191 protein-coding genes are annotated in these 182,978 nt (G+C 66.4%); 77 read left to right on the top strand and 114 right to left on the bottom strand.

Annotated elements, in window-relative coordinates; all coding sequences use genetic code 11:
* Positions 1 to 163 precede the first annotated feature (163 nt).
* From fusA to ACTIEY_RS19435, 9 genes are all read right to left on the bottom strand, one after another.
* A complete protein-coding gene (gene fusA / locus ACTIEY_RS19475; protein ID WP_439520797.1) occupies positions 164 to 2,266 on the bottom strand; it encodes an elongation factor G in 2,103 nt (700 codons plus the stop codon).
* Between the two features lie 95 nt (positions 2,267 to 2,361).
* Positions 2,362 to 2,832 (bottom strand): 30S ribosomal protein S7, encoded by a 471-nt coding sequence (gene rpsG / locus ACTIEY_RS19470; protein ID WP_086126948.1) that lies wholly within the window; start codon positions 2,830 to 2,832, stop codon positions 2,362 to 2,364.
* Positions 2,833 to 2,987: 155 nt separating this feature from the next.
* Entirely contained in the window at positions 2,988 to 3,365 is a 378-nt protein-coding gene (gene rpsL / locus ACTIEY_RS19465; protein ID WP_068169701.1) for a 30S ribosomal protein S12, read from the bottom strand.
* Positions 3,366 to 3,492: 127 nt separating this feature from the next.
* On the bottom strand, positions 3,493 to 4,632 hold the full coding sequence (locus tag ACTIEY_RS19460) for a D-alanyl-D-alanine carboxypeptidase family protein (protein WP_439520796.1): 1,140 nt from the start codon (positions 4,630 to 4,632) through the stop codon (positions 3,493 to 3,495).
* Between the two features lie 83 nt (positions 4,633 to 4,715).
* Positions 4,716 to 5,339: an alpha/beta hydrolase gene (locus ACTIEY_RS19455; protein WP_439520795.1), complete on the bottom strand. Its 624-nt coding sequence runs from the start codon at positions 5,337 to 5,339 to the stop codon at positions 4,716 to 4,718.
* 21 nt (positions 5,340 to 5,360) lie between these two features.
* Entirely contained in the window at positions 5,361 to 5,699 is a 339-nt protein-coding gene (locus ACTIEY_RS19450) for a (2Fe-2S) ferredoxin domain-containing protein (protein ID WP_439520794.1), read from the bottom strand.
* A 10-nt stretch (positions 5,700 to 5,709) separates the two neighbouring features.
* On the bottom strand, positions 5,710 to 6,831 hold the full coding sequence (locus ACTIEY_RS19445) for a VanZ family protein (protein WP_439520793.1): 1,122 nt from the start codon (positions 6,829 to 6,831) through the stop codon (positions 5,710 to 5,712).
* Entirely contained in the window at positions 6,831 to 7,259 is a 429-nt protein-coding gene (locus tag ACTIEY_RS19440; protein ID WP_439520792.1) for a CopD family protein, read from the bottom strand. Before ACTIEY_RS19440 ends, ACTIEY_RS19445 begins: the two co-directional genes overlap by 1 nt.
* A 256-nt stretch (positions 7,260 to 7,515) precedes the next feature.
* Positions 7,516 to 8,643, bottom strand: coding sequence for a hypothetical protein (locus ACTIEY_RS19435; protein ID WP_439520791.1), 1,128 nt, complete (start codon positions 8,641 to 8,643; stop codon positions 7,516 to 7,518).
* Between the two features lie 166 nt (positions 8,644 to 8,809).
* On the opposite strand from ACTIEY_RS19435, the gene hemB reads away from it, so the two are divergent.
* Together hemB and ACTIEY_RS19425 are read left to right on the top strand one after the other, a co-directional pair.
* The gene (hemB, locus tag ACTIEY_RS19430) at positions 8,810 to 9,811 is read left to right on the top strand and encodes a porphobilinogen synthase (RefSeq protein WP_439520790.1); all 1,002 of its coding nucleotides are present in this window, start codon (positions 8,810 to 8,812) and stop codon (positions 9,809 to 9,811) included.
* Between the two features lie 8 nt (positions 9,812 to 9,819).
* Positions 9,820 to 10,932 carry a magnesium transporter CorA family protein gene (locus ACTIEY_RS19425; protein WP_439520789.1) on the top strand — a complete coding sequence of 371 codons (1,113 nt, stop codon included), beginning with the start codon at positions 9,820 to 9,822 and terminating at the stop codon, positions 10,930 to 10,932.
* A gap of 7 nt (positions 10,933 to 10,939) precedes the next feature.
* On the opposite strand, the gene ACTIEY_RS19420 is transcribed toward ACTIEY_RS19425, so the two are convergent.
* Genes ACTIEY_RS19420 through ACTIEY_RS19410 form a run of 3 tightly spaced genes read right to left on the bottom strand, consistent with a single transcriptional unit; the run spans position 10,940 to position 13,162 of the window.
* Positions 10,940 to 11,842 carry an amidohydrolase family protein gene (locus tag ACTIEY_RS19420; protein WP_439520788.1) on the bottom strand — a complete coding sequence of 301 codons (903 nt, stop codon included), beginning with the start codon at positions 11,840 to 11,842 and terminating at the stop codon, positions 10,940 to 10,942.
* Between the two features lie 6 nt (positions 11,843 to 11,848).
* On the bottom strand, positions 11,849 to 12,532 hold the full coding sequence (locus tag ACTIEY_RS19415) for a dienelactone hydrolase family protein (RefSeq protein WP_439520787.1): 684 nt from the start codon (positions 12,530 to 12,532) through the stop codon (positions 11,849 to 11,851).
* Between the two features lie 30 nt (positions 12,533 to 12,562).
* Positions 12,563 to 13,162, bottom strand: coding sequence for a 2-hydroxychromene-2-carboxylate isomerase (locus ACTIEY_RS19410; protein WP_439520786.1), 600 nt, complete (start codon positions 13,160 to 13,162; stop codon positions 12,563 to 12,565).
* Between the two features lie 88 nt (positions 13,163 to 13,250).
* Between ACTIEY_RS19410 and ACTIEY_RS19405 the strand changes: the two genes are divergently transcribed.
* From ACTIEY_RS19405 to ACTIEY_RS19395, 3 genes are all read left to right on the top strand, one after another.
* On the top strand, positions 13,251 to 14,009 hold the full coding sequence (locus tag ACTIEY_RS19405) for an SDR family oxidoreductase (RefSeq protein WP_439520785.1): 759 nt from the start codon (positions 13,251 to 13,253) through the stop codon (positions 14,007 to 14,009).
* Complete coding sequence (locus tag ACTIEY_RS19400; RefSeq protein ID WP_439520784.1) at positions 14,009 to 14,599, top strand: MaoC family dehydratase; 591 nt, start codon at positions 14,009 to 14,011, stop codon at positions 14,597 to 14,599. The genes ACTIEY_RS19405 and ACTIEY_RS19400 overlap by 1 nt, the downstream gene beginning before the upstream one ends.
* Positions 14,600 to 14,664: 65 nt before the next feature.
* Positions 14,665 to 15,285 (top strand): MarC family protein, encoded by a 621-nt coding sequence (locus tag ACTIEY_RS19395; protein WP_439520783.1) that lies wholly within the window; start codon positions 14,665 to 14,667, stop codon positions 15,283 to 15,285.
* Here ACTIEY_RS19395 and ACTIEY_RS19390 read toward each other — a convergent pair whose 3' ends face one another.
* From ACTIEY_RS19390 to hpaR, 13 genes are all read right to left on the bottom strand, one after another.
* A complete protein-coding gene (locus ACTIEY_RS19390) occupies positions 15,286 to 16,302 on the bottom strand; it encodes a TRAP transporter substrate-binding protein (RefSeq protein ID WP_439520782.1) in 1,017 nt (338 codons plus the stop codon).
* Positions 16,303 to 16,319: 17 nt separating this feature from the next.
* Positions 16,320 to 17,405 (bottom strand): Rieske 2Fe-2S domain-containing protein, encoded by a 1,086-nt coding sequence (locus ACTIEY_RS19385; RefSeq protein ID WP_439520781.1) that lies wholly within the window; start codon positions 17,403 to 17,405, stop codon positions 16,320 to 16,322.
* An 84-nt stretch (positions 17,406 to 17,489) separates the two neighbouring features.
* Positions 17,490 to 18,305 (bottom strand): helix-turn-helix transcriptional regulator, encoded by an 816-nt coding sequence (locus ACTIEY_RS19380; RefSeq protein ID WP_439520780.1) that lies wholly within the window; start codon positions 18,303 to 18,305, stop codon positions 17,490 to 17,492.
* A gap of 40 nt (positions 18,306 to 18,345) precedes the next feature.
* The gene (locus ACTIEY_RS19375) at positions 18,346 to 19,362 is read right to left on the bottom strand and encodes a 2-dehydropantoate 2-reductase (protein ID WP_439520779.1); all 1,017 of its coding nucleotides are present in this window, start codon (positions 19,360 to 19,362) and stop codon (positions 18,346 to 18,348) included.
* Positions 19,363 to 19,365: 3 nt separating this feature from the next.
* Entirely contained in the window at positions 19,366 to 20,160 is a 795-nt protein-coding gene (locus ACTIEY_RS19370; protein WP_439520778.1) for a class II aldolase/adducin family protein, read from the bottom strand.
* Between the two features lie 13 nt (positions 20,161 to 20,173).
* Complete coding sequence (locus ACTIEY_RS19365) at positions 20,174 to 21,001, bottom strand: aldolase/citrate lyase family protein (RefSeq protein WP_439520777.1); 828 nt, start codon at positions 20,999 to 21,001, stop codon at positions 20,174 to 20,176.
* A gap of 11 nt (positions 21,002 to 21,012) precedes the next feature.
* Complete coding sequence (gene hpaH / locus ACTIEY_RS19360; RefSeq protein ID WP_439520776.1) at positions 21,013 to 21,840, bottom strand: 2-oxo-hept-4-ene-1,7-dioate hydratase; 828 nt, start codon at positions 21,838 to 21,840, stop codon at positions 21,013 to 21,015.
* 4 nt (positions 21,841 to 21,844) lie between these two features.
* Positions 21,845 to 22,291 (bottom strand): 5-carboxymethyl-2-hydroxymuconate isomerase, encoded by a 447-nt coding sequence (locus ACTIEY_RS19355; RefSeq protein ID WP_439520775.1) that lies wholly within the window; start codon positions 22,289 to 22,291, stop codon positions 21,845 to 21,847.
* Positions 22,292 to 22,299: 8 nt separating this feature from the next.
* Complete coding sequence (gene hpaD / locus ACTIEY_RS19350; protein WP_439520774.1) at positions 22,300 to 23,223, bottom strand: 3,4-dihydroxyphenylacetate 2,3-dioxygenase; 924 nt, start codon at positions 23,221 to 23,223, stop codon at positions 22,300 to 22,302.
* A 315-nt stretch (positions 23,224 to 23,538) separates the two neighbouring features.
* Complete coding sequence (hpaE, locus tag ACTIEY_RS19345; protein WP_439520773.1) at positions 23,539 to 25,008, bottom strand: 5-carboxymethyl-2-hydroxymuconate semialdehyde dehydrogenase; 1,470 nt, start codon at positions 25,006 to 25,008, stop codon at positions 23,539 to 23,541.
* Positions 25,005 to 25,790 carry a fumarylacetoacetate hydrolase family protein gene (locus tag ACTIEY_RS19340; RefSeq protein WP_439520772.1) on the bottom strand — a complete coding sequence of 262 codons (786 nt, stop codon included), beginning with the start codon at positions 25,788 to 25,790 and terminating at the stop codon, positions 25,005 to 25,007. Before ACTIEY_RS19340 ends, hpaE begins: the two co-directional genes overlap by 4 nt.
* Positions 25,787 to 26,449, bottom strand: coding sequence for a fumarylacetoacetate hydrolase family protein (locus tag ACTIEY_RS19335; protein ID WP_439520771.1), 663 nt, complete (start codon positions 26,447 to 26,449; stop codon positions 25,787 to 25,789). Before ACTIEY_RS19335 ends, ACTIEY_RS19340 begins: the two co-directional genes overlap by 4 nt.
* Complete coding sequence (hpaR, locus tag ACTIEY_RS19330; RefSeq protein WP_439520770.1) at positions 26,446 to 26,922, bottom strand: homoprotocatechuate degradation operon regulator HpaR; 477 nt, start codon at positions 26,920 to 26,922, stop codon at positions 26,446 to 26,448. Before hpaR ends, ACTIEY_RS19335 begins: the two co-directional genes overlap by 4 nt.
* 79 nt (positions 26,923 to 27,001) lie before the next feature.
* On the opposite strand from hpaR, the gene ACTIEY_RS19325 reads away from it, so the two are divergent.
* On the top strand, positions 27,002 to 28,054 hold the full coding sequence (locus ACTIEY_RS19325; protein ID WP_439520769.1) for an NAD(P)H-dependent flavin oxidoreductase: 1,053 nt from the start codon (positions 27,002 to 27,004) through the stop codon (positions 28,052 to 28,054).
* Here the strand turns inward: ACTIEY_RS19325 and ACTIEY_RS19320 are convergent.
* Positions 28,038 to 29,111, bottom strand: a complete 1,074-nt coding sequence (locus ACTIEY_RS19320; protein ID WP_439520768.1) for a hypothetical protein — start codon at positions 29,109 to 29,111, stop codon at positions 28,038 to 28,040. The two genes, ACTIEY_RS19325 and ACTIEY_RS19320, sit on opposite strands and share 17 nt — an antisense overlap.
* 227 nt (positions 29,112 to 29,338) lie before the next feature.
* On the opposite strand from ACTIEY_RS19320, the gene ACTIEY_RS19315 reads away from it, so the two are divergent.
* The 4 genes from ACTIEY_RS19315 to ACTIEY_RS19300 all read left to right on the top strand — a co-directional run bounded on the left by ACTIEY_RS19315 (position 29,339) and on the right by ACTIEY_RS19300 (position 33,197).
* On the top strand, positions 29,339 to 30,928 hold the full coding sequence (locus ACTIEY_RS19315; RefSeq protein WP_439520767.1) for a sigma-54 interaction domain-containing protein: 1,590 nt from the start codon (positions 29,339 to 29,341) through the stop codon (positions 30,926 to 30,928).
* An 88-nt stretch (positions 30,929 to 31,016) separates the two neighbouring features.
* Complete coding sequence (locus tag ACTIEY_RS19310; protein WP_439520766.1) at positions 31,017 to 31,235, top strand: hypothetical protein; 219 nt, start codon at positions 31,017 to 31,019, stop codon at positions 31,233 to 31,235.
* A 428-nt stretch (positions 31,236 to 31,663) separates the two neighbouring features.
* Entirely contained in the window at positions 31,664 to 32,587 is a 924-nt protein-coding gene (locus tag ACTIEY_RS19305) for a sigma-70 family RNA polymerase sigma factor (RefSeq protein ID WP_439520813.1), read from the top strand.
* A 160-nt stretch (positions 32,588 to 32,747) separates the two neighbouring features.
* Entirely contained in the window at positions 32,748 to 33,197 is a 450-nt protein-coding gene (locus ACTIEY_RS19300) for a carboxymuconolactone decarboxylase family protein (RefSeq protein WP_439520765.1), read from the top strand.
* 320 nt (positions 33,198 to 33,517) lie between these two features.
* Here the strand turns inward: ACTIEY_RS19300 and ACTIEY_RS19295 are convergent, their stop codons facing one another.
* The gene (locus tag ACTIEY_RS19295) at positions 33,518 to 34,414 is read right to left on the bottom strand and encodes a VaFE repeat-containing surface-anchored protein (protein WP_439520764.1); all 897 of its coding nucleotides are present in this window, start codon (positions 34,412 to 34,414) and stop codon (positions 33,518 to 33,520) included.
* A gap of 344 nt (positions 34,415 to 34,758) precedes the next feature.
* Positions 34,759 to 35,442 (bottom strand): type 1 glutamine amidotransferase domain-containing protein, encoded by a 684-nt coding sequence (locus ACTIEY_RS19290; RefSeq protein ID WP_439520812.1) that lies wholly within the window; start codon positions 35,440 to 35,442, stop codon positions 34,759 to 34,761.
* 483 nt (positions 35,443 to 35,925) lie between these two features.
* Between ACTIEY_RS19290 and ACTIEY_RS19285 the strand changes: the two genes are divergently transcribed.
* The 4 genes from ACTIEY_RS19285 (at position 35,926) to ACTIEY_RS19270 (ending at position 39,928) form a co-directional block, all read left to right on the top strand.
* The gene (locus ACTIEY_RS19285) at positions 35,926 to 36,816 is read left to right on the top strand and encodes a sulfurtransferase (RefSeq protein ID WP_439520763.1); all 891 of its coding nucleotides are present in this window, start codon (positions 35,926 to 35,928) and stop codon (positions 36,814 to 36,816) included.
* A 35-nt stretch (positions 36,817 to 36,851) separates the two neighbouring features.
* Entirely contained in the window at positions 36,852 to 37,421 is a 570-nt protein-coding gene (locus ACTIEY_RS19280) for an OsmC family protein (RefSeq protein ID WP_439520762.1), read from the top strand.
* Between the two features lie 84 nt (positions 37,422 to 37,505).
* Positions 37,506 to 38,645, top strand: coding sequence for an acyl-CoA dehydrogenase family protein (locus ACTIEY_RS19275; protein WP_439520761.1), 1,140 nt, complete (start codon positions 37,506 to 37,508; stop codon positions 38,643 to 38,645).
* Positions 38,642 to 39,928 carry an FAD-dependent oxidoreductase gene (locus ACTIEY_RS19270; RefSeq protein ID WP_439520760.1) on the top strand — a complete coding sequence of 429 codons (1,287 nt, stop codon included), beginning with the start codon at positions 38,642 to 38,644 and terminating at the stop codon, positions 39,926 to 39,928. Before ACTIEY_RS19275 ends, ACTIEY_RS19270 begins: the two co-directional genes overlap by 4 nt.
* On the opposite strand, the gene ACTIEY_RS19265 is transcribed toward ACTIEY_RS19270, so the two are convergent.
* Both ACTIEY_RS19265 and ACTIEY_RS19260 read right to left on the bottom strand, forming a co-directional pair.
* Positions 39,894 to 40,961 carry an RNA methyltransferase gene (locus ACTIEY_RS19265; RefSeq protein WP_439520759.1) on the bottom strand — a complete coding sequence of 356 codons (1,068 nt, stop codon included), beginning with the start codon at positions 40,959 to 40,961 and terminating at the stop codon, positions 39,894 to 39,896. The genes ACTIEY_RS19270 and ACTIEY_RS19265 overlap by 35 nt on opposite strands.
* 12 nt (positions 40,962 to 40,973) lie before the next feature.
* A complete protein-coding gene (locus ACTIEY_RS19260; RefSeq protein ID WP_439520758.1) occupies positions 40,974 to 41,858 on the bottom strand; it encodes a LysR substrate-binding domain-containing protein in 885 nt (294 codons plus the stop codon).
* 102 nt (positions 41,859 to 41,960) lie between these two features.
* On the opposite strand from ACTIEY_RS19260, the gene ACTIEY_RS19255 reads away from it, so the two are divergent.
* Together ACTIEY_RS19255 and ACTIEY_RS19250 are read left to right on the top strand one after the other, a co-directional pair.
* The gene (locus ACTIEY_RS19255; protein WP_439520757.1) at positions 41,961 to 42,833 is read left to right on the top strand and encodes a pirin family protein; all 873 of its coding nucleotides are present in this window, start codon (positions 41,961 to 41,963) and stop codon (positions 42,831 to 42,833) included.
* A 14-nt stretch (positions 42,834 to 42,847) separates the two neighbouring features.
* A complete protein-coding gene (locus ACTIEY_RS19250) occupies positions 42,848 to 43,717 on the top strand; it encodes a pirin family protein (RefSeq protein WP_439520756.1) in 870 nt (289 codons plus the stop codon).
* Positions 43,718 to 43,728: 11 nt separating this feature from the next.
* On the opposite strand, the gene bla is transcribed toward ACTIEY_RS19250, so the two are convergent.
* Positions 43,729 to 44,598 (bottom strand): class A beta-lactamase, encoded by an 870-nt coding sequence (bla, locus tag ACTIEY_RS19245; RefSeq protein WP_439520755.1) that lies wholly within the window; start codon positions 44,596 to 44,598, stop codon positions 43,729 to 43,731.
* Positions 44,599 to 44,697: 99 nt separating this feature from the next.
* Here bla and ACTIEY_RS19240 point away from each other — a divergent pair, with 99 nt between their 5' ends.
* Positions 44,698 to 45,555, top strand: a complete 858-nt coding sequence (locus ACTIEY_RS19240) for a LysR family transcriptional regulator (protein WP_439520754.1) — start codon at positions 44,698 to 44,700, stop codon at positions 45,553 to 45,555.
* 9 nt (positions 45,556 to 45,564) lie between these two features.
* Here ACTIEY_RS19240 and ACTIEY_RS19235 read toward each other — a convergent pair whose 3' ends face one another.
* The 7 genes from ACTIEY_RS19235 to ACTIEY_RS19205 all read right to left on the bottom strand — a co-directional run bounded on the left by ACTIEY_RS19235 (position 45,565) and on the right by ACTIEY_RS19205 (position 51,775).
* On the bottom strand, positions 45,565 to 46,032 hold the full coding sequence (locus ACTIEY_RS19235) for a DUF1348 family protein (protein ID WP_439520753.1): 468 nt from the start codon (positions 46,030 to 46,032) through the stop codon (positions 45,565 to 45,567).
* On the bottom strand, positions 46,032 to 46,475 hold the full coding sequence (gene cynS / locus ACTIEY_RS19230) for a cyanase (protein ID WP_086126549.1): 444 nt from the start codon (positions 46,473 to 46,475) through the stop codon (positions 46,032 to 46,034). The genes ACTIEY_RS19235 and cynS overlap by 1 nt, the downstream gene beginning before the upstream one ends.
* 41 nt (positions 46,476 to 46,516) lie before the next feature.
* Positions 46,517 to 47,389 carry an ABC transporter ATP-binding protein gene (locus tag ACTIEY_RS19225; RefSeq protein WP_439520752.1) on the bottom strand — a complete coding sequence of 291 codons (873 nt, stop codon included), beginning with the start codon at positions 47,387 to 47,389 and terminating at the stop codon, positions 46,517 to 46,519.
* Positions 47,379 to 48,242 carry a nitrate ABC transporter permease gene (ntrB, locus tag ACTIEY_RS19220; protein WP_439520751.1) on the bottom strand — a complete coding sequence of 288 codons (864 nt, stop codon included), beginning with the start codon at positions 48,240 to 48,242 and terminating at the stop codon, positions 47,379 to 47,381. Before ntrB ends, ACTIEY_RS19225 begins: the two co-directional genes overlap by 11 nt.
* A gap of 88 nt (positions 48,243 to 48,330) precedes the next feature.
* Complete coding sequence (locus ACTIEY_RS19215) at positions 48,331 to 49,740, bottom strand: CmpA/NrtA family ABC transporter substrate-binding protein (RefSeq protein WP_439520750.1); 1,410 nt, start codon at positions 49,738 to 49,740, stop codon at positions 48,331 to 48,333.
* A gap of 146 nt (positions 49,741 to 49,886) precedes the next feature.
* A complete protein-coding gene (locus ACTIEY_RS19210; protein WP_439520749.1) occupies positions 49,887 to 50,570 on the bottom strand; it encodes a response regulator in 684 nt (227 codons plus the stop codon).
* Complete coding sequence (locus ACTIEY_RS19205; RefSeq protein WP_439520748.1) at positions 50,567 to 51,775, bottom strand: PAS domain S-box protein; 1,209 nt, start codon at positions 51,773 to 51,775, stop codon at positions 50,567 to 50,569. Before ACTIEY_RS19205 ends, ACTIEY_RS19210 begins: the two co-directional genes overlap by 4 nt.
* 93 nt (positions 51,776 to 51,868) lie before the next feature.
* Here ACTIEY_RS19205 and ACTIEY_RS19200 point away from each other — a divergent pair, with 93 nt between their 5' ends.
* A complete protein-coding gene (locus tag ACTIEY_RS19200; protein ID WP_439520747.1) occupies positions 51,869 to 52,465 on the top strand; it encodes a cyclic nucleotide-binding domain-containing protein in 597 nt (198 codons plus the stop codon).
* Between the two features lie 3 nt (positions 52,466 to 52,468).
* Here ACTIEY_RS19200 and ACTIEY_RS19195 read toward each other — a convergent pair whose 3' ends face one another.
* Positions 52,469 to 53,419 (bottom strand): TerC family protein, encoded by a 951-nt coding sequence (locus tag ACTIEY_RS19195; RefSeq protein WP_439520746.1) that lies wholly within the window; start codon positions 53,417 to 53,419, stop codon positions 52,469 to 52,471.
* Positions 53,420 to 53,636: 217 nt separating this feature from the next.
* A complete protein-coding gene (locus tag ACTIEY_RS19190) occupies positions 53,637 to 54,683 on the bottom strand; it encodes a homocysteine S-methyltransferase family protein (protein ID WP_439520745.1) in 1,047 nt (348 codons plus the stop codon).
* An 81-nt stretch (positions 54,684 to 54,764) separates the two neighbouring features.
* On the opposite strand from ACTIEY_RS19190, the gene ACTIEY_RS19185 reads away from it, so the two are divergent.
* The 3 genes from ACTIEY_RS19185 (at position 54,765) to ACTIEY_RS19175 (ending at position 57,629) form a co-directional block, all read left to right on the top strand.
* Positions 54,765 to 55,184 (top strand): rhodanese-like domain-containing protein, encoded by a 420-nt coding sequence (locus tag ACTIEY_RS19185; RefSeq protein ID WP_439520744.1) that lies wholly within the window; start codon positions 54,765 to 54,767, stop codon positions 55,182 to 55,184.
* A gap of 4 nt (positions 55,185 to 55,188) precedes the next feature.
* A complete protein-coding gene (gene recQ / locus ACTIEY_RS19180; protein WP_439520743.1) occupies positions 55,189 to 57,105 on the top strand; it encodes a DNA helicase RecQ in 1,917 nt (638 codons plus the stop codon).
* Between the two features lie 176 nt (positions 57,106 to 57,281).
* A complete protein-coding gene (locus tag ACTIEY_RS19175; protein WP_439520742.1) occupies positions 57,282 to 57,629 on the top strand; it encodes a hypothetical protein in 348 nt (115 codons plus the stop codon).
* Between the two features lie 12 nt (positions 57,630 to 57,641).
* Here the strand turns inward: ACTIEY_RS19175 and ACTIEY_RS19170 are convergent, their stop codons facing one another.
* Positions 57,642 to 60,038: an ATP-binding protein gene (locus tag ACTIEY_RS19170; RefSeq protein ID WP_439520741.1), complete on the bottom strand. Its 2,397-nt coding sequence runs from the start codon at positions 60,036 to 60,038 to the stop codon at positions 57,642 to 57,644.
* A 172-nt stretch (positions 60,039 to 60,210) separates the two neighbouring features.
* Between ACTIEY_RS19170 and ACTIEY_RS19165 the strand changes: the two genes are divergently transcribed.
* From ACTIEY_RS19165 to ACTIEY_RS19145, 5 genes are all read left to right on the top strand, one after another.
* Positions 60,211 to 61,431 (top strand): threonine ammonia-lyase, encoded by a 1,221-nt coding sequence (locus ACTIEY_RS19165; RefSeq protein WP_439520740.1) that lies wholly within the window; start codon positions 60,211 to 60,213, stop codon positions 61,429 to 61,431.
* A gap of 185 nt (positions 61,432 to 61,616) precedes the next feature.
* Positions 61,617 to 63,077: a mechanosensitive ion channel gene (locus tag ACTIEY_RS19160; protein ID WP_439520739.1), complete on the top strand. Its 1,461-nt coding sequence runs from the start codon at positions 61,617 to 61,619 to the stop codon at positions 63,075 to 63,077.
* Position 63,078: 1 nt separating this feature from the next.
* On the top strand, positions 63,079 to 63,486 hold the full coding sequence (locus ACTIEY_RS19155; protein WP_439520738.1) for a PaaI family thioesterase: 408 nt from the start codon (positions 63,079 to 63,081) through the stop codon (positions 63,484 to 63,486).
* A gap of 52 nt (positions 63,487 to 63,538) precedes the next feature.
* Complete coding sequence (locus tag ACTIEY_RS19150) at positions 63,539 to 63,682, top strand: hypothetical protein (RefSeq protein ID WP_439520737.1); 144 nt, start codon at positions 63,539 to 63,541, stop codon at positions 63,680 to 63,682.
* A gap of 378 nt (positions 63,683 to 64,060) precedes the next feature.
* Complete coding sequence (locus tag ACTIEY_RS19145; protein ID WP_439520736.1) at positions 64,061 to 65,920, top strand: phosphoenolpyruvate carboxykinase (GTP); 1,860 nt, start codon at positions 64,061 to 64,063, stop codon at positions 65,918 to 65,920.
* Positions 65,921 to 65,979: 59 nt separating this feature from the next.
* Here ACTIEY_RS19145 and ACTIEY_RS19140 read toward each other — a convergent pair whose 3' ends face one another.
* Positions 65,980 to 66,546 (bottom strand): hypothetical protein, encoded by a 567-nt coding sequence (locus tag ACTIEY_RS19140; protein WP_439520735.1) that lies wholly within the window; start codon positions 66,544 to 66,546, stop codon positions 65,980 to 65,982.
* Between the two features lie 106 nt (positions 66,547 to 66,652).
* On the opposite strand from ACTIEY_RS19140, the gene ACTIEY_RS19135 reads away from it, so the two are divergent.
* The 3 genes from ACTIEY_RS19135 to ACTIEY_RS19125 are packed head-to-tail and all read left to right on the top strand — an operon-like array spanning position 66,653 to position 68,966.
* A complete protein-coding gene (locus ACTIEY_RS19135; RefSeq protein ID WP_439520811.1) occupies positions 66,653 to 67,669 on the top strand; it encodes a LysR family transcriptional regulator in 1,017 nt (338 codons plus the stop codon).
* 14 nt (positions 67,670 to 67,683) lie between these two features.
* Positions 67,684 to 68,520, top strand: a complete 837-nt coding sequence (locus tag ACTIEY_RS19130; protein ID WP_439520810.1) for a metallophosphoesterase — start codon at positions 67,684 to 67,686, stop codon at positions 68,518 to 68,520.
* A 23-nt stretch (positions 68,521 to 68,543) separates the two neighbouring features.
* Positions 68,544 to 68,966, top strand: a complete 423-nt coding sequence (locus ACTIEY_RS19125; RefSeq protein WP_439520734.1) for a universal stress protein — start codon at positions 68,544 to 68,546, stop codon at positions 68,964 to 68,966.
* Positions 68,967 to 68,976: 10 nt separating this feature from the next.
* Here ACTIEY_RS19125 and ACTIEY_RS19120 read toward each other — a convergent pair whose 3' ends face one another.
* Together ACTIEY_RS19120 and ACTIEY_RS19115 are read right to left on the bottom strand one after the other, a co-directional pair.
* Entirely contained in the window at positions 68,977 to 69,624 is a 648-nt protein-coding gene (locus tag ACTIEY_RS19120) for a TetR/AcrR family transcriptional regulator (protein ID WP_439520733.1), read from the bottom strand.
* A gap of 94 nt (positions 69,625 to 69,718) precedes the next feature.
* The gene (locus ACTIEY_RS19115; RefSeq protein ID WP_439520732.1) at positions 69,719 to 70,648 is read right to left on the bottom strand and encodes a LysR family transcriptional regulator ArgP; all 930 of its coding nucleotides are present in this window, start codon (positions 70,646 to 70,648) and stop codon (positions 69,719 to 69,721) included.
* A gap of 112 nt (positions 70,649 to 70,760) precedes the next feature.
* On the opposite strand from ACTIEY_RS19115, the gene ACTIEY_RS19110 reads away from it, so the two are divergent.
* Complete coding sequence (locus tag ACTIEY_RS19110) at positions 70,761 to 72,110, top strand: D-amino acid dehydrogenase (RefSeq protein WP_439520731.1); 1,350 nt, start codon at positions 70,761 to 70,763, stop codon at positions 72,108 to 72,110.
* 4 nt (positions 72,111 to 72,114) lie between these two features.
* On the opposite strand, the gene ACTIEY_RS19105 is transcribed toward ACTIEY_RS19110, so the two are convergent.
* From ACTIEY_RS19105 to ACTIEY_RS19090, 4 genes are all read right to left on the bottom strand, one after another.
* Complete coding sequence (locus tag ACTIEY_RS19105; RefSeq protein WP_439520730.1) at positions 72,115 to 73,008, bottom strand: M14 family murein peptide amidase A; 894 nt, start codon at positions 73,006 to 73,008, stop codon at positions 72,115 to 72,117.
* On the bottom strand, positions 73,001 to 74,266 hold the full coding sequence (locus tag ACTIEY_RS19100; RefSeq protein ID WP_439520809.1) for an acyl-CoA dehydrogenase family protein: 1,266 nt from the start codon (positions 74,264 to 74,266) through the stop codon (positions 73,001 to 73,003). Before ACTIEY_RS19100 ends, ACTIEY_RS19105 begins: the two co-directional genes overlap by 8 nt.
* A gap of 24 nt (positions 74,267 to 74,290) precedes the next feature.
* Complete coding sequence (locus ACTIEY_RS19095) at positions 74,291 to 75,100, bottom strand: alpha/beta fold hydrolase (protein WP_439520729.1); 810 nt, start codon at positions 75,098 to 75,100, stop codon at positions 74,291 to 74,293.
* 85 nt (positions 75,101 to 75,185) lie between these two features.
* On the bottom strand, positions 75,186 to 76,235 hold the full coding sequence (locus ACTIEY_RS19090; RefSeq protein WP_439520728.1) for a peptidase M29: 1,050 nt from the start codon (positions 76,233 to 76,235) through the stop codon (positions 75,186 to 75,188).
* A 61-nt stretch (positions 76,236 to 76,296) separates the two neighbouring features.
* Here ACTIEY_RS19090 and ACTIEY_RS19085 point away from each other — a divergent pair, with 61 nt between their 5' ends.
* Genes ACTIEY_RS19085 through ACTIEY_RS19075 form a run of 3 tightly spaced genes read left to right on the top strand, consistent with a single transcriptional unit; the run spans position 76,297 to position 78,345 of the window.
* Positions 76,297 to 76,818 (top strand): flavin reductase family protein, encoded by a 522-nt coding sequence (locus tag ACTIEY_RS19085; RefSeq protein WP_439520727.1) that lies wholly within the window; start codon positions 76,297 to 76,299, stop codon positions 76,816 to 76,818.
* Complete coding sequence (locus ACTIEY_RS19080; protein WP_439520726.1) at positions 76,815 to 77,420, top strand: MarR family winged helix-turn-helix transcriptional regulator; 606 nt, start codon at positions 76,815 to 76,817, stop codon at positions 77,418 to 77,420. Before ACTIEY_RS19085 ends, ACTIEY_RS19080 begins: the two co-directional genes overlap by 4 nt.
* Before the next feature lie 19 nt (positions 77,421 to 77,439).
* Positions 77,440 to 78,345 (top strand): DMT family transporter, encoded by a 906-nt coding sequence (locus ACTIEY_RS19075; protein ID WP_439520725.1) that lies wholly within the window; start codon positions 77,440 to 77,442, stop codon positions 78,343 to 78,345.
* A gap of 98 nt (positions 78,346 to 78,443) precedes the next feature.
* Here ACTIEY_RS19075 and ACTIEY_RS19070 read toward each other — a convergent pair whose 3' ends face one another.
* Positions 78,444 to 80,681, bottom strand: a complete 2,238-nt coding sequence (locus ACTIEY_RS19070) for an acetoacetate--CoA ligase (protein ID WP_439520724.1) — start codon at positions 80,679 to 80,681, stop codon at positions 78,444 to 78,446.
* Positions 80,682 to 80,767: 86 nt separating this feature from the next.
* Between ACTIEY_RS19070 and ACTIEY_RS19065 the strand changes: the two genes are divergently transcribed.
* The 7 genes from ACTIEY_RS19065 to fahA are packed head-to-tail and all read left to right on the top strand — an operon-like array spanning position 80,768 to position 86,912.
* Positions 80,768 to 81,484, top strand: coding sequence for a TetR/AcrR family transcriptional regulator (locus ACTIEY_RS19065; protein ID WP_439520723.1), 717 nt, complete (start codon positions 80,768 to 80,770; stop codon positions 81,482 to 81,484).
* Positions 81,481 to 82,422 carry an ABC transporter substrate-binding protein gene (locus ACTIEY_RS19060; protein ID WP_439520722.1) on the top strand — a complete coding sequence of 314 codons (942 nt, stop codon included), beginning with the start codon at positions 81,481 to 81,483 and terminating at the stop codon, positions 82,420 to 82,422. The genes ACTIEY_RS19065 and ACTIEY_RS19060 overlap by 4 nt, the downstream gene beginning before the upstream one ends.
* 35 nt (positions 82,423 to 82,457) lie before the next feature.
* Positions 82,458 to 83,225, top strand: coding sequence for an ABC transporter ATP-binding protein (locus tag ACTIEY_RS19055; RefSeq protein ID WP_439520721.1), 768 nt, complete (start codon positions 82,458 to 82,460; stop codon positions 83,223 to 83,225).
* Between the two features lies 1 nt (position 83,226).
* The gene (locus ACTIEY_RS19050) at positions 83,227 to 83,976 is read left to right on the top strand and encodes an ABC transporter permease (protein ID WP_439520720.1); all 750 of its coding nucleotides are present in this window, start codon (positions 83,227 to 83,229) and stop codon (positions 83,974 to 83,976) included.
* On the top strand, positions 83,973 to 84,749 hold the full coding sequence (locus ACTIEY_RS19045; RefSeq protein WP_439520719.1) for an ABC transporter permease: 777 nt from the start codon (positions 83,973 to 83,975) through the stop codon (positions 84,747 to 84,749). The genes ACTIEY_RS19050 and ACTIEY_RS19045 overlap by 4 nt, the downstream gene beginning before the upstream one ends.
* Before the next feature lie 25 nt (positions 84,750 to 84,774).
* On the top strand, positions 84,775 to 85,584 hold the full coding sequence (locus ACTIEY_RS19040) for a cyclase family protein (protein WP_439520718.1): 810 nt from the start codon (positions 84,775 to 84,777) through the stop codon (positions 85,582 to 85,584).
* Positions 85,585 to 85,589: 5 nt separating this feature from the next.
* Positions 85,590 to 86,912 carry a fumarylacetoacetase gene (fahA, locus tag ACTIEY_RS19035; protein ID WP_439520808.1) on the top strand — a complete coding sequence of 441 codons (1,323 nt, stop codon included), beginning with the start codon at positions 85,590 to 85,592 and terminating at the stop codon, positions 86,910 to 86,912.
* A 9-nt stretch (positions 86,913 to 86,921) separates the two neighbouring features.
* On the opposite strand, the gene ACTIEY_RS19030 is transcribed toward fahA, so the two are convergent.
* Complete coding sequence (locus tag ACTIEY_RS19030; protein ID WP_439520717.1) at positions 86,922 to 87,329, bottom strand: MAPEG family protein; 408 nt, start codon at positions 87,327 to 87,329, stop codon at positions 86,922 to 86,924.
* Positions 87,330 to 87,464: 135 nt separating this feature from the next.
* On the opposite strand from ACTIEY_RS19030, the gene ACTIEY_RS19025 reads away from it, so the two are divergent.
* Positions 87,465 to 88,820 carry a solute carrier family 23 protein gene (locus tag ACTIEY_RS19025; protein WP_439520716.1) on the top strand — a complete coding sequence of 452 codons (1,356 nt, stop codon included), beginning with the start codon at positions 87,465 to 87,467 and terminating at the stop codon, positions 88,818 to 88,820.
* A gap of 8 nt (positions 88,821 to 88,828) precedes the next feature.
* Here ACTIEY_RS19025 and ACTIEY_RS19020 read toward each other — a convergent pair whose 3' ends face one another.
* A complete protein-coding gene (locus ACTIEY_RS19020) occupies positions 88,829 to 90,094 on the bottom strand; it encodes a hypothetical protein (RefSeq protein WP_439520715.1) in 1,266 nt (421 codons plus the stop codon).
* A 96-nt stretch (positions 90,095 to 90,190) separates the two neighbouring features.
* On the opposite strand from ACTIEY_RS19020, the gene ACTIEY_RS19015 reads away from it, so the two are divergent.
* Positions 90,191 to 90,613, top strand: coding sequence for a hotdog fold thioesterase (locus ACTIEY_RS19015; RefSeq protein ID WP_439520714.1), 423 nt, complete (start codon positions 90,191 to 90,193; stop codon positions 90,611 to 90,613).
* On the opposite strand, the gene ACTIEY_RS19010 is transcribed toward ACTIEY_RS19015, so the two are convergent.
* Together ACTIEY_RS19010 and ACTIEY_RS19005 are read right to left on the bottom strand one after the other, a co-directional pair.
* Entirely contained in the window at positions 90,614 to 90,976 is a 363-nt protein-coding gene (locus tag ACTIEY_RS19010) for a hypothetical protein (RefSeq protein WP_439520713.1), read from the bottom strand.
* Positions 90,973 to 91,539 (bottom strand): cob(I)yrinic acid a,c-diamide adenosyltransferase, encoded by a 567-nt coding sequence (locus tag ACTIEY_RS19005; protein WP_439520712.1) that lies wholly within the window; start codon positions 91,537 to 91,539, stop codon positions 90,973 to 90,975. The genes ACTIEY_RS19010 and ACTIEY_RS19005 overlap by 4 nt, the downstream gene beginning before the upstream one ends.
* Before the next feature lie 189 nt (positions 91,540 to 91,728).
* On the opposite strand from ACTIEY_RS19005, the gene ACTIEY_RS19000 reads away from it, so the two are divergent.
* Positions 91,729 to 91,968 (top strand): hypothetical protein, encoded by a 240-nt coding sequence (locus ACTIEY_RS19000; RefSeq protein ID WP_439520711.1) that lies wholly within the window; start codon positions 91,729 to 91,731, stop codon positions 91,966 to 91,968.
* An 85-nt stretch (positions 91,969 to 92,053) separates the two neighbouring features.
* The gene (locus tag ACTIEY_RS18995) at positions 92,054 to 93,478 is read left to right on the top strand and encodes an FAD-binding oxidoreductase (protein WP_439520710.1); all 1,425 of its coding nucleotides are present in this window, start codon (positions 92,054 to 92,056) and stop codon (positions 93,476 to 93,478) included.
* 6 nt (positions 93,479 to 93,484) lie between these two features.
* Here the strand turns inward: ACTIEY_RS18995 and ACTIEY_RS18990 are convergent, their stop codons facing one another.
* Positions 93,485 to 94,285, bottom strand: a complete 801-nt coding sequence (locus ACTIEY_RS18990) for a YbaY family lipoprotein (RefSeq protein WP_439520709.1) — start codon at positions 94,283 to 94,285, stop codon at positions 93,485 to 93,487.
* Positions 94,286 to 94,486: 201 nt separating this feature from the next.
* Here ACTIEY_RS18990 and proC point away from each other — a divergent pair, with 201 nt between their 5' ends.
* Positions 94,487 to 95,380, top strand: coding sequence for a pyrroline-5-carboxylate reductase (gene proC, locus ACTIEY_RS18985; protein ID WP_439520708.1), 894 nt, complete (start codon positions 94,487 to 94,489; stop codon positions 95,378 to 95,380).
* A 3-nt stretch (positions 95,381 to 95,383) separates the two neighbouring features.
* Here the strand turns inward: proC and ACTIEY_RS18980 are convergent, their stop codons facing one another.
* The 10 genes from ACTIEY_RS18980 to ACTIEY_RS18935 all read right to left on the bottom strand — a co-directional run bounded on the left by ACTIEY_RS18980 (position 95,384) and on the right by ACTIEY_RS18935 (position 105,955).
* Complete coding sequence (locus tag ACTIEY_RS18980) at positions 95,384 to 96,307, bottom strand: ParB/RepB/Spo0J family partition protein (protein WP_439520707.1); 924 nt, start codon at positions 96,305 to 96,307, stop codon at positions 95,384 to 95,386.
* 15 nt (positions 96,308 to 96,322) lie between these two features.
* The gene (locus tag ACTIEY_RS18975) at positions 96,323 to 96,862 is read right to left on the bottom strand and encodes an RBBP9/YdeN family alpha/beta hydrolase (RefSeq protein WP_439520706.1); all 540 of its coding nucleotides are present in this window, start codon (positions 96,860 to 96,862) and stop codon (positions 96,323 to 96,325) included.
* Positions 96,863 to 96,878: 16 nt separating this feature from the next.
* Positions 96,879 to 97,649 (bottom strand): ParA family protein, encoded by a 771-nt coding sequence (locus tag ACTIEY_RS18970; RefSeq protein WP_439520705.1) that lies wholly within the window; start codon positions 97,647 to 97,649, stop codon positions 96,879 to 96,881.
* Positions 97,650 to 97,652: 3 nt separating this feature from the next.
* Complete coding sequence (locus ACTIEY_RS18965; protein ID WP_439520704.1) at positions 97,653 to 98,267, bottom strand: LysE family transporter; 615 nt, start codon at positions 98,265 to 98,267, stop codon at positions 97,653 to 97,655.
* 79 nt (positions 98,268 to 98,346) lie between these two features.
* The gene (gene rsmG, locus ACTIEY_RS18960) at positions 98,347 to 99,021 is read right to left on the bottom strand and encodes a 16S rRNA (guanine(527)-N(7))-methyltransferase RsmG (protein ID WP_439520703.1); all 675 of its coding nucleotides are present in this window, start codon (positions 99,019 to 99,021) and stop codon (positions 98,347 to 98,349) included.
* Complete coding sequence (mnmG, locus tag ACTIEY_RS18955) at positions 99,018 to 100,991, bottom strand: tRNA uridine-5-carboxymethylaminomethyl(34) synthesis enzyme MnmG (RefSeq protein ID WP_439520702.1); 1,974 nt, start codon at positions 100,989 to 100,991, stop codon at positions 99,018 to 99,020. Before mnmG ends, rsmG begins: the two co-directional genes overlap by 4 nt.
* Positions 100,992 to 101,054: 63 nt before the next feature.
* Complete coding sequence (locus tag ACTIEY_RS18950; RefSeq protein WP_439520701.1) at positions 101,055 to 102,434, bottom strand: virulence factor family protein; 1,380 nt, start codon at positions 102,432 to 102,434, stop codon at positions 101,055 to 101,057.
* Complete coding sequence (locus ACTIEY_RS18945; protein WP_439520807.1) at positions 102,431 to 103,303, bottom strand: phosphatidylglycerol lysyltransferase domain-containing protein; 873 nt, start codon at positions 103,301 to 103,303, stop codon at positions 102,431 to 102,433. Before ACTIEY_RS18945 ends, ACTIEY_RS18950 begins: the two co-directional genes overlap by 4 nt.
* The gene (locus tag ACTIEY_RS18940) at positions 103,197 to 104,996 is read right to left on the bottom strand and encodes a lysylphosphatidylglycerol synthase domain-containing protein (RefSeq protein ID WP_439520700.1); all 1,800 of its coding nucleotides are present in this window, start codon (positions 104,994 to 104,996) and stop codon (positions 103,197 to 103,199) included. The genes ACTIEY_RS18945 and ACTIEY_RS18940 overlap by 107 nt, the downstream gene beginning before the upstream one ends.
* Positions 104,997 to 105,064: 68 nt before the next feature.
* Entirely contained in the window at positions 105,065 to 105,955 is an 891-nt protein-coding gene (locus tag ACTIEY_RS18935; RefSeq protein WP_439520699.1) for a hypothetical protein, read from the bottom strand.
* 113 nt (positions 105,956 to 106,068) lie between these two features.
* On the opposite strand from ACTIEY_RS18935, the gene ACTIEY_RS18930 reads away from it, so the two are divergent.
* Positions 106,069 to 108,357: an Ig-like domain-containing protein gene (locus ACTIEY_RS18930; RefSeq protein WP_439520698.1), complete on the top strand. Its 2,289-nt coding sequence runs from the start codon at positions 106,069 to 106,071 to the stop codon at positions 108,355 to 108,357.
* 23 nt (positions 108,358 to 108,380) lie between these two features.
* Here the strand turns inward: ACTIEY_RS18930 and ACTIEY_RS18925 are convergent, their stop codons facing one another.
* Complete coding sequence (locus ACTIEY_RS18925; RefSeq protein ID WP_439520697.1) at positions 108,381 to 109,595, bottom strand: hypothetical protein; 1,215 nt, start codon at positions 109,593 to 109,595, stop codon at positions 108,381 to 108,383.
* Positions 109,596 to 109,707: 112 nt separating this feature from the next.
* Here ACTIEY_RS18925 and ACTIEY_RS18920 point away from each other — a divergent pair, with 112 nt between their 5' ends.
* The gene (locus tag ACTIEY_RS18920; RefSeq protein WP_439520696.1) at positions 109,708 to 110,475 is read left to right on the top strand and encodes a class II aldolase/adducin family protein; all 768 of its coding nucleotides are present in this window, start codon (positions 109,708 to 109,710) and stop codon (positions 110,473 to 110,475) included.
* A gap of 4 nt (positions 110,476 to 110,479) precedes the next feature.
* On the opposite strand, the gene ACTIEY_RS18915 is transcribed toward ACTIEY_RS18920, so the two are convergent.
* From ACTIEY_RS18915 to ACTIEY_RS18895, 5 genes are all read right to left on the bottom strand, one after another.
* A complete protein-coding gene (locus tag ACTIEY_RS18915) occupies positions 110,480 to 112,285 on the bottom strand; it encodes a hypothetical protein (RefSeq protein ID WP_439520695.1) in 1,806 nt (601 codons plus the stop codon).
* A 33-nt stretch (positions 112,286 to 112,318) separates the two neighbouring features.
* Positions 112,319 to 113,185 (bottom strand): hypothetical protein, encoded by an 867-nt coding sequence (locus ACTIEY_RS18910; RefSeq protein ID WP_439520694.1) that lies wholly within the window; start codon positions 113,183 to 113,185, stop codon positions 112,319 to 112,321.
* 113 nt (positions 113,186 to 113,298) lie between these two features.
* Positions 113,299 to 114,036 (bottom strand): hypothetical protein, encoded by a 738-nt coding sequence (locus ACTIEY_RS18905; protein WP_439520693.1) that lies wholly within the window; start codon positions 114,034 to 114,036, stop codon positions 113,299 to 113,301.
* Positions 114,037 to 114,045: 9 nt separating this feature from the next.
* Positions 114,046 to 115,404: a type III glutamate--ammonia ligase gene (locus ACTIEY_RS18900; protein WP_439520692.1), complete on the bottom strand. Its 1,359-nt coding sequence runs from the start codon at positions 115,402 to 115,404 to the stop codon at positions 114,046 to 114,048.
* Positions 115,405 to 115,415: 11 nt separating this feature from the next.
* Positions 115,416 to 116,885 carry an aldehyde dehydrogenase gene (locus tag ACTIEY_RS18895; RefSeq protein ID WP_439520691.1) on the bottom strand — a complete coding sequence of 490 codons (1,470 nt, stop codon included), beginning with the start codon at positions 116,883 to 116,885 and terminating at the stop codon, positions 115,416 to 115,418.
* Positions 116,886 to 117,053: 168 nt separating this feature from the next.
* Here ACTIEY_RS18895 and ACTIEY_RS18890 point away from each other — a divergent pair, with 168 nt between their 5' ends.
* Positions 117,054 to 117,698, top strand: a complete 645-nt coding sequence (locus tag ACTIEY_RS18890) for a Fic/DOC family protein (protein WP_439520690.1) — start codon at positions 117,054 to 117,056, stop codon at positions 117,696 to 117,698.
* A 216-nt stretch (positions 117,699 to 117,914) separates the two neighbouring features.
* Here the strand turns inward: ACTIEY_RS18890 and ACTIEY_RS18885 are convergent, their stop codons facing one another.
* The 7 genes from ACTIEY_RS18885 to ACTIEY_RS18855 all read right to left on the bottom strand — a co-directional run bounded on the left by ACTIEY_RS18885 (position 117,915) and on the right by ACTIEY_RS18855 (position 125,869).
* Positions 117,915 to 118,751 carry an ABC transporter permease gene (locus ACTIEY_RS18885; protein WP_439520689.1) on the bottom strand — a complete coding sequence of 279 codons (837 nt, stop codon included), beginning with the start codon at positions 118,749 to 118,751 and terminating at the stop codon, positions 117,915 to 117,917.
* A complete protein-coding gene (locus ACTIEY_RS18880) occupies positions 118,748 to 119,656 on the bottom strand; it encodes an ABC transporter permease (protein WP_439520688.1) in 909 nt (302 codons plus the stop codon). The genes ACTIEY_RS18885 and ACTIEY_RS18880 overlap by 4 nt, the downstream gene beginning before the upstream one ends.
* A 2-nt stretch (positions 119,657 to 119,658) precedes the next feature.
* On the bottom strand, positions 119,659 to 120,756 hold the full coding sequence (locus ACTIEY_RS18875) for an ABC transporter ATP-binding protein (protein WP_439520687.1): 1,098 nt from the start codon (positions 120,754 to 120,756) through the stop codon (positions 119,659 to 119,661).
* Between the two features lie 104 nt (positions 120,757 to 120,860).
* A complete protein-coding gene (locus ACTIEY_RS18870; RefSeq protein WP_439520686.1) occupies positions 120,861 to 122,039 on the bottom strand; it encodes an extracellular solute-binding protein in 1,179 nt (392 codons plus the stop codon).
* A 149-nt stretch (positions 122,040 to 122,188) separates the two neighbouring features.
* Positions 122,189 to 123,628 (bottom strand): aspartate aminotransferase family protein, encoded by a 1,440-nt coding sequence (locus tag ACTIEY_RS18865; RefSeq protein ID WP_439520685.1) that lies wholly within the window; start codon positions 123,626 to 123,628, stop codon positions 122,189 to 122,191.
* A 24-nt stretch (positions 123,629 to 123,652) separates the two neighbouring features.
* On the bottom strand, positions 123,653 to 125,026 hold the full coding sequence (locus ACTIEY_RS18860; protein WP_439520684.1) for a glutamine synthetase family protein: 1,374 nt from the start codon (positions 125,024 to 125,026) through the stop codon (positions 123,653 to 123,655).
* A 33-nt stretch (positions 125,027 to 125,059) separates the two neighbouring features.
* Positions 125,060 to 125,869 carry a gamma-glutamyl-gamma-aminobutyrate hydrolase family protein gene (locus ACTIEY_RS18855; RefSeq protein WP_439520683.1) on the bottom strand — a complete coding sequence of 270 codons (810 nt, stop codon included), beginning with the start codon at positions 125,867 to 125,869 and terminating at the stop codon, positions 125,060 to 125,062.
* 89 nt (positions 125,870 to 125,958) lie between these two features.
* Between ACTIEY_RS18855 and ACTIEY_RS18850 the strand changes: the two genes are divergently transcribed.
* Positions 125,959 to 127,443, top strand: coding sequence for a PLP-dependent aminotransferase family protein (locus ACTIEY_RS18850; protein WP_439520806.1), 1,485 nt, complete (start codon positions 125,959 to 125,961; stop codon positions 127,441 to 127,443).
* 22 nt (positions 127,444 to 127,465) lie between these two features.
* Here ACTIEY_RS18850 and ACTIEY_RS18845 read toward each other — a convergent pair whose 3' ends face one another.
* Complete coding sequence (locus ACTIEY_RS18845; protein WP_439520682.1) at positions 127,466 to 128,773, bottom strand: NAD(P)/FAD-dependent oxidoreductase; 1,308 nt, start codon at positions 128,771 to 128,773, stop codon at positions 127,466 to 127,468.
* 5 nt (positions 128,774 to 128,778) lie between these two features.
* A complete protein-coding gene (speB, locus tag ACTIEY_RS18840) occupies positions 128,779 to 129,711 on the bottom strand; it encodes an agmatinase (protein ID WP_439520681.1) in 933 nt (310 codons plus the stop codon).
* Between the two features lie 180 nt (positions 129,712 to 129,891).
* On the opposite strand from speB, the gene gstA reads away from it, so the two are divergent.
* Positions 129,892 to 130,497: a glutathione transferase GstA gene (gene gstA / locus ACTIEY_RS18835; RefSeq protein ID WP_439520680.1), complete on the top strand. Its 606-nt coding sequence runs from the start codon at positions 129,892 to 129,894 to the stop codon at positions 130,495 to 130,497.
* 4 nt (positions 130,498 to 130,501) lie between these two features.
* On the opposite strand, the gene ACTIEY_RS18830 is transcribed toward gstA, so the two are convergent.
* The 3 genes from ACTIEY_RS18830 to ACTIEY_RS18820 form a co-directional block, all read right to left on the bottom strand.
* Complete coding sequence (locus tag ACTIEY_RS18830; RefSeq protein WP_439520679.1) at positions 130,502 to 131,701, bottom strand: YbfB/YjiJ family MFS transporter; 1,200 nt, start codon at positions 131,699 to 131,701, stop codon at positions 130,502 to 130,504.
* A gap of 27 nt (positions 131,702 to 131,728) precedes the next feature.
* Positions 131,729 to 132,325 carry a hemerythrin domain-containing protein gene (locus ACTIEY_RS18825; protein WP_439520678.1) on the bottom strand — a complete coding sequence of 199 codons (597 nt, stop codon included), beginning with the start codon at positions 132,323 to 132,325 and terminating at the stop codon, positions 131,729 to 131,731.
* Between the two features lie 69 nt (positions 132,326 to 132,394).
* A complete protein-coding gene (locus ACTIEY_RS18820) occupies positions 132,395 to 134,722 on the bottom strand; it encodes a heavy metal translocating P-type ATPase (RefSeq protein WP_439520677.1) in 2,328 nt (775 codons plus the stop codon).
* 153 nt (positions 134,723 to 134,875) lie between these two features.
* Between ACTIEY_RS18820 and ACTIEY_RS18815 the strand changes: the two genes are divergently transcribed.
* The 8 genes from ACTIEY_RS18815 (at position 134,876) to infA (ending at position 139,448) form a co-directional block, all read left to right on the top strand.
* On the top strand, positions 134,876 to 135,073 hold the full coding sequence (locus ACTIEY_RS18815; RefSeq protein WP_439520676.1) for a heavy-metal-associated domain-containing protein: 198 nt from the start codon (positions 134,876 to 134,878) through the stop codon (positions 135,071 to 135,073).
* Between the two features lie 5 nt (positions 135,074 to 135,078).
* Positions 135,079 to 135,606, top strand: a complete 528-nt coding sequence (gene cueR, locus ACTIEY_RS18810) for a Cu(I)-responsive transcriptional regulator (RefSeq protein WP_439520675.1) — start codon at positions 135,079 to 135,081, stop codon at positions 135,604 to 135,606.
* Between the two features lie 65 nt (positions 135,607 to 135,671).
* Positions 135,672 to 136,241, top strand: coding sequence for a Spy/CpxP family protein refolding chaperone (locus ACTIEY_RS18805; RefSeq protein WP_439520674.1), 570 nt, complete (start codon positions 135,672 to 135,674; stop codon positions 136,239 to 136,241).
* A 388-nt stretch (positions 136,242 to 136,629) separates the two neighbouring features.
* Positions 136,630 to 137,394, top strand: a complete 765-nt coding sequence (gene minC, locus ACTIEY_RS18800; RefSeq protein ID WP_439520673.1) for a septum site-determining protein MinC — start codon at positions 136,630 to 136,632, stop codon at positions 137,392 to 137,394.
* 33 nt (positions 137,395 to 137,427) lie between these two features.
* Positions 137,428 to 138,243 (top strand): septum site-determining protein MinD, encoded by an 816-nt coding sequence (minD, locus tag ACTIEY_RS18795; protein WP_439520672.1) that lies wholly within the window; start codon positions 137,428 to 137,430, stop codon positions 138,241 to 138,243.
* Between the two features lie 3 nt (positions 138,244 to 138,246).
* Positions 138,247 to 138,507, top strand: a complete 261-nt coding sequence (minE, locus tag ACTIEY_RS18790) for a cell division topological specificity factor MinE (RefSeq protein ID WP_439520671.1) — start codon at positions 138,247 to 138,249, stop codon at positions 138,505 to 138,507.
* Positions 138,508 to 138,891: 384 nt separating this feature from the next.
* Positions 138,892 to 139,164 carry a hypothetical protein gene (locus tag ACTIEY_RS18785; RefSeq protein WP_439520670.1) on the top strand — a complete coding sequence of 91 codons (273 nt, stop codon included), beginning with the start codon at positions 138,892 to 138,894 and terminating at the stop codon, positions 139,162 to 139,164.
* Positions 139,165 to 139,193: 29 nt separating this feature from the next.
* Positions 139,194 to 139,448, top strand: a complete 255-nt coding sequence (gene infA / locus ACTIEY_RS18780; protein ID WP_056265133.1) for a translation initiation factor IF-1 — start codon at positions 139,194 to 139,196, stop codon at positions 139,446 to 139,448.
* Positions 139,449 to 139,452: 4 nt separating this feature from the next.
* Here infA and ACTIEY_RS18775 read toward each other — a convergent pair whose 3' ends face one another.
* A complete protein-coding gene (locus ACTIEY_RS18775; RefSeq protein ID WP_439520669.1) occupies positions 139,453 to 140,553 on the bottom strand; it encodes a 3-deoxy-7-phosphoheptulonate synthase in 1,101 nt (366 codons plus the stop codon).
* Positions 140,554 to 140,720: 167 nt separating this feature from the next.
* On the opposite strand from ACTIEY_RS18775, the gene ACTIEY_RS18770 reads away from it, so the two are divergent.
* On the top strand, positions 140,721 to 141,230 hold the full coding sequence (locus ACTIEY_RS18770) for a hypothetical protein (protein ID WP_439520668.1): 510 nt from the start codon (positions 140,721 to 140,723) through the stop codon (positions 141,228 to 141,230).
* On the opposite strand, the gene ACTIEY_RS18765 is transcribed toward ACTIEY_RS18770, so the two are convergent.
* Positions 141,211 to 141,843, bottom strand: coding sequence for a 3'-5' exonuclease (locus ACTIEY_RS18765; protein ID WP_439520667.1), 633 nt, complete (start codon positions 141,841 to 141,843; stop codon positions 141,211 to 141,213). The two genes, ACTIEY_RS18770 and ACTIEY_RS18765, sit on opposite strands and share 20 nt — an antisense overlap.
* Positions 141,844 to 141,948: 105 nt before the next feature.
* On the opposite strand from ACTIEY_RS18765, the gene ACTIEY_RS18760 reads away from it, so the two are divergent.
* From ACTIEY_RS18760 to ACTIEY_RS18750, 3 genes are read left to right on the top strand one after another with little or no spacing between them, the layout of a single operon-like run.
* A complete protein-coding gene (locus ACTIEY_RS18760; protein ID WP_439520666.1) occupies positions 141,949 to 142,710 on the top strand; it encodes an endonuclease/exonuclease/phosphatase family protein in 762 nt (253 codons plus the stop codon).
* A complete protein-coding gene (clsB, locus tag ACTIEY_RS18755; RefSeq protein ID WP_439520665.1) occupies positions 142,707 to 143,915 on the top strand; it encodes a cardiolipin synthase ClsB in 1,209 nt (402 codons plus the stop codon). Before ACTIEY_RS18760 ends, clsB begins: the two co-directional genes overlap by 4 nt.
* Positions 143,912 to 144,883 carry a lysylphosphatidylglycerol synthase domain-containing protein gene (locus ACTIEY_RS18750; protein WP_439520664.1) on the top strand — a complete coding sequence of 324 codons (972 nt, stop codon included), beginning with the start codon at positions 143,912 to 143,914 and terminating at the stop codon, positions 144,881 to 144,883. The genes clsB and ACTIEY_RS18750 overlap by 4 nt, the downstream gene beginning before the upstream one ends.
* Here the strand turns inward: ACTIEY_RS18750 and ACTIEY_RS18745 are convergent.
* The 5 genes from ACTIEY_RS18745 to ACTIEY_RS18725 all read right to left on the bottom strand — a co-directional run bounded on the left by ACTIEY_RS18745 (position 144,856) and on the right by ACTIEY_RS18725 (position 147,956).
* Positions 144,856 to 146,253 carry a sensor histidine kinase gene (locus ACTIEY_RS18745; RefSeq protein WP_439520663.1) on the bottom strand — a complete coding sequence of 466 codons (1,398 nt, stop codon included), beginning with the start codon at positions 146,251 to 146,253 and terminating at the stop codon, positions 144,856 to 144,858. The two genes, ACTIEY_RS18750 and ACTIEY_RS18745, sit on opposite strands and share 28 nt — an antisense overlap.
* A gap of 6 nt (positions 146,254 to 146,259) precedes the next feature.
* Complete coding sequence (locus tag ACTIEY_RS18740) at positions 146,260 to 146,664, bottom strand: response regulator (RefSeq protein WP_439520662.1); 405 nt, start codon at positions 146,662 to 146,664, stop codon at positions 146,260 to 146,262.
* Positions 146,665 to 146,818: 154 nt separating this feature from the next.
* The gene (locus ACTIEY_RS18735; protein WP_439520661.1) at positions 146,819 to 147,133 is read right to left on the bottom strand and encodes a BON domain-containing protein; all 315 of its coding nucleotides are present in this window, start codon (positions 147,131 to 147,133) and stop codon (positions 146,819 to 146,821) included.
* Positions 147,134 to 147,196: 63 nt separating this feature from the next.
* Entirely contained in the window at positions 147,197 to 147,637 is a 441-nt protein-coding gene (locus ACTIEY_RS18730) for a BON domain-containing protein (protein WP_439520660.1), read from the bottom strand.
* Between the two features lie 70 nt (positions 147,638 to 147,707).
* The gene (locus ACTIEY_RS18725; RefSeq protein ID WP_439520659.1) at positions 147,708 to 147,956 is read right to left on the bottom strand and encodes a CsbD family protein; all 249 of its coding nucleotides are present in this window, start codon (positions 147,954 to 147,956) and stop codon (positions 147,708 to 147,710) included.
* Between the two features lie 263 nt (positions 147,957 to 148,219).
* Between ACTIEY_RS18725 and ACTIEY_RS18720 the strand changes: the two genes are divergently transcribed.
* The 3 genes from ACTIEY_RS18720 (at position 148,220) to ACTIEY_RS18710 (ending at position 149,468) form a co-directional block, all read left to right on the top strand.
* Entirely contained in the window at positions 148,220 to 148,852 is a 633-nt protein-coding gene (locus tag ACTIEY_RS18720; protein WP_439520658.1) for a response regulator, read from the top strand.
* Positions 148,853 to 148,982: 130 nt separating this feature from the next.
* Positions 148,983 to 149,147 (top strand): DUF1328 domain-containing protein, encoded by a 165-nt coding sequence (locus ACTIEY_RS18715; protein WP_086126286.1) that lies wholly within the window; start codon positions 148,983 to 148,985, stop codon positions 149,145 to 149,147.
* A 72-nt stretch (positions 149,148 to 149,219) separates the two neighbouring features.
* Positions 149,220 to 149,468: a hypothetical protein gene (locus ACTIEY_RS18710; RefSeq protein ID WP_439520657.1), complete on the top strand. Its 249-nt coding sequence runs from the start codon at positions 149,220 to 149,222 to the stop codon at positions 149,466 to 149,468.
* Positions 149,469 to 149,481: 13 nt separating this feature from the next.
* Here ACTIEY_RS18710 and ACTIEY_RS18705 read toward each other — a convergent pair whose 3' ends face one another.
* A complete protein-coding gene (locus tag ACTIEY_RS18705; RefSeq protein ID WP_439520805.1) occupies positions 149,482 to 150,366 on the bottom strand; it encodes a LysR family transcriptional regulator in 885 nt (294 codons plus the stop codon).
* Positions 150,367 to 150,439: 73 nt separating this feature from the next.
* Here ACTIEY_RS18705 and ACTIEY_RS18700 point away from each other — a divergent pair, with 73 nt between their 5' ends.
* The gene (locus ACTIEY_RS18700; protein WP_439520656.1) at positions 150,440 to 150,877 is read left to right on the top strand and encodes a PACE efflux transporter; all 438 of its coding nucleotides are present in this window, start codon (positions 150,440 to 150,442) and stop codon (positions 150,875 to 150,877) included.
* Positions 150,878 to 150,935: 58 nt separating this feature from the next.
* Here the strand turns inward: ACTIEY_RS18700 and ACTIEY_RS18695 are convergent, their stop codons facing one another.
* From ACTIEY_RS18695 to ACTIEY_RS18630, 14 genes are all read right to left on the bottom strand, one after another.
* Complete coding sequence (locus tag ACTIEY_RS18695) at positions 150,936 to 151,316, bottom strand: DUF4148 domain-containing protein (protein ID WP_439520655.1); 381 nt, start codon at positions 151,314 to 151,316, stop codon at positions 150,936 to 150,938.
* A 124-nt stretch (positions 151,317 to 151,440) separates the two neighbouring features.
* Positions 151,441 to 151,866 carry a PaaI family thioesterase gene (locus ACTIEY_RS18690; RefSeq protein WP_439520654.1) on the bottom strand — a complete coding sequence of 142 codons (426 nt, stop codon included), beginning with the start codon at positions 151,864 to 151,866 and terminating at the stop codon, positions 151,441 to 151,443.
* 34 nt (positions 151,867 to 151,900) lie between these two features.
* Positions 151,901 to 153,259 (bottom strand): MATE family efflux transporter, encoded by a 1,359-nt coding sequence (locus ACTIEY_RS18685; protein WP_439520653.1) that lies wholly within the window; start codon positions 153,257 to 153,259, stop codon positions 151,901 to 151,903.
* The gene (locus ACTIEY_RS18680; RefSeq protein ID WP_439520652.1) at positions 153,256 to 153,963 is read right to left on the bottom strand and encodes an SDR family oxidoreductase; all 708 of its coding nucleotides are present in this window, start codon (positions 153,961 to 153,963) and stop codon (positions 153,256 to 153,258) included. The genes ACTIEY_RS18685 and ACTIEY_RS18680 overlap by 4 nt, the downstream gene beginning before the upstream one ends.
* Before the next feature lie 71 nt (positions 153,964 to 154,034).
* Positions 154,035 to 154,625, bottom strand: a complete 591-nt coding sequence (locus ACTIEY_RS18675) for a TetR/AcrR family transcriptional regulator (RefSeq protein WP_439520651.1) — start codon at positions 154,623 to 154,625, stop codon at positions 154,035 to 154,037.
* Between the two features lie 73 nt (positions 154,626 to 154,698).
* Positions 154,699 to 155,670: a Csu type fimbrial protein gene (locus ACTIEY_RS18670; RefSeq protein WP_439520650.1), complete on the bottom strand. Its 972-nt coding sequence runs from the start codon at positions 155,668 to 155,670 to the stop codon at positions 154,699 to 154,701.
* Positions 155,661 to 158,075, bottom strand: coding sequence for a fimbria/pilus outer membrane usher protein (locus ACTIEY_RS18665; RefSeq protein ID WP_439520649.1), 2,415 nt, complete (start codon positions 158,073 to 158,075; stop codon positions 155,661 to 155,663). Before ACTIEY_RS18665 ends, ACTIEY_RS18670 begins: the two co-directional genes overlap by 10 nt.
* Entirely contained in the window at positions 158,038 to 158,877 is an 840-nt protein-coding gene (locus tag ACTIEY_RS18660) for a fimbrial biogenesis chaperone (protein WP_439520648.1), read from the bottom strand. The genes ACTIEY_RS18665 and ACTIEY_RS18660 overlap by 38 nt, the downstream gene beginning before the upstream one ends.
* 5 nt (positions 158,878 to 158,882) lie before the next feature.
* Positions 158,883 to 159,365: a Csu type fimbrial protein gene (locus ACTIEY_RS18655; RefSeq protein ID WP_439520647.1), complete on the bottom strand. Its 483-nt coding sequence runs from the start codon at positions 159,363 to 159,365 to the stop codon at positions 158,883 to 158,885.
* A gap of 200 nt (positions 159,366 to 159,565) precedes the next feature.
* Complete coding sequence (locus ACTIEY_RS18650; RefSeq protein ID WP_439520646.1) at positions 159,566 to 160,360, bottom strand: SDR family NAD(P)-dependent oxidoreductase; 795 nt, start codon at positions 160,358 to 160,360, stop codon at positions 159,566 to 159,568.
* A gap of 97 nt (positions 160,361 to 160,457) precedes the next feature.
* Positions 160,458 to 160,826, bottom strand: coding sequence for a YciI family protein (locus ACTIEY_RS18645; protein ID WP_439520645.1), 369 nt, complete (start codon positions 160,824 to 160,826; stop codon positions 160,458 to 160,460).
* Positions 160,827 to 160,839: 13 nt separating this feature from the next.
* Positions 160,840 to 162,096 carry an RNA polymerase sigma factor gene (locus ACTIEY_RS18640; RefSeq protein WP_439520644.1) on the bottom strand — a complete coding sequence of 419 codons (1,257 nt, stop codon included), beginning with the start codon at positions 162,094 to 162,096 and terminating at the stop codon, positions 160,840 to 160,842.
* Between the two features lie 141 nt (positions 162,097 to 162,237).
* Positions 162,238 to 162,486 carry a hypothetical protein gene (locus ACTIEY_RS18635; protein ID WP_439520643.1) on the bottom strand — a complete coding sequence of 83 codons (249 nt, stop codon included), beginning with the start codon at positions 162,484 to 162,486 and terminating at the stop codon, positions 162,238 to 162,240.
* A gap of 199 nt (positions 162,487 to 162,685) precedes the next feature.
* Complete coding sequence (locus tag ACTIEY_RS18630) at positions 162,686 to 163,636, bottom strand: LysR substrate-binding domain-containing protein (protein WP_439520642.1); 951 nt, start codon at positions 163,634 to 163,636, stop codon at positions 162,686 to 162,688.
* A gap of 105 nt (positions 163,637 to 163,741) precedes the next feature.
* Between ACTIEY_RS18630 and ACTIEY_RS18625 the strand changes: the two genes are divergently transcribed.
* From ACTIEY_RS18625 to gph, 7 genes are read left to right on the top strand one after another with little or no spacing between them, the layout of a single operon-like run.
* A complete protein-coding gene (locus ACTIEY_RS18625; protein ID WP_439520641.1) occupies positions 163,742 to 165,211 on the top strand; it encodes a form I ribulose bisphosphate carboxylase large subunit in 1,470 nt (489 codons plus the stop codon).
* A 20-nt stretch (positions 165,212 to 165,231) separates the two neighbouring features.
* Positions 165,232 to 165,678 (top strand): ribulose bisphosphate carboxylase small subunit, encoded by a 447-nt coding sequence (locus tag ACTIEY_RS18620; RefSeq protein WP_439520640.1) that lies wholly within the window; start codon positions 165,232 to 165,234, stop codon positions 165,676 to 165,678.
* A 14-nt stretch (positions 165,679 to 165,692) separates the two neighbouring features.
* Complete coding sequence (cbbX, locus tag ACTIEY_RS18615; protein ID WP_439520639.1) at positions 165,693 to 166,655, top strand: CbbX protein; 963 nt, start codon at positions 165,693 to 165,695, stop codon at positions 166,653 to 166,655.
* Positions 166,648 to 167,415 (top strand): HAD-IA family hydrolase, encoded by a 768-nt coding sequence (locus ACTIEY_RS18610; protein ID WP_439520638.1) that lies wholly within the window; start codon positions 166,648 to 166,650, stop codon positions 167,413 to 167,415. The genes cbbX and ACTIEY_RS18610 overlap by 8 nt, the downstream gene beginning before the upstream one ends.
* A gap of 34 nt (positions 167,416 to 167,449) precedes the next feature.
* Complete coding sequence (locus ACTIEY_RS18605) at positions 167,450 to 168,535, top strand: class 1 fructose-bisphosphatase (protein ID WP_439520637.1); 1,086 nt, start codon at positions 167,450 to 167,452, stop codon at positions 168,533 to 168,535.
* Between the two features lie 42 nt (positions 168,536 to 168,577).
* Positions 168,578 to 169,456, top strand: coding sequence for a phosphoribulokinase (locus ACTIEY_RS18600; RefSeq protein WP_439520636.1), 879 nt, complete (start codon positions 168,578 to 168,580; stop codon positions 169,454 to 169,456).
* A 1-nt stretch (position 169,457) separates the two neighbouring features.
* Positions 169,458 to 170,165, top strand: coding sequence for a phosphoglycolate phosphatase (gene gph, locus ACTIEY_RS18595; RefSeq protein WP_439520635.1), 708 nt, complete (start codon positions 169,458 to 169,460; stop codon positions 170,163 to 170,165).
* Positions 170,166 to 170,180: 15 nt separating this feature from the next.
* On the opposite strand, the gene ACTIEY_RS18590 is transcribed toward gph, so the two are convergent.
* Positions 170,181 to 170,801: a glutathione S-transferase family protein gene (locus ACTIEY_RS18590; RefSeq protein ID WP_439520634.1), complete on the bottom strand. Its 621-nt coding sequence runs from the start codon at positions 170,799 to 170,801 to the stop codon at positions 170,181 to 170,183.
* Positions 170,802 to 170,809: 8 nt separating this feature from the next.
* Positions 170,810 to 171,232, bottom strand: a complete 423-nt coding sequence (gene gloA / locus ACTIEY_RS18585) for a lactoylglutathione lyase (protein ID WP_439520633.1) — start codon at positions 171,230 to 171,232, stop codon at positions 170,810 to 170,812.
* 157 nt (positions 171,233 to 171,389) lie between these two features.
* Between gloA and ACTIEY_RS18580 the strand changes: the two genes are divergently transcribed.
* Positions 171,390 to 172,517 carry an epoxide hydrolase family protein gene (locus ACTIEY_RS18580; RefSeq protein WP_439520632.1) on the top strand — a complete coding sequence of 376 codons (1,128 nt, stop codon included), beginning with the start codon at positions 171,390 to 171,392 and terminating at the stop codon, positions 172,515 to 172,517.
* A gap of 78 nt (positions 172,518 to 172,595) precedes the next feature.
* Complete coding sequence (locus ACTIEY_RS18575) at positions 172,596 to 173,129, top strand: MarR family winged helix-turn-helix transcriptional regulator (RefSeq protein WP_439520631.1); 534 nt, start codon at positions 172,596 to 172,598, stop codon at positions 173,127 to 173,129.
* 19 nt (positions 173,130 to 173,148) lie between these two features.
* Here ACTIEY_RS18575 and ACTIEY_RS18570 read toward each other — a convergent pair whose 3' ends face one another.
* The 5 genes from ACTIEY_RS18570 to ACTIEY_RS18550 form a co-directional block, all read right to left on the bottom strand.
* The gene (locus tag ACTIEY_RS18570) at positions 173,149 to 173,883 is read right to left on the bottom strand and encodes a dienelactone hydrolase family protein (protein ID WP_439520630.1); all 735 of its coding nucleotides are present in this window, start codon (positions 173,881 to 173,883) and stop codon (positions 173,149 to 173,151) included.
* Between the two features lie 9 nt (positions 173,884 to 173,892).
* Positions 173,893 to 174,840, bottom strand: a complete 948-nt coding sequence (locus ACTIEY_RS18565) for a PDR/VanB family oxidoreductase (protein WP_439520629.1) — start codon at positions 174,838 to 174,840, stop codon at positions 173,893 to 173,895.
* Positions 174,841 to 174,872: 32 nt separating this feature from the next.
* Positions 174,873 to 175,967 carry a Rieske 2Fe-2S domain-containing protein gene (locus ACTIEY_RS18560; RefSeq protein ID WP_439520628.1) on the bottom strand — a complete coding sequence of 365 codons (1,095 nt, stop codon included), beginning with the start codon at positions 175,965 to 175,967 and terminating at the stop codon, positions 174,873 to 174,875.
* Between the two features lie 35 nt (positions 175,968 to 176,002).
* Positions 176,003 to 177,052, bottom strand: a complete 1,050-nt coding sequence (locus tag ACTIEY_RS18555; protein WP_439520627.1) for a TRAP transporter substrate-binding protein — start codon at positions 177,050 to 177,052, stop codon at positions 176,003 to 176,005.
* Positions 177,053 to 177,242: 190 nt separating this feature from the next.
* On the bottom strand, positions 177,243 to 178,487 hold the full coding sequence (locus tag ACTIEY_RS18550; RefSeq protein WP_439520626.1) for an FAD-dependent monooxygenase: 1,245 nt from the start codon (positions 178,485 to 178,487) through the stop codon (positions 177,243 to 177,245).
* 84 nt (positions 178,488 to 178,571) lie between these two features.
* Here ACTIEY_RS18550 and ACTIEY_RS18545 point away from each other — a divergent pair, with 84 nt between their 5' ends.
* Both ACTIEY_RS18545 and ACTIEY_RS18540 read left to right on the top strand, forming a co-directional pair.
* Complete coding sequence (locus ACTIEY_RS18545; RefSeq protein WP_439520625.1) at positions 178,572 to 179,501, top strand: LysR family transcriptional regulator; 930 nt, start codon at positions 178,572 to 178,574, stop codon at positions 179,499 to 179,501.
* Between the two features lie 13 nt (positions 179,502 to 179,514).
* Entirely contained in the window at positions 179,515 to 180,312 is a 798-nt protein-coding gene (locus tag ACTIEY_RS18540; protein ID WP_439520624.1) for an alpha/beta fold hydrolase, read from the top strand.
* Between the two features lie 422 nt (positions 180,313 to 180,734).
* Here the strand turns inward: ACTIEY_RS18540 and ACTIEY_RS18535 are convergent, their stop codons facing one another.
* From ACTIEY_RS18535 to ACTIEY_RS18525, 3 genes are read right to left on the bottom strand one after another with little or no spacing between them, the layout of a single operon-like run.
* Positions 180,735 to 181,412, bottom strand: coding sequence for a hypothetical protein (locus ACTIEY_RS18535; RefSeq protein ID WP_439520623.1), 678 nt, complete (start codon positions 181,410 to 181,412; stop codon positions 180,735 to 180,737).
* 3 nt (positions 181,413 to 181,415) lie between these two features.
* The gene (locus ACTIEY_RS18530) at positions 181,416 to 181,793 is read right to left on the bottom strand and encodes a hypothetical protein (RefSeq protein WP_439520622.1); all 378 of its coding nucleotides are present in this window, start codon (positions 181,791 to 181,793) and stop codon (positions 181,416 to 181,418) included.
* Between the two features lie 25 nt (positions 181,794 to 181,818).
* The gene (locus tag ACTIEY_RS18525; protein WP_439520621.1) at positions 181,819 to 182,928 is read right to left on the bottom strand and encodes a hypothetical protein; all 1,110 of its coding nucleotides are present in this window, start codon (positions 182,926 to 182,928) and stop codon (positions 181,819 to 181,821) included.
* Between the last annotated feature and the right edge of the window lie 50 nt (positions 182,929 to 182,978).

Below are 182,978 nucleotides of genomic sequence, written 5' to 3'. Positions count from 1 at the left end.
ATCGTGCCCACGTTCACGTGCGGCTTGGTCCGCTCAAATTTCTCTTTTGCCATTTCTAATTCCTAAAGAACAAACCCGTGTCACGGTTTAAGGTCTGCACCACACTGCTGGATCGCCCCGCACGGGGACAGGGCGGCGCGTGGTCGCAGACCGGCTGAATCAATTACTTGGCACGCGCGGCCACGATGGCCTCGGACACGTTGCGCGGCGCCTCGGAGTAGTGCTTGAACTCCATGGTGTACGTGGCACGACCTTGCGACATCGAGCGCAGCGTGGTCGAGTAGCCGAACATTTCCGACAGGGGCACTTCGGCCTTGATGGCCTTGCCGCCGCCCACCATGTCTTCCATGCCCTGCACCATGCCGCGACGGCTGGACAGATCGCCCATCACGTTACCGGCATAGTCCTCAGGCGTTTCCACTTCCACGGCCATCATGGGTTCCAGGATGACCGGACTGGCCTTCTTGCAACCTTCCTTGAAACCGAAGATGGCGGCCATTTTGAACGCCATTTCGGACGAGTCCACATCGTGGTACGAACCGAAGTGCAGCGTCACCTTGACGTCAACCACCGGGAAGCCTGCGAGCACGCCGGCATTCAGGGCTTCAATCACGCCCTTCTCCACCGCAGGGATGTACTCGCGCGGAACCACGCCGCCCTTGATCGCATCCACGAACTCGAAACCCTTGCCGGCTTCGTTGGGTTCGATCTTGAACACCACGTGGCCGTACTGGCCCTTGCCGCCCGACTGGCGCACGAACTTGCCTTCGGCTTCGGCCACTTCCTTGCGGATGGTTTCGCGGTAAGCCACTTGCGGCTTGCCCACGTTGGCTTCCACACCGAATTCCCGCTTCATGCGGTCAACGATGATTTCCAGGTGCAGTTCGCCCATGCCGGAGATGATGGTCTGGCCGGATTCCTCGTCGGTCTTGACGCGGAATGACGGATCTTCAGAGGCCAGGCGTTGCAGTGCAATGCCCATCTTCTCCTGGTCGGCCTTGGTCTTGGGCTCCACGGCCTGTGCAATCACGGGTTCAGGGAAGACCATGCGTTCGAGCATGATGATCGCATCTGGATCGCACAGGGTCTCACCCGTGGTCACGTCCTTCAGGCCCACGCAGGCAGCGATGTCGCCGGCGCGAATTTCTTCGACTTCCAGGCGATTGTTGGCGTGCATCTGAACGATACGGCCGATGCGTTCCTTCTTGCCCTTGACAGGGTTGAAGACCGAGTCGCCCTTCTTGAGCACACCCGAGTACACACGCACGAACGTGAGCTGGCCGACATACGGGTCGGTCATCAGCTTGAACGCCAGTGCGGACAGCTTTTCGTCGTCTGCGGCCTTGCGCGACGTCGGCTCTTCATTGTCGTCCGTGCCACCCACGGGCGGAATGTCCACGGGAGAGGGCAAAAAGTCGATCACGGCGTCGAGCATGCGCTGCACACCCTTGTTCTTGAAGGCGGTGCCGCACAGCATGGGCTGGATTTCGGTGGCAAGCGTGCGCGTGCGGATGCCCTGCTTGATTTCAGCTTCCGTCAGGTCGCCTTCCTCAAGGTACTTGTTCATCAGCTCTTCGCTGGACTCGGCCGCGGCCTCGAGCATCTTCTCGCGCCATTCTTCGGCTTGCGCCTGCAGTTCGGCGGGGATTTCCTTGAACTCGAACTTCATGCCCTGCGAGGCCTCGTCCCAGATGATCGCCTTCATCTTGATGAGGTCGACCACGCCGGTGAAGTTTTCTTCAGCGCCGATCGGGATCACGATCGCCACCGGGTTGGCCTTCAGGCGCAGCTTCATCTGGTCGTAGACCTTGAAGAAGTTGGCGCCCGTGCGGTCCATCTTGTTGACGAAAGCGAGGCGCGGCACCTTGTACTTGTTGGCCTGGCGCCAGACGGTTTCCGACTGGGGCTGCACGCCACCCACGGCGCAGTACACCATGCAGGCGCCGTCCAGCACGCGCATGGAACGCTCCACCTCGATGGTGAAATCCACGTGGCCGGGGGTGTCGATGATGTTGAAGCGGTGCTCGGGGTAGGACAGGTCCATGCCCTTCCAGAAGCAGGTGGTGGCAGCGGACGTGATCGTGATGCCGCGCTCCTGCTCCTGCTCCATCCAGTCCATGGTGGCCGCGCCATCATGGACTTCGCCGATCTTGTGGTTCACACCGGTATAGAACAGGATGCGTTCCGTGGTGGTGGTCTTGCCGGCATCGATGTGCGCGGAAATACCGATGTTGCGATAACGCTCAAGGGGCGTGGTGCGGGACATGGAAATACTCCGAAAAGGGATCGAGCCCGCCACCCTGTATCAGGGAACGCGGGCTCTCGGTTCTGGATGCTCTCAGATGGGGGCGATGCCCCGGATCAGAAGCGGAAGTGGCTGAACGCCTTGTTGGCTTCGGCCATGCGGTGCACTTCGTCACGGCGCTTCATGGCGCCGCCACGACCTTCGGTGGCCTCGATCAGCTCGTTGGCCAGGCGCAGGGCCATGGACTTCTCGCTGCGCTTGCGGGCGGCTTCCTTGATCCAGCGCATGGACAGCGCCAGACGGCGCACCGGCCGGACTTCCACCGGGACCTGGTAGTTGGCGCCACCCACTCGGCGGGATTTCACTTCCACCATGGGCTTGACGTTGTTGATGGCCACCGAGAAGGTTTCCACCGGATCCTTGCCGGTCTTCTTCTCGATCTGCTCGAGCGCACCATAGATGATGCGTTCGGCAACGGCCTTCTTGCCGCCTTCCATGATCACGTTCATGAACTTGGAGAGCTCGACATTGCCGAACTTGGGGTCCGGCAGGATTTCACGTTTAGGGACTTCGCGACGACGTGGCATTTCTTCACCTCAATATTGCTTCAGTTGGCGTCTTTTGAGACACCGCGAGAGCCATGCGACCCTCACTTACTTGACCCGCACGGACGATTCCGTGTTGTGGGCCTTGGCGTCTGGACCACCTGCCTGGTGGCACAAACCCCGGGAAACCAGGCCGATCAGGCCTTCTTGGGACGCTTCGCGCCGTACTTGGAGCGCGACTGCTTGCGGTCTTTCACGCCCTGCAGGTCGAGCGAACCGCGCACGATGTGGTAACGCACACCGGGCAGATCCTTGACACGACCACCGCGCACCAGCACGACGCTGTGTTCCTGGAGGTTGTGGCCTTCGCCGCCGATGTAGGAGATGACTTCGAAGCCGTTCGTCAGGCGCACCTTGGCGACCTTGCGCAGAGCGGAGTTGGGCTTCTTGGGAGTCGTGGTGTACACACGGGTGCACACACCGCGACGCTGCGGAGAGTTCTCCATGGCCGGGCTCTTGGATTTGGTCTTTTCGACCTCCCGGCCGTGGCGCACGAGTTGGTTGATGGTTGGCATTGAAAAACGTCCCTAAACGTTTGAAAAAAGCGAAAACGGAAATCTCTTCGGAGGAACCCGAAAAGCCCGCTAATGTAGCACGCGCTCCGTTTTCTGACAATGGCGCCCGACGCAGCCAGGCGTGCCCTTACTGGATCCAGAGGCGAATGGCGTCCCAGGCGCGGCCAAAAACGCCGCTTTCCTCCACCGTGTCCATGACGGTGAGGGGGATCTCGGCAACGGTGGCACCGCTGGCCATGGTGACCTTCAGCGAGCCGACCGCCTGACCCTTGGTGAGCGGCGCCACCAGAGGCTCGGGCCGGATGACTTCGGATTTCAGCTTGGCGCCCTCGCCTGTCGGCACTGAAACCACCACGCCTTCAGGCCGCCCGAGTTTGACCTGCTCGGCCTGGCCCTTCCAGATGCGCGGCGTGGCCACCGGCGTGCCGGCGGGGAACAGGCGCACCGCTTCGAACGCGGTGTAGCCCCAGTTCAGCAATTTCTGGCTTTCGGCGGCCCGGGCGTTCTCGCTGGTGGCTCCGAGAACCACACTGAGCAGGCGCCGCTGGCCCTGCGCGCCCTCGCCGAGGCCAGGCACCTGTCGACGCGCCGTAGCGACGAGGCAATAGCCGGCGGCGTTCGTGTGCCCGGTCTTCAGGCCATCCACGCTCGGGTCGCGAAACAGCAGCAGGTTGCGGTTCGTGTCGTTGGTGGCGGGCGTGCCGGGGTAGCGGTAGCGCTGGATGGCGTAGTAGGGGACGTACTGGGGAAAGTCGGACATCAGCCGCGTGGCCAGGGTCGCCAGATCGCGCGCAGTGGTGGTGTGGCCGGCTTCGGTCAGCCCCTCTGGGTTCCGGTAGCTGGTGCCCTTGAGCCCCAGCACCTTGCCCTGCTCATTCATGAGTTGCACGAACCGTTCGACCGATCCGGCGACCCCTTCGGCCAGCGCGACGGTGGCGTCGTTGCCGGATTGCACGATCATCCCCTTGATGAGGTCTTCGACCGGCACCTGCATCTTCGGGTCGATGAACATGCGCGATCCCGGCATCTTCCAGGCGCGTTCGCTCACGCCAAACGTCTGCGTGAGACTGATCTTGCCGGACTTGAGCGCGTCAAAGACGATGTAGGCGGTCATGAGTTTGGTCAGCGAGGCAGGCTCGACCGGCTGGTCGGCCTCCTTGGCGGCCAGCACCTGCCCGGAGGTCACGTCCAGCAACAGGTAGGCACGCGCAGCCACCTCGGGCGCCACGGGCATCTGGGCCACCGCAGGCAGCACGGCGCCCGTCATGAAGCCACACATCAACAATCGTGAGAAGAAACGGCGCAACAAAATCTGGTCCTCAAAAATCGGAAGTAAGTCCTGCAGCGCTGTCAGGCACGCAGGTGACGCAAGACCAGTTCGCGCAGCAGCGGCAACTGGCCATGAAAGAAATGCCCGCCACCGGGCACCACCAGCACCGGCAGCACCTGGGGCCTTGCCCAGTCCATCACGGCCGCCAGCGGCACGGTGTCGTCCTGCTCGCCATGAACGACCAACGTTCGGCCCTGGAGTTCCGCGGGAATCGGTGCCGCATCGAAACGGCTGGCGGCCGTGCCGACCAGCACCACGCGCTGGAGGTCCCTGACGGCATGCAGGCGTGCCACTGCGTGAGTGGCCACAAAAGCACCAAAAGAGAATCCGGCCAGACACAGCGGCCCATCGGACGCCTGTGCATCGACCACAGCCAGCAGGTCGTCGAGTTCGCCCCGACCCTCGTCGAAGCGGCCTTCGCTGCGTCCCACGCCGCGGAAGTTGAACCGCACTGCGGTCCACCCGTCGAGCACGCTGGCGCGCGCCAGCGTCTGAACCACCTTGTTGGTGAGCGTCCCGCCATGCAGCGGATGCGGATGGGCGATCACCGCTGTGCCCCGCGACGAGCCCGCAGGCCGGTCGATGGCCACTTCCACCTGGCCTGCCGGGCCGGCCATCAGCAGGCTTTCGGTCTGTGCATTCATGATGAGGAAAGGCCAGGCCCGTCAACGTCCCACGTCGGGCGGGGTCACCAGTCGCTCGACCACGATCCCATCACGCAGATGCGACTGCACGATCTCGTCGATGTCATCCTGGTCGACATAGCTGTACCACACCGCTTCAGGGTAGACCACGGCAATGGGCCCGCCGGCACAGCGGTCGAGGCAGCCAGCCTTGTTGACTCGAACCTTGCCCACGCCCAGCAAGCCGTGCGCCTTCGCCTGGGATTTGCATCGGTCGAAGGCCGCCTGCGCCTTGTGGTCCGCGCAGCAGGCTTCGCCATTGGCGCGCTGGTTCAGGCAGAAGAAGATGTGCCGTTCGTAGTAGGAGGTGTTGTCGCTCATCCAGGGGATTCTAGGCCGCACGCTCGCGCGGAGGTCTTGCGACGGCGCGCAACCCGAACCACAGCGCGGCAAACGGCCACAACCAGCCGAGCCATTGGGAGAGCCCATGGAAGCGGATGAACCGCCCTTGCTCCCACACTTCAAGAGACTGCGCGAAATACGGGCTGTCGGACGCACTGTTGAGCAGCGTGAGCGAAACCGCCAGACACAACAGCATCAACACGTGGCACAACCGCCGTGACATCCACATTGCCATCACGCCCAGCGCCAGCGCCAGCCCCATGCCCAGCTCGGCCTGGGCGTTCATCCAGGCCCAGGCGTGCCTCGGGCCATAGGTGAGCGCGGCCGAGAGGCCCGCTGCGCCCGCTGCACACAGGAACAGCATCAGCAGGAACACCGCCCTGCGCGCCACCGACCGCATTTCCGCCATGCCCATGAGCAGCGGCGCGAGCAGACACAAGGCGATGCAGAACGCTTCGGACAACGGGCTCAGCGGCTGCGGCAGTTCGAGCCGGACAGGAACCCACGCCAGGAAGGGCGTCTCGTCAAGCACCTCCACCAGCCCCGCTTCGAGCCGGTCCCAGACCTGCCCCAGCCCGAAGGGCACGGACAGCGGGTACAACAGCGCAACAGGCCACAAGGCGAGCAGCACGATGCTGCCATGCGCCGTGGGTTCGAACCAGTTCTCGCGGAACCGGCTCCACCGGTGCAACACACCCAGCCGCTCCAGCACGACGGCGGCCACGGCACCGATCAGGGCACCCGCCGAATTCAGCGCCAGGTCGACGTTGGACGGCACCCGCATGGGCAGGTAGGTCTGAGCGGTCTCCACCGCCAGCGAGAGGAGCACGGGCACGCCCAGCGCCACGGTCCATGTCCAGGGTCCCCAGCCCTTGCGCCACATGGCCAGCGCGAGCAGAAAGCCCAGTGGCGCGTAGCCCACCAGGTTGGAAGCGACATCAAATCCGGTCCAGTACTGTGGCAGGGGTGCCAGCAGGTAGGCGAATGGCGACACGCCCTGCACGCGCCAGCCGGAGAAGGGGTAAAGGCTCGCATACACCACCAACGCGGCGAACAGCAACGCCAGGGGCCAGGCGGAGGAGCGGGTCTTCAAGGCGCCGGAGCCCGACATCAGAAGGGCTTGACGACCACAAGCACCACCACCACCACCAGCAGGATCACGGGCGCTTCGTTGAACCAGCGGTACCAGACGTGGCTGCGGCGCTGGCTGCCCAGTTCGAAGCCACGCAGCAGCCGGCTGCAGGCATGGTGGTATCCCAGAACCAGCAACACCGCGAGCAGCTTGGCGTGCATCCAGCCGTTGCCCGGCCCTCTGCCAATGCCATAGCCCAGCCACAACCACAGGCCCAGCACCAGCGCCGGCACAGCCAGGATGTGGGTGAAGCGCATGAGCTTTCGCGCCATGAGCAGCAAGCGCTCACGCTCGGCAACGCTTTCCGGGGGCACCATGGCCAGGTTCACGAAGATGCGGGGCAGGTAGAAGAGCCCGGCAAACCAGCTGGCCACGAAGACGATGTGAAAGGATTTGACCCAGAGCATCGCGGCAGTGTAGCCCCCGCATCCGGGGTACGCGGCACTGCGCAGAAAACCGATCGGCCAAAAAAAAACCCGGCCTTGAAGGGCCGGGTCAGGAAGCCTTTTTGCTGTCACACACTAAGGCACCCGCTCAGGGAGGAAAAGCGGGGAGTCGTCTTGCGACAACCCGCAGAAATGGTACACGAAAACTTTTGAGAACCCAAGGAACCTGTCAGATCTGACATTGATCGAGTTGCGTTTTTGCAGTAGCAGAAAAGGCCTACATCATTTTCGCGAGCTCAAACATCACCGCGGTGCCCAAGGCTTCGCGAATGTTGCCGCGGCCCACCTTGGCCATGGAGAATTCGCCGAAGCCGGACATGTCGAACGAGCTGTCGTCGGGCGAAATTTCAACAAACGGGAACTCGTACACCTCACGCAGCAGTTCGCGGCGGAAAACATCGAATTCGTGGTCCTTGATCTCGGAGTCCACGATGATCAGATTGGGCATGCGGCGGCGAATGGCTTCGCTGGCCTGCCTGAAGTCGACCACGCTGTCGGACACGATGCCGATCTCGCGCAGCGCGTCGCGCACGTCTGCGCGAATCTGCAATGTGGGCGAAATGGTCAGCACATACACGCCAGAAAGCGACTTGAACATGGACGAGTGATCGTCCGACAGGTCCACCGCCGAGATGCCGTCGACGGCCTGCACCGTGCGGTTGAACATCGCCGTGAAGTTCACCCCCTCTTCGCTCACCGTGCGTTCGATGTCGATGCCGCCTGACGCGAGAGCGATCTGTCGCACCAGCATCCAGCTCACGCTGTCGGCGGCCGGATGGCTGGAAGGCGGGGAACCGTCGTTGGACACGCGCACCTGAAACCGCGCATGTTCCGGCCAGTGATTGAGGTCCATGCGCACGTCGATGCGATTGCCGAACGGCAGGCTCCAGTTCAGCACCGCGTTGACGAAAGCGTAGGCCACCGTGGGATCCACCAGCACCTCGACCGGCTTGAGCTTGCGGCGCAATTCCACGCCCAGGATCGCCAGTTCCTGCTTGCGTTCCTGGAGCACATCCTCCAGCAACGTGGCCATGTTCACTTTCTCGTGCGACTGCCGGATGCGCCCACCGTGGAAACGGTGGATCTGCTGGGCGCTGAGTCCTGCGCTCTTGATGCGCTCGCTGGGGATGCTCAACGCGCGGTGCTCGAGTTTGCTGATGTGGCCCTTCTGCAAGAGCAGGTCGATGCTGTTCTGCAGCGCGCTCACGCCTTCGGTGACCTCGTCCGCAAGCCCCGACAGCAGCGTGGGCCAATGGGCTTCCAGTGTCCAGCCTTCGGCCTCGCGTTCTCCAGCGGGCTGTGGGGCCTTGGTGGCAGATGCGCTGGATTTCTTGGTGGTCAACATGGCTGAAGGGCTCGTGTGCGGCACGACGCGGGGGTGGAAAGCGTTGGCGATGACTGGAAAATATCACCCTGCGGGCGCGTCAGCACACGAACCGGTAGCAGTATTTTCTTCTTACTGTGGAGTTCGCCACACAGCCCCCTTTTTTCCAGCGGTTCAAAATAGCGCCATGCACCCACCAGCCCCCTACCCCCAGAACCGTCCGCGGCGCCTGCGCCGCGATGCCTTCACCCGTGAACTGGTGCGTGAGCACCGCCTGCACCCGGCAGACCTGATCTATCCGGTGTTCGTGCTGGATGGCCAGGGACGGCGGGAAGCCGTGGGCTCGATGCCGGGTGTGGAACGGCTCAGCCTTGACTTGTTGCTGCCGGTGGCCGAGGACTGCGTGGCGCTCGGCATTCCCGTGATGGCGCTGTTCCCGGTGATCGACCAGGGCCTGAAAACGCCGGATGGTCAGGAGGCCCTGAATCCCGACGGCCTGGTGCCCCGGGTGGTGGGTGAACTCAAGCGGCGTTTTCCGCAGCTCGGCGTGATGACCGACGTGGCCCTGGATCCCTACACCAGCCACGGGCAGGACGGCCTGCTCGACGAGCACAACTACATCCTCAATGACCCCACGGTGAAGATCCTCACGCAGCAGGCGATCACGCAGGCGCAGGCGGGCGTCGACATCGTGGCGCCCAGCGACATGATGGACGGGCGCATCGGCGCCATCCGCGACGCGCTCGAGGCGGGTGGCTTCGTGCACACGCGCATCATGGCCTACAGCGCCAAGTACGCCAGCGCCTTCTATGGCCCCTTCCGCGACGCGGTGGGATCGGCCGCCAACCTGGGCAAGGCCGACAAGAAGGTCTACCAGATGGACCCCGGCAACACGAACGAGGCCTTGAGGGAAGTGGCGCTGGATCTCGCCGAAGGCGCCGACATGGTGATGGTCAAGCCCGGCATGCCCTACCTGGACATCGTGCGCCGCGTGAAGGACGAATTTGCGGTTCCCACCTTCGCCTATCAGGTGAGCGGCGAGTACGCCATGCTCAAGGCCGCCGCGCAGAACGGCTGGCTGGATCACGACGCCGTGATGATGGAGAGTCTGCTGGCGTTCAAGCGCGCGGGCGCCGACGGCATCCTGACCTACTTCGCCCGCGACGCCGCCCGGCTGCTGCGCCGCTGAGGCTGCCCATGCGCATCTTCCACATCCTGCCGGGTTCGGTCAGCGAGTCCGCCACCCTGCCGATGGTGCTGCCCGACAAGGGCTACGTGTGGATCGCCTGCGGCCGGCGCGAGTTCGAACTGGAGCAGGGAGCGGTGCAGTCCACGCTGCAGGTGCTGTGTGGCATGACGCTGGTGGACCTGCACATCTCAGACCTGCTCAACAACCAGTTGCCCTCGCACTACGACTACACCTCGCAGTACGACATCCTGGTGTTCCGGCGGCTGGCTGCGGGGCACAGCGAGACCGACCTGGCCCACCCGGGTGAAATGCTCACGCAGGCCACGAAGCGCGGCGGGCCGCCGGTGCTGCGCCGCATCGACACCAGCCCGGTGGGGTTTGCCGTGTTCGATCGCGTGCTGCTCACCGTGCACCCGGCCGGCTGCCAGGCGCTGGAACATTACGCCACCCGCCTGATGTCGGCCGCCACGGCCGCCTCTCGCGCAGCGGGCGTGCACCTGCCGCCCAGCCCGGCCGACCTGATGCTGCGCATCGTGAACCAGATGGTGGACGGCTACCTGGCGTTGCGCCGCGAACTCACGCGCCAGCTCGACCACTGGCAGACCGAGCTGCTGCAGCCCAAGGCACGCTTCAGCAACTGGGGTTCGTTGCTGGACGCACGCATCTCGCTGCACCAGCTCGACGAGATCTGCGAAGACCAGCGATCGGCCATCCAGGACTGGATCGAGGCGCTCGCCACCTGGGAGCCCAACGAATCCATCGGGGGTCAGCGAGGGCTGGAGTTGCTCAAGGTGCGTTCACGCGACGTGCTGGAGCACATCGAACGCGTGGTGCACCACGTACGTCGGCTGGAGCAGAACGCCGAGACCGCCGTGCAGATGCATTTTTCGGCGCAGAGCAACCGCACGAACGACATCATGCGCACGCTCACCGCCCTCACCGCCATCTTCCTGCCGCTGAATCTGATCGCCGGCATCTTCGGCATGAATTTCCAGTTCATCCCCCTGCTGCACCAGCAGACCGGGTTCTGGTGGGCCATCGGATCCATGGTGCTGACCGCCGTGGTGCTCGGCGTGCTGTTCTGGCGCAAGCGCTACCTGGTGCGCACCACAGGCCGCTGAAACACCCTCAGGGTCGGGGTGGTGGCACGCCGAACAGCGCGGCGCCATTGTCCCAGGCGATCTTGCGCGCCACGTCCGCCGGCAGCCCACCTAGCCAAGTGCGGTAGCCCTTCATGAGGTCGTCGTAGTACAGCCAGCGCTGGTTGACCCAGGTGTCCGAGCCGATCATGAAACGATCGGGATACTTGAGCAGCAGTGCGCGCCACTCGGGGCAGAGCTGGCCGTCGCCGCAAGTGAGGCCTGGACGGTAGGACAGCTCACCCATGAGCGTCGGGTAGCGCGCGAACAACGCATCCACGCGCGCCACCGGGCTGCCGCCTATCCCCGTGTGCGCCCAGATCAGGCGCATCTTCTGGCCCTTCGACGGCGTGTTCGCCATCAGCAAGTCAATGGCTGCGTCGTCCACGTGCGCGAGGATGGCCAGGTCTTTTTCTTCCGCCAGCGCCATGAGCTGCTTCGCGACCGAACCGTTGGCGTTGTCGCTGTCGTAGAGGTGGAACTCCCCCAGGCCCCGATACGGTCCGGCCGGCGTGCCGCGCGCGAGTTCGGCCTGCACCATCACCACGATGCTCGGGTCGAGGAACCAGTTGTTGTAGTCCGCCCGGTTTCTGTAGAGGCGCACGAAGGGCACCACCGTCACGCCAGCGGCGCGAGTCTGGTCACGCGCCGTCGCCAGGGCCTTGGTGCCGTCGTTGGGGCGCGAGTTGGCCACGATGGCGCGCACGCCGTTGCGCTTCATGCGCTCCAGCACATCGGCCATGGGGTGGGGACAGCCCGGTGCGGGAGTGTCGTGCACGCAGGCTTCGTCGTTGTAATGCAGGTGGGCGTCGAACAACGGGCCGCTGTAGTCGGCTGCAGAGGCAGCCGCGCACACGGCTGAAACCGCGAGCGTGATCAGAGCGCGCCACATGCGAGGTCAGCCCAGGTGCTGGGCGAGGAAGGCCAGGGTCCGCTCGCGCGCCAGCTTGGCCGCCGCTTCGTTGTACGAACCGCGCTGGTCGCAATTGAAGCCATGGTTGGCTTCGTACACGTGCACGACCACGCCCGGGTGGGCTTTCTTGAACGCCTCCACCGTGTCCAGCGGAATCCAGTGGTCCTTGTTGCCGAAGTGCGCCATCACCGGCACGCCGGGCTGGCGGGCCGCTTCTTCCGGCGTGGTCATGCCGCCGCCGTAGTAAGGCACCGCCGCCGACAGGCCCTTGAGCGCGCAGGCCGAGCGCCAGGTGAGCAGACCGCCCCAGCAGTAGCCCACGATACCGACCTTGCCGCCTTGCGCAGCGTGGTCGATCGCGGCCTGGATGTCGGGCATCACACCGGGGGCGGGCAATTCTTCCACGGCCGTCTTGAGCGCGAAGCCGGCGTTCATGTCGGCCTCGGTGTAGCCGGCCTCGACGCCTGGCTTGACGCGGTGGAAGGTCGCTGGCGCGACCACGAAATAGCCGTCGGCCGCATAGCCATCGGCCACCGAGCGGATGTGCGAGTTCACGCCGAAGATTTCCTGCAGCACCACGAGGCCGCCGCGCGGCTTGCCGCTGGGCTGGGCAATGTAGGCCGGAAAGGTGAAACCGTCGGCGGATTTGAGTTCGGTGGTCTGTCCCATGGGGATTTGCTCCTGTGTGGATGGTGAAAGTCAGGCCTGCAGGCGGCGGGCCACGAAGTCGAGCCGGTCCTGGCCCCAGAAAAGTTCGCCGTCGATCACATAGCTGGGCGCACCGAACACACCGGCATCGATGGCCGCCTGCGTCTGCTGTTCGTACGTCGTCTGCACATCGGGCTGGAGGGATTCGTCCAGTCGGGAAGCGTTCAGGCCGGTCTGGGCCAGCAGGGCCGCGAGCACGGACAGGTCTGCAATGTCGCGCTCCTGCGCCCACACCGCAGCGGTGACCGCGCCGGTGATGCGCATGGCGGCGTCGGCCCCGTCGCGCAGGGACACGGCCGTGATGAGGCGCGCCGCGGGGTCGCCCGACACCGGGAAGAAGCGGGGCTCGGGGTTCAGCGGCACACCCAGCGCGTCACTGAAGCGGCGCAACTCCAGCAGACGGTAGGCCTGGCGCTGCGGCGCCCGTTTGTGCAGCGGCAGGCCGCCGGAGATGGGGAACACCTTGCCGAGGTCGGCAGGCAGCACGCGCACGGTGGCGCCGGTTTCGCGCACCAACGCGGCGAAGCGTTCGTGGCCCAGGTACGTCCACGGGCTCTGGGGAGCGAAGTAATAGTCGACTGTGCGACCCATGGCGGTCTCCTGGGGCTGTTGTAATGTGGCGCTGGCTGGCGCGCCCTGTGTTGTACGCGATGCCGCCACATTCTGCAGGAGACAGGTTATGGACAAGTCCAACGGCCAGGTGCTGCTGGTCACAGGCGGCGGACGCGGCATCGGCGCGGCCACCGCGCGGCTGGCGGCGCAGCAAGGCTGGGCGGTGGCGGTGAACTACACCGCGAACTCCCTGGCGGCCGATGAAGTGGTGCGCGACATTCGCGCCAGCGGCGGCAACGCCATGAGCGTGCAGGCCGACGTGGCCGACGAAGATCAGGTGCTGGCCATGTTTGCGCGCATCGACGCCAAGCTCGGTCACATCACCGGCCTGGTCAACAACGCGGGTGTGGTGGACGTCACCCTGCGGCTGGACCAGCAGAGCGTGGCACGGTGGCGCCGCATGTTCGACATCAACGTGATCGGCTCGCTGGTCTGTGCGCGCGAAGCCGTGCGGCGCATGAGCACCCAGCACGGCGGCACGGGTGGCTCCATCGTGAACGTCTCCAGCGCCGCTGCGCGCCTGGGTGCGCCCGGGCAGTACGTGGACTACGCCGCCGCCAAGGGCGCCATCGACACGTTCACCATCGGCCTCGCCAAGGAGGTGGCCACCGAAGGCATCCGGGTGAACTGCGTGCGCCCGGGTTTGATCGACACGGACATTCACGCCTCCGGCGGCCTGCCCAACCGGGTGCGCGACCTGAGCCCGGAGATTCCCATGAAGCGCGGTGGTGACGCCGACGAGGTGGCCCACGCCATCGTGTGGCTGCTGTCGGATGTGTCGAAGTACACCACCATGTCGTTCATCGACGTGTCAGGGGGACGCTGATGAACAACGACCCCCACGCTCCACCGTTGCACGGGTCGCTGCCCCCCGAGGGGGCCGGTTCCGCCTTGGGGCGGCCCGGCGGCGGAACATCACCCGCGGACATCACGATCTGGTGGGAAGACCTTCAGGTCGGGGAAACACGCGATCTGGGCACCATCACGCCCACCGAGGAAGAAACCGTGGCCTTTGCCCGCCAGTTCGACCCGCAACCTTTCCACCTCGACCATGAGGCGGCTAAAGCTTCGGTGTTCGGCGCGCTCAGCGCCAGCGGCTGGCACACCTGCGCCATGGCCATGCGGCTGATGGTGACCAACTTTCTGGTGCACACCTCCAGCCTGGGGTCGCCCGGCCTGGAAAGCCTGAAGTGGCTCAAGCCGGTGTTCCCCGGCGACACGCTGCGCCTGCAGCACACCATCACCGAGAAACGGCCCATGAGCAAACGGCCGGACGTGGGACTGGTGCGCACGATCTGGGAGATGCACAACCAACATGGCGACAAGGTTCTCCACATGGAGGGGTACGGCATGTTCAGGCTGAGAGAGCCCCCACGCTCCGCCGCTGCGCGGGTCGCTGCCCCCCAGGGGGGCTGATCCGGCTTGGGGCGGCCCGGCGCCGGATCGCCCGCGCGCTTGCGCCATCCCTCACAATCGCCGGCATGGATTTCAAGCCGCTGATCACCCTGCTCGCCATCGTCAACCCGCTGGCGATCGTGCCCTTCTTCATCCACTACACGCAGGGGTTCTCGAAGAAGCAGCGGCGCCGCACGGTGCTCATTTCGGCATTCAGCGCATTCGCGGTCATCGCCACCTGTGCCATCGTCGGCCTGCAGATCCTGGAGTTCTTCAGCATCTCGCTGGCCAGCTTCCAGGTGGGCGGTGGCATGCTGCTGCTGACTTCGGCCCTGTCGATGCTCAACGCGCAGCCGGCCGAGGCGAAGACCACGCCAGGCGAGGTGGAAGACGCGTCGGCCCGCGCCTCCATCGCCGTGGTGCCGCTCACCATTCCATTGCTCACCGGTCCTGCCACCATGTCCACCGTGGTGATCTACGCGGACCAGGCCAAGACCCTCTTCCAGCACGCCGCGCTGGTTGGCTACGGTGTGGTCATCGCCGTGGCCACGGCCATCTGCTTCACGCTCGCCGAGCCGATCGCGCGCTTCCTGGGCCAGACCGGCATCAACGTGATGACGCGGTTGATGGGTCTGATCCTGGCCGCGCTGTCGGTCGAGGTGATGGCCACCGGCCTGGTGAAACTCTTCCCGGCGCTGCTGGGCTGATCACTTCACCTTGGCAATTTCAGCGCGGAACTCTGCCAGCACAGCGCGAGCGTTCTTCAGGCCCCGGCCTTCGGCTGCCGCCACCCACTTGTCTTCCAGCGCGGCCTGCTTGGCCTTGACTTCGTTCACGAAGGCGTCGTTGGCCATCTGGCGCTGCACGCCGGTCTGCTTCTGGATGTCGCGCGAGGCTGCGTCGGTGCGGTCCCAGCCGGCGCCGAAAAGGCGCGCTGCCGCTTCGCCCGACACCTTGTCGATGGCGGCTCGCTCCTCGGGCTTGAGTCCCTTGTACTTCGCCTCGTTCATCATGAAGACGAAGCTGGTGTTGTAGAGACCGCCGGGAAAAGTGGTGGCGTATTTCACCATCGACAGTCGCATGGACTGCAGCGATTCGTCGGGGAAGAAGGTGCCATCCATCACCCCGGTGGAGAGCAGTTCAAACGATTCCGTAGCGGGCTTCAAGGTGGTGTTCCAGCCCATGGCCTTGGAGAGTTCGTTGATGTTCCCGCCGCCGATGCGGAACTTGAGCTTGGCCGCATCGGCCGCCGAAGTGACCGGCTGCTTGACAGTGAAGATGATGCCCGGGCCGTGCGTGAACACCGCCAGTGCCTTCACGCCCCGGTGCTCGCCGATGGGCGCAAAGTACTTGTCGTAGATGCGCTGGTAAGCCACAGAGGTGGTGGTGGAACTGTCGCCCAGGAACGGGAATTCCGCCACCTGGGTGAAGATGAAGCGGCCGGGGGTGTAGCCGTCGACCGTGAAGGACACGTCGGCCAGGCCGTCACGCACCGCGTCGAATGTGCCGGGCGGTGCGGACACGGCCTTGGGAAGCAAATTGCACTTCACGCTGCCCTTGGTTTCCTTCTCCACGGCTTCGCACCACTGGTTCTGCGCCATGGTGGCGCCGTGCGAAGGCGGCAGCCAGGTGGAGACGCTGAGCACGGTCTGGGCATGGGCCAGCCCTGTGGCAGTCAGCAGCGTGGCAGCCAGCGGGGCGAGCAGATAGGTAGGGCGGTTCATCGTGGTCTCCGTGGTGGTCAGGCCGTCTCGGCCGTGGGGTGGGAAGCGGTGGTGGCGCGTTGCTCTGCATGCACACGGGTTTCGAGCAGGCGGCGGAATTGAACGAGTGCAGCGTCCATGGCCAGCGGCAGCATGGGCAGCGTGGGATTGAGCTGGATGTTCCGGTGTTGCGCCGTGATCATGTCGCGGTCTTCGTTGAAGGCACCCACCAGGCTGTTGAAGATGCTCTCGGTCACCGTGTCGTCGCCCTCGTCCACCGGGTGCGACTGCTGGAAGAAGTAATGCGTGGTGGTGGCGGTCTCGGGCGTGAGCGTCTGGCAACTGTGCAACCGGACCGAGGGCCCCGGCGAGTCAGGCGCCGCGCCGGTGGGCCGTCCGCCGGAATGCATGAGCAGGGTGCCCGGCAGCAGGAATTCATAGACAAACCAGCGGTCCAGGTTGGTCTCGAAGCGCCGAAAGCGCTGGTAGAACGGCGGCGGCGGCACGTCGTTCACATGGCGCGACACCTTGATCCCCATCTGCGGCCAGTCGTCTGTGGCGCCGGGCACCGGTTCGATCAGCGGACGCGATTGTGCAATGCGCGTGGAGCCTCCCAGCGATTTTTCATGCACGAAGCTCAGGTGCGAGAAATCGAGCAGGTTGTCGCAGATCAGCAGGTAGGGCGTGTCGTAATGCAGGTAGCCCGGCTTGTGCTTCCACTGCGGACTGTCGCAACTGAAGTTGTCGGGCAGCAGCGCGGTGTCGGCCTTGGCCACGTCGCCCATCCACACGAACACCCAGTTGTTTTTCACCGCCACCGGGTAGCGGCGCACGCGGGCCTTGACCGGCACGATCTCGATGCCCGGCGCTTCCACGCACTGGCCCTGGGGATTGAATTTCAGCCCGTGGTAGCCGCAGCGCACGCAGTCGCCCTCGCGCCGGCCGGCGGACAGCGGCGCATGGCGATGGCAACAGCGATCCTCGAGCGCCACGATCTCGCCCACCTGCGTGCGGTAGACGAGCACCGGTTCGCCCAGCACCGTGCGTGTGAACAGTTGCGGGGCGTCGGCCGGCGGGACCTCGTGGTCCCAGGCAATCACGTACCAGCAGTTTCGCAACCACATGGTGGTTCTCCTTCGTTCATCGGGCCATGCTAGGTGCGCGCCCACCCGGGCTTGTCCCCTTCGAGGGGGATGGTCAGGGTCTCTTCAGACCAGCCAGCGCGCCAGGCCCAGGCGATGTGCCGGCAATCCGGCCTCGGCCAGTTTGAGGTAGGCGCGCTTGCGCAGCGTGACCACCGTGGACGGCGCCACGTCCAGATCGCCTGCGATGCCGTCGGCACTGAGGCCGCAGGCGATGCGGGCGCAGACGGCGCGCTCGCGCGGCGAGAGCACGGGTGCCAGGCGTGATAGACGCCGTTCGGCCTGTGCCACCTGCGCCTGGCGGTCAGTCACCACGGCGCCCACCTGCAGCGACGCGTGGTGCGCCTGGCGCAGCAAGGGCGCCAGCGCCAGCAGCTGCGCGATTTCAGACGGCTGGAAGAAGCCCTGGCGATCGTCGCGGTAGAGGTGGATGGCCTGCACGGCGCCGGGTGCCGGGGCGTGCAGCAGTGTGAAACGCTCGGTGAGGCGTTCGCGCACGTAGATGTCGTCGCGCCAGCCGGCCACCGGCAATTCATCGGCGCGGCAATGCAGCACCGCCACTTCGCGCGCGGGACGTTCGGCCACGCGGTCGGCGATGCGCATCACCGAGTCGCTGCGGAAGTAGCTGCGGCGGTAGATCGCGAAGCACTCGGCCACGACGTCGCGGCCATGCGTGTCGCGCGAACTGCCTTCGATGAGTTCGGGTGTGTGGCGCTGGAAGGCGACGAGCGAGAGGTATTGCACTGGCACCACCTGCTGGATGGCACGCAGCAGGCGGGCGGCGCTGAGGGGCGCGCTCGCCACCTCGAGCAGGCCCTGGACCACGGCCGCGGGCACCGCATGGCCGGCGGTGGGGGCGTCCAGGGTCCAGGTGGAAGGCATGGGCCGATTCTTCTGCGCCCCGCCGCTGATCACCAGCGGGCTAACCCTGCCGGGCAGGAGCGTCGGGGTAAAGCCCGAGCGTCCGTGCCTGCAGGCGAGAGAGGCCGAGCAGCGCATCGGTGAACGGCGTGGGCACGCCGGTGAGCTGGCCGAGCTCTCGCACCACGCTCACCAGGGCGTCGAGCTCCACAGGCTTCTTCGCCTGCACGTCCTGCAGCATCGAGGTCTTGAAGGCGCCGAGCTTGAGCGTGACGGCGTGTCGGTCTTCGGGCTGTTGCTCGATCGGAATGCCGATCTGCGCGCCGATGGCCTTGGCCTCGAGCATGACGCTGCTGATGAAGCCACGGACCAGTTCGTCGCCCAGGATGCGGTCGGTGGTGGCGCCGGTGAGTGCGCTCACGGGGTTCACCGTCATGTTGCCCCAGAGCTTGTACCAGACGTCTTTCTGGATCTGGGGGGAGATGCTGGCGTTGAGGCCGGCGCGCTGCAGCAGCTCGGCCAGTGCCACCACGCGTTCGCTGCGTTCGCCCGAGGGCTCGCCGACGATGAGGCCGTTGCCGAAGTGGTGGCGCACGATACCGGGAGCGTCGACCGAGCAGCTGGCGTGCACGACGCCACCGACGACATTGCGCGCGGGAACCGCGCGGTCGATTGCACCGCCCGGGTCCACGGCCTGAAGGCGCGTTCCGGATCGGGGCCCACCAAATTCATTGAAGAACCACCAGGGCACGCCATTCATGGCGGTGAGCACCACCGTGTGGCGACCGATCAGCGGAGCGATGCTGCGCGCGACTTCGGTCATGGAAGGCGCCTTCACGGCCACGATCACCAGGTCCTGCACGCCAAGCGCCACCGCGCTCGACGACGCCTCCACCGGAGCACCGATGAGCTTGCCGTCCTGGTGCAGCTGCAGGCCATCGCGCTGCAGGGCAGCCAGCGTGTCGCCGCGGGCGAGCGCGCTCACCAGGCAGCCGGTGTGCGAGAGCAGCACGCCGAGCCAGCCACCGATGGCTCCTGCTCCGACGATGGCGATGCGTTGAAAGTCGGGTGCGGACAAGGTTTACTCCAGGTAACTGCGGTCGAGTCGGTTGACCTGCCGGACCAGCGCATCGAACACATCACGGCCCGCGCCGTGGTGGGGATTGAACTGCAGCGCGTCGCGTGTGCAACGCGCGGCGATGGCTTCGGGCACGGGAATGGCCGCGTCTGCGCCACCCATGGAGAAAGTGGCCATCTGGATCTCGCAGGCGCGCTGCAGCGTCCAGAGAATGGCAAACGTCTGCGGCAATGTGGCACCCCAGGCCAGCAGGCCGTGGTTGCGCAGGATGACGGCGGGTTTGTCGCCGATGCTGCGCAGCAGGCGCGGCGCTTCGTCGGCGTGGATGGTGATGCCTTCGAAGTCGTGGTAGGCCACCATGTCGTGCAGCTGGGCGGTGTAGAAGTTCGTCTGTTGCAGGCCACCCTTCAGGCAGGCCACGGCCACGCCGGCGGTGGTGTGGGTGTGCATGACGCAGTGCGCGCCTGCCAGCGCATCGTGGATGGCGGCGTGCACGGTGAAGCCCGCCGGGTTCACGGGATGCGGCGATCCATCGAGCACCTCGCCCCTGATGTTGATCTTCACGAGGTTGCGCGCCGTCACCTCGCTGTAGTGCAGGCCGAACGGGTTGATCAGGAACTGTTTGTCTTCACCGCACACGCTGGCGGGAAGCCTCAGCGTGATGTGGTTGTAGATCATCTCGGTCCAGCCCAGCATGGCGAACACGCGGTAGCAGGCGGCAAGCTCCATGCGCGCGGCCCACTCATCCGGGTGCATGCCAGCGGGCGTGGTGCTGGCGGGATTCAGTGCGGTGTTCATGGAGACATCTCCTTCAGTAGGTGTTGCGCACGGCGTCGCCCGCGCCCTTGTACTGCGCGAGCAAGCTGGTGGCGCCTGCGGCCAGCAGCATGGTGTCGGCGCCCACGGCCACGAACTGTGCGCCGGCCTCAAGCCACTGTCGTGCCAGCTGCTCCGTGGTGGCCAGGATCCCCGGCGCCTTGCCCGCGGCGCGGATGCGGGCGATGCCGTCGAAGATGGCGGCCTGCACGTCAGGGTGACCGGCGTTGCCAGGATGACCCATGGACGCGCTCAGGTCCGCCGGGCCGATGAAGACGCCGTCCACACCCGGCGTGGCGGCGATCGCATCGAGGTTCCTCATGGCTTCGACGGTCTCGGCCTGCACGAGCACGCACACCTGCGCGTTGGCCTCGTGCACATAGCGCCCGTGTGCTTGCCAGCGCGACGCCCTCGCCAGTGCGCTGCCCATGCCGCGGATGCCGGCTGGCGCGTAGCGCGTGGCCTTCACCACCAGGTCGGCCTGTTCGGGCGTGTCGATCATGGGCACCAGCAGCGTCTGCACGCCGATGTCCAGGTACTGCTTGATCAGCGCCACGCCGACGTCCCCCGTGCCCACCGGCACACGAACCACGGGGTGCGAGCGCCGGTCGCCAAAGGCGAGTTGCGCGCTGGCCACGGCCTGGAGCTGCGCGAGCGTGCTGCGCACGTCGTTGGGCGCGTGTTCGCCATCGATGAGCAGCCAGTCGAAGCCGATGCCGGCGATGAGCTCGGTGCTGTAGGCGCTGGCGAGCGCCGCCCACAGGCCGATGGGCGACAGGCCGGCGGCGAGCGCCTGCTTGAAGGAGTTGACGGGTGTCTGCATGAAAGTAGCGATCAGACGAACTTGAAACGAAGGGTGCCGAGCGGGCCGTAGTCGGCCTCGAACAGGTCACCCGCCCTGGCCGCGACCGGCCGCGTGAACGACCCGGCCAGCACGATCTGGCCCGCGTGGAGCGACTCGCCCCAGGGCGCCAGCTTGTGCGCGAGCCACGCAATACCGATGGCCGGATGACCTTGCACCCCGGCTGCCAGGCCGGTTTCCTCCACCGCGCCGTTCTGGCGCAGGATGGCGCCGCACCAGGGCAGGTCGGTGGTGCGCGGGTCGGCGCGGTAGCGCGCGTCTCCCTCTCCGATGACGATGCCGGCATTGGCCGCGTTGTCGCTGATGGTGTCGAACACCTTGCGCATGGCCTTGGTGTGCCGGTCAAACTGCTCGATGCGTGCATCGATGATCTCGATGGCGGGCGTCACATAGTCTGTGGCGGCCAGCACGTCTTCCACTGTCACGCGCTTGCCCTGGAGCGGCGCCTTGAGCACGAAGGCCAGCTCCACTTCCACGCGCGGCGCGATGAAGCGGCTTGCGGGAATCTCCAGCACTTCGCCCGCTCGCGCGATGAACTTCATGCTGTCGAGCAAGGTGCCGAAGTCGGGTTCGTCGATCTGGCTGGAGAGTTGCATGGCGCGGCTGGTGAGGCCGATCTTGTGCCCGATGACCTGTTTGCCACTGGCCACCTGCAGGGCCACCCAGGCTCTGCCGACGCGGTAACCATCTTCGATGGTCATGCCGGGGAAACGTCGGGAGAAATGCTCCAGCGGCACGCGCGTCTGTGCCGACTGCTCGAGTTCGGCGGCCAGTTGCTGGATGAGGGCGTCGTCAAGCATGGGTTCAGTTCCGGTTGAAGAGCGGGTGCAGGGAGCTGGTCTTGGCGTCGAACACTTCGTGGCCTTCGTCCACCTGCACGGTGATGCCGATGGGGCGAGCGGCGAGCCGGGCGGCGAAGCGGGCCTTCACCACGGCCTGCAGCGCATCGCCCACGCGCTGGTGCACTGCGGCGCTGCGCCCCTTGGCCATGCGAACGTTCATGTAGACGAAGGCATAGTCGTCACCCAGGCCGGCTGCGATGCCGGCCGCGCCACCGTCGGCCACGGCGCTGTGAGCGGCCGGGTAGGCGAGCACACGTGTGCCGCCAGTGGGGAACACCTGCCGGTCGGTTTCGTCGCGCACCCCCAGCATCGCGTCGCAGAGCTCGCGGCACAGCGCGCCCATGTCGACACCGCCCTGCGCAGCGGGCTGGTCCAGGTTGGGGGTGTAGAGGATGACGAGGTGGGGCATGGTCGGGTTCAGAGGCGGCTCACGGCCTGGTAGCCAGCCGCAGACGAGGCTTGCGGCGCGGGAATGGCCGCACCGGTCTGCGGGGTGACCGGGAACACCGCGTTGATCTGGCCAGTGCCGGAAGCGCCGAAGTAGGGTGTGATCACTTCGGCGCGGCCGTCGTAGTCGCTCCACCCGAGTGCGCCGAGCATCATGGCGGTGTCGTGCATGAAGCCTTCGCCGTGGCCTTTCGCGGCGTATTCGGGCAGCATCTCGCAGAAGGCTTTCCAGTCGCCGTTCTCCCACATCTGCACGACGCGGCGATCGAGCGTTTCAAGGAAAGGGCTCCAGATCCTGAAGGCGAATTCGGGCGCGAGGCCGTTCTGCGCGAAGCGGTGGCTGAGGGAACCGCTGGCGAAGAAGGCCACCGTCCCGTCGTAGTGGTCTTCGACGGCCTTGCGCATGGCCCAGCCGAGGCGCACGCTGTCGTTGAGGTAGTGCGACTGGCAGAGAGCGGATACGGAGATGGCCTTGAAGTGCCGGTCGGCGTTCATGTAGCGCATGGGCACGAGGGTGCCGTATTCGGGGCCGAGGGTGGTGGCACCGTGAGCGAGAGTTTCCACGCCATGCTCGTTGCACACTTTGGCGAGCAGCTGGCCGAGCTCGGGGTTGCCGGGAATCTCGTAGGCCATGTTGCTGATGAAGTGGGGCAGTTCGTTGCTGGTGTACGTTCCCTGGAAGTGAGGTGCGCAGTTGAGGTGGTAGCTGGCGTTGACGAGCCAGTGGGTGTCGAAGACGACGATCGTGTCGACGCCGAGTTCGCGGCAGCGGCGGCTGATTTCCGTGTGGCCGTCGATGGCGTCCTGTCTGGTGCCTTTGCGTGGTCCGTCGAGTTCGCTGAGGTACATCGAGGGGACGTGGGTGATCTTGGCGACCAGGGCTAGTTTTCCCATGGTTTGTTCCTTGGTGTCGGTGGGTTGCTCCGTGGCTTTCCGCACTGGGGTGGCCACCTCCGCGAATGTCCCCCGGGGCCTTCGGCCCCTCCTCCTTTATTTCGCTGCGGTGGACACCCCAGTGCGGAAAGCCACTCCGAACCACGCATCCGGAAAGACGAATGCACACACGCCCCTTTAGATCGAGCGTGCAGGGCGCTCTGCGCAGCGAAATAAAGGGGGAGGCGGCTCCAGCCGCCGGAGGACATTCGCGGAGCAGAGCGCCCTGCCCGTTCGATCCCGCCAACACCTATGAGCGAAGCAGCTGAAAACAAATCACACCCCCCAATGAGGAATGTGATGCGCCCCAAGAGAAACAGCCACGTTCTTGGGCTCGAGAAACACCTCATAACTCCAGGTCCCGCCTTCGCGCCCAGTGCCACTTGCCTTGGTGCCACCAAAGGGTTGACGCAGGTCGCGCACGTTCTGCGAGTTCACGAAACACATGCCCGCTTCGATCGATGCCGCCACCCGGTGCGCACGCCCCAGATTCTCCGACCACACGTAGCTGGAAAGACCGTACTGGATGTCGTTGGCCAGCTCGATCGCATGGGCCTCGTCCTGGAACGGAATCAGGCACGCCACCGGGCCGAAGATTTCCTCTTGCGCGATGCGCATGCGGTTGTCCACATCGGCGAACACCGTGGGCCAGACGTAGTTGCCTTTGGCCACGCGACCGGGCAGTTCCGGCGCGTAGGAAGGCCGATCCAGCCCACCGCACAACAACGTGGCGCCTTCCTTCGGTCCCAGCTCGATGTAGCTGCGCACCTTGGACAGGTGCGCTTGGCTGATCATCGGGCCCACGATGGTCTTCTCATCGAGCGGATCACCCACGGTGATGCGCCGGGCGCGCTCGGTGAACTTCTGCACGAAGTCCGCGTAGATGCTCCGCTGCACCAGGATCCGGCTGCCCGCTGTGCAGCGTTCGCCGTTGTTGCTGAAGATCATGAACACCGCCGCGTCGAGCGCGCGGTCCAGGTCGGCATCGTCGAAGATCACGAACGGACTCTTGCCGCCCAGCTCCATGCTGAACTTCTTCAGGCCTGCGCTCTGCACGATGCGGTTGCCGGTGGCGGTGGAGCCTGTGAACGAAATGGCTCGCACGTCCGGGTGCGCGCACAGCGGCTCGCCCGCTTCCTTGCCGTAGCCGTGCACCACGTTCAGCACGCCCGCCGGGATGCCGGCCTCGAGCGCCAGCTCTCCCAGGCGCGCAGCGGTGAGCGGGCTGAGTTCGCTCATCTTCAGCACCGCGGTGTTGCCGAACGCCAGGCACGGCGCCACCTTCCAGGTCGCCGTCATGAAGGGCACGTTCCACGGGCTGATGAGCGCACACACGCCCACCGGGTGGAACAGCGTGTAGTTCAGGTGCGTGGGCGTGGGGTAGGTGTGGCCGTCCACCCGCGTGCACATCTCGGCGAAGTACTGGAAGTTGTCGGCCGCGCGCGGAACGAGCTGCTTGCCGGTTTGTGAGATGACCTGGCCGCTGTCGTTGGTCTCGGTGCGCGCGATCTCCGGCACGTGGGCAGCAATCAGTTCGCCCAGCTTGCGCATGAGCCGGGCACGCTCTGTGGCTGGCAGGCCGGCCCACTTCGGAAAGGCGGCCTTGGCCGCCGCAACCGCCGCGTTCACCTGCTCTTCGCCACCAGTGGACACTTCGGCCAGCACCTCCTGCGTGGCGGGGTTGATGGTGTCGAACGTGGTGGGGCCCGGGACGGCCTGGCCGTTGATGAGGTGCTGGATCGTCATGAAGATGCGGGGAGGTGTTGCTTGATGGTGTTGACCAGTTCGCCAATGCCTTCGATGGACGTGACGATCACGTCGCCGGGCTGGCAGTCGACCACCCCGTCGGGCGTGCCGGTGAGGATGAGGTCGCCGGGCTGCAGCGTCATGAAGCCGCTGAAGTATTCGATCAGCGTGGGCACGTCGAAGATCATGTCGCTGGTGTGGCCTTCCTGCGTGACCTGGCTGTTCACCGTGGTGCGCAGCGCGAGGTTCATGGGGTCGGGCACATCGGCCGCGTCCACCAGCCAGGGGCCGATGGGCGTGCAGGTGTCGCGGTTCTTCACGCGCAGGTTCGGGCGGTACCAGTTCTCCAGGTAGTCGCGGATGGCGTAGTCGTTGGCCACGGTGTAACCTGCCACGAAATCCAGTGCGTCGGCTCGGGTCACACGCCGGGCGGTGCGGCCGATGACGACCGCCAGTTCGCACTCGTAGTGCATGTAGCTCACGCCGGCAGGGCGCACCGTGAACTGGCGATGGCCGATGAGCGTGGCCTCGCCCTTCACGAACGCCAGCGGTTCCTCGGGTGCCTTGAAGGCGAGTTCCTTCGCGTGGTCGGCGTAGTTCAGGCCCAGCGCGAGCACGGTGCGTGGGCGGTTCGGTGGCGTGGGTGGCAGCGGCGGCAGCCACACCACTTCGTCGAAAGAGAGCAGCCGGCCCTGGTGGTCGCCCGCCGTGAGTTCCAGCTGGCCTTGTGATTCGATGGCGTCGTGCACCTGGCCACCCCATTCGATGCGTGCGTGCTTCATGCCGACTCCTCCGCCACGAAGCTGTGCACCACCGGCTTGAAACCCGGCGCGGTGATTTCCACCGTGTCACCCGCGTGAACCAGTTCGCGCCCGCCTTCGGGCAGGCAGTCGGTTCCGGTCATGAGCACGTCGCCGGGTCGAAGCGACATGAATTCGCGCACGTCGGTGAGCAGGGTGACGGCATCGCGCACCCACTCGCTCATCCGCGTGGTCTGCTTGTGCACACCATTGCGGTGGAGTTCGATCTCCAGTTCGCGAAGGGCATCGAGCCCGCCCAGCGCATCCAGTGGCACGCATTCGGGGCCGAGGCCGAGGAAGCCGTCCACGCAGCGCGTCCTGACCGGCGGGCGGTAGTAACTGTCGTGCGCCACCGCCACGTCGTTGAGCAGCACGATGCCCGCCACGCCGCCGGCGCCCATCACCAGCCCCAGCGAGGCTGCCACCTCCACCGAGGCGCCCGAAGGCAATGCAATGGGCTGGCCAGTCGGCGTGAAGGTGTTGGCGGTTTTCACATAGAGCACCGGGGCCTTGGGCGGTGCCTGGTACGGCGCTTCGTTCATGTGCGGCGCCCAGAGCGCCAGTTCGTGCCGGAAGTTGAGCAAGGTTCCGTACACGGTGCCTTCGGGCAACCAGCCGGGACTCAAGGGGGTTGTGTTCATGCTTCGAGCACCTCGGCTTCCATGGGTTGCTCCAGTGCGATCACTTCGTCGAGCAGGGTGTAGAGCTGCGCGAGCCTGGCTTTGCCCAGCCTCTGCTCCAGCCAGGCGTAGTGCGCTTCGATGGTGCCGGACAAGGCCTTCACCAGTTTCAGGCCGGCGGCGGTGGCGCGCACCACGGTGCGGCGCGCGTCCTGCGGGCAGCGGCTGCGCTCGATCAGGCCGTCTCGCTCCATGCGGGTGAGCACGCCGGTGAGACTGGGGCCCAGCAGAAAGGCTTCGCGCGCCACGCGGCCGGTTTCCACGCCGCCGGGCGACTGCGCGTGTTCGCCCAGCACGCGCAACACGCGCCACTGCTGGTCGGACAGGCCGTGCTCGCGCAGGCTCGGGCGGGTGTGCAGCATCACGGCCTCGCGCGCTTCGAGCAGCAGGCGCGGCAGGTTGCGGTGGGCAAATGGTGTGTCGGTGTTGCTCATTTATTTAATATGTTAAATGAATTCTTTGGAAACACATTCAGGGTTTACCCACCCAGGTACCGCGGCGAGAATGCCGTGCATGAACGCACTCACCGCACTGCTCGGCACCGAACACCCTCTGATTCAGGCGCCGATGGCGGGCGTGCAGGGCGCCGCCCTGGCAGTGGCGGTGAGCAACGCGGGCGGCCTGGGTTCGCTGCCCTGCGCGATGCTCACGCCCGAGACGATGGCGCAACAACTGAGCGCGATTCAGGAGGGCACGACGCGGCCCTACAACGTCAACTTCTTCTGCCACACGCAGCCCGAGCCCGACGAGGCTCGCGAAGCGGCGTGGCGCTTCTGGCTCGCGCCCCACTACGAAGAAGCGGGCATCGACATCCACCAGGTGCCCACCGGCGCGGGCCGCGTGCCTTTCAACCGCGCGGCGGCCGACATCCTGGAGCGCTTCCGGCCCAAGGTGGTGAGCTTTCATTTCGGCTTGCCGGACATCGACCTGCTCGAACGCGTGAAGGGCTGGGGCAGTGTGGTGATCTCTTCGGCCACCACCATCGAGGAGGCGCGCTGGCTGGAAGCCTTTGGCGTCGACGCGGTCATTGCGCAAGGCGTGGAAGCCGGCGGGCACCGGGGCATGTTCCTCACCGACGACCTCACCACGCAGATGGGAACGATGGCGTTGCTGCCGCAGATCGTCGCCGCCGTGAGCGTACCGGTGATCGCCGCCGGCGGCATTGCCGATGCGGCCGGCGTGGCCGCCGCCATGGCGCTCGGCGCCTCAGGCGTGCAGGTGGGCACGGCCTACCTGTGCAGCTTTGAAGCCACCACCAGCGCTGTGCACCGCGCCGCCTTGCAGACCGAGGCCGCGCACCACACCGCGCTGACACACGTGTTCACCGGTCGCCCGGCGCGTGGCATCGTCAACCGCGTGATGCGCGAGCTCGGCCCGATGAACCCGGCCGCACCGGCCTTTCCGCTGGCCACCGCCGCCATGGCGCCCTTGCGTGCGCACTGGGAGGCGCACGGCAGCGGCGATTTTTCGCCGCTGTGGTCGGGTCAGAACGCCAGCCAGTGCCGCGAGCTGCCGGCGGCGGACATCACCCGCGACCTGATCCAGGGCTTCAGCGCCGGGCGTTGAGCCAGCGCTTGAGGCCGCGTTCGTCGCCCACCGTTTCGAGGTCCTGCGACAGGCCGGACAGCGCGGACTCCAGCGAGCGCGCTTCGTCGATGCGTTGCTGCAGCAAGCTGTTGGCATTGGGTGAGGTGCCTTCGGGAAGATCGAACTCGGCGGCCAATGAGGCCTGCAGCGCCGCGCGCTCGCGCTCCAGCGAAGCCACCTGCGCCTTGAGCAGGAGCGTGAGCGCAGCCAGGCGTTCATCGGGCAGGCGGTGCACCGCATCGGGATCGGCCAGTTCGGCGCGCGACTGGATCTGCAGCAGCGTGACCAGGTCGCGCTTCTCATAGGCAGCGTTGGCCTCGCTCATGAGGGCGGTCTTGCGCAGGCGGGCCGCGGGGTCGCTCTCCCGGTCCGGATGCAATGCGCTGGCCAGCTGGCGGAACAGGCGACGCAGCAGCGTGTCGGCGCCCTGCTGTTCGGCTTCGCGCAACGCACGACCCGGACGCTTGCGCGCTCGTCGCGCCTCTGCGGCATCGCGCCGGCGTTCCTGCGCTTCCTGTTGCGACCGGCGCAAGCGTTCCATGCCGGCCCGCACCAGTTGTTCAGCGCTCAAGTCCTGTCCGTCATCTGCAAGCGGTTCTCCCAGCACGGTCTCCAGCCGCTGACGCAGGGCGTCGGCGTGATCCTGGCGCAACTGCGCCAGCGACCGTGGACTGTGGCGATCGTGCAGTTCGCGCACCGCGACATCCCCCTCCTCGGCCAGCGTGCGCGCCAGGTGACACAAGGCGTCGCGCGCCACGGTCGCCTGGCCCTGGCTCAGCAGCTTGCCCTGCAGATGAGCGTCGAGCGCCAGCGCCAGTTCACGCTGGCGCTGCCCCACCTGCAAGCGCAAGGGTGCCACCGCATCGTGCAATGCCTGACGGTGCTGCCGGCCCAGCGCGTCGAGTTCGGCAAGCTGGCTGCGCAGCTTGTCGATGCGCGTGAGCTGCAGGTTGTAGGCGCGCGCGGCGGCCGAGAGCGGTTGCGCGCTCGGGGGCAGCACGCGCAGGGCGTTGGCAGCGGGCGGGGTTTGGGGCATGTCCACTCGACTATATTGCCCGGCACAAGAGATTGGCCCGAGCCATCGAATGCGCTCTGGCTGGCCTGAGCGCCGCAAAAACCCCTGCCTCGCACGGTTTACATGCGCAGCCGGTTCAGGGCGTCGTCCGGGATGCCATCGCCCACCCGACGCGCCTTGGGAGGTAGTCATTTGGCTTAAACAGACAAAGACGTTCACCGGGCGCGATGCTTGCTTGCTTCGCGCCCATGCCTCCCCACCGCACCGACCCCGACGCTCCGCCCGGCACCGACTGGCACGCCCAGGAGTTGCTGCTGATGCGCGAGGTGATGAAGCTGGTGGGGCGCAGCCTGGCGCCGGCTTTCGTGTTGCGGGAAATGATGCACCTGATGAGTGAGCTGCTGGGCCTGAACCGGGGGCGCATGGTGCTGGCGAGCGAGGCGCCTATGGGTGGCAAGCTGAGCGAGCGCACGGCGTCCATCCGCCACGCCTACGGCCTGACCGCCGAGGAGGTGCAGCGCGGCACGTTTCGCTGGGGGGAGGGCATCACCGGTCGGGTGCTGGCTTCGGGCCTGCCGGCCATCGTGCAGGACGTGGACGCCGAGCCGCTGTTCCTGTTTCGCACCGTCCCGCGAGACCGTCTGCCGCCGCAGACCGTGGCCTTCATTGCGCTGCCGATCGACGTGAATGGCGCGACCATAGGCGTGCTGGCGTGTCACCGCATCCGCAGCCGGCAGCGCCACCTGAACGACGACCTGGCGGTGCTGCGCATCCTGGCCACGCTGGCGGGGCAGTTGCTGCAACTGGAGCAACTGGTGGCCGAGCAGACGCGCCAGCTGATGGCGCGCAACGCGGCGCTGGCGCGCGCGCTTGACAGCGCGAGTGCGCGCTACGGCCTCATTGGCCAGTCTCCGGCCTTGCTGCAGGCCCTGAGCGAACTCGAGCGCGTATCCCAATCGCAGGCCACGGTGTTGCTGCTGGGCGAGTCGGGCACGGGCAAGGAGTTGTTTGCGCGCGCGGTGCACCTGGCCAGCGGCCGGCACGACCAGCCGTTCATCAAGGTGAACTGCTCGGCGATTCCGGAGACGCTGTTCGAGTCCGAACTGTTCGGCTACGAGAAGGGGGCCTTCACGGGCGCGAACGCGGCGCGCGCGGGGTGGTTCGAACAGGCCCACGGCGGCACGATCTTCCTGGACGAGATCGGCGAACTGCCGCTGGCCATGCAATCGAAGCTGTTGCGCACGCTGCAGGAGGGCACGCTGGTGCGGCTGGGCGGCACGCGCGAAGTGACGGTGAACGTGCGGCTGGTGGCCGCGACCAACCGCGAACTGGCCGCCGAGGTACAGGCCGGCCGGTTCCGGCAAGACCTTTATTACCGCCTCAACGTGATCCCGATCCGCCTGCCCAGCCTGCGCGAGCGCGGCGATGACATCCGCGCGCTGGCGCTGCACTTCGTCAACCGGGCGAACCAGACGCACCAGCGCAATGTCAACCTGGCGCCGGATGCGCTGGCGCGACTGCAGGCCCATCCCTGGCCCGGCAACATCCGCGAACTGGGCAACCTGATCGAGCGGCTGGTGCTGCTGGCCGACCACACGCTGGTCACTGCCGAGACGCTGGAACGTTTCATGCCGCCGATGCCTGGCAACGCCCTGACGCCCGCCCAGCCTGGAGAGGCCGGCCAGGTGCGCGACTACCAGAGCGTGCGATCGCACAGCGCACAGAGCCTGCGGGATGCGCTGGCGCAGCACCAGGGGAACCAGTCGCGCGCGGCTCAGAGCCTGGGGCTCACGTTGCGGCAGTTCAGCTACCGGTTGCGCAAGGCGGGGCTGCGGTGAAGGGTGGGGACGAAAGTTTGGTTGAAAGCCAACGCGCGGGATGAGTGACAGCATCTGCGCAGTTCCTCAAGACTTGACCGAAGCCGCCATGAAAACCATTGACGAGATGCTGAACCTGGCCTTGCTGACCCCGGATGAGCACCAACAGATCAGCCGCTGGATTGCGCAGGCCGACTCGCCCGAAGAAATCTTGAAGATGCCGCCGCCGCTGTGGCGGGCGGTGGAGCGGGCCAGTGCGGTGATGGGGATCGATGAGGATTTGCTGCGGCAGCCTGCGCTGGACGCGGATGACTTGGTTTGGAGGTAGGGGACGCGCCGGTCAGCCCAAACGCCTATCTAGCGGCCAAGATCGGTAGGGCAAACGGGTCGGAAATCGATCGGAGGCTGCACATCAGCCTGCCATCGCGAACTACAGCTTTAGACTGGCTGCGGACATTCATGGCCATGCGCTGAACGTGCGATCTGCACCATATTGCAGTCAATCAGTCGTTGGGCATGAAGTTCTCCGGGTTGCAGGCAGCGGTGCCACGGCTAGACTGCCGCAATCGGCCAGAAGCGGACTTTTGGCCCACTAGGTCGAGAGTCTGCTCTGCCGTTGCTCCTAAGTGTTGTGGAACGCCACAAGCGACCAATGTGCACGCAAACCTGCCGCTGGCGGTCGAACCTGTCCGAACACTGGACGCGACGACTTACGCGTACCGGAGCGAAGGCAGCAGAAATGTCTCAGGAGATACCTTGTCACCATCTTCAGAAGAAGCCTTTTTGCGATTGCGCCCAAGGCTGATGGCCATCGGCTATCGAATGCTCAGCTCCGTCGACGAGGCCGAAGACCTGGTGCAGGATGTTTGGCTACGTTGGCATGATGAAGTCGAGAATCAACGTAAAGCCGTGCTGGTTCCAGAGGCCTGGCTTATCACGGTCGCCACGCGAATCGCAATTGATCGCTTGCGTTCTGCCAAACTGCGCAGAGAAGCCTATCCAGGCCTCTGGCTTCCCGAACCACTGCTCAGCGACGGCCCAGCCACACCGGAGCAAATCCACGAAGCTGCCGATGATGTCTCCGTAGCCTTCTTGGTGTTGCTCGATTGCCTGACGCCAGAAGCGCGCGCTGCGTTCCTGCTCCGGGAGGTCTTTGAAGTCGACTATGAGCACATTGCGGCGACGATCTGCAAAAGCGAGGCGACGGCTCGTCAAATCGTGCACCGTGCAAAGCAACGCCTGGCGGCGGCGCGCGGCGTGGACAGGCCGAGCTCGCGAACCCCGTCGCCGGAGCAGTACGCACTTCTGCATCGCCTGATACAGGCCATCATGAAAGGTGATTTCAGCGGGATACGCGCTTTGTTGGCCGAAGAAGCTGCCTTGGTTGGTGACTTTGGCAAACACGGTCCAAGCTTGCGCAACCCCTTGAGCGGAGCTCAGCGCATTGCCCAGCTCTATTACGCGCACCACCTGCGGCATGGCCACAGCATGTGTCTTGAACTGGCATTTTTGAACGGTGAATGGGCTCTACTGCGTTACCTGCAAGGGGAACTGGAGTCCGTTCAGTCCTTTGAGTACAACCGTGGCCGCATCTCGCAGGTGCGGATACAGCGTAATCCGGACAAATTGGCGCGCCTCAAACGCCACAGCGATTTGCTGCCAGAGCGAAATCCACACTGATTTACCGTTCCTGTGGACAGGCCGCCACAACACTTGCTGCACGCCGATGTTCGTCGCCATTTTTTCCATCACGTGTCACAGCGCCTTCGTGTCAAACGTCTTGTGAGCAGGAGGTCGACTTCGGTCTCCGCCCATCATTGATACTGAAGGAATCTGATCTATGAATCGAGCTGTATGGTTTCAAGCCTCTCCTCAGGGCGCCAAGGCTGTCGGAACACTGCATCACTTTGTCACCAAAGACACTGGCCTACCGAGCCTACTGACTCATTTGGTCTTCTTACGCGTTTCTCAAATCAACGGTTGTGCGCACTGCATCGACATTCACACGCGTGATCTGCTTGCTGAGGGGATGTCGGTCGAAAAGTTGGTACTCGTTCCTGTTTGGCACGAGGCGCAGTACTTGTTCTCTGAGCAGGAGCGCGCTGCGTTAGCGTGGTGCGAGGAGGTGACGCTGGTGCGCGAAACTCACGCCTCCGATGAGGCCTACTCGGCCGCATTGACCGCGTTTGGTGAGAAGGATTTGGTGGATCTGACTCTCACGATCGCCACCATGAATGCTATCAATCGCATGGGCATAAGCTTCCGCATGAAGCCCCGCGCCAAATCGTGAAACTACTGGCGGATCCGCGACTACGTGGCTGAACGGTTGCACCAGGCCTGCGGTCTGCCTGTCACCTAGACCGCCGCAATACGGTCGTCGACATGACTGTAGCCACAGGCGGCAACGGGCCCTGAGCGGTCATATGGCCAAGTGCCGCAAAGCCGCCACTGCAGTTGCAGCGGTCTGCAGGCACTGTCACAGCACGTGGGTGCTCGCAAGTAAAGTGCCCAACGCTTAGGGTGCCCGACCCGTCAATCCTCTGTCCAGCCGCATCCACACGGCTTCAAGCCCGTGGTGTTAATTGGGCTCGATGGCGGGAGTTCCGTGAATCACTTCGCTGGCTGAATCGCGAACGGTACGCCGATTGCGATGGTCTGCTCGGGCGCATCGACACTCATGTCTGAGGCGATCATCACAGGCATTGGCGAGCCGGGGATCCAAGTCAGGTTGCCGTCTTTGCCGATCTGGACCCGCTTCATGTGATACAGGCCGATCGCGGGAACCAGGCTGATTCCTTCATAGCCTTTGGGCACATCGAATTCGAGCGGGACGCTGCCCGCTTTGGTCTCAGGGACATACTCCGGAATGTTTGCAAAGACGCCGATCGCCTGACCGCTCGGTGTCAACAACTGGCCCCAGATCGTGTAGGCGTAACCCTCGACCATGTTGGCGTAGTTGACCTTCGCGATGATCTTGCCACCATTGCCAGGAAGCGACCGGCCGCCATCCGCAGTCGTGGCGGTCACCTGGATGCTCTGGATGGCGTGCAGTTGAATGGTCTGAGAGGGGTTTGCCAGATCATCGAGTTTCGCGACCACAACACCCTTGGCGGTTTCTCCTTTGTAGAGGTTCACCACCACGACGTAGTCGATGTTGAATTCGGTCCGGTTCTGCGGAACCGGCAACTCAAGTTTGGCGGTTCCTGAAGAAGACTTGGCTGTGAATGTCGTGGTCACGGCTTCACCGACCAAACTTTTTGTGGTCAGGTTGTAGAGCTGGCCAGAGGCCGTATAGGTCTCACCGGCGGCCAGACCGGTGTACGTCAGCGCGTTGCCAACCGTGCCGCCGAGGCGGGTGAAGAAACGGTTGTTGTCTGCGGTGTCGAGCGCGAGGCCTTTGAGATTCACCGCACCCTGGCCGAGGGCCGCGCCGGTCACGAGAGTGGCTGACAGGGCCAGACCCATGGCACCGACAGCGGAAATGCGGGAAGGGACACTCCATTTCATGGACGTTTCTCCTGGCAAATTGATATGCACCGGAAAGCTAAAGTGTCTTTTCGATGGTTTCAATTGGTCCAGAACAGCGTAGCGGGCAAAGGCTGCGAGGTCTGTGCCCTACCGAACGCAGGCGAAGGCCGCTTGCGCACAGGCATTGCCCGCGCGTGGTGTTCCACTCCGGCCAGTACCCCTGCTCGCAGCCTCGATACCTGAATCTCGCGCAGCCGGTTTGCTGCAAGTGGAGACTTGTTCATTCACGGTCATCGTTGAGCTCGCGGAGTTCAGCCAGGAAGTACCCGATGCGGCCGTCCGTCAGCCATGGCTTCTCCGTTCTTGGGTTTGGGTAGGGCGTTTCAGGCGGCCTGGAGTCGCGCCAGCACGGCGCGCGCGGCAGCGGCCGAGGAGGCGGGGTTTTGCCCGGTGATCAATTGGCCATCGGTGACGACGAAAGACTGCCAGTCTTCTCCCTTGTGGTACAGACCCCCGTTGGCTTCGAGCATGTCCTGCACGAGGAAGGGCACTACTTGGGTCAGCTGCACGGCTTCTTCCTCGGTGTTGGTGAACCCGGTGACCTTCTTGCCTTTGACCAGTGGCGAGCCATCAGCGGACTTCGTGTGGCGAAAAACGGCGGGTGCGTGGCACACCGCCGACACGGTCTTTCCGGCGGCAACCATCGTCTCAATCAACTGGATGGAGTTTTTGTCCTCGGCCAGGTCCCACAAGGGGCCATGGCCACCCGGGTAGAACACCGCGTCGAAGCCTTCGCCAGTCACATCAACCAGAGGAGTGGTGTGAGCCAGTGCTTCGATGGCCACCGGGTCTTTCTTGAACCGCCGTGTGTCATCGGTCTGCGCGTCTTCATCGTCGCTCTTTGGGTCGAGTGGCGGCTGCCCACCCTTGGGAGAAGCAAGCACGATCTCGGCACCGGCGTCTTTGAAAACGTAGTAGGGCGCAGCAAACTCTTCCAGCCAGAATCCCGTCTTTTTGCCCGTGCTGCCGAGTTGGTCGTGTGAGGTCAGGATCATCAGAATTTTCATTGGGGGGTTCCTTGGGTTGAACACCAGTGCCTGAACGGCGGTGCATTGGGGGTGGGAGGCACACGGCGCGCCAATCGAGAAACGGGAGGCCCGCAGCAACGCTCATGACCATGAAAGTCAGTCAGTAGGTTGCCGCCAGCAGGCCAACTTCGTCTGTTCGTCAGCGAACTCAGCAAGTTGCCTTGCGCCGACGTGAAGGAACGTCCGGTCGGCCCGGTGCTCCTCATGCACGTCTGGGTCCATGTGATGTCGCCTCGATGTCACAACGGCAGCCCAACACTGTGTCGACACTATGTCGACACAGTGTTGGGCCTACGGCCCCACCAGCTTGTTGCCGCCACCAACGCCCGCCTACCCCAATTCCGATAAACCCAACAAATTCAACGCCCTTCAAGCGTTGACTCGCTTGCCCACCACCCTGGCACGTTGGTTGCGCTAGAGACCTCAGGCAATCCCGCCTTCCGCCACTTCCGCGAGGTCTCCATGAGCATTGAAGCCACCCTGATCGCCCCCGCCCAGCTTGCTGCCCTGCAGTCGTCCGAGCCCGTCGTGGTCATCGACACGCGCGACGCGGACACCTTTGCCGCCGGTCACATTCCCGGCGCGGTGAACCTGCGCGAGGTGTTCACGTACCTCGCCACCTCCACGCCAGAAGGCCTGCAGGCGCTCAAGGCCACCTTTGCCGAAGCGCTGGGCGCCGCCGGCCTCTCGGGCAAGGAAACCGCCGTGTTCTACGAAGACGCGATGAACAGCGGCTACGGCCAGTCGTGCCGGGGCTACTACCTGCTGACCTGGCTGGGCTACCCGAAGATCAAGGTGCTCAACGGCGGCTTCAGCGCCTGGAAGGCGGCGGGCCTGCCGGTTTCCACGGAAGCGGCCACGCCGGTGCCCGCCACGTTCCCCGAGTTGGCGATGACCGACGTGATGCTCACGCAGGCCGACGTGCAGGCCGCGCTGGGCACCGACACCGTGCTGCTGGACGTGCGCGATGTGGACGAGTGGATCGGTGACAGCTCGTCGCCCTACGGCAAGGATTTCGCACCGCGCAAGGGCCGGCTGCCCGGCGCCAAGTGGGTCGAGTGGTACCGCTTCATGAAGCCTTCGGCGCAAGGTCCGGTGTTCAAGACGCCCGACGAGGTGAAGGCCGAGTGCGCCACCGCCGGCATCGCGCCCGATGACACCGTGTACCTCTACTGCTTCAAGGGCGCGCGTGCGTCCAACACCTTCCTGGCGCTCAAGCAGGCTGGCTTCAGCGACGTGCGCATGTACTTCGGCTCGTGGAACGAGTGGTCGCGCGACGACAGCCTGCCCATCGAGACCGGCCTGCCCGTGGCGAAGTCGAGCAAGAAACCCAGTCTCGCCCTCGCTGCCTGATCCCTCACCGCTTCTTTCAACACCCTGGAGACACCATGTCCGCCACCGACACCCTTGAACCCACCAGCCCCGTCACCACCGTGAAGGCCTACCTGCGTCCCATCGACGGCACCGGCCTGGCTGCCTTCGCCGCCAAAGGCAAGGCCAACCCGGCCAGCCGGGGCACCAACAAGGTCCACACCGTGATGGAGGGGCAGTACCGCTCGCTGTCCTATGTGGGTCAGCACGCGCCGGTGGTGGTGGACGAGCCGCTGCACCTGTTCGGCGAAGACACGGCGCCAGCGCCGGGCGAGATCGTGCTCTCGGGCCTGGGCGGTTGCCTGGCGGTGGGCATCACGGCGGTGGCCACCTGGAAGGGAGTGAAGCTGAGCAAGCTGGAGGTTTTCCTGGAGGGCGACATTGGCAACCCCGCCGCCTGGGGCGCTGGTGGCGCGCTGGAGAAGACGCCGCCCGAGATGGGCTTCCAGGCCATCCGTGTGAAGGTGCTGGTGGAGGGTGATGCGTCGCGCGAGGTGCTGGACGAGATCGTGCAGCACGCGAACTTCTATTCGCCCGTGGCCAACAGCATGCGCAATCCGATTCCCTTCGAGATTGCGTTGGCATGAAGGCTTCGACAGGCTCAGCCCGAACGGTCTTGCTGCCGTTCGCCCTGAGCCTGTCGGAGGGTATCCCCATCCGTTGGAGCTTGAATGAACGCTAACGACCTGCCTCGCGAGCTGACCCAGGAAGACGAGCTGATCGCCGCGGTGCGCGCCGTGGCGCAGGGACCGCTGGCCGATGTGGTGGAGGCCTGCGACCGCGAAGGCTTCTACCCCCGTGAGGTGCTGCAGCAACTCGGCGCGCTCGGTGCCTTCAGCGCGCACCTCGACGCGCCGGTGGGCCGCGCGGACTACGGCCTGGCGATTCGCGCCATGGCCGAGGTCTCGCGGGTGTGCGGCGCCACCGGCTTCATGGTGTGGTGCCAGGCGGTGTGCGGTCTGTACATGCAGGCCTCGGGCAACCCGGCACTCATGGGCGAGTCGCTTGCGGCGCACGCCGGCGGACTCACGCTCGGCGGCACCGGCATGTCCAACCCCATGAAGAGCTACGCGCAGATCGAAAGCCTGTTGCTCAAGGCCACGCCGGTGGATGGCGGCTACCTCGTCAACGGCAGCCTGCCCTGGGTGAGCAACCTCGGGCCCGACCACGCCTGCGGCGTGCTGGCCGCGGTGATGGACGGCGAAACGCCCGCGGGCCGCGAGGTGATGTTCTTGCTGCGCTGCGATGCGCCGGGCGTGGAACTGCGCGAGTGCCCGAGCTTCTCGGCCATGGAGGGCACGGGCACCTTCGCGCTGCGCCTCAAGGACGTCTTCATCGGCGCCGACGAGATCATGGCCGACCCGGCCAAGCCCTACATCGCCCGCATCCGCGCCGCCTTCGTCATGCTCCAGTGCGGCATGGCGGTGGGCGTGACGCAGGGTGCCATCGATTCCATGTGGGCAGTGGAAGCGCAGCTCGGCCACGTGAACCAGTTCCTCGAAGACCGCCCGGACGCGCTGCAGGCCGAACTGGACACGCTCACGTCACGCGTGATGAAGCTGGCCGAGACGCCGTTCAACCCTGCCGTGGATTTCTTCATCGATGTGCTGGACGCGCGCGCGCACGGCGCCGAACTCAGCCTGCGCGCGGCGCAGTCGGCCTTGCTGCACCAGGGCGCGCGCGGCTACCTCATGAGCTCGGAGGTGCAACGCCGCGTGCGCGAGTCGCACTTCGTGGCCATCGTCACGCCGGCCATCAAGCACCTGCGCAAGGAGATGGCGCGGCTGTCTACGGAAGTGATGCCGTCATGAGCGCCTTTTCCGCCGAGCCGGGGCCCACCCCCCCGTTCGGGCTGAGCTTGTCGAAGCCCTCACAAGACGTCAGCCCCTACCTTTCCTACATCTGCGAAGCCTGCGGCTACATCTACAACGAGGTCGACGGCGACCCGGACGGTGGCTTGCCGCCCGGCACGCGATACGCGGACATCCCCGACGACTGGGCCTGCCCGCTCTGCGGTGTGACCAAGTCCGACTTCACCCCCTACACCGCACCCACGCTCGACGCCCTGCGCGCCGGCATGGTCAGCAGCGCACCCGTGTCCACGCGCGGCGAAGCGGGCGTGGTCATCGTCGGCGCTGGCCGCGCCGGCTGGCAGATGGCCGAAGCCCTGCGCGCGCTCAACGCCGATCTGCCCATCACGGTCGTGAGCCAGTGCGCCGGCGACGTCTACGACAAGCCCATGCTGTCCATCGCCATGGCCCGCGGGCTGGCGCCGCAATCGCTCTCGCGCGAAAGCGGTTCGTCGGCTGCCGCGAGGTTGCGCGTGCGCCTGCTCGCCCACACGCAGGCCGTGCGCATCTGCACCGACACGCGAACCCTGCGCACCACGCGCGGTGTCCTGAAATACGACCAGCTCGTGCTGGCCCACGGCGCGCAGGCCGCCTTGCCCGCCGCCCTGCCGGCCGCACTCTGCTGGCGCATCAACCACCTGAGCGCATACCAGAGACTGCGCGCCGCGCTGGGTGACACACCGAAGGACGTGGCCATCATCGGTGCCGGTCTCATCGGCAGTGAACTCGCCAACGACCTCGCCCTCGGCGGCCACCGCATCACGCTGCTCGACGTGCAGGCAGCGCCCCTGGCGCGCTGGCCCACCGAAACCGCCGGTGCACCGCTGCTCGACGCCTGGAAGGATCTCTCGATCCGCTTCGTCGGCGGCGTGCAGGTGGCGGCACTTGAACAGATCGCCGGCCGCTACCGCCTCACCACCACCGATGGCCAGCGCTTCGCCGCCGACCAGGTGATCGCCGCCGCCGGCCTGCAGACGCCGCCGCGCCTGGCACAGAGCGCGGGCCTGGCCTGGAACAACGGCATTGCGGTGGATGCGGCCACGCTGCGCACGAGCGACGAACACATCCACGCCATGGGCGACTGCATCGCCATCGACGGCCAGCCCAGCCGCTACATCGAACCCATCGCCCGCCAGGCCCGCGCCATCGCGGCGGAAATCTGCGGCGCGACCCCCGCGCCCTACCAACCACGCGCGGCGGTGGTGCGGGTCAAGACGACGTCGAGGCCGCTGACGCTGCACTGATTGACGGCTGGATGGGAATCACGCGACGCCGCTCTGGCCGCTCCGCCCGCGCCCGCAACTGCCCGCACCCGCCTTCCACATCCTGCCCGGCCGACTGCCGCAGCTTGGTGAGGATGCCGCGCCGGTGCAGGCGGCGCGCCATGTCGGCGGCGTGTTCCCAGCTCGGGCGCTTAAAGGGCAGTTCTTCAACCGTGTTGTAGGGAATCAGGTTGAGGATGGCGTATTTGCCGTGCAGCAGGCGCACGATGCCCTCGATCTCGTCGTCGCCGTCGTTGATGCCCTGGAGCAGCGTCCACTGGTACTGGATGGGATAGCCGGTGCTTCGCGCGTAGGCTTCACCCGCGTCGACGAGTGCTTCGGGTGCGATGCGCGGAGCGCGGGGCAACAACTGTTCACGCAGGTCGGCCCTGGTGGTGTGCAGCGAAAGCGCCAGGGCAGGCTTGACGCGGCCTTGCGGCAGCGCCTCGAACACGCGCGGGTCGCCCACCGTGGAGAACACCAGGTTCTTGTGGCCGATGTTGCCCACAGTGCCGAGCAGGTCGATGGCCTCCATCACGTTGTCCAGGTTGTGGGCGGGCTCGCCCATGCCCATGAACACCACCTTCTTCACGTCACGTCGCGCGCGCGCCAGTGCCACCTGCGCGACGATCTCCGCACTCCCGACCTGGCGGATCAGGCCGGTGGTGCCCGTCATGCAGAACACGCAGCCGACCGCACACCCCACCTGCGTGGACACGCACAGGCCATCGCGCGGCAGCAGCACGCTCTCCACCGTCTGGCCATCGGGCAGGGCCACCAGCAGCCGGGCGGATCCGTCTTCACCGGGATGCTCGGACACCAGCCGCGCCAGACCAGCCAGTTCCTCGCCCAGCGCCGGCAGCGCGTCCACCAGGGCCGGCGGCAGGAAGTGCGCGATGTCGCGCCGGCCGGCGTCCTGCGGCAACGCCTGCGACCACAGGCGCAGCACGCGCTGTTCGTGGCGGGGGTTGGCGCCGAGGGCGCGCAGGCGCTGGCGGAGGGTTTCGATGCGCATGGGAAATAAAGCTTACCGCTCGAAGAGCGACGAGAGGGCCGGCGCGACTTCGTCGATGAAGTGCCGCAGCTTGGCCGGCACGTAGCGCTGGCTGGGATAGACGAGGTGGATGGGATCGGTGCGCGCGTACCAGCCCGGCAGCAGCGGCACCAGGTGGCCGTGGTCGACCTCGCGGTGGCACACGTAGTCCGGCAGCAGGGCCACGCCCTGCGCGTCCAGCGCAAGGCGGCGGATCATGCGCATGTCGTTGGCGGCGAAGGCGCTCTGCAACGGCACGTTCACGCGTGTCTTGCCGCGCATCAGCGTCCAGCTCTCGCGGCCGAGCGGGCTGAAGCACAGCGCCGCGTGCTGCGAAAGATCCCTGGGGTGGCGCACGGCGGGTGCGCGCTGCAGGTAGTCCGGGTGCGCAAAGGGCGCCCAGCGCGCCTGGCCGATCTGCCGCGCCACCAGGCTGGAATCGGCCAGCTCGCCGGCGCGCAGCGCCACGTCCAGGCCCTGCTCCACGAGATCGAGACGGGCATCGGAGAACACGAGCTCGACCGACACGCCCGGATGCCGCGCGCGATAGGTGCCGAGGATCTCCAGCAGCTGTTCGTCGCCCATGTCGATGGGCAGGGTGATGCGCAACAGGCCCTGTGCCTCATGCCGGCCCGCGTCGATCTGCGCCTCGGCCTGGGCTATCTCTTCCAGCCCGCGCGCCGCCTGCTGCAGGTAAGCCTGCCCGGCTTCGGTCAGACGCAGGCGGCGCGTGGTGCGCTGCAGCAGGGTGACACCCAGCCGCTGCTCCAGCCTGGAGACGCGCACGCTGATGGTGGACACCGGCATGCCCATGAGCCGCGCGGCGGCACTGAAGCTGCCCGCCTGCGCCACGCGCACGAAGACCAGGGTGTCGTTCAAGTCCAAGATTGTTCAGCTCAGTGAAAAATGATTTGTGATCTTACCGACTTATCACGGGAACGTGCACCCGGTAAAGTGTTCCCTCATACAGGAGACCCCAGCATGAAAACCGTGTCCTTCATTCAACGCAACGCCGGCGGCCACTGGGTCGGTGATGGCTTTCCGGTGCGCAACATGTTCTCGTACAACGACCGGCCCGAGCGCTTCTCGCCCTTCCTCATGCTCGACTACGGCGGCCCCACGCGCTTCGAGCCCACCACCCAGCAACGCGGCGTGGGCCAGCACCCGCACCGCGGCTTCGAGACCGTGACCATCGTCTACGACGGCGAGGTCTCGCACCGCGATTCAAGTGGCGGAGGCGGCACCATCGGCCCCGGCGAGGTGCAGTGGATGACGGCCGCCGCCGGCATCGTGCACGAGGAGTACCACGGCGAAAAGCTGGCGAAGGAAGGCGGGCCGTTCGAGATGGTGCAACTCTGGGTGAACCTGCCGGCGCGCGACAAGATGGCCGCACCGGGTTACCAGGGCATCACGCGAGAGCAGATTCCCGAAGTGGCCTTGCCAGATGGCGCCGGTGTGGCGCGCATCATCGCAGGCGAACTGAACGGCTCCAGGGGCCCAGCGCGAACCTTCACGCCCATGCAGGTGTGGGACCTTCGCCTGAAGGCCGGCCACACGGTCACCTTGCCGGCCGCCGCGGGCCACACCACGGCACCACTGGTGCTGCGGGGCCGCCTGCGCCTGGCGGACGGCCAGGAGGTGGGCGCGGCGCAGATGCCGGTGTTCTCGCGCGAGGGTGAAGACGTGCGCTTCGAGGTACTGGAAGACGCCACTGTGCTGTGGCTGACCGGCGAGCCGATCGACGAGCCGGTGGTGGGGTATGGTCCGTTCGTGATGAACACGGAGGCCGAGATCCATCAGGCCTTCGCAGACTTTCAAAGCGGCAAGATGGGCCGCATCACGGCAACCGCCTGAAAAAGGAATCCACGATGCTTGAAATGGTGATCACCGCACGCGAAGCCGATCTGGGCCACGGCCTGAAGGTCCAGCGCGTGCTGCCGTACGCAAAGCGCCGCATGGTCGGCCCGTGGATCTTTGTCGACCACGCCGGGCCGGTGACGCTCGCACCCGAAGACATCCAGGGTGCCGACGTGCGGCCGCACCCACACATCGGCCTGTCCACCGTGAGCTATTTGCTCAGCGGCCAGGTGATGCACCGTGACAGCCTGGGCGTGAAGCAATCCATCGTGCCGGGCGACGTGAACTGGATGACCGCTGGACGCGGCATCTCGCATTCCGAACGCTTCAGCCATCCCGAGTCGTTCGAAGGCGGCGGTCTGGAGCTGATGCAGCTCTGGGTGGCGCTGCCCGAGGCCGATGAGGAAACCGACCCGGCCTTCACCCACTACCCGGCGCGCGATCTGCCCGTGCGCGAAGCCGATGGCGTGTGGATGCGCCTGATTGCAGGAGAGGCCTACGGCATGACGAGCCCGGTGCGCACGCACTCGCCGCTCTTCTACCTGCACACCGAATGGCAGGCCGGCGCGAGCAAGTCGCTGCCGGGCGGACACCAGGAGCAGGCGGTGTATGTGGCGCACGGCCAGATCGAGCACGCCGGCCAGACCTACGTGCCCGGCCAGCTGCTGGTGTTCGGCAACGACGCCGATGCCATGATCACCGCGCGCGAGAAGAGCACGCTCATGATCTTCGGTGGTGAGCCCCTGGGCGAACGCCACATCTTCTGGAACTTCGTGTCCTCCCGCAAGGAACGCATCGAACAGGCCAAGGCCGACTGGAAGGCCGGACGCATCCCGCTGCCGCCGGGCGACGACGACGAGTGGATCCCCTTGCCGGGCTGACCCACCAGCGCTCAGACCTGCGCCAGCAAACGTCCCACGCTGGCCAGGGCCGTTTCCCGCGTGGCCGCATCGGTGCGGCTTTCCGCCAGGTAGGCGGTGACGATGATGGGAGGGCGCTGTGGCGGCAGGGCGATGCCGATGTCGTTGGCGTCGTCGTTGGCGGTGCCCGTCTTTTCACCCATGCGCCATCCGGCCGGCACGCCGGCGCGCAGGCGCTTGCCCCCGGTGGTGTTGGCCAGCAGCCAGTTCCGCAGCCGTACGCGCGATGGCGGCTCGAGCGCCTCGCCCAGCAGCAGCGTGCGCAGCGTGTGCGCCATCGCGCGCGGCGAAGTGGTGTCCCTCGGCTCGCCGCTGGAGGCGGGGTTGTTCAGCATGGGCTCCATGCGGTCATGCCGCGTCACCGTGTCGCCCAGCCCGCGCACATACGTGGTGAGGGCGGCCGGGCCGCCGTAGCTGGCGAGGATCAGGTTGGCGGCCGTGTTGTCGCTCGTGATGATGGTGGCTTCGCACAACTGCGCCAGGCTCAGTCCCTCGCCTCCGACGTGTCGCTCGGTCACCGGCGACCAGGACACGAGGTCCTGCTGGCGGTAGCGGATGCGCCGCTCCAGCTGCTCCACCCCGCGGTCCACCCGATCGAGCACGAACGCGCTGGCCAGCAGCTTGAACGAACTGAGCATGAGGAAGCGCTCGTCGGAACGCCAGCCGTGCTCGCGGCCGTCGGCGGTGTCGATGATGTGAACCCCGAGTCGGCCCCGGGCCGTGGCTTCGATCTCCCGCAGCGCCTCGCGCAGCGGGCTGGGTTCTGCCCATGAATTTCCAGGGGCGAGGCCGGCCAGCAGGCTGGCGCCCGGCGTGATCAGGAAGGTGCGTCGTGCAAGCATGTTTTCTCCTTGAAACAGGCTTTGCATCCTAGGTGGGGCAGTGGCGGGATTCAAACGGAAATAATGAAGGCTTCACCCCAGAAAAACTGAGGCCACCGCATGGACCTGCCCCTCAACGCCCTGCGCGCCTTCGAAGTCTCGGCGCGCCACCTGAGCTTCACGCGCGCCGCGCAGGAACTGCATCTCACGCAGACCGCCGTCAGCCAGCATGTGAAGAACCTGGAACAGCGGCTGGGCAAGCCCTTGTTCCGGCGCGTGCCGCGCGGCCTCATGCTCACCGACGAAGGCATGGCCTTGCTGCCCACCCTGGTGGACGCATTCGCTCGCGTGTCGGCCACGCTCGAAAGCTTCAAGGGTGCGAGCAGGCGCGAAGTGCTGTCGGTCGGCGCGGTGGGCACCTTTGCGGTGGGCTGGTTGCTGCCCCGGCTGCGCGATTTCCAGGCGCGCCACCCCTTCGTGGAACTGCGCGTGTTCACGCACAACAACCGCATCGACCTGGCGGCCGAAGGGCTGGACTGCGCCATTCGTTTCGGCGATGGGCAATGGCCGGGCCTGCAGACCCGCCACCTGTTGGCTGCACCGCTCGCGCCGATGTGCTCGCCTGCTCTGGCGCCCCGCATCCGCACCGTGAACGATCTCGGGCGCGAGACCCTCCTGCGTTCCTACCGTTCGGACGAATGGGCGCAATGGTTCGAGGCGGCGGGCGCGCGCGTGCCGCTGCTCACGGGCCCCGTCTTCGACACCTCGCAGGTGCTGGCCGAGGCTGCGGCGCAGGGCGCGGGCGTGGCGCTGCTGCCGGTGCCGATGTTCTCTCGCGACCTGCAATCCGGACGCCTGGTGCGCTTGTTCGACGTGGAGGTGGACGTGGGTGGCTACTGGCTCACGCGCCTGAAGACGCGCCGCAGGAGCGCGGCCATGAAGGCGTTTCAGGACTGGCTGGAAATGGCCGCCGGCTGATCTCCGGTCTCAGAGCCCCAGCGCACTCAAGCCAGCGTGCTCGTCGGGCCGTCGGCCCAACGGCCAGTGGAACAGCCGCTCGCTATCCTGGATGGGCCGGTCGTTGATGCTGGCGTGGCGCTGTTCCATGTAGCCCAGCTCGTTGAACTGCCAGTTCTCGTTGCCGTGCGAACGGAACCACTGTCCCGAGTCGTCGTGCCATTCGTAGACGAAGCGCACCGCGATGCGGTTCGCGTCGAAAGCCCACAGCTCCTTGATGAGCCGGTAGTCCAGTTCCTTTGCCCACTTGCGCACCAGGAACGCATGCACCTGGTCTCGGCCCACCGGGAACTCCGCGCGGTTGCGCCAGCGCGTGTCCTCGGTGTAGACCTTGACCACGCGGTCCGGGTCGCGCGAGTTCCAGGCGTCCTCGGCCATGCGCACCTTCTGCGCGGCGGTCTCGGCGGTGAACGGCGGCAACGGCGGGCGCGGCTCCATCAGTACTGCTTGTAGGGAAGGAATTTTCCAGACATCACGATGTTGACGCGGTCACCATTGGGGTCGGCCTGGCGCTGCATGTCCATCTTGAAATCGATGGCGCTCATGATGCCGTCGCCAAACTCTTCATGAATGAGTTCCTTGAAAGTGGTGCCGTACACGCTCACCAGTTCGTAGAAGCGGTAGATCAGCGGATCCGTGGGCACCGACGTGGGCAGGGAGCCCTTGTAGGGCACGACCTGCAGCCACTTCTGTTCGTCGGTGGACAGGCCGAAGATCTTGCCCAGCACCTTGGCCTGGGCGGGCGTGGCGGTCATCTGGCCCAGGCACAGCGCCGTGGTCCATTCCTTGGACTGGCCCACCTTCTTGGCCACATCGGCCCAGCTCAGGCCCTTGGTGACTTTGGTGGTGATGATTTTTTCGGTGACGTCGAGTCGGCTCATGGTTGCCTCGTTGCGTGTTGAAGAAAGGATGAAAAAGACGGTCAGTGGGCCTTGGCCCGGCTGACGAGGAAATCGACGATGTGGTTGCGCAGCTCGTAGTAGCCGTCCAGGTGGTGCAGTTGCGCGCGGGTTCGCTGGCGTGGCAGCGGATTCACCACCACCTCGGCCATGCCACCGGGCACGTAGCCGCTCGGGCCTTCGTTGCCGTTGCTCATGAGCAGGATGCGGTCTGCCAGCAGGATGGCTTCGTCCACGTCGTGCGTGATCATGAAGACCGTCTGCTGCGTCTCGCGCACGATGCCCATCAGCTCGTCCTGGATCGTGCCGCGCGTGAGCGCATCGAGTGCGCCGAAGGGTTCATCGAGCAGCAGCATCTTGGGCTGGATGGCGAACGCCCGCGCAATGCCCACGCGCTGCTTCATGCCGCCGGAGAGCTGGCTTGGCTTCTTGTCGATGGCAGGACTCAGCCCGACCAGCGCGACGAACTTCTCGACGTGCCTGTTCACCTCGGCACGGCCCCAGTCGGGCCAGCGCGACTTGACGGCAAACGCGATGTTCTGCCGCACCGTGAGCCAGGGCATGAGCGCGTGGCTCTGGAACACCACGCCACGCTCGAGGCTGGGGCCACTGATCTCGCGTCCGTCCATGAAGCAGTGGCCGGATGTGGCCGTGTCCAGACCCGCGAGCACGTTGAGGATGGTGGTCTTGCCGCAGCCGCTGTGGCCGATGATGCAGACGAATTCGCCCTTGTCGATCGCGAACGACACGTCGGCGAACACCGGCTTGTCGGCCTGATAGGCCTTGGCGAGGTTTTCCACCTGGAGGAAGCCGGTCATCTTGTGTGCTTTCGTAGGGGCCGGTGCGAGGACCTGGGGCAGTGCGGCACCTTCGCGCACGCTGGATTCACTCCACATAGGTCACCGCCTTCTGGAGCTGGGCGAACATGAGGTCCAGCAACATGCCGACCACGCCGATGAGCAGCACGGCAAAGATCACGTTGGTGAGCGAGAGGTTGTTCCATTCGTTCCACACGAAGTAGCCCACGCCCGTGCCCCCCACCAGCATCTCGGCCGCCACGATCACCAGCCAGGCAATGCCCATGCTGATGCGCATGCCCGTGAGGATGGTCGGCGCGGCTGCGGGCAGGATCACCTGGAAGGCCTTGCGGATCGGGTTCACCTCCAGCGTGCTCGCCACGTTGAGCCATTCGCGCTTGACCGAGGCCACGCCGAACGCCGTGTTGATCAGCATGGGCCACACGGAGCAGATGAAGATGACGAAGATGCCGCTCACGTCCGAGTCCTTGAGCGTGTAGAGCGCCAGCGGCATCCAGGCCAGGGGGCTGATGGGCTTCAAGACCTGCACGAAGGGATCGAACGCCTTGCGCATCAGCGGCGACATGCCGATGAGAAACCCCAGCGGAATCGCTACCGCCATGGCCAGCAGGAAGCCCAGGCCCACCCGCGCCAGCGAATGCGCGAGCTGGATGCCGATGCCCTTGTCGTTCGGACCCTTGTCGTAGAACGGGTCGGACAACTGCGCCCAGCTCGCACGCGCCACTTCAATCGGTGGCGGGAAACCGGTGCTCTTTTCTGCGCCAGGGTCCTTGCCCATCAACTTCGCGTACTCGATCTCCTCGGCCGTCATGCCCGCCGATGAGCCGCCGATGCTCGGGCCGGTGGTGGAGAGCTGCCACGCGCCGATGAACACGAAGAAGATGAGCAACGACACCAGCGCGGCGCGCAGGTTGAGGGTGGCGGTTTTCATGAGGCCTCCCGCCGGGCCGCCCCAAGGGAGGCCTGCGCCCCCTCGGGGGGCAGCGAGTTCACGAAGTGATGAGCGTGGGGGCACATATCTAGGCCGCCTTGCTGATGGCGAAGCTCTTCAAATACTCAGCGGGTTTCGCGGCGTCGAACGGCTTGCCCATGATGGTGTGCTTCGTGTAGCCCGAACCCGGCGTGAACGGCTGGCCCAGGTCCTTCATGTACTTGCGCGCGTCGGTGATGAGGAACACCTTCTCCGCCACCTGCTTGTAGTCGACATCGCCCTTGATGTAGCCCCAGCGCTGCATCTGCGTGAGCATCCACACGGCCATGCTCTGCCACGGCATCGGGTCGAAATCGGCGCGGTCGGGCACGGTCTGGATCTTGCCCAGGCCATCAGCGAAGCGGCCGGTGAGCACCTGCGTGAGCACGGCTTCGGGCTGGTTCAGGTACTGGCTGGGTGCGATCACCTTGGCGATGAGCTCGCGGTTCTTCGGATCTCGTGCCATCGCTGCGGAAGTGAGCACCGCGCGGTACAGCGCCGCGAACGTGTTGGGGTTCTTCTGGATGAACTCGGTGCTGGTGCCGAAGGCGCAGCAGGGGTGGCCGTTCCAGAGGTCCTTGGTGAGCACGTGGATGAAGCCCACTTCGTCGAACACGGCGCGCTGGTTGAACGGATCGGGGCCAAGGAAGCCGTCGATGTTGCCGGCGCGCAAGTTGGCCACCATCTCCGCTGGCGGGATGACGCGCAACTGCACGTCGGTGTCGGGATTCAGTCCGTTCTCTGCCAGGTAGTAGCGCAGCAGGAAGTTGTGCATCGAGTAATCGAACGGAATGCCGAACTTGAAGCCCTTCCAGTTCTTCGGGTCGCGGTTGTCCTTGTGCTTGAGCGCCAGCGTGATGGCCTGGCCGTTGATGTTCTGCACCGTGGCCACGTTCATGGGCACCGCGTTGCTGCCCAGGCCCAGCGAGATCGCCAGCGGCATGGGCGAGAGGAAGTGCGACGCGTCGTACTCCCTGTTGATCATCTTGTCGCGCACCAGGGCCCAGCCGGCCGTCTTGGTCACTTCCACGTTCAGGCCCTGCTTGCTGTAGAAGCCCAGCGGGTGCGCCATGATCAGCGGCGTGGCGCAGGTGATCGGGATGAAGCCGATCTTGAGGTTGGTCTTCTCCAGCGCGCCCTGCTTCTCCTGGGCCATGGCCTGCAGGCTGGTCACCGGCAACACGCTGGCAATGGCCGCCATCGCGGTGCCCTTGCCCACTGCCCGCAGAAAGCGACGGCGCACCTCGTCGTGCGGGAACAGGGCCTTGACCAGCGTGGCTTCAATGAACTCGTTGCTGTAGGCCTCGAACTCGGCGGTCTCGCTGCGCCGGCGCAACTCGATCGCAGCACCGTCGGCGGCCACTTCGGCGTGGTGGTCGGCAATGGTGTGGTCGCGCCCGCAACTGCACTTCATCATGAGCGGACGGTCGGCGTTGTAGGGATCGAAGAATTCGGACATGGCACACCTCGTGAGTTGAAGACGAGATGTCAATTGCAAGCACCGGGCCAGAACCCGTGCCAGCGTGACCGTCGGGCGGAACCCTGCCGGATTTCGTGGAGCGCCTGACGACGCGGTGTAGGGCCAGCCCTACAAATGCGGGCCGTTCAAGCGCTTCTGGGCGCGCGCGCGTGACGCTCGGCGTAGAGCGCGAGCTCCACGTCGTTCTTGGCGCCGGTCTTTTCCAGGATGCGCGCTCTGTAGGTGCTCACCGTGTTGGGCGCGAGGCCGAGTTGTGCACCAATCTCGCTCACGGTGCGGCCCTGCGTGAGCAACCGGTAGACCTGGTACTCGCGGTGCGAGAGCGCTTCGGGCCCGGCCTGCGCGCCGGTGCTGCCCACCGCGGCGGCCAGCGCTTCGGCCGTGGCCTGGCTCACGAACACCGCGCCACCGGCGGCCTTGCGCACGGCCGCCAGCATGTCGTCGGGGTCGGCGCTCTTGTTGAGATAGCCACACGCGCCCAGCCGGATGCAGCGCACGGCGTACTGCTTTTCCGGGTAGGTGCTGAGCATGAGGACCGGCAGGCGCGGGTGCTCGCGCTTGATGGCCTGTAGCACGTCCAGCCCATCGAGACCGGGCATCGCGATGTCGAGCAGCACGAGGTCCAGGCCCAGGCTGCCGCCGAGTTCGCGCACCTGCGCCAGCACCTCTTCGCCGGTCTGCGCTTCCGCCACCACCTGCACGTCGGGCGCATCGGCCAGGATCTGTTTGAGGCCTTCCCGCACGATGCGGTGGTCGTCGCCGATGAGCACGCGGATGGTCTCGGCCAGCAAATCAAAGGACGTGTTCACGCCATGTCTCCAGGGGGCAGCGCGACCGTGAGGACCATGCGGGTGCCCCGTCCTGGTGCGCTGTCTATTTGAATGTCACCGCCGAAATGCCGCGCCCGCTCGCGCATGCCCATCACGCCGTAGGCGTTGGCGGCCTCGAAAGCCTGTGCCGGTGCGCCCACGCCATTGTCCTGCACCGTCAGGCAGAGCACGGTCTCCTGCACGACGATGTCCACGGCCAGCCGGTCGGCGCGGGCGTGCCGGCCCACGTTGCTGAGCATCTCCTGGAAGATGCGGAACACCGCCATGGCCAGGGGCTCCGGGGGATCGGGCGCGTCGTTCACCGCCATGCACCAATCCAGGGCCATCTCCGCCGACTGCACGAATTCCTGCGCCTGCCATTCCAGCGCAGCCCACAAGCCCTGATGGTCCAGGATGCTGGGGCGCAGGTCGGTGATGATGCGCCCGACGTTGTCCACCGCGTTCTCGATCAGGCGGCTCATGTTCTGGCACTTGCAGCGCATGCGGTCGCGCATGTCGTGCGCGGCCTCGGCCGTGCGCTGCTCCTGCTCGGCCAGGCGCTTGTCCATCCAGTTCACATCCATCTTGAGCGCCACCAGCAGGCTGCCGAGTTCATCGTGCACCTCGCGGGCGATGCGCGTGCGTTCGTCCTCGCGCACGGTTTCTGAACGTGCGGCCAGTTCTCGGACCTGCTTCAAGGCCGTCTCCAGCGCGAGTGTGCGCTCGCGCACTCGCTCCTCCAGCTCGTCCTTGGCCCGCTGCAGCGCATCGGCTGCGCGCTTGCGCTCCGTGATGTCGACAAAGGTCACGACTGCGCCGCGCACCTGGCCCTGGTCGAGGATGGGGTGGCTGGAGTACTCCACCGGAAAGGACGTGCCGTCACGGCGCCAGAAGACCTCGCTGTCGATGCGGCAGGGCAGGCCCTGGCGGAAGGCGTTGAAGATCGGGCAGTCTTCCACCGGGTAATGCTGCCCGTCGGCGTGGGAGTGGTGGGTGAGCTCGTGCATGTTGCAGCCCAGCAGCTCGTCGGGCACGAAACCGATCATCCGGGCACCCGCGTGGTTGATGAACACGCACAGGCCATCCAGGTCCACCCCGAACACGCCTTCGCCGGTGGACGCCAGCAACAGGCCCAGCGGATCGCGCCACGCGTCGGTGGGGGGCGCCTCCGGGCGGCTGACGATGGCAGAAGGTTCGAATGGCATGGACGATCTTCCAAGCAACGGATGTGCCAAAGCGGTGCATGCCGGTGAACCGACGACAATCGCGGCTGTTTCCTGCAATTCGCTTCCCCTGCCATGGCCCTGCTCCAGCGACTGTTCTCCTCGCGCCCGAATGCCTCGGGTGCCCGGCGTTCGCGCGTCAAGCGATCCGCCACTGCCTTGCGGGCGGCGCAACTGCTCTGCTCGGCCCATGCGCTGGTGCAGCTCAGCGAAGCCGATGCCATCACCGCCATGGGCTTCATGGAGCTGCGGCGCTACGCCGAGGGCGACGCCATCATCCGCCAGGGGGCCAGCGGCGGCACGGGCGACGACGGCTTCATGGCGCTGGTGGTCGACGGCGAAGTGACCGTGGAAGCCGATCTGGTGAGCCGGCTGGACAAGCTCACCGTGAACGTGCTCGGGCCGGGCAGCCTGATGGGCGAGATCTCGCTCATGGACGGTGCCGCCCGCTCGGCCACCTGCACCGCCAGCACCGCCGTGCAATGCGCGGTGCTCACGCGCGAGGCGCTGCAGGCGCTGATCCAGGAAGAACCGACCACCGCCGCTCGGCTGCTGAGCGCCGTCGCGCAGCGCCTCACGGCGCGCCTGCGGCAGACCGACATCAAGCTGCACCTCTACAGCCAGCTGGTCTTTTCCATGCAGAAAGAGATCGACCGGCTGATTCCCGACTGAACGTCAGGCGTTGCGAGCCGTTCGGGAGCTCCAGAGCATGGTGATCGCCAGGATCGAGAAGACCACGCCCAGCGACACCGCCACCGGAATCTTGTAGATGTCGATCAACAGCATCTTGCCGCCGATGAAGACCAGGATCACGGCGAGGCCGTAGTTGAGCAGGTGGAAGCGCCCGGCCGCGGCCTGCAGCAGGAAGAACATGGCGCGCAGGCCCAGGATGGCGAACACGTTGCTGGTCAGCACGATGAACGGATCCTGCGTGATGGCGAAGATGGCGGGGATGGAGTCCACCGCAAAGATCACGTCGGTCAGGCCGACCAGGCAGATCACCATGAAGAGCGGCGTGGCAATGCGCTTGCCGTTCTCGATGGTGAAGAATTTCTCGCCGTCGAAGCCCTTGCTCACCGGCAGCACGCGGCGCAGCAGCTTGAGCGCGGGGTTGTCGTCCAGGCTCGACTCCTTGCCGGCGGCCCACCACATCTTGATACCGGTGAGCACCAGGAAGGCACCGAACACATACAGCACCCAGTGGAACTCCGAAATCAGCCAGCCACCCACCAGGATCATCACCGTGCGCAACACGATGGCGCCCACGATGCCGATCATCAGCACGCGCTTCTGGAACTCCGCGGGCACGGCGAAGTAGGTGAAGATGAGCAGGAAGACGAAGATGTTGTCCACCGCCAGGCTCTTCTCGATGAGGTAGCCGGTGAGGAATTCCAGCGATTTCTCGTTGGCCAGCGCAGTCGACCCGGTGGTGTCCTTCACGGCCCACCAGAACAACGCGTTGAACACGAAGCTCAAGGCCACCCAGATGAGCGACCAGTTCAGCGCCTCCTTCACGCCCACAGCGTGGGAGCCCTGCTTCTTGAGCACGACAAAATCGACAAACAGGGCCGCGACGACGAACACGACGAAGACGACCCACAGCCACAGCGGGGCAATGCTTTCCATAAGAAACCTCGGGTTGGTGTTGAACAAACACCCCAAGGTCTTGCCACCGCCGCGCAGACATGCGTGGCTGGGGGTTTCCGGCCGCCGTCAGGCTGCGTATTGACGAAAACCCCGCTCGCCGAAGCCCGGCATGGCGCCGGGTGGCAAGCTGACTACTCCCCTTGAAGGGAACGCCGATTGTGCGCGAGCCCTATTTCCCCCGCACATCCGGGGGAAATCAGGCCGCTTCCTTGTAGAAGAAATCCTTGCGAAGGCTGCGCGGCGCCAGCGGGTTTACGCTGGCGTGGATGGCCGCAATGTGGTCCGGCGTGGTGCCGCAGCAGCCACCCACGATGTTGACCAGGCCTTCGGCAGCGAACTCGCGCAGCAGACGGCTGGTGTCTTCGGGCGTCTCGTCGAAGCCGGTGTCGCTCATGGGGTTGGGCAGACCCGCATTGGGGTAACAACTGATGAACGTGTCGCCCGCCACCTTGGCCAGCTCCTGGATGTAGGGTCGCATCAGCGCAGCACCCAGCGCGCAGTTCAAGCCCACGGCCAGAGGCTCCAGGTGGCGCACGCTGGCCCAGAAGGCACTCACCGTCTGGCCGCTGAGGATGCGCCCGGAGGCGTCGGTCACGGTGCCGCTGATGATGAGCGGCAGGCGCTCGCCGGACTGCTCGAAGAATTCGTCGATGGCGAACAGCGCGGCCTTGGCGTTGAGCGTGTCGAAGATGGTCTCGACCAGCAGCACGTCGGCCCCGCCTTCCACCAGCGCCTGCACCTGCTCCAGGTAGGCCGCGCGCAGTTGCTCGAAGGTCACGTTGCGCGCGCCCGCATCGTTCACGTCGGGGCTGATGCTCGCGGTCTTGGGCGTGGGACCGAGTGCGCCGGCCACGAAGCGCGGCCTGTCGGGTGTGCTGAACTTGTCGGCGGCGGCGCGTGCGATGCGCGCCGACTCCAGGTTCATCTCACGCGCCAGGTGAGCCATCTCGTAGTCGTCCTGCGCGATGGTGGTGGCGCCAAAGGTGTTGGTCTCGATCAGGTCGGCACCCGCGGCCAGATAACCCTCGTGGATGTCGCGGATCACATCGGGCCGCGTCAGGCTCAGCAGTTCGTTGTTGCCTTTGACGTCCTTGTGGAAGTCCTTGAAGCGCTCGCCCCGGTAATCGGCTTCGCCGAGCTTGAAGCGCTGGATCATGGTGCCCATGGCGCCATCGAGGATGGCGATGCGTTGCTGGAGGATCGCGGGCAGCGACTGGGCACGGGTGTAGGCGGGAGCGTTCATGGGCTGGATTGTAAGAAGCACCTTGATGCTCAGCACCCGGGCCGGACAGGCGGCCCTCTGAATTCCCCGACAATACCGGGCATGAAACACCTCACGCCCCAGCAGGCCTGGGCATGGCTGCAGGCCGAGCGCGAGCAGCGTGCCGCTCGCGGCGAAGAGCCGCCGCTGTTCGTGGACGTGCGCATGGAGATCGAGTCGCTCTACGTCGGTCGCCCGCCGGGCGTGGAGAACATTCCCTGGTACGAGTACCCCGACCTCACGCCCGACCCGGCGCGCTTCGCACAGACGGTGGCTGAAGAAGCGGGCAGCAAGGAACGCCCGGTGCTGCTGATCTGCCGCAGCGGCAAGCGCACGCTGGACGCCGGCAAGGCGCTGGAGGCCGCCGGCTTCACCGAGGTGGCGCACGTGGTGCACGGTTTCGAGGGCGAGCTCAATGAGGCTTTCAAGCGTTCCAGCCTCAACGGCTGGCGCTTCGATGGCCTGCCCTGGGAACAGATGTAGCCCGATGCACGAAGACGCCATCGACATCGCCCCGGCGGGCGAAGTGCTGGAGCTGAGCCTCGGCGTGTTGCACGAGGTGTTCGGCTACGACGCCTTCCGCGGCCCGCAGGCGGAGATCGTGGCGCACGTGGGCGCTGGTGGCGACGCGCTGGTGCTCATGCCCACGGGCGGAGGCAAGTCGCTGTGCTACCAGGTGCCGGCCATCGTGCGGGAGCGGGCGGGCCAGGGCCTCACGGTGGTGGTGTCGCCACTGATCGCGCTCATGCACGACCAGGTGGGCGCGCTGATCGAAGCCGGCGTCGCGGCTGCCTTCCTGAATTCGAGCCTGTCGGGCGAGGAAGCGCAGAAGATCGAGAAACAGATGCTGCGCGGCGAGCTCACGCTGCTCTACGCCGCACCCGAGCGCCTGACCACGCCCCGTTTCCTGGCCCTGCTGGATTCGCTGCAGGAGCGCGGCAAACTGGGCCTGTTCGCCATTGACGAGGCGCATTGCGTGAGCCAGTGGGGCCACGATTTCCGGCCGGAGTACCGCTCGCTGGTGGTCCTGCATGAGCGCTATGCCGGCGTGCCGCGGGTGGCGCTGACCGCGACCGCCGACGACCTGACCCGCGCCGACATCGTCGAACGCCTGCAGCTGCAACAGGCGCGCACCTTCATCAGCAGCTTCGATCGGCCCAACATCCGCTACCAGCTGGTGGAGAAGAAGGACGCCACCACCCAGCTGCTGCGCTTCATCCGCGACGAGCACACCGGACCCGACGGGCACGACGCGGGCATCGTCTACTGCCAGTCGCGCCGACGCGTGGAGGAAGTGGCCGCCCTGCTGTGCGAAGCCGGGCTGAATGCCTTGCCGTACCACGCCGGGCTGGATGGCGCGGTGCGGCAGCGCCATCAGGATCGTTTCCTGCGCGAGGAAGGCCTGATCATGGTGGCCACCATCGCCTTCGGCATGGGCATCGACAAGCCCGACGTGCGCTTCGTCGCCCACCTGGACATGCCCAAGAACATTGAGGGCTACTACCAGGAGACCGGCCGCGCCGGGCGTGACGGTGAACCGGCCAACGCCTGGATGGCCTACGGCCTGCAGGACGTGGTGAACCAGCGCCGCATGATCGACGAGAGCCCGGCGGCGGACGAGTTCAAGCAGGTGCTGCGCGGCAAGCTGGATGCGCTGCTGGGCCTGGCCGAAGCCTCCGATTGCCGGCGCGTGCGGTTGCTTCGGTACTTTGGCGAAGCCAGCCAACCCTGCGGCAATTGCGACAACTGCCTGAACCCGCCCGAGCTGCACGACGCCACCGAGTCCGCGCGCAAGCTGCTCTCCTGCATCTACCGCGTGCAGCAGGCCAGCGGCACCGCCTTTGGGGCCGGCCACATCATGGACATCCTGCGCGGCAAGTCGACCGAGAAGATGACCCAGTACGGGCACGACAAGCTCTCCACCTTCGGCATTGGCGCCGACTGGTCAGAGACGCAATGGCGCGCCCTGCTGCGCCAGCTGATCGCGCGCGAAGCCGTGCAGGTGCACGACGCGCCCTACAACACGCTGCACCTGGCCGACGGCGCACGCGAGATCCTCAAGGGCCACTGCCAGGTGTGGCTGCGCACGCTGGCCGACAAGGCGCCGGGGGCGGCGCGCGGCAGCCGCCAGCGAGCCTCTCGCGCCACCGCGAAGAACGACGACGGCCAGCCGCTCAGCCTGGCCGAGCGCGACTGCCTGGAGGCCCTCAAGGCCTGGCGCGCAGGTGTCGCGCGCGAGCACAACCTGCCCGCCTTCGTGATCTTTCACGACGCCACGCTGCGCGGCATCGCCACGCGCCTGCCGCGCACACTGGCCGATCTGGAGGGGGTTTCCGGCATCGGCCAGAAAAAGCGGGAGGCTTATGGCGCCGAGGTGCTGAAGGTGGTGAGTGCTTTTGGTTGACGCGACAACCGCCGTGCGTGCGCTCTTGTTCACCATCGCCTGACAGGCCGGACCGCCCATCGGAACAGGGCGATTGAGGACGTATTTCACACTCAAGCGCGCCGTTCGTCTGTCGATGAATGGAAGGTAGCCGGGGAGTTCCTTCATCTCCCGGACATCAGACAACGGAGCGCGTCATGTTTTTCAGGTTGCCATGGTTTGGCAAAACCCAGCGTCATATCCAGGACCAGGACACCCAGGTGCTGGAGCTTGACTTCCTGGTGGACGAGTTCCACGAGGCCATGGCCGACATCAAGGACCCGCTGCGCACCCGCATCCACGCGGCGCTGATGTCGTGCGAAACGCCCAAGGACCTGTGGTTCCTGCGCGGCAAGCTGTTCAACCTGATTTCGAAGCACCACTGCGAGAGCGTGGCCACCACGCGCGTGTCGCGGCTCGACCAGAAGCTGCGCTTCTTCGTCTCCAACCACCCCGACTATTCGCCTGAAGAACTGCCGAGCGGCCCCATGGCCCTCCTGCACTGAAGCAGGCAGCCCTCAGGTGAAGCCCATGTTCCGGGCTTCGCGCACCTCGGGCTTGATGCGGTGTTCGGCTTCCAGCTGGGCCAGGAATTCCTCCGGCTCCAGCGTCTCGGCCAGGATCTCCACCTGGCGTTTCACTGCCGCGAAATCGCCCGGGCAGAGCTGATCGAGCTTCGCCAGCCGGGCGGCCAGTGACGCGTCCAGCCGCGATGCGTCACCCCCCAGCGCTTCCACCGCAAACATCGTCTCGCGCTGCGCCGCCGACAGCGCCTTGAAGCGGATCTTGAACGTGAAACGACGCAGCGCAGCCTGGTCGATGCTGTCCATCAGGTTGGTGGTGCAGATGAAGATGCCGGCAAAACGCTCCATGCCCTGCAGCATCTCGTTGACCTCGGTCACCTCGTAGGTGCGTTGCGCGCCGCGGCGATCCTGCAGGAAGCTGTCGGCCTCGTCGAGCAGCAGCACCGCCTTCTCGGCCTCGGCCTCACGGAACATGGCCGCCATCTGCTGCTCGGTCTCGCCCACGAACTTGCTGACCAGGTCGCTCGCGCGACGGATCATGAGCGGGCGCTCGAGTTGCAGCGCCAGGTGTTCCGCCAGCGCGGTCTTGCCCGTGCCAGGCGCGCCATGAAAACACAGGCAGCCATGCCCACGCGCCTTGAGCGCCGCGATGATGCGCGGCAGTTCATGGCGCGACTCGACGTTGAGCATGTCCAGGCTGTACTGCGTGGGGCTGGGGCGTTGCACCAGATCGGGCTTGCGGCCCAGCGCGAGGTCCGCGTTCTTGAGCTGGCGCTCGATCAGCGCATCCAGCACTGGCGCGTGGGCCTTGCTGCGCCGGCGCGTGGCGGGACGGGCAGGGCTCGCGGCGAGCTGGGCAAAGCGCAGCGCGGTGCGAATCTGCGCCGGCGTGAGTCCCTTGCGCTCGGTCAGGCGCGCCACCAGCGCATCGGACACGGGCGCGTTTTCCAGGGTTTTGCGCACCAGTTGCTCGCGCGCACCGGGCGGCGGGCTCTTGAGCTCCAGGTGGTAAGCAAAGCGCCGGCGGAACGCCGGGTCGATCTGCTCGATGCGGTTGGTGACCCACAGCGTGGGCACGGCGTTCGTTTCCAGGATCTGGTTCACCCAGGCCTTGCCGCTGACGCTGCTGGTGTGGGCAGCCGCCACGTGCTCGGCACGCGCCATGATCTGCGCGGCTTCGCTGGAGATGGGCGGGAAGACGTCTTCCACCTCGTCGAACAGCAACGCCGAATGCGCGGTGCCTTTCAGGAACACCTGAGCGATCTGAAGAGAGCGGTACCGGTCGCGGCCCGACAGTGCGTTGCCATCGCGGTCGGCGTACTCCACCTCGAACAACTCGAGCCCGGCGGCCTGCGCCACCACGCGCGCCAGCTCGGTCTTGCCGGTGCCGGGCGGGCCGTACAGCAGCACATTGACGCCAGGCTCCTTGCGCGCCACCGCCTCCCGAAGCAATCCGCAGAGCAGCCGCACGTCCTCGCCGACGTAGTCGAAGTCCTTCTCGCTGAGTGCAGAGCGCGCCGCCGGCCGCGTGAACACGGCCATCAGCTCGCTCTGCGTACGGTACTCGCGCATCAATACCGGCGGCAGCTTCTCGCTGACCTTCATGAGATCGGCGAGGTCGGTGATGTTGTGCTCGGAAATCAGGTTCTCCACCATGCCGATGCGCTCCAGCCGCGAGCCGGCGCGCAGGGCCTCGCCCACTTCGCTGGCCTTGACGCCGGCCACATCGGCAATCGCGGCATAGGCCTCGGGCGCGTTGTTGACCTTGAATTCCACCAGGATGGAGCGCAGGTCGCGCTGGTACCGCGCCAGCGTGCCGTAGAGCAGCAAGGCTCGCTCGGCGCGGTTGAGCTGCAGCAGGCCTGCCAGCGCGTCGATGTTCTTTTCCACCAGCGTGGACTGCTTCTTGAGCGCCTGGCTCAGCCATTCGCCGGTAACGGCCAGCACCGACAGCAAGTCCTTCGGTGATTCCTTGGCGTACTCGTCCAGGTAGAAGAAGAGCGTGCCTTCTTCGTACGGGCCACGCCAGACGCCGTAGCGTTCCATGAATGCGCTGGTGGCCAGGCGGTCGTGGCCCAGCCAGAGTTCGTTGTCCTTGCAACGGCGTTGCAGGAATTCGCGCAGCCGCGTCAGCACGGTGTGCGGCCAGACCAGGTGCCGACCGGCGAGCGAGAGCAGGGTGTTGAGGTCGCGCCGCACGTTGAAGCGCGGGCCCTGGCGTGCGGCGAGCGTGAGCACGAAGTGCGAGCACATGAGGTCGAGCACCGGCGCTTGGCGCAGGCCGTGCGGCACGAACACGCGTCCTTCACCCGCGAAGGGCTGGCGCCCCTCCCGTGCGTCGAGCACAGAGCGGGTCGCAGCAGCCGGCGGCGGCAACGATCGCTTGTTCATACAGGCACCTCCAGACATCCTTTCCAGCGACTCCACGCCGCGTGCAGGCTGGCAGTCGATCGGACCATAACCCAGCTTGATCAATCATGGAAGTGACTGATGCAGCGTGATTGAGGAATCTGTAGGGCTTTAGTTGCGCATCGGGCGTCGGATGCGCGTTCACAATCGCGACATGCAGCAACCAACCGACATTCACGTGCAACCAGGCGATATCGAGGCCGCCGCCGACCGTCTGGCGGGTCAGATTCTGGACACGCCTTGTGTGGAATCCCGCACACTCTCGCAGCTCACCGGCTGCCAGGTTTTCCTGAAATTCGAGAACCTTCAGTACACCGCTTCATTCAAGGAACGCGGCGCCTGCAACAAGCTCGCGCAGCTCGACGCCGACGAACGGGCGCGCGGGGTGATCGCGATGAGCGCGGGCAACCATGCACAGGGCGTGGCGTACCACGCCCAGCGCCTGGGTCTGCGCGCGGTGATCGTCATGCCGCGCTTCACGCCGGGCGTGAAGGTGGAACGCACCCGCGGCTTCGGGGCCGAGGTGGTACTGCACGGCGACACGCTCGAAGCCGCTCGCGCCCATGCGCGCGAGCTGGCCGACCAGCAGGGGCTGGTGTTCGTGCATCCGTACGACGACGCGGACATCGTGGCCGGGCAGGGCACGGTGGCGCTGGAGATGCTGCGCGAACAGCCCGACCTGGACACCCTGGTGATCGCTGTGGGCGGTGGCGGCCTGATCTCCGGCATGGCCACCGCCGCCAAGGCGATCCGACCGGACATCGAGGTGGTGGGCGTGCAGACCGAACGTTTTCCCGCCATGTACAACGCCATCAAGGGCACGCAGCTCGCCCAGGGCAGCAGCACCATCGCCGAAGGCATCGCAGTCGGTACCCCCGGCGAACTGACGCAGGCCATCATCCGCCACCTGGTCGACGACATGGTGCTGGTGGACGAAGGCGACATCGAGCAGGCCATCGTGATGCTGCTGGAGATCGAGAAAACGCTGGTCGAAGGCGCGGGAGCGGCGGGTCTGGCGGCACTGCTCAAACATCCCAGGCGGTTCGCGGGCAAGCGCGTGGGCCTGGTGCTGTGCGGCGGCAACATCGATCCCATGCTGCTCGCCTCCATCATCGAACGCGGCATGGTGCGCGCCGGGCGGCTGGCGCGCATCCAGGTGAACGCGCGCGACGTGCCGGGCAACCTCGCGCGCATCACCGCGACCGTGGCCGACGCGGGCGCGAACATCGACGAGGTGCACCACCAGCGCGCCTTCACGCTGCTCGCGGCGCAAAACGTCGCCATTGAACTGGTGCTGCAGACGCGCGGGCGCGAGCACGTGGGGCAGGTCATCGCGCGCCTTCAAGAGGCCGGCTTCGAAGCCTCGCTGTTGTGAGCACCCCCGCGTCGCCTTCGGCGCCACCCCCTCAAGGGGGCGCCACCAGAGGCCCGGCAAAGCCGGTTCCTTGGTGTCTCTGGATCAGCACTGCTTCGGTCGATAGGGTTGGCGACTCGGGTTGACTCGCTTCGCCGCACTCTGCATCATGATCTCGGCCTGAAACCCGACGCAGGAGGAAAAGAATGAACACCAACGCCCTGTGGGACTCGCTGCAAAGCGCGCTCGGCACCCACATACCGCAGTTGCTCGGCGCATTGGCCATCTTCATCCTGGGCTGGTTGATCGCGGTGCTGGTGCGCGCAGCCGCGCGCAAGACGCTGGGCTTCATCGGTGTGAACCACCGTTTCGGGAAACTCACGGGCACGGGCGTGGACATCGAGGGTGCGGTGGCGCTCGCGCTGTTCTGGCTGGTGATCCTGCTCACGCTGGTGGCGGTGTTCAACTCGCTGAACCTGGCGCTGGTCTCGGGTCCGTTCTCGGCCTTCACCACGCAGCTGTTCGAGTACGCGCCGCGTCTGCTGGGCGGCCTGGTGCTGGCGCTGGTGGGCTGGCTGGTGGCCAGCGTGGTGCGGGCCATTTCGCAGAAACTCCTGGACAGGACCACACTGGACGAAAAGCTCTCCGAGCACGCCGACATGGCGCCGATCGGCCAGAGCCTTTCTGGCGCGCTGTTCTGGCTGGTGATCCTGCTGTTCGTGCCTGCGATCCTGGGCGCGCTGCAGCTCCAGGGCCTGCTGGACCCGCTGCGCGCCATGGTCACGAAAACGCTGGACATCCTGCCCAATGCCGTGGGCGCACTCATCATCGGCGGCGTCGGCTGGATCCTCGCCACGGTGCTGCGCAACCTCACCACCCACCTGAGCCACACCGCGGGTGTGGACCGCCTGGGCACGCGGGCCGGCCTGGGTGCCACCGTCCGTCTATCGCGCGTGATCGGCCTGCTGGTCTTCGTGGCGGTTTTCCTGCCGTCGCTGATCGCCGCGCTGGACGCGCTCAAGATCGAGGCCATCTCGGCTCCTGCCACCGCCATGCTCTACACCTTCATGCAGGCGGTACCCAGGCTGATCGCCGCAGCGCTCATCCTGGTGGTCACCTGGCTGGTGGCGTCCTTCGCCAGCCAGTTGCTCGCCGCGCTGCTGGCCGCGCTGGGATTTGACGCCCTGCCCGCGCGCATCCAGATGGCGCACGCCTTCGAACGCACCAGCGCCTCCGCCGTCGTCGGACGGATGGCGCTGTTCTTCGCCATGCTGTTCGCCACGGTGGAGGCCGCCGCGCAGCTCGGCTTCACGCAGGTCAGCGGCATGGTCACCAGCTTCATCCGCTTCGGGGGCGACATCCTGCTCGGTTCGGCCATCCTGGTGATCGGCTTCTGGCTGGCCAACGTTGCCCACGAGGCCATCGACCGCGCCAGCGGTGCAGGCACGAAGGGCTTGGCCCGCATCGGCCGCTACGCCATCCTGGCGCTGGTGATCGCCATGGGCCTGCGTGCCATGGGCATTGCCGACGACATCGTCAACCTGGCCTTCGGGCTCACGCTGGGCGCCGTGGCGGTGGCGGTGGCCTTGTCCTTCGGCCTGGGTGGGCGCGAAGCGGCCGGCAAACTGATGGACCACTGGCTGGCCCGTTTTCGTCGCGAGGAGTGAGATGACCACCGTTGAATCCCTTCAGGGCCTGCTGGCCGACTGGTTCGCTCCCTGGATCCAGGCCATGGGCCTGCAGGTCGAATCGTTCGCCGATGGCGAAGTCACGCTGCGGCTGCCGCAGAGCGACCAGCTCTCGCGGGTGGGCGGCATGCTGTGCGGCCAGGCCATGATGTCGGCGGCCGACACCGCCATGGTGCTGGCCATCGTCACCCAGCTCGGCACGCAACGCCCCATGACCACGGTGCAGCTCAACACCAGCTTCCTCAAGCCGCTGTCGGGCCAGGACGCGCGCATCACCGCGCGGGTGATCCGGGCCGGCAAGAGCCTGGTGTTTGGTGAGATCGACATCAGCGGCGCCCAGGATGGCAAGAGCGTGTGTCGGGCGAGCACGACGTACGCCCTCTTGTGACGCCGCTTCCCTTAAAATCGCCGGAGTTCTGAACCCACTGACGGAGTACACGATGTCCAGCCACCCCACCCATACCCCCAGCGAAGCGTCCCAGGACCTGGTGGAATCCATCGTTCCCTACATGCCCATCGTGCTGCCCGTGGCCGGCGCCGTGCTCATGTTCCTCCTGGCGTTCATTGCCATCTACATGGCCTGAAGCGTTCTTCAGCGTCTATCTGAGGCCGGGTTCCTGCGGGGATGCCGGCTTTTTTTATGGCGCTACCGCAAAACGGGTGTCCAGCCCCGCCAAACTGTTTAATGCATCACGTTATGCGGGTTTTGCATGTAACTACTTCGTAACCGTCCGGGCACTTTCATAAAATTGCCCCATTGGCCGACACGCCGATCAAGACCCGGGTCCACAGGCCCGGTTTTTTGTCTCTCTTGCTGCATGCGCCACCCGCACCGCAGCCAGGCGCCGACCGCAGATTTTCGCCCCGGGATTCCCGAGACAGCCGCCCCGTCACCGCCCGTGACGTCCGCGGCTGTCGGTGTCTTGGAGGCTCGCCGCTTTACAAACTTCTGGAGCCCATCCATGAACTCTCCCGTGATGCAGGGCCTGTCCCTCAACACCCCCGCCCATGTGAAGAACGCCCGACTGGTTGCCTGGGTCGCCGACATGGCAGCGCTGTGCAAACCGGACCACATCGTCTGGTGCGATGGCAGCGACGAGGAGTACGCGCGCCTGTGCCAGCAGCTCGTGGACGCCGGCACGATGAAGCGGCTCAACCCGGTCAAGCGCCCCAACAGCTTCCTGGCCTGCTCGGATCCGTCGGACGTGGCCCGGGTGGAAGACCGCACCTTCATCTGCTCGGAGAAGCAGGAAGACGCTGGCCCGACGAACAACTGGAAGGCGCCGGCCGAGATGCGCGCCACGCTGCAACCGCTGTTCGACGGTTGCATGCGCGGGCGCACGATGTACGTGATTCCGTTCAGCATGGGCCCGCTGGGCAGCCCGATCGCCCACATCGGTGTGGAGCTTTCCGACAGCGCCTACGTGGCGGTGAACATGAAGCTCATGACCCGCATGGGCAAGGCGGTTTTCGACGTGCTGGGCACCGACGGCGAATTCGTGCCTTGCGTCCACACCGTGGGCGCGCCGCTGGCCAAGGGTGAGGAGGACCAGAACGGCTGGCCCTGCAATCCCACCACCAAGTACATCGTCCACTACCCGGAAACGCGCGAGATCTGGAGCTACGGCTCGGGCTACGGCGGCAACGCACTGCTGGGCAAGAAGTGCTTTGCGCTGCGCATCGCGTCCACCATGGGCAAGCAGCAGGGCTGGCTGGCCGAACACATGCTGATCCTGGGCGTGACGAACCCCGAGGGCCGCAAGTACCACGTGGCCGCCGCCTTCCCGAGCGCCTGCGGCAAGACCAATTTCGCCATGCTGATTCCGCCCAAGGGCTTCGAAGGCTGGAAGGTCACCACCATCGGCGACGACATCGCCTGGATCAAGCCGCAGGCTGACGGCCGCCTCTACGCCATCAATCCGGAAGCGGGCTACTTCGGCGTGGCGCCCGGCACCAACTCGCTGACCAATCCCAATTGCATGGCCAGCCTGGACCGCGACGTGATCTTCACCAACGTGGCGCTGACCGACGACGGCGACGTGTGGTGGGAAGGCATGAGCGAAGCACCGGCGCACGCCATCGACTGGCAGGGCAAGGACTGGACGCCGCAGATCGCCAAGGACACTGGTGCCAAGGCCGCGCACCCCAATGCACGCTTCACGGTGGCCGCCACCAACAACCCCGCGCTGGACCCGGCCTGGGACGATCCGGCCGGCGTGCCCATCGACGCATTCATCTTCGGTGGTCGCCGCTCCACCACCGTGCCGCTGGTGACCGAAGCCCGCAACTGGACCGAAGGCGTCTACATGGCAGCCACCATGGGCTCGGAAACCACCGCCGCCGCATTCGGTGCGCAAGGCGTGGTGCGCCGCGACCCCTTCGCCATGCTGCCATTCACCGGCTACAACATGAGCGACTACTTCCAGCACTGGCTGGACCTGGGCCAGAAGCTGGCCAGCCAGGGTGCGAAGCTGCCCGGCATCTTCTGCGTCAACTGGTTCCGCAAGGACGAGGCCGGCAAGTTCGTCTGGCCCGGCTTCGGCGAGAACATGCGCGTCCTCAAGTGGATGATCGACCGCCTGGAAGGTCGCGCACAGCAAGGCACCGAGCATGCCTTTGGCGTGAGCCCGCGATACGAGGACATCCAGTGGAACGGCCTGGACTTCTCTGCCGAGCAGTACCGCACCGTGACCCACATCGACCGCGCGGCCTGGGCCAAGGAGCTGGAGCTGCACGGCGAACTGTTCACCCAACTGGCGCACCATTTGCCGCAAGAGCTTCAGGACACCAAGGCAGACATCGAGAAACGCCTGGCCGCCTGAGCCGGGCCCCCATGAAAAAAGCCACCGCATGCGGTGGCTTTTTTTTGGGGAAACCCCAATCAGATGAAGCGGTGCAGCACGGCCTGCCGGCTGCGGAACGCTACCCAGCGGTCCCAGGCCGAGTCTTCCTCGGCGTCGACCTTCGCTGTCACTACCATGCCCAGGGGAGCCAGGGCTTCGCTGAAGTCGGTGCGGCCGGTGCCCACGATTTCGTCGGCTTCGACATCGGCACGCGAACGCGCCAGGGTGAGTTCGCTCATGAGGCGCGGGTCGTGGCGAGCCATTTCCCACATGCGCATTTCGGCGCGGGCTTCGGCCATCGACTGCGACCAGCTGTCCAGGTACACACCAGCGCGACGGGCCACCGAACGGGCAGCGCCTGCAAACAGCGCCAGACCGGCGAAGACCACCACCCACAGCAGAACCCAGGCGAGGAACAGGTGCTCGTCGGCCCAGGTGCTGATCAGCTGATCGGCCAGCACGACCATGCCCGCGACCACCGCCGCCAGGAACAGCCCGGAGAGGCCGCGCGTCCCCGCGAAGCGGCTACCGGCTTCGTTGCGCGCCGAACCGGCTGCGGCGCTCAGCCCCAGAGGGGAGGAATGGGTGGATGCGAAACTGCTCATGGCGGACTCCTGAAAAGGATGAAATGTCTTTTGGACAACGCGATACTAGGGTAAACCCCAAGTGCGCGCCAATTTATTCTTGTGATGACTTACATTCACAAGGGTGATAAATAACCTCAATTTCCGCACGCTCGACCTGAACCTTCTGCGCGTGTTCGACGAGGTGATGGCCGAGCGCAACCTCACGCGAGCCGCACACAACCTCGCCATGACGCAGCCTGCCGTGAGCAACGCCTTGCGCCGCCTGCGTGAGGTCGTGGGCGACGAACTCGTTCACCGCGCCGGCTATGGCGTGGAGCCCACCCCGACCGCGCTGGCGTTGTGGCCCACGGTGCGCGACGCGCTTCGGCTGCTGCGCGAATCGCTGGCGCCCGGCACCTTCGATCCGGCCAGCGCGCGCAACGCCTTCGTGCTGGCCATGGCCGACGCCACGGCCGCCAAGCTGGTGCCTGGCCTGATGGACATCTTTGAAAGCGAAGCACCGGGCGCCAACCTGCGTGTTCTGCCGCTCACCACCCGCGATCCGCGAGAGATGCTCGAGTCGGGCCTGGCGGACCTGGCCATCGGCCACTTCCCTGGCGTTCTGGCCGAACTCGGTGCCTTGCACCTGCAGGAGCGCAACCCGCATTTCCTGCACCAGCGGCTCTACGACGGCGAATACGTGGTGGTGATGCGCCGCGGCCATCCCCTGGCGGGCAAGGGAATGAGCCTGGACACCTATTGCGAGGCGCGCCACCTGCTGGTGAGTTTCTCTGGTCGCCCGTTCGGCTTCGTGGACGAAGCGCTGGCGGCGCTCTCGCGCCAGCGCCGCGTGGTGCTCACGGTGAACCAGTTCTTCACCGCCGGGCGCGTGGTCGCCACCACCGACCTGCTGACCGTGCTCCCGAGGCACTTCGTGGGCGCCACCGGCATCGAGCACGAGCTCGCGCTGTGCGACCTGCCGCTGGCCGTGCCGGCCGTGCACGTGGATTCGCTTTGGCACCGCCATGCCACGCACAACAGCGCCCATCGGTGGCTGCGCCAGGCGGTGGAGCGCGCGTCGGCCGTCGGGTTCCGGGCCAGCCGACCGGCGCAGGCCACGCCACCGCGGCGTCCTCGCGCGCGTCCCGCTCCGAAACCGTGAGCAACAATCTCCGCATGAACATCCAGTTGCTCAGCGACCTGCACCTCGAAGCCAACCCCGAATTCCAGCCCGAGCCCACACCCGGTGCCGACCTGCTGGTGCTGGCGGGCGACGTCGGTTCCTACCAGACGCGCCGCGACGGCAGCACCATGGGAGAGCCGGACTGGGGACTGCGGCGTTTCGCCGGCTGGCCCGTGCCGGTGCTGTTCGTGCCCGGCAACCACGAGTACGACGCCCTCGACGTGGATGAAGCCCATGCCGGCTTGCGCGAAGCGTGCGAACGCCTGGGGCTGATCTGGCTGGAGCGCGAGACCCGTGTGATGGCGGGCGTGCGCTTCGTGGGCAGCACGCTGTGGAGCGACTACGACGCGCTCGGCGACCGCCAGAAGGCCTTTCGCGCGGCCAACCACTACCTCGTGAAGATGGCGAGCCAGCGCAAAGGGCGCCTCTTCGATGCCGAGGCCATGCGCGAACTCGCGCTGGAGAGCCAGAGGTGGCTCAACGAGGCACTGGCTGAGGACTTTGACGGCACGACGGTGGTGGTCACGCACTTCGCGCCGACGCTGCACAGCATGGATCCGCGCTACGGCAAGAGCCCGGGTACGGCGGGTTTCTGCAACGCGCTCGACGCCTGGCTGCCGCGCGCGGACCTCTGGCTGCACGGCCACCTGCACTGCCCGACCGATGTCCAGGTCGGTCGCTGCCGCATCGTGGCCAACCCGCTGGGCTACAGCGACAAGAACGAGCAGGCCGGCTTCATGCCGCGCCAGTTGATTGCCGTGCCCGGTGCGTCGCGTTCCCTTGAGCCAGCGCAAAGTCCGCGGCAACGCAGGTCTTACACTGCACCTTGAACAACCTTGAACAGGAGACCTCCATGAAGATTCTGCTGGCTGTCGATGGCAGCGCCTACACCAAGAAGATGCTGGGCTATCTCACCACGCACGACGAACTCTTCGGCGCGTCCAACAGCTTCACGCTGCTCACCGTGCAGCCGCCCCTGCCCCCGCGCGCGCGCGCAGCGGTCGGTGCCGATGCCGCCAACGAGTACTACGCCGAAGAAGCCGGCAAGGTCACAGCGCCCGTGGTGAAGTTCCTCAAGCGCCATGGCATCGAGGCCAAGGTCGTCTTCAAGGTCGGATCGCCCGGCGAGCAGATCGCCAAGGTCGCCGACGCCGGCAAATTCGACATGCTGATGATGGGCTCGCACGGCCACGGCTCGCTGGGCAACCTGGTGATGGGCTCGGTGGCCACGCAGGTGCTTGCGCACTGCGGCGTGCCGGTGCTGCTGGTGCGTTGAAGGGGTCTGGTCAGCGGGCGCCCAGGCCGTCGAAACAGGTGCTGAGCACCATGTCGATGATCTGTTCGCTGCTGTACTGGCCGTGGCTCTTGAGAAAACCCAGCACCGGGTCGCACGCTCGCGCGTACAGCGTGTAGAGCACCGCAATGGGGGGGAGCGCGCGGTTCAGGCTGCCGTCCGCCTGCGCGGCGGTGATCCAGGCGCCCAGTCGATCGCTCACGTCCATGAGACCGTCCACGTAGGCCTTGTTGGTGGTGAGGGACGCCCGCAGGCTGGAGTTCTCGCTCGGCAGCGACGGCATTTCGCCGGCGAGTTGCACTTCCAGCGTCCAGCGCGCTACCGCGCGCAACTGGTCAATGGGACGCGCATCGGCGTTGCCGCCCTGAAGGCTGTCCAGAAACGCGCGCGCACGGTTCATCACACGCACCATGGCCGCTGCGGCGAGGTCTTCCTTGCTGGGGAAATGCTTGTAGAGGCTCGCCTTGGCGATGCCGACTTCGGCTGCCACTTCGTCCACCGTCATGGCTTCGAAGCCCTTCTCGGCGAGCAGGCGGTTGACGGCGGAGACGATGGCGTCTTCGCGGGCGAGATGCATCTGGGCGCGAAAGCTGCGCTTGGGTGGCGCCTCCGGCGAAGACTTGAGGACAGCGCTGGTCATGGACATCCTTGTGATGGCAGGGAATTCTGCCTCAGATTGACGAAGGCGTCGAGATTCCTACCGATCGGTCACTTTGTGGACTTGCTGCCCAAAGTCAAGTCGCCTCGACCGCGCCCGTGCGAAGGCTTTGCGCAGCAGCCTCCCGCAACGCCGCACTCAGGCCGTCGAGCACGTCCGAACTCAGGTTCCAGCAATGCCAGAACAGGGCGACCTCGAGCTGGTGACGAGGCGCCAGGTTGACCAGTTCCCCGCGGGCGAGCTGTTCGCGCACCCGCAGCTCGGGCAACACGCTCACACCCCAGCCGCCCAGGACCGCGCGAACCTGACCCTCGCTGGAAGGCACGAAAAGCTGCTTGAGCATGACCCGGGGCAAGCCGAACGCCTTGGTGACGAAGCTGTGCTGCAGGTTGTCCTTGCGGTTGAAGGCCACGAACGGCAGCTGGTGGAAGTTGTGCGCGTTCAGGCCCTTGGGGCAATGCTGGGCGGCGTAGTCGGCTTGCGCCACCGCCACGTAGTTCATGGTGCCCAGCGCTTCCATGCGACAACCGCGCAGGGCCTGGCCCAGCGACGTCACGCAGCCGAGCACCTGGCCTTCGCGCAGCCACTCGTGGGTGAATTCCTGGTCGTCCGTGATGATCTCGATCGGCAGGCCGTTGCGGGCCAGTCCGTTCAGGGCGGGCAATGCCCAGGTGGCGATGCTGTCGGCGTTGATGGCCACCGAGATGCGCTCTTCTTCCCGTCCGCCACCGGTTGAACTGGGCGCGAGCTCTTTCAGATCCTTTTCCAGATCGGCGCGCAACAGCCGCATCATCTTGGCGTGCTTGAGCATGAGCTGGCCGGCGGCCGTGGGCTTGAGCGGCCGGCTGCGCACGATCAGCACGGTGCCGATCTGGGCTTCGAGCGCGCGCAACCGCTGCGATACGGCCGACTGGGTGATCGACAAGCGCTGCGCAGCGCGTTCGAAGCCCCCCTCTTCGATGATGGCGGCCAGGCATTCCAGGGCGTCGGGATCAAAGGTGCTCATGGCAACATATAAGCCGTTCTGATATCAGTAATTTTAGTTTAATTCCGCTTCACTTACAGCCGGGTTTTTCCCATACTGCGCACCCAATTCCATTCATTTTCTGGAGCAGGCCATGCAAGTCACGGTATTGGGCGCGGGCATCATCGGGGTCAGCACCGCCTGGCACCTGCTGCAGCGCGGTCACGAGGTCACGCTGGTGGACCGACAGCCAGACGCCGCCCTGGAAACCAGCTTTGCCAACGCGGCGCAGATCTCGGTGAGCTACTGCGAACCCTGGGCAAACCGCGAGGCGCCGCTCAAGACGCTGAAGTGGATGTTCTCCGACGAGTCGCCGCTGCTGTTCCGTCCGCAACTCGACTGGGCGCAATGGCGGTGGGGCCTGCAATTCCTGGCCGAATGCAACGACGCCGCCTTCGTGCGCAACGTGGCCCAACTGGTGGCGCTCGGTGCTTACAGCCACGCCGCCCTGAAGGACGTGGTGAACGAGACCGGCATCGAGTACGACCGGCTCGAGCGCGGCATCGCCCACTACTACACCGACCAGAAATCCTTTGATGGCGCGGCCAGCGCCGCGGCGGTGATGCAGCGCTTCGGCGTGCAACGCAGCGTGGTCTCACGCGACGAGCTGCTGGTGATCGAGCCGGCGCTCAAGTCGTTCGCAGACCGCATCGTCGGTGGCACCTACACCCAGTCGGACGAATCGGGCGATGCCCGGGTGTTCACCCAGAAGCTGGCCGCGCTGTGCGCGGCGCGCGGCGCGCGGCTCATGTTCGGTCACGACATCGAGAAGATGGAGAGCGACGGCAGCGAAGTGCGCCGGGTGCGCGTGCGCGACCGCGCCACCGGCATGGCCACCGTGCTCAAGGCCGACGCCTTCGTCGTGGCTTGCGGCTCCTACACCACGCCACTGCTCAAGTCGGTGGGTGTGAACGTGCCCATCTACCCGGGCAAGGGCTACAGCGCCACGCTGCCGCTGATGCGCCCGCGGCACGCGCCGAGCGTGAGCATGATCGACGACCAGATGAAATGCGCCATCTCGCGTCTGGGCGATCACCTCCGCGTGGCGGGCACCATCGAACTCGGCGGATTCGACCTGTCGCTGGACACCCCGCTGGCGCGCAAGCGCTGCGAAATGCTGGTGCGCCGCATCGAGCAGGTGTTTCCCGGCGTGGCCGACACGCGCACGCCCGAAGAAGGCGGCGATCCGCAATTCTGGTGCGGCCTGCGCCCGGCCACGCCGACCAACATCCCGCTCATTGGCCGCACCCGGCTGCGCCGCCTGTGGGTGAACGCCGGCCACGGCACGCTGGGCTGGACGCACGGCGCCGGTTCGGGCAAGGCCATGGCGGAGCTGATCAGCGGTGAGCAGCCGGCCATGAACTTCGGCTTCTACGGTCTGGACCCGCGAAACGGTTCGGCGACGGGTCCGCTGACGGCGCGCCTGCAGACCGACCGGGGCTGAGGCCTCAGCCTGGCCGGTCCTGGCGGAAGGGCGGGCTGGGCGCCACGGTGGGCGCAATGCGCTCGCCCATCCAGCGCAGCAGGTCCATCCACATCTGGCGCATTTCCGCGTCCAGTGGCGTGCGAAACGCGTTGGGCAATTCCACCGTGACCACCGGCATGCCCTGGTGCACGCCGCCGTAGTTGCCCAGGCTGCCCGGGAAGATGCCGACCTGGTCCAGAAACAGCCGGCCGAGTTGGGGTGGTGGCACCCCCGGCCCGTCGAAGTCGAGCACGCCGTAAGGCGCGTGGATGCTGACGATGAGGTGGGGCTGGAAGCGCGCCATTTCTTCGTGCAGGAATCGCGATTCGGGCTCGGACAGCGGACTCGGGCCCGGCCAGCGGCGCGGGTCCTTGCGGGTGCGCTGTTCCCAGTACACCTTGGCGTCGCGTTTCCAGTTGGGCGTGGGGAAGTTGCGGTTGAGGTCGACGCCGCGGGCGTTGGTCCGGCGCGCGGGACGGGCCAGCAGGCCATCGGGATTGAGCGCGGGCAGGAAACGCCAGTGGGCGTTGGCCGGCGCCTGCACGGCATGCTGGATCCAGTGCAGCGCGACCGAAGCCGACGACAACTCGTCCCCGTGCATGGCGCCCACCACCAGCACGCGCAGGCGCGCGTCGGGGCCGATGACGTCGCGCGCGTACAGCGGGCGCCCTTGTACGGAGCGGCCTTCGGTGGGCTCGAGCGCGGCGGCTTCGCACAGGCGCGGCTGAAGATTCGGCAGTCGCGCCAGGAAGGCATCGCAGGGCGAGGTTGCACGCGCCAGTGTGGGCAGGCCCAGGTCGCGCGCGGTGGCGTGCGCGCCCACCGAGCCCAGGCAGAGCAACAAGGCAAGTGCGCCCTGGCGGACCCGTTCACTCATCGCGTTCGCCCGCTTCGTACAGGGTTTCGCGTCCCATGCGGTCCAGGATGAGTTCGGCCGTCCAGGGCAGCATCAGCGCGCCGCAGCGGCTGTCGCGGTACATGCGTTCCAGCGGCAGGTGTTTCATCATGCTCTGGCCCCCGCAGGTGCGGATGGCCAAGCGCGCGATGTCGTTGGCACCTTCCATCACGCTGTAGTGCGCGGCGTACAGGCGCAGCTTCTCGTCTTTCGACGGGTTGGGGCGCGCTTCCTGGATGGCGCGGGCAAAGATGCTTTTCATGTTCTCGAGCTGGATGCGCATCTGCGCCACAGCGATCTGCTTGGTCGGGTACTGCCGGCGCTTGACCGGCGGCTCGCCGGGCACTTCGCCACGCAGGTATTTCACCGTGAAATCATAGGCGGCGTTGGCCAGGCCCAGGTAGGTGGGCGAGAGCGTGAAGAACATGGCCGGCCAGGTCTGTGCGCCCTTGAAGTAGATGCCGCGTGGCATGAGCTGCTCGGCGTCGCTGACGAACACGTCCTTGAACGCGAGGTTGCGGCTGACCGTGCCACGCATGCCCAGCGGGTCCCATTCGCCGCTGATGGAAAAACCTTCGCTGGTGGCGGGCACGCTGATGTAGAGCGTGTCGCGCGCGTCGGGATGGTCATCGCCTTTGTCCTCGGTGCAGAGGATGCCGTAGTAGTCCGCTGCGCCCGAGAGGCTGGCGAAGATCTTGCGACCGTTGACGAGCCAGCCACCATCGACCTTCCTGGCCGTGGTGCCAAAGGGAGCGCGACCGGCGGCCGCGGCACTGCCTTCGCTGAAGGGCTGCGCGTACAGGGCGCCGTCGTCCACGATGCGTTGAAAGTGCACCTCGCGGCGCGCCAGGTGCTCGGCGCGCTGCGCATCGGTCATGGGAATGCCGTCGGCCAGCACGCCGGTCCACATGGTGCTGCAGATGTGCATGTTCCAGGTGAGTGCGGTGGCGCCGCAGAAGCGGCCGATCTCGGCCGCGACCATCATGTAGGTGGCGTAGTCGGCGCCCAGGCCTCCGTGCGAGGTCGGCACGCAGAGCTTGAGGAAGCCGGCTTCGCGCAGGTCCTTGTAGTTCTCGAACGGAAAGCTGGCCTCGCGATCCCATTGCGCGGCGCGCGCGGCAAAGTGGTCGCGCCCGAGCGCGTGGGCGCGGGCGAGCAGCTCGCGCTGCAGGGGCGTGAAGGGCATGTCACCCACGGCGGGCGTGAAGTCCAGTCCGGTCGCGGTGGTGGGCAGGGGCATGTTCATGATCAGGTGGTCTCCAGCTCAGTGGGTGTCTCGCGTCATGGCGGGCAAGGGCTCGCGCAGGAAATCGGTCAACAAGGCGTCGAATTCGTCCGGCGCTTCCAGGTTCATCAGGTGTCCGATGCCGGCGAGCTCGGCGTAGCGCGACTGCGCAATGCCTTGCGCCATCTGCTTCATGACCGGCGGCGAGGCCACGCGGTCGAACTCGCCTGCGATGAGCAGGGTCGGCACGCGGATGCTGCCCAGCGCCTGCTGGCGGTCGAACGTGACCAGGCAATCGAGCGCGCGGCGGTAGGTGGCCGCGGGCACGCTGGCCATGCAGTGTTCGGCCAGTCGCAGGCCTTCGGGCAACGCGCCCGGGCCCACCATTTGCGGCACGAGCTTGCTGGCCACGTCGGCCATGGACTGGCCGGCGTCCAGCGGTGCCGTGCGCTGGGCCACGAACTGCTGCGCCCAGGCCTCGGCGCTGCGGCCATCGGTTCGCTTGCCGAACGCAGCCGACGTGCCGCAGAGCACCAGCCGGTTCACGCGATCGGGCCGGCGCGCCACCACCTCCTGGGCCACCATGCCGCCCATGCTGTGACCGAGCAGGGTCACGTGCTCGCACTGCAGGGCGTCGATGAGGTCCACGCAGCTTTGCGCGAGTCCCTTGAAGGTGTAGGGCTCGATCGGTGCGCTGTGGCCGTAACCCGGCATGTCCCAGGCCACGGCGCGAAAACCCGCGTTGGCCAGCGTTTCCACCTGGGGCGAGAAGGCCAGGTGGCCGCCGCCGATGCCGTGCAGCATGAGCACGGTGGGGCCGCTGCCGAGCATGGTGAAGGCGGGTGTCATGACGCCCCCACGCTTGTTGCTGCGCGTACGGCGCTGCCCCCCAAGGGGGCTGGCCTTGCTTGGGGCGGCCCTGCGCGGCGGCCGTTCATGCGACCACCTTTCCCGCATCGATCACGGTCTGGCCATCGAGCGTGACGCTGCAATGGCGCAGGGGGAAGTCGAAGTGGCCGCGCGTGTGGCGTCCCGCGACTTCGTTCGCGCCCGTGCTGTAGAGGAAGTTGCCAGCGAAGGCGCGCAGCTCGGTGCCGTTGAAGTCGCGCTTGTCATAAAGCGCCATGCTGTCCCAGCGCGCGGCGTCGTTGAGGCCGTAGCCGACGTGGCTGACTGCATAGGCCTCCTTCTCGTCCCACGCTGCGTAGTGACTGCGCAGCAGCTCGGCATCGACACCGGCTCCGTCGATCCGGGTGACGTGGTCGTCCTCGATGGTGAGCGCGATGGCGCGTTCGATGTAGCGCTTGAAGGTGAGGTTCACGTCGCCTTCGGCCAGCACCAGGGTTCCATTGACACAGCCAGCCGCAGGAAAGGCGAGCACGAGTCCGCCCGGCCAGTGCGTGAGCGTGCCGGCCCGCGTGGTGGTGCCCCAGTTGCCGCCGGCCACGGCGCCTTTGAGCGAGATGGAAAGGTCGGTACCCGCAGCGGACGTGACGCGCATGGCAGAGGCGCCTCTGACGCGCTTCACGTGGTCCTTCACGCGCGCCTCGGTGGCGTCGTCGGGGAGCAGACGGGCGAGCGCCTCGGGGTGTTCGTTGCTCACGTAGACGATGCGCGGCTGCGTGGCACCGTTGCCCTTGAGGATCGCCGGCAGCTCGGGCGCGTGCATCAGGCCCTCGACCGTGCAGTCCACCACCAGCGTGCAGCCGGAGAGTGCCGCGATGACCGGCGCGAGCTGCTGGATGGCCGCGCTTGCACCGGTGGAACGCGAGACAGGCTCGCCTGCGCTGAACACGGATTGCAGCACGACCGTGAAGTTGTGCGCGCCCAGCCGGCTTGCGGCGAGCCTGGCGAGCTCCAGCGACACCGGGCGGCTCTGGGTTTCACCGAGAATGGCCACGGTGTCTCCTGGCTGGATCGCGCATCGGCGCAGCACGGTTTCGAAGGCGTCGATCCAGGCGGGTTCAATCCGCTCCTGCAGCATGAGGGCTCCTTTTTAATGGCGGTCTTGCCATTATTGATGAATTTTCATATAAATTCCAACCATGTCTCCCGCCCGCTCCGCCGGCCTGCAGGCCAGGCCTCCTGATTTCTCGGTGCACGAATTCCGTGCCTCGCTGGGCATGTTCGCCACGGGCGTGACGATCGTGACCGCGCGCACCGACGCGGGTGAACTGGTGGGGCTCACGGCCAACTCCTTCAACTCGGTCTCCCTGAACCCGCCGCTGGTGCTCTGGAGCCTGGGCCAGGCCGCAGGATCTCTGGGCGTGTTCTCCAATGGTCGGCACTACGCCATCAATGTGCTCGCGGCCGACCAGCAGGCGCTGGCCGAACGCTTTGCCACCCGCGGCGCCGACCGCTGGACCGGGGTGGGCTTCAGCACCGGCCACAGCGGTGCCCCCCTGCTCGACGGCGCGGCCGCGAGCTTCGAGTGCTTCAACCGCAGCCAGTACGCCGAAGGCGACCACGTGATCTTCGTGGGCGAAGTGGAGCGCTGCAACCACCGCGCGAATGCCTCGCCGCTGTTGTTCCACGGCGGGCGCTTCTACGCCGAGCATCCCTTGTGAAAGCGCGCCAGGGCTCTGGGCCCACAGCGCCGGGCCGCCCCAAGCAGGGCCAGCCCCCTCGGGAGGCAGCGACCCGCGAAGCGGTGGAGCGTGGGGGCATCAGGCCCACAGCGCCGGGCCGCCCCAAGCAGGGCCAGCCCCCTCGGGGGGCAGCGACCCGCGCAGCGGCGGAGCGTGGGGGCACCAGCTTCGTCGACGAGTACCTCGGGTACTTGCTGGGGCAGGCCAACCACGCGCTTTTCAAGGACTTCGACGACATCGTGCGCGAAGCCGGCCTGGGTTCGCTGGAGTGGCGCGTGCTGGCGGTGCTCGAGTCAGAGGCGTCCATCAGTGTGGGCCAGCTCACGCAGGATGTGCTGAGCCTGCAACCCACGGTGACCAAGCTGGTGCAGCGCCTGGCCGCGCAGGGTTGGGTGGCGCTGCGCGACGACCCGGCCGACCAGCGCCGCACGCTGGTGGCCATCACGCAAGCCGGGCAGAGGAAGGTGGCGCCGCTCATTGCGCAGGCGCGGGCCCATGAAGCCACCGTGCTCGCCGGCCTGAGCGATCTTGAAGTGCGGCGGCTCAAGGCGCAACTGCGCCGCCTGGCGCAACCCCGCTGAGCACCGACAATCCCTCTCCATGAACGCTGCCACCGACCAGCGAAAGGCGCATCTCGACGCCTTCGCCATCACCCTGCTCATCGTCTGCTGCGCCTTCTGGGGTTTTCAGCAGATCCTCATCAAGTTCGCGGTGAAAGAGATCCCGCCCCTGTGGCAGGCCTCCATCCGCATGTGGGGCGCGACCGCCCTGCTCTGGGCCTGGTGTGCCTTGCGAGGCGTGCCGCTGTTCCAGCGCGACGGCACCCTGCGCGGCGGTCTGCTGGCCGGCCTGCTGTTTGCCGGTGAGTTCTGTTTCATCTACCTCGGGCTCATGCACACCAGTGCGTCGCGCCTGACCGTGTTCCTCTACACCAGCCCGTTCGTGGTGGCCATCCTGCTGCCCCGCGTGGTGCCGGGCGAGCGCCTGCGCCGCATCCAGTGGGCAGGCCTGGTGATCGCGTTTTCGGCGGTGGCCATTGCCTTCAGCGAAGGCTTTCTGCACACCTCGCCGGTGGCGGGCCAGTGGCGCGGCGACCTCATGGGTCTGGCCGCCGGTGTGCTCTGGGGCCTGACCACGCTCACCATCCGCGCCACGCGCCTGACCAGCGCCAGCGCAGAAAAGACGCTCTTCTACCAACTCGGCGTCACCGCGCTGGTGGCTCCGTTGCTGTCGCTGGCGCTGGGCGAGGCGTGGGGATTCGGCTACTCCGCCCTGGCCTGGGGGTCGGTGGCCTTGCAGACGGTGGTCGGCGCCTTCGCCAGCTACCTCACCTGGATGTGGCTGCTGCGGCACTACCCGGCCACGCAGATGTCCACCTTCACCTTCCTCACGCCGGTCTTTGCGCTGGTGTTCGGCATCGTCCTGCTGGGCGAACCGCTCACGCTGCAACTGGTGGTGGCCCTCGTCGGTGTGGCGGCGGGCATTGTCCTCGTCAGCCGACGGTAGCAAAACCCCCACGCTCCGCCGCTTCGCGGGTCGCTACCCCCCAAGGGGGCCGGGCCTGCCTTGGGGGAGGCCCGGCGGCTGGCCCGGTGGGCTTTTCCCTATGCCGCAGTGCGCTGCGCCGCAAAGTGAACGTACCAGTCCAGGCAACCCGGGTTGGCCATGGCTTCGCGGTTGATGACTTTCTCCAGCGGCTGGCCGAGCAGCAGTTTCTTGATCGGCAGTTCCTGCTTCTTGCCCGAGAGCGTGCGCGGGACCTCGGCCACCTGAAAGATCTCGTTGGGCACGAAGCGGGGCGACAGTGCGGTGCGGATGCTGTCGACGATGCGCTGGCGCGTCGCCGCGTCGAGCACCTGCCCCTCGCGCAGCACCACGAAGAGCGGCATGTAGCTCTCGCGGCCCAGGTATTCCAGGTCCACCACCATCGAATCCATCACCTCGGGCAACGCTTCGACCGCGCTGTAGAGCTCGCTGGTGCCCATGCGCAGGCCGTGGCGGTTGATGGTGGCGTCCGAGCGGCCGTAGATGACGCAGGAGCCGTCGGGGTGGATGCGCAGCCAGTCGCCATGGCGCCAGACTGCGCCGGCCAAAGCGTCCAGGTCACCGCCCCCGGGCTTGCGGCCCTGGCCTGGCGGGTAGGTATCGAAGTAGCTGCCGATCAGCCGGCGGTGCTCGACGTCGCCCACGAAGTAAAGCGGCATCGACGGGATGGGCTGCGCGCACACCAGTTCGCCCACTTCGTCGATGACCGGCTGCCCCTGCTCATTCCAGGCCTCGACCGCGCAGCCGAGAAGGCGGCATTGCATGCGACCCGGGGTCTGCGGCAATTCGCGGTGACCGCCGATGAACGCGCCGGCGAAGTCGGTTCCTCCCGAAATGTTGCACCACCAGATGTCACTTTCTGGTTCGGGCCAAGCTCCACCCCGTTCGGGCTGAGCCTGTCGAAGCCCCTCGCGGATGAGCCCTTCGACAGGCTCAGGGCGAACGGGCGGGGGCACAGTTCGAACGGGCGGGGGCACAGTTCGATCGGACGGGGGCTCAGGGCGAACGGTGTTGAGTCGCTGTTCCTGCACCTTGCGGAACTGCGCAGTGCCCCAGCGCTGCGCGTCTTCCGACAAGGGCGAGCCGGTGGTGCCCAGCGCGCGCACGCTGGAGAGGTCTCCGCAGGTGGACAGGTCGACGCCAGCCTTGAGGCAGTTGGCGAAGAAAGCCGCGCCGGCGCCGAAGAAGGTCACGCCTTCCTCGGCGGCAAAGCGCCACAGGGTGGTCCAGTCCGGCCGCTCCTTGCTGCCGCCGGGGTTGCCGTCGAAGATCACGCAGGTGGTGCCGTTGAGCAGGCCGCTGGTCTGCGCGTTCCACATCACCCAGCCGGTGGAGCTGTACCAGTGGTAGCGCTCGCCCCAGCTGTTGGCCTCGTAGCTGCAGCCGATGTCGTTGTGCAGGATCTTCAACGCCAGGCCGACGATGAGCGTGCCGCCATGGCCGTGCACGATGGGCTTGGGCAGGCCGGTGGTGCCGCTGGAATAGACGATCCACAGCGGGTGGTCGAATGGCAGCCACAGCGGTTCGAAGTCACGCACGGCCGCATCGTCGCGCGCGGTGGCCTGCGCAAAGCTGGCGCAGGGCGCGGCGCTTTGCAGCGCCTGGGCGCGCTGCGCTTCGGTTTCGGCCAGGTTGGTGTGCACGATCACATGACGCACGCTGGGCAGCGCTGCCCGCAGTTCCTGCACGACGGCCAGCCGGTCGACATCGCGCCCCCCGTAGGTCACCCCATCGCAGGCGATGAGCACCACGGGTTCGATCTGACGGAAGCGGTCGAGCACCGCGTTCGTGCCCATGTCGGGTGCGCAGATGCTCCACACGCCCCCGATGCTGACCGTGGCAAGAAAGGCCACCATGGCTTCGGGAATGTTGGGCAGGTAGGCGGCCACGCGGTCACCCGGCTTCACGCCCTGGGCCTGCAGGTGCAGCGCCAGCGAAGCCACCTGGCGCTGCAGTTCCGGCCAGCTCAGTTCGGTGCGTCGCCCTTTTTCGTTGCGCGCCACCACCGCCGCAAAACCCGCCGCGTGCGCCGGCTGCGCATGTCGCATCACCTGCTGTGCGTAGTTCGCCTGCGCGCCGGGAAACCAGCGAGCGCCCGGCATCACGTTCTGCGCCAGCACCGCCGTGTGCGGTGTGGGGGACTGCAGATCGAAGTAGTCCCAGATGCTCTGCCAGAAGGCATCGAGCTCGGTGATGGACCACTGCCAAAGCGCGTCGTAGCTGTCGAAATGCAGGCCACGGTGTTCGGCGAGCCACTGCTGGTACAGGCGGATCTGGGGCACGTAGGGCGCGGTCATGGGGCGAGCTTAGTGCGGGCCTCCACCACCGGCGCCTAGGGTTTGTACGCGTGTTCAACAAAATTGATCAAGCGTTCAATACCAGCATGCCTGCCACCAGGAACGTGCCTTCCGGGGCCCGCCGCAAGAGCGAAGCGCCGCCCCGACCCGACCGCCAGCAGGCCATCCTGCTGGCGGCCGAAAAGCTGTTTGCGCAGCGCGGCTACCACGCGGTCACCATCCGCCAGATCGCGGAAGAAGCCGGCGTGCCACTGGCGCTGGTGGCGTACTACTACGGCCCGAAACAGGACCTGTTCCACGCGGTGTTCGCCCACTGGAGCCAGACCATCGACGAGCGCCTGCAGGCGCTGGAAGTGGCCTCCCGCGACCCCGCCGACCCCGACACCCTCACGCGCATCGTCGAGGCCTTCGTGGAGCCGGTGATCCGCATGCGCTCCAGCCCCGAGGGCCAGTACTACGCGCAGCTCGTGGGTCGAGAGCTGGCCTACAACAGCGAAGAGGCCGACCGGGTGCTGCGCGACTTCTTCGACCCGATGGCGCACCGCTTCATCGACGCGCTGCACCACGCGCTGCCGCAAGGCAGCCGGGCCGATGCGGCCTGGGGCTACCAGTTCGCACTCGGCGCGCTGCTGCACCACCTGGTGGACGACCGCGTGGAGCGCCTTTCGCACGATCTCAACAAAGCCAGCGACCCGGCCGCCGCCGAGCGGCTGGTGCGCTTCATCGTGGGCGGCCTGCGCGCCGCCATGCCCGTTGCCAGCGAGAAGAGTCAGCCCAACCCACCCACTAGGAGACAAGCATGAAACGTCGCAACGCCCTGGCCGCCCTGGCCAGCATTCCCGCCACCCTGGCCCTTCCCGCCCTGGCGCAGGGCACCACCAAGGTGGTGTTCGGCTACACCGCCGTGACCGATTTCGCCTCGGTGTTCGTCGCCGCCGAGAACGGCTACTTCAAGAAGCGTGCGCTCGACGTGGAGCTCAAGTTCATTCCCATCAACTCCACCATTCCCGCCGCGGTGCAGGCCGATTCGCTGCAGATCGGCGGGCCCACGCCCAGCGTGTACCTTCAGTCGGTGGACGGCGGCCTGGACCACGTGGTGGTCGCCGGCGGCGGCGTCACGTCCAAGACCATCACCGGTTTCGGGCTGGTGGCCAAGGCCGGCAGCGGCATCCGCAACGCGAAGGACTGCGTGGGCAAGAAGATCGGTGTGCCGGGCCTGGGTGCGTTCCTGCACGTCACGTTCCGCGGCTGGCTCAAGACCCAGGGCGTGGACTTCAAGACCGTGAACTTCGTCGAAGCCTCGTTCCCGCAGCACGGCGATCTGTTGCGCGGCGGCTCGGTAGACGCGGTGGTGAGCGCCGATCCGTTCATGAGCCGCATCACCGACAGCGGCATCGGCTACGTCGCTTCCTACTACTCCACCTTCCTGCCCGAGAACCAGCCCACCATCATCCACACCGCGCGGCGCGACTGGGTGGCGAAGAACCCCGCTGCCGCCCGCTCGTTCCGCGAAGCCGTGCAGGAAGCCGCCGCCTTCATGGCGCAGCCGAAGAACAACGACGCGGTGCGCGCAGCCATCGGCAAGTACATCAAGCTGCCGCCCGAGGTGATCGCGAAGGTGCAGATCTCGCCGCCCGGTCCCGTGGTGACCGAAAAGCAGCTCACCTACTGGGTCAACCTCATGAAGGACCAGGACATGCTCAAGACCACGCCCGACGTGGCGCGGCTGATCGCCAAGTGAGGCACGCCACGCCCCACGCCAGCGCACCCCTGACCATGACCGACACCGTCCTGCATTTCGACCGCGTGGCCATCGAGCTCGGAGGCCGGCAGATCCTCTCGCCGGTCGAACTCTCGGTGCGGCGCGGCGAGTTCGTCTGCGTGATCGGCCCTTCGGGTTGCGGCAAGACCACGCTGCTGCGCGCGGCCGCCGGCTTCGTCACACCCAGCTATGGCAGCGTCCAGCGCAAGGGCGCGGCCATCAGCGGCCCGAGCCGCGAGGTGGCCTTCGTGTTCCAAGACTATGGACGCGCCCTGCTGCCCTGGCGCACGGTGCAGGCCAATGTGAGCCTCGCGTTGGAAGCGGCGAACGTGCCGGCGGTCGAACGGCCCGCGCGCATCGCGCATGTGCTCAAGACAGTGGGGCTGGCCGCCCACGCGGAGAAGTTTCCGGCGCAACTCTCGGGCGGCATGCAACAGCGCGTGCAGATCGCGCGCTGCCTGGCACAACAGCCCGATGTGATGTTGATGGACGAGCCTTTCGGTGCGCTGGATGCGATGACCCGCGAGACGCTGCAGGACGAACTGGCGCGCCTGGTGCGCGAAGAGGGCCTGACGGTCATGTTCGTCACGCACGACCTGGAGGAAGCGCTGTACCTGGGCGACCGTGTGATCGCGCTGCGCAGCAACCCCACGCCCGAGCTGCCGAGCGTGGCCGCGCTGATCGACGTGCCGTTGCCGCAGCCGCGCGACCAGCTCGGCACCAAGGAACACCCGGAATTCCTCCGGTTGAGACGAGAGCTGTACCACTACCTCGGCCATTGAGATGAAGTTGAAATCCCTCGCATTTCCCGCCGTGCTGGTCGCCGCGCTGGAACTCTGGGCCCGCACCACCGGCCAGGGCAGCGACGCCATCGCCCCGCCGAGTTCGGCGGTGCGCGCCTTCTGGGGCGCGGCCACGGACGGCTCGCTGTTCGAGGCCACGGCGTTCACGCTCGGCACGGCGGCACTCGGGCTCCTGATCGGCGCGCTCGGCGGCCTGCTGTTGGGCACCCTGCTCGGCCTTTCGCGCCGTGCCGCGCAACTCGGTTTCCTCAGCGTGGAGGTGGCGCGCCCGATTCCCTCCGTGGCCCTGATTCCGCTGGCCATGCTGGTGTTCGGCTTTGGCCTGCGCATGGAAGTCAGCGTGGTGGCCTTCGCCTGCCTGTGGCCCATGCTGGTGCTCACGCAGGCGGCGGTGCAGCAGGTGGAACCGCGGCTGCTGGAGGTGTCGCGCGCGCTGGAACTCAACGCCTGGCAACGCTTCGCCTGGATCATCGGACCTGCCATCGTGCCGCGCCTGTTCGTGGCGCTGCGCCTGGGTGTGGCGATTGCGCTGGTGGTCGCCGTCACGGTGGAGATCGCGGCCAATCCGCATGGCATGGGCTACGCCATGATGATTGCGCAGCAGAGCCTGGACCCGGCGCTCATGCTCGCCTGGCTGGCGTGGATCGGTGTGGTGGGCTACCTCATCAATGTCGGCGCACTCGCGCTGCAGCGCCGCGTGGCGCGCGCCATGGGGGAGCAGGCGGCATGAAGACCACGCTGCGCACGCTCGGCGCCCTCGGCGGTGCATCCGGTTCCTTGCTGGTGCTCGCGGGCTTCATCGCCTTGTGGTGGGCCGCCAGCACCAGCGGCTGGGTGAACCGCGCCTTCCTGCCCACGCCGCAAGCCACCCTGGCCAGCCTCGTGCAGGGGCTGGCCGGCGGCGATCTGGCGGCCTACACCTGGGCCACGCTCAGCCGCATGTTCGGCGGCTGGGTGCTGGCCAGCGCGCTGGGCATCGCGCTGGGCGCGCTCATCGGCAGTTCGGAGCGGGCGCGCGAATGGATGGCGCCCACGCTGGAGTTCATCCGCCCGCTGCCGGCCTCGGCCGTGATGCCGCTGGCCATCGCGCTGTTCGGGCTCTCGGGCGGCATGGTGCTGGCCGTGGTGGCGTTCGGCGCCATGTGGCCGGTGCTGCTGGCCACGCTGCACGGCCTGGCAAACGTCCACCGGCAACTGCGTGAGGTCTCGCGCTCGCTGGAGCTGAGCCACCTCGCCTTCGTGCTCAAGATCGGTCTGCCCAACGCCATGCCCGACATCCTGGCGGGCATGCGGCTGTCCATGACGGTCTCGCTCATCGTCTCGGTGGTGGGCGAGATGATCGCTTCGCAACCCGGGCTGGGCCAGGCCATCCTGCTGGCCGCGCGCTCGTTCCAGGCCAGCGAGCTGTTCGCCGGCATCGTGCTGCTCGGCGCCATGGGCTTTGCCAGCAACGTGATGCTGGCCCTGGCTGAAAGATCCCTGCTGCGCTGGCAGCGTCCCTGACCACATCCACCCACCGGAGAACACCATGCCCCGCAAACTGGTCGACCTGTCCATCTACCTGGAAAACGACGTGCTGAGCGATCCGCCGGCCTTCGCGCCCAAGATCCAGTACTTCACCCACGACAACACCTTCGAGCAGATCGAGCCCTTCTTCCCCGGTCTCAAGAAAGAAGACCTGCCCGACGGCGAAGGCTGGGCGGTGGAGCTGGTGCAGCTCTCCACGCACAACGGCACCCACCTCGATGCGCCCTACCACTTCCACTCCACGATGGACAAGGCGCTGGGCGAGAAGAAGCCGGCGATCGCCATCCACGACGTGCCGCTGGACTGGTGCTTCCAGCCCGGCGTGAAGCTGGACTTCCGCCACTTCGCCGATGGGTACGTGGTCACGGCCGCCGACGTGGAAGCCGAGCTCAAGCGCATCGACCACACCATCAAGCCGCTGGAGATCGTGGTGGTGAACACGCGCGCCGGCTCGCGCTATGGCCACAACGACTACGTGTCAGCCGGTTGTGGCATGGGCTACGAGGCCACCATGTACCTGCTGGAGCGCGGCGTGCGCCTGACCGGCACGGACGCCTGGAGCTGGGACGCGCCCTTTGTGCACACCGCACAGAAGTACGGCGAGACGAAAGACGCCTCGCTGATCTGGGAAGGCCACAAGGCCGGGCGCGACATCGGCTACTGCCACATCGAGAAGCTGCACAACCTGGAGGCGCTGCCGGCCGATGGTTTCTTCATCTCCTGCTTCCCGCACAAGATCCGTGGCGCCTCCGCCGGCTGGACGCGCGCGGTCGCCATCTTCGACGAAGCCCTGCAGGCCACCGCAGCATGAGCACCATGGAACTCAACCACACGCACGACGCCAGCGCCCGCAGCTGGCTGGAATCCGCCAACGCACCAGGCACCGATTTCCCCATTCAGAACCTGCCCTTAGGCGTGTTTCGTCGCCAGGCGCCCGGTGAAACGTTTCGCGCCGGCGTGGCCATCGGCAACCAGGTGATCGACCTGGCGGCCATCGCGCGCGATCAGGCGCTGGAGGGCGCGGCTGCGCAAGCGGTGAACGCGTGTGCGGGTGATGCCCTCAATGAATTGCTGGCCATGGGCCCGGCCGCCTGGCGTGCGCTGCGCCACGCGCTGTTCGACCTGCTCAAGGCCGGCGCCAGCGGCCCGGGCGTGAACGCGATGCGCGCGAGCCTGGTGCCACAGGCTGAAGTCGAGTACCGGGTGCCCACGCGCATTGGCGACTACACCGATTTCTACACGTCCATCCACCACGCGCGCAACGTCGGCCGCGTGATCCGGCCGGACGACCCGCTCACCCCCAACTTCCAGTGGCTGCCGATCGCGTACCACGGGCGGGCTTCCAGCGTCGTCATCAGCGGCACGCCGTTCAAGCGCCCCATGGGTCAGGCCATGGCGCCGGGCGCGAGTGCACCGACGTACGGTGCCTGCAAGCGGCTCGACTACGAGCTCGAGATGGGCTTCTACATCGGCCCGGGCAACGCCCTGGGCGCACCGATTCCCATCGCCGAAGCGGAAGACCACATCTTCGGCATGTGCCTGCTCAACGACTGGTCGGCGCGCGACCACCAGTTCTGGGAGATGAACCCGCTCGGACCCTTCCTGGGCAAGAACTTCTGCACCACCGTCTCACCGTGGATCGTGACCATGGAAGCGCTCGCACCCTTCCGCGCACCTTTCGCGCACCCGGCCGACGAGCCGCAGCCACTGGCTTACCTGTCGAGCCCTGCCAACACCGCACATGGCGCGGTGGACGTGCAGCTGGAAGTGCGGCTGGAATCGAACGAACACCGCTCGCGCGGCGTCGCGCCCGACCGGCTTTCGGCCACCAGTTTTCGCCACCAGTACTGGACCATCGCGCAGATGGTGGCGCAGCACAGCGTGGGCGGCTGCAACCTGCAGCCCGGCGATCTGCTGGGCACCGGCACCATCTCCGGCCCCACGCCGGACCAGGCCGGCGCCATCGTGGAACTGAGCGTGGGCGGCACGAAGGACGTGCCCCTGCCCGGCATCGGCGCTCAGCGTCGCTTCCTGGAAGACGGCGATGCGGTGATCCTGCGCGGCTGGTGCGAGAAGGCGGGCGCAGTGCGCATCGGGTTTGGTGAGAGCCGGGGTGAGGTGCTGCCGGCAAACGGGTGAGGCAGCAGGCTACGGTGCGCCTGACTTCGCAAGCAGCGCGACCCACATCGCCAGGACCGCCAGAAAGTTGATGGTGAACACGATGCCGCGGAGACGCACGTTGGTTGTGAACACGTGGATGCAACTGTGTGCCACCCGACCCACGACGAAGAGCCATGCCAGAGAAAGCTCCAGCTGCCCAGCCAGCGGCCGCTGAAGCAGCAACAAACACGCGACGTGGAAAAACAGAGGCCACTCAAACTGATTCGACAGGTTGGCGCTGATTCGGCGCTCCGCACCGGCCCACGGATTGCTGCCGTCTGGCGCGCGGCCGACGCCCCAGACTGACGGGGCACGAGCTGCAGTCAGAAGCGCATAGAGGGTGGCCGTGAGGCCCACGTGGGCTGCCATCGGATAGAGGAGGGGGTTGGATGTCATGGGTCAGGTCGTTCGGCTCGGCGACAAAACGCAGGATACCTACAAACACAGGCATGCGCGCCAACGCCTTTGCCGGGCAAAATGCCAGCGGCGCGAAGAGGCGCGCCCTGCACCTCAACAACAAGGAGATATCCGATGGGCCTGCTCAACTGGACGGAGAAACCCGCTTCCACGCTCGACAACGGTGGCGTGATCGCGCCTGACGAACGCCTGCCGTGGCCGCAGACCGGGGTGATGGGCGTGCAGCACGTGATCGCCATGTTCGGGGCCACGGTGCTGGCGCCGCTGCTCATGGGGTTCGATCCCAACGTCGCCATCCTCATGAGCGGCGTCGGCACGCTGATCTTCTTCGTCATCACCGGCGGCAAGGTGCCGAGCTACCTGGGTTCGAGCTTTGCCTTCATCGGCGTGGTGATCGCCGCCAGCGGCTACGCCGGCCCTGGCCTCAATGCCAACCTGGGCGTGGCACTCGGCGGCATCATCGCCTGCGGAGCCATCTACACGCTCATCGGCTTCATCGTGCACCTGACCAATGTGCGCCACACGCGCACCACGCCCATCAAGGGCATGGAGGTCGAGGAGGTGGAGAACGACGTCGCCGTGCACTGGATCGAGCGCTTCATGCCACCGGTGGTGACCGGCGCGGTGGTGGCCGTGATCGGCCTGAACCTCGCGGCCATTCCGATCAAGAACATGGCGCCCACCGGGTTCGACGCCTGGATGCAGGCGGTGACCTTCGTCAGCGTGGGCCTGGTGGCCGTGTACACGCGCGGCATGACGCAGCGCCTGCTGATCCTGGTGGGCCTGATCGTGGCCAGCCTGATCTATGCGCTGCTCACCAACGGCCTGGGCCTGGGCAAGCCGATCGACCTCTCGGCGCTCTCCACGGCGCCGCTGTTCGGCCTGCCCAGGTTCGCCGCACCGGTGTTCGAAGCGCAGGCCATGCTGCTCATCGCGCCCGTGGCGCTGATCCTGGTGGCCGAGAACCTGGGCCATATCAAGGCCGTGAGCGCCATGACCGGCCGCGACCTCAACCCCTACCTCGGCAAGGCCTTCATCGGCGACGGCGTGGCCACCATGGTCAGCGGCGCATCGGGCGGCACCGGCGTGACGACCTACGCGGAAAACATCGGCGTGATGGCCGCCACCAAGATCTATTCCACCGCCATGTTCGTGGTGGCGGCGTGCGTGGCCATCGTGCTCGGCTTCAGCCCCAAGTTCGGTGCGCTGATCCAGGCCATTCCGCTGGCCGTGATGGGTGGCGTGTCCATCGTGGTGTTCGGCCTCATTGCAGTGGCGGGCGCCCGCATCTGGGTGGAGAACCGGGTGGACTTCTCCGACAACAAGAACCTGCTGGTGGCCGCGATCACGCTGATCCTGGGCACCGGCGACTACACGCTGAAGTTCGGCAGCTTTGCGCTCGGTGGCATCGGTACCGCCACCTTTGGCGCCATCCTGCTCTATGCCTTGCTGAACCGCCGCAAAAGCTGAGGGCAGCCTCAGGGCGCCTTCGGCTCTGCCTGCGGCCTGGTCGGGGCGCTCAATACCCCGCCGATCTTGGCACCCAGCACCGTGCCGATGCCCGGCAGCACCGCGGTGCCGGCCACCGCGCCCGCGATGGCGCCCCAGGCGATGCCGAATTCGGGCTCACGCGTGGGCCCTTTCACCGTGAACGGCACTTCCACCACACCGCCGCCCGTCTCCACCTTGCCCTCTGCATCGATCTGGCGGCGGTAGAGCGTGGCCCGACCGTAGGCGGTGTAGGGCCCTGACACGGCCTTGACCTGCGTGAACTCGGTCTTCATGCCCTGTTCGGTGTTCTGCGTGTCCACCACGCCGTTGAGGCTCTCCAGCGCTGTTTCGCCGCTGCGGTCTTCGCCCAGCGACTTCACGGCTTTTTCCATGTTGAAGCGCAGGATCCTGGCGCGCTCCACCCGCAGGACACTGCGCGTGTGCAGCGAGCGGAACAGCTCGGCGTAACTGTCCCCTTCGGCGCTCAGTTCGGTCTTGCCCGACGCCAGGCCGCTGATGGGCGAGCGCCGGTTGAAGGCCTTGAGGAGCGATTCCACCTCCACGCCGCGCGGTTCGAGTTCGCCCTGGAGGCGCATGCCGCCTTCAGGTGTGGTCGACAACCGCGCCTGCCCTTGCGCCGAGCCACCAGCGGCCTGCAGCTGCAAGCGGTAGACGTAGGCTCCGCCCTCGACGGCGCCCTCGCGCCTGGCTTCCAGGGAGGTTGGCTGTGCCATTTCGGGTCGCTCGATCCGCAGGTGCTGCGGCATCGCGTCGTCACCGAACCGGATCTCTCCCGCGTACACCACCGGGATGCCGCTGTAGGAGATGTAGGTGACGTCGCTGAACACCACCTCGCGCAGCAGGAGGCTGCCCTGGCCCCCCTTTTCGCGGCCGCGGTAGGCAGCCAGCGCGTCGCGCGGTACCTCGGCGCCCTCCACCTCCAGCCGGTCGATCACGATCTGACGGCGCAGCAGGGGCAGCAGTTCGGGGTGGACCGTCAGGCGGCGCACGCGGATGGATTCGGGCTGCACGGTGTGCGCGTCCCTCACCTCGACCATGGCCCCCCCAAGCAGGCGCCACTGCACCGAGCCCACCACCAGCTTCTGCCCCAGCCGGGATTCGAACTCCGCCTCCACGCGCAGGGCCAGCTCGTCGTCGGAGGGCACGAACACGATGAGCGCCAGCCATGCGGCAGCCAGCAACGCAACAAAGCTGGCGGCGGCGATGGTCCATCGGCGGCGTGAGGGTGTCATGGTGGTACTCCTGCCGGTATGGTGCGCGGGCGACCCGCTTCGGTCTGTAGGCGCATGCCGCGTCCTATAGTGGCGTCCATCCCCAAGGAGAACGCATTGAGCATCTGGAAAAAACCCATCTCGGTCGAAGAACTCACCCGCCTGCACGACGACACCGCCGTGCGCCAGCTGGGCATCGAGTTCCTCGAGGTCGGCGACGATTTCATCACCGCGCGCGTGCCGGTGGACACGCGCACCAGGCAGCCCTACGGCCTGCTGCACGGCGGCGTGAGCGTGGTGCTGGCGGAAACGCTGGGGTCGTGCGGCGCGGCCTACAGCTGCCCCGAGGGCCACCGTGCGGTGGGGCTGGACATCAACGCCAATCACCTCAAGGGCGCCACGAGCGGCTGGGTGACCGGGGTCACGCGCCCCGTGCACATCGGCCGCACCACCCAGGTGTGGCAGATCGACCTGACCAACGACGCGGGCGAACTGACCTGCGTCTCGCGCATCACCATGGCAGTGCTGGCGCCGCGCTGATCAGCGTCGCTCGCAACGCCCCTGCGAGGTGGCCGCGCCGCGGAAATCGCTGGTCCAGGTCTGGGTCGCCGTGTCGATCTGGATGCGCTCGTTGTCCGTGGAGGTCAGGATGACCGTCTCGCGCACGTTGAAGGTGTAGACCGGCACGCCGTCGATCTGCACGGAGCGCACGCGCTTCTGGTCGTAGCCGATGGTCACCAGCCGCGTCCAGGTGGTGCGCGCGGGCAGGTAGACCGCCTCGCAGCTCAGCGACACCTCCTGCGTTCGGGCGCTTCTGTCGGCCTGGGGCGGCTTCGTGCCCTGCGCGCCCGCCACGCCCGTGGCGAACACAAGCAGCCCGAACCCGGTGTGCAGCGGCTTCATTCGGTATCGGCCCGGGCCATGCGCTCGCTTTTCCAGTAGACATCGTCACCGCCATTCAGGCGGTTGAGGACCCGCGCGAGCACGAACATCAGGTCGCTCAGGCGGTTGAGGTACTGGCGCGGCGTTTCTTTCAGCGCTTCCTCGTTGCCCAGCGCCACCACGGCGCGCTCGGCGCGGCGCGCCACCGTGCGGCACACATGCGCCAGGCTGGCCGCGCGGGTGCCGGCGGGAAGGATGAATTCCTGCAGACGGGGCAGCTTCTCGTTGTGGGTGGCCAGCGCCTCGTCCAGCGCCAGCACCGCCTCGGGCTTGAGCAGCTCGAACCCGGGGATGGACAGCTCGCCACCCAGGTTGAAGAGCTGGTGCTGGATCTCCACCAGCAGCTCGCGCACGTCATCGGCCATGTCCTCGCACAGCAGCACGCCGATGTTCGAGTTTAGTTCGTCGACGTCGCCCATCGCGTGCACGCGCAGGCTGTTCTTGGAGACGCGGGTGTTGTCGCCAAGGCCGGTGGTGCCGGCGTCGCCGGTGCGGGTGGCGATCTGGGTGAGTCGGTTGCCCATGGAAATCCTTGCGCAGAGAGTGCAGACGCCGATTGTGCGACAAGGCCCGCACACCGTAACAACACGCAGGGAAATGTGTCTGAGGCAAAGGGTTCTTGAAGAGCGAAACGACAGGCAAAAGGGCTGGCGTGCGGGAGAGATCCCGGCGCTAATGGCTCACATTCACCCCACCCTGTCAGGAGCCGATTGATGCCCCCGTCCCGATTTCGCATCCAGTCCCAGTTGTCTTCTTCCGTGTCCGATTTCGAACAGCGCAGCGTGCAGATCATTGCCGCCTGCGCGCTCGGGCTGGCCGGCATTGCCGCCATTCCGGTGGCACCCCCCACGCGCCACGCCGTCGCGGTCTTCACGCCATCCCGCCTGGCCGATGCGGAAAGCCCGATGCGGCTGACTCGCGAGCTGGCCATCAGCTCCGACCGCAAGCGCTGAGCGGGGCGGCGCGGGCCGCACAAGTCGCGTGGCAAGGCTTAAACTGGCCGGTCGATCATCCTGCGACCGACTGGAGACAAGCCCCATGAACGCCCCCACCGCCCACGCCCACCTGGTTCCCGACGTCCACCAGCGCGCCATCCCGGCAGGCTTCCTGGAAGCGCTGCAGGCGCGCTTTGGCGCCCAGTGCTCCACGGCCCTGGTGGTGCGCGAGCAGCACGGGCGCGATGAGTCGGTCTACCAGGTGCCGCCGCCGGCGGCCGTGGTGTTCGCCCAGAGCACACAGGACGTGGCCGATGCGGTGAAGCTGGCGGCGCAGCACCGCATGCCGGTGATCCCGTTCGGCGTGGGCTCGTCGCTCGAAGGCCACCTGCTCGCGGTGGAAGGCGGCATCAGCATCGACGTGAGCCGCATGAACAGCGTGCTGTCGATCAACGCCGAAGACCTCACAGTGACGGTGCAGCCCGGCGTGACGCGCAAGGCCGTGAACGAAGCCGTGAAGAGCGAGGGCCTGTTCTTCCCCATCGACCCCGGCGCCGATGCGTCGATTGGCGGCATGTCGGCCACCCGTGCTTCCGGCACCAACGCCGTGCGCTACGGCACCATGCGCGAGAACGTGCTGGCGCTCGAGGTCGTCACGGCCAGCGGCGAGGTCATCCGCACCGGCACGCGCGCGAAGAAGAGTAGCGCGGGCTACGACCTCACGCGCCTGATGGTGGGCAGTGAAGGCACGCTGGGCGTCATCACCGAGATCACGCTCAAGCTCTACCCGTTGCCCGAAGCCATCTCGGCGGCCACCTGCTCGTTCCCGAGCATCGAGGCCGCCGTGCGCACCGTGATCCAGGTGATCCAGCTCGGCGTGCCGATCGCGCGCTGCGAGCTGATCGACCACAACACCGTGCGCATGGTCAACGCGCACAGCAAGCTGGGCCTGCGAGAAGAAAACATGCTGCTGATGGAATTCCATGGCTCGCCCGCGAGCGTGAAGGAGCAGGCCGAGACGGTGCAGGAGATCGCCAACGAATTCGGCGGCAACGCGTTCCAATGGGCCGACACGCCCGAGGAACGCACGCGCCTGTGGACCGCGCGGCACAACGCCTATTTCGCGGCCATCCAGAGCAAGCCGGGCTGCCGCGCCATCTCCACCGACACCTGCGTGCCCATCAGCCGGCTGGCCGACTGCCTGCTCGATTCCGTGGCCGAGGCCGACACTGCCGGCCTGCCCTACTTCCTCGTCGGCCATGTGGGCGATGGCAACTTCCACTTCGGGTACCTGATCGACCCCGACAAGCCCGAAGAACACACGCTGGCCGAACAGCTCAACCACCAGCTCGTGGCGCGCGCCCTCAGCCTGGAAGGCACCTGCACCGGCGAGCACGGCGTGGGCCTGCACAAGATGGAATTCCTGCTCACGGAAGCCGGCAGCGGCGCGGTGGACATGATGCGCACCATCAAGCGCGCGCTCGACCCGGACAACATCATGAATCCGGGCAAGATCTTCTCGCTGTGAACTTGCTCAGGGGCCGGGCCGCGCCTCAAGCAATGCGACCTGCGCGCCCAGCCGGTCCAGCAGCCGCAGGCGCGAGCCCTGCATGGCCCACTGCTCGGTGGTGGCCAGCGCAAACATGAAGGCGCGCTCGCGTTCCATGTCGTTCGCACACACCTGCAGTTCGCGGCGCGGGCCGCGCAGCATCTGCAGCGCCTGCCCATTCAACGTGTAGGTCCCAACCAGGGCGTTGCAGCCACCCGAACCCGTCACGCGGTTGCCGTCGGCGTTGAGCACGAAGTACGGCGTGCTTGCCGCGTCCTGCGGCGGCAAGGGCTGGCCGTCCAGCGACACCAGCGCCCAGCGCACGTTCTCGATGCGGGGCGATGCCGGTTGCGCGCGCGTGTCCACCGGGCGCAACAGCACGTCCGCCTGGGTGTTGCCCGAGTGGCCCAGCACGAGGTAGGCGCTGTCGGTCACGTACAGCGCCTTGCCGTCCACCAGAATCTCGGCCCGCACCGAGTAGCTGCCGCGTTCCTGCACCAGCTTGCGATCCACCGGCAAGGCGAAGCGCAAGGGCTGCGGGCCGCTGGCGGGGAGTTTCACCTGGGCCAGCGTGGTGGCACGCGCATCCGCGCGCGACACGTCGGCCACCGAGACCTCCAGCACCGCATTGGGCGGCAGGGCCACCTGGCCTTCGAATCGGGCCGTGCCGGTCACCGCCAGCGGGGGTTCCGACGGTGCGGTGGCGCAGGCCGTGAGCAACAGGCTGGCGGCCAGGGCGCCCAGCAGGGGGCGGCGCGTGAGGTGGGGCGAGGTCGAGATCTTCATGGATGCTCCTGAAAGCAAAATCGTGTGGGGACAGCGTCCCCATTGTGCGCAGGTTGTGCACAGCTTGCGCGCGTCAAGCGCCATTCGGGCTGCGGCGACCCGCTTTCACGCCCTGAAATCGCTGGTCGGTTGGCGAGGAGCCAACCAGCCCGATCGCAGGACCACAATGGCGCGCGTTCAATCTCACAAGGAGCCTCCCTCATGACCTCATTGACCCAACTGGCCCGGCTCAATCGTCTGCTCGTCATGGGCGGCGGCAACATGGCCGATGCCATGGTGAGTGGATGGATGCGAGAGGGCGTGTCCCCCGATCGCATCACGGTGGTCGATCCGAGTCCGGCGGCTCGGGACCGCATTCAACAACGGCATGGCGTGGTGGTTGCCGGTTCAATCGCTGGCTTTCATTCGCCGATCGATGCGCTGGTCTGGGCGGTGAAGCCCGACGTCTTTCCGCTCGCAGCGGTTCAGGCCAGCAAAGCCCTGGGACTGGATGATTCGACGCTGCACGTGAGCGTGATGGCCGGTGTGGGCACCACAGCGCTGGCGCGCAATCTGGGCACCCACAACGTGGTTCGCACCATGCCCAACCAGGCTGCCGCTGTGGGCCAGGGCGTCACCGGCATGTTTGCCCAGGACTACCTTCCTCCCGACAAGCGCGTGCTCGCCACAGAGCTCATGCGTGCGGTGGGCTCGGTGGAGTGGATGGAGAGCGAGTCCCAGCTTCATGCCGTCACCGCCCTCTCGGGCTCGGGACCCGCCTTCATGTTTTCGATGCTCAAGGCTGCACAGGACCAAGGTGCCCTGATGGGCCTGTCAGCCGAGCAGGCCCTGCGCATGGCCATTGGCACCATGTCCGGGGCCGCAGCACTGGCCTTGAAGGCACAGCAGTCAGGCACCAGCATGGACAGTCTGATCGAGCAGGTTCGGTCGCCCAACGGAACCACCCACGCCGGTCTGGTCAAAATGAACGAGCGAGGTGTGTTCGACGGCTTTCAGGCCGGCTTGCAAGCCGCAAACGATCGGTCCGTGGTGCTTGGTGGCGGCCTTGCACCACGTTTCGCGCAGGCGCGGGCCGACCACAGCGCGGCGCTCTGAACCTCAGGACGCCGCGCCACCCCGCAAACGGTCGATCAGTCCATTGAGGGCTTCCAGCGACCCAAAGTGGATGGCGATCTCGCCCATGTCCTCCATGCGGCCGTGGCGCTTCACGCGCTTCTTCACGCGCACCTCGACCTCGGCGGTCAGCAGGTCCGCCAGCTCCTCTTCCACGCGGCGGATGTCGCGCGACTTCTCTTTCTTGAGTTTCTGGGGCGCCAGCGCGAACTCGGCCCCCAGCTTCTTCACCAGGCTCTCGGCCTCGCGCACCGACATTTTCCGGGCCGCGATCTGGTTGCCCGCCGTGATCTGGTTGGCCTTGTCCAGCGCCAGCAGGGCGCGGGCGTGCCCCATGTCCAGGTCGCCGGCCATCAGCATGGTCTGCACCGGCTCGGCGAGCTGCAGCAGGCGCAGCAGGTTGCTGGCGGCACTGCGCGAGCGGCCCACCGCCTGGGCCGCCTGTTCGTGAGTGAGCCCAAACTCCTTCACCAGGCGTTGCAGGCCGTGGGCCTCTTCGAGTGGATTCAGATCCTCACGCTGGATGTTTTCGATCAGCGACATGGCCGCGGCGGACTCGTCGGGCACGTCTCGCACGAGCACGGGCACGCTGTCCAGGCCCGCCAGGCGTGAGGCGCGGAAGCGCCGTTCACCCGCAATGATTTCGTACTTGCCGGCGTTCGCGCCCGCGGCGAGCTGGCGAACCAGGATGGGCTGCATCACGCCCTGCACCTTGATGCTCTCGGCCAGTTCGTACAGGGCGCCCTCGTCCATGCGGGTGCGCGGCTGGTAGATACCGGCCACGAGCTGGTCGAGCGGGAGGCTGGAAGGCAGTTGGCCGCCGGCATCGGCCGGCACATGCTCCGACACCTTGGGACCCAGCAGCGCTTCGAGTCCCCGGCCGAGGCCCTTGGGTTTTTTGGTGACCATGGTGGGTTCCGTTGTTCAGAGATTCATGAGTTCGACCAGCACGGCATGGCCCTGTGGCCAGTCGCCCAGTCCGGAATCGGCATTGATGTGCCCGGCATCGCCCAGGTCCACAAAGCGCGAGCCCCACGCCATGGCCAGGGCCTGGGCACGTTCGAAGCTGCAGTACGGGTCGTTGCGACTGCCCACCAGCACGCTCGGGAAGGGCAGCCGGTCCATGGAGATGGGCGACCAGGTGGGCAGCACCGGACGCATTTCCTCGCGCTCGGCGTCGCCCGGGGCCACCAGCAGGGCGGCCTTCACCCGATCCGTGTTCTTTGAATGGGACGCCCAGGCGGCCGTCAGCAGGCAACCCAGACTGTGGGCCACCAGCACCGCCGGTTCGTCGCAACCGAGCAGCACGTCTTCGAGCCGGGTTGTCCAGTCGCCACGCTTCGGGTGCATCCAGTCGTGCTGGTCGACCCGGCGGTAGCCGTGGGTGATCTCCCACCGGCTTTGCCAGTGCTCGGGGCCGCTGTTCTGCCAACCAGGGAGTGTCAGGACATTTTGGGGTTTCACGTGAAACATCCCCGGGTCACAGCTTCTGGATGCGCTCGACCATTTCCTTGGCAAAGGCCACAAAGGCCTGGCTGCCGCGCGCCGACGGGTCGAAGATGACGCCCGGCAAGCCATAGCTGGGCGCTTCGGCGAGCCTGACGTTGCGGGGAATGACGGTGTCGAACACCTTTTCGCCGAAATGCGATTTGAGCTGGTCGCTCACCTGCTGCTGGAGCGTGATGCGCGGGTCGAACATCACGCGCAGAAGGCCGATGATGGCCAGATCAGGATTCAGGTTGGCGTGCACCTGCTTGATGGTGTTGACCAAGTCGGTCAGGCCTTCGAGCGCAAAGTACTCGCACTGCATCGGCACGATCACACCATGGGCGGCGCACAAGCCGTTGAGCGTGAGCATGCTCAGGGACGGCGGGCAGTCGATCAGGATGAAGTCGAACTGGCCGCCCACCTCGGCGAGGGCGGCCTTGAGGCGCTTTTCGCGGCGCTCGACCTCGACCAGTTCCACCTCCGCCCCCGCCAGTTCGCGGTTGGCGCCCAGCACGTGGTAGCCGCATTTGTCTGAAAAAACCGCTGCCTCGTTGACGGAAGCGGACTCCAGCAGCACGTCGTACACCGACAGCGACATGCTGCGCTTGTCCACGCCAGATCCCATGGTGGCGTTGCCCTGGGGATCCAGGTCCACCATCAGCACGCGCTGACCCACCTTGGCCAGGCCGGCGGCCAGGTTGACCGTGGTGGTGGTCTTGCCGACCCCGCCCTTCTGGTTCGCGACACAAAAAATCTTGGCCATGGCTTATTTCGAAATGGCCAGCTTGATGCCGAAGCCGATCAGAAACACCCCCGCCACCTTCTCCAGCGCCCGCCCGATCCTCGGGTTGGCGCGCATGCGTTCGGCCAGGAAATGCGTGAGCAGCACCGCCGTCAGGCCGTACAGGAAGGTGAGCACAGCCACCGTGGCGGCCATGGCGCCAAAGGTAACCAGGCCCTGGTGGCGGGCCGGATCCACGAACAGTGGGAAGAAAGCCATGTAGAACACGATGGCCTTGGGATTGAGCAGGGTGATGAGCGCGGCCTGCTGAAAATACTGGCGCGGCCGGATGTTCAGCACCGGCGCATCGCCCGGTTTGGCGGTCAGCATCTTCCAGCCCAGCCACGCCAGGTAGGCGGCGCCCAGCCACTGCACCGCACTGAACGCAGCGGGATAAGCGGTCAGCAACGCCGCCACGCCGGCCACCGCCAGCCACATCAGCACCTGGTCGCCCGCGATCACACCGAAGGTGGCCGCCATTCCGCCGCGCACCCCGCCCTTGCTGGTGGAGGTGATCAGAGCCAGGTTGCCCGGCCCGGGAATGAGCAGGAAAACGATGATGGCCGCGACGAACGCGCCGTAGTCCGCAATGCCGAACATGAAAAACCCCCGGGAAGTGGAGGGTCGAGTTTACGTGACGGCCTTGCCGGCTCGCGCCGGTTTCCGCGCGATGTGATGCTCAGGCCACAGACTGCGGGGCCGGGCGCATCCAGACGATGCAGCGTTCGGCCTCCAGACCGGGCACCGTTAAAGGTTCCACGTGAAACACGTCCACCGCCCCACCCTCCGACGCGAGCGTTTCAAGCTCATCACCAGGGTGTTTGCCCTTCATGGCCATCCACACACCGCCGGGGCCCAGCGCTTCGCGAGACCAGCGGGTGAAGTCCAGCAAGGAGGCAAAAGCCCGCGCGCTGACCACGTCGTACGCCGGCCCGGACAAGGCATTGAGCGTTTCCACCCTGGCGTGCAGGCCGCGCAGGTTGGACAGGCGGAGCGTGGCGGCCACCTGCTGGATGAAGGCGGCTTTCTTGGCCACCGTGTCCACGCAGGTCACTTCGATCTGCGGACAGGCGATGGCGATCACCACGCCCGGCAGCCCGCCGCCGGATCCGACGTCCAGCAGCCGGATCGGCCGCTCGCCCACCTGCTTGAGCAGCGGGCGAACCACAGCCAGGCTGTCCAGCAGGTGGTGGGTCATCATGTCGGCCGGATCCCTCACCGAGGTGAGGTTGTAGACCTTGTTCCATTTCTGGAGCAGGCCCACAAAATCCAGCAGTTGGTCGACCTGTGCAGCGCCCAGCTCAAGCTGAAGCGACTGCAGGCCCGCCTGCAGGGTGGCACGCAGGTCGCTCATGCGGAGAGATCGGCGGCCACCGGCACGGTGGCAAACCCCTTGAAGCCACCCTTCTTCAGGTGGATCAGCAGCAGCGAGATGCTGGCGGGCGTGATGCCCGAGATGCGCGACGCCTGGCCCAGAGTTTCCGGGCGGTGCCTGGCCAGTTTCTGGCGCGCCTCAAAAGAGAGCGCCTTGACCTGCAGGTAGTCCAGATCGGCGGGCAGTTTCAGGCCTTCGTAGTGCGCGGCCCGCTCCACCTCATTTTTCTGTCGATCGATGTAGCCCGCGTACTTCGCGGCAATCTCCACCTGCTCGACCACCGGCTCCAGCAATTCGGCGAGTGTTTCACGTGAAACGTCCGCAGCCAAGTACTTGCCGCTGTCCATGCCCACCAGATCGGCGTAGGCCACTCCGGGGCGGCGCAGCAGGTCGAACAGGTTGTGCTCGTGCTCGATGGCCTTGCCCAGCACGCGTTCACTTTCCGCTGCGGGCAGGTTGCGCGGGCTCACCCAGGTGGCCTTGAGGCGTTCGGTCTCGCGCGCCACCGCATCGCGCTTGCGGCAGAAGGCGTCCCACTGCGCGTCGCCCACCAGGCCCAGGCGCCGCCCGGCCTCCGTCAGCCGCATGTCGGCGTTGTCTTCCCGCAGTTGCAGGCGGAACTCGGCCCGGCTGGTGAACATGCGGTAAGGCTCGGTCACGCCCTGGGTGACGAGATCGTCCACCAGCACGCCCAGGTAGGCCTCGTCGCGCCGCGGCAGCCAGGCACCCTCCCCTCGGCATTGCAGCGCGGCGTTGATGCCGGCGAACAACCCCTGCGCCGCCGCCTCCTCGTAGCCGGTGGTGCCGTTGATCTGCCCTGCAAAGAACAAGCCCTGGATCTGCCGGGTCTCAAAGCTGTTCTTGAGCGAACGCGGATCGAAGTAGTCGTATTCGATGGCGTAGCCCGGGCGCAGGATGTGGGCGTTCTCGAGCCCGGCCATGCTGCGCACCAGATCGAGCTGGATGTCGAAAGGCAGACTGGTGGAAATGCCGTTCGGATAGACCTCGTTCGTGGTCAGCCCCTCGGGCTCCAGGAAGATCTGGTGGCTGTCCTTGTCGGCAAAGCGGTTGATCTTGTCTTCCACGCTCGGGCAATAGCGTGGGCCCACGCCCTCGATCTTGCCGGTGAACATGGGGCTGCGGTCGAAGCCCGAGCGGATGATGTCGTGGGTGCGCTCGTTGGTGTGCGTGATCCAGCATGGCACTTGGCGCGGGTGCATCGCCGCGCTCCCCATGAAGCTGAACACCGGCACAGGCTGGTCGGGGTTCATGCCGCCGGGCACGCCGTCGCCGGGCTGTTCGGTGCACCTGGAATAGTCGATGGTCCTGCCATCCAGGCGCGGCGGCGTGCCGGTTTTCAGCCGGCCCTGCGGCAGCTTCAGCTCCTTCAGACGCGCCGACAGCGACACCGCCGGCGGGTCGCCCGCGCGGCCAGCCGCGTAGTTGTTCAGCCCCACATGGATCTTGCCGTCGAGGAAAGTGCCCGCCGTCAGCACCACTGTGCGCCCAAGGAAGCGTACGCCCACTTGCGTCACAGCCCCCGTCACACGGTCACCTTCGACCATCAGGTCGTCCACCGCTTGCTGGAACAGCCAAAGGTTGGGCTGGTTCTCCAGGGTGCGGCGGATGGCCGCCTTGTAGAGCACGCGGTCGGCCTGGGCGCGCGTGGCGCGCACCGCCGGGCCCTTGGAGCTGTTGAGGATGCGAAACTGGATGCCGCCCTCGTCAGTGGCCAGCGCCATCGCGCCGCCCAGCGCGTCCACCTCTTTCACCAGGTGACCCTTGCCGATGCCGCCGATGCTCGGGTTGCAGCTCATCTGCCCCAGCGTCTCGATGTTGTGCGTCAGCAGCAGCGTGGCGCATCCCATGCGCGCAGCGGCCAGCGCGGCTTCGGTGCCGGCGTGGCCACCGCCGACGACGATGACATCGAATTCCTGGGGGTACAGCATGGTGGAGATCGCTAGAGCATCACGGCGCCGACGGCGCCCGGACAACCCGCGATTCTCCCACCATCAGGGCGAACGCGTGCGATCCAGGATGGCGTCGGTCAGCTTCTGGTAGATGCCGTCGAAATGGTGGTCGCCCGCCATCGGCACGGGCGTGACCTGCTCCAGCGGAATGCTCGGGCAGATGGTGTCGCGGTCGCTGGTGCCGTAGAGGCACAGCGTGTTCGCCGCAGTGAGTTTTTGCAGCTCGGGCTTGAGCGGGCGCCCGCCCTTGTCGCGGCTCAGCCAGTTGCTCAACCGGAATTCGAACGAAGCCTTTTCGCCCGGTCCGATCAGCACGGTGTGCGCCACCAGCCCACGCGACCCGGCCGAAAGCCGGTTCACGGCGAAAGGCAGCACATCGGCCCCCTGCGAATAGCCGATCAGCAGCACCCGGCGCTTCTTCCACTGCGCGGCGTACACGCGCAACACCCGGTCCAGGTCCTGCGCCAGGCCTTCGGGCGTGCGCGCCGACCAGAAGTAGCGCAGCGAGTCCAGCCCCACCACCGGCACGCCGGCCGCCGAGAGCTTGGCCGCCAGTTGCTTGTCGGTGCCGGCCCAGCCGCCGTCGCCCGAGAGCAGCACGGCAAAGGTGTCCGAAGGCACGCTGGAAGCCACCGGCACCAGCGGAAGGTCGCTCAGGCTGGCCTCGGGCGCCGCCGGCGTGGCGACCGTCGCCAGCACCGAAGTGAGTTGACGGTGGGCTGCCAGCAGGGCCCTGGTCGTCTCCTCGGCGGGCGCCATCACCGCTTGTGCGCCGCCCACCTGGGCCACGAACTGCTGCGCCGCCGCGGGCGCACACACCGGGTTCGGTTCGCCCAGCACCGCCACCCAGGGTTCGCGCAACCGGGCAGCGGGCAGCAGCGTCAGGCTGCGTGCGCCCGGGCTGCGCTGGAAGTGCACGTCCTCGCCTTTGCACAGCGGTTTGCGCACCTCCAGCACCGGGCAGAAAGCCAGCGAGATGCCACCGCCAAACACATCGGCGGGCGCCTGGGCGAGCATGGCGTAGGCCAGCGTGCCGCCCACCCCCGGGCCCACCAGCAGCGGCGGGAAGTACGCCGGCAGGCGCGCATAGCCCTGCAGGAAGTGCGACAGGTTCTCCAGGTCGCCATCGGGCAGCAGGCAGTCGCCGCTGGCCTTTTCCACGGCGGCCAGCATGCGCGGCGTGTGGATGCCCGCCACCGCCGCTCCCTGTGCGGTCAGTGCCTGTGCCTGCGTGGTGAGCGCGGGCGTCCAGCCCTCGTCGCCGGAAAGAAACAGCACAAAGGACCTGGCCTCGCCCTTGGGCAGGAACAGCGCCACATCCTTGAAGTGGCCGTGCGAGATCTTTTCCTGCGCGCTCACCGCCATCGGCCCGCACAGGGCGAGCGCAAAGCTCAGGCAGGCGGCCCACCACAGGGGTTTCATTTGGTGATCACGCGGCGAAGACCGCCGGCGATGAGGGCGGCCACGTCGGCCAGGATGAAGAACGGCGCAAAGCCACCGGGCGAGGCCAGGTAACGAGGCTCCCAGATGGGGTCGAACTTTTCCTTGAAGGCCCGCAGGCCCTGGAAGTTGTAGAAGTTCTCGCCATGGTTGAACAGCAGACGGCCCAGGCGGTGCCCGTTGGGCGCCAGCGGGTGCTGCGCCATGCCCGAGAGCGGCACCATGCCGAGGTTGAAGCGCTGGTGCCCGAGCGCCTGGAAGTGCAGGATCAGCTGGGCGAACAGGAAGTCCATGGCGCTGCGTGGCGCATCGGGCAACTGGCGCATCAGGTCCACACTGGCCTCCTGCTTCTGGTCGGTGCACAGCAGCGTGGCGAATGCCACCATCCGTTCGCCCTGCCGCACCACGGCCACCGGCTGGCGCAGCACGTAGTCGCGCTGGAAGGCGCCGAGCGAAAAGGCTTTCTCGGCCGTCTTGTGGTCGCGAAGCCAGGCGTCCGAGATGGCTTGCAACTCGTCGTGATGCATGGCCACGCGCGCGGGTGCGAGCACCTCGAACGTCAGGCCCTCGCGCTGCGCTCGCGACACACCGTGCCGCAGGTTGGCGCGCTGTTTTCCCTGCAGGCTGAAGCCGGGCAGATCGACCAGCGCGCACTCACCCAGCTTGTACACGCGCAGCCCGGCATCGAGGTAAACCGGCAACGCCTCGGGGCGGACCTGGTAGAAGGCCGCACGTCCGCCGGCCTCACGCGCCTGTTCCACGAAACGCCACACCAGTTCCGGCCATTCCGCCACCGGTCCCACCGGGTCGTACAGCGCCACCCACGTGCGCCCGCGCCGCCCAAACATGATGAAGCTGCGCTGCGATTCCGACACCATCAGGCTCTTGTCGCCCATCATCACGAGCCCTGCGCCTGCCACTGGCTGCGCACGCACGATGCGGGCAGCCTGCTGGAGCGCGCCCGCATCGGGACGCACCATGTCGGCCCTGGGCCGGCGCAACAGCAGGCCCAGGGCGACCACCAGCGTGATCAGGCACACGGCCACCAGCGCGCGCAGCGAACGCGGCGCGTGGCCGTCGAACTCGAACTGCCACCACACCCGGTTCGCGTAATCCACGTCGCGGTAGGCAAAGAACAGCAGCGCCGTGACCGCCACCACCACCGCCGCCACCGCCGCGAGCCAGCCCCAGGTGAAGGCCTGAGAAAACAACGCCGCGGCGGTTGAACTGCTTGTGCGAGAGCGCCAGGGCACCCGCAAGCACCAGCAGGAGCAGGGCCTCGGAGACCGCAATGCCCTTGGGCAGGCACAGCACCAGGCTCACCAGCGCCAGCGCCAGGCCGGCCCACCACGCGGCGTCCAGCCGCAGGAACATGCCGCGCGCCACGAACAGCAGCGCCAGCCCCGCGATGCTGCCCAGGAAGTGCGCCGCCTCCACCACCGGCAGCGGCATGAAACGCGAAAGCAGCTCGGTGGCGTCGTCCGTGGCCGGCGTCACACCCGAGACCAGCAGCACCACGCCCACCACCCACGTGAAAGCCGACAGCAGCAACGGCGACAACGCCGATGCAGCCCTCACCACCGGCGTGGCCGCGCCGCGCTGCCATTCGCTGCCCGCCAGCATCAGCACCGCCAGGGCCAGCGGCAACAGGTGGTAGACCACGCGGTACATCACCAGCGCGCCAGCCAATTGCTCGGCCGGCACATGCTGACCCAGCGCCAGCAGCATCACCGCCTCGAACACGCCCAGCCCGCCGGGCACGTGGCTGATCACCCCCAGTGCGATGGCCAGGGCAAAGAAACCCACAAAGGCGGGAAAAGCAATGGCGCCCGAAGGCAGCAGAACCCACAGCGCGGCCGCGGCCGCCACGACGTCGATCGCCGAAATCAGCAACTGCTGCGAGGCCAGCGAAGCGCTGGGCAGGCGGATCGACACGCCACGAAACACCGGCTGCACGCCCCCGAAACGGCAGAAGCCGATGAACGCGCCCGCGGCGAGCAGCACCACCACCGCCAGGCCCCGCAGCAGGCCCGGGGGCATGCCGAAGACAGCCTGCACCGTGCCAGCACCCCACACCAGCGCCGCCGCCCCCACCACCACCAGGCCCAGCGTGAAGCCAAACGCGTTGAAGACAATGGCGCGCGAGATCAGGCCGGCCTCGAGTCCCGCCGCGCCGTACAGCCGCATGCGCACGGCGCCGCCGGTGAGCACGCCCAGGCCGATGGTATTGGAGAGCGCGTAGGCAATGAACGCCGTCTTGGCCACCACGCGCTGGGGCAGCCGCGCACCGGCATAAGCCAGCGCGGAACGGTCGTAATACGTGAGGGCGAGGTAGCTGAGCGCCGTGGCCAGCGCCGAGAGCAGCAAGGCGGTCCAGGGCGTGGTACGCACCGCCGCCACGATGGCCGCATAGCTCACCTCGGCCATCACCTTGTGCGCGGCCTGCACCACCAGCACGCCCAGCAGCAACGCCAGGGCGGCATACACCCACAGGCGCCAATGGCGCAAACGGGAGACCAGCGTTTCTGGAGCGAGAGCGTTCAAGGACACAACGTGCAATGCGGGGTCGGCTGGCAGGCCAGTGTACGCGGCGTGTTCCGCTGCGCCGAACCCTACGGACGAACCTCGTGCAGGTTGACGCGCAGGAATTCCAGCACGCGTCCCCGCTTCTCCGGACCACGCTTCAACACCGGGTCGAAGCTCGCTGGCGCTTCCATGAGGTGGGCGTGGCTGTCTTCCAGGCGCTCGAAAATCCCGCGCCAGTGGCGGCGCACCGTGGCGGTGGAAATCGACAGCCGTCGCGCCACCTGTTCATCGCTCAGGTGCCACAGCGCCAGTTCCGCCACGCAACGCTGCATCCGGCTCAGGTGCAGCCGGCGTTCATGCTGGCGAAAAAGAAAGCTCACGGTGTGACTGGGCCACGAAGGGCCGATCTCATGTCGCAGCGTGCCGTAGAGCACCCGCTGTCCGTGTTCGGAAGCCGCGTAGCGCCGCTTGAACAGGTAGCCCCCTGCGTTCATCCAGCCCGCGTCGCTCTCGTTCCCTTCCTGCCACACACCGCGCAGCGTGTAGCCCTCGTGCAGAAGGCGGTAGGCCGCGTGGCCCACGTCCAGCAATTCATGCGAACGCGGGTCGTCCACCGCAAACGTGTGCTGCTGGTAGGCCAGCACCACGAGCTGAAGATCGCCTTGCCGTTGCGCATCACCGAGCTCATCGGTCTTGAGATAGACGCGCCTGCCCGCCGCCTCCGCCTGCAGGTGGCCGGCCACCAGCGGCGCGTCGCTGTCCACCAGCCGCTCGGTGTGCTCGCTTCGCGCGAACCCCGACACCCCGTAGCCCAGCACCTGGCCGTTGGCAGGATCCCGGATCAGCGCGCCGCGCAGGCGCTGCTCGGCCACGCCCCGCGACACCACCGACAGCGCCAGGTCGGAGCTCACGCCGTGCATCGGCCAGCGCGCGTGACAGGCGCGCACGTCCGTGTGATCGAGCAGGCGAATCTGCATCGCACCCCCCTGGTGTGAAAAGGCCGCTGCCCAATTTGGGCATGTTGCTTTTTTCAGGATAGTGGCAAAAACCGGCTGGCGACACCAAAGACCACACACCACCGGAGACCCGCATGCCTGCAGCACTTCCTGACCGTTTCATGGCGCTCCTGCTGAGGTGCTGGCGACGCGCCGGTACCGCATTCGCGGTGCTCGGGCTTGCGCTGGTGGCCTCGTGCGGCGGAGGCGGTGACGCCGCCGACACGAGCCAGGACAGCGTGGCGCGCGTGGAGATCGTGCAGACGGGCCTGCTGCTCGGCACCGCCGGACAGACCCGCCAGCTGCAGGCCGTCGTCTACAACGCCCGCAACGAGCCACTGGAGCGCGCCATCACCTGGTCGTCATCACGGCCCGGTGCCCTGGCGGTGGACACCAACGGCCTGGTGCGCGCCGCATCGGCCAGCGGCTCGGCACAGATCGTGGCCAGCGCTGAAGGGGTGCGCTCGGCACCGCTGCTGGGTCTGGTGGCCGCGCCCGCCGCCGGCGTGAGGCTGGTGGACGATGTGGACGTGCTCAGCAGCCCGGTGGAGACCTCTCCTGGGGCCGCCCCCAGCGACACCAACACCTACCGTGTCACGCTCGCCGCGCGGGTGGCGCCGGCAGTGGGCCAACGGTTCTTCAGCACCGGCTCGCGCCCCGTGGCGGGGGAAGTGCAATCGGTGCAGCCCGTGCCCGACGGTTTCGAGGTCACGTTGGTGCTGGTGCCTCTCAACGAACTGTTGCCCGGGTTGCGCATCGAGGAACGTCTGGAGACGACGCCCAGCCTCGCAGACCTCGCGCCCGACATCGCTGCGGCCTACACCGTGGTCCAGGAAGGCAATCGCTTCGTGTTCACGCCACGCAGCTCGCCACTGGCGCCACCGGCGGGCCGGCTGCGGCCGCAGGCCGCCACGCCGGTGGGCTCCTTTGCCTTCAACCAGGGCTGCGAACCGGCGCTGATCGGCGTCGTGCCCGGCGGCCCGATCCCCATCTCCTTCGCCCAGCCACCCGTGTTCTCGCTGGCCGTCAATCCATCGCTGGACCTGAGCCTGGGCGGCGACGAACAACGCGTGGTGGTGCTCGCCGAGCCACAGGTGGACCTGCAAGGACAGATCACCGCCACCGCGGCTTTCGAGGGCAAGATCGAATGCAAGGCCGAGTTGTTCACGGTCAAGCTGCCGGTGGGCGGCGCCATCTCGTTCTTCGTCGGCGGCCTGATGCCGGTGGGCTTCGGTTTCGAGATCGCCGGCAAGGTCACCGTGGCCGACGTCGGCATTGGCGTGACCAACACCACACGCGCCCTGGCACAGGCCGGCCTGGTGTGCCCCGCCAGCGGCGATTGCGGCTTCAACGCCGAGATCGACAACTTCACCAACACCACCACGCCACTGGTCAACTCGCCGAACCTGGGCGACTTGCGCCTGGAGCCTTCGCTGGAAGGCTTCGGCTTTGTCGAGCTCGCCATCGGCAACCCGTTTCTGAAGTCGCTGCAGTTCAGCGCCGTGCAGGCGAAAGTGGGCGGCAAGCTCGGCGCCAGCCTGGCCCGTGAGACGAGTCAGATCATCGACGCGGCCTACGCGTCGGACTACAAGGTGAGCTTCGAATTCAGCGCCGGGCTGGCGAGCGATTTCGACGCCGCGCTCAAGCTGCTGGGCCTGCCCGGCGTGACGGCGGCCACCACCTTCCAGCGCAGCGTGCCGCTGGCCGAGTCGCCCAAGGGCGCTGCGCTCAACGCGGTCACCGGCAGCCTCCTGAATTTCCTCACGGGGGATGCGCTGAACTTCACCGTGCGCCTGGACCCGCAGAAGGTGAATTTCGTGCCGGGTGTCGGCCCCTACAACGTGAATCGCGTGGAACTCGTGCGCCGCAGCGGCGGCTTCTCGACCACCGTCGGCTCACTGAACGCCGCCACCGGCCAGACCGTCTTCAACTTCCCCTTCAACGCCCCCAACCCGGGGACGCTCAGCGAGTTCCACGCCTTCGTGTACACAAGTCTGCCCGGCCTGGGCTCATTTCCGCTGCAGATCGGCACCGCCACGTCGCCGGTGTGTCCACCCTTGCCGATCGGGCCCCGGGTGTGGCGGGGTACCGCCACCGCCATCCTCGACGACGTGCTGGTGGGTCAGTCAGCCGTGGTCACCCAGCTCACGTTTGCTGGCGGCCTGCTGACCGGCGCGGGCTCGGCGTTTGGGCAGTCAGGTGAGGCCGAAGGCACCGTCAATTGCGAGTTCATCCAGTTCGGCATGGGTTTCAACCTGAGCGGACGAGTTGGCTTTGAAGGCGTGATTGCTACCGACGGCCAGTCCATGTCCGGCACCCACTCGGGTGGGGGCGAAGGGCAACGTCGGATACCGTCGGGCAACTGGACGCTCACACTCAACTGAACGCAGCCCTCCCGAGTGCTGCACTAGCCCAGACCGGGCCAGCGGTCAGGTGCCGGGGAACTGGACCGGGCACCCGCCTGGTGGCGATCCAGCAGTTGCTGGTATTGCGGGAATGCGCTCGCCATGGCGTGTCGTTCCTGGTCCGTGCCGTTGGCGGCCACCTCTGCCCGCGCCCGATCGCACAGCAATCGCATCAATGCGGCCTGTTTTTGCTGGGGATGAGGCAACTCCCTCGCTGCATTCACCACCGCCACCACATCGCTGGCCTTCCCCTCATTGGCCACCCGGGCCACCGCGCCGTCCGAGAGCAGAACGGACAAAGCCCTCTGTCTGTGCCTTGGATCTTCCACTTGGCCCAGCGCCTGCGCCGCCACGCCCACATCTGCGGCACTGGCCTCAGCGCCAAAGCGTTGCAGCGCCCTAGGACACAGCAGCTGGGTCAGCCTCGCCTGTTTCAGATTCAGCCCGCCTTGCTGTTGCGCATCCGACGGCAGCCGTATGGCCGCGGCCGCCACCTCGCTGACTTCCCAGGGATCGCCTCGATCCACCTGCGCACCGATGGTGGACGGTGTCAGCAATTCCGCCAGCAAACCCGGTTGCAGATCCCGCGGCATGCCCACCACCGTCCCACAGGTACGGGCCACGTCCGTCGGGTTGCCCTGTGTGGCCACCACCTGCATCACCCGCGACGTCATCAGGTGGGGCAGGGCCGCCTCCGTTCGGTCTGCCGGCAGCGCACCAACCGCGTCCAGCACCTGGCTGACCTGGTGCAGATCGCCGCCAGCGGCCACGTCACGCAGGGCATCGTTCGTCAACATGCTCCGCAGCAGCGGGTCGCGCTGATTGGGCGGCAGAAAGGCAAGGGCAGCGTCGCTGACGCGGGCCATCAAGCCCGGGTCGCGGGACTCGGCCACCACACCGGCCAGGTAAGGATGAAGCGCCAGGTGCTGGAACTGGGCCGTTTGCTGGGCGGCGTCCACCGGGTCCATGGCATCCAGGATTTCCCTGACCTGCGAGGCCGTCAACTGGGCCATTCGCTGGGCGGCGTCCACCGGGTCTATGGCATCCAGGATTTCCCGGACCTGTAAGGCCGTTAGCAAGGGGTCGAAACCGACGTCGAACTGACGCGCTTCCAGGTTTCTGCCATGAGCGAGCTCCATGTGATGAACGACCCCAGATGATGGGCGGGCAGCGACTTCGGCGACGCGAGAAGCGTCAGTCAGGCGTTGCCGGAACACCAGCTGACCTGCCCCTGGCACCGACCTGTCGACGCAGGGACAGGACAAGCCCGCGCTGCGGCCCTACAGTGCACAGCAGGCCGCGCATTCGACGCGGCCCAGGAGACCCGCCATGCACATGCCTTCCCTGAAAGAAGTGGTGAGCGCCGAAGAATGGGCGCTGCGCTGCGACCTCGCCGCCTGCTACCGCCTGGTCGCCGCCTACGGCTGGAGCGACCTGGTGTTCACCCACATCAGCGCCAAGCTGCCGGACTCCGTCACCGGCGGCGAGCACCAGTTCCTCATCAACCCCTACGGCCTCATGTTCGACGAGATCACGGCCAGCAGCCTGGTGAAGGTGGACATGGCGTGCAACAAGCTGCACGAATCGCCCTTCCCGGTGAACCCGGCCGGCTTCGTCATCCACAGCGCGGTGCACGAGGCCCGACCCGAAGCCGGTTGCGTGCTGCACACGCACACCCGCGCAGGGGTGGGCGTGAGCGCGCAGAAGGCCGGCATCCTGCCCATCAGCCAGCAGAGCACCTTCGTGCTGCACTCGCTGGCCTACCACGACTACGAAGGCGTGGCCCTGCGACCCGAAGAGAAGGTGCGCCTGCAGGCCGATCTGGGCAAGGCCAACTACCTCGTGCTGCGCAACCACGGCATGCTCACCGTGGGCCGCACCATCGCCGACGCGTTCCTGCACATGTACACGCTGGAGAACACCTGCCGCATCCAGATCGACGCGCAGGCAGGCGGCGAACTCACCCAGGTGAACCCCGCCATCCTCGCCGGCATGGCCGACGTGATGCGCGTGGCCACCGCCGGCCAGGGCGCTCAACTGGCGTGGCCGGCGCTGCTGCGCAAAGCAGAGCGGCTGGACCCCGGCTACAAGACCTGACGAACTAGCCCAGACCGGGTCCACCGGTCTTGCGCCCGCCAGTCGATGGCGAAGCCGCTGCGGCCGAGGCGGACCTCGCAGGCGACGGGTTGTACAGGCTTTGTTGCCAGGGCGGGACGCCTTTGAGCAACGCGCCCATCAAGGCATGGCGCTGCTCAAGCGGAAGGGTGCGCACCGCGGCCACCACCGCATGAATGGCCTTGTCGCTCCGACTCGCGGCCACGGTCTTCATCGCCGTTTCCGAAAGCACATGGGGCAGGACCTGGGCACGCAGGCCGTCGGGCAGTCTGCCGAAGGCCTGGGCAATGCGAACCACAAGACCGGCCCCACCTCTTTCGCCCACCGCCATCGCCACCCTTGACATCGACAGCTCTTCGCCCTGCGTTTGCAGCGTGTTCAAGGCCTCAGGCGTCAGGAGACGGTCAAACGCGCCGGGTCGCTCGTCGTCCTTCATGTGGCCCACCGCGGTGGCAGCCCAGCCAATGGCGGAGGCGTCATTCGATGTCGCCAGGCGGGCCAGGTTCGGCTCGGTGAGCACCGTGCGCAGCGCAAAATCCCGCATGCCCGCGTGGTGCAAATAGGCCATCAGCAGCGCGGTGCGCGCCAGCACCTGGACATGACCCGAGTCCGCGGCAGCGCGCACCACCCTGGAGATGCTGGCGGGCGTTCCTTTCGCGAGCATGATCGTGAGCGCGGCATGGCTGAGCAGCTGTTCCAGTGCAGCAGCCCGCGCGGCGCCGTCCAGATGACCCGCCGCCTCGGCGGTTCGCGCGATGGCGGCCTGATCCCGGGAATCCGCCACCCGCCCCAAGGCGTCCGGCGTGAGCAATCTGCCGAGTGCCTCGGTGGCCTGCGGCGCCTCCGGCAGGAGGCTCGCTGCCCTGGCAACGGCACCCACTTCCAGACCCGTTCCTGACCGCTCGACCACGTCGATGGCGTCGTCCGTCAACAGGTACTCCATCGCGACGTTGCGGCGATCCACATCCAGCAAGCTCGCCACCTCCGCCGCCCGGGCAATGAGGGAGGCATGCCCGGAATCCGCCACGGCGATCGCCACCAGCGCAATGTCGCCCTCGCTGCCCTTGTTCCGGAGCGTATCCAGGGGCGTTCGATGGAGAAGCGTGGCGATGGCTTCCACCTTTCGACCTTCGGGCAAGGACCGCGATGCGTCGGCGACCCATCCAATGAACTCGGCCCGGCCCGAACCGGCGGCCACATGCTTGAGCGCTTCAGGCGTGAGCAGCGCTTCCAGTGCGGAGGTCGCCTCCGCGGGAGGCAGGCGCTGGCAGGCGGACGCCGCCAATCCGATGTCGGCCGCACTGCCGAGGCGGGAGATCCGCTGCAGGTTCTCCGCAGTAAGCAAGGTCTGCAGCCCGCCCGCCACCAACGGACCTTCGTTGTAGGTCAGGCAGATCGCCACGGTAGCCACAGCCTGCCCATCGTGGGACGCTGCGACACGAGCGAGGGCTTGCGGTGTGTACAGATGCGCCGCCACCTGTTGCAGATGGTCTGATGAAGAACCCTGGCTGGCCGCAGCGACGCGCTGGATCTGGCTGGCGGTGCCATCGCGCGCGACCGTCTGCAGCGCGTCGATCGACAGCAATCGCTCCCGCACGTCGGGCGACTGGCCTTTGAGCACCAGCTGGACCGCTTCATCGGCGGCCAGCGCGATCAGCGAGGCGTCAGCGCTGTCGGCGACCTGCTGGGTGACGCCGTCCGCAGAGAACAGGGTGGATGTGACGTGCGTCCGTTCACGCTCGCCGAGCGCCGAAGCCTCCTCCAGCTGATGCCGAATCTCTTCAAGGGTCATGGCCCATTCCTTTCCATGGATTTGAATGCGTGCCTAGCGGACGTCGGGGCCGCCCCGGCGGGGCTGGTGGGCATCACGCGGCTGAGCGCCACGGCCAGCCGGACGGGTCACGATGTCCTGCCACGACGGCGCGGAAGATGGAGGGCCAGACACATGGCGACCCTGCGGATGCAGGGCGGGGAGCACGTGCGGTCGAGGCGCGACGTCGGGCACGGACAGGCGCTGCAGGACCTGGTTTCGCCGCTCCGCATCCAGCGTCCCGGCCCCTTGCTTCAAACGCTCCAGCAAGGCCGCACCACCGCTTTCGGCCATGTCGCTGGCCATGTGCGCGAGGAAATCTGCGTTTGGCGACATCGCCAGCGTTCCCATGGCCTGTGGCGTCATCAGGCGTTCCCAACCCCGATGTCGGTGAGGCTGGGGAACGCCTGCAAGCGCTCTCGTTGTCCGCGCGATCGCATGGGCATCGCCTGATGCGGCCAACATGTCCAGCACCGGCGGCTCGAGCAGCCTGTCCAGCGCGATGCGGCCGAACCACGCGTCAAGCCGCTGACTGGCCAGACTGATCACGCCTCCAACGAACTTCGCATCGTTCGATTGCGCGGCGCTGCGAGCTACCGAGTCGATCACGTTCTCGTCGCGCGAGGCGGCCACGGCGCCTAGCGCTGGCAGAGTCAGGATGCCCTCCAGCGCCCTTCTGCGTTCTGCCGGCGGAAGCGTCGTCGCCGCAACAGAAGCATTCGCGATGAGGATCGGGTCGCGACTGCCCGAAATCTGCTTCAGCACACCCTCTCGAAACAACATGCGCCGGCTGGCCTCGGCACGCGCCGACGGGTCCGCGAACTGGAAAGCCGCCTGGATTTCCGCGTGGAGTTCCATCAACGAAGTCGGGGAGGTCGGCATGGCGGTGGGGCACGGTGACGAAGTGGGACCGCATTCTTCCCACCACCGCCACACCAAGCCGGGCGAACACACCAACGGCCGTCCCGCGAGCGCGGAACCGGGCTTTTCCGGACTCAGCGCGCCGGGCGCACGAAGCCGGCCATGCCGTCGAGCACGGTGCGCAGCCGCACCAGTTCGCGCGAGCCGTCGAGCCGGCTCGACCACGCCGCCAGCCTCGACACGCGTTGCAGGCGTGGCAACAGGTGCGCCACGTAGGCGCGCAGCGCGTGGCCGTCGGTGGCCGCGTCGTCGTAGGCCTGCAGCACCGCCTGCACCGCGCCGGGCCCCAGGGGCTGCAGGTAGCGCGCCAGCGACAGCAGCAACTGCAGCATGTCGTACACCTGCACCGTGGCCAGTGCCATGCCGGGCTGCAGGCGTTCCTCGAAATCGAGCCGGGCGAAGCGCTCGCCGTCCCAGGTGATGTTGCGGATCTGCGCCCCACCGTGCCAGTGCCCGCGTGCGTGGAAGGCCGCGAGGTCGGCGCTGGCCGCGCACATCAGCGCGAGCCACTCGGTCTCGGGCAGGCGGTGCAGCTGGTGGTCCAGCGTGTCGCCCACGTCGCCCGTGGTGAGCGCGTCGCCGTTGAAGGCCAGCACCGGTGGCACGTGTTCACCGGCCGCCGCCAGCGCCAGCAGCCGTTCGTGCTCGTAGGCCAGCAGGGCCACGCCGTCGGTCTGGCGCACCGCGTGCCAGGGCACCGGCACGCCGACGAAATGGGCGAACAACCAGATGCTCATCGACTTGCGCAGGCTGCGCAGGGGCCGATCGGCGGTCTTGGTCCAGGTCTTGAGGGCGGAGTTGGGCGAGTTCAACGGGGCCGATTATCCAGCGTGGGCGTAGCGGTCCATCTCCCAATCGCCCACCTGCTGGCTCCAGGCGTCCCACTCGGCGCGCTTGATCTGCAGGAACTGCACACAAAAGGCCTCACCCACGGCTTCGCGCAGGGCGGCATCCCCTTCCAGCGCATCCAGCGCGGCATGCAGGTCGCGTGGCAGGCGGCCGGGCAGCGCGGCACCGCGCGCGTGGCGCTCGTACAGGTCGTCCTCGCAAGGCGCGGGCATCGGCAACGCCTGATCGATGCCCGCGAGCCCTGCGGCCAGCGTGGCGGCGAGGGCGGCGTAGACGTTGCAGGAGGGGTCCGGCAAGCGCCATTCGAGCCGGCCCGCCACTGTGCGCACCAGGCAGGTTCGGTTGTTGTCGCCCACCGCTTTCCACACCGGCGACCAGGTGGTGCCCGAGGCGCTGGCACTCGCCGCCAGGCGCTTGTAGCTGTTCACCGTGGGCGCGCAGAGCGCGGCCAGGGCGTCGGCGTGGTGCAGCAGGCCAGCGGCAAACTGCCGGCCGGTCTCGCTCAGCCCCAGGGTGCCGGCGGCGTCGGCCATCACGGCATGGCCTTTTTCATCGGTGAGGCTCAGGTGAAAGTGCAGGCCGCTGCCCGGGGCATGCGCCAGCGGCTTGGGCATGGTGGAAAACACCAGCCCGTGCTGCTGGGCCACGGCCTGCGTGGCGAGCTTGAAGAGCTGGTAGCGGTCGGCCGCGGCCAGCGCGTCGTCGTGCCGGTAGTTGATCTCGTACTGCCCGCTCGCGTCCTCGTGGTCGATCTGCTGGAGCTCGAAGCCCAGCGCGTCCAGCGTCTGGCGCATGGCGTCGAGAAAGCCGAAGTTGCGGCCAATGGCCGACAGATCGTAGGACGGCTTGGCGAGCCGGTCGTCGGCGTCGGCCACCTGCCAGCGGCCCCGCGCATCGCGCTGGAGCAGAAAGAACTCCGGCTCGATGCCAACCCACAGCGTCCAGCCGCGTGACTTGAGCCGCACCACCTGACGCTGCAGCACCTGACGCGGGCAGGTGTCCAGCGGTTCTCCGCCGGCAAAGCCGTCGCACACCGCGTGTGCCACACCGGGCATGAAGGGCAGCGGGCGCAGGCTCTCAGGCCGCACGCGGCCCATGTATTCGCTGCGCGCGCCCATGCGCGGCAGGCCGGTGCCGGCAATGCTCGGTCCGGAAAACCCGGCGCCCGTTTCCACCGCGCCCGCCAGGCTAGAGAGCGGCACCAGCTTGCCCTTGGGCACACCCAGCAGGTCGGTGAACGTGGCCAGCACCGAATGGATGCCCTGCGCGCGCAGCGCAGCGATGCGCTCGTCCAGCAGGGGTTTCTCGAGAGGGGACGGAAGTTTCGACATCGCGATTCGCCTCAGACAGGGCTGTCGATCCGGATCCAGGTCGTCTTCGTCTCTGTGTACTTGTCGAACGCGTGCAGCGACTTGTCGCGCCCCACGCCGCTCTGCTTGAAGCCACCGAACGGCACCGTGATGTCGTCTTCGTCGTACTGGTTCACGTGCACCGTGCCCGCGCGCAAGGCACGCGCCACGCCATGCGCCTTGTTGATGTCGCGCGTCCACACCGCCGCCTGCAGGCCGTAGACGCTGCTGTTGGCCTGCTTCACCACGTCGGTGGCGTCGGTGAACGACATCACCGAGAGCACTGGCCCGAAGATCTCCTCGCGCGCGATCGTCATCTGCGGCGTCACGCCGTCGAAGATGGTGGGCAGCACGTAGTGACCGCCCTTCACCGGATCGGCCGATTCACCACCCGCCAGCAAGGTGGCGCCTTCACTCTTGCCCAGGCCGATGTAGCGCATCACGTTGTCCTTCTGCACCTGGTCGACGATGGCGCCCATCACCGTGCTTTTCTCCAGCGGGTTGCCGGGCTGGTATTGCGGCACCAGCTTGAGCGCCTTCTCCAGGAACGCGTCCTTGATCGAGGCCTCCACAAACAGGCGCGAAGGTGCGTTGCAGCTCTCGCCCTGGTTGAAGAAGATGCTGCCCACCCCGGCCTCCACCGCCTTGTCCAGGTCCGGGCAATCGGCAAACACGATGTTGGGCGACTTGCCACCCAGCTCGGTCCACGCGCGCTTCAGGTTGCTCTGCCCCGCCATCACGTGGATCTGCTTGCCCACGCGCGTGGAACCCGTGAAGGCGATGCAGTCCACGTCCATGTGCAGCGCCAGCGGGCTGCCCGCCTCGGGGCCGTAGCCCGGCACCACGTTGAACACGCCGGGTGGAATGCCTGCGGCCAGCGCCAGCTCGGCCAGGCGCAGTGCAGTGAGCGGGCTTTTCTCGCTGGGTTTCAACACCACCGAGTTGCCCGCCGCCAGCGCCGGCGCGATCTTCCACGCCGCCATGATCATGGGGTAGTTCCACGGCACGATCACACCCACCACGCCCACCGGCTCGCGCGTGATCAGGGCCAGCGCGTGGCGGCCCGTGGGCGCGATCTCGTCGTACACCTTGTCCACCGCCTCGCCGTACCAGCGGATGCAGTTGGCCGCGCTGTTCACGTCCACGCTCTTTGCGTACCGGATGGGTTTGCCCATGTCCAGCGTCTCGGTCAGCGCCAGCTCGTCGGCGTGGGCCAGCAGCTGTTCCGCGAACTTGATCATCACGCGCTTGCGCTGCGCCGGCGCCATGCCGCTCCAGCGCTGGTCCTCGAAGGCGGTGCGCGCGGCCGTCACGGCGGCGTCGATGTCGGCCTCGCCGCAACGCGCCACGGCGGTCAGCAGCCGGCCGTCCACCGGCGAGAGGCAGTCAAAAGTCTGGCCATCGCGCGCGGCGATGCGCTCGCCGTTGATGAAGGCGCGGCCGTCGAAGCTGAGGTCGGTCATGGGCGGGTCCGGTGGTTGCCAGGCAGAAAGTGGCCCATGCTACCCCCCAGCGTCAAGAAATCGCGTATCCAATTTTCCGGTCACTCAACGATCCAGTCGAAACCGCGATTCCCCGCCGCAGTCGGAACACGTGAAAATCCTGATCCAGAGTCAACAGGTACCTGATCGATGAGCAACCGTTACCACGTCCCCGGGCCAGAAGGCGAATTCGAGCCGGGTTCAAGCGGGCAAGTCTTGCGCAATCTCGTGGGCATCGCTTCGTCCGAGGACATGGACGATCTGGAACTGCAACTGCTGGGTGAGCTGTATGACGAGGTGCTGTTGCAGGACTTTCCCGACCGAGTCCTCACGGTGGCGGACCTGAAGCGCTGGCACCACCTGTGGCTGGGCAATGTCTACCGCTGGGCCGGCCAAGAACGCTCGGTGAACCTCGGCAACGGCGGCTTCCAGTTTGCCGCTTGTGGGCTGCTGACGGGGCTGCTGAACGAATTCGAGCGGAAGTACCTTGCGGTGTGGACGCCCTGCAGCCGCCTGGCTTCCGCTGAAGTGGTGAAGGCCATTGCCGTAACCCATGTGGAACTGATCCTGATTCACCCCTTCCGCGAAGGCAACGGGCGCCTGTCGCGCCTGCTCGCTGATGTCATGGCGGTACAGGCTGGACACGAACCCCTGGACTACAGCAGCTGGGAGCAGTTCAAGCCGGCGTACATCGGCGCCATCCATTCAGGCATTTCGGGCGACTACGACCCCATGTGCCGGTTTGTGGCCGAAGCGATGGCCGCCGGCGACGCCGGACTCAACGAGCCAGTGTGATGTGCGCGAAGCGCTCGCCGGGCTGCCGCAGCCGCTGTTCGAGCTGAGCAACTGAATGGCCTGTTTCCACGGCCGTCGAACTGGCCACCGCGCGCAGCAGGGCCTTGCGGCTAGGTTGCCTGCGTGGGGGAGCCTTGGTTTTGCGCATGGTCGGGTGAGTGGTGTCTGGCGGGTAAGTTTAGCGAATTTCAGCCGATCTGCGGGTCCAGCGCAGCCTCAACTCTTCGCCGCCGCCGCGATCTCCCGCTCGCGCCGCCGTGTCGCGCGCGCCACCCACACCGCATAACTCACGATCACGATCGTCACCGTCACGATCAGCAGCGTGGCCGCGGCGTAGATGGTGGGGTTGATGCCGCGCCGGGCGTAGCCGAAGATCACCTGCGGCAGGGTGTTCACGCCGGGGCCGGAGAGGAATTCGGAGATCACCACGTCGTCGAAGGACAGCGTGAACGCGAGCAGGAATGCCGCGAGCAGCGCCTGGAAGATGTTGGGCAGCGTGATCAGGAAGAACACCTGGTGCGGACGGGCGCCCAGGTCCATGGCGGCTTCCTCGATGGAACGGTCCATCTCCATCAGGCGCGACTGGATCACCACCATGCCGTACGCCATGCCCAGCAGCGTGTGGCCGAGGATGATGGTGAGCATGCCGCGCTGCGGCCAGCCGAACAGGTTCTGCGCGCCCACCGCCAGCAGCAGCAGCGACAGGCCGATGATCACCTCGGGCATCACCAGCGGCGCGTTCACCATGCCGCTGAAGATGGTCCGGCCGAGAAACCGCCGGTAACGCACCAGCACGAAGGCCGCGAAGGTGGCGAGCACGGCCGAGAGCAGGCCGGTGATGGTGGCCACCTTGAGCGAGAGCCAGAAGCCCTCGACGATCTTGGTGTCGCGTGTGAGCGCCTCGTACCAGCGCAGCGAGAAGCCGGTGAAGCGCGCGTCCTGCCGGGTGCTGTTGAACGAGAACACGATCATGAACAGCAGCGGCAGGTAGAGAAACGCGAACACCAGCGCCAGCCACGCCTTGCCGAAGTGTTTTTCCAGGAAGGGTTTCATGCCTTGCCTCCTTCGCTGGCGGAGCGGTAATAGAACGCCAGCGGGATCACGATGATCGCGATCATCACCACGGCCAGCGCGGTGGCGCGCGGCCAGTCGTTGGCGGTGAACATCTCGTCCCACACCACGCGCCCGATCATGAGGTTCTCAGGCCCGCCCAGCAGCGAGGGAATCACGAACTCGCCCACGCAGGGGATGAACACCAGCATGAAGCCGGCCACGATGCCGGCCTTGGACAGCGGCACGGTCACCAGCCAGAACGCCTTGAACGGCGTGGTGCCCAGGTCGTAGGCCGCTTCGAGCAGGCGGAAGTCCATCTTCACCAGGTTGGCGTAGAGCGGCAGCACCATGAACGGCAGGTACACATAGGTCATGCCGATCAGCATGGACACGTTGGTGTAGAGCATGGGAACGGGTTCGCTGATGAGCCCGATCGACATCATCAGCCGGTTGAGCACGCCCTGGTCGGCCAGGATGCCCTTCCAGGCGTAGACGCGCAGCAGGAACGAGGTCCAGAACGGCAGCATCACCATGAGCAGCAGCGCAGGGCGCACGCTGGCCGGCGAACGCGCGATGAAGTAGGCGAACGGATAGCCGATGGCCAGGCACAGCACCGCGGTGCACAGCGCATACCAGATCGATCGCACGTACGCGTCGATGTAGAGCGTGCGGAACCAGGGCTCGCCCTCGGCCATCCGGAAGATGGCCAGGTAGTTCTCGTACTTCAGGCTGAGGATGCCGGTGACTGGATCCCAGATCGGCTTGAACGGGCTGATGTCACCGCCCATGTCCACGAAGCTGATGTAGAGCAGGATCAGGAACGGCAGGAAGAAGAACACCAGCAGCCACACATAGGGCACGCCGATGACGAAACGCTTGCCGGGAACAGGAATGGGTGCGGCCATGATCAATCCCTCAGCACGACGCCGGCGCTGTCGTCCCACCAGAAGAACACGTTGTCTTCCCAGGTGATGTCCGAGAGGTCGTGGCGCGAGGTGTTGGCCTCGGTGATCTTCACCTTGGAGCCGTCGCTGGCCACCACGATGTAGGTGTTGTACGAGCCGAAGTAGGCGATTTCCTTGACCTTGCCGGTGAACACGTTGGGGCCCGCATCGGCGGGTGGCCGCTGTTTGCTGATCTCCAGCTTCTCGGGCCGCACGGCAATGGCCACCGGCATGTTGAGCGTGCCGCTCACGCCGTGGCCCACGTGGATCTCGCCGATCGGCGTGGTGGCGGCGCAGCGGTCGGCCTCGTCCACACTCAGCCGCCCTTCGAACAGATTGACGTTGCCGATGAAGTCGGCGACGAAACGGTTGGTGGGGTGCTCGTAGATTTCCTCGGGCGTGCCCACCTGCAGCACGCGCCCCTTGCTCATGATCGCGATGCGGCTGGCCATGGTCATGGCCTCCTCCTGGTCGTGCGTGACCATCACCACCGTCACGCCCACCTTCTCGATGATGTTCACGAGTTCGAACTGGGTCTGCTCGCGCAGCTTCTTGTCGAGCGCGCCCAGCGGCTCGTCGAGCAGCAGCATCTTGGGCCGCTTGGCCAGGCTGCGCGCCAGCGCCACGCGCTGCTGCTGCCCGCCAGAGAGCTGGTGCGGCTTGCGCTGGGCGTAAGGCGTGAGCTGCACCAGACCCAGCATCTCGTCGGTGCGCTGCTGGACCTCGGCCTTGGGCAGCCCTTCGCGCTTGAGCCCGAACGCCACGTTCTCCCAGATGCTCAGGTGCGGAAACAGCGCGTACGACTGGAACATCATGTTCACCGGGCGCTCGTACGGCGGCATGGCCGCCACGTCCTGCCCGCCCAGCAGGATGCGCCCGGACGTGGGCTTCTCGAACCCGGCGAGCATGCGCAGCAGCGTGGACTTGCCGCAACCCGAACTGCCCAGCAGGGCAAAGATCTCGCCCTTGCCAATGGACAGCGACACCTCGTCCACCGCCACCGCCTCGTCGAACCGCTTGACCAGTTTCTCGGTCACCAGGAAACCCGCTGTGTCTGCCATCTTGATGTCCGTTTCTGCGCTTCTTCGCTGTGCCAAATGAAAAGGGCTGTTCGACCCGGAGGAAGAACAGCCCTTGTGTGCCCGCGCGGCGTCGGCGTGTGAATTTACTTGCCGCGCTTGAAGGCGTTGTAGGTTTCGTTCAGCACGCCCGAGGCTTCGTTGGAGAAACCGCCGGTGGGGATCAGGCGGGCCGTGTCTTCCGGGCTCAGGAAGATGGTCTTGTTGCCCTTGACCTCATCCTTGATGTCGGCGAGCGCGGCCTTGTTGCCGGTGGGGTAGTTCAGCTCGTTGGCCATGGCCGCACCGTTGGCCGCGCGCAGGTAGTAATCCATGAACAGGTGCGCGTTGTTCGGGTGCTTGGCGTCTTTCGGAATGGCCATGGTGTCGATGAACACCAGTCCGCCGCCGGTGGGCAGCAGCGGGATGATCTCGTCCCTGCCACCGGTCTCCTTCACGCGGTCGCCAGCGATGTTGATGTCGCCCGACCAGCCGATGAAGGCGCAGGCCTTGCCACCAGCGATGTCGTCGATCATGGTGCTGGAGAACAGGCGCACATCCTTGCGCACCTTCTTCAGCATCTCACCGGCCAGCTTGAAGTCTTCGGGGTTCTCGCTGTAGGGCGGCTTGCCCACGTAGTGCAGGGCCACCGGCAGGATTTCGCTGGGCGAATCCAGGTAGGCGATGCCGCACGAACGCAGCTTGCTCGAGTACTCGGGCTTGAACACCAGGTCCCAGGCGTTTTCAGGCATCGGCATGCCGCCCAGCGCCTTCTCCACCTTCTGCTTGTTGATGCCCACGGTGGTGAAGCCCCAGGCCCACGGCACCAGGTGCTTGTTCTCCGGGTCCACGCCAGCGATCTTGGCCATGAAGTCGGTGTCGAGGTTGGCGTAGTTCGGGATCTTGCTCTTGTCGATGGGCTGGTAGAGGCCGCCATCGATCTGCTTCTTGGCGAAGCCGGCGGTGGGGATCACGATGTCGTAGCCCGAATTGCCGGCCACCAGCTTGGCGTGCAGCGCTTCGTTGTTCTCGAAGGTGTCGTAGTTCACCTTGATGCCATATTCCTTCTCGAAGTCGGCGACCAGGGTTTCGGTGATGTAGTCGGGCCAGTTGTAGATGTTCAGGACCTTCTCGTCGTCCATCACCGGGCCGGGTGGCGGCGCGGGCGCGGCCGGAGCGGCAGCCACCGGGGCAGGCGCTGCAGGCGCCGGTGCCGGCTCCTCCTTCTTGCCACAGGCGGCCAGCAGGACGGCTGACATCGCGAGAACCAGGACGTGCTTTTTCATGGTGTTGCTCACTCCAAGGAAGTTAATGACCGTTAGAACTCAACCGGGCGGGGCTGAAAACGCATGCGCGAGACTAGCAATTTTCAGACCCAATGCGGGTGGGCAGGCGCCAGAAATCGACCGGCGGGGCGCTGCAGCGGCCATTCTATTCAAGCCAGCTGGCCTGCCGAGCGCAATTCTTCCAGGGTGGCGTCCAGGCAGCGCTGGATGAGCGCCATCATCTCGTCGATCTGTGCGCGCGTCATCACCAGCGGGGGCGCGATGATCATGCGGTCGCCCACGGCGCGCATGATCAGGCCGTTCTTGAAGCAATGCGCGCGGCACTTCATGCACACGCCCAGCGCCTCGTCGAACATCTCGCGCCGGGCCTTGTTCTTCACCAGCACCAGCCCGGCCACGAAGCCGCAGGTCTCGGCCGCGCCCACCAGCGGGTGCTCGGCCAGCTCGGCAAAGCGCTCGGCGAGGTAGGGGCCGGTGTCGTCCTTGACGCGGCCCACCAGGTTCTCGCGCTCCATGAGCTCGATGTTGGCCAGCGCCACCGCGCAGGCCACGGGGTGGCCGCTGTAGGTGTAGCCGTGGTTGAACTCGCCACCCTTGTCGATCAGCACCTGGGCCACGCGGTCGCCCACCATCACGCCGCCGAGCGGAATGTAGCCACTGGTCACGCCCTTGGCGAAGGTCACCAGGTCGGGGCGGATGCCGAATTTCTCGTACGCGAACCAGTGGCCCAGGCGGCCGAACGCGCAGATGACCTCGTCGGCAATCAGCAGGATGCCGTGCTTGTCGACGATGCGCTGGATCTCGGGCCAGTAAGTCTCGGGCGGGATGATCACGCCGCCCGCACCCTGCACCGGCTCGGCGATGAAAGCAGCGACCCGGCCCGCGCCCACCGCCAGGATCTTTTCTTCCAGCCAGCGCGCAGCGCGCACGCCGAACGCGGCCGGCGTTTCGCCGGGTTGAGCGTGTTCGTAGAAGTACGGCTGCTCGATGTGGGTGATGTCGGGAATCGGCAGGTCGCCCTGCGCGTGCATGCCGCTCATGCCGCCCAGTGACGCGCCGGCCATGGTGCTGCCGTGGTACGCGTTGTGGCGGCTGATGATCACCTTGCGCTGCGGCTGACCCAGCAGGTCCCAGTAGCGGCGCACCATGCGCACGTTGGTGTCGTTGCTCTCGCTGCCGCTGGAGCTGAAGAACACATGCTCGAACTTGCGCCCGCCCACCTGGGGTGCGATCTGCGCCAGCTTCGTCGCCAGTTGCACCGCCGGCACGTTGGTGGTCTGGAAGAAGCTGTTGTAGAAGGGCAGCGTCATCATCTGCTGGTAGGCAGCGTCGGCCAGCTCCTTGCGCCCGTAGCCGGCGTTCACGCACCACAGGCCGCTCATGGCATCCAGGATCTTCTTGCCCTCGGAATCCCAGATGTAGATGTCCTCGGCCCGCGTGATGACCCGCGCACCCCGCGTGGCGAGGTCGCCGTGGTCGGTGAACGGGTGCAGGTAGTGCGCGCTGTCCAGCGCCTGGATGGCCTGGGTGTCGTGCTGTTCGGCGCGGCGCACCAGGGCGGGGGGGGCGATGAGGGTGGAGGTGTTCATGGCGTTCGTCCTTGGATGGCGTGCTCAGACATGCAGGAGGAGATGCTCGCGTTCCCAGGGCGAGATCACCTTCATGAACTCGTCGAACTCCAGCTCCTTGATCTCGGTGTAGATGGTGATGAACTCCTTGCCCAGCACCTCGTGCAGGTCGGGCTCGCGGCGCAGCCAGTCGAGCGCCTCGCCCAGGCTGCGCGGCAGCGAATAAGGTGCGAGGTAGGCATCGCCCTTCATCTCGGGCTTGGGCTTGATCTTGTTCTTCAGGCCCAGGTAACCGCAGGCCAGCGTCATGGCCATGGCCACATAGGGGTTGGCGTCGGCACCGATCACGCGGTTCTCCACCCGGCGCGCGGCGGGGCTGGAGATCGGCGAGCGGATGCCCACCGTGCGGTTGTCGTGGCCCCACTCGATGTTGATGGGCGCCGCGGTGTGGCGCGAAAGGCGGCGGTAACTGTTGACGTACGGCGCCACCAGCACCATGGCCGCCGGAATGTAGCGCTGCAGGCCACCGATGTAGTGGTAGAACGCCTCGGACGGCGTGCCGTCTTCATTGCTGAAGATGTTCTTGCCGGTGGCCTTGTCCAAGATGCTCTGGTGCACGTGCATGGCAGACCCCGGCTCACCCGCGATGGGCTTGGCCATGAAGGTGGCGTACATGTCGTGGCGCAGCGCGGCTTCGCGCACCGTGCGCTTGAAGAAGAACACCTCGTCGGCCAGCCCGAGCGGATGGGCGTGGAAGAAGTTGATCTCCATCTGCCCCGCGCCCACTTCGTGGATCAGTGTGTCCACATTGAGCTGCATCTTGTCGCAGTAGTCGTAGATTTCCTCGAACAGCGGGTCGAACTCGTTGACCGCATCGATGCTGTACGCCTGGCGCGAGGTCTCTGCCCGGCCGCTGCGGCCGATGGGGGGCTTGAGCAGCGTGTTCGGGTCGGTGTTGCGTGCGGTCAGGTAGAACTCCAGCTCGGGTGCCACCACCGGGTCCAGGCCCTCGGCGTCGAAGAGTTCGCACACATGGCGCAGCACGCTGCGCGGCGCAAACGGCACCAGCTTGCCGGCGTGGTCGAAGCAATCGTGGATCACCTGCGCCGTGGGGTCGGTGGCCCAGGGCACGATGCGCACGGTGGTCGGGTCCGGCCGCAACTGCATGTCGCGGTCGGTCGGCTCGATGACGTCGTAGTACGGCCCGCTTTCAGGAAACTCGCCGGTGACCCCCATGGCCACGATGGCCTGTGGGAGTCGCATGCCCCGGTCCTCGGTGAACTTCTCGCGCGGCAGGATCTTGCCGCGCGCCACGCCGGTCAGGTCGGGCACCAGGCACTCGACCTCGGTCACCCGGTTCTGGTTGAGCCAGTTCTCCAGGTCGTTGAAGTTCATCGCTTTCTTGGGGGGGGCTGTCATGTGCCGTCTCCGTTGTGGGTATGGGGGTGAATCTCAGGGCTGCACCGCGCTGCGCGCGAGGTCGGCGGCCTGCAGCCGCTGGCTGGTGCGCTGGCGGCAGGCGCGGCCAAAGGCTTCGAAGATGGCGGCATAGAACGGGGTTTCCCAGCAGCGCCATTCGGGGTGGAACTGCACGGCGTAGGCAAAGGTGCGCGCGCCGCGCACGCCAAAGGCCTCCACCACGCCGTCGGGCGCGTGGGCCAGCGGCTCCAGGCCGTCGGCCAGCCGGTTGATGCCCTGGCCGTGCAGCGAATTCACCTGGGCTTCAGGGCCTCCTGCCCATTCCTCGAACACGCTGCCCGGTGCCAGGCGGATGCTGTGGCGCGGCGCGTACTGCTCGTCGGGCGGCGCGGTCTTGGGCTCGCGGTGGTCCATGAGGCCGGGCACGTCGTGCACACGCTGGTGCAGCGTGCCGCCCAGGGCCACGTTGATCTCCTGGAACCCGCGGCAGATTCCGAGCAGCGGAATGCCTTCATGCACACAGGCCTTGACGAGGGCGAGCGTGAGCAGGTCGCGGTCGGCGTCCAGCGGCAGGCTGGGATCGGCCACGTCTTCGTCGAAATGGGACGGGTGCACGTTGGAGGGTGAGCCGGTCAGCATCACCCCGTCCACCAGCGCCAGCAGTTCGCTGATCTGGCCGGTGTCGGCCAGCGGGAACATCACCGGCTGGGCCTGGGCGCCCACCTTGACCGCGCGGGCGTATTTGTCACCCAGCAGCAAAAACGGCATCTGGTGCCCGTGATCACCCATCAGGCGGTGATCCGCAGGCAGCCAGACCATGCACGGCGGCGGCGGCTTGTTCATGACGACTCCAGACAATGGCCTGCATTGTGGGGGTCCAATTGGATCACAATGAGAGCCAATTCGACCCACCCTTGGGTGCCACTTCCCCCATGCTCTCCGAATTTCTCCTGGCTGAAATGGGCCGCCTCGGCACCCAGGGCGCGCTGCCGTTGCACCGGCAACTCTACGAGGCCCTGCGCCGCGCCATGCTCGATGGCAAGCTCGGCGCGGGAGAACGGCTGCCCTCCAGCCGCGACCTGGCGGAGGACCTCAACCTCTCGCGCAACACCGTGGTGGCGGCCATCAACCAGCTCAGCGTGGAGGGTTACCTCGCCAGCCGCGTGGGCAGCGGCACCTACGTGAACGACAGCGTGCCGCGCGCCGCGCCTGGCCGACCCGCGCGCGCCAGCGCCGGCCAGGCCGCCACCCTGCAGGCCAGCCGCCTCTCGGTGCGCGGCCAGGCGCTGGCCCACACCTACTGCGCCACCGAACTGGAGGTGCAACCCTTCACGCCCGGCATCGCCGACTTCAGCGCCTTCCCGGTCACGCTCTGGCAGCGGCTGCAGAACAAGCACTGGCGCATGACCTACCCGGACATGCTCGACTACAACGACTCCGGTGGCTACGCGCCGCTGCGCCGCGCCGTGGCCGACTACCTTCGCGTGTTCCGCAGCGTGCACCTGGAGGCCGACCAGGTCGTCATCACCACGGGCACCCAGCAGTCGCTCGAACTGTGCGCCCGCCTGCTGGCCGACCATGGCGACACGGTGTGGGTGGAGGACCCGGCCTACTGGGGCGCGGTCAAGGCCTTCATGGCTACCGGCCTCGCACTGCATCCGGTGGCGGTGGACGAACAGGGCATCAACCCCAGCAGCGCCGACCACGCCAAGCCGCCGCGCCTGATCTACGTGACCCCATCGCACCAGTACCCCACCGGCGCGGTGATGTCCCTGCCGCGGCGCCACCAGCTGCTGGCCACCGCCCGGGCGCACGACGCCTGGGTGCTCGAGGACGACTACGACAGCGAATACCGGTTCAGCGGCCCGCCCATCTCCAGCCTCGAAGGGCTCGACACCGATGGCCGCGTGTTCTACATGGGCACCTTCTCCAAGGTGCTCTACCCGGGCCTGAAGATCGGCTACCTCGTGGTGCCCAAGCCGCTGGTGGCCGCCTTCAAGCAGGCCCACTACGACCTGAACCGCCCGGGCCAGATGCCGGTGCAGGCGGCGCTGGCCGAATTCATCGAGATGGGCCACTTCGCCAGCGCACTGCGCCGCGCGCGCCAGAACTACGGCGAGCGCCGCCAGTGCCTGCTCGAAGCGCTCAAGCCCGTGCTGCGCGATGGGCCGGAGGGTCCCAGCATCAGCGGCGCCGAACAGGGCCTGCACCTGTGCCTGCGCCTGCCGCCCGAGGTGGACGACCGCGCACTGGCGCAGCGACTGGCCCAGCAGGGCCTCACCGTGCGGCCGCTCTCGGCCTACTGCCTCGCGCGGAGCGACCTGAGCGGGCTGGTGATCGGCTACGGCTACGCGCCGCTGGCCGATATCGAGCGCTGCGGGCCGCTGATCGCGGCTGCGGTGAGACAGACGCTGTGAATGCGAACTCGCACATCGCGAACTACAGCACGTCCCGCATCCGGTGCCACAGCATGCCCAGCGCCAGGCTCGGCGTGCGCAGCAGCGGGCCCCCTGGGAAGCGACGGTGCTTCAGGCGGGCGTACACATCGAAGCGACCCGCCTGCCCCGCGACCGCCTCGGCCACCAGCTGGCCGGCCAGGCCGGTGAGCGCCACGCCGTGGCCGCTGAAGCCTTGCAGGTAATACAGGTTGTCGCCCAGGCGGCCGAAGTCGGGCGCACGGTTCATGCTGATGTCGACAAAGCCACCCCACACGTGCTCGATGGGCACCTCGCGCAGCGCCGGAAACACCTCGCCCATTCGCTGGCGCATCACGGACTCCAGGTTCGCCGGCGTGCGGGTGGTGTAGCTCACTCGCCCGCCGAACAGCAGGCGGTGATCGGCGCTGAAGCGGAAGTAATCCAGCACGAAATTGTTGTCGCAGACCGCCGCGTTGCGCGGGATCAGGCGCGCGCAGAGCTCGGGGTCGAGCGGCGCGGTGGCCACGATGTAGGTGCCCACGGGCATGATGCGCGCCGCCACCTCGGGCGCGACTTGCGGCCCATATGCGGGCAGCATGCAGTTGCCAGCCAGCACACCGAAGCGCGCCTTCACCTGGCCTTGCGCCGTGCTCGCCACCAGCGTGGCGCCGCGCTGCAGTCCGGTCACCGGTGAGTGCTCGAAGATGCGCACGCCGGCCGCCTGGGCGGCACGCGCCAGGCCCAGCGCGTACTTCAGCGGGTGCAGGTGGCCCGATCGCTGCTCGCGCGCCGCAGCCACGTAGCGCGGGCTGTTGATCAGGCGCGGGAGATCCGCGCCCTCGGCCCAGTCCACCGCGATGCCACGCCGCTTCAGGCCTTCCATTTCCTCGTGCAACTGCAGCGCCTTGCGCGCCGAGTCGGCCACGTACACATAGCCGTTGACGCGGTCGCACTCAATGCCGTGCTCGGCGATGCGCGCATCGATCAGATCGATGGCTTCGAGCGACATGTCCCAGGCACGTTGCGCATCGGCCGCGCCCAGTTGCTGCTCGAACGGGCCCTGCCCGCTCGCGTAGCCCACGATGGCCTGGCCGCCGTTGCGACCGCTGGCACCGCTGCCGATGCGATCGGCCTCCAGCACCACCACAGAAAGGCCGCGCCGGGCCATTTCCAGCGCCGCGCTAAGTCCCGCAAAGCCCGCGCCCACCACCACCGCGTCGGCCTCCAGCGACCCCTGCAGCGGTGGCATTGCCCCGGGCCGCTGCACGCTGGCCTCGTAATAGCTCTTCTGGTTGAGCTGGGTGTCGGAACCCACCAGGGAACGCGCCATCACGTTCAGACCTTCTGGAGGTGTTTCGCCACCTGGCCGCTGAGGTAGGTCCACACAAAGGTGGCCGCCGCGTTCGTGGTCAGCTCGGCGTGGTCGTAAGCGGGGGCCACTTCCACGCAGTCCATGCCGATCCAGTTCAGGTCGGCGAGTTCTTCAACCAACGTCAGCACCTGCGAACTGGTCATTCCGCCCGGCTCCGGCGTGCCGGTACCGGGGGCGAACGCCGGGTCCAGACAGTCGATGTCGAGCGTGAGGTAGCAGGGTCGATTCCCGATGCGCGCCCGTATGGCGTCGATGACGGGCCGAAGACCCGCGCCGTCCAGACCGCGCAGCGCTCGCGCCGTGAAGATCGCCCCGCCCTGGTCGGCCACGTACTCGCGCGCCGCGCGCTCGCCACTGGAGCGGATGCCGATCTGCACCGTGTGCGCCGCGCTCACCAGCCCTTCCTGCAAGGCCTCATACGTCCAGGTGCCGTGGCCGGATGGCTCGCCGAAATGGTCGCTCCAGGTGTCGCAATGGGCATCGAAGTGCACCAGCGCCAAAGGCTCGCCGCCATGGCGCGCCCTCGCCGCGCGCAGCAGCGAGAGCGTCACGGAATGGTCGCCGCCCAGGAACACGCAGTGGTGCCGGGCCATGAGCGCCGTGGCCTGCGCCTCGATGTGGCGGCGCACCTCGGGCAGCGGCGAGGCGTTGGGCAGGCGCATGTCGAGCGCGTCGCCCAGGTGCGCCAGCGGCGAGACATTGAACACCGGGTGGATGCCGTCGCACAGCATGAGGCTGGCCGCGCGGATGGCCTGCGGGCCAAAGCGCGCGCCAGGGCGGTTGGTCACCACGCCATCGAACGGCACGCCCGCGATGGCAAACGGTTGCCCAGCCAGCGGATCGCAGGCGAGGAAGCGGTTGCTGTTGCTGGCGTAGGCGAACTGACCCAGGGCCATGGTGGGGTGTCCTTTTGGGGAAATGAGGCAGCGAGCCCCGGAAGATACCCTCGCGTCGAACTTCAGATGAGTCCATTTGCCGGGTGAGCGCGGCATCCACCCGGGCGGCAAAGGAACACGCGCACCGCTACGATCCACCCAGATGCCGAATCCTGCGCATCGATCCGAGGACAACACCCCATGAAGCTCTACTACTCCCCTGGCGCCTGCTCGCTCTCCCCGCACATCGCCCTGCACGAAGCCGGCCTGGCCTTTGAGGCGGTGCCGGCGCCCACCAAGACGCACCAGCTGCCCGACGGCACCGACTACTACACCATCAACCCGCTCGGCTACGTGCCGCTGCTCGAGCTCGACAACGGTGAGCGCCTGCGCGAGGGCCCGGCCATCGTGCAGTACATCGCCGACCAGGTGCCACAGAAGAACCTGGCACCCGCCCACGGCACCATGGCGCGCTACCGGCTGCAGGAATGGCTGACCTTCATCGGCACCGAAGTGCACAAGGGGTTCTCGCCCCTGTTCAATCCCGCGACGCCTGAGGACTACAAGGCGGCCACCAAGACCCGGCTGTCGCAGCGCCTGGCCTGGGTCGACAGCCAGCTCGCCGGTCCGTACCTCATGGGCGAGACCTTCACCGTGGCCGACGGCTACCTGTTCACCGTGACCAACTGGGCCCCACGCGTGGGCGTGGACATCACCGGCCTGTCGAACATCACCGCCTGGCGCGAGCGCGTGGCTGCACGCCCCGCCGTGCAGGCCGCGATGAAAGCCGAAGGCCTGCTGAAGTAAGGCGTCAGAGCGCGCGCTGGCGCCACGCCAGCGCCGCTCCGATCCACAGGGCGCCGGCCGAAAACAGCAAGCCGCGCGCCAGGCCGCCGGGTCCGTCGGAGACGAAACCGACCACTGTGGGACCCACGATCTGTCCGGCAGCGAACACGATGGTGAACGCACTGATGCCGGCGGCCCATTGCGCCGGCGGCAGGTTGTGCCGCACCAGCGCGGTGGTGGAGGCCACCACCGAGAGGAACACGCCACCGAACACGATGCCCGAGGCCATCAGCAGCGGCCAGGACGAGGTGAGCGCGGGCACGATCGCCGCAACCCCCAGCAGGGCATTGAGCAGCGCCAGCGGCAGGCCGTTGCGGTACTGGTCCAGCAAGCCGGCCCAGACGCGCGACGAGGCCAGCACGGCCACACCCAGCAGCGCATAGAAACCCGTCACCTGCGAAGCGCTGCTGCCCTGCTCGCGCAGCAGCGCGATGACGAAGGTCATATAGCCGATGTAGCCCACGCCAAAGCCGGCGTAACCCGCGAGCGCAAAGGCAAAGTCGCGCGTGCGGTAGACGCGCGCGCCAGCCCCCAGTGCCGGCGGTGGCGGTGCCGGGTGGCCGGCCAGCACGCGGGCCGGCCAGGCCATGAGCGCGGTCGCCAGCAGGCAGACCAGTGCGAGCATCCACCACGCCCAGGCCCAGCCGTGCGCCTGCTGTGCGGCTGCCGCCAGCACCGGCGGCACCCCCAGCGCCGAAACCACGATGCCCAGGCCGGTGCCACCGTAGTAGAGCCCCAGGAGAAAGCCGCTGCGTCGCGGCTGGTGCGCGCCCAGGCGTGCGGCCAGCAGGCCACCCGCAATGAACACCAGCGCGCTGGCCACCCCGGCCAGAAGGCGCTGGGCCAGCAAGGGTGCGGCCGCGGTGAAGAAACCACTCAGGCCCATGAACAGCGAAGCCAGCAGGGAACCTACGACCAGGAGACGGGTGGGTGGCACCCGTTTCATGAGCCAGGGCGTGGCCAGCGCGCCGATGAGGTAGCCCAGCGCATTGAAGGTGTTCATGGCGCCGGCCAGCGTGTAACTCCAGCCGAGGTCTTCCCGCATCGGTGGCAGCAGCAGCCCATAGGCAAAGCGCGTGATGCCCAGCGACACCGCCGCGCCCAGCGACAGCGCGAGCGCCAACCTCACATAGGGTGTGGTGTCGGGTGATGTGGCGCGGACCATGGCCCGGCCATTGTGTGCGAAGCCGGGTCAGGCTTCCCCGAGGCCCACCGGCGCAGGGGCGCTCATCACGATGCGGGTGAAGAGGCGGTCGAACTGCGGGTCACGCGGAATGCGGTGGTTGAGCGGGTCGCGGTTGGTGGCAAACGCCGCGTTCAGCGCGTGCCAGTCGCCCTCGTCCAGGGAACGCTCGGCCTGCGGCAATACCACGCTTTCCTCCAGCCGCATGTGTTCCAGGTAGAACGCCACGTAGCGGTGCGCCTCGGCCTCGAAAGCCGGTCTGCGCGTGTCCCCGAGGTACTCCCAGGCCATCAACAGGTGCATGAGTTCGCGCACCTTCAGTTCACCTGCCATGTGGTCCCGTTCGAGCTGCTCGATCGTGGGCATCACCTGCGGCGCCGCACGCGCCACGCGCGGAAACAGCAGGTCGGATTCCTTCGGGTGGTGCATCTTCTCGGGGAATTCATCGATGTAGAACAGCATCGCGCGCAGCACATCGAAAAACAGTTCGTGCTGGTCCTTGCCCTCGGGTTCGGGTCCTCGCTGGATCATCTGCAGCAGGGACCTGAGCATCGCGGCCAGGCTGGCATGTTCATCGCGAATGACGCGCAGGGCTTCTCGGTTCATGGACAGTCTCCTCGAAGCCCGGAGCTTCCACCAACGGGCCCTGGACCGCCTTGATGTGCATCAAGGAAGTCAGCGCACTGGCGGCTTCCAGCGCTTGAGCAGCAGGGCGTTGCTCACCACGCTGACCGAACTCAGCGCCATCGCCGCGCCCGCCACCACCGGGCTCAGGTAGCCCAGTGCTGCCAGGGGAATGCCGGCGACGTTGTAGGCAAAGGCCCAGAACAGGTTCTGGCGGATCTTGCTCACGGTGCGGCGCGAAATGTCCAGCGCAGCGGCCACCAGCATGGGGTCACCGCGCATGAGTGTGATGCCCGCGGCGTGCATCGCCACGTCCGAACCGCCGCCCTGGGTGTGGCTCATGGCCATGCCCACGTCGGCAGCGGCGAGCGCGGGCGCGTCGTTCACGCCGTCGCCCACCATGGCCACGGTGTGCAGGCGTTCACCAGCGCCGGGCGCTTTCAGTTTCCGAACCATCGCCGCCTTGTCGCCGGGCAGCACTTCGGCGATCACCTCGCCGTCGTTGCCTCGCAGCCCCAGCCGCGCGGCCATGGCCAGCGCGGCACCCCGGTTGTCACCCGAAATCATGTAGAGCCGCATGCCCTGGGCGCGCAGATCTGCAATCGCCTGAGCCGCGCCGGCCTTGGGCTCATCGCCGAAAGCCAGCAACGCCAGGGGTGTCCAGGTCGCTGCGGCGGCGGCATCGCCGGGCGCCTGGCTGGCCAGCACCGACACCGTGGCGCCCTGCGCCTGCAAGGCCCGGGCTCGTTCATCCAGTGGCCCCAGCGCCGCACCCAGTTCGTCCATCCAGCGCAGGCTGCCCAGGGCGAGCAGGGTGCCGTTGACCCGGCCCTCACTGCCGCGACCGGACACCGATTGCACCTCGTGCGCTGCATCGGGCAACACCTCGATCGAGCGCGCGAGCGCTGCCGCCAGCACGGCACGGGCCAGCGGGTGGGCACTCTGCGCCTGCAGGGCCGCCGCCGTGTGCAGCACGGCCAGCTCGTCCACGCCGGGCACGGCCTCGATCACCAGCAGACGGGGATGCCCTTCGGTGAGCGTGCCGGTCTTGTCGAACGCTACCGTGTCCACCTGGTGAGCGATTTCCAGCGCCTGTGCATCCTTGATGAGGATGCCGTGCTGCGCCGCCACCCCGGTGCCCGCCATGATCGCCGTGGGCGTGGCCAGACCCAGCGCGCAGGGACACGCGATCACCAGCACGGCCACCGCGTGCAGCAGGGCTTCTTCTGCCGGGGCGCCGGTCCAGAGCCAGCTCACCAGCGTGATGAGCGCGATGGCCAGCACCACCGGCACGAACACCGCCGCCACCTGGTCCACCATGCGCTGCACCGGCGCCTTGGTGGCCTGCGCGTCCTGCACCAGGCCGATGATGCGCGCGAGCACACTCTGCGCTCCGATGGCGCGCACCCGGACGTCCACTGCGCCTTCCCCATTGAGCGAGCCGCCTGTGACCAGGTCGCCCAGCTCCTTGGATACCGGCATGGCTTCGCCCGTCAGCATCGATTCATCGGCCTGCGTGCGGCCCTGGACCACATCGCCATCGGCCGCGAATCGCTCACCAGGCAGGACGCGCACCACATCGCCGGGCAACAACTCGTCCACCGGCACGTCGGTCAGCTCGGTGCGGCGCACACCGTCGGGCAGGAGGTGGGCACGCTCGGGTCGCAAGGCCTGCAGCGCGCGGATCGCCACCGTGGTCTGGCGCTTGGCGCGCACCTCCAGCCACTTGCCGAGCAGGACCAGTGTGATCACCACCGCCGACGCTTCGTAGTAGAGGTGCACCATCTCACCCGGCTCGGCACGCCACCACAGCCAGGTGGACAGCGCCCAGCCCGCCGTGGTGCCGATGGCCACCAGCAGTTCCATGTTGCCGGTGAAGGCCTTGAGCGCGTGCCAGCCAGCGCGGTAAAAGCGCGCACCCAGCACGAACTGCACCGGAGTGGCCAGCAGGAACTGGACCCAGGCCGGCAGCATCCAGTGGCGACCGAACAGGTCGCCCACCATGGGCACCACCAGCGGTGCCGACAGCACCACGCCGAGCAGCACCGGTAGGAAGCTGCTTGGCACGCTGTGCCAGTGCGGCTCAGCGACATCGTCCCCCGCTTCCCGAGAACGGGGTTCGTAACCCGCGTCGCGCACCGCGCGCTTCACCCGCGCCAGCGCCTGGGCCTCATCCTGCGCGGCCAGCGTCACCCGTGCCGTCTCCGTGGCCAGGTTCACCGACGCATCGCTCACGCCCGCCTGTTTCCTGAGGGCTTTCTCCACCCGTGTCACGCAGGAGGCGCAGGTCATTCCCCCGATGCCCAGGTCGATCTGGATGGTCGGTGGTGGCGAAGCTTGAAGTTCGGCGGGTCGGGTCGAGGCAACGGTCGATGTCATGTGGCCAGCATAAGCTTTACCACCATGGCAAGGTCAAGCAGCACCTTGTTGCCAACTGTGAACGAAGGGAGGGATTGAAAGCGCTTGACCTTGACACCATGTCAAGGATGAGAATGCAGGCATGTTCTTTCCATTCACGTTTCAGGAATCCCCATGAACCAGATCTTCGATGTCCAGGGCATGACCTGTGGCCATTGCGAAAAAGCCGTGACCAGCGCCATTCGCCAGCTCGACCCAGAAGCCCAGGTGCGGATCGATCGCGCCAACAACCGGGTCGAGGTCGACACGTCGCAACCGAGAGAGGCGCTGGCCGAAGCCATCCGCGAAGAGGGCTACCAGGTGGAGGCCTGAACACCATGCGGTCGAATTCGATCCAGGAAGCCACAGGCAACGGCTGGCCAGTCAACATCGGCAAGGCGGCCGAGCTCAGCGGCATCTCGCCCAAGATGCTGCGTCACTACGAAACGCTCGGGCTGCTCGCTGCAGTGCCGCGCACCGACAGCAACTACCGCCAGTACAGCCAGGCCGATGTGCACACCTTGCGCTTCATCCGGCGCTCGCGCGACATGGGCTTTGGCCTCGAGGCCATCACGGAGCTGGTGGGCCTGTGGCACAACCGCAGGCGCAGCAGCGAGAGCGTCAAGCGCGTGGCCCAGAAGCACATGGATGAGCTGGCCGAACGCATCAAGGCGCTGCAGGCGATGCAGCGCACGCTGAGCCACCTGCTGGACCTCTGCCCCGGCGACGGCCGACCGGACTGCCCCATCCTGGACGACCTGGGCCACCCGGCCACAGAAGCCGAGACAGGCACGAAAAGCGGCACAAAACTTTACCAACCCGGCACATCGACCGCACAACGCGGAAACACGCGAACCCGACACTGAAGTCACTCCACACACCAGGAACCCGGCGATGTGGTGTTACTTCCTCAACGTCTCAAGGAGACCCCATGAAACTGCTTCCGAAACGCACCCTGATGGCCGCCACGCTGGCAGCCGCCTTCGTTGGTATCTCTGCCACCGCCATTGCCCAGGGCACCGCCCAGGCACCCGCCAGCCCGCCGGTGACGCAATCCGCCAGCCCGCAAGCGCCCACCCAGGCCGATGCGCAGAAACGCACCCAGCGCCACGCAGAGCGCACGGAACGCATGCAGAAGAAGATGGCCGAGCGCCAGGCGAAGCTGAAGTCCGAACTCAAGCTCACCCCGGCACAGGAACCCGCCTGGAACGCGTTCGTGGCACGCACCCAGCCCCCTGCCCGCACCGCACCGCAGCAACCGCGTGAAGACTGGTCCAAGCTGACCACGCCGGAACGCCTGGACAAGATGCAGGCCATGAAGACGGAACGCGATGCCCGCATGGCCCAGCGCACCGACGCTATCAAGAGCTTCTACGCATCGCTGGACACCGATCAGAAGAAGGTGTTCGACGACCAGTTCGGCATGGGCTTCAAGCGCACCGGCATGCACCACAAGGGTCATCACGGTGGCCACCACCACAAGGACGGTGTGAAGGGTTGATCTGCCGGTTTGTCTGTCTGTCTTGTTCTTATAGAGTTCTTTAATACAAGATAGCAGTAGTAGTAGAGGGTGCTGTCCAGTGTGGACAAGCGCCCTTTCTCTTTGTGGAGCAACCACTTGGCGTGTAGCGAACCCTGTGTGAAGTGCGCTGTTGCCCACGGGCCTGGACGGGGACAAGTCGGGTTCCGTGCCATCTGCTGTGGACAACCGGCCACTTGTTCAAAAGTTACACACAGCTTTGTCAGCACGCGCTGAAACATGCGCTGACACCTGCGCACTCGCGCGCGCAAGGATCGCACGCCACGGCTGCTAAGATGCGCCGCTTCATGGCCGGTCATGCTCACAAGGCGTTCCTGCGACGGGCCTGTCTCTGGATCCAGTTCTGCCCATGTCCGTTGCCCTCGCAGGAAACACGCCCGCCACCTTCGAAATCAAGAGCGCCCAGTTGCCCCTCGTGGCGCTCATGCTCAAGTCCTCTGATCTGAAACGCCTGGCCGCAGAATTCGCCCAGCGCTTTGGCGACATGCCGGACTTTTTCGACCACGACCCGGTGGTCATCGATCTGCATCCCCTGAACGTGGCCGAGGCCAACGCCTTGCCGGACTTCGGTGCGCTGCAGACGCTGCTGAGGCAATACCGCCTGGTGCCGCTGGCCGTGCGAGGCGGCACCATCGAACAGACCAGTCTGGCGCTGGCCGCAGGCCTGACCGCCACGCCCGATGTGTCGGTGCAGCGCGCACCTGTGGTGGCCACGGCCACCGAAATCGCTGCGCCGCCCGAGCCCCCTGCACAACCCGAACCCTCAACCGGCGCCCTGGTGATCGACAAGCCCTTGCGTTCAGGCCAGCAGGTCTATGCGCGTGGTCGCGATCTGGTGGTCATGGCCATGGTGAATCCGGGCGCGGAAGTCATTGCCGATGGCCACATCCATGTGTATGCACCGCTGCGCGGCAAGGCCATCGCCGGTGCCCGCGGCAACAACGAGGCGCGCATCTTCACCCTGGGCATGGCGCCCGAGCTGGTCTCGATTGCGGGCATCTACCGCACCAGCGAAGTTCCCTGGCCCAGCACGCTGCTGGGCAAGCCGGCCCAGGTGCGCCTGGTCCCCGGTCCGGACGGCGACCGGCTGGTGGTCGATGCCATCGGCGCCTGAAACCCTTCATTCGAATCAGAAAGAATTCTCACCATGACCAAGATCGTTGTCGTCACCTCGGGAAAAGGTGGCGTGGGCAAGACCACCACCAGCGCCAGCTTTGCCACAGGCCTGGCGCTGCGCGGCCACAAGACCGCCGTGATCGATTTCGACGTCGGCCTGCGCAACCTGGACCTCATCATGGGTTGCGAGCGGCGCGTGGTCTATGACCTGATCAATGTGATCCAGGGCGAAGCCAACCTGAACCAGGCGCTCATCAAGGACAAGCAGTGCGACAACCTGTTCGTGCTGGCGGCCAGCCAGACGCGTGACAAGGACGCCCTGAGCCAGGAAGGCGTGCACAAGGTGCTCACCGACCTGACCGCGATGGGCTTCGAGTACATCGTCTGCGATTCGCCGGCGGGCATCGAGACCGGTGCGCTCATGGCCATGCATTACGCCGACGAAGCGCTGATCGTGACCAACCCGGAAGTCTCCAGCGTGCGCGATTCCGACCGCATCCTCGGCATGCTCGGCAGCAAGACGCAACGTGCCATCGAAGGCAAGGAACCGATCAAGGAACACCTGCTGATCACCCGATACAACCCCTCGCGCGTGGCCGATGGCCAGATGCTTTCGCTGCAGGACATCCAGGACATCCTGCGCATCAAGCTGATCGGCGTGATCCCCGAAAGCGAGAACGTGCTGACCGCGTCCAACCAGGGCACACCTGCGATCCACCTCAAGGGCACCGACGTGGCCGAGGCCTACAGCGATGTGATCGACCGCTTCCTGGGTGCGGACAAGCCGCTGCGCTTCATCGAAGCGGAAAAGACGGGCTTCTTCAAGCGCCTGTTCGGGGGGAAGTAAGGCATGTCGTTGCTCTCCTTTCTCCTGGGCGAGAAGAAAAAGACGGCCAGCGTGGCCAAGGAACGGCTGCAGATCATCCTGGCGCACGAGCGCAGTGGTCGCAGCGCTTCCGAGCCCGACTATCTGCCGGCGCTGCAGCGCGAACTGGTGGCCGTGATCGGCAAGTACATCAGGATCAACCCCGACGACATCAAGGTACAGCTCGACCGGCAGGACAACCTGGACGTGCTGGAAGTCAAGATCGAGCTGCCCGATCGCAAATAGGCGTGGTGAAGGGGGAGCCATCGAGGCCAGCGAAGATTCTCCCCACGTGTTACATTACCCGGTCGCCCAAAGCGACCAGCAACGTTCAGGCCACCCGCCCACGACGTACCGCCCCCGGCAGAGGGGCCGCTGGTCCAGCCCCTCATGGGCGCCGCGCCACACCGCTCTCTCACAGCAACGTGGCCCTTTTCCTCCCTGCTGTTGCCGATGCCCCTGCCGTGGCTCGTGCGCCGATCAAGGCCTGTCGCGTTCCTGCGCCGGGCCGTTGGCCGGACCAACCAGTGGGGCACCCCGGCGCTTGGGCTGCCACCTGTATTGCTTTTGTATTCGGGCCTTGTCCCTGCTGCGGCGAAGCGCCGCGGCCCTGGCCCCCCGATGTTTTTGATGAACCACACGACACTGACCACGACAACGACCGCGAGACCGTCTCTTCTCACCCTGGGCAAGTACCGCATTGCGGCTTCCCCCCGCCTGTTGCCGGGCGGCCTGTTTGCCGCCCAGGTCTCCATCGCCAGCGGCCATGGCAGCGCCAGCACCGCGCGCCTGATCCGCTACGACAGCGCTTTTTCCACGCACGAGGCGGCCACCGACTACGCCATCGCGCAGGGCATCGACTGGGTGCAAGACACCACCCGCCACACCGCCCGCCCAAACTGACCGATACACTTCACGCAAAGGAACACACCATGGCCAAGGAAGAACTGATCGACATGATGGGCATCGTCAACGAGGTGCTGCCCGACACGCGCTTTCGCGTCACGCTGGACAACGGTCACCAGTTGATCGCCTATTCGGCGGGCAAGATGAAGAAGAACCACATCCGCATCCTGGCGGGTGACCGGGTCTCGCTTGAGCTCTCCCCTTACGACCTGACCAAGGGTCGCATCAACTTCCGCCACATCGAAGGCCGCGGCCCGATGGTGCCGCGCAAGCCGCGCTGAGCGTTCAGTAGAGCCGGGCGCGCCGCGCTCGAACTGCAGCCGCCAGCCCGTCGAGCACGGGGGCGGTCTGCTCGAATGAAATGCAGGCATCGGTGACGCTCACGCCGTGCTTCAGGGGCTGGCCGGGCGTGATGTCCTGGCGTCCCTCGGACAGGTGGCTTTCGATCATCAGGCCCATGATGCGCCGATCGCCCGCCGCCACTTGCGCCGCCACGTCGGCCGCCACCTCGATCTGCCGCTGGTGCTGCTTGCTGCTGTTGGCGTGCGAGACGTCCACCATCACCTGCTCTCGTAGACCCGACTTCTTCAGCAATGCGCAGGCCGCATCCACGTCGGCCGCGCTGTAGTTGGGCTGTGCACCGCCGCGCAGGATCACATGGCAGTCGTCGTTGCCGCGTGTCTCGAAGATGGCGGCCTGGCCCATCTTGGTCATGCCCATGAAGGCGTGCTCGGCGCGCGCGGCCTGGATGGCGTCGCAGGCCACCTTCACACCACCGTCGGTGCCGTTCTTGAAACCCACCGGGCAGCTCAGCCCGCTGGCGAGCTGGCGGTGGCTCTGGCTTTCGGTGGTGCGAGCGCCGATGGCGCCCCAGCTCACCAGATCGCTGATGAACTGCGGGCTCAGCAGGTCGAGGAACTCGGTACCCACCGGCAGGCCCAGGGCCAGCACGTCCAGCAGCAGAGCACGCGCCAGTTCCAGCCCCTCGTTGATGGCGAAGCTGCCGTCCAGGTGTGGGTCGTTGATGTATCCCTTCCAGCCCACCGTGGTGCGGGGCTTCTCGAAGTAAACGCGCATCACCACCAGCAGGTCAGCGGCCAGTGCATCGGCGCGGCCCTGGAGCAGGCGCGCGTACTCCATGGCCTGCCCATGGTCGTGGATGGAACAGGGGCCGACCACCACCACCAGCCGGTCGTCCAGGCCGTGCAGCACGCGCGAGATGTCGGCCCGGCTGCGCTCCACCAGGGCCTGTGCGGCGACGGGCGCGGGCTGCCATTCCTGCAGCAGGGCGGGCGTGATGAGCGGGCGCACGGCGCCGATGCGCAGGTCGTCAATGCGGGTGGTGTCGTGGGTGGACAGCGGCGCGGCGGGTGTGTGGGTTTTCATGGTCGTTGCTGTGCGTTTTTGTTCATGGAATGGGGCGTGCGCCCGGAATCTGTCGAAATGTCACACGGTTGCCATGTTTGAGCCCTGCCGGATTCAAGTTGCGGTTCGGTACGACCGAAACTGAATGTGACACACACGGGCGGCGGTTCCGCCCGACGGGACGAACCATGAAGACTTTGTACTGCATCTGCTCACTGGCCAGCGCGCTTGCGATGGGTCTGGCACCCGGCTGGGCCGGCGCGGCCTCCACCGATGCGCCCCAGGTGGCCAGCCCGGGTGACGCTGGCAAGTCGCAGATCTGGGTGAACCTGGGTGGCTTCTCGCGGCACTTCGCCAGCAACAAGGGCTACAACGAGAACAACCTGGGTCTTGGCCTGGAATACCGGACGAGTCCGGAGATCGCCTACATGGCTGGTGCTTACTACAACAGCGTGCGCAAGACCACGTCGTATGCCGCTGTGAACTGGCAGCCCTGGCAACTGGGCCCGGTCAAGCTCGGCGCTGCACTGGGCGTGATGAATGGCTATCCGTCGCTGGCCGATGGTGGCAGCTTCTTTGCGGCACTGCCGCTGGCCACCGTTGAAGGCCGTCACTTCGGCATCAACGTCGGTGTGGTTCCCTCGATGGGCAAGGTCGACGGCGCCCTCATCATCCAGTTCAAGCTGCGGCTGAACTGAGCGCAGCGACCGCGCGCGCCTGCATGAACGTGGGCAGGGCCGCGCGCGCGCAGCGCTGCATGGCCATGAGAAACGCGTGATCCGGTTGCGCGACGCCGTGGCGCATGCGCAGGTCGTGCTGGATGCGCGAGAGCAGCTCGGCCGCCATCTCCGCATCGGCCAGTGCCCGGTGTGTTCGGCCCGTGCGAGGCAGCTGGAAATGGTCCACCAGCGTACCCAGCCGGTGGCTGGGCGCTTCCGGGTAGAGGCGGCGCGACAGCAGCACGGTGCAGGCAAACGCGTGGGGCGCCGCTTGACCCGCAAGCGCGAGTTCAGCGCACCAGAAGCGGCGATCGAACGACGCGTTGTGCGCCACCATGGGCAAGCCACCAACGAAACGCGCGGCATCGCTCATGACGCTTTGGGCCGACGGCGCGTCGGCCACCATGGCGTTGGTGATGCCTGTGAGCTGGGTGATGAAGGAGGGAATGCGCACCCCTGCGTTCATGAGGCTCTGGTAGCGATCGACCACCGTTCCTTCCTCCAGGATCACCACCGCCACCTCGGTGGCCCGGTCACCCGCAGACGGTGAGATCCCGGTGGTTTCGAAGTCGATGACGGCGATGCGGCTCATGGGTGAGTCGTTCGTGTCGGAAGGGCGGAAGCGGCTTGTAGGACATGAGCTTATCCTGCGGCGCGAACCTTGTTGAGGGCACACCCCCATGTCATGCTCGGCGGCATGCGCGAAATCAAAATCTCGCGAACCATTCGCGTCCTCACCGTGAACATCCACAAGGGCTACAACGCATTCAACAACCGTTTCGTGCTGCACGAGCTGCGCGAGGCGGTGCGGGCCGAGCAGAGCGACCTCGTCTTTCTCCAGGAGGTCAGCGGCGCGTCGGGTCCGGCTCACGCTGCGTCCGTCGGTGCGCAGTACGAATTCCTGGCCGACCAGATCTGGTCCGATCATGCCTACGGCCGCAATGCCGTCGCCCAGGGCAAGGACCACGGCAATGCGGTGCTCTCGCGTTTCCCCGTGCGACACAGCCACAACCACGACGTGTCGATCCAGGGCGCAGAGCCGCGCGGCCTGCTGCATTGCGCACTCACGCTCGAAGAAGACGAGCCGGAGCTCCATGTGATCTGCGTGCACCTCGGGCTCAGCGAAGCCCACCGCGCCCGGCAGATGGACGGCCTGTGCGAGATGGTGAAGAAAGAGGTGCCTGACGATTCGCCGCTGGTGGTGGCCGGCGACTTCAACGACTGGCGATCGCGCGCCGATGCCTTGCTCGCCCCTGTGGGCCTGAAGGAGGTGTTTCGCGGCGCGTTCGGTCACCACGCCCGCACCTTTCCCGCCCGTTGGCCCTGGCTTCGCCTCGACCGCATCTACACACGTGGCGTGGCGGGTGCGCGCCCGCTGCCCCTGCCGCACAGCCCCTGGGCCCACCTCTCCGACCATGCGCCACTGGCGGCGGAGATCGATCTCCTGGAGGCCGCATGAACTCGCGCTGGTTACCGGGCAACCGCATCACGCTGCTGGAGAACGGCGAAGGCTATTACCCGCGTGTGTTTGAAGCGATCGCGCAAGCCCGAGAGGAAGTGCTGCTGGAGACCTTCATCCTGTTCGATGACAAGGTGGGCCGGCAACTCCACGCGGCCTTGCTCAGTGCGGCCGCCAATGGCGCCACCGTTCACGTGCTCATCGATGGCTGGGGCTCGCCCGACCTGCCAACCTCGTTCACGCAGCCCCTGCTGGATGCCGGCGTGCGCCTTCGGGCTTTCGAACCCGTTCGCCGGCTCTTCGGCGCACGCGTCAACCTGTTGCGGCGCATGCACCACAAGCTGGTGGTGGTCGACGGCGAGCGCGCCTTTGCGGGCGGCATCAACTACTCCATCGACCACCTCGCCGAGCACGGCCCCCAGGCCAAACAGGATTACGCCGTCGAGGTCGAGGGGCCGCTGGTGGGCCAGATCCAGGCGTTCTGCCGCGCCAATGTGGAGGGGCCGCAGCCGTCTCGCCGAACGTGGCTGAAACGCTGGCGGGCGATGCGCGAGCGAGCGGGCGAAGAGCGCGAAGTGACCGATGGCGCGGTCGCCGCCTTCGTCATGCGCGACAACCACCTGCACCGCAACGACATCGAACGCCACTACCGCGCGGCGATCCGCAGTGCGCAGAAACGCATCCTGATCGCCAATGCCTACTTCTTCCCCGGCTACCGCCTGCTGCGCGACCTTCGGCGTGCCGCGCGACGGGGAGTCCAGGTGGACCTGGTCATGCAGGGTCAGCCGGACATGGTCTGGGTGATGCGCGCCACCGAGCTCCTCTACCGCCACCTCATCCGCGCCGGCGTGCGCGTGCACCAGTACACCGAACGCCCGCTGCACGCCAAGGTGGCGGTGGTGGACGACCGCTGGGCCACAGTGGGTTCGAGCAACCTCGATCCCACCAGTCTCAGCCTGAACCTGGAAGCCAACGTGGTGGTGCGTGACGAGGCCTTTGCCATCCATCTGCGCGAGCGCATCGAAGCCTTGATGGCTGCGCACTGCACGCTGGTGGAGCGTCCCGTGCCCAGCAAGCTGCGATCAGCGTGGATCGGCGTGCGCAGCTTTGTGGTGTTCCACGCGCTGCGCCGCTTTCCCATCTGGATGCAGCGCATGGCGTCGAAGCCACCGCGCGTGGTGGCGCTGGGAGACGAAGCGGCGTGAGTCTTGGCCTGCGCACGCTGTGGGGCTGGACCCGAAGGCTGTTTCCCTGGGTCCTGGCAGCGATCGTGCTGGGTCTGGTCGCCCGACAGGCGCGGATGGTCGAATGGGCCGAGGTCTGGGTGGCGGTTCAGTCGCTGGCGGTGAGCCAGCTGGCCCTCGCGGCTGCCCTGGCGGCGCTCAGTTACGCGCTGTATGCCAGTTTTGACCTGGTGGGGCGGCACCTCACGCGGGCCCGGGTGTCGGTCGGCCGAAGCCTCGGCACCGCGGCCATCAGCTACGCCTTCAACCTGAATTTCGGCTCTCTCGTGGGAGGACTGGCCATGCGGCTGCGGCTGTACACGCGATGGGGCCTGTCGGCTCCCACCGTGGGCAAGATCATCGCGTACAGCATGGTCACGAACTGGCTGGGCTATCTCTGGATCGCAGGCGCCGTGCTCATCTGGGCACCTCCGCGCCTGTCGCAAGAGTGGCTGCCGGGCGCCCTGGTGTTGCGTGGCGCAGGCGTGGCGCTGGTGCTGGCGGCTGCAGCGTATGTGGTGCTGTGTTTCGTCTCGCGTCGGCGCCAGCTTTCCCTGCGCGGGCATTCGATGGAACTGCCCAGTGGGCCGCTGGCGCTCCTTCAGGCCACCCTGGGTGGCGCGAGCTGGTTGCTGATTGCCGCCATCGTCTGGACCCTTTTCGCCGGGCGGGTCGACTACCCGGACGTGTTGGGGGCGCTGCTGCTGGCCGCCGTGGCTGGCGTCCTCACCCATGTGCCCGCTGGCCTGGGCGTGCTGGAGGCGGTGTTCGCCGCGTCGCTGGCGAGCGACCGTTTGCCGGTGACGGAAGTGCTGGCGGTGGTGCTGGTCTACCGAGCCACCTACTACCTGATGCCGCTGGTGCTGGCGCTGCCCGCCTATGGGTGGAGCGAGGTCGCGGCCAGGCGCCGCTCGGCACGCGCTCAGGCGGTGGGCGACGCGCCGGTCTGATCCGGCTGATCCAGCATGTCGGTGGCCTCGGAGGCAACCGGCGGCGGGACCAGCGGCAATTCCACCGCCACGCGCGTGCCCTGGCCGGGGGCGCTGGTGATGGTGAGCTTGCCCGAATGCGATTCCACGCGAACGCGCATGCCCAGGAGACCGTGGTGGCCCGCGCGCACGCGGTTGACGTCGAAACCCACGCCATCGTCGCGCACCAGCAGCCGCGCCTGCCCTTCCTGGCGCATGAGCGACACCCAGGCTTGCCGGGCGTGCGCGTACTTGCTGATGTTGGTGAGGGATTCCTGGACCACACGGTACACCGTCAGTTCGGCTTCACGGTCCAGTTCCACCGATTCCAGTTGCGGCTGCACCAGAATGCCCAGGCTGCTCGAGACGTCCTGGCACAGCACCTCCAGCGCGGCGATGAGACCGAGCTGGTCCAGCGAAGAAGGCCGCAGGTTCTCCACGATCCGCCGCTTCACGGCAATGCCTTCGTTGAGCCGTTGCTCGATGCTGCTCAGGCGTTCGCGCGCCACCGCGGGCAGCTCGGGCACCCGGCGCAGGCGAGCCATCTCCAGCTTCATCGCGGTCAGCAGGCCGCCCATCTCGTCGTGCAGTTCGCGCGCCACGCGGCCGCGCTCGTCTTCACGGGTGTTCACCAGGTGGCCGGCCAGCTCCCGCAGTTCGGCAGTGCGCACTTCGATTTCCTGCTCCAGCACCTGGCTCTCCCTGGCCTTGCGCTCGTCGCTTTCGCGCAGCTGGCGCATGAACATCATCAATGCCATCACGGCCACCAGCACCAAGGCGTGCAGGGCGAGGCGGTTGAGCATCATGGCGTCGAACAGGGACAGGCGCGCCGTCTGCTGCACAGCGGCGGCGCGGTCCAGCACGTGGTCGAACTCCTGCCTGAGCTCCACGTACGCCTGGCGGCTTCGGTCGCTGCTGGCCAGCACGTGGGCGCGGGTGCGCTGGCCACGCTCGGTGGTGGTCATCCATTCCTCGAGCGCGCTCACGCGGTCCGCGATGCGTTGTCGCACCGCATCCACCGACACGGTGCGCCGCGGATCGGCGTCGGCGATGTACTGGAACGCGCCTTGTTGCGCCACATTGAGCGTGTCGATCGCCGCCCGAAAATCGGCGCGGTACACCTCCTGCCCATTGATCAGGTAGGCACGGGTGGCGGTCTCAGCGTCGGTGAGGGCCTGCAGGGTGCGCAGGGCTTCCAGGCGGGCATCGGTGAGGTTGATGCCGCTCTCCAGCGTTTTCTGCGAATGCTGGTAGGTGCTTTCGTTGATGGCAATGGTGATGACAGCCAGCGCCAGCACGATGGGCATGACGTAACGCGTGCGCGCGACGCGCTCGATCGATGACTTGATCATCGTGCGCTAGACCAGATCGTCGGGGGCGCTGGGCGCGCCTTCGGCCACGTGCACGCAATAGTCGATCAGGTCTTCGAGCTCGTGGGACTTGTCGAACACCCGGTTCGCGCCGAGCACCTCGCAGCGGCGGCGGATGTCCGGAGTGGCGTAATTCGTGAGCACCACACGCCGGGCCTGGAGCCCAGCTTCCTGCGCGGCCTTGAGCACACCCAGGCCAGACCCCGATAGCAGGAAGATGTCGATGATCAACAGGTCTACCGAAGCCCCCTGTCCAAGGATCCACTGGGTGGCGCTGCGTTCGTCGAGTGCGCGTCCCACCACCTCGACGTTCGTGAGCTCTTCCAGGGTGGAGACCAGGTTCTCGTAGATCACCGGGTTGTCTTCAACGATGAAGGTTCTCAGTGACGCCATGGGGGAAGGATTGGGTTGGGAGCCGTGAAAAGAAAACGAGACTGTAAACGCCTCGGGGCAGGATGTGCGGCCAAGCCGCACTACCCGCCCCGAGCTTCCTCCAGGTGTTATGCGGCGTCTGTAGGTATCGTCCTACAGACGCCGGGTGGCCTGCTTACGGGCGCACCACGATGTCGTTGCGCACCGCCTTCGCACCCGGGGTGGCCTTGGCGATGTTTTCAGCCGTGGACTTCTCGGCATTGGACTTGGCAAAGCCGGAGAGCTGCACCGTGCCATTGAGCGTTTCCACGCTGATGGAGGTGGCGCTGACCGTCTTGTCTTCGGCGAAGCGCGCCTTCACGCGGGTGGTGATGGTGGCATCGTCAACATACGCCCCCACCGTCTGCTGGTCGCGCGCAACGGCGCAGCCAGTCAGCTGAACGAGGGAAACCGTAGCGGCGACTGCCAACAGGGCGTGTGCGATTTTCATGGGGAGAGCTCCTAGGAATGATGGAAAGCGGAGCCCGGTTCAGGGACGCTTTCCGGGGGTTGATCAGCTGTTCTTCTGGACAACCAGGCGGTTGTCAACGGCCACCACGCCATCCACGGCGGCAGCCAGGGTGGTGGCGCGATCGCGGGAGTCGGCGTCGGGTGCGGTGCCCTTGAGGGCCACGCGTCCGGCTTCGGTGTCGACGTTGATCTGCAGTGCGCTCAACTGGTCGTCTGCAGCCAGCGCTGCATTCACCTTGGCGGTGATCGCCATGTCGCTGGCGCCTTCGGACATGGCCTGGCCGGCTTGTGAGCCTGCTGCCTGCATGTCTCGCGCAGCGTCCTTGGCATCGTTCTTGAGTTCGGTGCCGGCGGCCTGCGTCTGGTTGACCGCGTTGTCGACCTGCTGGCCGACGGTGGCATCTTCACGCTGGCCGCAGGCAGCCAGTGCAATGGTGGCCGCTGCGGCGGCGATCAGGCTGAGGTGTCGGGTTTGCGTTTTCATGGTGTGGTCCTTTCAGAGGCCGGCCAGGCCGGCGGTCATGGGGAATTCCAGATGGCGCTGTGCTTGGTGCTCAGAGCTTCTCGGTGGGGCGCTTGGTCGACGGCGTGTCGAACCAGTCATCACCTGCACTGCGTTCCCAGGCGGTGACCTGGCGCTCGGCTTCGTCCTTGGCCACGCCGTAGCGTTCCTGGATCTTGCCGGCGAGCTGCTCGCGGCGGCCAGCGACCACGTCGAAATCGTCGTCGGTCAGCTTGCCCCACTTCTCGACCACACGGCCTTTGAGTTGCTTCCAGTTGCCTTCAATGCGATCCCAGTTCATGTTCATCTCCTTGGAAAGTTGAGGATGTGATGTCGGGCGGCTTCTGAAGCCTGCCCCGGCTGCGTTGTTCGTATCGCGTTGCCGTGAATGAACTGTAGGTTCGCCACCGTGCACAAGATGTCGGGCAGCCAGCCGCCCCGGTGTAGGACGTATCCGATCGCAGGCCGGGGGTTTGTAGGAGGCGTCCGACGCCTGGCGCGCGCGCCGCCTGTTAAATTGCCCGCTCCCACCACCACGAACCCCATGCATTCCCAGAGGCTCACATGATCAAAGTCGGAATCGTCGACGACCACGCCATCGTGCGTTCCGGACTGCGCCAGTTCCTCACCGAACATGTCGACCTGCGCGTCACGGGAGAAGCCAACAACGGCCGGGAAGCGCTTGAGCTGGCGCGCACCGGCGAAGTGGATGTGTTGCTGATGGACATTTCCATGCCCGAGCATGGCGGTGTGGACGCGCTGCAGGCCATCAAGGCGCGCTTCCCGGATCTGCACGTGCTGATCCTCAGCGGTTTCCCCGAGGCGCAGTACGCCACCACGCTTTTGCGCCATGGCGCGAGCGGCTATCTCAACAAGGAATGTGCGCCTGAAGAGATCGTCAATGCAATCCGCACGGTGGCGCGCGGCCGGCGCTACATCAGCCCAGCGGTGGCTGAGTTGCTCGCCGATGGCGCGGTGGGTGAGGCCGAGCGTCCACCGCATGAGCTGCTTTCCGAGCGCGAACTCCAGGTGTTCCTGCGCCTGGCCAAAGGCGAGACCATCGGCCACATGGCCGAGAACATGTTCCTCAGCGTCAAGACCGTGAGCACCTACCGCACGCGCGTGCTGGAGAAGCTCAAGCTCGCCAGCAACAGCGATCTCACCTACTACGCGCTCAAGAACGGCCTGATCCAGTAGGGTTCCCGCGCCCTGCAGTCGGCGCGGTCCTACAAGCCCGCGCGGGTTTGGCTTGCAGGCGATTTGAGCGCCGATCCCTACAGTGGACGCATCGCAATGATGGTCGTTGCGAACCCATCAGGAGAGCTTCATGCTGCACTACGCCGTCGTCTTTTTCATCATCGCCCTGGTCGCTGCCGTGCTTGGCTTTGGCGGTATTGCTGCGGGCGCCGCTGGCATCGCCAAGATCCTCTTTGGTGTCTTCCTCATTCTGGCGCTGGTGTCGCTGGTGGCAGACCTGGTGCGCAAGCGCTGACCGTCCCTGCGCCTCCGTCGCGCCTCAGTCCTCGCGCATTCAGACCTTCTCACTTTTTCACAGGAGTCCACCATGTTCAAGACCCAGTCACAAGACCTCACCCGCCAGGCCATCGACACCGCCAGCGACGTGTCCGACCGCGTGGCGCGCGCCGCGCACCACAGCATCGACACCTTGCGCCACCAGGCCTCGCGCGTGGGCGACCAGACCGTCGGCTATGTGCGTGACGAGCCCGTGAAATCGCTGGTCGCTGCCGTGGCACTGGGCGCGCTCGCCGCCGTGCTGATCGGTTGGCTCGGCCGTTCGCGCAGCAACTACTGACTTGCACGGTGCCTCAGGCCGCCAGGCGCATCAGCTCGATGAAGCGCTTGGCTCCGAGGCCCAACGGCTGGTCGTTCTGCCAGACCACATCCACCCACAGCCTGAGCTGGTTGCTCATGTTGCCAAAGCGGATTTCCACCAGCTGCCCTGACGCGACCAGCGGGGCCACGAGGCGCTGCGGGAGATAAGCCCATCCGAGTCCAGCCTGCACCAGGCTGAGCGTGGCGAGATGGCTGTCGGTGCGCCAGATCTGGCGGGCGACCAGCAGCCGTGGATCGGCACCGTCGGCATCCCGGCTGGCCACCGCAATCTGACGGACATCCAACAAATCCTTCAAGCTCAGCCGATCCTGGCGCGTGCGCGCGTCGGGATGGTCAGGCGACATCACGGCCACCAGCGTCTCGTGGCCCAGTTCCTGAAAGCTCTCGCGTTCGTCCGTCCCCGGCCGTTCGAACACCAGCGCCAGTTGCGCCTCGCCTGCATGCAGCATGCGCAGCGCGGCCGCTTGGGGTGCTGAAAGCACCTCCACATCCAGCGACGGAAACTCCTGCGCCAGCCGGGCCAGCGGCTGGCTCCACGGCACCGACAGCACTTCGGGCGCGATGGCCAGCGTGAGTCGTTTCTCCAGCCCCAGATGCAGTTCCTGCGCGTGCGCCTGCAGCTGGCGCAACTGGCTGGCGAGTTGCCTGGCCTGCGGCTCCAGCGCACGTGCCACGTCGGTGGGGCGGGGTTCGCGCGTTCGGCGATCGAACAGGGCGAGATCGAGCTCGGCTTCGAGCTGCGCAATGGTCATGCTCACGGCCGATGGCACGCGTCCCAACGAGCGGGCAGCGGCCGAGAACGAGCCCGTATCCAGGACCGCAAGGAACACGCGCACGTTGTCGCTGTTGAAGGCCATGGGCTGCAACATATCAGAATTTTTGAAAGTAACTGACTTCACCCGTCAGCCAGACGCACCTAAACTGCGCCGCATGCAAGGCATCAAACGAAAAATCGTCTACGTCACGCTCTACGAGCTCATCGCCATCGCCTGCTCCAGCGTGGGGCTGGCGCTGCTGGCCGGGGCGAGCATGGGCCATGCCGGTGTGGCGGCGGTGGCGGCCTCCGCGATTGCGGTGGTCTGGAACCTGGTGTTCAACACCCTGTTCGAGCGCTGGGAAAGCCGACAGGCCACGCGCGGTCGCAGCTTGGGGCGCCGTGTCGCGCACGCCATCGGCTTCGAGGGTGGGCTCGTGTTCACCCTGGTGCCGTTGTTCGCCTGGTGGCTGGAGATCTCGCTCTGGCAGGCCTTTGTGCTGGACCTGGGGCTGATCGTGTTTTTCCTGGTCTACACCTTCGTGTTCAACCTGCTGTTCGACCGGGTGTTCGGCTTGCCGGCGTCTGCGCTGCCGACGGTGCAAGGGGCCTGATCGAACGGCCGACAGCCGCGCGTTTGCACGCGCGGCTGCTTGTGGCAGTGGCTCAGGATCAGTTGAAGCGCTGCAGGTTGCTGAGTTCGCCGTTGGCCATCAGCGTGCCGTTGGCCTCTGCATTGCGCAGTTCACCCACGACGTCGGCGCGGCTCTTGCTCATGCCGGTGTTCTCCATCAGCTGCTTCTTCACCTGCAGGGTGGAGCCGATTTCGCCGTTGTCGATCAGCGTGCCATTGGCCTTGGCGTTGCGCAGTTCCGCGGCCACTTCTGCGCGGGACTTGCCCATGCGGGTGTCTTCCATCTGCTGCTTCTTCACTTGAAGCGTGGAGCCGATTTCGCCATTGGCGATGGGCATGGAGCCACCGGCGGCGAAGGCGCTGCCTGCGGTGGCGGCGGCGATGGACAGGGCGATGAGGGAGATGCGTGCGGATTTCATGAGGAGTTTCCTTTCAGTGGTTACCGGCGAGCCGGCGTTGGTTGCCCACTGAATACGTCCCCGGCGCGCCGCTGGATTCAACTCATTTCGCGCCCGATACCTTTTCTGACAACTTTGCCTGCGCTCAGGCCGCGGCCTTGGAGTACAGCACCATCTGCGTGCAGCGGAACAAGGCGATCGTCTTGCCGGTCTCGCGGTGCGTGACCACTGCGTCCCACACCTGCGTGGTGCGACCCAGGTGCGCGGGGCGCGCCACACATTCGATGGTGCCCGTGAGCGCGGTGCCCAGGTGGTTGCTCTTGAGCTCGATGGTCGTGAAGCCACTGGCACCCTGCGGCAGGTTCGCCACGCAACCGTAGCCCGAGCAGGTGTCGGCCAGCGTCACGATGCTGCCTGCGTGCAGGAAGCCGTTGGGCGCCATGGTGGTGGGCCGCACATCGAGTTCGGCGCGCACCTCTTCAGCACTCAGGTGCGTGACCACCAGACCGAGGTGGCCGGGCAGCGCGCCTTCTCCCCGCTGGTTCCATTCGTCGACAGTGGTACGGTTCATGTGGGTCTCCTCGTTGGGGTGTGGATGGCAAAACTCAGCGGGTCCAGCTGCCCAGCCGGATGGCGATGGCCAGGGTGGCACCGTACACCACCAGGCTGAACGCCACCACGCCGAAGAACGCGGCAGGAGGCGCCTGGAGCACATGCACGCACAGCCAGCCGCCGATCACCAGCACCGTCAGCCGGCCCACGCTGGCCGTGAGTGGCCAGAACATGCGGCCGGCGCCTTGCGAGGCGAAGAACAGCGCGAGGCCGAGGCCGAAGAAGGCGTAGCAGGCGCCCACGATGCGAAGGTACGAAGCGCCGAAAGCGAGCACCGCCGGATCGCTCGTGAACAGATCCATCCACAGCGAAGGCGCAACCGCGGTGACCAGGCCGATGACGCCCGTGATGGCGGCCACCATCGCGCCACCCGTCCAGGCCACGCGCAGGGCGCGCGCGGACTGGCCCGCGCCCATGTTGGTCGCGACTATGGCGGTGAGCGCGGTGCCAAAGCCAAACGCAATGGGCACGAGGATGTATTCCAGCCGTGCGGCCACGCCATAGCCCGCCAGCGCGGCGGTGCCGTAGCTGCCGACGAAGGCGGTGGCCGCGGCAATCGACGCGTTGCTGATCACCGGGCTCATGGAAGCCGGCAGACCCACGCGCAGGATGTCGCGCATCAGCGGTCTGTGCACGCGCCAGGGAGTGCGGTTCAGGTGCACGGCGCCATCGGCGCGCAACAGGTAGAGGGCCATCACCAGGGCCGACAGGGCATTGACGGTGAGCGTGCTGGCGGCAGCGCCCGCCACGCCCAGGCCCGGCACCGGGCCCCAGCCGAAGACCAGCAGCGGACACAACACCACGTGCAGCACCGCGGTGCCCAGCAGCATCAACGAAGGCAGCAGCATGTTGCCCGCGCCGCGCACGACCGCGGCCAGCACGTTGGTGAGCCAGATCACCGCAGCGCCGCCGAAAAGCACGTTCGAATACGCCAGCGCGGTCTCCAGCGCCGATCCGCGGCCGCCCATCGCGCTGTAGATGCCGCGACCAGCCCCCAGCAGCACGGCCATGAAGAGCGCAGCCAGCAGCACGCCGAGCAGCACCGACTGCTGCGCCAGGCGGCTGGCGTCTTCACTGCGTGCGCCGCCGAGCGCGCGCGCCACGGCGGCGGTGGTCGCACCACCGATGCCGCCGGCCGACATCTGCACCATCAGCATGGACAGCGGAAACACCAGCGCAATGCCCGCCAGCGCATCGGCACCGAGGCGCCCGAGGATGTAGCCGTCGTAGCCGATCACCACGGTCATGGCGAACAGGCCCATCACGTTGGGCGTGGCCAGGCGCAGCAACGTGGGCAGCAGCGGCGCATGCAGCATCTGCTGCACGCGTGCCTGGGCCAGGGCAGCGCTCACGCGCGCGCGTCCTGCAGGTAAATCCCGGGCTCGACGGAGAGGCCTCGCTTCACGTGCTGTGTGAGCTCGTCGCCCAGGACCTCCTCGGCACCGGCCTCCAGCGCATCGAAGGCCCGGCGCACCACGTCCAGTGGCGACGTCTTGGGCATCGCGATGCCCTGCGTCATGTCCGTGTCCACAAAACCCATGTGCAGGCCCAGTACCTGGGTGCCCTGCGCGCGCAGATCGATGCGAAGGCCGTTCGTCAGTGACCACGCCGCCGACTTGCTCGCGCCGTACACGGCGAGCGTGGGTGAACTGATCCAGCTCGCCACCGAAAGCACATTGAGGACCGCACCGCCGCCGTTGGCGGCGAGGACCGGCGCGAAAGCCCGCGTCACGCGCAGGGGGCCAAAGTAGTTCGTCTCCATCTGCCGGCGGGCCGACTCGACGCCGCCATCCGCAAGAAAGCCACCGAACGCGGCGATGCCCGCGTTGTTGATGACCAGCGTCACATCGCCACAACGCCTGGCGGCCGCGGCGACCTGTTCGTCGTCATTCACGTCCAGCGCCACCGGCTCCACACCCGGCAGCGTCACGCTGGACGGGTCTCGGGCACCGGCATACACCTTGCGCGCGCCGCGCGCCAGAGCCTCGCGTGCAAAGGCCAGGCCGATGCCTCGGTTGGCACCGGTGATGAAAAGCGTGGCGTTCTGAAGCTTCATGGTGATGGATCCGTGTTGATGAATATGATGACCGTCATAAATCGGGTCGAGTGGAAAGAGAGAACAGCGAATCAGGAAACGGAAGGCGGTTCGAACAGTGCCAGCAAGGCATCGCGGTTGGCGGCGAGCAGCGCCCTGCCCTCGGCGTTGTCACCCACGGCGCGGGCCAGTTGCAAGGCGCCCACCATCTGGCTCGCGATGGTGATGGCGCGGGCTGGATCGGCTTCTTCGGGGAGCGATTGCTGGACGAGTTCGATGAGGCCTCGAACGCGCTGCGCGGCGGCGCTGCGCACCTCGGGCGACTGGCGCGGCATCTCGGAGGCCAGCGCGGCCACGGCGCAACCGTTCTCGGTGCCGCTCAGGTGCCGCTCAGACAGATAGCCTTCGACCAGCGCGCGGTACGGGCTGGCGCCGCGCGCCTGGCGGGTGGCACTGCCTTTGGCGATGCGCTCCGCGCTCTGCCGCCCGGCGTGCACCAGGGCCTCGGCCAGCAACGCGTCGCGAGAAGGAAAGTGGGCATAAAAACCGCCGTGCGTAAGGCCCGCCTCTTTCATGATGTCGGCCACGCCCACACCGTTGAAACCGGCGCGACGGATCACGCGCGCCGCCGTGTCCAGGATGCGCTCGTGGGTCAATGCCTTGCGGTTGGGTGCGATTTCCATGGCGGGAGTGTAGCCGAAATATGACGATCATCATATGATGACCATCATCTGAATCCGGTCATTCCTGCCCGGTTCAGTAAGTCAGCGTGACGATGACGGTGTCGGTGTACGAGCCCGACGACACACCGCCTTGCGCCGGAATGCGGCCGTGGATGGTGACCGGTGTGGGCGAGCCGGTGCCTGTGCCGGAGACGGTGTTCACGCCCAGGCTGTTTCCCCAGGCAAGCGTCCTGGCGGCATCGCGGTAGATGCCGTAGCCGATGTAGCCGCCCGCGCCGTTGCGCATGCGGCGGTTGCCGGCGTGGTGCTGGCCGTTGTCCATGCCGATCTGCCAGGCCGTTCCACCGGGGCAGCGCAGCGTGACCGAAGCGGCCTGGTCGTGCGCACCGGTGAGCGAGGACGCCAGCGTGCCGAAGTCCAGGTCGGTCACCGCGGTGATCTGGCAGCCGGAGGGCACGTTGGCATGGTTGCCCGAGAACCCCAGGCTGATGTTGGAGCCGCTGGAGCAGTTGGCCGGATAGCCACCCGAGCCGAACACATAGCGCAGCTGCCCGTCGGGTATCTGGGCCTGGTAGTTGCCCGCCGGCAGCGCGCCCTGTCCTGCAAACACACGGCCGTGGATCGGCAGCGAACCCGACGCCTGTCCGTAACCGCCAGACCCCGGGATCAGCAGGGTCCAGGTGTACTCCGGAAACCCGCCACCGAAGGGACCGATGATCTGGGTGCGCGCGGCATCCGAGAACAGGTTGTACTGCAGGTAGGAACCGTTGTAGTTCGTCATGCGGCGTGGATTGACGTCCGGCACGGGGGAACCGCCCGCGATGTACATGCACACGCGCACGTAGGCCGGCGTGGACCCGCTCCCGCAGGTGAAAGGCAGGTTGGTCTGCGTGTCGGTCGGGCTGGTGGCGCTGATGGCGCCGAAGTTCAAGCCAATGCCGCCGCTGACCCAGCAGCTCTGGGCCTGCACCGAGCTGAAGGCAGACGCCAGCAGGCCCGCGAGGAAAACCCACCGCACGGTACGAAGCCGGCACGTCAATCGCATGTCATGTCTCCCAGGTGAATCTGGCCCGCCGATTCCGGGAGGGCATCTGGCAACCGGATGCGGCAGGCCTTGCTGCCGGGCCATTCGACCTTGAGCAGGGATCCCGGCACCGGGTTCTCGATGAGGATCTCGCCGTCGTGGCCCACTTGCGAAAAGACGCTCATGGCCGGACGGTCGGGCGTGGTGGGACCAATCGCCTCCACCACCACGGCACGGCCCATGGGAAGGGGCCCGCCGTGCGCATCGCGCAGGGCGGCGCGCGCCGACACCACCCGCTGGAAGGCGAAGTCCACCCGCGCGCCGCTGTAGCGCGGCGGCACGGCGTGGAGGGTCGTGGGCGCAGCGGACACGTCGTAGGCCAGGTCCAGCAGGTCCACCGAGATCTGATTGCGCTGGTTGGCGTTCAACCGGTTCACCAGCAGGTGGCCGCGCGAATCCGTGCGGCCGATGGGCCGGTTCTCCAGTCTCACGGGAATGCCCTCGAGGCCGGGCGTGGAGACGAGGGCAAAGGCATCGTCGATGCGCCGGGTCAGGAACGCGCGGCGGTCCATCAGCGCGACCGCGCCGCCGAACGAGGTGCTGAACGACGACGTGGAGCCCGCGTTTGCACCACCGCTGTAGCGATCAACCGAACCCGCCCATTGCCCTACAGGGGTGTTCCGGCTGAGGTTCACCTGCGACGCGCCTTTCGGGCCCGTCTGGGCGACGCGCCAGGACCAGTCGTCGTCGTGCAGGGCGGATTGGCTGGCCTGCCAACCCCAGGCGGCGTCTCCGTCCTGCCGTTGTGCCGAAGTCGACAGCGTGAGGCCCTGGCCCAGCGGCACGCTGAGCAGGAAACTCAATCGCGTGTCCGTGCGGGTCGACCGGGTTTCTGAAAGCCCCACGGTCCAGCGCAGCCCGCCAGTGAGCTGCCGCGTCAGCGCCACGCTGGCCAGGCGCAGATCCTGTCCGCTGGCATCGCGCTGGCGCACCGCTGCGGTGCCGATGTCCCATCCCGCCTGGCTGAACCCGAAGAACGCCCGGTCGCTGCTGCGCGGCGCGGGCGAGCCACCGGCCAGGGCGAGGTCGCGGAAATGCGCCGAGGCTCTCTGGCTGCGCACCGAGAAACGCCAGGGGCGCGCATCCCACTGGTAGCCTGCGCTGGCTTGCCGGCCTGACAAACCCGCGGCGGCGTCGCTGGCGGCCAGCGAGGCATGGAACACACCGCCCTGCGCGCCCACCCGGGTGGCACCCCCCAGGCCGAGCAACTTCACGCCCTGTCCCCACTGCGCCTGGCCTTCCACCGTGAGCGCATCGCTCCACCCGTAGCGCCACGATCCACTGGCCACCGCCCCGGACGCGTACGAGTTGGACTCGCGCCCGTAGGCCTGGCGAAGGGCGCCGGCTTCGAGCGACCAGTCCACGAGCCCCTGGCGAAGCAGTTCCACCGTGCCGTAGATGGGGACATCCAGCGTGCGGCGCTGGCCCGTGGTGTCCGTGATGACCAGTTGCGCCAGACCCGCGCCGTTGACAGAGGTGAAGCTCTCGATGGTGAAAGCGCCGGGCAGCACCTGCAGTTGCTCCTTCAACAAACCATCGACGTACAGGTCCACGGTGGATGGCAGCACCGCCTGGCCTTCGAAGCGTGTCAACGGCGTGGTGGAGCGGTAGGGCTGCAGCCCGAAGTCCGTCCCCCATCGCAAGCCGCCAATGCGCACGGGGCGCGTCCATGAGAGCGATGAGGTGACGGTGTCGCCCAGGACCAGCGACGTGCCCTGCGCAGTGAAGTCGCTGCGCCAGGACGTGTCCAGGCGCAGGTGCGACAGCCCGGCGCCCGGCGTCGTCGTCCGCTGCGACCACTGGCTGAGCAGGGTGTGGCTGAACACCCCGAATGGCTGGAAGTGGCGCCACTCCGTCCAGGCGTTGAAATGCGTGGACGCATCTGCGCCGCGCGCCGTGCGTTGCAGATGCAGGTCGTAGTTGAGCAACCAGCCAGAGGCGGCGGAGTTCTGCTGCGGCAGCAGCCGCTTCTGAGCGACCTGGCTGGTGTGGGTCGTGCTGCGATCGAGCAGGCCCACCGGAGCGAGCACGTTCAGCCGTTGGCGGGGCGCATCGAAATCCACCTGAACGTCGGGCAGCAGGTCCAGTCGGATCTGGTCGCCTTGCCAGATCCCTGGCGGCAGCGCGTCGGCGTTCAGCCCCAGCTCGCCCATCGCCTGGCGGTCTGCCCACACCTGCCCGCCTGACACCGTCAGACGAACGAGACCCGGGGTCGGCACCTGGTTGACACGCGCTTCGAGGTAGAGAACCTGCGCGGCGGCTTCCGGTGGCATGGCCTGGGCCAGGGTCGCACACGGCAGCACGGACACGAACAGGAAGGCAGCGGTGTCAAGGTTGACCCGGGTCCTGCGCCAAGACCGTCTCATGGTCGTCCTCGTTGATCCTGGCCTGGAGGGTGCCGTCGATTCGCTGGAGCGAAGCCGGCACCGGCACGGTCCATTGCCTGGCCGCGCCGGAAAGCACGTAGCCGAACAGGCCGGCGGCGAACACCTGCCGCTCGCCGCTGGCCGCGTCCACATACGTCATGCCGCTGAACTTGACGCGTCGGGGGCCGTTGTTGCGGATCGTCAGCAGCGCCTTCTGGTCGCCTGCCAGCGCGAGTCGAGCGCTCACCAGAGAGGCGGGTGCGGGCCCGGGTGCGCTGGCAAGTGCGGTGTCGGTCCCGCCTGTGGGCGCCACAAACACGGGGATCACGTAGCGAAAAAGAAACTGCACGCCACCCGGGCGCGACGCCTCCTGCGGCGTGGTTCGCGCAGCGGACTCGGGCAACTGGTCGACCAGCAGGCGGTAGGCCGACTCGGCCTGTGGCCGGCTGGCGGGTGTGCGGACGATCCGCACGATCTGGGTCTGCCCTGGCGGAATCTCCACCAGCGGTGGGCTTGCCACCAGCTCGGTCGTGCGCTCCAGCGTTTCCTCGCCGTCGGCCTGCCGCCAGCCCAGCACCCGCACCTGGGCCTTCAGCGGCTGCTTCGACGTGTTGCTCAGCCAGACGGCCTGCGCCCGCTGGTTCGGCGTGAACTCCAGCAGCACCGGAGTGGCCTGCAGGCCACTGGCCGAAGCGGAACCCATGGCCAGGGCGGCGCCAAAGACCAGGCCCGACCACCGGGCGACGCGCCAGCGCTTGCACTCACCCCCGCGCGCAGCGGGGGTGGTCACACGACCCGACATCGCGATCAGTAGGTCACCGTGGCGATCACGACATCCGCGTAGTCACCGGCCGGCGAGTTCGCCGTGGCAATGCGGCCATACACCGGAATGTTCTGGTCCGAGCCGGTGCCGGTGCCGGACAGGGAGCCCGCCAGGTCGTTGCCCCAGACCTGGGACCGAGCGCCGTCGCGGTAGAGCTCGTAGGCCACGTAGTCGCTGCCCTTGATCATCCGCCGCTCGCCACCGCCGAAGTTCTCGCCAGCGTCCAGGCCGATGGTGTAGTCCGTGCCCGGCGTGCAGTTCACGCTGAGTGCACCGGCGGCGTCGGTGTCGGTCGCGGTGGAGGCGATGCTGCCGAAATCCACGTCCGTCGACGGCACCGAGTGGATGTCGCAGGTGGCGGTGATGGTGACCTTGACGTTGAGGTTGACGGTGTCCGTGGCGGCTTGGGCACCGTAGGCGCTCAAGAGGCAGGTGGTGACGATCGACAGGTGGCGCAGGCTGAGCATGATGGGTCCTTCCGAGGTTCAGCGGCGCATGCGGACTCGAACCGAAGTGTTCGAGCTTTTCATGGCCTAGTCGGAAGGCTAATGAAGCCGCTGTCGCAGAAGTACGAAAGACATCAAGTGCGCGTATTGCGGTACCAGATGCAGAAACGGGTCGGCGCAACGCACTTCTGGCGCCAAGGCCATTTCCACCGCAGCGCAACTCAGTCCAGCACCAGACCACTCATGTTCACCACCACGCCCGAGATCGCCGCGGCGCCGTCGGAGGCCAGAAAGGTGAGCGTGGCGCACAGGTCGTCCAGCGTGGGCAGGCGCTTGAGCACGGTGCCGGTCGCCGCGCCTTCCAGCATCTGGTCGACCGTCAGGCCCAGGCGCCGGGCTTCGGTCGCGAACACGGGCCCCGCGTGCGAGCCCCGTGGCAGGGTCTGCGGGATCGCGTGCGAGCGCACGCACACGCTGCGAACGCCGCTGGCGCCGAGTTCGCCGGCCAGATGCCGAGAGAACGCTTCAACTCCCGCGCAGGCCACGCTGTGGCCCAGGAAGCCGGGGCCGACCATGCGGGATGCCGGCGTGGTGAGCGACAGCACGACGCCTCGCCGGCGGCGCACCATGTGCGGTGCGACCGCCCTGGCGATGGTGAAGCTGCTGCGGATGTAGGTGTCCACCGGCAGTGCGAATTCATCCAGCGACAGGCCTTCCAGCGGCACGCCCTGCACGTGCGCCACGCCGATGGCGTTGAAGGCGACGTCGACGCCCGAGGCGCTCTCGGCCACCTGCGCCGCATGCCGTTCCACCGCGGTCGCGTCCCGCGCGTCCAGCGTGTTCCAGTGCGCGTTGCCGCCTGCGGCGGTGATGTCGTGCACCACCGTTTCAAGCCCGGGCGCGGACCGACCCACCACGAACACCTGAGCGCCTGCGCGCCCGAATGCGCGGGCCGCCGCGCCACCCACTGCGCCGCCACCGCCGTAGACGATGGCCGTGCGTCCTTCCAGAACCATGGGGAACTCCTTGTCATGTGCGCCGGCTGGCGGGATGCCGCCGCTCGCTCAACAAGGACGTCGGTGCGGGATGTTTTCCGACATCGACCGCGAGCGATCAGTCCGGCTCCATGCCCTGCACCGGCAGAACCCCGGGCGCAAACGCGACGATGGGGCGCACGACGAACACCGCGGAATCGAATGCAAGGCGCCGCGCGGCGCTGTGGGCCTCGGCCTGCGAATCGCAGTCGATCACGTAGATCCCCAGCAGCTGTTCCTTGGTCTCGGCGAACGGTCCGTCGGTGACGGGAGCCGTCTCTGTCGCCCGACTGGCCGGGGGCGCCAGCCGCATCACCGGACCCAGCCGTTGGCGTGCCAGCAGCTCTTTGCGCAGCTCGGCGTGCCGACCCATCACCTCGGCTTCCTCCTGCTCGGTCCAGGCGGCCACCGCGGCTTCAGAGCCGTAGATCAGGATCGAATACAGCATCTGGGTTCCTCTCTCAGGCTCGGGCTGCGCCCGGTGGTGGCAGGGCAGACAGGCGGGCGTGGATGTGCCGTTGTTCTGCGGGTGTGCGCGCCAGACTCAGCGCGCATTCCAGCGCGGCGCGTGCCTCGTCGTCGCGGTGCAGTTCGTGCAGCAGGGCGCCGCGCAAACCGTGAAAGTGAAAGTAGCCCGCCAGGCTCGTGGTCAGCGGGTCCACCAGGCGCAGCGCGGCGCCCGCGCCCCGCACCTTCGACACCGCCACCGCGCGGTTCAGCGTGACCACGGGGGAAGGCTGCAACACCTCCAGCGCCGCGTAGAGCCGGTCGATCTCGGCCCAGTCGGTGCACTCGGCGCTGCGCGCCTGCGCATGCGTCGCGGCAATGGCCGCCTGCAGCTGGTAGGGGCCGGGCGCCTGGCGCGCCAGCGCGTCGTGCAGGTAGGCCAGTCCTTGTTCGATCAGGTCGCGGTCCCACTGCGCTCGGTCCTGCCATTCCAGCAGCACGAAGTCGCCATGCGCATCGAGCCGCGCAGGTGCGCGGGCGTGTTGCAGCAACATCAGCGCCACCAGCCCCGCGACCTCCGGCTCCTCGCCGAACAGCTGGTGCAGCAGACGCGTCAGCCGGATGGCCTCTTCACACAGCGCCGGGCGCAGAGGGTCTTCACCGCCGCTGGCAGCATAGCCTTCGTTGAACACCAGGTACAGGGTGGCGAGTACGGTCGAGAGCCGGCGCGCGGTCTCCACGCGGCCGGGTGCCTCGAAAGGCACGCGCAGCTCGCCAACGCGTCGTTTGGCGCGCGTGATGCGTTGCTCCATCGCGTCTTCGCTCACCAGGAAAGCGTGTGCCATTTCAGCGACCGACAGGCCAGACACCACACGCAGCGCCAGCGCCATCTGTTGGGCCACCGGCAGGGCCGGATGGCAGCAGACGAACAGGAGGCGCAGCACGTCGTCGCGGTACCGGGACCGCTCCAGCCGCTCGATCCATCGAGGGTCGGCGTCGTCCAGCTCCGAGAGCAACTCCTCATCCGGCAATTCGACGTGGTGCGCGCGCCTTCGCCACTCGTCGATGCCTGCGTTGCGTCCCACCAGCACGAGCCACGCCACCGGATCCCGCGGCAGGCCTGCCTGTGGCCAGGCCCGCATCGCCCGCACGCAGGCCTCCTGCAGGGATTCTTCGGCCAGGTCGAGGTCGCGAAAGAAACGCAGCAGCGAGGCCAGGGCGGTGGGCCGCGCACTGTTCAGACTGTGGTGGATCCCGGCGGAGTCGGTCATGGCGAGGAGAGGTGGCCCGGAAGTGGTGCCGTGTTCCAAGGACGCACCAGGAACGAGGATACCGACACCCGCTCGTCGCCGCAGCTCTCGCTGCGTGCACCGCCTGCCGCTGGCGGTGCGTTTGAGAGCCGCAGGAGCGCGTCAGGCGGCTTGCGCCGCCGCGTGTGCGGTGAGCTGCGGCCGCACCATCAGCGAACGGGAAGCCTTGTCGTCTTCGCAAGCCAGTTCGACGCGCAAACCTTGCGGCAACCGCGCGCACAACTGCGGCTGGATGTAGGGACACTCGTCGAGCCACAGGTCCGGGTGATTCTGCAGGTCCTGCACGCAGCTGTAGAACACCAGTCCTTCAGCAAAGCCCGGTTCCAAACCATAGATCTTGTAGGCCAACACGATTTGCGCTCCTGGAAAACTCGTCGATGAAAAGGGGGCCGACGGCACGCGATTCAGGACTTGCGATCACATGCTGCCACCGTTGCGAGGCAAGAATATGACCGTCCGTGCGGGTGCTTTGTAGGACGCGTGCCAATTCTCACGACGGACCCCGTGAGTCGGCAAACGGCGTGCCCGGCCCTTGCCGGACCCACCGGTTTCAGCCCCCCGGACGGGTCGGCGCGCCGACGAATCCGGCGGGAAAGTTTTCTGCGAGAAACGCCTCCCCGCGCTCCAGCACGAAGTAGCGGAACGCCTCCGCCGCTGGCGAGAGCAGCTTGGAGAGCGTGTGCACCACGTTCCAGCCGCGCACCACCGGTGCGCCCTCCACGTCGAGCACGGCAATCAGCCGGTTGCTCAGTTCCAGGCCGATGGTGTGCAGCGACAGGAAGCTCAGTCCCATGTCCGCCATCACCGCCTGCTTGATGGTTTCGTTGCTGGCCATCTCCATGATCACGCGCAGCTCCACCTGCTGGCTGGTGAGAAATTTCTCCATGGCGGCACGCGTGCCCGAGCCCGGTTCGCGCACGATGAAGTCGTATTCGCGCAGCACCGCCGACGGCACATGGCCGGCGCGCGCCAGCGGGTGGTTCACCGGCGCCACGAACACATGCGGATGGGCCGCAAACGGCTCGGCGCGCGTGGCGAGCTCCTTGGGTGGGCGGCCCATGATGGCGATGTCCACCTCGTTGGCGTGCAGCATCTTCACCAGTTGCTCGCGGTTGCTCACCGCCAGGCGGATGTCGATGCTTCCGTGCTCGCGCCGGAATTCGGCCAGCAACTGCGGCAGGAAGTACTTGGCCGTGCTGACCATGCCGATCACCAGCGTCCCGCTCTCCAGCTTCTGCAGGCGCGCTGCCGCGTCTTCCGCGTCCTTGAGCGTGGCCAGCATCTTTCGCGCATAGACCAGCATGTACTCGCCCACCGTGGTGAGCGCCACCTTGCGGCCGGTGCGCTCGAACAGCGGCATGCCCACATGGCCTTCCAGCTCCTTCACCTGCATGGTCACGGCCGGCGGCGTGAGGTGCAGCACCTGCGCCGCGCGCGCAAAGCTGAGGTGGCGAGCCACCTCGCTGAACACCCGCAATTGGCGAAAGGTGGCGTTCTTCATTCAGAAATCACTTAACTGAAGTTCAAGGAAACGTGAATTTACTTTGTTTTGGGTGAAACCTAAAGTGCATTTCACCCCCGACCTACCCCATTTCCGGAGCCCTTCATGAGCGACACCCCCTCTGCCTCCACCGAGATCACCGATGCCAGAAAGCGCTACAGCGCCGGGGTGCTCAAGTACAAGCAGATGGGTTACTGGATGCCCGACTACGTGCCCAAGGACACGGACACCCTGTGCCTCTTCCGCATCACGCCGCAGGACGGCGTGGACCCCGAGGAAGCCGCCGCCGCCGTGGCCGGCGAATCGAGCACCGCCACCTGGACCGTGGTATGGACCGACCGCCTCACGGCCTGCGACAGCTACCGCGCCAAGGCCTACAAGGTCCAGCCGGTGCCCGGCCGCGCGGGCGAGTACTTCGCCTGGGTGGCCTACGACCTGATCCTGTTCGAAGAGGGGTCCATCGCCAACATGACGGCCAGCCTGATCGGCAACGTGTTCAGCTTCAAGCCGCTGAAGGCCGCGCGGCTGGAGGACATCCGCATCCCCGTGGCCTACGTGAAGACCTTCAAGGGCCCGCCCACGGGCCTGGTGGTGGAACGCGAGCGGCTCGACAAGTTCGGTCGCCCGCTGCTGGGCGCCACCACCAAACCCAAGCTGGGTCTCTCGGGCCGCAACTACGGTCGCGTGGTGTACGAAGGGCTCAAGGGCGGCCTGGACTTCATGAAGGACGACGAGAACATCAACAGCCAGCCCTTCATGCACTGGCGCGACCGCTTCCTGTTCGTGATGGACGCCGTCAACAAGGCCAGCGCCGATACCGGCGAGGTGAAAGGGAGCTACCTCAACGTGACCGGCGCCACCATGGAAGACATGTACGAGCGCGCCGAATTCGCCAAGGACCTGGGCAGCGTGATCGTGATGATCGATCTGGTGATCGGCTACACGGCCATCCAGAGCATGAGCAACTGGGCGCGCAAGAACGACATGATCCTGCACCTGCACCGCGCGGGACATGGCACCTACACGCGCCAGAAGAACCACGGCGTGAGCTTTCGCGTGATCGCCAAGTGGATGCGACTGGCCGGCGTCGACCACATCCACGCCGGCACGGCGGTGGGCAAGCTCGAAGGCGATCCGCTCACCGTGCAGGGCTACTACGACGTGTGCCGCAACAGCGTGACCAAGGTCGACCTGCCGCGCGGCAACCACTTCGAGCAGGACTGGGCCGACATCAAGAAGGTGATGCCGGTGGCCTCGGGCGGCATCCACGCCGGGCAGATGCACCAGCTCATCGACCTCTTCGGCGACGACGTGGTGCTGCAGTTCGGCGGCGGCACCATCGGCCACCCCATGGGCATCCAGGCCGGCGCCGTGGCCAACCGTGTCGCCCTTGAATCGATGGTGAAGGCGCGCAACGAAGGCAGGGACATCCTGCAGGAAGGCCCGGAGATCCTCAAGCGCGCCGCGCAGCACTGCAGCCCGCTCAAGGCCGCCCTCGATACCTGGGGCGAGATCAGCTTCAACTACCAGAGCACCGACAGCAGCGATTACGTCAACACCCCCGCGCTGGCCTGAACCACGAAGGACCCCACACCATGATGACCAACCCCACCGGCCGCGTGACCCAGGGCCAGTTCAGCTTCCTGCCCGACCTCACCGATGCCGAGATCACCGCGCAGATCGAATACGGCCTGAAGCGCGGCTATGCGTGGAGCGTGGAATACACCGACGACCCGCACCCGCGCAACACCTACTGGAGCATGTACGGCAACCCCATGTTCGACCTGCACGACGCCGCCGGCGTGATGCAGGAGCTGAACGCCTGCCGAAAGGCGTTCCCGCGCCACTACATCCGCATGATGGCGTTCGACTCGACGCGCAACGTCGAGACCATCGTGATGAGCTTCATCGTCAACCGACCCGCCAGCGAGCCTGGTTTCATGCTGGAGCGCCAGGAAGTGAATGGCCGCAGCCTGCGCTACACGACCCGCGGCTACGGCACCGACCGTCCCGAGGGTGAACGGTACCGCGACGCGGCCTGAGCGAGCCATCCGCCATGTCCTACGTCATCCCCGGCAGCACGCCACCGGTCGAAGCACCGGAGGCCTCTGCGCCTGCGCCTTCGCCGGCGGCAGATGCCCCGCGCTCGGTGGGCGCGGTGCTGGCGCAGACGCAGGTGCAGGCGGTGCTGCAGGAACTCGACGATCAATTGGTGGGCCTGGCGCCGGTGAAAGCCCGCGTGCGAGACATCGCGGCGCTGCTGGTCATCGACAAGCTGCGCACCGGCCTGGGTCTGGCGTCGCAGGCGCCCAGCCTGCACATGTGCTTCTCTGGCAATCCGGGCACCGGCAAGACCACGGTGGCGCTGCGCATGGCGCAGATCCTGCACCGACTGGGTTATGTGCGCAAAGGTCATCTGGTGGCCGTGACGCGCGACGACCTGGTGGGCCAGTACATCGGCCACACGGCGCCCAAGACCCGCGAGGTGTTGAAGAAAGCCATGGGCGGCGTGCTGTTCATCGACGAGGCGTACTACCTCTACCGCCCCGAGAACGAGCGCGACTACGGCCAGGAAGCGATCGAGATCCTGCTGCAGATGATGGAGAACCACCGCGACGACCTGGTGGTGATCCTGGCCGGTTACGCCGACCGCATGGACACGTTCTTTCAGTCCAACCCCGGCATGCGTTCGCGCATCGCGCACCACCTGGAGTTTCCCGACTACGCCGCCGACGAGTTGATGCAGATCTCGCACCAGATGCTGGCCGGGCAGGACCAGCGCTTCAGCGACGAAGCCGCCGAGGCGTTCGAGCGTTACCTGGGCCTGCGCCTGGCGCAACCCCATTTCGCCAACGCGCGCAGCGTGCGCAACGCGCTGGACCGCGCGCGGCTGCGTCAGGCCAGCCGGTTGTTCTCGCAGCCCGAGCGCGAGTGGACGGCCGAAGAGCTCACCACACTGGAAGCCGCCGACATCCTGGGCAGCCGCCTGTTTCAGGGCGAAGGAGTGCCCCATGCTTGAAGCCCTCATCTTCGACGTCGACGGCACGCTGGCCGACACCGAGGCCGCGCACCAGGCCGCCTTCAACGAAGCCTTTGCCGAAGAACGGCTGGACTGGCACTGGGACGACGACACCTACACCCGCCTGCTCAAGGTGTCGGGCGGCAAGGAACGCATTGCCCACCACTGGCGCCAGGTCGATCCCTCGGCACCGCGCGGCGCCAGACTGCGCGAGCGCGTCGACCGCATCCACGCCATCAAGACCCGCATCTACGAAAGCCGCGTGAGCGGTGGTCAGCTGCCGCTGCGCCCCGGCGTGATGCGCGTGATGCTGGAGGCGCTGGCCGCCGGCCTGCGGCTGGCCATTGCCACCACCACCACGCCGATCAACGTGGACGCCCTGCTGCGCACCCCGCTGGGCGCCGAGTGGCGACGCCACTTCTCCGCCATGGGCGATGCGTCCACGGCGTCGCGCAAGAAGCCCGACCCGCTGGTGTACCAGCAGGTGCTGGCCGAGCTGTGCCTGCCCGCGCAGGCCTGCCTGGCCTTTGAAGATTCCGAGAACGGCCTGCAGGCGGCCACTGCCGCGGGCCTGCAGACGCTGGTGACGCCCACCGTGTTCACCGTCGGCCAGCGTTTCGACAGCGCCATGCTCGTGCTGCCGCACCTGGGTGAACCCACGTTGCGCCTGCCACTGGGCGTGGCCGGCATGGACGAGCCCTGGGTCACGCTCGCGGCCCTGCGCCGCTGGCACGCGGGCACCTTGTTCGAATCGGCCTGAGCCCTCCATCCACACACCCTACGCGGAGCACCTCATGCCACTCACCGGCCGCCGAACCCTCACGCAGTACCTGATCGAGCAGCGCCGCCGGTTCCCCGAGGCCAGTGGCGACTTCAACGCGCTCATCCTCGACGTGGCCATGGCCTGCAAGGCCATCGCGCGCGCCGTGGCCTTTGGCGCGCTCGGCGACCTGCTCGGCAACCACGCTGCCGAAGCCGGCGGTTCGGTCAACGTGCAGGGCGAGACACAGAAGAAGCTGGACGTGCTGAGCAACGAGTACTTCGTGCGCATCACCGAGTGGGGTGGGCACCTGGGTGGCATGGCTTCCGAAGAGATGGACCTGCCCTACCAGATCCCGGCGAAGTACCCGCGCGGCAAGTACCTGCTGGTGTTCGATCCGCTCGATGGCTCGAGCAACATCGACGTCAACGTGTCGGTGGGCAGCATCTTCTCGGTGTTGCGAGCACCCGCCACCGACGGTCGCGACGTGACCGAGGCCGACTTCCTGCAACCCGGCACGCAGCAGGTGGCGGCCGGCTACGCGCTGTACGGCCCCACCACCATGCTGGTGCTCACCGTGGGCAACGGCGTGGCCGGTTTCACGCTGGACCCGAACCTGGGCGAATTCATGCTCACGCACCCAGATCTCACGGTGCCTGCGGACACCCAGGAGTTCGCCATCAACGCGTCCAACAGCCGCTTCTGGGAAGCGCCTGTGAAACGCTACGTGGACGAATGCCTCGCAGGAAAGACCGGGCCGCGCGCCAAGGACTTCAACATGCGCTGGATCGCCAGCATGGTCGCCGAGGCGCACCGCATCCTGATGCGCGGCGGCGTGTTCCTCTACCCGCGAGACACCAAGGACGCCAGCAAACCCGGCCGCCTGCGTCTGCTGTACGAGGCCAACCCCATCGGTTTCATCATGGAACAGGCCGGGGGCAGGGCGAGCACCGGCCGCGTGCCCATGCTGGAAGTGAAGCCCGAGTCGCTGCACCAGCGCATCGGCCTGGTGTTCGGCTCCAGGAACGAGGTGGAGCGCATCGAGCGCTACCACGCCGACCCCATCCGCAAGGACTCCGACAACCCCCTGTTCCATGAGCGCAGCCTGTTCCGCGTCTGACATGGCTGAGCGCACCGCATTCCAACTTCACAGGGCATTCCCATGTCTGAGCGCCACCCCATCATCGCCATCACCGGCTCGTCCGGTGCGGGGACCACATCGGTCACCCGCACGTTCGAGAACATCTTTCGTCGCGAAAGCATCACCGCCGCCATCATCGAAGGCGACAGTTTCCACCGCCACGACCGCCAGCAGATGAAGCTGCGCCAGGCCGAGGCCGAGCGCGCCGGCAACCGCAACTTCAGCCACTTCGGCCCCGAGAACAACCTGTTCGCCGAACTCGAAGCGCTGTTCGCCAACTACGGGCGCAACGGCACGGGCCAGTCGCGCAAGTACCTGCACGACGCCGAGGAGGCCGCCCCCTACCAGCAGGAACCGGGCACCTTCACGCCCTGGGAAGACATTCCCGCGCGCACCGACCTGCTGTTCTACGAAGGCCTGCACGGCGCGGTGATCACGCCCGAGGTCAACATCGCCCAGCACCCCGACCTGCTCATCGGCGTGGTGCCGGTCATCAACCTCGAATGGATCCAGAAGCTCTGGCGCGACAAGTCCAAACGCGGCTACAGCACCGAAGCCGTGACCGACACCATCCTGCGCCGCATGCCCGACTACGTGAACTACATCTGTCCGCAGTTCGCACACACGCACGTGAACTTCCAGCGCGTGCCCTGCGTGGACACCTCCAACCCGTTCATTGCGCGAGAGATACCCGCACCCGACGAGAGCTTCGTGGTGATCCGCTTCGCCAAGCCCAAGGGCATCGACTTCCAGTACCTGCTGAACATGGTGCACGACTCCTTCATGTCGCGCGCCAACACCATCGTGGTGCCGGGCGGCAAGATGGAACTGGCGATGCAGCTCATCTTCACGCCCTTTGTGTGGCGGATGATGGAACGCCAGAAACGCTGGGTGGCCTGACATGAAAGGCTATCCCTACGACCTCATCCTGTTCGACCTGGACGGCACGCTGATCGAGACCGCGCCGGAAATCGCCGACGCCGTCAACGACACGCTCGTCGCCTTCGACCGCGCCGCCGTGACGCAGCAGCAGGTGAACGACTGGATCGGCCACGGCACACGCGAACTGCTGGTGCAGGCACTGGCGTTCGTGGACGGCATCGACGCCAGGGCCGTGCGCGAAAGCCCCACGTTCCCGTCCATCGAAGCCGTGTTCGGCCTGCACTACGAACAACGCTGCGGCACGCGCAGTCGACCCTACCCGGGCGTGGTGCTGATGCTCCAGGCGCTCAAGGCCGCCGGCGTGAAGCTGGCCGTGGTCACCAACAAGGAAGACCGCTACACCCAGGTAGTGCTGGATGCGCACCATCTCACGCCGCTGTTCCACCGCGTGATCAGTGGCGACACCCTGGCCGTGAAGAAACCGCACCCGGCGGCGGTGGACGATTGCCTCATGCGCTTTGGCATCGCCCGCGAACGCGCGCTGTTTGTGGGCGACTCCAGCATCGACGTGGCCACGGCACGCAACGCCGGCATTGCCGTGTGGGCACTGACCTACGGCTACAACATGGGCCAGCCCATTGAAGACAGCCGGCCCAACCGGGTGATCTCGGATTTCTCGGCGCTGGCGGCGCTGCTGCCGGCGTACGCATCGCCCACCGAAGACTGAACCCCCGCCCGGTGGTCAGCCGCCGGCCATCACCTTGCGAACCGCCGGCCGTTCGGCCACCGCCTTCAGCCATCGGTGTGTGGCGGGCGTATCGCCCAGGGCGCCGTTGGACAACGCCTTGACGCGCGACAACCAGCCCGCGGTGGAGCAGAACGAGGGAATGTCCGCCACGGAGTACTCGCCCGCCAGGAACTCGACTTCAGAAAGCCGTCGCTCCTGGACCTTCAACATGCGCACGCAATCGTTCGCGAAGCGCTCGATGGCCGAAGGCACCTTGTCCGTGGAATCCACGAAGTGGTGCAGTTGAGGCAACGCTCCACCGAGACTGCTGGTGCCCCAGATCAGCCAGGCCAGGGTGCTGGCGCGGGCCGCAGGGTCAACGGGCAGCAGACGCCCGGACGACTCAGCGAGGTAGATCAGGATGGCGGCCGTTTCGAACACGGCCACCGGCCCGGCGGCGGTGTGGTCCACGATGGCCGGGATCTTGTTGTTGGGCGAGATGCGCAGGAAGTCCGGCGCAAACTGCTCGCCCTTGGTGATGTCGACCGTGCGCACCGTGTAGGGGGCGCCGGCCTCCTCCAGCATGATCTGCGCCTTGCGGCTGTTCGGGCCCGGGTAGGTGTAGAAGTCGATCATGGAGCTGCTCAGGCGGCGACCGTCTTGGCGTCGATCAGTTCGATCTTGTACCCGTCCGGGTCCTGAAGGAAAGCCAGGTGCAACGTGTCGTTCTTCATCGGCCCGGCTTCGCGGATCACCTTGGCGCCCTTGGCCTTGAGCTCCTCGCAGACGGCGTAGATGTTCTCGACCGCGATGGCGATGTGTCCGTAGCCGTTGCCGATGTCGTAGTCGGTGGGTTGATCCCAGTTGTGCGTGAGCTCGATCACGGCGTGGTTGATCTCGGGACCGTAGCCCACGAAGGCCAGCGAGAAGCGGCCCTCGGGATAGTCCTTGCGCCGCAGCAGGTTCATGCCGAGCAGGCGCGTGTAGAAGTCCAGCGACTTGTCGAGGTCGCGCACGCGGACCATGGTGTGCATCACGCGGTGGGGAATGGCAGAAGTGGGGGTCATGTCGTCTCCTGAAAAAAAGAGGGCTGCATTTGAGTTGCAACAGCAACTCAAAGCCTAACGATGATGAGTTGCCATGTCAACAGTGTTTTGACTACTTGCCATCGATGGTTGTCATGTCAACAATGCGGCTTTTCAAGCAACCCAGAGAGGTGACCTGATGAGCCAGCCAAAGGAATTCCGGATCGAGGTGCCGCAGGCAAGACTCGATCGAATCACCCAGCGCCTGAAGGACTACGAATGGCCAGAACTGCCCCGGAGCGAACCCTGGAAGATGGGCACGGACGAAGCCAGCCTGCGCGGCTTGGTCGACCACTGGCTCCATCGATTCGACATGCAAGCCCAATTGCGGCGACTTAACGAGCAGCCGCAGTGGCGTGCAGAGGTCAATGGTCTGGGGTTGCATTTCGTCCACCGGCGCAGCGCAGACGGCAAGGGTCTTCCCGTGGTGCTGCTGCACGGCTGGCCAGGCAGCTACCTGGAGTACCTCGAGGTGGCCGAGACCCTGGCTCGCGGGCGCGATGTGGTGGTCGTATCGCTGCCCAACACCGGCTTTTCCGACAAGTCGCCCACGCTGATGGGGCCACGTGCGATGGCGCATGCGGTGCACGCGCTCATGACCGAAGTGCTGGGCTACCCGCGATACATCGCACACGGTTCCGACTGGGGCTCGATCCTGGCGAGCTGGCTGGGCAACGACTTTCCCCCGCAGGTGGCAGGCATCCACATGAGCATGATCAGCCCGCGTTTCGTGGCCGCTGCGGTCCAGGGGCCTGAAGAACAACAATGGCTGGCGGGGTTTCGCGAGCGCTTCGAGGACGACGGGGCCTACTTCCGCCAGCAGACTTCCCGGCCGCACACGCTGGCCTTTCTGCTCGGCGACAGTCCGGTGGGCCTGCTCTCCTGGCAGGCCGAGAAGTTCATGGCCTGGTCGGACCCCGGCATGGGCACGCCGAGCGAAAAGATGGCCTCTCCCGAATGGAAGGACCGCCTGGTGCTCAACACGCTGCTTCAACTGGTGGGCGGCACCGCCGCGTCGGCCACGCTGATCTACCGGGGTCTGGCCATGGAAGGTGCGCCCGGGTTTCCGGCCGGTGGCCGGGTGAACGTGCCCACCGCCATCGCGGCCATGCGCGACCCGGCGTTCCCCGCTCCGCCTCGCTCGCTGGTCGAGCGCATCTACCGTGTCGAGCGCTGGACCGAGTACGCCCGTGGCGGGCACTTCCCCGGCATCGAGGCCAGCGATCTGCTGTGCGCCGATCTGGAGGACTTTGCCAAAGACCTGTGACGCATCCGCGTGGCAGCCCCGCTCGCCGGTGAAGTTACAGTAAGCCCCAGGTTCAATCTCTGGAAAAGTGGATTCACGATGGCGACAAGGCGGGGCAACACGGCGGTGCGGCAGGGACGCAAGGTTCTCAACCTCTCGGGGTACGTCACCTTCTATTTCACAGTGCTCGCCAACAAGCTGTCCAGTGGTGCCTCGCGCCTGTACCTCAAGCGCTACGACATCGGCATCATTGAATGGCGCGTGATGGCCATGCTCGCCGTGGAGCCCCGCATCTCGCCGGCGCGCATCTGCCAGATCATCGGCCTGGACAAAGGGGCGGTGAGTCGCGAGATGCGCAAGCTCGAAGCCAAGGGCTATCTCACGGTGGAAGAAGACCCCGAGAGCACGCGCCGGCGCACGCTGGAACTCACGCCGCTGGGCTACCAGATCCACGACGAGATCATCCGCACCGCGCTGGAGCGGGAGCGGCGCCTGCTCAGGGGCCTGTCCACGGAAGAGGTGGACACCTTGTTGAACCTGCTCGTGCGCACCACGGCCAACATTCCCTTCGTGAACGAATACGACCCGCCGACGGAAAGCAGCGCGGCGCCCGCCCGCCGCAAGAAGGCCTGATACCGGGCTGCCTGCAGGCCTACGCTGCAGTGAGGTTCCGCGAAAAGAGTGCATGCAGGCGACTCCAGTGCCGTTCAGCGGCTGACCGGTCGTAGACCGAACCCCGCTGCGGGAACACGAAGCCATGCTGTGCTCCCTCGTACCACTCCACCCGGTAGCGCGTGCCGCTGTGCTTCAGCGCAGCCTCAAGCTGGGCAATGACGCCCGGCTCGGCCCATTTGTCGTTGGTGGCGCAGCCCAGATACACCTCGCACTGCAGCGAGCGCGCCAGCAGGTGCGGTGAATCCGGCTGATCCGTCACCAGGCGCGCGCCATGGATCGCGGCAACGCACGCCAGCCGATCGGGAAAGGCCGCAGCGGCGGCCATCACGAATGGGCCGCTCATGCAGTACCCCACCGCGCCCACGCGGTCGGAAACCGCGTCGGGCTGCGACGTGAGCCAGGTCAGCAGAGCGCCCGCGTCGGACGTGGCCCCCACATTGGTCAGGTGGCTCATCATCTCGAACATGCGCACCGTGCCCTCGGTTGTCTGGTCGGTCGAGAAGGACCTGGCTCGGCGGTAATACAGGTTGGGCGCCACCACGAAGTGGCCGGCAGAAGCCAGGCGCCGCACCATGTCGAAGATCTCCTCGCGCAGACCGAAAGCGTCCATAAGGAACAGCACGGTGGGAAAGGGTCCGCCTTCGTCGGGGCACGCCGTGAACGTGTTCATGACGCCGTCCGGCGTGGCCACGTCGATCCAGTTCTCCCTCATCGCAACGCCCTACAGGTCCAGCACCAGCGTGCCGCGACCGCGCGAGCAGCACGGCGTCATCTGGTCACCCTGGGCGCGTTCGGCATCGGTGAGGAAACCATCGCGGTGTTCGATGTCGCCGGACAACACGCGCGTGAGGCAGGTGCCGCAGATCCCCTGCTCGCACGACACCGGAATGCTCACGCCATGCCGCTCCAGTGCGCTCGTGATGGATTCGTCCGGGGGGATGGCAATGCACTGGCCGATGGAAGCGATCTGCACCGTCAGCGCCTCGCCGGCCACCGGCTGAGCCAGCGAGAAATGCTCCACGTGGATGTGTGCCTCGGGCCAGCCGTGTTCGCGCGCGGCCCGGCAGACGTGGTCGATGAAGCCCGCGGGGCCGCACACGTACACATGCGTCACGGCCGGGTCTTCCTGCGCCAGGCGTGCCAACTGCAGGCGCTGATCTGCGGGCCCGTCGTCCAGGTGCATGCGGGTGTGGGCGGCGTAGGGCGCAGCGGCCAGACGGTCCAGGAACGCCGCGTGCGACGCCGAGCGGGCGCAGTAGAAGAACTCGAAATCATCGCCTGCGCGCCAGAGCGCCTCGGCCATGCTGAGCAACGGCGTGATGCCGATGCCACCACCAAACAGCAGCGTGCGCCGCGCGGGCGCCAGCGGGAAATTGTTGCGGGGTGCGCCCACGGTGATGGTGTCGCCCTCCGCAAAACGTTGGTGCATGGCGGCCGAACCGCCGCGCGAGTTGGGCTCCAGCAGCACGCCGAGCACATAGCGGTCGGTCTCATCGGGCGCGTTGCACAGCGAATACTGGCGCGTCAGCTGGGGGCCGATGTGCACGTCGATGTGGGCGCCGGCGGTGAAGGCGGGCAAGGGCCTTTGCTGCGGATCGCGCAGCTCCAGGGAGACGATGCCCTGGGCCACCACGCGTCGGCGCGTGATCTGGAGGTCGAGAAGGGTCATGGAGAAAGGCGCGGGCCCGCAGGCCCGGTGGGTCATTTGGCCGCGGTGATCGGAATCTCGATGCGGGCCGCAGGTGCGCTGACCGGGATCGGCGACTTCTGCTCCTCGTCGAACATCTTCTTGATGATGCGCCGCAACTGGACACGCGTGGCGTCGGAGACGATGTCCACCAGATGCGCTTCGCCACGTTCGTCGATGCGCGCCTGTTGCCCTTCACAGAAGATCTTGTCTTCCATGAACGCTTCGGCGATCTGGTCGAACAGCACCTCGGTGGCCTTCGGATCGTCCTGCTTGTAGCCGTTTGCAGGTGTGAAGAAGTAGAAGCAGGTGTTCTCTGTTTCGGGCGTGAGACCGTGGAAGATGCGCAGCGAGAACCCGCCCTCGCGGCGGTTGTGCTCGCGCGCGCCGGTGCCGGTCTTCACCGCGCCGCTCCACTGCAGGATGTTGCTGGGCGCCGAGAAGGCGAACTCCTGCCAGCGGTCCACGTTGCTGCCTTCGAAATCCACCGCCTTCGTGTAGGTGGGCGGCGGCACCGAATTGATCATCCAGCGCACGTACTTCAGGCTCTTCTCGTCGCGCGTCACGTCCATCTCGGCCTTCACGTGCGTCATCGGGTTGCCGCCGATGGTGCTCTTGTGCACATAGCCCAGATGGGTCAGGTCCATCAGGTTGTCCACCATCAGCATGTAGCCGGCCTTGATGTGATAGAAGCCGTGCTTGTGCGGCCAGTTGGCGTGGTCGTCGTTGTACGGGTAGTCGACGATCAGGCTCTCATCGGCCAGCGCCGGGTCGCCCATCCAGATCCAGATGAACTCGTTCTTCTCGACCACGGGATAGGCACGCACCCGCGCCTTCTCGGGAATGCGGTCCTGCCCCGGGATGTGCACGCATTTGCCGGAGCAGTCATGCACCACGCCGTGGTAGCCGCACTCCAGCCCTTCCTCCACCACCGTGCCCAGCGAGAGCGGAGCACCCCGGTGACAGCACATGTCGGCCAGGGCCGCGATCTTGCCGCTCTGCTGATCACGGAAGAAGACGATGGCCTCGTTGCAGATGCGGCGAGGGAACGGCTTGTCGGTCACATCCTCCGTCCAGGCGGCGATGTACCAGGTATTGAGGACGAACATGGCTTTCTCCTGTGGTTCGTGGAAATCCGGCGACGTCAGATGCCGGCCTTGGAATGCTTGGCAATCAGCGACTTCGCCGAGGCGAGCAGCTTGGGACCGTCGTAGCCGCGCTTGGTCATGTCGGCCACCCAGGCTTCTTCCACGTGGGAAGAAAGCTTCACGAACTCCTGCGTTTCTGCAGCGCCGATCGTGATGATGGTGTTGCCACGGTCCTTGGCCGCTTTCAGGCCGATGGCATCGCTGTCTTGCGTGATCTTGCCGAAGAGCGCAGAGGTCTCGATGCCGGAGTTGGCGTCGATCACCTGCTTGAGTTCGGGTGGAAGGCTGTCGTACTTCGCGCGGTTCATCGCCATCACGAAGGTGCCGGTATACAGCGCCGGGGAGTTGGCAGGAAACTCGCTGTGGAATTTCGTCAGCTCGTGAACCTTGACCGAAGGCACCACATCCCAGGGCATGGCGAGCGCGCTGATCACGCCCTTCGACAGCGCGTCGGGTGTGGCTGGCAAGGGCAGTGGCACCGGTGTTGCACCCATTGAGGCCAGCATGCTGGTCAACGGGCGGGTGGGGGCGCGCACCTTCAAGCCCTTCAAGTCGGCGGGCGACTTGATCTGCTTGTCCGCGCTGTGGAACACCCCGCGCCCGTGCACGTGAAGCGCCAGCACCTTGGTTTCCTTGAACTCGTCCGGGGCCTGCGTCTGGATGTACTCCCAGTACGCGCGCGACGTGGCCTTCGCCTCCGTCATCATGAACGGCATCTCGAACACCTCGCCTCGCGGAAAGCGGCCAGCGGAGTAGCCCGGCAGCGTCCAGATGATGTCGGCCACGCCATCGCGCGCCTGGTCGTACAACTGCGGTGGCGTGCCGCCGAGCTGCATGGCCGGAAACGCCTCGAACTTGATCCGTCCCGCCGAGTCCTTTTCCACCTTCTCCATCCACGGCTTGAGCATCAGCGTCCAGACGTTGGACGTGGGCGCCATGAAGGTGTGGAACCGCAGCGTGACCGCCTGTTGTGCCTGAGCAAGAAAGGCCGGGGCGCCCAGGGCGATGGCGGTGCCCGTCTTCAGCAGGGTGCGTCGTTGAATCATGTCTGTCTCCTGTGGTGGATGAATCGGCGTTGTCAGACCGGTCGGCCGCCGTCACTTCAAGGTGGTGATGGTCGGCGCATCTTCTCTGGTTTGGTTGCAATAGCAACTCAAACCGGACAATGCCAGCGTTGAGTTGCTATTGCAACTTATGGGAAGCTCCCTTGACGCAGCATCGCGTCGGTGCTATTTGTCATGCCGGCTCGGCTGCGATCTGCGCACCCGCATCAACCGACAGCGCGTCGTAGCTGAAGAGCCAGTCGTACCGTGCGCGCACCTTGTCGGGCGCCCACTCGGTTTCGATGTACTTCTGTGCGCCCTCGGCAGACGCCAGCGCCGGGTTGTGAAAACGTCGCGTGTTCTCTGCGGATTTGAGGACGATGGCCGTGGTGCGCTCATGGCGAAGATGCTCATACCGCTGCAGTGCCGTGGCAGGATCGTCCGGGCAACTGTCGAGGCAGCGCGCCAGCACCACGCCGTCTTCAATGGCCATCATCGCGCCCTGTGCCAGGAAGGGCAGCGTGGGGTGGCAGGCATCGCCCAGCAGCGTCACGCTGCCCTTGCCCCACACCGGCAGCGGTGTGCGTCCCATCAGCGCCCATTTGAAGGGCCGGTCCAGACGCTCCACCATCGACAGCACATCGGCATGCCAACCGGCGAAATCGGCGCGGCATTCTTCCACCGTGCCCTGCTCCGTCCAGGATTCCTTCTGCCACGCCGCGCGCTCGACGATGCCGACGAAGTTCATCAGCTCGCCGTTGCGCAAGGGGTAGGTGATGACGTGTGCTCCAGGCCCCACCCAGTTGGTGCCCACGGGCCGCCGCAGGTGCTCTGGCAGGTCGCGCGCCTGGATCACGCCGCGCCAGGCCATGCAGCCGGTGTACTGCGGATCGTCGTGGCCATGCAGCAGCTCGCGCACCCTGGAGTGCACGCCGTCGGCACCGATGAGCACGTCGGCTTGGCGCACAGGGCCGTTTTCGAACGTGAGTTCAACGCCCTGGTGTTCCTGCACCCAACCGGTGAGGCGCTCGCCCAGGTGGAGCGCTTCAGGCCGGATCGCCTGGATGTGCTGCACCAGCACGGCATGCAGATCCGCGCGGTGCATCATGAGGAAGGGCGCGCCATAGCGCTCCACCGATTCCGCCCCCAGATCGAACAGGCGCCAGGTGTCGCCGGAACTCCAGTGCCGGATCTCCTTGGCGCTGGGCTGGCTGGCGCTGCGCAACACATCTTGCTGCAGCCCGAGCGAGAACAGGCAGCGCGTGCCATTGGCGCTGAGCTGAATGCCCGCGCCCACCTCGCCAAACACCCGGGCCTGCTCGTACACATCGACCTGAAAGCCCCGCTGCATCAAGGCGAGTGCGGCGGTCAGGCCGCCAATGCCGGCGCCAGCGATGGCGATGCGCGTCTTGCGGTGCATGGAGGGTTGATCTTTCATGGTGGTTGCAACGTCAACCCGATTGCAGCACCATACGGGCCTCGTGAGAAGTTTGTGTATGAAATGGATTGATTTGCCCGCCTTATGAATGTGAGCACCCGCCAGTTGCAGGCCTTCCTGGCCGTGGCGCGCCTGCAGAGCGTGACGCGGGCGGCCGAGCACATCCACCTTTCGCAGGCGGGCCTGAGCCTGCTGCTGCGTGAAATGGAAACGCAGCTTGGTGCCCGGCTCTTCGACCGCACCACACGATCTGTGTCGCTCACCGAGGCCGGGCGTCAGTTGCTGCCGGTGGCCGAGCGCATGTTGAGCGAATGGATCGACATCTCGTCCCGGCTGGACAAGCTCTCGGTCGACGTGGCGCGCACCCTGACGGTGGCCGCCACGCCGCTGGTGTGTTCCAGCGTGATGCCGGTGGTGCTGAAGACCCTGCGCCAGCAACGCCCCGACATCGCCGTGGTGGTGCGCGATGTGGAGCGCAGCCAGATCGAGGCGCTCGTGCTCTCGGGCGAGGTGGACATGGCCTTGGGCATTCTCTTCAAGGCCGGCTCGGGCATCCGCCGCCAGCGCCTACTTTCGCTGCCCCTGGTGTGCGTGAGCCCGCGCGAGTGGTCGGCCCCCGCCGGCCCCCGCCGCCGTCTGCAGCGCAGCCATGTCGCCTGGGCCGACCTGGTCGAAGTGCCGCTGATCGGCCTGCCCGTGGCCAACCCGATCCAGCAGGTCATTGACCAACAGCTTCGGGAGATCGGCCGCGCCAATGAAGCGCGAACCACCTTCAACAACCTGCACAGCGTGGTGGCCATGGTAGAGACCGGCTACGGCGCCGCCGTGATGCCCGCCTTTGTGCAGGGTGCCTGCAGCCGCTACGCCGTGAACGTGGGCGTGATGACGGAGCCTGAAGTGCCGCTCGATTTCTACGCCGTGACCCGCAAGGGCGCCGAACTCACCGACGCAGCGAATGCCTTTCTGTCCACCTTTACGGCCCAGCTTCTCGAATACCCCCAACTCAACCGCTAAGGAAAGAAACCACGTGACCACCCACCCAGCCACGCCATCCCCATCGGCCACCACCGCCCTGCACCGCCAACGCCAGGAAGGCAGCGGCGGCATGCCGCTCATCCTCGTCCACCCCATCGGCGCCTCGCTCCAGTTCTGGGACCCGCTGATGCCCCATCTGGCCGGGTACGGCCCGGTGCTTCGCTACGACTTGCGCGGCCACGGCCAGAGCCCGGCCGCGCAAGAAGAGGGAGACATCGACGCCTTCGCCGACGACCTGCTGGCGTTGGCCGATGCAGAGGGCTTCGAACGGTTTGATGTGTGTGGTGTGTCGCTCGGCGGCATGGTCGCGCTGGCGGTGGCCGCCCGGAGCCCGCACCGCGTCAACCGCGTGGTGGTGAGTTCAAGCGCCGCCAGCGTGGCGCCACCGCCCAACGGCTGGAACGGCCGCCGCGAGGCGGCACTGAAGGACGGCATGGCACCGCTGGCCGAACCCATGGTGCAGCGCATGTTCAGCGAAGCATTCCGGCAAACGGCTCATCCGATCATTGGCACGATGAAGACCGTGTTCGAAAACATGAGCCCCACAAGCTATGCCAACGCGGTGTCGATCCTGCGGGATGCCGACCTGGGCCCGCGCCTCGCCCAGGTGCAGGCGCCCACGCTGGTCATTGCGGGTGAGCAGGATCCGCTTTGCCCGCCAGCCAAGCAGCAGGCGCTTGTTGACGCATTGCCGCACTCGCGGCTGGTGGTGATGGATGGCGGGCACTTTCCGCCGATTGAGCAGGCGGAGGCGTTTGCGCGGCTGGTGCGCGAGCAACTTGACCTCTGATTGGCTTGATTGACTGAATGACTTCAATGCAGCGACTGCCTTCGGTCGCGGCCGGGTGCCGAGTGCACGGTGCCTGGCACAAAGCTGTAATCAACTTACCCTGCAGCGGCGCAGCATCGAAGACCGATATCGTGGGGGCTGCAGTCACCCAGCTTGGCAGGCCGCAGGTACCCCTTTAAATCGCGGTGGAATCTCAGATGCTCAAATGGCTGAACTCACACAGTCGACCCGGAGCTGACACTCGATGAGACACGATCCCAGGTCGTTGAGCAGCCGCACTAAGTGCTAAATGCTCAAGGGATGAATAGCCGTAAAACGTAACGAAAATTGGCCATCATCTGCAACCCGGCGCACCGCCTTAATGAGCCAATTCAGCGCGCCTAGCCGCGGCCGATACCGCCTTCTGCATTCACCTCACGCATTTAAGAGGGGGCGGAGTTGTATTTCTTTGCAGCTCTACCGCTTACATCAATAGGCTTGAAATACAGGGCTACCCCAATATGTCTAATGCTCAGAGGCAAACCAGAGCCGTCATGAGTCTGCGTTGAATAGAAAGCCAAGTTCGGGCGAGATGCGCATGGCTCAGTTGTCAGGCTGGAGTCGCCTGAATTTTCCAGATGAGACTTCCAAGTCTTCATCTTATCTGCAGCATTCTTGGTGAGGACGTAGATTAGCATCCCTGCTTTCGCGTCCTCAAGGCTACTAGGGGAATAGCGGCTCGTAAGTTGCAGGAACCCCTCGTTAACCTTGTCGAGCGCAGTGAAAATCTTTGCCTCTGCGGTCCAGAGCCAGCCTTTTAGCACTTTTTGAACAGTCAAATCGACGCTGCCACCAAACTGTGATCCATTAGTTGCTGTGTATCCGAGTTGGTTTAGCATGGACGAAATATAGAACGTTATTTCGTCTTCTGAACTCTTCTGGAAGCGTTGCCGATTTCGCTCCATATCATTAATTATTTCGTCTATATCGCGCTTAAGAATATTGACAAAATCATTATAGGTTTGAGCCTGGCAGCGCTCGATCGCTCTGTCGCCGCCAGGCGTCGCACGGAGTGCGGCGACAATCTCAGAAAATGACGGAAGTGAATCAACAATTTCCACTGCTCATCCTCTTAGAAACTTCGACGGAATGAGATATGTGGAAATCAGATCGGCTACGTTTTCCTGAATATCCCCCGTGAGAGGGTTAATCTTCTCGCGAGTGGCGGCCATTGCTTCTTCGCCTGTGATTGGGACTGGAGTACCGCGTGGGTCAACAATTTCGAATTTCAATTCTAGTGCTGGTGCGGAGTCACCCAAGAGATACTGAACTGCTGCCGCGAATTCTCTAGGTGCCTCGCTTGGAGCTAAGCCAATTGCCCTTTTGAGCATGGACAGCGTTATATAGCTACTTGTAGATCCATCTACGTGATCTAGTATTGCCAAGCAATACGACCTGATTTCAGGCTGATCAGCCCAAGCGCTATCGATGGCGCTGATCATCTGAGGCTTGTTGCGTGCTGACATTTCAGCCTAGAAATGCCTGAAGTTTATTTATGCCACGTGCAATATCACTTTGTGACATGCCATCAATCACTTCTACCCCGAAGAGTGTTCGGTTCTCTGGGGCCACGGCCATTTGCCTGACATTGGAGCGGAGCCGAATTGTAACGTGCGCTGGAGGGAAGGAAAGCGCAAGTGTAGTAGTGAGATCGAAGAGGGCCACTTCGTTGTTCACCGCTTTGGCTGCGTCAGTATGGTACTTATTGATACGTAAATCATCAGAGTCAACCGTCGTCTTTAGATTGTCAACTAAACCCGTGGATGTGCGCAGGCGCAACTCTTTGATTTGCCCGCCGTCATTGCTTTGATACATGGCATCAATTGCAGGAAAAAGGTTGGTTGGCACCTTGCTCGCTAGATGATTTCCTAGCGCAGGCAAATGCAGGCTTAACGCAGTTCGCATCTTCAATGCTTGATCAAATCGGTCGAAGTCTTGAACATGGCCGTGTGGCATATCGACCATTACCTCCATTCGATGAAGCTTTGGCCGGATTGCAACTACGTCGAAGGCTTGAAAACTCTTTGTTCTAAGGCCAACAATTTTACTGTAGCCTTTGAGCGTAGGGGCTAGCTTTCCGATGGCCTCAGCGGCGGCATCCTCAAAAGTTTCCTTTTCGGTATAGTCTTTTCGGGAGCAAAAGACTAACAAAAAATCATCGCCGCTGGCAATTACTTCGCAAAGCGTCAAAATACTGGGTGCTCCGGCTAGCTCAGCCTCAGTAAGAACATATGGGTAGTGCGATGAGAACTTTGACGGAGCAACCGTTGCACTCTTGAGCGAGGAGGAAAGCTCAGTACTTAGTTCTGGCGTCAAGTCAAAAATTTGAATATATTTTCGGCCTGCCAGCTTGATCGAGCTATAAAAGTCCGTCAGGACTGTCCTAACGTTCTTGCCATAGTTAAGATTTTCGGCAAGGGCGGCTTCTATAGAAGGCCAACCCGTGCTGGGTTTTAGATCTCTTGCTTGCAGGCTTGCTTTAACCCACTGCCATTGCGCCCGCACGCGTAGGGACCGGACTAAATCCGCGTCTTTTATGGCTGCCCCTGCGGCTTTAATACCGTCTGTGAGCTTCATCGTAGTTACCCCCCCTGGGCAGATTATTAACTGCTAGTCATAGTGCCGAT

Origin of the sequence: Hydrogenophaga sp., assembly GCF_051858985.1 — a bacterium.
In the GTDB taxonomy this organism is placed as follows: Bacteria; Pseudomonadota; Gammaproteobacteria; order Burkholderiales; family Burkholderiaceae_C; genus Hydrogenophaga.
Note: the sequence above shows the minus strand (reverse complement) of the source record. Positions and strands in the feature narration are given on the sequence as shown.

Coding starts and splice junctions, on each gene's coding strand:
- ACTIEY_RS18920 (WP_439520696.1), top strand. CDS start 109,708: ATGCACATGCCTTCCCTGAAAGAAGTGGTGAGCGCCGAAGAATGGGCG.
- ACTIEY_RS18730 (WP_439520660.1), bottom strand. CDS start 147,637: ATGAAAACGCAAACCCGACACCTCAGCCTGATCGCCGCCGCAGCGGCC.
- cbbX (WP_439520639.1), top strand. CDS start 165,693: ATGTCCTACGTCATCCCCGGCAGCACGCCACCGGTCGAAGCACCGGAG.
- ACTIEY_RS18980 (WP_439520707.1), bottom strand. CDS start 96,307: ATGGTCACCAAAAAACCCAAGGGCCTCGGCCGGGGACTCGAAGCGCTG.
- ACTIEY_RS19110 (WP_439520731.1), top strand. CDS start 70,761: ATGCAAGTCACGGTATTGGGCGCGGGCATCATCGGGGTCAGCACCGCC.
- ACTIEY_RS19370 (WP_439520778.1), bottom strand. CDS start 20,160: ATGAACACCGCACTGAATCCCGCCAGCACCACGCCCGCTGGCATGCAC.
- ACTIEY_RS18655 (WP_439520647.1), bottom strand. CDS start 159,365: ATGCTCAGCCTGCGCCACCTGTCGATCGTCACCACCTGCCTCTTGAGC.
- ACTIEY_RS18610 (WP_439520638.1), top strand. CDS start 166,648: ATGCTTGAAGCCCTCATCTTCGACGTCGACGGCACGCTGGCCGACACC.
- ACTIEY_RS18765 (WP_439520667.1), bottom strand. CDS start 141,843: ATGAGCCGCATCGCCGTCATCGACTTCGAAACCACCGGGATCTCACCG.
- ACTIEY_RS18570 (WP_439520630.1), bottom strand. CDS start 173,883: ATGAGGGAGAACTGGATCGACGTGGCCACGCCGGACGGCGTCATGAAC.
- minE (WP_439520671.1), top strand. CDS start 138,247: ATGTCGTTGCTCTCCTTTCTCCTGGGCGAGAAGAAAAAGACGGCCAGC.
- ACTIEY_RS19060 (WP_439520722.1), top strand. CDS start 81,481: ATGAAACGTCGCAACGCCCTGGCCGCCCTGGCCAGCATTCCCGCCACC.
- ACTIEY_RS19400 (WP_439520784.1), top strand. CDS start 14,009: ATGAACAACGACCCCCACGCTCCACCGTTGCACGGGTCGCTGCCCCCC.
- ACTIEY_RS19355 (WP_439520775.1), bottom strand. CDS start 22,291: ATGCCCCACCTCGTCATCCTCTACACCCCCAACCTGGACCAGCCCGCT.
- gloA (WP_439520633.1), bottom strand. CDS start 171,232: ATGACCCCCACTTCTGCCATTCCCCACCGCGTGATGCACACCATGGTC.
- ACTIEY_RS19285 (WP_439520763.1), top strand. CDS start 35,926: ATGAGCATTGAAGCCACCCTGATCGCCCCCGCCCAGCTTGCTGCCCTG.
- ACTIEY_RS18725 (WP_439520659.1), bottom strand. CDS start 147,956: ATGAACTGGGATCGCATTGAAGGCAACTGGAAGCAACTCAAAGGCCGT.
- ACTIEY_RS18910 (WP_439520694.1), bottom strand. CDS start 113,185: ATGCCGACCTCCCCGACTTCGTTGATGGAACTCCACGCGGAAATCCAG.
- ACTIEY_RS19125 (WP_439520734.1), top strand. CDS start 68,544: ATGAAGATTCTGCTGGCTGTCGATGGCAGCGCCTACACCAAGAAGATG.
- ACTIEY_RS19325 (WP_439520769.1), top strand. CDS start 27,002: ATGAACGCACTCACCGCACTGCTCGGCACCGAACACCCTCTGATTCAG.
- ACTIEY_RS18915 (WP_439520695.1), bottom strand. CDS start 112,285: ATGACCCTTGAAGAGATTCGGCATCAGCTGGAGGAGGCTTCGGCGCTC.
- ACTIEY_RS19380 (WP_439520780.1), bottom strand. CDS start 18,305: ATGCCTTCCACCTGGACCCTGGACGCCCCCACCGCCGGCCATGCGGTG.
- ACTIEY_RS19025 (WP_439520716.1), top strand. CDS start 87,465: ATGGGCCTGCTCAACTGGACGGAGAAACCCGCTTCCACGCTCGACAAC.
- ACTIEY_RS18720 (WP_439520658.1), top strand. CDS start 148,220: ATGATCAAAGTCGGAATCGTCGACGACCACGCCATCGTGCGTTCCGGA.
- ACTIEY_RS18850 (WP_439520806.1), top strand. CDS start 125,959: ATGCTCTCCGAATTTCTCCTGGCTGAAATGGGCCGCCTCGGCACCCAG.
- proC (WP_439520708.1), top strand. CDS start 94,487: ATGACCTCATTGACCCAACTGGCCCGGCTCAATCGTCTGCTCGTCATG.
- ACTIEY_RS19100 (WP_439520809.1), bottom strand. CDS start 74,266: ATGCCCCTGCCCACCACCGCGACCGGACTGGACTTCACGCCCGCCGTG.
- ACTIEY_RS19365 (WP_439520777.1), bottom strand. CDS start 21,001: ATGCAGACACCCGTCAACTCCTTCAAGCAGGCGCTCGCCGCCGGCCTG.
- ACTIEY_RS19065 (WP_439520723.1), top strand. CDS start 80,768: ATGCCTGCCACCAGGAACGTGCCTTCCGGGGCCCGCCGCAAGAGCGAA.
- ACTIEY_RS18550 (WP_439520626.1), bottom strand. CDS start 178,487: ATGAAAGATCAACCCTCCATGCACCGCAAGACGCGCATCGCCATCGCT.
- ACTIEY_RS18545 (WP_439520625.1), top strand. CDS start 178,572: ATGAATGTGAGCACCCGCCAGTTGCAGGCCTTCCTGGCCGTGGCGCGC.
- ACTIEY_RS19205 (WP_439520748.1), bottom strand. CDS start 51,775: ATGCCATTCGAACCTTCTGCCATCGTCAGCCGCCCGGAGGCGCCCCCC.
- ACTIEY_RS19070 (WP_439520724.1), bottom strand. CDS start 80,681: ATGACCGCGCCCTACGTGCCCCAGATCCGCCTGTACCAGCAGTGGCTC.
- hemB (WP_439520790.1), top strand. CDS start 8,810: ATGCACCCACCAGCCCCCTACCCCCAGAACCGTCCGCGGCGCCTGCGC.
- ACTIEY_RS19040 (WP_439520718.1), top strand. CDS start 84,775: ATGCCCCGCAAACTGGTCGACCTGTCCATCTACCTGGAAAACGACGTG.
- ACTIEY_RS18770 (WP_439520668.1), top strand. CDS start 140,721: ATGAAGACTTTGTACTGCATCTGCTCACTGGCCAGCGCGCTTGCGATG.
- ACTIEY_RS18525 (WP_439520621.1), bottom strand. CDS start 182,928: ATGAAGCTCACAGACGGTATTAAAGCCGCAGGGGCAGCCATAAAAGAC.
- ACTIEY_RS19155 (WP_439520738.1), top strand. CDS start 63,079: ATGACCACCGTTGAATCCCTTCAGGGCCTGCTGGCCGACTGGTTCGCT.
- ACTIEY_RS18775 (WP_439520669.1), bottom strand. CDS start 140,553: ATGAAAACCCACACACCCGCCGCGCCGCTGTCCACCCACGACACCACC.
- hpaR (WP_439520770.1), bottom strand. CDS start 26,922: ATGAGCAACACCGACACACCATTTGCCCACCGCAACCTGCCGCGCCTG.
- ACTIEY_RS18695 (WP_439520655.1), bottom strand. CDS start 151,316: ATGAAATCCGCACGCATCTCCCTCATCGCCCTGTCCATCGCCGCCGCC.
- ACTIEY_RS19290 (WP_439520812.1), bottom strand. CDS start 35,442: ATGAAAATTCTGATGATCCTGACCTCACACGACCAACTCGGCAGCACG.
- ACTIEY_RS18950 (WP_439520701.1), bottom strand. CDS start 102,434: ATGAAACCCCTGTGGTGGGCCGCCTGCCTGAGCTTTGCGCTCGCCCTG.
- ACTIEY_RS19445 (WP_439520793.1), bottom strand. CDS start 6,831: ATGTCGGGCTCCGGCGCCTTGAAGACCCGCTCCTCCGCCTGGCCCCTG.
- ACTIEY_RS18880 (WP_439520688.1), bottom strand. CDS start 119,656: ATGGCCGCACCCATTCCTGTTCCCGGCAAGCGTTTCGTCATCGGCGTG.
- ACTIEY_RS19455 (WP_439520795.1), bottom strand. CDS start 5,339: ATGAATGCACAGACCGAAAGCCTGCTGATGGCCGGCCCGGCAGGCCAG.
- ACTIEY_RS18965 (WP_439520704.1), bottom strand. CDS start 98,267: ATGTTCGGCATTGCGGACTACGGCGCGTTCGTCGCGGCCATCATCGTT.
- ACTIEY_RS19195 (WP_439520746.1), bottom strand. CDS start 53,419: ATGGAAAGCATTGCCCCGCTGTGGCTGTGGGTCGTCTTCGTCGTGTTC.
- ACTIEY_RS18830 (WP_439520679.1), bottom strand. CDS start 131,701: ATGGTCCGCGCCACATCACCCGACACCACACCCTATGTGAGGTTGGCG.
- ACTIEY_RS18580 (WP_439520632.1), top strand. CDS start 171,390: ATGAGCCAGCCAAAGGAATTCCGGATCGAGGTGCCGCAGGCAAGACTC.
- ACTIEY_RS19415 (WP_439520787.1), bottom strand. CDS start 12,532: ATGGGACAGACCACCGAACTCAAATCCGCCGACGGTTTCACCTTTCCG.
- hpaE (WP_439520773.1), bottom strand. CDS start 25,008: ATGACGATCCAGCACCTCATCAACGGCCAGGCCGTCCCGGGCCCCACC.
- ACTIEY_RS19075 (WP_439520725.1), top strand. CDS start 77,440: ATGAACGCTGCCACCGACCAGCGAAAGGCGCATCTCGACGCCTTCGCC.
- ACTIEY_RS18620 (WP_439520640.1), top strand. CDS start 165,232: ATGATGACCAACCCCACCGGCCGCGTGACCCAGGGCCAGTTCAGCTTC.
- ACTIEY_RS18560 (WP_439520628.1), bottom strand. CDS start 175,967: ATGTTCGTCCTCAATACCTGGTACATCGCCGCCTGGACGGAGGATGTG.
- ACTIEY_RS18715 (WP_086126286.1), top strand. CDS start 148,983: ATGCTGCACTACGCCGTCGTCTTTTTCATCATCGCCCTGGTCGCTGCC.
- ACTIEY_RS19250 (WP_439520756.1), top strand. CDS start 42,848: ATGCTTGAAATGGTGATCACCGCACGCGAAGCCGATCTGGGCCACGGC.
- ACTIEY_RS18990 (WP_439520709.1), bottom strand. CDS start 94,285: ATGAAGATCTCGACCTCGCCCCACCTCACGCGCCGCCCCCTGCTGGGC.
- ACTIEY_RS18885 (WP_439520689.1), bottom strand. CDS start 118,751: ATGAAACCCTTCCTGGAAAAACACTTCGGCAAGGCGTGGCTGGCGCTG.
- ntrB (WP_439520751.1), bottom strand. CDS start 48,242: ATGAAAACCGCCACCCTCAACCTGCGCGCCGCGCTGGTGTCGTTGCTC.
- ACTIEY_RS18930 (WP_439520698.1), top strand. CDS start 106,069: ATGCCTGCAGCACTTCCTGACCGTTTCATGGCGCTCCTGCTGAGGTGC.
- ACTIEY_RS19395 (WP_439520783.1), top strand. CDS start 14,665: ATGGATTTCAAGCCGCTGATCACCCTGCTCGCCATCGTCAACCCGCTG.
- ACTIEY_RS18825 (WP_439520678.1), bottom strand. CDS start 132,325: ATGAACCGAGAAGCCCTGCGCGTCATTCGCGATGAACATGCCAGCCTG.
- ACTIEY_RS18890 (WP_439520690.1), top strand. CDS start 117,054: ATGAGCAACCGTTACCACGTCCCCGGGCCAGAAGGCGAATTCGAGCCG.
- ACTIEY_RS19045 (WP_439520719.1), top strand. CDS start 83,973: ATGAAGACCACGCTGCGCACGCTCGGCGCCCTCGGCGGTGCATCCGGT.
- ACTIEY_RS19005 (WP_439520712.1), bottom strand. CDS start 91,539: ATGGGCAACCGACTCACCCAGATCGCCACCCGCACCGGCGACGCCGGC.
- ACTIEY_RS19145 (WP_439520736.1), top strand. CDS start 64,061: ATGAACTCTCCCGTGATGCAGGGCCTGTCCCTCAACACCCCCGCCCAT.
- ACTIEY_RS19165 (WP_439520740.1), top strand. CDS start 60,211: ATGCAGCAACCAACCGACATTCACGTGCAACCAGGCGATATCGAGGCC.
- ACTIEY_RS19150 (WP_439520737.1), top strand. CDS start 63,539: ATGTCCAGCCACCCCACCCATACCCCCAGCGAAGCGTCCCAGGACCTG.
- ACTIEY_RS19340 (WP_439520772.1), bottom strand. CDS start 25,790: ATGAAGCACGCACGCATCGAATGGGGTGGCCAGGTGCACGACGCCATC.
- ACTIEY_RS19105 (WP_439520730.1), bottom strand. CDS start 73,008: ATGAGTGAACGGGTCCGCCAGGGCGCACTTGCCTTGTTGCTCTGCCTG.
- ACTIEY_RS18625 (WP_439520641.1), top strand. CDS start 163,742: ATGAGCGACACCCCCTCTGCCTCCACCGAGATCACCGATGCCAGAAAG.
- ACTIEY_RS19115 (WP_439520732.1), bottom strand. CDS start 70,648: ATGAGCACCTTTGATCCCGACGCCCTGGAATGCCTGGCCGCCATCATC.
- ACTIEY_RS19140 (WP_439520735.1), bottom strand. CDS start 66,546: ATGAGCAGTTTCGCATCCACCCATTCCTCCCCTCTGGGGCTGAGCGCC.
- ACTIEY_RS19130 (WP_439520810.1), top strand. CDS start 67,684: ATGAACATCCAGTTGCTCAGCGACCTGCACCTCGAAGCCAACCCCGAA.
- mnmG (WP_439520702.1), bottom strand. CDS start 100,991: ATGCTGTACCCCCAGGAATTCGATGTCATCGTCGTCGGCGGTGGCCAC.
- ACTIEY_RS18660 (WP_439520648.1), bottom strand. CDS start 158,877: ATGTCGGGTCGTGTGACCACCCCCGCTGCGCGCGGGGGTGAGTGCAAG.
- ACTIEY_RS18785 (WP_439520670.1), top strand. CDS start 138,892: ATGAACCACACGACACTGACCACGACAACGACCGCGAGACCGTCTCTT.
- ACTIEY_RS18805 (WP_439520674.1), top strand. CDS start 135,672: ATGAAACTGCTTCCGAAACGCACCCTGATGGCCGCCACGCTGGCAGCC.
- ACTIEY_RS19255 (WP_439520757.1), top strand. CDS start 41,961: ATGAAAACCGTGTCCTTCATTCAACGCAACGCCGGCGGCCACTGGGTC.
- ACTIEY_RS19390 (WP_439520782.1), bottom strand. CDS start 16,302: ATGAACCGCCCTACCTATCTGCTCGCCCCGCTGGCTGCCACGCTGCTG.
- ACTIEY_RS18640 (WP_439520644.1), bottom strand. CDS start 162,096: ATGACCGACTCCGCCGGGATCCACCACAGTCTGAACAGTGCGCGGCCC.
- ACTIEY_RS19000 (WP_439520711.1), top strand. CDS start 91,729: ATGCCCCCGTCCCGATTTCGCATCCAGTCCCAGTTGTCTTCTTCCGTG.
- minC (WP_439520673.1), top strand. CDS start 136,630: ATGTCCGTTGCCCTCGCAGGAAACACGCCCGCCACCTTCGAAATCAAG.
- ACTIEY_RS19280 (WP_439520762.1), top strand. CDS start 36,852: ATGTCCGCCACCGACACCCTTGAACCCACCAGCCCCGTCACCACCGTG.
- ACTIEY_RS19215 (WP_439520750.1), bottom strand. CDS start 49,740: ATGTCCGAATTCTTCGATCCCTACAACGCCGACCGTCCGCTCATGATG.
- ACTIEY_RS18995 (WP_439520710.1), top strand. CDS start 92,054: ATGAACGCCCCCACCGCCCACGCCCACCTGGTTCCCGACGTCCACCAG.
- ACTIEY_RS19320 (WP_439520768.1), bottom strand. CDS start 29,111: ATGCCCCAAACCCCGCCCGCTGCCAACGCCCTGCGCGTGCTGCCCCCG.
- ACTIEY_RS18815 (WP_439520676.1), top strand. CDS start 134,876: ATGAACCAGATCTTCGATGTCCAGGGCATGACCTGTGGCCATTGCGAA.
- speB (WP_439520681.1), bottom strand. CDS start 129,711: ATGGCCCTGGGTCAGTTCGCCTACGCCAGCAACAGCAACCGCTTCCTC.
- ACTIEY_RS19460 (WP_439520796.1), bottom strand. CDS start 4,632: ATGACGGGCGCCGTGCTGCCTGCGGTGGCCCAGATGCCCGTGGCGCCC.
- ACTIEY_RS18760 (WP_439520666.1), top strand. CDS start 141,949: ATGCGCGAAATCAAAATCTCGCGAACCATTCGCGTCCTCACCGTGAAC.
- ACTIEY_RS19170 (WP_439520741.1), bottom strand. CDS start 60,038: ATGAACAAGCGATCGTTGCCGCCGCCGGCTGCTGCGACCCGCTCTGTG.
- ACTIEY_RS19190 (WP_439520745.1), bottom strand. CDS start 54,683: ATGAACGCTCCCGCCTACACCCGTGCCCAGTCGCTGCCCGCGATCCTC.
- ACTIEY_RS18865 (WP_439520685.1), bottom strand. CDS start 123,628: ATGAACACCTCCACCCTCATCGCCCCCCCCGCCCTGGTGCGCCGCGCC.
- ACTIEY_RS18590 (WP_439520634.1), bottom strand. CDS start 170,801: ATGATCGACTTCTACACCTACCCGGGCCCGAACAGCCGCAAGGCGCAG.
- ACTIEY_RS18650 (WP_439520646.1), bottom strand. CDS start 160,360: ATGGTTCTGGAAGGACGCACGGCCATCGTCTACGGCGGTGGCGGCGCA.
- ACTIEY_RS19310 (WP_439520766.1), top strand. CDS start 31,017: ATGAAAACCATTGACGAGATGCTGAACCTGGCCTTGCTGACCCCGGAT.
- ACTIEY_RS18745 (WP_439520663.1), bottom strand. CDS start 146,253: ATGATCAAGTCATCGATCGAGCGCGTCGCGCGCACGCGTTACGTCATG.
- ACTIEY_RS19020 (WP_439520715.1), bottom strand. CDS start 90,094: ATGACACCCTCACGCCGCCGATGGACCATCGCCGCCGCCAGCTTTGTT.
- ACTIEY_RS19385 (WP_439520781.1), bottom strand. CDS start 17,405: ATGTGGTTGCGAAACTGCTGGTACGTGATTGCCTGGGACCACGAGGTC.
- ACTIEY_RS18710 (WP_439520657.1), top strand. CDS start 149,220: ATGTTCAAGACCCAGTCACAAGACCTCACCCGCCAGGCCATCGACACC.
- ACTIEY_RS19085 (WP_439520727.1), top strand. CDS start 76,297: ATGTCTCCCGCCCGCTCCGCCGGCCTGCAGGCCAGGCCTCCTGATTTC.
- ACTIEY_RS19335 (WP_439520771.1), bottom strand. CDS start 26,449: ATGAACACAACCCCCTTGAGTCCCGGCTGGTTGCCCGAAGGCACCGTG.
- ACTIEY_RS19030 (WP_439520717.1), bottom strand. CDS start 87,329: ATGACATCCAACCCCCTCCTCTATCCGATGGCAGCCCACGTGGGCCTC.
- ACTIEY_RS19050 (WP_439520720.1), top strand. CDS start 83,227: ATGAAGTTGAAATCCCTCGCATTTCCCGCCGTGCTGGTCGCCGCGCTG.
- cueR (WP_439520675.1), top strand. CDS start 135,079: ATGCGGTCGAATTCGATCCAGGAAGCCACAGGCAACGGCTGGCCAGTC.
- ACTIEY_RS18680 (WP_439520652.1), bottom strand. CDS start 153,963: ATGAAGCTTCAGAACGCCACGCTTTTCATCACCGGTGCCAACCGAGGC.
- ACTIEY_RS19270 (WP_439520760.1), top strand. CDS start 38,642: ATGAGCGCCTTTTCCGCCGAGCCGGGGCCCACCCCCCCGTTCGGGCTG.
- ACTIEY_RS19300 (WP_439520765.1), top strand. CDS start 32,748: ATGAATCGAGCTGTATGGTTTCAAGCCTCTCCTCAGGGCGCCAAGGCT.
- ACTIEY_RS18705 (WP_439520805.1), bottom strand. CDS start 150,366: ATGGCCTTCAACAGCGACAACGTGCGCGTGTTCCTTGCGGTCCTGGAT.
- ACTIEY_RS19120 (WP_439520733.1), bottom strand. CDS start 69,624: ATGACCAGCGCTGTCCTCAAGTCTTCGCCGGAGGCGCCACCCAAGCGC.
- ACTIEY_RS19225 (WP_439520752.1), bottom strand. CDS start 47,389: ATGTGGAGTGAATCCAGCGTGCGCGAAGGTGCCGCACTGCCCCAGGTC.
- ACTIEY_RS19200 (WP_439520747.1), top strand. CDS start 51,869: ATGGCCCTGCTCCAGCGACTGTTCTCCTCGCGCCCGAATGCCTCGGGT.
- ACTIEY_RS18970 (WP_439520705.1), bottom strand. CDS start 97,649: ATGGCCAAGATTTTTTGTGTCGCGAACCAGAAGGGCGGGGTCGGCAAG.
- ACTIEY_RS18630 (WP_439520642.1), bottom strand. CDS start 163,636: ATGAAGAACGCCACCTTTCGCCAATTGCGGGTGTTCAGCGAGGTGGCT.
- ACTIEY_RS18700 (WP_439520656.1), top strand. CDS start 150,440: ATGCAAGGCATCAAACGAAAAATCGTCTACGTCACGCTCTACGAGCTC.
- ACTIEY_RS19315 (WP_439520767.1), top strand. CDS start 29,339: ATGCCTCCCCACCGCACCGACCCCGACGCTCCGCCCGGCACCGACTGG.
- ACTIEY_RS19425 (WP_439520789.1), top strand. CDS start 9,820: ATGCGCATCTTCCACATCCTGCCGGGTTCGGTCAGCGAGTCCGCCACC.
- ACTIEY_RS19240 (WP_439520754.1), top strand. CDS start 44,698: ATGGACCTGCCCCTCAACGCCCTGCGCGCCTTCGAAGTCTCGGCGCGC.
- ACTIEY_RS19265 (WP_439520759.1), bottom strand. CDS start 40,961: ATGCGCATCGAAACCCTCCGCCAGCGCCTGCGCGCCCTCGGCGCCAAC.
- ACTIEY_RS19420 (WP_439520788.1), bottom strand. CDS start 11,842: ATGTGGCGCGCTCTGATCACGCTCGCGGTTTCAGCCGTGTGCGCGGCT.
- recQ (WP_439520743.1), top strand. CDS start 55,189: ATGCACGAAGACGCCATCGACATCGCCCCGGCGGGCGAAGTGCTGGAG.
- ACTIEY_RS18895 (WP_439520691.1), bottom strand. CDS start 116,885: ATGACCGACCTCAGCTTCGACGGCCGCGCCTTCATCAACGGCGAGCGC.
- rsmG (WP_439520703.1), bottom strand. CDS start 99,021: ATGAGCGACCTGCGTGCCACCCTGCAGGCGGGCCTGCAGTCGCTTCAG.
- infA (WP_056265133.1), top strand. CDS start 139,194: ATGGCCAAGGAAGAACTGATCGACATGATGGGCATCGTCAACGAGGTG.
- ACTIEY_RS18600 (WP_439520636.1), top strand. CDS start 168,578: ATGTCTGAGCGCCACCCCATCATCGCCATCACCGGCTCGTCCGGTGCG.
- ACTIEY_RS18845 (WP_439520682.1), bottom strand. CDS start 128,773: ATGGCGCGTTCCCTGGTGGGTTCCGACACCCAGCTCAACCAGAAGAGC.
- ACTIEY_RS18555 (WP_439520627.1), bottom strand. CDS start 177,052: ATGATTCAACGACGCACCCTGCTGAAGACGGGCACCGCCATCGCCCTG.
- rpsL (WP_068169701.1), bottom strand. CDS start 3,365: ATGCCAACCATCAACCAACTCGTGCGCCACGGCCGGGAGGTCGAAAAG.
- gstA (WP_439520680.1), top strand. CDS start 129,892: ATGAAGCTCTACTACTCCCCTGGCGCCTGCTCGCTCTCCCCGCACATC.
- gph (WP_439520635.1), top strand. CDS start 169,458: ATGAAAGGCTATCCCTACGACCTCATCCTGTTCGACCTGGACGGCACG.
- ACTIEY_RS19235 (WP_439520753.1), bottom strand. CDS start 46,032: ATGGAGCCGCGCCCGCCGTTGCCGCCGTTCACCGCCGAGACCGCCGCG.
- ACTIEY_RS19450 (WP_439520794.1), bottom strand. CDS start 5,699: ATGAGCGACAACACCTCCTACTACGAACGGCACATCTTCTTCTGCCTG.
- ACTIEY_RS19175 (WP_439520742.1), top strand. CDS start 57,282: ATGTTTTTCAGGTTGCCATGGTTTGGCAAAACCCAGCGTCATATCCAG.
- ACTIEY_RS19160 (WP_439520739.1), top strand. CDS start 61,617: ATGAACACCAACGCCCTGTGGGACTCGCTGCAAAGCGCGCTCGGCACC.
- ACTIEY_RS18575 (WP_439520631.1), top strand. CDS start 172,596: ATGGCGACAAGGCGGGGCAACACGGCGGTGCGGCAGGGACGCAAGGTT.
- ACTIEY_RS19405 (WP_439520785.1), top strand. CDS start 13,251: ATGGACAAGTCCAACGGCCAGGTGCTGCTGGTCACAGGCGGCGGACGC.
- ACTIEY_RS18735 (WP_439520661.1), bottom strand. CDS start 147,133: ATGAAAATCGCACACGCCCTGTTGGCAGTCGCCGCTACGGTTTCCCTC.
- fahA (WP_439520808.1), top strand. CDS start 85,590: ATGGAACTCAACCACACGCACGACGCCAGCGCCCGCAGCTGGCTGGAA.
- ACTIEY_RS18740 (WP_439520662.1), bottom strand. CDS start 146,664: ATGGCGTCACTGAGAACCTTCATCGTTGAAGACAACCCGGTGATCTAC.
- ACTIEY_RS18875 (WP_439520687.1), bottom strand. CDS start 120,756: ATGGCAGACACAGCGGGTTTCCTGGTGACCGAGAAACTGGTCAAGCGG.
- ACTIEY_RS18670 (WP_439520650.1), bottom strand. CDS start 155,670: ATGCGATTGACGTGCCGGCTTCGTACCGTGCGGTGGGTTTTCCTCGCG.
- clsB (WP_439520665.1), top strand. CDS start 142,707: ATGAACTCGCGCTGGTTACCGGGCAACCGCATCACGCTGCTGGAGAAC.
- ACTIEY_RS19185 (WP_439520744.1), top strand. CDS start 54,765: ATGAAACACCTCACGCCCCAGCAGGCCTGGGCATGGCTGCAGGCCGAG.
- ACTIEY_RS18645 (WP_439520645.1), bottom strand. CDS start 160,826: ATGCTGTATTCGATCCTGATCTACGGCTCTGAAGCCGCGGTGGCCGCC.
- ACTIEY_RS18675 (WP_439520651.1), bottom strand. CDS start 154,625: ATGGAAATCGCACCCAACCGCAAGGCATTGACCCACGAGCGCATCCTG.
- ACTIEY_RS18870 (WP_439520686.1), bottom strand. CDS start 122,039: ATGAAAAAGCACGTCCTGGTTCTCGCGATGTCAGCCGTCCTGCTGGCC.
- ACTIEY_RS18935 (WP_439520699.1), bottom strand. CDS start 105,955: ATGCAGATTCGCCTGCTCGATCACACGGACGTGCGCGCCTGTCACGCG.
- ACTIEY_RS19090 (WP_439520728.1), bottom strand. CDS start 76,235: ATGCTGCAGGAGCGGATTGAACCCGCCTGGATCGACGCCTTCGAAACC.
- ACTIEY_RS19295 (WP_439520764.1), bottom strand. CDS start 34,414: ATGAAATGGAGTGTCCCTTCCCGCATTTCCGCTGTCGGTGCCATGGGT.
- ACTIEY_RS19440 (WP_439520792.1), bottom strand. CDS start 7,259: ATGCTCTGGGTCAAATCCTTTCACATCGTCTTCGTGGCCAGCTGGTTT.
- cynS (WP_086126549.1), bottom strand. CDS start 46,475: ATGAGCCGACTCGACGTCACCGAAAAAATCATCACCACCAAAGTCACC.
- ACTIEY_RS18820 (WP_439520677.1), bottom strand. CDS start 134,722: ATGACATCGACCGTTGCCTCGACCCGACCCGCCGAACTTCAAGCTTCG.
- ACTIEY_RS19095 (WP_439520729.1), bottom strand. CDS start 75,100: ATGACACCCGCCTTCACCATGCTCGGCAGCGGCCCCACCGTGCTCATG.
- ACTIEY_RS18665 (WP_439520649.1), bottom strand. CDS start 158,075: ATGAGACGGTCTTGGCGCAGGACCCGGGTCAACCTTGACACCGCTGCC.
- ACTIEY_RS18855 (WP_439520683.1), bottom strand. CDS start 125,869: ATGAACAAGCCGCCGCCGCCGTGCATGGTCTGGCTGCCTGCGGATCAC.
- ACTIEY_RS18690 (WP_439520654.1), bottom strand. CDS start 151,866: ATGAACCGTACCACTGTCGACGAATGGAACCAGCGGGGAGAAGGCGCG.
- fusA (WP_439520797.1), bottom strand. CDS start 2,266: ATGTCCCGCACCACGCCCCTTGAGCGTTATCGCAACATCGGTATTTCC.
- hpaH (WP_439520776.1), bottom strand. CDS start 21,840: ATGCTTGACGACGCCCTCATCCAGCAACTGGCCGCCGAACTCGAGCAG.
- ACTIEY_RS19055 (WP_439520721.1), top strand. CDS start 82,458: ATGACCGACACCGTCCTGCATTTCGACCGCGTGGCCATCGAGCTCGGA.
- minD (WP_439520672.1), top strand. CDS start 137,428: ATGACCAAGATCGTTGTCGTCACCTCGGGAAAAGGTGGCGTGGGCAAG.
- ACTIEY_RS18565 (WP_439520629.1), bottom strand. CDS start 174,840: ATGACCCTTCTCGACCTCCAGATCACGCGCCGACGCGTGGTGGCCCAG.
- rpsG (WP_086126948.1), bottom strand. CDS start 2,832: ATGCCACGTCGTCGCGAAGTCCCTAAACGTGAAATCCTGCCGGACCCC.
- bla (WP_439520755.1), bottom strand. CDS start 44,598: ATGCTTGCACGACGCACCTTCCTGATCACGCCGGGCGCCAGCCTGCTG.
- hpaD (WP_439520774.1), bottom strand. CDS start 23,223: ATGGGAAAACTAGCCCTGGTCGCCAAGATCACCCACGTCCCCTCGATG.
- ACTIEY_RS19275 (WP_439520761.1), top strand. CDS start 37,506: ATGAACGCTAACGACCTGCCTCGCGAGCTGACCCAGGAAGACGAGCTG.
- ACTIEY_RS19435 (WP_439520791.1), bottom strand. CDS start 8,643: ATGTTGACCACCAAGAAATCCAGCGCATCTGCCACCAAGGCCCCACAG.
- ACTIEY_RS19410 (WP_439520786.1), bottom strand. CDS start 13,162: ATGGGTCGCACAGTCGACTATTACTTCGCTCCCCAGAGCCCGTGGACG.
- ACTIEY_RS18605 (WP_439520637.1), top strand. CDS start 167,450: ATGCCACTCACCGGCCGCCGAACCCTCACGCAGTACCTGATCGAGCAG.
- ACTIEY_RS18900 (WP_439520692.1), bottom strand. CDS start 115,404: ATGTCGAAACTTCCGTCCCCTCTCGAGAAACCCCTGCTGGACGAGCGC.
- ACTIEY_RS19010 (WP_439520713.1), bottom strand. CDS start 90,976: ATGAAGCCGCTGCACACCGGGTTCGGGCTGCTTGTGTTCGCCACGGGC.
- ACTIEY_RS18860 (WP_439520684.1), bottom strand. CDS start 125,026: ATGACAGCCCCCCCCAAGAAAGCGATGAACTTCAACGACCTGGAGAAC.
- ACTIEY_RS18530 (WP_439520622.1), bottom strand. CDS start 181,793: ATGATCAGCGCCATCGATAGCGCTTGGGCTGATCAGCCTGAAATCAGG.